This is a genomic window from Nocardia sp. NPDC005978 (assembly GCF_040614455.1).
GTDB lineage: Bacteria > Actinomycetota > Actinomycetes > Mycobacteriales > Mycobacteriaceae > Nocardia.
Genome location: NZ_JBEXUS010000001.1, coordinates 1 through 230,686 on the forward strand (window position 1 = coordinate 1; position 230,686 = coordinate 230,686).

Here is a 230,686-nt window from a genome sequence, read left to right on the forward strand (position 1 = left end):
CCGCGCGCGCCCCCCCGCCCACCCCCCCAAACACCCCCCCCCCCCCCCCGCCACACCCCCGGGGGGCCCCCCGGGGGCCGCCCCCCCGCCCCCCGCCCGCCCCCCCCCCCCGCCCGCGGGTCCTACCCCAGGGCTTCGACCTGGCCCGCGACCACGCCGGTGAGGATGGCGCGGGCCACGGCGAGCAGTTCGGCAACCTGCGGGGAAGTGAGTTCGTAGGTAACAGACAGACCGGTCCGATTGGCGCGAACCAGGCCCGCTCGGCGCAGCACCGAGAGTTGCTGGGAGAGGTTCGCGGCCTCCACGTCGATCTCCTCCAGCAACTCCGAGACCGGATGCGCACGGAGGCTGAGCAATTCGAGAACGCGGATGCGAACGGGGTGCCCCAGGGTTTTGAAGAACTCGGCCTTCATCTGATAGAGCGGCCGTTGCATCGATGGCATTCCGGGGCCACCCCTTCCGGCAGGTGATGTCAGATTTCGAGCTCCTGCTCGATGTCTTTCAGCCGATGCCGAGCGAGGGCGAGGTTGCCGCGGGTCCGGTCGAGTGCGAGATAGAGAAACAAACCCCTGGACCTGCGACCCCGGGTCGGCCGAATGAGATGGTACTGGCTACCGAGGGTGATCAGGACGTCTTCGATCTCTTCGCTGAGACCGAGTTGTTCGATGGTGCGCAACTTGGCCCGCACCACCTCGGTGTTCCCGGCCGCGGCGAGGTCGAGGTTCAAGTTCTTCGACCCTCCCAACGTCCCGAGCGGCATCCCACTGTTGTAGTCGACGACCGCCGCCCCGAGCGCGCCGTCCAGCATCATCATGTCCTTGAGCGCAACTTCCATGTCCGCCATGGTTTTTCCTCTCTCACGCCGCCGTTGTTTCGGCGTGCGCAGACGCTACACACGCGCGCGGGCCCGTTGCCACCGTTTGCTGAAGGATTCCAATAGGTATGCAATTCACTATTTCTGCAAACAGGCAGTCAACAGCTGTCGCGCGGCGGTGCGCTGTCAGGGGGGCATGACACAACCGCCCGTTCCCCGCCGCGCGAAAGCTGCTCCCGCACACACCCGATCACCCAGCAAACGCCAGGTGTTCGGGTGTGGCTCCGGTCAAGCCGCGGGGAAGCAGACCCCGGTGAGCTTCTCGGCAACCGCCCACAACCGCGTACCGGCCTCCGGATCCAGTGCGCGGCGCGAGATCTCGACCGGAACCGGCGCGCCGATGAGCTCCCAGCGCCCGCCGGGGCCGAAGAACTCGCCGCCCTCGACGTCCGGATCGAGGGCCGCGCGCAGGATCGGCTCGGCGCCTTCGACCGTGCCCTGGGTGAACCATCCGGTCAGCCAGGTCATTCGAGGGTTGTACACGAGCTGAACGAGGCGATTCTGTTCGCGCAGAATGCCTGTCCGCACACCGCCGGGGTGCGCGGCCAGCGAGATCGTGCGCGAGCCGGAGGCCGCGAGCCGCCGCTGGAGTTCGATCATGAACGTCATCGACGCCATCTTCGAACGCGCATAGGCCAGCTCCGAGTCGAAGCCGCGATCAAGGGTCAGGTCGTCGTAATCGAGGGTCGCGTTGCGACGGCGGTGGGTCAGACTGCTGACGGTCACGATGCGGGCGGCGGGGGCCGCGGACAGCGCGTCCAGCAGCTGCCCGGTCAGCGCGAAGTGCCCGAGGAAGTTCGTCACGAAGTCGAGTTCGAAGCCCTCCTCGGTCACGGTGTGCTGTTTGGCCATGACACCGGCGTTGTTGATCAGCAGATCGATGACCGGCCAGCGCTCGCGTAATCGACCGGCGCACAAGGCGACAGAGGTGAGATCGCTGGTGTCGAGTTCCTCGATGTGCACGTTCGCGTTCGCGGCGCCGGTGCGGATGTCCGCGCGGGCCGCGGCGGCACGCTCGGCGTTGCGGCAGGCCAGCACGACCGTCGCGCCCCGATGCGCCAGGGCCCGCGCCATTTCCAGCCCGATGCCGGTGTTGGCGCCCGTCACCACCGCGACGCGCCCGCTCTGATCCCCGGCGCGGTCGAGGGACCAGTGCGGGCCGCCCGCGCCGGTCACAGCTCGACCGCCGGAACCGGCCACAGCGGGCTGCTCATCTGTTCCAGGCCCGGGTAGTGACCGGGCTGGGGACCGCTGGTCGCGGCTTTCACGCGGGCATCGAGTTCGGGGGTGTTGGTGCGGTCCTTGTACATTCGGCCGACGGTCTTGGCGGCGATGCCGGCGTCGAAGATGTCGCGCTGCCAGGACCAGGTGTTGTTGCCGCTGTACTGGAACCAGCTGCAGCCCAGGCCGGGGATCTCATAGGGCGCGCCCGAGGGGTCGGTGAAAGTGCTGCGCTGGCGCCAGAAGCCGACGACCTGGCCGTTCTGCTCGTCGATGACCGCGGTCTGGTAGGGGTATACCCAGCCCTGGAAGCCCAGCATCTCGGTACCCAGGGCCAGATCCCGGATCTCGTCCCGGCCGGTGGCCATGAACTGGTCCGTGGCCGAGTAGGACCAGCCGTAGGTCGCGTCGGGTTCGTAGTGGTCGGCCATGACCGACCAGTCGCCGAGCTCCTGGGCACGCCGGTTGATCTCCAACCAGCTCTGCCAGAACGATTCCAGTTCGGCGCGATCGAAACTCATATGGGGTTGTCCTCATCTATTTCGGTGAACCGCCGCGCGGTTCGGTACAGCAGGGCGCCGGGGCGGGCTCGTGGCCCGCACCGGGCGATGGATCGAAAAACTCAGGGGCGCACCATCAGTCGGGCGATCGAGCGGAGGCGATTCGCCATCTCCGGGTAGGAGAAATAGCCCATGCCCGCCTGCACCATCGCACCGCTGACCGCGATGTCGAGGGCGGTGAGCACATCGGCGGGACAGTCACCGGCCGCGCGGCGGGTGCGTGCGCTCATGGCCGCGCCGATACGCGTACGCACCTTCGCCACATCGGGATCGCGGCTCAGCACCGCCGCCGAGGCCGCGACGCTCAGCTCGGGTTCGGCGGCCGAGAGCGCGGCCAGCTCGTCGAAGACCGCGTCCAGGCGCTCGAGCGGGGCGCCATCGGCGAGCGGGGTCTCGCACCATGCTCGCACCCGCCGCCAGTAGATCTCCGAGACCAGATGTTCCTTGGCGGAGAAGTAGCCGTACGCGGTCGCGTGGGTCACCCCGGCGCGGCGGCAGACCTCGCGCATCGACAGCTGCTCGAATCCTTGCTCGCGCAGCACTTCCAGGCCCGCGTCGAGCAGCCGCTCGACCGTTTCGGCCGCTCGCCCGCGCAATGCTCGCCGTCCTACGTCTGTGCTCGTCGCCGCGTCCATCGCTCAATATTTACACCTGTCTAGCCACCTGTAAAGTGGCAGCCGGTCCACCCATTTCGGGTGAGGACGGCGAGGCGATCTCGCCATAGCGTGTACGCATGATCACGGGCGTTGCCCGCGATCCAGGGCCCGGGCCGCGGTCGTCTCCGGAACCGAGCGGCCCGGTCCAGCAGGGATACGTGCAGGTGGGGGCCGGTTGTTTCGCCGGTAGAGATCGGGGCAATCGCCCTTCTGAACCGAACACGAGGAGCCCCGCCGATGACCGACACCACCGTTTCCGAGGCCGCACCGCTGACCGGCGAGGCAGGCACCCCGCCCACCCTGCTCGACGGCGTCAACTGGCCCGGATTCGCGCTGCTGCTCGCCGGCGTGCTGACCCTGGCCTGGACCCTCGCCGGATCCGGTGGCTGGCCGGTCATGCGGTCCGCGGTGATCGCCGCGGCGTTCTCCGCCGGTTTCGCCTGGATCACCGTCGAACACATCCGTTTTCGTGGCCGGCGCTCCTGACGAGAAACCGGACGTCGGCCCAACCCCGCTGATTCGACCGGCATCGAGTGGGTATTGCGCCAATGTCCAGATAACGCAGCACATTTCGGAGGTTGAACGATGTCCGAGCGCAAGAGCGGTCCCCTGGAAGCTGTTTCGGGGGTCGTCGAGGGGATCAAGGGCAAGGTCAAGGAAGTCGCCGGCGCGGTGATCGGTAACGACCAGCTGCGCCGGGAGGGCGACGCCCAGCAGGACAAGGGCGAATCCCAGCGCGCCGCCGCGCAGAAGGAGGCCGAGGCGGAGAAGGCGCGAGCCGAAGCCGCCATCGACGAGCAGCGCCAGCGCGCACATCAGCAGAACCAGTAGTCCACCGACGCTCGTTCGGCCCGGGAGCGGGTGCCCATCATGGGCGCCCGCTCCCGGCTGTCGGTACCCGGACGACCACCCGCACCCGTCGTGTTGTGCGTGCGGTCCGGCACCCGATAGCCTTCCGAACCTGCGACCAGTTCGGTGTGCGCACAGCGATGAGGAGAGCCGGTCGATGACAGCGGAATCGGACGCCCACCCGGAAGAATCCCGGCCCGGCGATTCCGTGCCGGAGGGCGATGTGCGGTCGCTGTTCGGCCGGTCCGCCGCCATCCTGGCCGTGTTCACCGGCGCCGAACAGCTGCTGGAGGAAGCGAACGCGGGATTCCTCGCCACGGTGGGCGCACCCTCGGGCACGGGGTCCACACCCGCGGAGCTGCTGCCCGGCCCGGCCGGAGCGCAGGTGTCCGCTGCCCTCGACCGGGTCTATCGCACCGGTGAACCCGGGGCCGCCCGGGACCTCGCCATCCCGCTCGGCCGGTCCGGGCAGCCGCGCACGGCCACTTTCGACTTCACCTACGAGCCGCGCCGCGACGCACACGGCCGCGTGAGCGGCACCCGCCTGCTGGGGGTGGAGACCACCCAGATCAAGCAGGCGCAGCGCCTGCTCGCCGAACAGCGCGCCCTGGTCGAGCAGATCGCCCGGGACGCGCCGCTGAGCGAGGTGCTCGACGGAATGGCGCGCTGCATAGAGGATCTCGCGCCCGAGCCGATCCTGGTCTCGGTCCTGCTGGCCGATCCCGACGGCCTGCACCTGCGGCACGGCGCCGCACCGAGCCTGCCCGATTTCTACAACCGGGCCATCGACGGCATCGCCACGGGCGAGGGCGTGGGCTCCTGCGGCACGGCCGCGCACCGCCGAACCCCGGTCATCGTGACCGACATCGGCGCCGACCCGTTCTGGGACGAGTTCCGCGAACTCGCCGAGCGCGCCGGGGTGGCGGCCTGCTGGTCCACCCCGCTGCTGGCCCGCGACGGCGCGCTGCTCGGCACGTTCGCCATGTACCACCCCACCCCGCGCACCCCCGACGAAGTCGATCTGGCCCTGGCCCGCCTGTTCGCCGACACCGCGAGCCTGGCCATCGAACGCCACCACATCGAAACCGCGAAGGCGCGCGCCGAAGCCCAGACCGAGGCCGCCCGCGCCGCCCTGGCCGAAGCGATCCACGCCGAACAGCAGTTGCGCGCCGAAGCCGAACAGCGGGCGCTGGCCGCCACCGAGCTGACCACACGCCTCCAGGCCGCCGCCGAGGCCCAGGCCGACGCCCCCCACCCCGATCTCTGCCAGCTCGGCGGGTCCGAACGCTGTTCCGCCGCAGCCGAAATCAAGGTCGCGGACTCGTGGGGCGACGCGGCCTGGGGCTGCCCCGCGCACGTCGAGGAAGCCCTGCTGAACGTGCGCTCGGTCTACATCGCCGACGAGGAGCTGGGCGGTCTGGCCGCCTACCGCAACCGCTGATCGCCGCCCCGCGCAGATCTTTCTTTTCCGGAACGAATACTTCCCGAAAATGCGGGCACTAGAGATGCGTGATCATCAACGCAGTTCAGCGCCCGGGAGGACGTCCTTCAACCGGCTCGGCCGAATTCGGTGCACCGCGCCCGGCCGACCGGCACCCGAGAAGGCGCACACCCGTGCATGTCCGGCGTCCGAAGCTCGCGGTGTCCGGACACGCGCGCGATCACCTTCCCGCCGAGACGCCGGCCGTCGCCCTCACCCGGTACCAGTTCACGGTGAACGGCGAGGTGGATCGCGGCGCGCTCGACCGGTTGCCCGGGGAATGGACGGCGAACTACAGCGCCGGAACGACGGTGCTGTGCGGCCCCGTCTCGGGCGCGGTCGAGATGCACGGCGTGCTGGCCCGATTCGACGAGTTCGGCCTCGACCTGCTGAACCTGCACCGGCTCGAGACCGCCCACTGACACCGGCCCGCTACCGGCGGCCGGTGTATCGGCGCACCACCATCGCCGAGCGCAGTCGCCAGAGTCCCGAGGCGGTGGCGGGGTCGCAGCCGGTCATACGATGCACCCGTTTGAGGCGGTAGTCGAGGGTGTTGGGGTGCACGTGCAGTTCGCCCGCGGTGCGGCGGCGGTTGAAGTCGTTGTCCACGTAGGCGCCCAGGGTCTGGAGCAGATCCGGGTGATCCTCGAGCGGATCGAGCAGGGCGTGCAACACATCCCGGGCCGGACCGGGCCGGGTGAGCTGGAAGTACAGGCCCAGCTCGCTGATCGGATAGAGCCCCGGCGCGATGCGCAGCGACATGGCCGTTTCGAGAAGCTCGTGCGCCTGCCGCCCCGCGTCGGGCAGCTCGGCCGGTTCGGCCACGACCACCACCGCGGTCGGCGGATTCGGCGTCAGCGCCGCCAGATCCGCGACCAGGTCGTGGAGTTCACCCTCGCGAACCGCCTCGTACGGGATCAGCAACGTGCCGCCGTCCGCGCCGAGAATGGACAGCGCGCCCTCCCCGCAGCGGCTGGTCAGCGCCGCGGTGATGCGGGCGGCGACCACCGGCGCGGCGGCGTCGCGCTCGGCCGACCTCGGCAGTCCGATGGCGACCAGGTGATACCGGGCGCTGATCGGAATACCGCTGTGCCGGGCGAGGGGACCCGCGAGCTCACCGCGCAACAGGGCGACGGCGACGTTGCGAGCGGCCGCCTGATGCGAGTCCACGGGCGCCGGGAGCTGCCGGGTGTAGGCGCGGGTGAGCCGGACGTGCACCGCCTCCAGCAGATCCAGATGCCGCCGTGCCGCGACGATCGCCGCGTCGGTATCGGTAAGCGGCGCAACGGCGTACGCGCGATCGGAGCCCGCACGATAGCCCTGGTGCACGGCCTGCTGGAGTCGATCCAGACCCAGGCCGAGCCGGGCCCACTGCCGAGCGCAGTGTTCGAGTTCGGCCATGCGCGCGCTGACATCGTCGCCGCGGTGTCCCTGCAACGCCAGGTCCATACCCGCGCGCCGCACGTCGGCCGCGAGATCACCCGGATCGCCCGGCGCTACCGCTTCCTCGGATTCGAAAACGAGACTGGAGGTCTGCACGCAACTGCTCATCTGTCCTGGCCTGCCCTTCCGCGCCGGTCGTCGGAACCTGTCGTGACCGGCGGTCGCCGAACCCTAGCGTTTCGGTGCACGCTTGTACACCAACAACATTGAAAATAGCTGTTGCCCTGCTATCGCGGTATGATCAACCCGCGAAATGAAGCGCAACACTGTGCACTAATTTCATGCTACCGTCCGTAACAGTAACTACCTGTTCGTGATGGAGGTCTGCCGTGCCCGATGGCGTGCACAATCTCACCCTGCTCGCCCAAGCGGGCGGCGAAGGCGGTGGCGCGGCCTTGGATCAGGTCGCGCTGATGTCCGGTTCGGCCGGTGTGATCGGCCTGATCCTGCTGTGGGTCGGCTATCTGCACCGCACCCGCCGCATCACCTGGCTGCAACGCCTCGCCGACGGCCTGGGCCGGCTGTTCAACCGGCCCGGCTGGGTCGCCCTGCCGGTGGCGCTGTTCCTGGCCACGATCCTCACCGCGCTGCTCGGCTTCATCTGGGATGTCAGCCTGCACATCGGCAACGGCCGCGACGAGGGCCCGCTGGCCAATCCGGCGCACTATTTCATCCTCGTCGGCCTGTTCTTCCTGTTCACCGCCGGAATGACGGCCATCGTGCTGCCGCTGGAGGAGAAGCCAGGCGTGGCCGCCGTTCGCATCACCCGCACCTGGTACGCCCCGGTCGGCGGCATCCTCATCGCGGGCGCCGGACTCTACGCGCTGATCGGCTTCCCGCTCGACGACATCTGGCACCGCATGTTCGGCCAGGACGTAACCCTCTGGGGCCCAACCCATCTGATGCTCATCGGCGGCGCCGGCCTGTCGCTGGTCGGTGTGCTGCTGCTGGAGTACGAGGGCCGCCGCAACCGGCCCGACCCCAGCCGTCCCGAGGGCGGCTGGCTGGTGCGCTCGTTCGCGTTCGGCGGCCTGCTGATCGGCCTGTCGGTCTTCGGGGTCGAGTTCGATTTCGGCGTCGAGCAGTTCCGGCTGGTCCTGCAACCCATGCTCATCGTCGCCGCGGCCGCCATCGCGCTCATCGCGGCGCGCCTGACCCTCGGCCCGTTCAGCACCCTCGTGGTGGTGGCTTTCGCGGCAACGGTGCGCGGGGTGGTCGCGTGGCTGGTGGGCGGGCCCATCATCGACGCGCCGCGCAACGTGTTCCCGCTCTACCTGGGCGCGGCCGTGGTCGTGGAACTCTGCGCGCTGCTGCCGCTGGCCCGGCAGCGGCCGATCTGGTGGGGCGCGCTCGCCGGCGCGGGCATCGCGACCGCGGGTCTGCTGCTCGAATCCCTGTGGATCAAGGCGATGTTCGTCGACGCCTGGCCCGCCGCGATGTGGCCGGAACTGCTCGCGATGGCCATCCCGGTCGGCATCGCCGGCGGTGTGGTGGGCGCGCTGCTGGCGCTGGTCCTGCGGGGCGAGCGGCTGCCCCGGCCCGCGGTGCGCCGGGGCCTGGTGATCGCGGCGGTGCTGATCGCCGCGGCCGCCACGACGAACGGCCTGCTCACCGAGCTGCCGGACAACGCCTCGGCCACCGTCGCGCTGACCGACGCGGACCCCGACGGCGGCCGGATGGTCCGCGCCGACATCCGCCTCGATCCCGTCGATCTGGTCGGCACGGATCCCGAGTGGATTCAGATCCTGGCCTGGCAGGGCGGCGTGGGCAGCGACAGCCCCGGACGCGGTCTGGTCGTCGATCAGCTCGAGCGCGTGGACGCCGGTCACTACCGCTCGACCCGCCCCGTCCCGGTGCACGGCTCATGGAAGACGGTGCTGCGCATACAGGATGGGCGCACGCAGACCGCGCTGCCGATCTACATGGCCGCCGATCCCGGCATCGGGGCGGTGGAGGTGCCCGCGCTGGAATCGTTCCGCCGCGATTTCGTCGCCGAGATCACCGTGCTGCAGCGCGAGCGCTCCTTCGATCACCCGGCCTGGCTGTTCACCGCGGCCGGACTGGTGGTCCTGCTGTGCAGCCTGGCCCTGATCGCCGCGCTGTCCTGGGGCGCGGCCCGGATCAACGACCGCTACCTGCGGGCCGATCGCGCCGCGGTGCCCGCGCCGTGACGGGTTCCGGGGATATCGCGATCCTCGCGGATCACTCGATCCTGCTGGCGATCCCGGCCTTCGCACCGGCGCTGCTCATCGTCGCCGTCATCGTGTTCATCGCGGTGCGCGACCGCCGCGCGGGCCCCGACGACGAGCACAACCATCCCGAGCCCGATGAGGAGAACTGAATTGTCCGCGCCACGAGTCGGATTCGCGCTGCTGGCGCTGAGCTGCCTGCTCACCGCAGGCTGCTCGGCCCGCGAAAACCCCACCGCCGGTGCGCCTTCGAGCGCGGAGACCAGCGCCGCGACTCCGGCGAACGCGCTCGTCATCACCGTGCGCATCGCCGATGGCTCGGTCGATCCCACCGGCGCGGTCCTGGAGGCGAAGGCGGGCGGCCCGATCGAGGTCGTGGTCGACAGCGACGCCCGCGACGAGCTGCACGTGCACGGCACCCCCGAGCACAGCTTCGCGATCGTCCCCGGGGCCGGGCAGCGCTTCCGCTTCACCATCGACGTCCCGGGCCGGGTCGATTTGGAACTGCACGAGGCCGGGCGGACCGTGGCCACGCTGCTCGTGCGCTGATGGCGGTCCTCGCGCACGGCATCGGCGGGGCCGCGGACCTGCCGATACCGCTGTCCTACGCGCTCGTCGGCGCGGCCTGGGCGCTCACGTTCTCCTTCGCGATCCTGATCTTCGCGTGGAAGCAGCCCCGGCTCGATCCGCGTTCACCGGGACTACTGCTGCCCGCCGGGCTGCGCGCGGTGATCGACGCACCGCGACTCCGCGACGCACTCGCCGCACTCGGCGTCGTCGCCACCGTAGTCGTCACGGCCATAGCGCTTTTCGGCTCGCCGGACCCGGGCCGCAACCCGGCCCCCGGCGTGCTCTACATCTTCCTGTGGGTCGGGGTCATGGCGGCTTCGCTGCTGCTGGGCCCGGTCTGGAAGATCCTGTCCCCGGCCCGCGCGATCCACCGCCTGATCCGCCGGTCCGATACCGGCACCGGGCCGTTGGCCTACCGCGAGGGCTGGGGCCACTGGCCCGCGGCCGCCGGCCTGTTCTCCTTCGTCTGGCTCGAACTTGCCTACCCGGATCCGGGAGCCGTTGCCGCGGTGACGATCTGGTTCCTCTCATACCTGACGACGACCACCCTCGGGCTGTTCCTCTTCGGCACCGTCTGGGCCGAACGCGCCGATCCGATCGAGGTGTACAGCTCCCTGCTCGGCCGTCTCAGCCCCCTGGGCCGGCGCGATACCGGCGAGCCGGTCCTGCGGTCACCGCTGGCCAATCTGGCCGGCACACCCGCTCGCGCGGGTTCGGTCGCGGTCGCGGCGACCCTGCTGGGCTCCACCGCTTTCGACAGCTTCTCGATGTTCCCGTCGTGGCGGTCGCTGCTGGTGAAAGCCGAAGAGCACTCCCAACTCCGGGCGACCGGCCTGGCCACGCTCGGCCTGCTGGGCTTCATCGTCGTGGTCGGCGGCGCGTTCTGGCTGGCGGCCCGCGCGACCGGCGGCCTGTCCCCCGCCGCCCGGGCGAAACTTCCGAACCGGCTCGCGCACAGCCTCACCCCGATCATCGCGGGCTACCTGATCGCCCACTACCTCACGTTCCTGGTGGAGAAGGGCCAGACCACGATCATCCTGTTCGCCGATCCCTTCGACCGCGGCTGGAATCTGGCCGGTCTCGCCGATCGGGACACCGCCTACCTGCTCTCGACGAATCCGGCGCTGCTCGGCACGATCAAGGTCATGGCCGTGCTCACCGGGCACATCCTCGGCGTCACCGCGGCCCACGACCGCTGCCTGCGGCTGCTCCCGCCCGCACACCGGCTCACCGGCCAGCTCGCCCTGATGCTGACGATGGTCGGCTTCACCTTCGCCGGGCTGTACCTGCTCTTCGAAGCGTGAGCGCGACAGCGGTTCTCACCCGCGCCGCCGTCGCATCCGCGCACCCGTTACCTCCCGGGTAATCGACACCGTTCGCACGCCCGGGCACTCTGGTCGGCATGAACAAGATCGCAACCGACACCACCCGCACCGTCGTCGAGGAACTGCTGCGGCGCATCGGCGCGGGCGATCCGGACGGCATCGCCGCCCTCTACGCGCCGCTCAGCGACTGGAAGCTGGACTGGCCCGAGGCCGAGCACGGCCGCACCGCCACCCCGTGGATTCGGCACCGCGCCACCCGCGCCGACGCCGCCGAGCACTTCCGAGCGATCGGCGACCACCATGTGCCCGAGCAGGCCGGCACCGTCATCGAACGCATTCTCGTGGACGGCTCGGACGCGGTGATCATGGGCGAGATCCGCCAGACCGCGCGCACCACCGGGCGCGCCTATCGTTCCCGGTTCGCGCTGCACGTGACGATCGAAGACGGTCTCGTCACTCGGCACCACGTGTACGAGGACAGCCTGTCGGTCGCCCAGGCTTTCGACGAATCCCCCACCGCCGACGGTGATCTCACCGCGCGGTAGGGGTTCGGAATTGCCGGCGGTCAGCCGGCTACCGCGGCCGGGCGGGTATGCCGGGCCGCACCGGCGGGCAGGGGTGCCGAGCCCGAGTAGGTGACCGCCCGCCACACCTTTTCCAGCGGTCCCTGCCCGAACCGCGCCAGCCACCACGTTGCGACCATGTTCTGCACGAGCAGAATCACCCCGCACAGCAGCACCATTCGCAGCCGGGAGTGCGCGCTGTCGGCGCTCAGCCCCAGGGGTGCCGCGGCGAACCGATAGACCAGAACCAGGATGACGCTCGCCCCGATGTAATTGGTCAGGGCCGTGCGTCCCAATGGCGCGAACACCCGAACCAGCAGGGGGCGCAACGGCGTCGCCAGGGCCGCGAGCAACAGGCAGGCGTACATCGCCGCCATGGCCAACCCGGTGATCAGCGCGGCGCCCATCGGATTGCGCTGTTGCGCAAGCAGTCCGGCGATCACCGCGGGCACGAGGGCGAGCAGCGGCCACAGCGCGATCCGCGGGTCATCCTCGACGCGCCGCGGCAGCGCGGTCGAGCCCGCGGCGAAGCCGAGCAGGAAAAGCCCCGGCACCAAGAGCAATTGCCCGTTCACGGCAAGCCCGCCCGCCAGCAGCAGGATTCCCGCGGCCCCGGTCACGAGCGGAATGCGCCGCGGCGGCAGTAAGGTCGCCGGGAGCAGCAGCACCACACCGACGATCGCGTACGGCAGTAGCGCCTCGCCGGGCTGGAGCAGCTGATGCAGCACGCCGAACACCAGCAGCATCAGCAGCCGCTGAAGCAGCGCGCGACGGGGCGCGGCCAGTGTCGCGGCGACCGACCGCCACATCAGGGCGAAGCCGATGCCGAACATCAGCGCGAACAGCGGGAAGAAACGGTAGTTCACGGTGTAGTCCAACGCCGTCGACACCGGATCGGGCGTGCCGTCCGGCCGGGGGCCGAGCAGGTGCAGCATCACCGGCGCGTTCGCGAACAGGATTCCGCACAGGGCGAACCCACGCAGTACATCGAGGCTCTCGAGTCGTCGCATGCTCCCAGCGTGCTGCCGGTGGGGATCCCCGCACATCGGCCGAGTGGCCGGACCGGATAGCCGATCGGCTAGTCCATGAACCCCGCGCGCCACAGCTGCGCGGCGACCTCGACCCGGTTCCGCGCCCCCAGCCTGCGCTGCAGGTTCGCGATATGGCTCTTCACGGTGCCGAGCGAGACGAACACCTGCCCGGCGATCTCACCGTTGCTCCTACCGACCGCGACCAGCGCGGCGATCTCCCTTTCCCGGGGCGTCAGCTCGGCCACCGCCGCGGCCAGCGGCTCCGGGGGCGTTCGGCGCGCGCCGCCCGCCCGGCTCCGCGCGAGCAGGCGGGTGGTCAATTCCGGACTGATCAGCGCGTCCCCGGCGACGGCGGCGCGAATGGCGGCCAGCAGCAGTTCCGGTGAGGAGTCCTTGAGCAGAAAGCCGAGAGCGCCGTTGGCGAGGGCGGTGTCGACGTACTCGTCATCGTCGAAGGTCGTCACCATGACCACGTTCGTGCGGCCGGATACCCGCCGGCACACCTCGAGCCCGTCCAGCCGGGGCATGCGAATGTCCAGCAGCGCCACGTCGGGATCGTGCGCCCGCACGGCCTCTATCGCCTCCACCCCGTCCCGGCACTGCGCCACGACCTCCATGTCCGGGTCGCCGTCGATGATCATCGCGAAACCGAACCGGACCATCTCCTGGTCGTCGGCGACTATGACGCGAATACTCATGCGGTGTACGCCCTTCCGCGGGCCGGCATGGTGACGTCCACCGCCCAGCCCGTGGCGGCGCGCCGGGCGGACAGCGTGCCGCCGACCTCGGCGACCCGCTCGTGCAGTCCGGGCAGGCCCTGCCCGCCTCCGCCGACCGATCCCGCGGCGCCCGAACCGTTGTCGGCGATCTGCAGGCTGACGGTCTCCGGTGAGATCAGGCGCAGGCGGATGTCCACGCGGGTCGCGTCGGTGGCGTGGCGGCGAATGTTGTTCAGCGACTCGGCCAGCACCCGATGCGCCACCAGCACCACGGTCTCGGCGACCTCGGGTGCGCGGACGGCCGGGTCCAACTCGGCCACCACGTCGGCGGCGACCATGTCGCGGAACCGCTCGACCAGGTCGCCCGGATCGGACGTGCCGTGCTGGGCCTCCCCGGTCCGCAACGTCCCGACCATCGCCCGAATGTCGGCGAGCGCGCGCCTGCCCGAATTCTCGATGCGCTCCAGCGCCTTTCGCGAGTCGCCGTGCGCGTGCGCTCGCGCGGCGGTGGCCAGCACCACGATCCCGATGACCTCGTGCGCGATCACGTCGTGCAGATCGCGGGCCATCTCGGTGCGGGCCTCGGCGAGCACTACGGCCCGCTGCGCCTCCTGGCTCTGGCGCTGAGCCCGCAGCAGCAGTCCCGTCGACACCGATACCAGCGTGAGCAGCATGACGATGGACACGACGCCCTCGTCCTCGTGCCCGCGCAGCACGAATCGGTAGCCGGACCCGAACACCAGCAGCACGAGCCACGCGACCACGGCCACGTCGCCACCGTTCCGAATACGGGACGCCGCGACCCCGGCGGTGACGATCGCCACCCACACCGAGGCGATCGCCCATGGAATCGGGCCGGGCCAAACCGCCCCGGCGACTACGGCCGAGGTCAGCACTCCCAGGGCTACGAGCACTCGCGACTGCCGGAGCAGCGGGACCTCCGAGCGGGCGATACTCGAACACGCCCACGTCCCGGCCGCCACTCCCACCAGATCGACGCCGACGCGACCCGGCGGCGCCTCCCCGATGATCTCAACGAACGCGGCGAGTATCGCGGGGATCAGCAATGTCATAGCTAACACGCGCGGCATGCAACGACCATAGATGCTTCTCGGTTCAGCTCACCGCCGTGATGTCGGTGGGTTGCCACGACCTGTCGAAGAATTCCGGGGTCGGGCTGTAGAACCGCGATGCCGCACCATTACTCACGGGGCTCAGGCACGTTCGAAGTCGCCCGGCTTCCAACTGCCGTCGAAGGCGGCCTGCTCGGGGCCGTATATGCGCAGGTACACGAACCAGCCGTGGCCGGGAACCGTTTGCAGCCAGCGCTGTTCGGCCCCCGGCGGGCAGGTGGGACCGAAATGCAGGCGAAGCGGTTCGTCGGTGGGAAGATCGCGCAGCTCGAACAGCGAACGCAGTGCGGCGCTGTTCTGTTCGGCCCGCACCTGGGAGCGGGTGGCGGCGTCGTAGACGGTGATCGACCAGAAAAGCTTGGCGGGCACCGGTTGTGGGATGTCGAGGGTGTAGTGGTTGCCGCCGTCGAGGAAGTCACCCGCGCTGTCGCGGACCCCGAGCCAGTACAGCGAGCCGCCGCCGACCTGGCGGCGGAACATCGCCGGGGACGCGATGATCGCCTGAATGAACCAGCGCTCGCGCGCGTCGAGGTCGAATCCGGATTCGGTCCGGAAGTCGCCGTTGTCCTCGACGAGCCCGACCCACTCCCAGCCGCGGTCCGCCCACGCGATCCGATCCGCTCGCCGACCGGCGAACGCCGAGACCAGCATCTGATCCCGGCCCGCGCGGGCCGCTCGCTCGAGCAGGGCGGCGGTGTCCCGATCGGGCGCGAAGTCACCGCCGCGCTCGATCCCCAGATCCGCGAGCAATCCGTACATTGGCGTGAACTCCGCGACCAGCGGCTCGTCGGACAGAACGCGATGCAGCACTCGCCAGAACTCGAGTCCGTCCTCCCACCGCAGGCAGGTGTTGTCCATGTCGAGTTCGGTGGTGTCGACGAAGTCGAGGGTCTGCTCGGGAGCGCCGAGCCGGTAGACCCGCACGGCCCGCAACGCCGCGAGCGCCGCGTCCTGGTCCCCCTGCAACGGCAGCGACCGCAGCGCGAGCAACACCGTGAACGAACCGGAGTTCACCACGTGCGCGTCCAGTTCGACGTCGCGGTCATACCCCGGCGGGGTCACGACATAGGTTCCCCCCTTCCCGCCGTCCGGCCCGGGTATGCCCATATCGGTGATCCATCGCTGATGGTGATCGTCGAGCAGCCCGATGTAGGCCCCGGCGGGCAGCTCGACCACCATCGGCCCGTCCCGCAGGTCCAGGGCGGCCGACCCGTACGGGGTATCGGAGTTGAGGGTGAACCCGACCTGTCGCGGCCCGGCAGCCACGATCCCGATCGCCTTGCCGTCGGTCAACCCGACTTCCCGATTGCCGTTGAGAATGCCTTCGAGCGACACCGTCGGATACCAGAACCGATAGGCCGTCACCGCCCGCTGGAAATCCACATCGGCCCAGGCCCGCCCGACGGCGTCCGTCTCGGGGAATCCGTCCCGGAATTCATAGCGATCCTGCTCGACGCCGGTCATGGGCAACCTTTCATCGCGATTGGGGTTGCCTTGCAGTTCACCGCGCGGCGTCGGTCCGTCGCATCACCCGCAACGGATGAAGCTCGGCTGTCGACCCGGTGATGCGGGCCGGGGCCTTTCGCGGGAAGAGCCGCCTAGTCCACCGGCCCGAGCCACTCGGCGATCCGCTCGCACACCCACGCGCCGTCGTCGAGCGGCAGGTCGTGGCCCGCGTCGGGGTGCACCCGCAGGGGCGCGTCGAACCGGGCCGCGAGCCGCCGTGAGATCCGATGGTCGATCAGGCGATCGCCCGCGGAGGTGAGCACCAGTAGCGGAACCGGTATCCGAGCGGGCAGGCGGAAGGTCACCGCCGCGGCGACCTGTCCGAGAGCGCTGGCGCTGACGGGTGCGGCTTCCCGCTGGTACCGCGCCCACGTCGCCGCCAGTTCCGTCAGTTCGTCCGCGGGGCGATTGCTGCTCAGCGCCAGCGCGGCGGCCTCGTGAGCATCGAGTGAGCGAAACTGCTTGCCCGCCACCAGCGAGACCAGGCCGCCGCCCATCTGGTGTGGCCGAACCAGCGCGGGCGCGGCGGTATTGACCACCGCGCAGCGCTCGAACTCCGCCGGGTAGCGGGCAACCCAGTCCATGGCCATCATGCCGCCGAGTGAAATCCCCAGCAGCGACCAGCGCTCGTCCCCGGGTTCGAACCGCGCCCGGATATCGTCGGTGATGGCGGCGATCGAGCGGGGCGATACGTGCCCGTTCCGCGTTCCGAAGCCCGGCGGATCGATCGTCACGACGCGCACGCCGAGACGCGCCGCCAGCTCGTGGTGAAACTGCCCCCAGTGCCGTTGATCGCGGGTGAGCCCCCGCAGCAGTAGCCAATTGGTCATCGCGGTCCCCTTGTCAACGCCAATTCCCGGCGTCATCATCGAACCGCGCGAGCGCCGGAGTCAAGGACTCCGGCCGCCGAACTCCGAGAACTGTCGCACCGCCCGCCACACCGAAATCGATTCGTGCACAGTGCACGGTCGATGACCGTGCGGCGGGTTGTCAGAGACCGAACAGCCCCAGGACCGAGCCGGTGATGATGCCCGACGTCAAGGCGCCGAGCGCCGCGGGATCGGTGATCGTCGCGGGGACCGAGGCGATGTCGCACCCGGTCGGTTCGGCGGCGGCGTCGGCCTGCTGTTGCAACCAGGCCAGCGCGCCCGGTGCGCCCAGCGCCCATTCGAGGGTGTGGCCGGACAGCGGCATGGGGAGTTGTTCGCGCCGATAGGTCACCGGGACACCGCTGTCGCAGTACCCGGCCACGAGGGTGTCGGCCCCGGCGATGGTGCTGATCTCGTCGGCGATGGCGTTGTAGACGTACAGCGGTGCGGTGGGCGCGGTGTGGCCGAGTTCGGATTCCTGCACGGCCGCCTGGATCACCGGGTCGGCGAGCACCTCGCTCAGCGGCACGGTCAGGTGGCGCGCCGCGTCGAAACCGATGTTGGACAGTAGATTCTGCGGTGTGCAGGCGGTCGTGGCGTCGTCGATCTTCTGCCGGCCGGCCGGGGTCAGGTACCGGTCGAGCGCCGCGGCCAGCTCCGGGGAATTCTGCCGCATCCCCATCAGCGCGACGGGGATCAGCGCCCCGCCCACGAGTGTGCCGTTGGCAGAACGGATTCCGGCCTCGAAGTCTCCGACGGGCGCGCCGAGGGCAGCCGCCGCGACGTCGAGTTCGGGCGCGTAGGAAGGCTGTTCCTGGGCGGCCCAGCCGGTGGCGATACCGCCGCCGGAGTAGCCCCACATCAATACTTTCGAATCGGCGGGCGCGGCGGCCGGGTCGAGATTCCGGACCGCGCGGATGCCGTCGAGAATGACGTAGCCGGGCTCCTTCGGGGCCAGGAAGTGATTGTCGACGCCGCCGTAGTCCGGGACCGACACCGTCCAGCCCTTCGCGAGCGCGGCGGCCACCAGCGGGGACTCGTTCGCCATCGTGGTCAGTTCGATCGGCTGACTCTCACCGAAGTCGAGCCACGGCACCTGCCCCTGCTGCAGGGCCTGCGACGGCATGCACTGCGGCGCAATGGCATCGGTCATGTTCTGGAAGGACAGGATGGTCCCGTTGCCCTGCCGCGGCTTCAGCACCGTGGTGACCGCGCTGTAGGGGGCGCCGGTGGAATCGGTGGTGCGGTACAGCACCTGCCAGGCGTCGACCGCCATCGGCAGCGCCTGGAAGAAGCTGGCCGCTATCGGCCGTGAGCGCAGAACGGTGCCCGGCTCGGTCTCGGCGTATCCGGTTGGCGGCGCATAGAATCCGTCCGCGGTATTGGGAGTCGAATGGGCGGTCTGTGCGGTGGCGAGGCCGGCGGCGCACGCCACGGCCATCGCCAGCACCCCGCGGCCCGCACGGCCCTTCATGACGTCGAACACCGTTGCCGAACGGCCGGTTCCGCTGGATTTCCCCATGCCGCACCCCTTCCTGCCGCGAGAACGGTAACAGGTTTCAGAAATGCGGCAGGCGAATTCAGCTCACTCGGCGGTCATGCTTCGAAGAGGCGTTGGCCCCACCATTGTCCGGCTTCGAGGCCGGGTGGGCAGGCGTAGAGGGCGGTGCCGGTGTGGGTGAGGTATTCCATCATGGCGTCCTTGGTGGACAGGGCGTGTTGCATGGGGACGAATTGGGTGTGGGGGTTGCGGCAGTAGGCGAGGAAGAACAGGCCGGCGTCGAGGTGGCCGAAGCCGTCGGAGCCGTCGGTGAAGTTGTAGCCGCGGCGCAGTAGTTGGATGCCGCCGAGGTTGTCCGGGTGGGCGAGGCGGACATGGGAATCGGCGGCGATGATGGGTTGGCGGCCGGAGGTGATGAGGAAGTCGGGGTCGTCGAACTCGGCGGTCTGACCGAGTGGTGCGCCTTCGCCTTTGCTGCGGCCGACGATTTGTTCTTGTTCGCCGAGTGCGGCGCGGTCCCAGGCTTCGATGTCCATGCGGATGCGCCGGGCCACGAGGTAGCTTCCGCCGGTGAGCCATTGAGCGTCGGTGGGGTTGTCTTCGGGTGCGACCCATACGAATTTGTCGAGGAGGTCGGTTTGTTCGGCGGTGAGGTTGCGGGTGCCGTCTTTGAACCCGAACATGTTCCGGGGTGTGGCTTGGCCGCGGGTGGTGCTGGAGGTGCGGCCGAAGCCGAGTTGGGACCAGCGGACGCTGACGATGCCGAAGCCCATGCGGGCGAGGTTGCGGATGGCGTGGACGGCGACCTGGGGGTCGTCGGAGCAGGCTTGGACGCAGATGTCGCCGTGGCTGCGGGAGGTTTCGATGGCGTCCTTGGCGAAAGTCGGCAGGTTCTCGAGCGCGGCGGGGCGGTGTTTGGCGAGGCCGAAGCGGTCTCCGCGTGTGGGTGCGGTGGGGCTCGCGCCGAACAGGCCGGGTCCGAAGCCGATGGTCAAGGTCAGTGCGGCGGGCGATAGTCCGAGTGCTTCGCCGGTGTCGGGCGGGGGCAGGTGGGTGCCGTGACCGACCGCGCCGCCGTCGACGGTTTCGAGGCCGCGGGTCATGCGTTCAGCGGCCAGGGTCCAGCGTTGGAGCAGGTCCATGAGTTCGGCGCGCGAATCGGTGATGACGTCGAACGCCGCGAAGTGCAGGCGGTCCTGCACGGCGGTGACGATCCCGGCCTGCCGCTCACCACGGAAGGCCACCACCCGATCGTTCGGGTCGGCGGGCGCCTGGTGCGCGGCGCTGCTGATCGCCGCGCCGGCCACCACCCCGGCGCCCGCAGCCGCGCCGCCCAGCAGCAGACGCCGGGAGACCCCGGGTCGGCGCGGGTTTCCGGACTCGGCTGCGGGTCGCTCGGTCATGGGATTTCTTTCCTGTGTGTGTGCTCGGAAACTACTGTCCGAGAACCAGGTCCGGGACCTGGCTCAGGGTCGCCGACAGGGCGTCGATCTTGTCGGACAGATCCTTGCGTTGCGGTGCGGTGACCTTGTCGTACGAGATGTAGCCGTCGCCTTCGCGGTAGGCATTGATGGCCTCGCGGACGGCCTTGAACTGGCTGGTGATCTTGTCCATCAACGCCGGGTTCTTCGCCGCGATCATCGGCTGCAACTCCGCGATCAGGGTTTCCGAACCGTCGATGTTGGCCGCGAAGTCCCACAGATCGGTGCGCGAGTACCGGTCCTCCTCGCCGCCGACCTTGGTCGCGGCGATCTCGTCGACCAGCGCCTGCGCGCCCTTGACGAACGACTGGGTCTCGAACGAGAAGTCGTCCTTGCGCACCTCGTCGCGCAGCGCGGTGACATTGGCCAAAAGGGCATCGGCCTCGGTGTTGACCTGTGCGGCGGTGTCCTTCTTCGAATTGTCCAGGTCCGCTTGGCTGATGTCGTCGCCGTCCTCGCCGACCTGGGACTGCTGCGGCGGCCACAGGAACCGCTCGATCCGGTGGAACCCGGTGAAGGGCTGCTTGCCGTCCTCGGTGTCGTCCCAGCGCATATCGATCGCCGGATCCAGGTCCGCGAACGATTCCGCGACCGGCTCGACCCGCTCGTAGAAGGTGCGGGTCAACCCGAACTGCGCCTTGGCCGCAGCGGTATCACCGGACTTCACCGCGGCCACGAACGTCGTGGTCTGCGCGACCAAACCATCGAGCTGACCGCGCACATAGTCCAGGTACCTGGCCTTGGCCTGTTCGACGTCGGCCGGGACGTCGGTCTTGGCCTTCTGCTCGCCGGTGACCTCGAGCTTGCCGCGAATGCCGTTGCCCACCATGCCCGGTTTGCACGCGGTCTCGTAGGTGCCAGGCTCGGTGATATCCACGACGAGCTTGCCGGTGACCCCGGGGCCGATGTTCTCGATCTCGCCCAGCACACGGTTGTTCTTGCCGAAGACGTAGAACTCGGTCACCTTCGAACCGTTGTTGGTGATGCTGAATTTCACCGTGCCGGTCGAAGCGCTGGTGGAGCTGAGTTCACACGCGGATTCGGTGGACGTGACGGAGATATCCCCGCTGCCATCGGATTTGGCGGTGCACGCGGTGATCGCCAGCGGCGCGGCCAGCAGCAGTCCGGCGGCGGCCAGGGCACGCCTCGACAGGTTCGGTTTCACTGTTTTCCTTTCGGTTCCGGCTCTCGCGAAGCCGGAGTCTGATCCACCGCAGCCGAGGACGGGGAAGTTTCGGGACGCCGCACACGCAGGAACAACGTCAGCACCACGACCAGGTACAGCACCCAGGCGATCACCTGCAGCACCGTCGGATCCGGGCGCAGATTGAACAGACCCGCCAGTGTCGTTCCATACCAAGAGGACTGGTCGTAGTGCGCGCTGACATCGAAGGCGAGATCGTCGATGCCGGGCAGCCAGCCGACCGTCTGCAACGCCCGGATCCCGTAGGCCAGGATGCCCGCCGCCACGACCACCAGCAGCGCACCGGTGTACCTGAAGAACTTCGTCAGACTGATGCGGACCGCACCCAGATACAACGCGACAGTGAGCGCGACCGCCACCAGGATCCCGAGCAGCAGCCCCAGTAGCGGCCAATTGCTGTTGGAGGCGTTCTCGGCATACCCGACCATCAGCAACGCGGTCTCGAGCCCCTCACGCCCGACCGCGAAGAACGCCAGGCTCGCGACGGCGACCCCGCCCAACTCCACCGCCTGCGACATCCCCCGGCGCAAATCGGCGGACAGGTGCGCGGCCGCGCCACGCATCCACAGCACCATGCCGGTGACGATGACGACCGCGATCAACGACGCGACGCCGGCCACCGCCTCGGCGGCCAGACCGCTGATGGTCGAGGTCCCGTAGTGAATACCCGCGAACACCGCCAGCACCATCGCGACGGCGGCTCCCACCCCGAGCCACAACCATTTCAGGTTGGACCGGCTGTCGGACTTGACCAGGAACGCCGCCAGGATCATTACCACGATCCCGGCCTCGAGCCCTTCCCGCAGTCCGATCAGCCCGCTGCCGAACAGCTGCGTGGCCACCGAAGGCGTCGATGCCGCGAGCACCATCCCTGCGCCACCTCGTTCTCGTCGTCCGCCCACCGCCAAAATTAGGGTAGGCATGCCTGATCGTTCGGTGAGCGTACCCCCATGGTGACATCCGCAATATGGGCGACTTCGGCATTCTTCAACAAATGACCGAATTGTCCGAAATGACGGAATTAATGGTCAGCGGATAGCCGAATACTTACCTCGGAATGGGCGGGCCGGGGTCCAGGCCCATGGCCTCGCGGGCCTTGCGGATGAAATAGAGCCCGGCGCGGGCGGACTCGCGCGCTACGCGGACCTGACCGAGGTTCGTAGCGGCGGCCAGTTGGGAACGGGCGGTGGTCATGTGGTCGACCGCCTCGGTCACTGCGTTCAGGGCGGCGTCGTTGTCGGGGTCCAGGAGCAGGAGTTCGCTGCCCGTGCGATCGAGGTAGCCGCGGACCTCGGACTTGGCCCGGGCCAGCCGGTCGACGTCACCCGACCACTCCCGGGATATCCACCAGATGGCCAGGGCCAGGACGGCGGCGATGAGCAGGAAGGCGAGCAAGCGACCCATAGGTCCAGCCTACGGGGCCGCCGCCCGCCCACGCCGCCGGGCGCGCGCCGCCGGGTTGTCCGGCGCGCGCCGCCGTGACACCCGTCGCGTACCGCTATCCGCCGAGGTTGCAGTTGCCGTCGCTGGACCAGTAGCAGGTGTTCCAGCCGCTGGCCGGGAACCCGACCACCTGCAGCTGCGGATTCGAGTGGCCGAATCCGGTGCCGTTGAGCTGGAGGTAGAAGCCGGACGCGCCACTGCGAGCTCCCGTGCCCCAGAGGTAGCCCTGGTTGTTGCCGGGGCCGGTGCCCTTGTAGATGACGAAGTTCCCGTCGCCCTGCATGACGGCGAACACCTGCGAGTGCCCGGAGGTCCCCGAGCACCAGACCCCGCCCAGGTTGTTGCCCGGCCCGGTGCCCTTGTAGACGCAGAAGTTGCCGTCGCCCTGCAGAATCGCGAAGGCCGCGGTGCTCTGGGAAGAAGTGCGCAGCCAATCACCCTGATTGAGAACCTGATTCGTATTCAGGACCGCTCCGATCGAGGCGGCGCCCGCCTGACCGGTATTGATCGAAACGAGCGCGGCGACCGACATGGCAACGGCGGCAATGTACTTCGTGATCTTCATGCGTACTCTCCAGGGCGAGCCGGGCGCGTTTTCCGCCCGGGCTGGCGCGAGATTACAACAAGATCGATTGTTGCCGTGGGACTTTCGGAATGAAGTATTCCATGTTCACTTTCCGCGCCACCGCCCGAGCGCGATGTCAGCCGGGCAGGTCGAGCAGCTGGTTCTTGATCTCGGTCTTGAGCACCTTGCCGATCTTCGAGCGCGGCAGGGTTCGCCAGACCTCGATCTGCTTGGGCGTTTTCACGCTGCCCAGGCGCTCCTTGACGAAGGAGATCAGTTCCCGGGTATCGACCCGGGCGCCGGGACGGACCTCGAGCACCGCTGTCAGCCGCTCGCCCCATTTGTCGTCCGGCAGTCCGACCACCGCGCAGTCCGCCACCGCCGGATGCGCCATGATCGCCTGCTCGACCTCGGTGGAGTACACGTTGAATCCGCCGGTGATCACCATGTCCTTGGCGCGGTCGACGATGAACAGGTAGCCGTCCCGGTCGAGGTAGCCGATGTCTCCGGTGTGGTGCCAGCCCCGCGCCGACGCCTCCGCGGTCGCGGGCTCGTTGCCGTAGTAGCCCCGCATGACCAGCGACCCGCGAATCACGATCTCGCCGCGTTCGTCTCGGTCCAGCAGCCGCCCGTCCTCTGCCATGATGGCGACCGTGACCAGCGGCGACGGCCGCCCGGCCGAGGACAGCCGCGCGCGGGCGATCGAACCGTCCACGGCGAAGTGATCGGCCGGGGACATGGTGGAGATCATCATCGGGGCTTCGGTCTGGCCGAACAGCTGGGCCATGACCGGGCCGATTCGGGTGAGCGCCTCCTCCAGCCGGGAGGTCGACATCGGCGCGGCCCCGTACCAGAAGCATTGCAGGCGGGACAGGTCCCGCCGGTCGAGCGAGGGATGGTCCAGCACCATGTAGATCAGCGTGGGCGGCAGGAAAGTGTGTGTGACACGGTGGATTTCGAGATTGTCCAGGAATTCCTCCACATCGGGCCTGCGCATGATGACGATGGATCCGCCGCGGCACAGCACCGGGAAGCAGAGCACACCGGCGGCGTGGGTGAGCGGGGCCAATGCCAGGTAGGTCGGGCGCGCGTCCGCGACGGGCCAGGGATAACTCATCAGCGTGATCGCGGTCATCGCCTCGATATTGGCGCCGGTGAGCATCACCCCCTTGGGCCGCCCGGTGGTGCCGCCGGTGCCCGCGATCAAGGCGAGATCGCCGGGCGCGTGCCGGTCGACCGGACCGGCCCCCGCGCCGAGAAACTCGTCCCAGCTCAGCGCCCACTCGGGCGCGCCGTCCAAGCACACCAGCGTGGTCAACCCCGGCAGCGCGGTGCGGATCGAATTCACCAGCGGTGCAAAGGATTCCTGGAACAGCAGCACCGAGCAATCGGACAGGTCCAGGAGTTCACGCGTCTCGTTCGCCGCGTTGCGCGGATTGATCGGACACCACACGGCCCCCGCGCGACTGATCCCGAATACGCAGGTGAATGCCGTCGGGTCATTGGCGGACAGGATCGCGACCTTGTCACCGGGCGCCACCTCGCGGGCGGCCAGCGCCGCGGCGACCCGATCGCTGAGCGCACGCACCTGCGCGTAAGTGGACACCACGCCGTCGCACACCAGGCACGGGGCGTCGGGGTCCAGCGACGCGCCCTTGTCCAGGTAGTCGATCAGCCGCATCAGTTGTCCTGCACGGTCAGGACCGGCGCCGACACCAGGCCGAAGGCCCGCAACTGCCCGAGCAGTTCGCGATGTCCGAAAGCCTTACAGCCCGAAGCGAATCCGACTCGCTTGGGCGGCTGCTGCAACAGCCACGACGCCGCGAACGCCTGCATCAGCCCGGTCTGCTTGTAGTTCTGATTGCCGTGGATGACGCAGTGCGCACGGGCCAGCGGCCCGGAGGCGTGCACCGAGTCCAGGGACTTGTTCAGGCGCGGGTTCTCGCGCGGCGGCATCTGGTTCATCACCTGGGCGGCGGTGGCGGTCAGGGCCGCGTCGCGAGCCACCGGGTCCATGTCCTTGGTCGCCTCCAGGGCCTGCGCCACGATCAGCGGGACGCCGTTCATCAACTCCGCGTTGAAGACTCCGCCCTGGGCCTTGCAGTTCGCCACCCGCGGATCGTTCCTGTACCAGACCGGATGCGAGGTGCCGCCCCACGGCAGCGACATGGCGAGTTCATGCTGGCCGGGCACGACCAGCGGCACCAGCCCCTGGTTCGGATCGAACTCGGCGTAGGTGTTCTGGCGCAGGTAGTGCGCCCGCGAGGTGGCCGCGTTGACCAGGATGGTGCGCGTCGAGGCGATGGTGGGCGAGCCGCCCCAGAACACGGCGATGTCGAGGGTGTCCAGGCCGGGGTATTCGAGGCACAGCTCGGCGGCGATCTCGCCGGTGGTGTACATCTGGGCGAGCCCGGGCGAGAGCAGCAGGCCCGCCGCCGCGAAGTCCGCGCCGTAGGCCTCGTCGCAGGTGATCAGCCAGTCTTGCTCGCCGGTCGTGTCGAGGTAGTGCACCCCGGCCGCCAGGCAGGCCCGAACCACCTCCGGCCCATAGGAACTGAACGGGCCGACGGTGTTGCACACGACCGACGCGCCACGGAAGAGCTCGGTCAGCGACTCCACATCGTGTGCGACTTCGGCGATCTCGTAGTCGGCGGTCTCGATGCCGGGCACGTGGGACTCCATCGAAGTCTTCAGCGTGGCGCTGCTGCGGCCGGCGGCGACGAACGGAATCCCGAACTCGCGCAGGTATTCACAGATCAGCCGGCCGGTGTAACCGGAGGCGCCGTAGACGATGACGGGCTTGGTGCTCATGGTGTTCTCCGCTTTCTTCGAATGGATCCGGGTCACATGCCCATGCCGCCGTCGACGGCCAAGCCGGCGCCGTTGACGAAGGCCGAGGAGTCCGAGGCGAGGAAGACCACCGCGGCCGCGATGTCCTCGGTGGTGGCCAGCCGGCCCGACGGGGTGAGCGCGACCACGGCCTCGACCGCTTCCTGCGGCGAGCCGAACAGCCCGATGCGCGCGACGTCGTCGGCCAGCGCGGCACCCATCCGATTCGGCACCAGGCCGGGGTAGACGCAGTTCACGCGGACGCCGTAGCCGAGTTTGCCGCTCTCCATGGCCGCCACCCGGGTGAGCCGGTCGATGGCGGACTTGCTCGCCGAATACATCGCGATACCGGGGAACGCGATGGTCGCCGCGACCGAGGCGATGTTCACCACGGCTCCGCCGCGACCGGCCGCGCCGCCCGGCCGCATGGCGCGGAACGCGTGCTTGAGTCCGAGCGAGGCACCGATCACGTTGATGTCGAACGTCTTTCGCGCATCCTCCGGGTCCAGGTCGATCAGCAGGCTGGTGATCTCCACCCCGGCGTTGTTGACGACGACGTCCAAGCCGCCGAACCGTTCGACGGTCGAGGCGACCGCCGCGCTCCAGGACGCGTCGTCGGTGACGTCGAGGCGGACGAAACCGTGATCCGCGCCGAGTGTTTCGGCGAGTTTGCCGCCGAGATCGTCCTGGATGTCGGCGATCACGACCCGTGCCCCGGCCGCTGCCAGCGCGTACGCCATGCCCTCGCCGAGACCTTGTGCGCCGCCGGTGACCAGCGCGATTCGCCCGGTCAGGTCCGTGCTTGCCATGGGTGCTCCTTCGTCGTGGTGATGCCGATCACACGATTCTCGACTTCTTGACACTTGTCAAGACTTCTCTTGACGACTGTCTAGATTCTGTTATCCGATCGTCAAGACTTTGCGGTAGGCTCCGGCTGTCCACATCCGATCGAAGAGGGCCGATGCCGAGAGCGAATCCGATCGACAAACACGACGCGCGCCGCCGCGCGCTCGCGGATTCCGCGCTGCGCACCCTCGGCGAACTCGGCTACGCCAAGTCCTCGCTGCGGGAGATCGCGAACAACTCCGAGTTCTCGCACGGGGTCGTGCACTACTACTTCAGCGACAAGCTCCAGCTGATCGTCTTCTGCGTGCAGCAGTACAAACAAACCTGCGTGACCCGCTACGACGGCGTGGTCGCCGACGCGACCACGCCCGCCGGTCTGCTCGCGGCCTTCGCGGACAAGCTGTGCGAGACCATCGTCGAGGAAGCCCCCATGCACCGGCTCTGGTACGACCTGAGGTCTCAGAGCATGTTCGAACCGGACCTGCGCGAACCGGTCGCGCAGATCGACCGCACCCTCGAGGACATGGTGTGGCGGGTCGTCGCCCGGTACGCGGAGTTGTGCGGCGCCGAGCCGTCGATCGCCCCGAACGCGGCGTACGGCCTGCTGGATGGACTGTTCCAGCAGGCCCTGCTCGGTTACCTTGCGGGAGAACAGCGGTCGCTCGCCACCCTGAGCGCGCAGGTGCATCAGCTCCTCCCGCTGCTGCTCGACCCGGCTCGAGCGAGCGCGCCACACGGAGCGTGATCGCGCCGCGGCGGATGCCGTCCTAGGGCGTGACGATCGCGAAGTCGATATCCGCGGTATCGAGCAGGCCCGCGAGGGTGGCCAGTACGGCCGGATCCCCCTCTACGCCCACCCCGTCCAGACCCTTGCCGGTCAGCACACCCAGGAGCTGTTCCTTGGTGAGGGAGAGGGTGAGGTCCGCGGGCCCGTGGTGCGGTGCGTCCGCGGTGGCGGTGCGGTGGGTCAGCGCGCCGTTGGACAGGGTCAGGCGCACGGTCTCACCCTCGCCGGCCACCTTCCAGTCCATCGTGAAGCCGGTCTCGGCGGCCCGGGGTCCGTTCACGCGCACGGCCATCGAATCGATGAGCATCTCGACCGTCAGCGCCATCGCCATTTCCGGGTTGCTGGTGTCGATCTCGGTGTGCACCACGCCTTTTCGCAGCTCGAGTGCGCCGGACAGGTAGAAGTTGCGCCAGGGCCCGTTCTCCGCGCCGTGGCCCAGGGTGTCGTACACCGAGGCCAGGAGTTCCTTGGCCACCGCGTTGCCGGGTTCGGCGAAGATGGCGTGGTTGAGCAGGGTCGCGGCGAACCGCAGGTCGCCGCTCTCCGCATACGCCTTGGCCTTTCCGATCAGCGCGTCGATGCCGCCGTAGTCCGCCACGTAGCGCCTGGCCTGCTCGACCGGGGGATGCTCCCACAGATGCGCGGGATTGCCGTCGAACCAGCCCATATAGCGCTGGTAGATGGCCTTGACGTTGTGGCTGACCGACCCGTAGTAGCCGCGGTTGGCCCACCGGCTGTCCAGCGCCTCGGGCAACTCCATGACCTCGGCGATCTCCGGGCCGGTGAGGCCGCTGTTGAGCATCCGCAGTGTTTGGTCGTGCAGGTAGGCGTACATATCACGCTGTCCCGCAAGCAGACTCACGAAGCCCTCCCGGCCCCACACGGGCCAGTGGTGGGAGGCGAAGGAGACGTCGATCTTGTCGGCGAACATGCCGATCGCCTCGTCGAGATAGCGCGCCCAGATGCGTGAATCACGGACCAGCGCGCCGCGCAGGGTGAGGATGTTGTGCATGTTGTGGGTGACGTTCTCGGCCATGCACAGCGCGCGCCGCTCGGGGAACAGGAAGTTCATCTCCGAGGGGGCTTCGGTGCCCGGGGTGAGCTGGAAGACGATGTGCACCCCGTCGACCGTCTCCTCCTGGCCGGTGTGGGTGATGTCGACGGTCGGCGGGATGAGGGTGATGGTGCCGGTGGAGGTGGTCATGCCCAGCCCGCATCCGATCTGCGCGTCCGGGCCCTTCGGCAGATTCGCCCCGTACATGTACGCGGCGCGGCGGCTCATCGCCGTGCCCGCGTAGACGTTCTCGCTCACCGCGTGCTCGAGGAAGCCGGACGGGGCGATGATCGGGACGGGGGCGTGCCCGTGCGGAACGACCCCGCGGGCGCCGCCGAAGTGGTCGCCGTGTGAATGGGTGTAGATCAGGCCGGTCACCGGGCGGTCCCCGCGATGCGCGCGGTAGAGCCCCAGGGCCGCCGCGGCGGTCTCCGCCGAGATCAGCGGGTCGATGACGATGACCCCGGTGTCGCCCTCGACGATGGTCATGTTCGACAGATCGAGGTTGCGTACCTGGTAGATGCCCTCGGCGACCTCGAACAGTCCCTGCTTGTTCGCGAGCTGCCCCTGCCGCCACAGGCTGGGGTTCGCGGAGGGCGGGCATTCGCCGTCGAGGAAGTCGTAGGCGTCACCGTCCCAGATGACCTTCCCGGCCTCGGTCTTGATGATCGCCGGTGACAGGGCGGCGATGAATCCGCGCTCGGCGTCCTCGAAATCGGCCCGATCCTCGTAGTCCACCGGCATGTCCGCTCCCTCGTCGGTCGTCGTGTGGTGCCGATGGTTCCGCGCCGCGAACGCACGGCACTTCACCCGACGCGGGTGAATTCGAGCCGCGGCGGGCGCCCCGCAACCTACCCCGGCGGCGCGCAGGTTCCCGCAGGAAGCCTGCGACCGGCCACCGCCGTCGCGGACGCAAATGCCGCGTACGGTACACTCCCGAAACTTGAGGTTACTCCTCCGTTTTCGGCCCTTCGTTCGATCGCCAAGTCCGACAGTGCGATAGCGGAACGAAGCGCGCCGGGAGGAGCTGTTCGTAGGCGTGGCGGGCCGCGAAAGTGCTGTACAGGGGCCCGGAAGTCGGCATATCCGGATACCACCTAGGAGAACCTTTCGTGTCCGTATACCTGTATCGGTGGGGCAAATTCGCGTTCAGACGCAAGTGGATCGTCCTGCCGGTGTGGCTCCTGCTGCTCGTGACGCTCGGCGTCGGCGGCAGTGCGCTGAGCAAGCCGATGAGCGACGAATTCAGCATGCCGTCGCTGCCCTCGGAACGCGCCACCGACATCCTGGACAAGCAGTTCCCGGGCATGTCAGGGCAGTTCGGCATCGACGCGGTCGGCGGAACCTATGTCATCAAGGCGCCCGCGGGCACGAAACTCACCGACAAACCCCATCGCGCCGCCATCGACAGGCTGATCGCCGACCTGAGGACTCTCGCGGTCGATGACGGCAAGCAGCGCATGGTCACGGACAAAGACGCTGCGGCACTGAACAACCCGATAGCGGTGACCGAGGCGATGGGCTGCCTGGGCGCCGCCGACCCCGCGGTGTGCTCCGGAGCTCCGCTGAACGTGCTGAACGAACAGGCGCCCGCCACGGTCGCCGTGCTCTCGGTCCCCTTCGACATCGCCTCCGCCGCGGACATCACCGACGCCGAGCGCAAGGCCGCCTTCGAGGTCGCCACCCCGGCCCGCGCGCAGGGCCTGACCGTCGAGATCGGCGGCGCGATCCAGCAGAAGCAGGAGCAGCCGAGCGGTCAGGCCGAAATGATCGGCATGGGTGTGGCATTGGTGGTGATGGTGATCGCCTTCGGGGCGATCGTGGCGGCCTTCGTGCCGATCGTCACCGCGCTCGCCGGCCTCGGCGCCGCCATGCTGGTGATCTCCCTGGGCACCTCGGTCATCGAGATTCCGAGCTTCACAACGTTTCTGGCGTCGATGATCGGCATCGCGCTCTCCATCGACTACGCGCTGTTCATCGTCTCGCGCTACAGGCACGAACTACGGGTCGCGAAGAGTTCCGAAGAGGCCGCGGGCATCTCGGTCGGCACCGCCGGATCCGCGGTGGTGTTCGCCGGGCTCACCGTCATCGTCGCCCTGGGCGCGCTGAGCATCGTCGGGGTCAACTTCCTGACGTTCATGGGCCTGGGCGGCGCGGTCGCGGCGTTCTTCGCGGTGCTCACCGCCATCACCCTGATGCCCGCGCTGCTCGGCGCTTTCGGCCGCTTCCTGTTCACGCCGAAGCTGCCGGTGGTCGCCAGGCACGACCCGGAGGACGACACCTCGGTCACCGTCGGAACGCGGGTGGCGCGTCTGATCGGCAAGGGGCCGTGGGTCGCGCTGACCCTCGCGGTGGCGGCGCTGGGCGCGCTGGCCGCTCCGGCGCTCGGATTGCAGCTGGGTCTGCCGGGTGAGAACAGCTTCCCGACCGATTCCACGATCCGGAAGGCATACGACATCCGGACGGAGGGGTTCGGCGAAGGCAGCAACGGGATCCTGACCGTCGTGGCCGACCTGAAGAAGGTCCCGGCGGGTCAGCGCGACGCCGCGGTGACCGCCCTGCGGGACCGGCTCGCCGGGCTCGAGGAGATGGATTACGTCACCGCGCCGCAGATCAGCGCGAACAAGCTCGGCGTAATGCTCAGCGGCGTACCGAAATCGGGGCCGAACAACCAGGCGACGAAGGACCTGGTGCGCGACGCGCGCGACGCCGAACAGGAGCTGAACGAGCGCTTCGGCATCGAGTACGGCATCACCGGAACCACCGCCATCTACGCCGACATGGACCACGTCCTGCTCGGCAAGATCGTGCCCTACCTGGCGATCGTGGCCGGGGCGGCCTTCGTCCTGCTGATCCTGGTGTTCCGCTCGATCCTGGTGCCGCTGACCGCCGCGCTCGGCTTCCTGCTGTCCATGGCGGCCACCTTCGGCGCGACCGTCCTGATCTTCCAGGAGGGCACGTTCGGCCTGATCTCGGATCCGCAGCCGATCATCAGCTTCTTGCCGATCATGTTGATCGGCTTGGTGTTCGGACTCGCGATGGACTACCAGGTGTTCCTGGTGACCCGGATGCGCGAGGAATACGTACACGGCAAATCGCCGAAGGATGCGATGATCTCCGGCTACCACCACGGAGCCCGGGTGGTCACCTCGGCGGCGATCATCATGATCTCGGTGTTCGGCTCGTTCCTGCTGGAATCCGATGTCACCGCGAAATCCATGGGTTTCGCACTGGCGTGCGGCGTCGCGATCGACGCCTTCGTGGTGCGGATGGTGGTGGTCCCGGCCCTGTTGGTGATCATGGGGCGCCGAGCCTGGTGGATTCCCCGGTGGCTCGACCGAATTCTGCCGGACATCGACGTCGAGGGAGCGAAATTGCAGGAGTCCCAGCGCAAGCCGGATCGTCTCGAATGGCTGCTGCCCGTCGCGGCGGCGAGCGAAGCGGCGGAAGAACTTCGGGCGCCGGTCCGGCAGCCCGCGCAGGGTGCGCCCGAACGGGCGCGACCGGTCCGGATCACGCCCGATCCGGTCGGCGCGGTTCGAGCCGCACCCGAACCGACGCAGCCCACGCCCCTCCCTGATCAGAGCGCTCGATCCGTCCCCCCGCCGGTGCACACCACCGAGGTCCCGGCACGCACCTCAACGGCCGGGACCGCCCGCGCCTCCGAAACCCCCGTGCCGGTGGACGGCCCGTCGATCAGCGGCAGCGTGCGCCGAGACGATCAGCACCCCGTACCGGGCGCGATCCTGACGCTGATCAGTCACCGCGGCCGCCAGGTCTCACGCACGACCGCGGGCGACACCGGCGGATACACCCTCGTGCCGCCCGCGCCCGGCAACTATGTCCTGATCGTCTCGGCGGACGGACATCAACCGGCGGCGATGGATGTCGTCGTGGCCGACGGCGGCGCAACGCGGTTCGACCTCACCCTGACGGGCACCAGCGAGGTCTTCGGCGTCGTCCGCACCACCGCTCAGCAGCCGGTTCCGCATGCCACCGTGAGCGTGACCGACGCCCTCGGCGAGGTGGTCTGCACCGCCCTGACCGCCGCCGACGGCAGCTACACCTGCCGCGGCGTGCTCGCCGGTACGTACACCCTGGTGACGGTGGCCCCCGGAATGAAGCCCACGGCAACGACATTCACGGTGCCCGACAGCACCCGGCTGCGCGTCGACGTCGCCGCGCTGGCCCCGATGGCGGTGTTGTCCGGCACGGTCCGCGCCAATGGGAACACGGTGCGCGACGCGCGGGTCACCGTTCTCAACAGGTCCGGAGTACCCGTCGGCACCACCCACACCGACGAGCAGGGCCGCTACGAGGTACCCGATCTGCCGGCCGGTGACTACACCGTCGAGGTGCGTGGCTACTCACTGGTTATCGATGAGGTGATCGTCGACGGTCAGGGCGCGGATCATGATCTGCGGCTCGGCTTCGAGGAGTACGCGGGCGCGCGCTGAGCGGTGCCGGGCATTCGGGGCTGCGTTGTGCCGGGGGCACAACGCAGCGGCTCGGGACACGCTCGGCTCGACGAACCCGAGCAGCACCCGCCGGGCCGGGTGGCCGAGGTGCGGCGCTACCCGTCCGCACAACCGCGCCGTCCGGTTCGCCCGCGGGGTCAGGCCGGCTTCCGCACCAGGGCCACACGCCGGCGGCGACGCCGGGGCCGCAGCGGTTCCGTCCGGCGCCGGGTGCGGCTGTAGCGCAGCAACTGCATCAACAGATCCTCGGCGGCGCGATAGCGCGGGATATCCACCCAGAGCCGCCAGAGCACTTCCGGGTCCCCGCGCTCGATCACGGTGACGCGCACCGGCAGGACGTAGCCCGCGATGCCCGCGTCGGTGAGAGCGAAAAGCACCCGGTAGACATCGGATTCGTCCAGGTCCGCCAGCACTCCCCAGGCTCGTGCGTCGAGCCCGTTGGCCAACCCGCGGGCGGGAACCCAGTGCGGGGTGAGGCGCGCACCGGACCACGCGTCGGGCACTTCACGTGAGTAGGTCATCGCGTCCGTTCACTAGGGGCCGGTCGAATGATCGGCTACTCCATCATCCAGCAGACGTGCGGGAACCGCATCCGCCACCGCCCGGCATCGCTGACAGCGAACTCGGCTCGCAGCGTTGCCGGACCACCGGCCGAGAACGCCCGCCGCCCGGCCGCGTTCGCGCTCCCGGCGCCGAGATACATCGTGTGCGATGCTTTCCTCATGGTGATTCATGGTGAAAGCTCGTCCAGACTGCGGCTGGCGGCACAGGCCTTCCTCGGCGTGATCCTCGCGTCGGCCGGTACAAGCCACCTGACCTTCGCTCGCGAGGAGTTCCGCGCGCAGGTGCCGTCCTGGTTCCCGCTCGACACCGACTTCGTGGTCCTGGCCTCCGGCGTCGTCGAAATCACGCTCGGCGCAGCGCTTCTGCTGACCTGGAAGCAGCCGCGGCGCGCGCTGATCGGGGCGGTCGCCGCGGCGTTCTTCGTCGTCATCTTCCCGGGGAACATCGCACAACTGGTCGAGCACCGGGACGCGTTCGGTCTCGATTCCGATGCCAAGCGCGCGGTGCGGCTCGTGTTCCAGCCGGTGCTCGTGGCGTGGGCGCTGCTGGCGACCAACGCGGTCGGGGTGTGGCGTCGCCGCGCGGTGTCCGCGAACTCCTAGCGGGTCAATCGGTTTCGACGGTCTCGCGCAATGCGCGGAATTCCGCGGCGAGGGCGTCGACCGTGTAGTGGGCGTTGAGCCCGCTGGGGTTGGGCAGGACCCAGAGCGCGGTCTCGCCGATCCGCTCGGATTGAGGACCGACCGCGGCTTTTCGGCGACCGAAGGCCGTGCGGTACGCGCCGATACCGAGCACCGCCAGCACGCGGGGCTGGTACCGCTCGACGCGTTCGACCAGGGCACGGCCACCCGCGCGCAGTTCGTCCGCTGTCAACTCGTCGGCCTTGGCGGTCGTGCGCGGGGCGACGTTCGTGATCCCCAACCCCAGTTCGAGTAGTTCCCGCTGCTCGTCGGGCCGCATCAGCCGCGGCGTGAAGCCGGACCGATGCAGCGCCGGCCAGAACCGATTCCCCGGACGGGCGAAGTGCTGCCCGGTCGCTCCCGACCACAGCCCCGGGTTGATGCCGCAGAACAACACCCGCAAACCGGGCGCTATCAGATCCGGAATCGTCTTGTCCTGCGCCGCGGCCAGATCCGCGGGCGAGGGCCGGGCGGGGGAAGCGGAAACCATCCCCACAGTCTGCCGCAGGACCCCGGCCCGGACGGCAACCGCCGACACCGCGGTCTGCCGCACCCCCGGACTCAGGATTGTCACAATGCCCGACAGCACGCGTGGCCTGCACCGATTGCTTCGATCACGCGGTTACCGTGACAGGGTGACCACGCCGGAGAAGCCCGACGCCACACAGGTCATCCGTGCTGCCATCGAGCTGCTGACGATGTGGATCTCCGAGGGCGACGAATCCCGCAGCGCCCAAGCGGCGTACATCGGCCGCCGGGTCGCGGACCTCGACGAGGCCGAACGCGTCCACCTGATCCGCGGCCAGCTCTACCTCAACGAGCTGCTCCTGATGTCGGTGGCCGAGGCCGACGGCGTCACCGACCTCGAGGAGATGCGGGTCTGCGGCATGCGCTGGCTGCGCGAGCTGGCCCTCGAAATCGCCGAATAGGAGTGAGCGTTCCGGGCGGTGCTCGATTGCGCGCCGAGTCCCGTGCGGCGCACGCGGCGCTCGAGACAGCGTGAGTCTCGGGCGACTCCGCACTCAGGCGCGCAGCTCGCGTTTCAGGAGCTTGCCGCTCTGATTGCGGGGCAGGGAGTCGGTGAAGCGGACCACCTTGGGAACCTTGAAGGGGGCCAGGCGCTGCTTCACGTGGGCGATCAAGTCCTGTGGCGCAACCGGTTCCGCGCCGGGGCGCAGGACCACTACCGCCGTCACTGCCTCGATCCAGCGGGGGTCGGGGGTGCCGATCACCGCCACCTCGGCGACCGCGGGGTGGGTGTAGAGGGCGTCCTCGACCTCGCGGGAGGCGACCAGGATCCCGCCGGTGTTGATCACGTCCTTGATCCGGTCGACCACGGTGATGTAGCCCTCGGCATCGCGGACCACCAGATCACCGGAGTGGAACCAGCCGTCGGTGAACGCCGCCGCGGTCGCCTCGGGATTGTCCCAATAGCCCAGGCACAGTTGCGGTGAGCGGTACAGGATCTCCCCGGGCGCGCCCGCGGCCACGTCCGCACCCGCGGCGTCCACCACGCGCGCCTCGACGAACAGCACCGGCAGTCCGCACGAGTCGGGGCGGTCCTCGTGTTCGGCGGGGCGCAGGACGGTCGCCAGCGGGCCGATCTCCGACTGCCCGAAACAGTTGTAGAAGCCCAGATCCGGATAGCGTTCGCGCAGGCGCTGCAGCACGGTGACCGGCATGATCGACGCGCCGTACTGCGCCTTGCGCAGCGACGACAGATCGCGTCCCGCCAGCTCGGGGTGATCGGCCAGCGGCACCCAGACGGTCGGGGCGAGGAACAGCGATCCGATGCGCTCGGCTTCGACCGTGCGCAGGATCTCGGAGATGTCGGGCACGGGCAGCAACCGGACCGTGGCCCCGACCGCGAGGTAGGGCAGCAGGAACACGTGCATACCGGCCGAGTGGTAGAGCGGCATGCAGATCAGCGGGTTGTCCCCCGCGTCCAGATCGAGGGCGACGATGGCGGAGGTGTACTCGTGCACCAGGGCGCGATGGGTCATCATGGCGCCCTTGGGTTTGGACGTCGTGCCCGAGGTGTACAGCAGTTGGGCCAGGTCGGTGTCGACGGTCGTGGACTCCCACGGGGGAACGGGCCCCGCCACAGCGGTGTCGAGCAGGGAGTCGGCCGTGTCGCGCAGCATGAGCACCCGGCAGCCCGGCGGCGCCACCGGCGTGAGGTGGTCGACCAGTTCCGGATCGGCGAATACCGCGGCGGCGCCGGACTGCTCGAGCAGGTACGCCAGCTCGTCGCCGCGCAGGGCGTAGTTGATCGGCACGTGCACCAGCCCCGCCCGGGCGGCGGCCAGGAAGGCGATGGCGTACGCGTCGGAGTTGGTGCCGTAGGCGGCGATTCGGTCACCGGCGGTGAGCCCGAGCGCCCGCAGCCGAGCGGCGGCCCGCGTGACGGCGTCATCGAGTTCGCGATAGGTGAAGCTCCGGTCGGCGAACCGAATCGCCACCCGGCCCGGGTGGCGGGCGGCGCTGCGGCGCAGCACGCCGTCGATGGTGCCCGCACGGGGATCCAGCATGGGAGAAGACATTTCGAAGCCTGTCTGTGTTCTCCCGCGATCGGGCGGGAGCTGTCGAGAACATGTCCGGACGCGACGGGCGTGCGGACGGCGAATCGCCGTCGAGGCCATCGCGACCTCGACGGCAAGTGTCGTTCAGTCCGCCGAGCCGCGGGGATGAACGATGATCTTCACGTGCTCGCGCGGTGAGCGCAGCGCGGTGAACGCCTCCGCCACCCCGTCGAGCCCGACACGGCCGGTGATCAGGGCCTCGGCATCGATCTCCCCGTCGGCCAGCCGCCGCAGCGTGATGTCGTACGGTTCCTGATAGTTGCCGTGCCCGAAGTTCACCGCGATGCGCCGGAACTGGCCGACCACCGGGATGATGGTCTCCTCGGCGAATCCGGCCGCCAGCACCTGGATACGCGAATTGAACGGCAGCTGATGCAGCAGCTCGTTGAGCACGCCCGCGCGGCCACTGCATTCGTAGGCGATGAGAATCCCCGAATCGGCCTCGCTCACCAGCGAATTGCCGTCGGCGGCCAGCGCGTTCCACACCGCGATGGGATCCTGTTCGGTGGGATCGACCACGATGTCCGCGCCCATCAGCTTCGCCAGTTCACGGCGGGCGGGTGAGGGCTCGGAGGCGATCACCACGCGCGCCCCGTGCGCCTTGGCCGCCACGATCGCGCCCAACCCGATGGTGCCGCAACCGATCACGAGCGCGGAGTCGGACGCCGTCAGACCGGACTGCTGCACGTGCATCTCACCCACGTGCAACGGTTCGGCCAGCGTGGCGTGATCGAGGGAGAGGCCGTCGGGGACCTTGCGCACCCAGTACGCGTCCACCACGATCTGTTCACCGAACGCGCCGTGATAGGTGTTCGAATAGCCGATGATCGTCGGGATTCCGCTGGCGGTGTCGGTGGCCAGCCCGATGCCGGCGACGCGGTCCCCCACCGCGAAATCGGCTACATCGGAACCGATCTCGGCGACGACACCCGCGTACTCGTGCCCCAGCACCACCGGCCGCTCGGCGTCGAACTCGGCCAGCGGATACCCGGCGGCGTGCGCGACGCCCACGAACCGGCACGGGTCCTTCGACACCGACAGGTCGCTGCCGCAGATGCCGCAGGCCACCACGTCGATGCGAATCTGCCAGGAGCCCAGCGCGGGTGGCGCTTCCACCTCGGCCACGGTGAACTGTCCCTCGAGGAATTGTGCAGCACGCATGATCAGGCTCCCGTCTGAACGCCGTAGTAGTCGGTGTGGGCCTTGGTGATCGCGGTGATCAGCTGCCCGATCAGCAGATCGCGATTGTCCTGCGCGAATTGCAGGCTCGCCTCACGACCACGGTTGCGGTTCTTGAAATGCGGGATGACCTCGGAGGCGAACAGCTCGTAGCTGCGCTTGGTGTCCTCCCAGCTCGCCATGTCCACGTGCAGCACCAGCATGGTGCCGAAGCCGCCGGTCTTGTCGATCAGGCGCTGGATCTGCTCGATGGCCTCGTCCGGGGTGCCGATGATGGCCTGCCCGAACTCCCCGAGGGTGTCGTTGCGCCACTGGTCGATGATGCCCTTGGGCGTCTGCGCCCAGTCCGGGCTCTGACCGGTCTGGCGATTGACGTAGGCGGCCATCGAGCCGATGCGCCGCGACACCGCGCGCTCGGCGTCGGCGCGGGACTCGGCCAGGAAGATCGGGTTCACCAGTCGCCAGTTGGCGCGATCGGCGACGTTTCCGTGTTCGGCGCAGGCCTTTTCGTACACGCCCCAGTTGCGGTCGAGCACTTCGAAACCGCTCGGCGAGCTGGCGGCCAGGGACAGCAGCGACAGACCGTGGGTGCCCGCCAGTACCGACCCGTTCGGGGAAATGGTCGACGCCGTGGCGATTTCGATGCCCGCGGGGTCGTAGGTGGGCAGCTGGGCACGCGCGTCCCGCAGGGTGAACCAGTCGGTCCGCATGTCGACGACCTCGCCGCGCAGCAGCCTGGTGATCGCCTCGAGCGCCTCGCCCTGGCGACGGCGCTGATCGGAGGGATCGATGCCCATCATGTGCGCGTCCAGGGGAATCTTGCCCGGGCCGGTGCCGAAGATGAGCCGGCCGCGCGTCTGCAGATCGAGCTGGGTGATGCGGTCGGCGGTGATCAGCGGGTGGTGGTAGGGCAGTGACACGACACCGGTGCCGAAGCGGATTCGGGCGGTGCGCTCGGCAGCGGCGGCGATGAAAAGGTCAGGGGCGGGCACGATTTCGGCGCCGGTCGAGTGATGTTCACCCATCCAGGCTTCGTCGAAACCGAGGTGATCCAGATGCTCCATCAGGTCGATGTCGCGGCGCAGCTGCAGGGCGGGATCGGCATCGAGGGGGTGATACGGGGCCAGAAAGGCGCCGAACTTCATCGAGCTGGGGGTCCACATGGGAACGTCGTCTCCTCGTCGAAACGGTGCTGTGAGCGGGCTCACGGCGGGACCCCTTCATGACAACATGGATCAAGTGATCCAAAAATGATGGTCTCACTGAGCGGTACCGCGCCGAAAATAGGCTACGAATACCGATTTCACGGTTGACTCGGGTGCCGATCTCCGATCTACAGTGGATCGACTGATCCAATTCGTTCCCGATCCCAGGAGCCCCGATATGCACCTCGACGTCGACCCGAGCCGCCGGAGCGTGCGCCTCGCCGAACCCGCCGACTTCACCGCCCTGTCCGTGGTGGTCACCGGCACGCGGGACGACAACCTCCTGCGCGCCGCCCTGGTCGGCTGGGCGGAATTCGATGGCGCGCACGCCTGGCTCGACATCGAGCGCCTGGAAGCCGAACTCGGATCCCTGCTCACCGCCGACCCCGACTGGCGGCAGCGATTCACCGGCATGCTCGGTTACGCGCGCGCTTCGGGCTGGCTCGACGAATCCGGCCGGGCCGTGCGCGCCCACTGCCGCTGGACGTCCCAATGATCGACGCCGCGCACCGGAACCGGCCGTACGAGCGCGACCGGCACTGTGCCAAGCTCGGTCCCATGTCCGCGCCCGCCAATCGCCAGGGGACCACGACCCGCACCCGCCTGCTGAAGACCGCCGAACGGCTCTTCGCCGCCCAGGGCGTGGACGCGGTGTCGGTGCGCGCGGTCAACGCCGCCGCGGGCCTGGGCGCGGCCTCGGTGAACTACCACTTCGGCACGAAAACCGATTTGCTGACGGCGGTCCTGCTCGACCTGGGAGCGCCTGTGCGCGACCGCATCCGAGCGAACGTCGATGCCCTGGCCGCCCGCACCACCCAGCCCACCCCGGCCGAGCTGGTACACGCGGTGACCGACCCGTACCGGGAACTCCTGCACAACCACCGGACCCGCGGCATGCGCTGGATCAAGATCGTCTCCCAGCTCTCGGTCCAGGCCCACCCCGCACTCGAAGCCTCCGAGGAGGATCTGCGCGGATACCTGCTGGCCCAGGTCGGCCGCACCTTCCCCACGACCGACCCCGCCCGCTTGGAACACCGCTGGGCGGTCGCCCTGACGACATTCCTGCAGGCCCTGGCCCACGCCGACGGTCCGGCGACCGCCAAGCCACTCACGGTCGCCGAACTCACCGACCTCCTCGACGATCAGGTGACGTTCCTGCGCGGCGGTCTCACCGCGCTGCTCGGCAACTGACGCGAGCGGGTGCATCCCGGAATCGGTACGGCCGAGCGTGAATCAGTGTGGCAGGGAAAGCAATTCGACCAATGCCCCACGACCGGTCCCCGCGGGCAACAGCGCGAGCGCCTGTGCCCGGAGCAGCCCGGCCAGGTGTGCGGTGCCGCCGGGCCGGGTGGCACGCCAGACACCGCCCTCCACCTGGCGGGCCGGCACAACCCTGGTTCGGTCGTTGTCCGGGGCGCCGGCGTCCGCGATCCGGCCCCACGACGCGTTCGAGTCACGACGGCAGGTCAGCGCTCGAACCAGTGATCGTCCGGTCACCAGGGTGGCCACGACCGCCGCGAGCGGGTTGCCCGGCAGCGCGAGCAGGATCCGGCCGTCCGGCAGCCGGGCCACCAATTGTGAACCGCCCGGGCGCATCCGCACACCGTCGATGACGATGTGCGCGCCGATCTCCTCGAGTACGCCGCGCAGGTGATCCGCGCCCCCGTGACCCGTCGCGCCGACGGTGATCGCGAGTTCGGCGTCGGTGTCGAGGTCGAACCAGGTGCGCAACAGGGTGCGGTCGTCGGGCAGGCGGGTCAGCTGCCGGACGCCGATGTCGCAGTGGCCGAGATAGTGCGGCAGCACGGTGCCGATCGAGTCGCGGACCTGTCCCGGTTCGAGTTCACCGCTCGCGCGGATCTCGTCGCCGGTGAGCAGGACATCGGCGCGCAGCGGGCCGCGAACCATCGCGATCGGGGTTTCCGCGCTCTGCGCCACCGATACGGTGCTCACCCCCACCCGCGTTCCGGCGGCGACGAGTTCGTCACCGTCGAACCAGGATTCGCCGCAGCGGCGCAGGTCGTTTCGGCGGGGCGCATCCGCGACCAGTGCCACTGCCCGCTGTCCGCCACTGTGCAGGGGGCGAAGGAATTCCTGGCGGATCACGGCGGTGGTTCCGGGCGGGGTCACCGCGCCGGTCGCGATCCGGACCGCGTCTCCGTCGGACAGCGTGATCCCCGAACGTCTTCCCGCGGTGCAGGTTCCGATGAGCACGCGCCATTGCGGCCCGGGTCCGCTGACAGCGAACCCGTCCATGGCCGCGCTGTCGGCGGCGGGCAGCGCCGCCGTCGCCCACAGCGGCCCGGCCAGGGTCGCACCCAGCGCCATGGACAGGGCGGCGTATCGCTCACCGATCGGAGTCAGCTCCGACAACAACGTGGCATCGATCTCGTCCACGGGTACATCGACTCGGCTCGCCGTTCGCTTCGAGCAATCTTGTACGGCGCGCACGCATCGGTCCTCTCAGAGATCGGGCAATCGTTCACAATCCTCATATGCGGTGGTTTCGACTCTCTTTCTCCGTATTTGCTTATCCATTGCACGATTCTCACCCGCATGAGCTGACCGTTGTGCGGACGCGGAGAACGCACAACCGGCCGGACCGACCTGAGAAGTGAACGTAACCGTGTATGTGATGCCCCGTTAACAACTGCTTCCTACGGTTGGCATCGGGATCCACGGTCAAGGCGGTGTGAGTGGGGAGGAACAACAGGTGACGGCAGCCGATTCCGAGACCGGAACGGGCACCAGACGCACGGTGTGCTCGTACTGCGGCGTGGGATGCGGGATCGTGCTCGAACTTCACGACGGACCCGAAGGACAGCGCATCCGCAAAGTAGCCGGTGACAAAGCCCATCCCGCCAACGGTGGCCGCCTGTGCACCAAGGGCGGCAGCCACGCGGACATGATGGCCGCGGACGGACGACTGACCACCGCTCTGGTCCGCGCCGAACGCGGCGCGGCGCCCGAACCGATCGCCACCGACACCGCCATCGCCGACACCGCCCGGCGGCTGCGCGCGCTGATCGACGAGCACGGCCCCGACGCCGTCTCGTTCTACGTCTCCGGGCAGATGACTCTCGAGGCGCAGTACCTGGCCAACAAGCTCGCCAAGGGCTTCATCGGCACCAACCAGATCGAATCCAACTCCCGGCTGTGCATGGCCAGCGCCGGCACCGGCTACAAGCTCTCGCTCGGCGCGGACGGCCCACCGGGGTCCTACGACGACTTCGACCACGCGGACGTGTTCCTCGTCATCGGCGCGAACATGGCCGACTGCCACCCGATCCTGTTCCTGCGCATGATGGATCGCGTCAAGGCCGGTGCGAAACTGAGCGTGGTGGACCCGCGCCGCAACGCCACCGGCGACAAGGCCGATCTGTTCCTGCAGATCAAACCGGGTACCGACCTGGCGCTGTTGAACGGCCTGCTGCACCTGCTCGTCGAGAACGGGCACACCGATCCGGATTTCATCGCCGAGTTCACCGAGGGCTGGGAGGGGATGGCGGAGTTCGCCGCCGAGTACCCGCCCGAGACGGTCGCCGAGATCACCGGCATCCCGGCCGACGACATCCGCCGCGCGGCCGCACTGATCGGTGGAGCGGGTGAGTGGATGAGCTGCTGGACGATGGGCCTGAACCAATCCACGCACGGCACCTGGAACACCAACGCACTGGTCAACCTGCACCTGGCGACCGGCGCCATCTGCCGCACCGGCAGCGGCCCCTTCTCCCTCACCGGCCAGCCCAACGCCATGGGCGGGCGCGAGATGGGCTACATGGGGCCGGGCCTGCCCGGCCAGCGCTCGGTGCTGGTCGACGCGGACCGCGAGTTCATCGAGAACCTCTGGGAACTGCCCGCGGGCACGCTGCGCACCGAGGTCGGCACCGGCACCATCGACATGTTCACCCGGATGGCCGCCGGAGAAATCAAGGCCTGCTGGATCATCTGCACCAATCCCGTTGCCACGGTGGCCAATCGCAGCACGGTGCTGGCCGGGCTGGAAACCGCCGAGCTGGTCATCGCCCAGGATGTGTTCGCCGAGACCGAGACCAACGCCTACGCCGACGTCATCCTGCCCGCCACCCTGTGGGTCGAGGGTGAAGGAGTGATGATCAACTCCGAGCGCAACCTCACCCTGATTCAGCAGTCGATACCCGCACCGGGCGAGGCGATTCCGGACTGGCAGCTCATCGCCCGCATCGCGTGCGCCATGGGCTACGCCGACAACTTCACCTACCGCAACGCGGAAGAGATCTTCGACGAGATCAAGCGGACCTGGAATCCCAAGACCGGGCACGACCTGCGCGGGGCGAGCTACGACCGCCTGCGCGAAGGTCCGCTGCAGTGGCCGATCGCCCCGGATGGACCGGCCCGCAACCCGATTCGCTACCGCAACGACGGGATCAGCCAGCAGCGGCAGACGCGCGAGAACGACACGGCGCCCCGGCTGTGGTTCCCCACCGCGTCCGGGCGCGCGGCGTTCTTCGCACGGCCACACCTGCCCGCCGCCGAGCTTCCGGACGACAACTATCCGTTCGTCCTGAACACCGGCCGGGTCCAGCATCAGTGGCACACGCTCACCAAGACCGGCAAGGTCGCCAAACTCAACAGGCTCAATCCGGGGCCGTTCATCGAGGTCCATCCGGACGATGCGGCGACACTCGCTGTCGTCGAGGGCGATTGGCTCGAAGTCGCTTCGCGCCGGGGCCGTGCCGTGTTGCCGGCCGTGGTCACCGACCGAGTCCGGATCGGAACCACGTTCGCGCCGTTCCACTGGAACGACCTGTTCGGTGAGTACCTGACCGTGAACGCGGTCACCAACGACGCGGTGGATCCGATCTCCTTCCAGCCCGAATTCAAGGTCTGCGCGGTGACCTTGACCAAGGTCGCCGCGCCCGTTCGGCTCGAGCCCGTCGCCGAGCCGGAACCCGATGCCACCGTGCCCACTCCGGACCCCGTGATCACCGCGCGGACGGGCGATCGGGTATCGGTGGCCGCGGCCACGCTCGGCATCGGCGAACTCACGGCCCCCGCGCTCAGCGAAGTCGAGTCCGCGTACCTGGCCGGGTTCCTGTCGGGTGTGCAGCGCGGGGAGCCCGATGTGATTCCCGCGGTGCCCGTGTCGAATCCGCTGCGTCCCGCTGTTTCCGCGTGGGTCGATGGCATGCTGGCCGGCTTGTTCACCCCGCATGCCCGCGCGGTGCCGGACGTTCGGCCCACCGTGGCAGCCGGGGCGAGCGTGCCGCTTTCCGCTTCCGAGACGCCCTCCCCCGCACGCCCGCTGGTGATCCTGTGGGCATCCCAGACCGGTAACGCGGAAGACTTCGCCACCGGTGCGCTCGTCACCACGCTGACCGCCCGGGGTCTGGCCCCCGTCGTGCACGCCATGGACACCGTCTCCGCCGCCGACCTCCCCCGCGACGCCGACCTCCTTGTCGTGAGCAGCACCTTCGGCGACGGTGACGCACCCGACAACGGCGCGGGTTTCTTCCGGTCGCTGGCCGAGCTTTCCGAATCCGCGCTCACCGGAGCGCGATTCGCGGTGCTGGCGTTCGGCGACTCGAACTACGACGCGTTCTGCGGGCACGGTAGGCGCCTCGACGCACGCCTCGCCGAACTCGGGGCCGAACGGCTCATCGCCCGGGTCGACTGCGAACCCGATTTCGACGACACCGCGGCCGCGTGGCTCGAACAACTCGTACCCGCACTCGAGGTTCCGGCGAACCCGGATACCGAATCATCCTCGGCGGCAACGACAGCTGCCGGCGAGCCGACTCCCGGACCGGCGGCCACCGCGGCTACCCGGACGCAGGCCGCGCCCACGATCACCGCGACCCGCACCGCACCGGACAAGCCGCTCGGTCACCTGATCGGCAATCGGCTGCTGAGCCTGCCCGGCGCGCAGAAGGAGGTGCGGCAGTTCAGCTTCGACCTCACCGGCACCGACCTGACCTACGATGTCGGTGACGCCCTCGGCGTCCGGCCGTTCAACGATCTGGGGCTGGTCTGGGAGTTCCTGGCCACCACCGGACTCGACCCCGCCGCCGTCGTCGATGTGCCCAAAGTCGGCACGCTGCCCTTCGCCCTCGCGCTCGAGGAGCACCTGGACCTGACCAAGATCAGCCCCGAACTGCTCAAACACGTGGCCGAGCACACCGCGGACCCCTACCTCAAATCCCTGCTGCGCCAAGACAACAAGGGCGAGCTCGCCAAATGGCTGTGGGGCCGGCAGCCGGTCGACATCGCCGCCGGCCATCCGCTCCCGGCGGACCCGCAACGCTGGGTGGACATGCTCAAACGCATTCAGCCCCGGCTGTATTCGATCTCCTCGAGCCCCCTGACGAACCCGGCGATCGTCCGCACCACCGTCTCGGTCATCCGCTATCCCGGTCCCACCGGCCGACCGCGCGGCGGGCTCTGCTCGAGCTATCTCGCCGACGCCGAGCAGAATCAGCCGCTGGCCCTGCATGTCCAGCGCGCACCGCACTTCCGCCCGCCCGACGACCCCGACGTCGCCGCGATCATGGTCGGCCCGGGAACCGGCGTCGCTCCCTTCGTCGGCTTCCTCGAACATCGCCGGGCGCGCGGCGATCAGGCGCCCAACTGGCTGTTCTTCGGCGAACAGCACCGCGCCACCGACTTCTACTACGGCGAGGAACTCGAGCAACTCCAGAAGCAGGGCGTGCTGAGCCGCCTCGACGTCGCGTTCTCCCGTGATCAGCGGGCCAAGGTCTATGTCCAGGACCGCATGCGCGAACGTGGTGCGCAACTGTGGAAATGGCTGAACGCCGGCGCGCACTTCTACGTGTGCGGAGATGCCTCGCGCATGGCCAAGGACGTCGACCTCGCGCTCCGCGAGATCGTCGCCCACCACGGGAACATGGACGCGGACGACGCCGACGCCTACGTGAAGAAGCTCGCGAGCGACAAGCGGTACGTCCGTGATGTCTACTGAGCCCCGTGATCGATCGCGCCGCCGTCCCCGTGTATGAGTGGCACCCATGACCGAAATCCTGTTGTTCTCCTACGGAACCCTGCGCCGGCCACAGGTTCAGCACGAGGTCTTCGGACGCGAACTCGAGGGGCGACCCGATGAGATCGTCGGCTACGAGCTGGGGCAACTCGTCATCACCGACCCCCTGGTGATCGCGACCAGCGGCAGCGATGTGCATCCGATCCTCGTGCCCGCGCCCGATTCACCCGGTGTCGCGGGCACGGTATTCACGATCTCGGAGGCGGATCTCGCCGCCGCGGACGTCTACGAGGTCTCCGACTACACCCGGGTACTGCTGCCGCTGCGGTCCGGCCGGCAGGCCTGGGTATACATCCTGGCAACCGCCGCGGCCGGACTCGGTTTGTAGCGGCTACTCGACGCCGAGGGTGACTTCAGTGGACTTGATCAGCACCTTGACCACCGACCCCTCGGCAAGTTCGAGATCGTCGGCGGCGGCACGGGTGATCGAGGACGTCACCTCGTCACCGCCGGTGAGCCGGACGCGGATGACAGCCATGGCCTCGCCGCGGGTGACCGCGATGACGGTTCCATCGAGTTGGTTTCGAGTGCTCAGTCGCATGGCCCGACCCTACGCCGGGCCGTGCTGATCCCACGGCTCCGACCCGAACCGAATTCAGGCCCTGAACAGCGACGACACCGCGGGATCGTGATCGATCGAGCCGAGGTCCCCCGCTTCGATCCAGGCCGCGGTCTCGGCAACCGTGCGAAGCCGCACCCCGATCGCGCGGCACTCGTCGGCGCCGCGTGGATAGAGCCCGGAGATCGCATCGGACACGAGCACGATCCGGAAGTCGCGCTCGGACGCCTCGTAGATCGAGGTGCGCGGGCAGTTGGGGAAGTTGCAGCCCGCGAACACGACGGTGTCGATCCCACCCGCGCGCAGATGTTCTTCCAGACCCGTGTCATAGAACGCGCCCCACCGCGATTTGTACATCACGTGTTCGCCCGGCCCGACAGCCTGGAACTGCCCCGCCAACAGCCGCTCGGGATCCAACTCCACCGGCCCCGGCAACAATTCCGGCGCGATCTGCGAACCCTCCGATCCCGGCGCGGCGATCTCGGCTCCCGACTCGACCGCGTGGCGGCGCACCACGTCGACGTTCGAGCCGTCACGGCGGTACAGCCGCACGACGTGCACGATCGGCCGGCCGCGGCGGCGAAACAGATTCACGAGTTCGGTCATCGCGGGCAGCGCGGCCGCGGTGCCCTCGATCCGGGCCGGGGCGTCATCGTCATAGAAGTCCCGTTGCACATCGATGAGCACCAGCGCCGACGACGACGCGTGCGGGGTGAGATACGGATCGCCGGTAGTGCCGTGCGGCTGGGCGCTCATGCTGACTCCTCAGACAAGTTGCGGTCTGACCGACAGCGTATTCGGGTCAGCTCGGGTCGGCCAACTGCCAGCCGCTCATGCTGAGATCCGGGTCGTTGTCGGGGAAGAGCTCGAAGTAGATCCTGCCCTCCTCGGACTTGGTGGCGCGGACCGTGACGGCGGCGGTGCTGTTGTCCGCGAGGATGGCTTGGCAGTGGATGGTGTCGCCGGGGTTGCCGCGCAACATGTTCGGGCAGCTGCCCTTGCTCGCCATGAAGCTTCTCAGGTCGGTCATCGAGGCGAAGCCGTAGTGCCGAGAGAGGTTGTGGGCCAGGCTCGCTACGACGTTCTCGACCGACTGCGCGTACAGCAGCGTGTCTTTGAACGTGACCGACACGACGCCGCTCAGGCTGGAGAGGTTGGCATCGACCTCCCAGCGCGCACCGTTGGATTCGATGACCGTACAGGTGCGCTCGGCATAGGGCTCGAGCTTCTGAATACCCGCGCACTGCACGTTTCCCACTTCACGGCCGGTCTTTTTCTTCAAAGCCGACGCCAGGGACTTCTGCACCTCGACGTTGTCCGCGAGCTCGTCGTCGAATGTGGTGCCGAACATGATCCTGGTGCCGTCAACGGTTTTCACGACGGCGGTCATCCCCCACTTCTCGTCGTATCGATCGATGGCGGTGCACTTCGTCTTCGCGCCGACCTCGGCGTCGACGGCCTCGCACTTCAGGCTCTTCGCATCGTCTCCTGAGGCCGACCGAAAGAATTGCCCGACCTCCTCGGCTACGTCCCCGCCGCTGAGCTCGTCCGGCCCGAACAACCCGCACCCCGACACGAGCAGTGCCGAGAGCACCACCATCCACCTACGCATTTCGGACATGCTACGAGAGGCGTCTCCGCGAGGTTCGTACGCGGTCGGACAAACCCGTACTCGAATATCGGTCGGGCAGGCGCTGATTCGTTCCCGCGTCCCTCGCGGGCGGTCCATAATCCGGTACCGATCCAATCCATGTCTATCGGGAGCAGAGTGGCGGCGCAGTGAGCAGAAAACCCGACCCACCCGGGTCTGCGAAAGATGATCGGAACTATCGGGTGCGTCTGCGAGATGCCAAGGGACCGGTGATCGGGGAAGGCAACACCCAGGTCAACGTTTACGGGCTGAGCGTGGCCGCGGCCGTGTCGCTTATGGTGGTGGGCGTGCTCGGCCTGTGGTGGCTCAACCGCGGTCTCGACTCTTCGGCGCACGGCAAAGAAGGACCACCGCAAGCGAATTCGGTCGCGACGACGACCGCCGCGGAGGGCGTGCCCGGTCCTTCCGGCGAGACGACAACCCCGGCCGCCCCGCCGATCTGGTACGACCTGACCACCTTGAAGTCCATCATCTGGAACAACGGCTTCACGCCCATCGATCCTGTGCAGATCGGTGCGAATTCCTACCCCGCGGGCATCGTCGGCAGTTATCAATCCAGCGCGACCGACCCGAACAACAGGGCGATATGGGCAATCAGTAGTAAATGCACCGAGTTTCGCGCCTGGGTCGGCAAGAACACCACATCCGCGGGCGGCGGCACCGGGCGGTTCGTCGTGATCGGGGACGGCCGGGAATTACGCTCCGTCGAACTCGGCCCGAACGATCCGGCGACCGAAATACGGGTGAATATCACCGGGGTCAACCAGCTGACCCTGATGGACACCCGGCGCATGACAGAGGCGAGCAACGCGTGGGGACGTCCCGGGGTGCTGTGCGGGTCGGTCCCGAGTCCCCCGCGATGAAGCACCGGCACACCATGATTCGAATCCGCGAGCCGAACACCCAGCAGGGCGCCAATCCGTTCATGCCCGTGCCGCCCCGGGTCTATCGTCCCGACGGTCCGCAGCCGGTCTTCGAACAGCAGAGCGCCGGCGGATCCGCCGCCGCGAAACCCTATTCGGGCGACCTGGCCGGCCTCTACAGTGCGCCACGCGATCAACCATTGACCGACCGCGACGAGCTGATCGAGTTCTACGCCGCCCACCCTGCCGAAGCGAGCAGTGCCGCACAGGCTTTCGGCAGCGACGGCACCTTCACCTGGTCACGGGGTAAGCAGATCGACGGGCCGGGCCTCGTGGCCTATCTGCGCGAACTGACGCCCGTACTGCTGCGCATCGATCTGCGGGTGACCAACTACACCCTGGTGGACGGCCGCGCCGCGGGACGTCAGTCGATCCTGCAGGCGGGCACCGCGGTGCTCGTGGACTCACACGGGGTGCCGAGGTTCCGCAGCCTCAGTGGGTCGCCGCTGACTCTTGCGGCGGCACTTCCGCATTCGCCGACATTCACCAACACGCCGTGGAGCGGGTTCGATCCCAAACTCGTCGGGGCGGTCTCACCGGGGATATCCCTCACGGTGATCACCCTGATCGACACGGGAACCGGCAATCCGTTCGACCGGCCGGTGGGTACGACGGGCGCAGGCGACGCGGACCATCCCGAGTGGCCCACTCCCGGAGCCGCGACGACCACACCGACAACCGTCGCCCCGTCAACGCCACGGGCGACAACTCGGGCCGCACCGGCGGGGCCGCTGGACCTGTCCGGAGTGTGGGTGATGAACTCGAACTCGAACGTGAGCGACGTGTACAGCATGACCGGCACCATGACCCAGACCACGGCCGGCTTCGTCTTCCACTACGAGGACGCCGAGCAGTACGTGTCCACCGCTACCGATTGCACACTGCCGAACAGCCTCGGCACATCGGTGAGCCTGGATTGCCGAATCACCGTGCGAGGCTCGGGGGAAGCCATGTCTTCCACCTATCGCTGCGAGGGCCCGGTGGTAGCGATCCCGTGGGGCGACCGTACGAAGTTCAGATTCGACGGCTCGTGCGAGACCATCACCGTGTCCGGCCCGCCGTTCACGGTGACGATCATGCCGCAGTAGCGAATTCCCTAGAACTTGTTGATCTGGCGGCCATCGTCACCGATCAGACTGCCCTTGCTCTCGCGTATCTTGACTGCGTACTTGGGCTGCTCGGCTCCGCGCGCCTGTCGGCGCGGCTTCTTCTCGCGCGCCTCAGGTTCGGATTCGACCTCTGGATCAGACTGCGGCACAGCCGGTTTCGCCGCGTTCGCAGCCCGGACCACCTGGGGAGCCGAATCGCCGGTGGTCCCCTCGACGGACACACCGCGCTCCGCAGCGAACCGGGCGACGGCCCGAGCCGCGAGACGCAGGAACCACGACTTGTCCTGATCGCGCGTCGATGTCCGGCCCAGGAACAGCATCGCGCACGCTGCCAGCGACAGATACGTCTGTTCACGCCACAGGTGCGCCAGCCCGGACCGCTCCACCCACGCACCGCTTTCGGCGCCGACACCGCGAACGAGGTCGGCCAGCCAGGTGGGCACCAGGTGAGAGGGTCCGTCGATCGGGTCGAGCAGCAAATCGATCAGAGCTCCCTGTTGCGACGGGGCGATATCCCCCATGGATCGCGCGATGACGTACAGCAGCAGATGAACCGGATCCCTGGTCAAGGGGCCGACGCTGTCGTAGAGCGCGGTGTCGATGAGGAACCAGTCATCGGTATCGACCTGCGGCCGGACGCGCACCAGCGCGTTGTCGGTGTGCAGATCACCGTGACTGCGTCCCACCACCGGCCGAATCCGGGCATCGGCGAGCACGCGGCCCCGCGCCACCGCGAACGGGTTCGGCAGCGGGCCGGGCTCCCCCTCGACGCGGATCAGTTCGGTGTCGTGGTCGCTCGCCCATCCGGCAAGGCGCCCACCGGGTTCCAGTTGATCGAACAGATGCCAGCCGAAGAACGTCTTCAGGTCCCACCCCGCGGCCGGCGGGATGAACGGCGCTCCGGCCCAGTCCCCGAGCACTCCCGCCACGATCGAGCGGCAGGCGTCGACGAATGTCTCCGGGCGGCACACGATCTCGCGATGCTTCGGCGTGTCCACCCGCTCTTCCGGATGCAGCATGCGCCGCAGCAGGACGGTCAGGACCTCGGTGTTCTCCAGGTTGTTCGCGGCGATCCGCTGGAAGGTGATCCACTGCCGCGCCGAAACCGGCACGGCATCGTGGACGAACGTACTCAGGTGCCGACGCGCGAAGTCCGGCCGCTCCGATTCGGCCTGGTGATGGCGCGCGTACTCGATGGTCTGCACCGAATCGCTGGGGCTGGAAAGAACTTTCAGCACGAGCATGGTCGTCCGGGGGTTTCGCGCATCCCGCGTGTCCGTCTCGCTGACCACGGCGACCGCCTGCCGGCTGCGTCCGTTGACCAGCCACCGATCGAGCACGTAGTGCCGCCGATGTAGCTCGGCCCAGGCGGCGAGCACCTCGGCCACCTCTCGGTCCAGGCCCCGGCACAGCTCCGGGTCGAGTCCGCGGTACAGCTCGGTCATGTGGCCCTCCGATCGATGGACACGGGGTGGACGTGGGCGCGTGCGGACTCCCCTGTCCACTCGGATCGCCACCGGCTCCGTTCATCCCGTCGCCACGGTAACCGCCTCGACGCCCGCCGAACCGTCCGGCTTTGTCCGGACCCGTCGCGGATCGGGCGTGTCGTACCGCCTCGCATGTCTGATGAATTGCATTTGGCTGGAGTTCGACCGAGGAGTTCGATCACTGTGCGATACCCGACCCTGCTGCCGGCACTGGCAGCGGCTGTTCTCTTCGCAGGTCTCACGACCGGATGTGCAGACGATTCGCCGTCGAGCGGGGCGACACCTTCGAGCACGACGACACGTCCCTCGGCGACCAGTGCGGCAACGACCACCACGATATCCCCTCGGACGGTGGCGCTTTCGGGAATGAAGCCGACGAGTGACAGGTCCCCCGACATCGACGCGGCGACGGTCGACGGCGTCACCGTCGGCAGCGCGATCTACGTCGGCCCGTGCGGTAATTACGACGAAGCCGTCTACGACTACCGGGTACCGGCCGGTTCTTCGACCTTGTCCGCGAAGATCGCGGCCGGTGATCGGAGCGCCACCGATACCCAGGTTCAGGTCGAATTCTTCCTCGACAAGGCCCGCGCCGCGGTCGTCACGCCCCGGCTCGGCGTGCCCGCGGAGGTGATCCTCGAGGTCACCGGCGTGAATACGCTGTCGGTGCGCAGTTATTCGGAGAAGTCCGACAGCTGCGGTGAGAGCCGGGGCGTGGTCCTGACGAAGGCGGAGTTCTCGACGGCGCAGCACCCCGCGGCGAAGAAGGCCGCCGACGGCCCGTCCGAGTACGTCGTGGAGAACGACCCGGTCTCGGACGAATGCGACTCCTTCTACTTCCACTCCGACACCGACCCGATGCACCTCAGCGGCCGGACGAACTACCATTCGCTCTCGGCGGGGCGCGACGGCGACATCGGCGCCGACGAATCGGGGCCGTGCACTTTCGAATACGATCTCGGGCGCTCCGCGACGAAGATCGTCGCGACAGCCGGTGTCCACGACGCGAGCCGGACGACCTTCACCTGCCGGGCCGAGCTCTCGATCGACGGCAAGCCCGTGCAGACAATCGATCTATCTCTGGGAAACACCGTCCCGGTGGACATCCCGGTGCCGAACGCGCTCCGTCTGCGCGTGGTCTTCACCTTCCTCGGCCCCGGCTACGGAGAATGCGTGCTGGGCGACTTCCGGATCATGCGGGCACGCGCATGAGGGGGAACGGCGGGAACGAGAAGCCTCCGGTGCGCATCGGCTCCTACGAGCGCCAGCGCGCCTATGACACGCTGTCGCAGCATCATTCGGCCGGTCGCATCGACCTCGCGGAATACGACGAGCGGTATCAACTCATCACCAAGGCGTTGACGCAGCCGGAATTGGACGCGGTCTTCGCCGATCTTCCGGCACTCGCGGGCGCCACCAAGAACAAGCGAACAGCCCTGATCGCGCTCACGGTCACCGGCGTCGTGCTCGTCGCGGGAAGCATCGGATTCGCGGTCTCGCGGACGGCGAAGCACGAACCGAACGCGGCGGCAACGATTTCCACGACGGTAGCGACCCCGGAGAGGACGTCCGTGCCCGCGACCACGTCCCGAAGCACCACGCCGCCCTCGGGCACCACCACGTCGCCACCCACCTCCACACCGATCAATTCGGCGCTGAACACGGACTCCTACGTGCAGGATCTGGAGCGACTGAGCGGCGGCGACTACCACCGATACGACGAAGGCACGGCGGCGGTGTCCAACCTGGTCCTGACCCGCTCGGTCATGATCGCCCCGGACGGCAAGGACATCGCGTTCACCGAATACGACCTCGGCCGCAGATTCCTCCGCCTCGACGGCACGCTGGGCATCCGCAACGACGCGACGCCCTCGGGTCTGACGATGAAGCTCAGAATCCTGGTGGACAACGTGCCCGTCTTCGAGCAGGCGATCGCGCTCGGCGACACCGTCCCGATCAACCTCGGCATCGAGCAGGCGCTGCGACTGAAGCTGGAGGTCACGAACCTGCGGCCGGGTGGAGACGCCTACGCGGTCTTCGGAGATCTGCGCGTGACGACGAGCTGACGCCGCCCGGGCACCCGTACCGCGGTGTCCGGTGATGTCCGGACCCCGCTCGAGTGCTGCCCACCCGGCGTATCGAGCCTGTCTCATGGAGGTGTAGATCTCGATGAGCAAGCCGGACAGCGGGTTTCGTTCGACGTCGAGGGGTCGATCGAACCACTCCCGCAGATGGCCGCCTGGAAGGAGGGCGAACCACCCTGATGAGAACACCCGAGGGGCCCGGATCATGATCGCCCTGTGGACATCGGTAGTCACCGTGTCGGCCACCCTGCTCGGATCGATCCTGACCTTCCACATGCAGCGCTCGATAACCGACCGCGCGGCCGCGCGGCGGCTGACCGAACGCGTCCACCAGGAACGGCTCGACGTCTACAGCCGATTCACCGGCGCGGCGATTCACTATCGGCTGAGTGAATTGACCCGCTGGCATCGGCAATCGCTGGCGCCGGACAGCGTGGAGGCGAGAATCGCCGTGGATGCCGCCCACTCCTGCCGAGCCGCCGTTTTCGAAGTTCTTTCCCGACTTCATATTCTGACCGACGACCCTCGATTGCGCACGATCGCGACCGAGGTCGTCGAGCATATCGACCTGATCCATCAGGCCGGCAACGCCGAGGAGCGGAGGCTGCGGGGAATCGAGGCGGGCGAGAAGATCCAGGATTTCGTGCGATTCGCCGCTGCCGACGTCAGTTCCGGAACCCGAGCGGGCATGCTGCTGCCCTTCAGGAGATAACGGAACTCCCTATTGAACCGGTCAGTCTTCTAATTGCTCACACCGGGCACCAACAGGTGAGCTGCGGGCGCAATGACGCAATTACACAACGTGATTCGATGACATCGCGTAGGGTCCGAAACACTATCCGATATTTCGATAGCTATTTCAATCAGCACAAGTTTGTATGTTTTGGAGTTCCCATGTCCCGCAACCGCGTGCACCCGGAACACTTCGAGCGGGATCGGCCGGATCCGCACAGCATCGTCACCCGCCAGGACTTCGCCTTCGAACTACGACTGGCCAGGGCACAGTGCAATCTCAGTGTCCGCGACGTGGCCAAGGAGGCCGGGGTCCCGACGAGCACGCTGGGCGGATATTTCGCCGGACAGCACCTGCCCGCGCTCAAACCACCCGACCTGATGAGCCGGATCCTGAGAGCCCTCGGCATCGACCGAGCCGAAGAGATAGAGATCTGGTTGGAGGCCCTGCGCCGCGTACGCCGCTCGAGCGGCCGCGAAGAATTCCCGAGCCCACTCGCCGCCGCGTATCCCGCCGCGGTGCACGCGGTCTCGACCAGGGCGCCGGTGGAGCGATCACGGGCACAGCCCACCCTGCGCGGCCGCGACGAGCTGGTTGCCCGACTGGCGCGCGTCGTCGAAGGCGCGCCCGGCCCGCGCGTGCAGGTACTGCACGGACTGGGCGGCAGCGGAAAGAGTTCGGTCGCCCTCGCTGTCGCGGATATCGCGCTGGCGCAGGATATCTCGGTGTTCTGGTTGACGGCGACCGACTCGGCGAGCACGAGCGCCGGCATGTACGCGCTGGCAGCCCGGATAGGCATCTCCGCGGACAGACTCCTGCGCTGCAGTCTGACCGACACCGTGTGGGACCGGCTGTCGGAGCTGTCCCAGCGCTGGCTGCTGGTCCTCGACAACGCCGACGACCCACAGGAATCGCTCGCGATTCCCCGGCGCGGGCTGACCGACGGGACGGGCTGGTTGCGACCGATCGGGCCCGCCACCGGAACGATCATCGTCACCACCCGCGACGGCGATCCCGTGACCTGGGGCGTCGCCCCGCCCACCTGGCTCGGGCTGCACCGCCTCGACGGCCTGCACCGCGACTCCGGAAGCCTGGTCCTCACCGAACTGGCCGGCCCCGACGCCGGGTCGGCCGAGGACGCCGGAGACCTGTCCGACCGACTCGGCGGCCACCCGATGGCGCTGATGCTCGCCGGACGCTTCCTGCTCGAATCCCGCGCCATGCCGGCACAACTCGGCGACGACGCGGAACCGCGCACCTATCGCGGCTACCTGGAATCGCTCGCGCACGGCGGATCGACCGAACTGTTCACCGCGGACGAGAACGGCCGACCGGCCCGGGGCGATGAGGCGTCGATCTCGCAGAGCTGCCACTTCTCGCTCGACCTGCTCGCCGGTCGCGGGCTGGTGCATGCCCGCGCGCTCCTGCAACTGCTCGCCTGCCTGGGCAGCGTCGCCATCCCGTGCACCGAGTTGCTCCGCACCGACACCCTGGCGAAATCCACCCTCTTCCCGGCGCTGACCACCCGCTCGCTGTGGCGGACCGTGTACGCGCTCGAAAGTCTGGGACTGGTCACCAAATCCGCGGCCGACCGCGACCAGCCCGAAATGCTGGATCTGCATCCGCTCGCCCGCGACATCGCGCGGATGGGCGCGCGCGCCGACCGCCGGCTCGACGAGTACCTATCGGTCATCACCCAGCTGATCGACGCGGCGGTACGCGGCGCCGACGTGGAGAACCCGTTGTCCTGGGGCCGATGGCGACGGCTTGCCGGACACTGCACGGCGTTGATCGGACTGCTCGAACTGCAGCAGGCCGAGACGTCGGCAACCCGGTCCGTGATCACCCTGGCCGGTCGTGCGGCGGCCTATCAGCGGGCGGCCGGGCAGCAGGCCCAGGCCGAGACGGCGTTCGCGATCGCGCTGAAGGGCTGCGCGGGACGCATCGACGAAAACGACGCGGCCCGTTTGGAAATAGAACACAACCTGGCGCGCCTGTACTACGACCAGGGCCGATACGCCGAGGCCGAACAGCTGTACCGGGACGTCGCCGCGGCACGCCACAGCACGCTGGGCCCCGAGCACCACGACACCCTGACCACCCGGCACTACCTCGCCCGGACCCTGCGCCAGTCCCGCAAGCTCGACGAAGCGGCCGAGTTGGCGCGATCCACCTACGCCGCGCGCAGCCGGCTGTTCGGGGAGCGCAACCCCGACACACTTACCGCCCGCCATGGACTGGCCGATCTCGAACGGGTACGCGAGAACTTCGCCGCGGCCGCGGACATGTACGCCGACATCATCACGCTGCGCAGCGAAGTACTGGGCGGCGAGCATCCGGCCGTGCTCACCACGCGGCAGTACCGCGCCGAGACCCTGGGCGAACTCGACCGCATCGACGAGGCCGAGGCCGAGATGCGGTCGGTGTGGGTGACCAATCACCGCGTCCGCGGGCTCGACCATCCGCGCACCGTCGTCGGTGGGCACGCACTCGTAGATCTGCTGCGCAACAACGGATCCGCCGATGAGGCCGCGGAACTGTCCGCGGTGGTGCTGGCAGCCGGATGCCGCGTGTTCGGCGACACCCATCCGACGACGCTCGCTATTCGATACTCGGACGGTTTGATTCGCCACGACCTCGGGGAGATCGCGGCCGCGCATCGCCAACTTCTGGCGGTGCTGCGCGATCGCGAACAGGTACTCGGACCGCAGCATCCCGATACTCGGCGGACAAGGGAAACGGTCGAGGCCATTCGGCATCGAATGGATGCCGACCCCTCGGATACCGACTTCTGACCGTTGCCGAATTTGTCCGTTCTTGGTGGCGTCCGGCGTTGTCCGGACACACCATAACCACCTTTCCACCTCTGCGATCGCACGGTTGCATGGAGTGCGTACCCGCGGAATCCATAGCAGGACAGGCAGCTATGGTCCGCGACTCGATCCAGAGAGGAAAGCAATGCGATTCGTCAACGCGTTGTTCGTCGCAGTATTCGGAGTCATGGTCTGTATCGCCGGATTCAATTTCTACGGTTCCGGCGCCGTTGTCGCAGTGCTACTGGGGATAGCTGCCATCGGATACAGCGCATTCATCGCGTTTTCGCGCAAGTCCTACTTCATGACCGATTGGTTCTACGCACTTCCCATCCTCGGCGGCATCATTCTGTTCGCGGGACTCGGGCATTGATCGCCCGCATCGGCACCGGGCCGGCGGCGCTCCGATCGGTTCTCCCGATCGCGATCTGCGCCTTGGCAATCCTGGCGGGCGCCGGGTGCGGCAAGGACCCCAAGGACGTGACGTGCTCCGAATTCGCCGCGATGAGCTACGAGGAACAGAACGACACCCTCGACGACCTGCTGTCCGACCACGACCTGGAGACGCTCAGCACGTCCAACACCATCGGGGTGCGCAAGGAGGTCGACTCCTTCTGCGGCACTTTCGGATTCAGCAGCGAAACCGGCGGCAAGGCCAAGCGCAACAGCAGCGAGTCGATCGACGAAGCGGTCGACTGGGACTCCAGGACCTGGAGTTGACACACCGGAGCCCCGAGGAACTCGGCCGGCACTCCGTACGAGAAGGGAGCAGTGCATGACCGTGGAAGTCGTCGTCATGATGCTGATCGCATGGGCGGTGGGCAGGGCCAACCGGGCAGGCCAGCAGATCAACGGGCTCGCCGACGACGCCCTGGATCTCGCGGTGACGCGCGTGCGCGATGCGGTCGCGTCGAAGCTCGGTGGTGACGTTGCGATCCAGCGGCTGCTGGCGGAGGCGCGTGCGACGAACGGGGGCGTGTCGCACGCGACGCGGGCGGAAGCCGAACGTGCGCTCTACGCCGCGATCACACGCGACGATCGCTTCGCCGCCGAGCTGCAGCGGATAACGGCCACCCCGGAACAACCGGCCGTCCCGCCGCCGTCCGGAGGTGATAACTATGGCGTCCAAGGGATTTGGCAGACCGGCGACGGTTCGATCAAGATCTCGAACAAGGTAGTCCAGCAGGCCAGACGTCACCCCCTGGCGGCGTTTCTGATCGTTGTCGCGCTGCTGGGCCTGCTGGGCGCAGCGGTCGATCAATTGCTCAGTGCCGCACAAGACCCCACGACTACCGCCGACCCCGGACCGGGGGACCCCTCGGTGGACTCGCAAACAATCGTGGGAACCTGGACAGCCTCCGATGGCACCGGCACCAAGACGTACACGTCGAACAGCGGCCAATGCGACGGGTTCTACTACAACAACGGCAGGCCGCTCGACATCGGCGGCCCGATGACCTGCACCATCTCGAGCCGGCCCGACACTCAGGGCAGGTACACGATGATCGTGACACAGAGCGACAATCGCGCCGAGTACCGCGTCGAGTTCTCCGATACGAACCACGCCGCGGTGCTGGACTCGAAGGGCACGAAAATCTATGAGATAGAACGCTTCTGACCGAAGCCTGATCGGCGTCGGCACCGAGGACGGTCAGTTCTCGGCGCCGGCGCCGATCGTTGCCCGTCGGCAGCCCACGACCGGCGGGGCTCTCAGCTCTCGGCGGCGATCTGGCGGAGCATGAAGGTCTCGATGCGGTCGAGCGGGCGGGTGCTGCGCTGGGCGCGGGCCATGATCAGGGCGCCTTCGATCGCCGCGACCGCGGTGGTCGCCAACTCCTCGGCGGTCGCGCGTTCGAGGCCGTGTTGCCACAGCGCGGAGGTGAGGGTCGACTCCCATTCGGTGAAGGCCTCACCGGCCCGTTCGCGCGCGCCCGGGGTGTCGGGGCCCGACATTCCGCCGGCGGCCACCGGGCAGCCGGCGGTGAAATCGGTCTCGAGCAGCTGGTCACGAAAGTACTTCACGAAGGCCGTCACGGCCCCGGCCGGGCCTTCGGCCGCCAGAAGCGCGCTGATCATCCGGCCCATCGTCCGGCCCGCGAGGTCGGTGGCCTCTTCCGCCAATTGCGCTTTGCCACCCGGGAAGTGGTGATAGACCGAGCCGCGCGGCGCGCCGGTGCGTTCCATGATGTCGGCGAGCGCGGTGCCGGCGACGCCTCGCTCCCGGAACAGCAGGGTCGCACCGGTCAGCATCCGGTCCCTGGACTCACCACGCTGCGCCACCCGCACCTCCAATGATCGATCTTCGATCGATATTAGTCTATACCGTCCGATATAGAACTGGCGGATGGATCTCGCGTAGTTCAGCGGTAGAACTCAGGCAAACTGCCCTATTGACAGGCAAAACCACGCGGACCTAGCCTCACTGGCTATACCAATCAGTATAGTCAGTGGGGAGAACGCCATGCCGATAATCGATATGACCGTGGTCGAGGGTGCGATCGCACCGTCGAAAACCCAGCCACTGCTGGACGAACTCGCGACGATCCTGCTGCGCTGGGAGGGCGCTCCCGATACCGAGTTCTTCCGCGAAGTCACCTGGGTGTACCTGCACGAGATCGCCGCGGAGCGGCTCGCGGTGGGCGGTCGCCCGGGCGGCGCCCCGCGCTTCCGGATCGACATCACCGTCCCCGCGGGCGCGTTGTCCGAGCGCCGGAAGGCCGGTTTGATCGGCGACGTCCACACCGCCGTCCTCACGGCCGCCGGACTCGATCCGCACAGCGTCCACGCCATGCACGTCTGGACCCTCATTCGTGAAGTGCCCGAAGGCAGTTGGGGTGTGGCGGGCCAGCCGGTCACCTATCAGGCGTTGAAGAGCGCCTCGGCCGCCGAGCGGGAACGGACCGGCGCCGCCGAATGACGACCACCGCGCTGAACCCCCTGGACATCGCCTTCCTGTGGGGCGAATCCGACACCAATCTGATGAACATCGCGCACCTGGACATCTTCCGGCTGCCGCCGGACGCCGGACCCGAGTTCGTGTCGGACCTGGTCCAGGAGCTCAGAACCCACACCACCGCGACAACACCCTTCGACCGCCGGGTCGACAGCAGCGCACTCGGGCGAATCGTCCCGCGCTGGGCTCGGGTCGACTCGCCCGATCTCGACTACCACGTCCGGCGCCATGTGCTGCCCGCACCCGGGGGCGCGCGCGAGCTGGGCATGCTGGTCTCGCGGCTGCACGGCGTCCGCATGGATCGCGCGCATCCACTCTGGCAACTGCATGTCATCGAGGGTCTCGGCGACGGGCGGGTCGGGCTCTATGTGAAGGGGCATCACGCCCTTCTCGACGGGATCGCCACCGTCCGATTGGCGCGCAAGGTGATGTCGGGCGACCCGCACGAACGCGGCCGCCCCGCGATCTGGGCGTACCGCGAACCAGAGCGACGGCGACCGACCGGCGATCGGACCTCCACCGCCGCAACCGGTTCCGATATCCTCACCGCCCTGGGAGCACAGCTTTCCGGGCTGCGCGCGATCGGCCGCATGTACGGCGGCATGGTCGACACGCTGGCGCGGCGGAGCCTCCCGGGCCTGCCCGCGACCGCCGACCCACTCGTCGAGCCGTTCACCGCACCCCGCTCGATCCTGAACGGCCCGATCACCGCGGAGCGCCGAATCGCCACGCACACTGTCGAACTCGCCCGGATCAGTGCGCTGGCGGCCCGCTGCGGCGGAACGGTGAACGACATCATCCTGGCAATCTGTGCGGGCGGACTCCGGCGCTACCTGATCGAGATCGACGAGCTGCCCGACTCCGCACTGGTCGCCGGGATGCCGATGTCGTTCCGCCCCAGAGACAGTGACGACGCGGAGGGCAACGCGACGACGATGGCGCTGGTAACCCTCGCCACCGATGTCGCCGATGCCCGCGAGCGCTGTGCGGCGATCATCGCCTCGACCGTCCGGGCAAAGGAGCATATGGCCACCATGTCCGGCGCGGCCGTGATGGCCTACACCGCACTGCTGATGGCGCCGTTCGGCGCCGGGCTGGTACTCGGTATCGGAAGCCGGGTAGCCCCCATGTTCAACGTTGTCGTCTCCAACCTCGCCGGACCGCCCGATGCCCTGCACTACAACGGCATGACCCTGGAGGAATGGCACGCGGTCTCGATTCCCCTGGACGGTCAGGCCCTGAACATCACCCTGATGTCCTACGCGGGCAACCTGAACCTGTGCGTAACCGCCTGCGCGACAAACCTCCCCCATATCCAGCGCCTGGCACGGTACTGCGGTGAAGCGCTGCTGGAGCTGGAGGCGTCCACGCGATAGCCGCGGACGGTTCGCCCTGTTCCGCAGCGGGTCCCGCGCGAGGGCGTGGCCGGGGGGCTGTCGATCGCCCGGTCCGCACCCGCGGACCACCTGTGCCCGCGTGTGGAAGTCGAGGTGGCGTTCCTGCTGGGCGCGGATCTGCCCGGCGCGATCGAGACCTCGGTCCCGAGGCGGCCCCACCCATCGGGCGGAACCGCGCATGTCCCCGCCGGCGGAGGTCGGCTGATCTCCGGCCGGCGGGAACGATCGACGATCAGGCTCGCAGCGCGCCCGCGAGCGAGGTCGTCAGCGTTCGCGCCGCTTCCGGGCCGATGTCGGCGTCGGGCGCGTCGAGCATCGCCGCGACGAGCGCCGAGCCGACGATGACTCCGTCGGCATAGCTCGCCACCGCGGTGGCCTGGGCGGGGGTCGAGATGCCGATGCCCACGCAGATCGGGAGGCCGGTGGTGGCGCGGAGACGGTGGACCAGGGTGTCCGCCGAGCTCCCGGGCGACTCCCGCGTGCCGGTCACGCCCATCAGGGCTGCGGCGTAGACGAATCCCGAACAGGCGGAGGTTATTTCACGCAGCCGCTCGTTCGTTGTGCTCGGCGCGGCAACGAACACGGTGGCGAGGCCGTGCGCGGCCGCCTGTTCACGCCAGCGGGCGGACTCCTGGACGGGCAGATCGGGCAGGATGCAGCCCGCCCCGCCCGCGTCGGCGAGTTCGGCGGCGAAGCGCTCTATCCCGTAGCGCGACACGGGATTCCAGTACGTCATCACCAGAACGGGTTTGCCGCTGGCCCGATGGACCTCGCGCACGGTGCGCAGCACGTCCCGGATCCGCGTACCGGAGCGCAGCGCGATATCCGCGGCGGTCTGGATGACCGGGCCGTCCAGCACCGGATCACTGTGCGGTAGGCCGACTTCGAGAATGTCGGCACCGGCGTCGAGGACCGCCCGCATCGCGGCGATGCCGCCCTCGACGGTCGGGAACCCGGCGGGCAGGTAGGCGATCAACGCCGCGCGACCCTCTCGTTTCGCCGCGGCCAGGGTGTTTTCGAGCAGCGTGAGGTTCCCGGTCACCGGTTCTCCTCCGATACGGTCGCCCCGGCGTTCAGGCCGAAATAGTCGATCGCGGTATCCATGTCCTTGTCGCCGCGTCCGGACAGGCTGATCAGGATCAGGCCGTCCGGCCCCAGCTCGCGGCCGAGGTCCAGGGCGCCCGCCAGCGCGTGCGCGCTCTCGATCGCCGGGATGATGCCCTCGGTCGCCGACAGCAACCGCAGTGCCCGCATCGCGGCGTCGTCGGTGATCGGGCGGTACTCGCCGCGCCCGCTGTCGTGCAGGAACGCGTGTTCGGGTCCTATTCCCGGATAGTCCAGTCCGGCCGAGATCGAGTGCGCCTCGGTGATCTGACCCTCGTCGTCCTGCAGCACGTAGGACCGCGAACCGTGCAGAATGCCGGGCTCACCGGCCGACAGCGTGGCCGCGTGCCGCCCGCTCTCGATACCGTGCCCGGCGGCTTCACATCCGATCAGCCGCACCGACGGATCGTCGAGAAAGGGGTGGAAAAGCCCGATGGCGTTCGACCCACCGCCGACGCACGCCACAGCGGCGTCCGGCAATCGTCCGGTTCGTTCGAGCAGCTGCCCGCGCGCCTCCACGCCGATGACGCGCTGGAAATCGCGAATCATCGCCGGGAACGGATGCGGCCCGGCGACCGTCCCGAAGATGTAGTGGGTGTCGTCGGCGTTCGCGACCCAGTCCCGGAACGTCTCGTTGATCGCGTCCTTCAGGGTGCGCGATCCGGACGTCACCGGGACGACCCGGGCTCCCAGCATCGTCATGCGAGCGACGTTGAGAGCCTGCCGCCGCATGTCGACTTCGCCCATGTACACGACGCATTCGAGGCCGAACAGCGCGCACGCTGTCGCGGTCGCCACCCCGTGCGAGCCCGCACCGGTCTCGGCGATGACTCGCGTCTTGCCCATCCGTTTGGTGAGCAGTGCCTGCCCGAGCACATTATTGATCTTGTGCGATCCGGTGTGGTTCAGATCCTCCCGTTTGAGGAAAATCGTTGCGCCCCCGGCATGTTCGGCGAAGCGAGGCACCTCGGTCAGCGCTGTCGGACGCCCCGCGTAGTGGGCGAGCAGCTCCGAGAACTCGGCGGCGAACCCCGGATCGCCGAGGGCCCGGTCGTATTCGACGGCGACGTCCTCCACCGCGGCGACGAGCGCCTCCGGTATGAACTTTCCGCCGTAGTCACCGAAATATCCTGCGGCGCCGGGATTCTGCCTTTCCGGGGCAGGGATGAAGAATTGGCTGGTCATGTGGTCGCTCCTGAGCCGGAACACATCGTCCGGTGCGATGGCTGGGTGAGGTCGGCACACACGCGCACACGCGCAGCGAAGAACCCGGCCGTGAACAGCCGGATGACTAGCGGTTACCTCGCACGACGCGTGGCGCGCACAGCCATCGCATCCCATTGACCTGGCCCGGCTCGGAGCCGATCACCCAGCGCACCCGCCGCCCATGCACCCGGCGCGCCGGCGCGCGGCAGCCGCGCGGGCGGCAACCGGGGGCGAGACGAGCGGCGATGGGCACGATGCCGAGGGTAGCAGCCCGCTGTTCACGGCGATCGTCACCCGGATCGCCGCCGGGTTATCGAGGTTCGCTGTCGCGCGCGCTATCTCCCGTACGCGAGCCGTCGTTCAGCGGGTCGAGGGCTTCCCACATCGCCTGGCCGATGGCGAGCACGCCCCGGGCGGGCAGGGCTATCTCGCCGATGACCGGGTTCACGTCCAGGCGAGCCGGGCTTCCGAAGTCCAGCCCGTCGAGCGTGGCCGTCGACTCGGTGATCAGGTACATGCGCTCGGGCATGAGAATCCCGGTGTGCCCGCTGGGCATGGTGCCCACCATCCGCAATTGCCCCATGCCCAGCGCGGCGGCGATTCGCTCTCTGGCCCGCACGAGGGCGGGTACGCGCCAGGTGCCCAGCGGCAACCGCCCACCGACCGCGTTGAGCGCGCGCAGCGCCGACGTCTCACGGGCGGTCAACGTCTACTCCAGCGCAGGTTCATCGACCGTGATCCGCAGGGCTGCCGGGCCGGTCCACTCCAGTCGGATCGAGGCGAAACCCGTATAGGCACAGGCGCTTCCGTAATAGCGCGGGCAGGCCGTCTCGAGCCGGTCGCCGTCGACGAAGATCGACCAGCGGCCCTCGGGGTCGCGGTGCCACACGGTTTTGTACGGGCCGAAATCGTTCTCGGGGAAGACGCGCAGGGCCAGGACGTGACCGCTGTCGAAGGGGAGCCCGAATACGCCCCAGCCCTTGACGTATTCGTGGTCGGGCCACGCCGCGTGGCCGCGGATTTCCGGCAGGCCGGTCAACCTGGAAGCCAGATCAAGCATGATTCTCATCTCCGGTCTCGGCTCCGCCGAACGCCGTCGGCATCGCGAAACCTCACTTCGTGCACTGCCGTTACGAGGGCAGAACGGATCGTGCATCGAACGCTAGGCGCGAGCCGACCCCGTGTCGTCGGGTGTTCTCCCTACGAATCGGCGACGAGGGTGTCCAGCAGACCGTGCTGCACCGCGTACAGCGTGACCGTTGATCGACTCGAGGATCGGGTCTTGAGGTAGATGCGTTCGATATGGGTGCCCGCGGTTTTCGGCGCGATGCCCAGGACGCGCGCGACCTCACGGGTGGAGGCGCCCCGGGCGATCAGCCTGAGCACCTCGAGCTCACGCGGGGTGAGTCCATCCGGACCCGAGCCGCGCCTGCCTCGGGGCTGACCCGCCGCCTCGAGAACCGCGTCGACGGCGGTCGCGTCGAGGCGGCCGCCGCGCACCTCCGCACGCAGCTCGGCGAGAATCTTTTTGGGCGGCAGGGCATCTCGATAAGCGCGCGGCTCGGTCATCGCACGGTAGGTATCCGCGGCCGCCAGGAGGCGGGCCGTCATCGGAATCGCCGCCCCGGTCAGTCCGCGATGCGCCCCGGACCCGTCGAGGCGCTCGTACGCCAGCGCCGCGACCGCCCCGATTCGGGCGAGCGCGGCGGGCCGAGCCAGGACCCGCTCGGTGTAGTACGAATTCATCCGAAGTCGTTCGCGCTCGGTCACACTCAGCGCTCCCGGCTTGTCCAGGATGGTGGCCGGGACGCCGTGCAGCCCGATGTCGTGCAGCAGCGCCGCGTGCCGCACCAGGGTGATATCGGCGTCGGGCAGCCCGGCCACAGCCGCGGCCCGGCCGCCGAGATCGGCGACCCCGCGCGAATGCCCGGCCCGGTACGGCGAACGCAGATCGGTGAAGTCGGCGATCACCTCGAGCGCCGAATCCAGTTCCGCGCCGGTGAGATCGCGCCGCAGACCCGGATCGGCGGCGATGAGTTCCTCGTGGTCGGGTTCGATGTCGGAGTCCGCCAGCAGCTCACGGGCCGAGGCGCAGAAGGCGTCCACCACCACCGGATCGAACTGCGTTCCGCGCCGCGCCCGGGCGACCTCGATCGCGGCGTCGATCCCGGCGGTGCGATGCATGACCTCGACGACATCGGCGAGATGAAAGAGCCGCATTCCCAGCCCGATTCGGTCACCGCCGATACCGCCGGGCACTCCCCTGCCGTCCCAGCGCGCGAAGAACTGCCGCAGCGAGTCCCCACCGCCGGGTCCAATCCGAGCCGTTCGGCCATGGTGGAGGTGGCCAAGCAGTGCGCCATCAGCCCCCGCTCGATGTCGCGGCCGCCCGTCGCCGCGATCGTCACCGTCTTGCGCACGCGCTGCGCGATCGGCCCCGAGGAGCCCGCGTGCGACAGGAAGAACGCCGCGCCGCTCACCCCGCGCAGATCCACGGTGTAGGTGTCCGACCGAAAGGCGATGTCGTCGCCGAACCATGCCGCGACCTCGGGTCCGTCCGCCACACACCCGGCCCACGCCAGCACCGCGGTGTAGTACAGGTCCGACCGTTCCTCGGGGCCCAGCCCGACCTGCTCTCCGAGCCGCGCCGCCAACCGCCACGACCGCAGCACGTGCGCCATGGGCTGACCCAGACCGAGGTCCATCGCGAAGGAGAACGCGGCCAGCAGCGCGGCCAGGGAAACACCCGGGTCCCGAGGGGTACGGGTCATGGGGTGAGCATATGCGCCGCGGGCGGCGGGCGGCGCCCGACTTCGACGTGTTCGGCGTGACGATGCGGCCGGGGAAGCCGGCACATCGACCGAACAGATCCCACGCGCGTAAACGCAAGCAATTCTGGCGTTAATCATGCGGAACCCATTGACATGGGGACGCGCATCACAGAAGCTGGTTCTTAACGCAAGTATTAGTTGCGTTAAGAACCAGCTCCTCGCGTGCCCACCCGCGCCGCGAACGGGCGGACACCCGAAAGGATCGGTCAATGCTGACCAGAAGAAGCTTCATGACGCAGGCGGCGGGCGCGACAGCCGTGGCCGGTGCGGCGGTTGCCACCGGAACCGGCATCAGCTTCGCAACTCCCGAAACGCCGGCAACGGGACTGCGTACCTACATCGACGGCACGGTGATCGACCAGATCAAGATTGTCGAGTGGGAACGCCGCAGGCTGTCGGTCGCCGCGGCGCGGATGCGCAGGGACTACGTCGGTTTGCTTGCGAGCGAACTGGATTCGCTGCTTGCTCGGCTGAGCGTGACCGTCGAGGACGTTCCCGCCGCGCGGGCGACACTGGCCCGGGCGCGCCTGGCGATCGGCCCCGATGGGTTGCGTGAACTCCTCGCCGGTGAGCTCGTCGCCTCGGAGTCGGCGGCCCGCGCGGGCACGGCCGCATCGGGTGGTCGCTGGCAGTACTCGGTCACCGAGATCGCCAGCGAGCACGGCACCGCGCAGGGTTTCCTGGACTGGTTCGATCGCGCCCGCATCACCGACGACCGGGCGGTCTGGACCGACGCGTGCCCGGATCACTACATCATCGCGACGCTGCCCGATGGCAGGCAGGAAGTCATCGAGGTCACCGGCGGCGCCGTGCTCGCGAGCCAATTCTTCGTCGACTACCACGATCGCGCGCGGGTGGTGATCCCCGCGGACCCGGCCTATCCCCTCGCCGTCTCCGGCGTCGCGGCCCTGGCCGACGGCGAGATCATCGGCAGCGTCCGCCATCAGTTCCGCGACGAGCCGGGGGGCGGTTTCCGCGGCCGACTCCAAGTCGCCTTTCCCGCAGCGCTACCGGCGCTCTACGTGAACGAGCACCGGTGGCATCTCGCCTGCGAATTCGGCAACTGGATCACGGCGTATCTGCGCTGACCGCCACGTGTGCGGGACGGTCGGGCGTGCCCGTTGACCGCACACTCCGTTCCGGAGCGCCGTCGAGTAGAACTGGACCATGGCCGAACCCGATCGCGATACCGACGACGAGCAGCCGGTGGCATCCCCGCAGCCGCGAAAGCGCACCGGCGGACGATCGGCCCGCGTACGGGAATCGGTGCTGGCGGCCACCCTCGAACAGGTCGCCGAGCACGGCATCGAAGGACTGACCATCGGGGACGTCGCCGCCCGCGCCGGCGTCGCGGAGACGACGATCTACCGGCGCTGGGGCACGCGCACCACGCTGATAGCCGACGCGATCGCGCAGTTGGCCGAGGACGGCAACCCCATGCCCGACACCGGCGCGGTCCGGACCGACCTTCGCCTACTCGCCGAACAGGTTTCGCAGCTGCTGGCGCGCCCGGGGATCGCGCGCCTGGTGGGAACCGCGATCGCACTCTCCTCCGATCCGGAGGTGGATGCCGCACGGCGTCGGTTCTGGAACGATCGTTTCGAACGCAGCGCGCAGATCGTCGTCAGGGCCGTGGTACGCGGGGAGCTGGCCGCCGTGCAGGATCCCCGTGAGGTCATCGAAACCATGTCCGCCCCTCTGTACTTCCGCCTCCTCGTCGGCGACAAGCCGATCGACGACGTGTTCATCACCCGGTGCATCGACAACACGCTGGCGGTGTACGGCGGGCCGGCCCCGGCCTGATCACACGCGGTCACCCTCCGCCATAGTCATTGGCGCAGTAGCGAACTCGAACCGGCCCGTTCAGTCGCCGACGACCGGCCCGCAGTGCACACCGAACCGCTCACCCATGGTTTCCAGAGTCCGCCGGTTGTGTTCGCGGTCGCGCCGATGCGTCCGTGCGAAGTGCGCCGTGTCGGCCATGCGCCGGTGCATCGGGTACCAGCGGTCGAAATCGAGCCCGCACCGCAGGAACACGGACGCCCCGAGCGCGTCGTAGATCAGGCTCAGATTGTGCAGATGCAGCGCCAGGGCGGCGTACGCGAGCGGAGCCGCGGTGCGGGTCCTGGCCCGCATCTCGTCCGAGTCCACCGCGTACAGCGGCACTTCCCGGAGTTTGTCCCGGAACATCAAGTGGGTCAGGAAGTATCCACCGAAGGAGAGGAATCCGAATGTCGCCGAACGGGTTTGAATCGAGAGCACCGATCCGCCCGGCGACACGTACGGTTCGTAAGGGGTGTCGGTGTGCAGCAGGTAGCCGGTGCAGTTCACGATCCAGCTGCCCGCCGGAGTCGTGACGGTGTCGCCGTTGCGGAACACCAGATCGACTCCGCCCGCACCGTCGACCGCGTCCCGCAGGTGACCCATGACCACGGTGTGCAGTCCCGCCCGGATGGCCCGCTGCTCCGCTTCCGACAGCAGCCCGGCGAAGAAGTTGTCCGCCTGCGGGGTCACCGACAGCCCGACGTTGGCCAGCAGCCAGTCCTGCACCTCCGCTTCGTTGGTGCCGTCGAATTGCCTTGCGACGTCCATGAACAGACGGTTCGGCATGACACCGCCCCACCAGCGGCGCGCACCCGGTGGCACGATTCGATCGCGATGGAGGAAGACGGTCCCCGGCCCGGCGATCAGGTTGACGTCCCGGTTCGGGCAGGCCGCGATCAGCGCCGCCGCGGTGTCCATGGCGGTCTTGCCGCCGCCGACGATCCAGACGGGTGCGTCGCTGTCGGCGATCTCGCCGGCGCGCACGTCGCAGTAGTTCGGCGACACCGACCGCACTCGCGTGCTCGACACGGTCAACGGGTCCAACGGGGCGACGTTCACCCCGAAGGCTTTGATCAGCTTGGTGGCCGTGATCTCCAGCGGTAGACCGTCCGGCCCGGTGCAGCTGACCCGTACGCCGCCGTCGGTCTCCTCGTGCGACAGGTAGTCACAACCGTAGAACTCCTCGACGCGCACCCGCTGCCCGATGACCCGCACGCAGTGCGCGAAATGCTCCAGCACCTCGCTCCTGCTCGCGAGGTAGGACCGGTCCTCATGGATCGTCCACTTGATATCCCCCGCGGTGAAGAGTGGATGCGGCTGGTGCAGCCGGACGTACGGGTAGGCGTCGACCCACATCCCACCGGCTCGCGGATGCCGGTCCACCAGAATGATCTTCTGATCGCGGCTCAGATATCGGCTCGCGACGAACAGGGCGTTGAGTCCCGCGATCCCGGCGCCGACGACGCACACGTCGCAGGAGTGTGTGGGGATCGGATTCACGTCGGAAGATCTCATCGCAAACTCCCTGCTATCAACCATGGAACCACCGGGTGAGCGGGGCTGTCAACGATCGGGAACGGTCCGGTTCGAGGGCTCACGCCATCCGATGGCGTTCAGGGCAGTCGACGGTCTTCACGCTCTACTGCGAGCGGGTCAGGACCCCTCCGAGGTCTAATGCGTGGATGCGCATATCGACCTAAAGGCAGGCTGCCCGGAGACCCTCGAACCGCCGATCCGAAGCCTCCTACCTACCTAGGACGCACCTGGTCAGCTCGAATAGCGAGCCACGCATACGCACAGCAACGAGCAGACGACCGACACGGCCGCACCGAGCTCGGCGCCGCGGCGAGATCGTCGATCGTGCCGAGATGAGGCACGGTCACCGGCCCCGCTGGAATACTTTCGGCGTTTCGGGTCGAGGTCGTGCGGTGGACTCCTCGGCATTTGCGTATGGGGCGCAGCCTCGTTCATTCGCGATGGTCGGGAGTCGATCCATCGCATACCCTCCTCGGGGTGATCCTGCGTCCCGCCGAAGCCCTTCCCGACGGCCTGACCTCGCGGGCCCGTTCGTATGTCGGCGTGCACGGGGTCAAGGTCGAGGTCCGGCCGGTGGAAGACCATCGGCAGTGGTGGCTCGAGCGTGGGGTTCCGGCGGGACTGATCGATCGGATGGCGGCCTTTCAGGCGACATGGGGTGGCCTGCATCTGCCGCCCGCACCGCAATACGACGGCGGCCCACGCTGTTTCAACCCCGACAGTCCCGAATCCGATGCCGAGGGATGGTGGTTCGAGGCCGGCACCCAGCGGACCGCGTGCCCTATGCGTTCATGATCGGCCCGGCCGGCGAGTTCGGGATCGCGGTGGAGCGGGCCGGATGGGTGGCTCTGCATTCGACGGTCGAGGGCTGGGTGGAATCGCTCGCGCTGGCCGCACACGCCGCCGCCTGCGCGCGTCAGGTCATCAAGCTGACCGGCGATGAAATCGACGATGTCGACCTGAGGGATTACGAACCGGTCGGCGAGGTGCGCGGCCTCGCCGATACCTGGTGGCGCGGAGCGGACTCGCTGCTGGCGGTGTACACCGGTGAGGCAGAAGCGCTGGACTTCCCCGAAGCACGTGTGGCGCTGCGCTATTGCGGACTCGACCGCTGGGGGTTGTACGGCGGCGAGCGAGCCGACGCGTAGCCCGGGCAGTGTCGGCGCCGAGTTCTCGAGGCTCGCGGACCAACCGACTTTCCGGCGTGAATCACGACAGTGACGTCGCGAACCTATCGTCGATCCCTGCGCGGGCACTCCACCCGCCGCGGGTGAGGGGGCGATGTCGCTCGCCGGGACGAATCTCACCCGAATCGGACGAGGCAGGCACGGCTCGCGCCTGACACGGTGATGGGAGGCCGCCGCGACCGGTCGACCCGCGGTGCGCCCGCCGAGCAGTCACGTCCTACCGAGAGGTGATCGAGTGGCGATTTCCGACGATCTGGCCAGGGACGCCTACCTGTACGGATACTCGATCGACGAGGCGTACAAGTTCCTCTACGAGACGACCATCGAGCCGGGCGCCGAGCTGAATCGGTTCCAATTGCTGCGCGATCTCGCCGACGACACCTACACCGCGCACCCGACCATCAACAACGACACCCTGCACCTGCAGGGCTGGTTCGACGTCAGAGCCGAGCCCGTGGTGGTCACCGTCCCCGACTTCGACGCGGGCCGCTACTGGATCCTGCACACCATGGACCTGGGCCACTACACCAACGCCATGATCGGCTCACGTACCCGCGGCACCGCGGGCGGGCGATTCCTCTTCGCCGGCAGCACGTGGGCGGGCACGGCGCCGCCCGGTGTCGACGAGGTCGTGCGGTCGGAATCGGACCTGATCAAGGTCATGGGCCGGATCATGACCATCGGCGGCGACGATCTGGCCATCGCCCGGGATCTGCAGGATCGATGGACTCTTCAGACGCTGTCGGACTTCCTCGGCACCCCGGCGCCGGATCCGATCACCCGCGCCTACCCGGACCCGGCGTCGACGAACTGGCTCGAGCGGGTGTGCTTCGTGCTCACGATGGGAAACATGGCCGTCGCCGACGCCGACTGGCTCGATCGCTACCGGGAGATCGGGTTATCCGCCGGTGCAACGAGTTTCACCCCCGAACAACGAGAAGCGGCCGAACGCGGGGAACGACTCGGCATGGCACGCATCCATGAACTCGCCCCGCAAATGACCAACTCCGAGGAGTTGCTCGGCACCCGCGCGGACCTACAGCACACGCCTCGCGACACCTTCGCGATCGGCACCTTCCTCGGCCAGTGGGGGCTGCCCCCGGTTGAATCGGTGTATCTGAAGATCGACACCGGCTCCGACGGGCTGCCCCTCAACGGCTCCGGCGGCAAGACCTACCGTGCCCGCTTCCTGCCGCCCCCGGTGAGCGAATTCTGGTCGTTCACCGTCTACGGCAACGACAACCGGCTCATGGCGCACAACGCCATCAACCGCCACAGTCGCGGCGACCGCACCCTCACCCCCGACGCGGACGGCTACTACGCACTCGAACTCGGCTCCGACGCCGCCGCACACGCCGACGACCCCGACTACCTGCCCATCCCCGAGAAGGACTGCTACGTCATCCTGCGCATGTACGGCCCGAACCAGGACATCCGCGACGGGAAATTCCCGCTCCCGGTCTTCGAGGTCTGACACCACTGCGGGACAGGATTGGAGCGGCGGTGTGAACGCACGCCCTATCGGTACCCGCTCGCTGCGACATATCTCGGGTTACGCCGGAGTCCCCGCGTCGTGTATCGGCTTATCCGTTCTCCTGCTGGCATGTTCGAGCGGAGCGGATCAGCGGGATTCCTCGTCCCCGAGTTCGGACACCCGTGCGGCAGATGCGCACGCCGAACAGCAGTGGGCCTAGGTCGGGAAGACCAGCCGAGACCGACGCGGGTACTCGCGTATCTCCAGATCAAACGTCTCGGTCGGCACCCAGATGGGCCGCCGTCGCGCTCGCGAGCGGGGCGCCAGGTGTCCGGCATCGACCCGGTCGACACCGATCTCCCCCGGCCGGGGAGGTTGATCGCACACGGTGACCGGCCGCAGTCGCAGTCACGCGCATCGGTTCTGCCGGTCCGAAGGCTGACCGCATGCCACCGTCGGCGCTCGGCACGTGCCGGCACACATCCACCGGGCCCCGCCCCCACGTGGAGACGAGGCCCCGATGGAGTGAACTCAGGCCGTGGTTGTGGCGTGCGCGTTCGGCGCGAATTCGATGACCTGCAGCAGATTGCCGTCCGGGTCGGCGAAGGTACCGAAGCGACCCATCGCCCGATCTACTACGGGCACAACCCATTCCACACCTGCAGCGCGCAGTTGTTCGGCCGCGGCGTCGAAGTTCTCGACATGGAAGTTCACGATCACGCGCCCGGGTTCGCCATTGACGGGGCTGACATCGTCGCGTTGATCGATCACCAGCAACACTCCGCCCAGATCGAACGGGCCCTCACCGCTGTACTCGGGTGCCAGGACCCGGCAATACCAATCCCGCAATTCCTGCGGCCGAGTGGTTCCCAACAGGATGCTGCCGACTTGGAGGGTGGACATAGCAATCTCCTTTGCAGTGGAAGAAACAGGTTCGCGGCGCATAGGCGGCATTGCCCAGCCCGGTCTCCCGAAAAATGCGACTCAACTGCGCACTTGCATCACACAAGCGACGATAACCAGCGAACTTTCATCACGCAAGTGGTTTGCTAGACTGGAATCATGCTAGGAAGGACCTACGACTCCCAGGTGTGCTCGATCGCACGCGCACTGGAACTGATCGGCGAACGCTGGAGTTTGCTGATCATTCGCGATGCGATGTTCGCGGGCACCACACGATTCAGCGACTTCCAGCGCTCGCTCGGCGTGGCGCCAAACATCCTCAAAGCCCGCCTCGACGGCTTCGTCGACGCGCGAATCATGCACCGGCACAAATACAGCGACCAGCCCGAGGCGTTCGAGTACCTGCTCACCGACAAAGGCCGCGCCCTCGCCCCCGCATTGGTGGCCCTGACCGAATGGGGCGACCGCTGGGCCACCGATGGCGAAGCCCCGATCCTGTACACCCACTCGACCTGCGGCCACGCGATCACCCACCAGACCACCTGCGCGCACTGCGGCCCGGTCGCCGATCCCGCACAGATCAGCGCCCGGCCCGGCCCCGGCATGCCGCCGGAACGACTGGCACTGTTCCGCCCCCGGACCTGAACGCCTCTATCGACCGTGTGCGCGGTACCCCGCGCCCGGTCCGCGGTGGTTGTGCTCGGAGCCGATGGGTATCGGTCAGTGAAATCCCGCGTCGTGTTCTCCCACGATTCCGCGCCGCTCTTCGCCGCCCATCTCGTGAGCGCGACCGCTGACAACGCTTCGCGACTACACAGGCGTGCCGTTGCCGTCGCGCTCGACCGGAATGCGTAGGTGCACCTTTCCGAGGTCTGCCGGCGGTGCAATCAGGTGATAGGTCAGGGCCACAGGCGCTTTCGCGACCACGCGTCACCCACGAGGCAATAGACGAGGCGGTGGTGACGACGCTCCGGATCACCCTGCCAGAACTCGACCTCGGTCGCCTGCAGCGCATACGAGATCCACTGTGCGGGAACATGACCGGGCGAACCCGCAAGGGCGAGCGTGGCGATGGCCAGTGCGTCGTCCAGTTCACCCGGGTCGGCCATGGACCGACTCTGCCGCCCGGTCAGCGCCATCGCCCGGGAACCGATCGGCCGCGCGAGAAAGTCCGCCTCCGCGATGTCCCGGTCGTCGGCCACCACCGGACCCGAAACGCGGACCTGCCGCACCAGTTGCGGCCAGTAGAAGGTCAACGACGCCACCGGCCGGGCGGCGAGCTCGCGGCCCTTGCGGCTCTCCGCCTGCACCGCGAAATGCCAACCCGCACTGTCGAGATCCTTCAGGATCAGCACGCGGGCCGAGGGCGATCCATCCTCGGTCACCGTGGACAGCGTCATAGCGTGCGGCTCGGTGATGCCGGATTCGACTGCGGTCCTCAGCCATTCGACGAACAACTCCGCCGGGTCGTCGGGTGCTGCGGACGTATCGAACTGTGGTGCTTCGCCTTTGAGTACCGGCAGTCCGCGCAACAGCTGTCGCACCCCTGTTTGCGCATGCGCGTCTGTCCGAGAATTGTTCGCGACCATACAAGCATCTCCCCCGAAGCCGAACTCGACCGTCGAGGCAGCCTATGACGATCTGGTCGCCGTCGCAGCGAAGCCGTCTCCCGCTCGCGGGGACGGCACGGGAGCCCGCGTAAACGCGCATCGGACCGGCGACACCGTGGAAGCACCCCCAGCGGGCAAACGACGCCGGTAGGCCTCTTGCCTTGCGTAACAATCGTTCGCGCGACACCGGTTGCTCGAGTCTCCGAAAGCCGTTCGTCATCAAGACCAGGCCTCGACCTGTCAAGCACGGTCGAGCAGCTGGTGTTCCAGAACGAGGTCGCCGAGCAAGGCTTCATCGAACGGCTGCGCCTGCTCGCCCAGAGCCTTGATCGCGACGCCGCCCGAACAAGGGCCCGATCCAGCCCGTTATCCCGCCCAGATCGCGGCTCGGCGTCGATGGCTTGCGCACGCCCGCGAACGTTGTCGGCGTTCCGGCTTCTCGGCGTACCGCGTGGGTGCGCACCCACCGGTAAGATCCCGGCCGCCGCGGTTCTCCGCGACGATTCGTGACCGTTTCCCCGTGATCGACCACGGCGCCAGCCAGTTCGCGGTTGTCAGCGGGTGAGTTCGGCGATGGCGCCGGCGGTGTCCAGATCCGAATAGGCGGCCGAATAGCGTTGCGCCAGAGCCAGAGCGATGTCCGGCCGCTGCCAGAACTCGCCCGCGCTCGCGGTGCACAGCCACAGGGTCAGGCCGTGTGCGACCGAGGCACGGTAGCCGAGAAGAATCTCCTCGCGGCTGGGCAGCTCCGCCGCAGGCAGGGCCAGGGCGTCCCGATAGATGTCGAGCAGATCCCGCTCGCTGCGGCGGCGATCCTCGATCGTGAGCGCGCCCTGCAGGAAATAGCCGAGATCCAGGGACCAGTTTCCCCGCCTGGCGACCTGCCAATCGAGGAACCCGAGCTGTCCGTCCTCGAGCAGGTACGTGTTGCCGATGTGCGGATCGCCGTGCAGCAGCGTCTGCGGAGTCGTGGTCAGCGTGCGAATGTACGGCTTCCAGATCTCGTCGATCAGCGCGCCGATGGTCAGCTCCAGCACCTCGGGCGCGGCATCGGGGCCGAGTCGTTCCAGGGCGGCGGGCAACGGCGCTATCTCCATGCCGTCCCACGGCACGAACGGCTCGAGCCAACCGAGATCCGGATGATCGAGAACCCTGGAGCCCCAGTACTTTCCGTGCATCCGCCCCAGGCCACGAACACCGGACGCCGCCTGCTCCACAGTCAGCGGACGGGTGGCGTCGCGAGGATCCGCGCCCCGGGCCGACAGGTCCTCCATCACCATGACGAAGTCGTAGGCCGCCTCGTCGATCAGCGCGGTGTACACCCGCGGATGTTCCAGGTGCAGCGGCACTCCGGAGTTGTACAGCCGAGGTTCGTGGAACATGCCGCTGGTCATTCGAATCAGCTCTTTGTGATCCGGATCCGCCGCTTTCACGAACACGGTCGCGGGCCCGGAGCCGGAGGAGTAGGTCAGCCGGAGCCGCGCCCGGCGATTGGTGCCGTCATCACGAAGATCGACCGAGACCGACTCGACCCGAGCATCGCCATGGTGTCCGGCGAGCGCGACCGTCATCCACTCGGGTGTCATCTGGTCCCAGTCCTGCGGGAGCGGCAGGGTTTCGACGGTCATTGCTACCTCCGAGCACACGATAATGCCGTTCTGATTCCAGAAGAATCACATTACCGTGCACAGTATTCACCCGAACCGGCCCTGTCCAGGGCAAGACATCGGCCGCTACCGCAGTTTGCGGCGGCCGTACTCGCGACAGCTGCTGACAGTCCCCAACACTCGAGATACCGTCCGCGCCATGGGTAAGCCCGCTTTGATCGCGATCAACCACGACGACTATCACGCCGAGCACGTCGGCAGGACCGCCGACGGCAGGCAGTTCTTCCTCACCTCGGCGTTCGAGCCCCCGAGCGGGCTGGACGAGGGCAACGAGTTCGTCGCGCTGTACCTGTTCGATGCGGACGGAACCTTTTCCGAGGCGCGGATCGACGAGTTCGGGCCGCGGGCGACCATGGACAACGCCCGGCGGACCGCGCTGTACAAGCAGCGCCTGCGGGAACTGGGCGAGGTGACCTTCACGCGCATCGAGGTCGCGCCTTTCGAGCACGAGGCGTTCGGCACGGTCTTCGGGCTCATCGCCCGGCCCGGTGACGAGGAGGACGACCCGTGGTGGGTCGAGTTGCATCCCGGGAACTGCATGGCGTTCTCCGAACCGTGGGACAGCGGGGAGTACGACACGTGAGTGTCTAGTTATGTTGGGCCACAATCGATCCGGGCGGGTCCGCCGCAGGATCCGATGACAGTGGTCGAGAGCCCGGTGGCGCCGCCCCTCAGCGCGAAATCGCCGCTGTCACCACACCCGTTGCCGGCACGCTCATCAGCGCTGTCGCGGCGGCAATCTCGTAGCCGCGACCGAAGGCCGTCGCGGCGTCGATCACCAGCGGTTGCGCGCCTCCTCCGCCCAACCGACGACACCTGACAGGTCCAGCCACCCCGCGTCCGCGCGCACCCGGCCGGCGAAATGGCCGAAGCACTGGTGCGTCTCGCCCGCGACAACGATCAGGTTCGAGGTCGCGACTCGCTCGTGGAACGGCCGGAACTCCACCTCGACCCCCTCCCCCGTGATCGACCACGGCGACAGCCAGTTCGCGGTGTCGTATTCCCACCGCAGCTCGTCGCCGATCTTCTGGACGCGACCGTCGACGATGATCGCGTTCTCGGTGCTGCCGGTCCCCTCGGTCCACTTGCCGCCGAACTGGATTCCCAGTCCGGGCCGCGAGCCCGCCGCCCAGTTCCAGGTCATCGAGTACGGCCACTTCCCCCGGCCGTGGTCGAGCACCGCGAAAGCGTCCTCGATCGGATACACCTGCGATCCGAGGGTCAGCGTCCCGGACGCGGGCCGGCCGACATCCTTGACGGTGTACTGGAAGCGCCGATCGCTCCACGGCACCACCACGCCCAGCGACTCGTGACCGGGCGGGCGGGGCACATGCACCGATATATGTACGCCGCGGGCGCTGGCCTCGATAACGCTGCCCGTCTCATCCTCACGCAGTTCGATCTGGACCCCGCCGCCACGCGCGGATGTCACACCCACGCCACTGCGTTCGGCCATCACCGTGCCCCGGGCCAGCGGCACCACCGCGTCCCGCACGGTCTCCTCGCCGGTCGTTCGGTCCAGCACGTAAATCCCGTGCACCCCCGCGTAATCCAGCGAGGACACGACAATGCCGACGATGTGCCCCGGCGTGATGATCCCCCAGTACTCCCACCGTTTACACCGCCCCCAGCCCCGCAGGTTGGCCCGATGCAACGGCTGCCGGGTCCACCCGACCGCCGCCGGGTTAAGCCCGCCGTCGGGTCGGCAGAGGTCGACCTGCGCGGTGATTTCACGTTCCACTGGGACCTCCGACCGCTAACAGTGCTGTCACGTACACAAAGCGTGAACACGTCCGCGCGTCCGAACACCGCGGCCATCTCGCACAGTACGCGGCGCCACAATTGAGAACCCTCGATCGCGAACACACTCGGCGAGCCCCCGTGCCTCGAGGCGTGCACGGACGCGCAGGACCGAATCCGCGCTAAACGACACACCCGGCCCGGCTATGAGGAACGCGGCACCCGCGATGACGCGATCGGCGAGCAGCCCTTCGCCTGCCATGCTCAGCACCGCCAACGGCATGTACGTATTCCACCGCGTTCAACGGAAAGCCCGCTCAGCCTCGAGCGCGGTCACGTATCCCAACTGCTGCAACTGACTTACGCCGAACCGCCGGGGATCCCTCGCTTGCCGCAATTGGTGGCCGACGCCTCTATATCGGGTAGTACTGACCCAGCACGGTCGGAGTGAGGGAGCACAGTCGATGGGCCAGGCATGGTTCGGTCAATACCGTCTCGAACGCAAGCTCGGTGAGGGCGGGATGGGGCAGGTGTGGCAGGCACACGATACGAAGACCGATCGCGTTGTCGCCCTGAAGGTTTTGCCCGCCGAGCTGGCCGCCGACACCGGGTATCGGCAGCGGTTCGAGAGGGAGGCGCGGATCGCGGCGCGCCTGCGCGGGCCACATCTGGTCACTATCCACACCTTCGGTGACATCGATGGCCGGCTCTTCATCGATATGGAGTACATCGAAGGCGTCGACGTTGCGGTCACGTTGCGGGACAGCGGGCCGATGAGCCCGATGGCGGCGGTGGACATCATCGCGCAGGTGGCCGCGGCGCTCGATGTCATCCACCGGGCCGGTCTCGTCCACCGCGACATCAAACCCGCGAATTCGGTGGTGCACCCGTCGGGCTTCGTCTATCTCATCGACTTCGGAACCGCGCACTACACCGGGTACACCGCGATCACCGCCACCGGCCAGGCCATCGGCACCCTGCCCTATATGGCACCGGAACGCTTCCATGGCACAGCCGACCCGCGTTCGGACATCTACGCACTGGCGTGTGTCCTGTACGAATGCCTGACCGGAGCCAAGCCGTTCGGAAACACCGAACCCGCCAAGCAGATACACGATCATCTCCACACAGCTCCCCCGCGTGCCGCGCATGTGAATCCCCGCATTCCCGCCGGGTTGGATGACGTCATCGCACGGGGCATGGCCAAGGATCCGAACGAGCGTTACCCGAGCGCAGGCGCTTTCGCGAACGCGGCCCGCACCGCGCTGACGAACACGCCCCCGACCGCTGTGATGACGACGGCGATGCAGACCGAGACCGGGCCCTGGTCCGAACGGGCAGCACCACCCGCGAAACGACCTGGCACTCCTCTCAGGTGGCTGACGATGGCGACCGCTGTCCTTGCCACGGTCGGTACCCTCGCGTGGATTTCGCACCAGTACAAGGGAACCGAGCAAGATTCGGTGCCGACAACGATGTCACCGGGGTCAACCTCACAGGGCGCCGACGTGACCGCCGCAGGGCCGGCACCCGAAGCCGGTCAGCCCTGTGATCCCGGTACAGATAGACCAACTTCGGCCAAGGACGGCACGCCACTCGAATGCACTGTTGCCAACGGCCGCAATTCACGGTGGGCCCGACCCAGCATCGAAGATCACCCGGAGAGCAAGCCCGACCGGCCGGACAAGAAGGAAAAGAAAGAGAAGTAGACCACCGCTCGAGCGCACCACAACCGACTGGCTCACGTGAAGTGTGGGACACAAGACCCCCTTGCTACACAGCCTGCGCGGCGATGAGCCTGCGCCCCGAATCGAAAAAGGCTATCGAATAAGGGCGCTTCCCTTACCCATGGTCGAGCACCGTTGTCGTTGTTCGAAGTCGCGTTCAGCGTTGGTCTGCGGATTCTGCTGCGGCTGAACGGGTGTGTGGATCATCGGCGTGTCTCGAACTGCTCGGCAGTACGGTTCTTTCAGCGCCTACTCGTGTTCAGCACGGGGGTGCGGGATGGTCGGGGATTCGTTGTTGCCCGAGCGCGGTGTTCCGAACGCAGACGAGGCGCGATGGCAGGTTGCGGTACGGCGCGCGGGTGATTGGTCCTCTGGCGGTGTCGGATCGCGTCAGCGTGGCGGCCGCTGACCGGGCAGCCGCGGAGTTGGGGGCGACGCAGCGGCAGGTATGCGCTGGTCCCGCGTTGGCGTGCGGGCGAGGGGTGGCTTCGGATCTGTTGCCGCGCCGGTCCTCTGGCGGCCGTGGTGGTGCACGGTTGCCGCAGGAGACGGAGGCGATTGGTGCGCCGGGTGTTGCGGACCCGGCATCTGAGCAAGCAGAAGCGGTCGGTGGCGGTGATCTGCCGCGAGATCGGCCACGAATGCAGGACTGCGGGAGTACGGGCTCCCTCACGAGCTTCGGTGACCCGCCGGATCCGCCGGCTGGATCCGGTCGAGACCACCACTGCCCGCCGGCGATGCAGGCTCGAAATCGCCTGGCTTCCAACTGTTGTCGAACGCGCCTTCGGTGGGACCGTAGATACGGAAGTACACGAACCAGCCCACACCGGGAATGGTTTGGATCCATGGCTGTTCGGGATCGGTGGGCGCGGTCGGACCGAAATGCACGGTGACTGTGTCGTGGTCGAGGTGATCGCGCAGCTCGAATAGTGACCGCAGTGCCGCGTGTCCCTGGGGGGTGTCGATCTGGCTGCGGGTGCGCGCGTCGTAGACGGTAATGCTCCAGAAGAGCGCGGCCGGTACCGGAAGCGGCAGCGTTAGTGAGTAGGTCGTTCCGCCGTCGAGGTAGCTGCCGATGTTGTCGTGGGCGCAGAACCAGTACAGCGAGCCGCCCCCGGCCCGGCGGCGGAACATCGCCGGTGAGGAGGCGATGGCCTGGTAGAACCAGGTTTCGCGGGCGGTGACGTCGCCGATTCCGTCTCGCTCGAAGGTCGCGTTCTCCGGGCGCAGACTCACCCATTCCCATTGGCGGTCGGACCATGCGATGCGATCGTCGCGACGGTCGGACAGGGACTGCACCCGCATCTGAGCGTCGGCGTCAACGGCCGCGCGCGCCAGCAGCGACAGGGTGCGGTCGTCGGTGGGCATCGGTGTCCCCGCGGTGATACCGAGTTCGGCCAATTGCGCGGCATACACCTGATCTGCCGCGTTCGCGCCCTCGTCGGTGAGATAGTCACGCAGCAATTCCCAGAAGCGTGCAGTGCCCTGCACCGTGTTCGGGCTGGTGTCCTGCGGGCACCCGGTCATGTCGACCCACGTCGGCTCGGTCCACCCGGGCACGGTGTGCAAAGGAGTGACCCGGGTACGGCGTAGCAGGGCGATCGCCGCATCCAGGTTCCCCTCCAGTGGGACCGCGCGCAGGCCGGCCAGCACGTGCCGGGTCGACGCGCGCACTGTGACCGCGCCCTCGACCTCGATGTGCTCACTTTCGCGCGGCAGGACCAGGTAGCGGCCGCCGTTTCCGTGATCGGGGCCGGGGATGCCGACGTCGGCGATCCAGGACTGATCCGCGTTCAAGACCGCCCCGAGAATCGCGCCGACGGGTATGTCGATGATCATCGGGCCCACGGCGAGATCGAGGATGACCGGTGCATAGGGGGTGTCGGAGTTCAGTGTGAGCCCGATCTGCCCGGGACGGGTATCCATCGTCCCGAAGACCTGGTTCGGCACGAGCCCCACCGCCGCGCAACCCCGCAGAATGGCCATACCCGATACCGCGGGAAAGAAGTGCTTGTAGCAGGTGATCGCTCGCGTGAGGTCGGCGGAATCGTAGGCCGCCCGGACCATATCCGGTGCGGGAAACCCATCCGGTGGCGATGTCGGCATTGCAGTCTCCTCTGTCGAAGTGAACGAGGTCCCGATCTCCGGCAACGCCGGATGTCACGATGTCTGCCTCAGAGCACTCAGAGCAACACGGGCTCCTCGATTCGCAGGCGCCGGTACCGGCCCTCACCTGGCAGCAGCGCGCTCATCTGGTCGGTCAGGGTCAACCCGACTTCATTGAGGTCCCCGTCGTGGATCGGGACGATGACACGTGGTCGCAATGCGGCGACATAGTCGATGGCGTCGGCGAAATTCATCCACGGACCACTCACCGGCAGGAACAACACCTCGATATCGATGCCGGTACGTAGGGCAGGGAACGCGTCGCCAGGATGCAACATGCGACCGTCGATCACGTACCCGATATTCGTCGGCGACGGCAGCGTCGGGTGGATCTCCGCATGTACGCCACAGATCGGCTCGATCGACAATCCCGCGGTTTCGAACACCGAACCGTTCTCGACCATTCGGATCTGCTCGGATGCGACGCCGGCATCGGCCAGGTGGCCGACGACATCCGGTGGAGCCCACACCAGGCTCTGCGGGTTCGAAGCCAGCGCTGACGCCAACTGCTCGGCATTCATGTGATCCGGGTGATCGTGTGTGATCAGGAACGCGGTCGCGTCGTCGAACGCGGCGGCAGGAGCGAGCACTCCGGGATCTATGACGATGGCCAGACCATCGTGTTCGAGTCGGAGCGTGGAATGCCCGAAGGACGTGACCGTGATCTGTGGCATCGTCGTTCTCCCTATTCTGTTGGCGCACACACCGCTGTCCTGCATCTCCCTCACCGCACCCCACGAGCCGGGCACACAGTGATGTTTCGTCGGCGTCCGACGATGACAACGGTAGGCGCGCCGACCTCGGACGAACCTCACCCAAAGGAGGTGAAACCACACCCCGGGCAGGCAATCCCTGTGCACTGGCATCTCACCGTTGCCTCCTGGCGTCTCCCACCACGAGCAGCGGTTCCACGCGTCGATTGATTGACCAGAACCCGGTCCTGCCATGGACCCAAGAGGGCCGGCGAGCTAGCCGGACGACTGCACGCCACTGCGGCGCACCGAGCAGAACCAGATTCGAACCTCACGAAGTCGTCGGCCAGTGTCGGTAACAACTACTGAAGGCCACTCCGCACATCACTGAACGCGGGTTCGAAAATCGACAGCCGTAGAGCCTCCTCGATCGGATACGCCTCCGATCCGAGGGTCAGCATCCCGGACGCGCTGCACTCTGCTGGTCGACCCACAGAACGGCCCCGCGTACGACCGATACTCGCGATGGGATTGGCGGAGAGTAGGAACCATGCGACCTGACCGGCCGGACGCGCCGACGTTCGATGTGCTGGTTCGCAGCCTGGTTTGACCGCGTCGAGGTGAGCTGACCGCTCGGAATCGAGTCGGGTTCGGTGTATGGCTTCGCGGCCGCGAGCATTCTCGCCGGTGCTTGATGGCGTTCCTGTTCGGCCGCGGTGACCGCGGCGGAATCGTTCGATTCGGTCATCGAAGTTCCCTCCGCTGTGGACAGGGCATCGACGGCTCCTCCGTCCAGGTTCGCGCACGATGCTTGCTTCGGTGGTTCCCGTGTGGGTCGCCCGTCGGCCGGAAGCCGCTGTGCCCGAACGGGCTTTCACGAGCTCTCACGAGCTCCGGCGTAGCTCAACGGGATTGTAGGCGGTCAGGAACAAGTCGATCGCCGCGTCGACCGCATCGTGCGGCGGGGCGTCGGCATCGAGCATCCGGGCGTTCAGGGGCGCTCCCAAGACCAGCCAGGTGAGCTGTTCGGCGGCCGTCTCGGGGTCGGCGATCCGCAGCACTCCGCGGGCGTCCAGTGCGCGCAGTGTCGCTGCGAGATCGGCGATGTTCCTTCCCCAGCTCTCGTGCAGATAGGTCTGCCCGATCTCGGGTCTGCGGGCAGCTTCGGCGGTGACCAGGCGGCGCATTTCGACCACCACCGGCGAGAGCACGCCCGCCAGCAGCGTTCGAGCCCAGGCGAGTAGGCCCGCGCGGATGTCCTCGGAGGACTCGAGCGCGGCCAACGCGGGCCGCATCGCGTGACGACCGGCGGACGCCCAGTCCCGCACGACCGCGGCGAACAGCCCGGCCTTGGAAGGGTGCTCGCGGTAGAGCGATGCCTTGGAAATCCCAGCGCGGGAGGAGATCTCGTCCATCGACGCGCCCGCGAACCCGAATTCCAGGAACACTTCACGGGCCACGGCCAATAGTTCGGTGCCGGATTTCCCGGACGGCCGGCCACGGCGTGCACTACTCATGACGGGCATTTTAGTACTTGACAGTACTCAGAAGGAATTCTACTTTAGTACTATCCAGTACTAAGGAGTGTGGCCATGATCGTCGTCGCCGGCGTGGTAACCGCAGCGATCATCTCGTTCTTGGTCAGCGCGATGCTGTACGCGACACCTCCCGTGGCCGCGCTGATCTCGCGAACGAGCACTCCACGCCCCGGGATCGGCATGCCAGCGCAGATCGCGTTCGTCATGCTGCGCGGGCTCGCCGCGGCCGCGGTGCTGGCGGCGTTGCTGCTCGCCGGTGACCGCCACGGCGTCGGATCCGGGGCCGCGCTGGGCGCGCTGGTCGCGGTTCTGCCGGTGACCATTCTCAGCGGCGCGATCGTCCACGAGAACGTTCCCGTCCCGACCGCACTGGTTCACATGTCCGACTGGATCCTCAAGCTCGTCATCAGTGGCGCGGTACTCGGACTATTCATCTGAGCCGAACTCGACAGGAGCATCATGACCACCGCAGCGGGACCACTGGACATCACCTTCAACTCCGTCCTCGGAAAGGTTCGCGCGGGCGACACGTGGACGTGTGTGCAACTCCCCGACTCGGCCCGCATATTCGGGACCCGGGGGTTGGTCAAAGTGAAAGGGACGGTGGACGGTGTCGCATTCACCTCCTCGTTCATGGCGCTCGGGGACGGCACGCACAAGCTTCCCGTCGCCGCCGCTATTCGACGGCAGATCGGGAAGGGTGATGGGGATGAGGTCACCGTGCGGCTGACCGAGCGATTGTCCTGAGCGGCAATTGGTCTCGTGGTTCAGGGGCCGGTCATCAGGGTCGAGCAGGCGCCGTCCGCGCAATGATGTCCGCGGCGACGCGGTCGGGAAGTTCTATGTGCGGGCAATGACCTGCGTCGGCGTATTCGACCAAGTCGACATCGGGTCGCTCGCGCCGCAGTTCGGTGGCGATCCCCGCGCCGGAGACCGGATCTCGCATCCCCCACAGAAACGAAAGCGGAACTTCGGTGGTGGCCATCGCGGTTTCGAGGCGCTCACGGTTCGCCGCGCGTTCCGGGATGTACCGCAGCAGGCGACGGTGAATGTCCCGCCCGGGAGCGCCGGTGCGCAATGCTCGGTAGTGCAGCGCCGCGACGGCGGGGTCCAACGGGTGCGAAGCCGAGAACACCTCGCTCCACGACCGAGTGAACAGTCGCTCGTTGAGCGCGTATGCGAGCAATCTGCCGATGCCGGGTACGAGGGTCAGCTTCTGAATGGGCCGCGGGCGGTACAGCCGGGCGTACAACCCGTGGTTCAAGAGCACACACCGCGTGAGCGTGAATGTCTTGACGGCGCGGGCCACCAACTCGGTAGCGACGATCGCGCCATAGTCGTAGGCAACCACCGACGTGTCCTGGATTTCGAGCTTGGTCAGCAGGGCTTCGACCAAGTCCGCCTGCTCGAAAATGCTGTACCGGTGATCGGCCGGTTTCTCGGTCGCGCCGTAGCCGAGGAAGTCGAAGGCCACGACGGTGTGCCGCCGGGCCAACTCCGGTTCCAGCTCCGCCCATTCGAACGACGACGCCGGAAAACCGTGCATCAGCAGTAGCGCGGGCCCGCTGCCCGAGACACGGACGAATACCCGCCGCCGTGCCCCGCGAACAATCAGTTCGATCATCTCGCCGCCGTCGTGCCACCGGCGCAACGCATCTGGTTCGGACACCATCACTGCCTCTCCCACCGCGCACGACACCGTGTCGGGCGCGCCCGTATCGTCACAGTCATGGGTGGTGGGGCGCTTCCAGAAACATGTGGTCGATCGTGACCCCCATGGCATGGGTGCGGGACGGGCACTGCCTCTACCTGGGTCCGCCACCGAGGGGCGACTTCCATTCCACCGCGACCGCGCAGCTCGTCGTTGGTGTGGACGCGCCGGTGGTTTTGCAGGCCGACGGACTGCCGGATATCGCCGTTGGCAGCGCGGTGATTCCGGCGCGGACGACCCATCGGGTTCATGCGCTCGGCGATTGCGTGCTGCTCTGCTATTTCGACCCGGCGGGGAACCGGTCCGCCCGAGATTTCGCGAGTCTGCGGGATATGCACGGGCCCATGGGAATCGGCCACCCACGTGAAGAATTGTTGGTCGACGCGGTTTCCCGCAGGGCGGTCGACGTCGATGCCTTGCTGGGATTGGCGAGTCTGCCGGACGGTCGCCCGATCGACGCACGAATCCCTTTGGTGGCCGGTCTGATTCGAGCTGATCCGGCGCTGGCGCATCGCGCTGCGGCCCATGCGGCGGATCTGGGTCTGTCGACTTCCCACTTCCTGCGGTTGTTCGGCGAACAGACCTCGACCAGCTACCGGCGATACATCCAGTGGGCTCGGATAGTGCATGCCGCAAGCGCGGTATCTCGCGGCTGCGACTTCTCCCGCGCCGCGAGCGATTCCGGGTTCTCCTCGCCGTCACACTTCAGCGATGTCTTCCGCGCTGTATTCGGGGTCACCCTCAGTTCGTTGGTGGCGGCGGGTCTTCAGTTCGGTTGATCAGCGCCCTGGGCTACGTCGTCGGACTTCGGGGTCCGCCCGTCGACATGTCCGTTGCCGTGGTTCGCTCTCACGACTGCGGGACCGGTCACGCGAGCCCGCCGAACGGCCGTGTCGAAGGGGCCTCGATCCCGGGGAACCCAGCAATCCGTACGGTGATCATCCATGGACCTCGGACTCGCCAATCTGATCGATCCTCGCCTCTTGCCTTTGGTTGACGACTCACGCTCGTTCTACGAAAAGCGCACGGCCGGAGGAGGTCCCAATGGTGCGGAAGAGCTGCGCGCGATGCGGGCCGGCGCTACCGAGCCCGCCCTCGCGAGTCCGCCGCCTGAGGAGGAACTCGTCACCGCGGATGGACGCAGCGTCCCATTGCGTATCCACACTCCGGTGAACGCCGCGCCGAAAGGCGTGTTCCTGGAACTCCACGGCGGCGGCTTCTACATGGGTTCGGCCGCGGCAGCGACGTCGCCAACCGCCGCCTCGCCGACGCCCTCGACGTCGCGGTTGTCAACGTGGACTATCGCCTCGCCCCCGAACATCCCTGGCCGGCCGCTCCGGACGATTGCGAGACCGCCGCGCTTTGGCTTGTCGAGAACGCACAGGACCGCTTCGTCACGACGAAGCTCGCCGTCGGCGGGTTCTCGGCCGGCTCGACACCTACGCCGGGTCGGCTCCGGATCGCACGCACCCGGACATCTCCCCGATCTACGCCGACCTGTCCGGCCTGCCGCCGGTCCTCATGGTCGTAGGCGACCGAGACATCCTGCTTCAGGACAATTTGGCGATGGCCGCTCGATTATCCGCCGCCGGGGCGGATGTGGATCTCCGTGTCTACCCTGACTCACCGCACGGGTTCACGGGCCACCCGACCCGTATGGCACAGGCGGCGGTTCACAACATCTACACATGGCTCGGCGGTTGGTTGAATCCGACAGACTGACCGGCACGCGACCGACCTGCTCATCGGTGCGGGTGCGCTCTTCACGGCCCCGCAGCTTCCGGACCCCTGTGCTGCAGCAATTGCCCCTCCCAGTTCGACAGTCTCCCAAGCTATTCCCTACCCTGATATCTTCGACGACTCCAGTCACGCTGCCGCAATGCAGTTTTCGACGAGGCACTGACTTGTGGCATAGGAGCTAGACTTGACGCCCCCGACGATCTGCGCAACCGACGATGCTGCCATTGAACCGAACTCGAACTTCCGCAGTGAGACCGACAGTTCTTCATCGACCCCCGGCTTCCCGGGCCAACGGCAATCCTAAAATCGGCATCTCAAGGACGATCGGTCTCACCGACTAGAGATCCGACCAACTCCACTCAGAGGAATTGCTTCTGTCGGGCTCGCATCCCCAGAGCCAATTGCTCCAGTGCCCCACCCAGACGATTCCGAGTTCATTGTCGCGCCTTACATATCCCGAATAGACCAAAGTAGAGAAGTCAACCGATGACTGCCTACTGAGGTTGTCAACATATGCAGCCATCTGCCCCAGAGGATTTCCGTCTCGGAATTTATGCGCCGTTATCCTATCAGAAAGTACGCTGACGTCAGAATTCGCCATTATCAGCGATCGAAAAAGGAGAGACAGAGTTTCCCTCGGATTATCCAAGCCACCCAAGGAGCAATTCATTGCAGGATTTCGCTGCACTAGATTTACGATGCTCCGGCGGCAGCATTCCTCGATCTCATCATGCTTCCTTGCAGTCAACAGCTCCATTAGCAATTCCGCAATACCTTGCGCATCTTCGATGCTGACATGATCGATCGGATCTCGATCAAGGAACTTTTCAAATAGTCCGAATGCCTGAAGCTCCCGCAGCTCCGCGAGCACACTCGCAACGATCCCTGGGTCATTCATCGAAGTTTCGGCCACAATCCGCTCGGATAGGATGGCGAACTGATCACCTGGAGTGTCATAGGAATGGAACTCAGCGAGGAATCTCAAAAGATCGAACGAATTGTACGGAAATTGAAGAGAAACCTTGTCAGCAGGACTTCTCGATAAAAGCACTGCAATACACTCGAAAGATGCCGTGACATGAAGGCTGCGCAGGGCTGAAAATACTAAATCCGAGTCTCGAAGATCAATCTCGGTCGATACTCTGCTCGCAAATTCGGAAACCTGGGAGCCGGCACCTATTCTGTACAGACTGACGAGAAGCTCTGCAGAACCATGAGAGCCTGCGGCCAATATGTTCTTCGCGGGATTCCTTCTGAGCAATTCTGCTATTGCATCTCGATTTCGATCCCAGAGGAGATCGATAACCCGGGCGACGTCATAGGGTTTTTCAAACGAGACTTCGCGTGCCAGTCGATACGCAATCGCAGCAGACTGTTCTGCGGCGCCAATTCGGCACAAGTCGTCCAAAAATTCGCCGAGCGCCGGCACACCGCCGAGCTCAAAAAAGGGAATCAGATGCAAGTCTTCCAGCGAGACGATACCAACCAGGTCATGTCGAAGAACGACCCCTATGGGTACAGCAGCACCAGCATTCACCAATATGTTCAATAGTGCAGGGACAGCACGTGCCTCGGTCGATGGCAGGTGACGGGCCAGACGAATAGCAAGGCTATCGAATGCAACATGAGACCCTGTCTGCCAGAATCGTTCCAATACATCGATTGCCCAGCCATCAGCGGGAATCTGGCCTGCAATCCATTCGTGTGGAGTTGTATCGTCCGGGTGGATCAAAAGCATCAGCTCGAACAGGTTTAGCGCCGATGACCCGTCACCACCAGATATTCCCTTCTTCCAGAACTGTCCGCCAATGCGCAGCAGGTCCTTTTGCACTGCTTGATTTCCAAGACGATTCAGCGCTTTCACGTCGAAATGCTCCAGTGCTGCGTACCAGAACTCCGCTGGTGGACTATTGCCCCAAACAGCGCTTCCACTATGCTGGTCGAGATAGTCGGTCAACCGATATCCAACTATTCCGATCCCACGTTCCGGCGGCACCGGTTCCAGTGCTCGAACCGCTCCTTTTAGTTCCGTAGTTGCGTAGTCAATTGCACAATCGTTCCAATTGTCCGGAGCCAATGCTCGTTCCCGGTCATCGAGATATCCAACGGCAGCCTCGCTCAAGAAATCCAACGAGAGAGTAACGGTCTCATGGAAACGAGCGATATCAACCGCTGCCCTAATGACTGCTCGCCCATACGGATCAGCTCCCGGACCTTCGAAGTGTTCGAGCAGATCCGGAACACCAGCCAGATACTGCGCTATCTGGGCACGATCACCGGGCGAAATAGACTCGACAGCCGCTTGGAGGATAGGGTCAGAACTCTCACACGCTCTCGACATTTCTGCGGCGCTAAAATATTCAGCGACGTCCACGACACCCCCGCTAGCCGGATCGATACTCCGGACGGAGCGATTTGCCAGCTCAGGAAGCGGTATTAGTAGCCGCCTAAGTACCGCGTAAGTTGGATCGTTCCCGCCCGAACCTTCCAAATATTTCTTCCAGCGCTCGGGCCATACCGATGTGATGACAAAGACCGAGCTGGAGCCGACCCGTTCTAGGATATCTACTATCGCCTCCAGCGCAGTGGTTCCACCGACAGGCGCAGTGAATTCGCTTAGCTCGTTCAACCATATGACAGTTCGCGGCTCAAGATCAGCCTCGACGAGGCGCTTCAACATCGCAGGAGTAGGCGGGTAAATCACAGTCCAGTCCGTAAGTAACTCCAAGACAGCGCGATATGCACTGTACGACTTTCCAGTGGATGAGCCTCCACGAAGAACAACTAGTCGGTTTTTTGTTACGGTTGGGTCCAGGACGGCCCGTAGCACGACATCGTGATCTCGTGGGATATAGCTCGGGACGACTCCACCGATAGCTTTGTGCACACCAAGGGTAACGGGGTCCCATTCGGACATGGTGCGGCCATGACCGTGTCGGCCATGGGCCTGTTCATTGCTCAGCTCATCAAAGCCACCCAACCGCTCACTCATCCGCGCATCACGAAGTAGTTGCCTCCAGCCACGATCGTCAGTCGGCTCCGGTTGCGTTAAGCGTTGCTCCCGGATTCTGGCCTGGCAGTAGTGCACCACGACAAGAAACTCGTCCTCGTTCTGCGGCAGGCGCGTGCCTTGGAACCAGCTGTATATCGTGGATCGCCCGACAGCAGTTACTTTCTGGGACAGCGAGTTTGGATTCAGCCGCGCCATCGTGATCAGGGTGTTGAGCGCCACGTTGAAGTCCTCGCGCGAGCGAGCTGGGCGTTGCGGAGTCATATGCATCCCATACCGATCATGTCCGAATCCACAGGTATACCACCGATCTGGCGTAAACCCTTCGCACCTGGTCAGCCCACAGGGGTGTGCGATTCATGTACGACTGTGTCCGAGAAGACTTCTGAACATCGCCCGCAAGGTCCTTTGATTCAGGACATGAAGAACGGAAGAGCTTCACAGACAAGGGCCTTGGCAGCAGGATGCGGGTCAATGACATTCATGGCGGTCTACACGCCACAGGCTCCAGTGTTGATCGCAGTGTTCATCATCGGGGCACTTGCACTCGGCAGCGCCACGCTGCTCACAGCCCTGTACGGCAGCCGCCGCTGTAGCCGCCGGGCGTTCCAAGTGCTCTCGTGGGCAAGGCGGTCTGCCACCCCGATACCGACTGCCAAGAGGCGATCGCAGCGGTGAGTCCCCAACAGTCCAGCGATTCGACGACAGGCTCGGCGATTCCGAGAAAAATTGCGGATGGTCAGTTCGCGCCCTTACTCGATGCCTAGCAACTCTGAAGTCTGATCAGAGTCGTCACCGAATGTCGAGGGCACGATGCGACTCATCTGCTGGACCCGATTGCTCGGATCGTCGACTGTCGGCCGATGAGAGTGCGTTTCTTCGGTCGCGCATCTGAGCATGGATCTGACACGAAAGCAGGCCAGAACCATATGGTTCTGGCCTGCTTTCGTGTTGTGGTCCCAGCTGGGATCGAACCAGCTGGATGGCAGATCATGAAGCCTCCTTCGACAGCGCCATAAATAGCTCTGAACAGGTATTTTGTTGTCAAATAACATCGGCAAGACTATGCACCCGAGCGCTGTCTAGGGCTACTATTAGGCACGTATCTGGCACGAAACTGGCACGGATTCGAACCGCCTACGAACCCGGGAGAACACGATGTCGCCTAGAAAGCCAAAGCCGACCCGCCGGGGCTTCGGCGCTCCGCGGCAACTTCCCTCCGGCCGATGGCAAGCCAGGTACACCGGACCGGACACCGCGACCCACATCGCGCCTCATACCTTCGACACCAGACAACGTGCCGAGGGCTGGCTCGCCGAGGAACGTCGGCTGATAGACCTCGACATCTGGACTTCCCCCACCGCGCGTGCCGCCAAGGCAGCGGAGCCAGAAGCAGACGCCATCCTGTTCGGCGCGTACGCCGAGAAGGTCATCGAGACCCGGGTGTCGAGGCAAGGCAAGCCCCTGGCTCGACGAACCAAGGATTCGTACCGGTATCTGTTGCGAACACACCTGAACCCGACCTTCGAGAACATCCCGATCACCGACATCACCCTTGAGATGGTTCGCGACTGGTACGTGGGAGTTTCACGCATCCGCGCCACAGGGCGGAAGGCCAAGCCTGAGACCAAGGCGACCGACGACGTACCGACTGCCCGGGCACGCGCCTACGAAGTGATCCGCATGGTCATGAACGTCGCCGCAGACGACGACCTCATCGAGAAGAACCCCTGCCGCGTCAAAGGCGCGACCGCGATCCAACCCGCCCACGACGCGACAGTGCTTCAACCCCAAGAGATTTCAGCACTTGCGAACGCCATGCCCAAAGAGCTCAGAGTATCGGTCCTGCTCGCTGCGTGGTGCGGTCTCCGCCCGTCGGAAACGTTCGAACTGCGCCGCAGAAGCTTCAACGCCGATTGCTCAGTGATGACAATCTCGCACGCGGCGACCTACCGCGAACGCGAGATCGTCGTAGACCGCCCCAAGGCCGGATCGACCGGAGAAGTCGTAGTCCCACAGCACATTCGCGCGGCAATCCAACGGCATCTCGACCAATACGTCGACCAGAAACCGAATGCTCTGCTGTTCCCCGATCCGGACAACGGCGGCACCATGCGCGAATGGATCTACCGCCGGATCTTCACCAAGGCCTGCGCACAAATCGGCCGCAAGGGGTTCCGCCCCGCGGAACTCCGCCACACCGGCGGCACCGTCGCAGCACAAGCCGGCGGCACGTTGCCCGAGGTGACGGAGCGACTCCGACATAAGACACCTCAGGCCGCTATGCGCTACCAGAAGATCGCAGCCGGTCGCGCCCAAACGCTCGCAGACAACATCTCAAAACTTGCCCTTGGCCCGAGTGCCGCAGTCGCGCCGAACGAGTGGCTTGCCTAAACACGCGGACGAGCAGCCAGTATCCTGCAATATCTTCGGGTTCAGGAAGCGCCGGCTCGTCTGGCAGCACGATGTGCCGAGCGTCAAAATACCCAAGGTCGATAAGCCTGGTGCACAGCTTGCCGGCCACCCTAGGTGCGGAGTGTGGCCGTACGAAGGCACGAAACATGCTCAGCGGCAACTGAACCGACGACAGGTGGACGGACGTCGGCCACCTACGGTTGTTCGGTGTCGCGGGAATTGATCTCAGAGCGACCATCCGCCGCAGTCGTCACGGAGCCACTATGACAATGCCGTACAAGATGGCCAGCACAGTCAACGTTGCGGCCAGCGCTCTTTCGCCCTGCCGGATTGCCACGATCCAGCCCTCGCCGTCGTGACGGGACATCGCCGCCGCCGCGGTACCGGCGAGCAGGCTCGTGAGCATCATGATTACAGCAGCCAGGATACGCAGCGTTGTGATGGTGGAGATGGTCATGGCGTTCGTCCGTTCGCTAGTGGGGTGTCCCCGTGCAGAGGAAGCCATCAACGAACGATGGGCACCGGACTGCTGGGTGAGTTGCTCTTGTATGAAGCAGCGCCAGTTCAATGCCGTAAAGTTGGGCAACTAGCGATACCGAACGAAAGCCCATGTCACCGAGGGTTTCTCGTGTATCCGGGTCGGGCCGAGTCGGCGTCGGGTCGGGAGCAGACATCAGAGGCGGAGCAGGACATGGTTAGTGGCGCAGAGGAATCGGAGCAGGCACGGTTCGCGGCAGAGATCGCCGCGCTGCGTAGCCGGTCAAGGCTTTCCGCACAGGAGATTTCGACCTGGATCAAGAACCAGAAGCACACAACAGTGGCGGAATCGACGATCAGTGACTGGCTCAAGCCCCAGCCCGCGATTCCCCGCACGAACAAGACTTTCCTACTGGTTGTGGAATGCCTGCACCGTGATGTGGGATTGCCGTGGGACCGCACGGCGCAAGCCCACTGGAAGCGGCAACGCGCTCAGGCCTATGCCGAACGCCTCCCCGTCAATCAACCCGCTAGCACAGGAAAGGTCCAAAGCTCGCCCGATGAAAGCGCCGGGACCACTGGTGTCCCAGCGAAGGTGGTGGGTCTGGTTCCACGCGAGCCACCACATTTTGTCTTTCGTAACCAGCTCGTCGCGTTGAGTTCAGGGCTGGCACGTAGTCGGGAAGCAACCATAGTGACCGGGATGCGCGGGACGGGTAAGACTCAATTGGCCGCCGCCTATGCTCGCCACGTCCTCGACACGGAAAAAGGTGTACTGGTTGGGTGGGTCAATGCGGAAAGTGCCGGCACTCTGCACACTGGTCTTGCCGAGATCGCGGACACGCTCGGTCTCACTGCGGCTGACGGGAATCCAGTCACATCCGCGCACCGGTTGCGTGATCACCTCAATAACCACCTTGATCCGCATCTCCTGGTCCTCGACAACGCTACCGACCCCGATCTACTGCGGACGGTGCTGCCAACCAGAGGCGGGACTCGTGTCGTGATCACCACCACCAAACAGGCGATGACTCGACTCGGTGATTGCCCCGCTGTCGAGATCGGTGGCTATAACAGCAGTGAGGCAAACGAATTCCTGAGGGCAGCGACCGGGATCATTGACGATCCAACCGGTGAGACCGAACTGTCCGAAGAGCTCGGGCACCTGCCATTAGCGTTGGCGGCGGCAGCCGCTGCGATCACCACAGCCCGACCACGCCTGGCCTACGCGGATTACCTGCACAGACTGCGATCTCAGCCCTTACCCCGGGCACTACGCCGACACGCTGGCACTGATCATCCGCTGCGCGCCGATCAGGCGATCTCACTTTCGATCACCGCCGCCGAAGCCACCAGCGATGACTCTGACCTCGATACCGTCGTAGTCTGGTTGCTCGATTTGTTCGCTCTGCTGGCACCGACCGGGGTGCGACGAGACCTGTTGCGCCACTCCAGCCCCACGTTTGATGAACTGGTCGACGACGCGATCGACCGTTGTGCCGAACACAGCCTACTGTCCTGGTCCGCTCATGGCGACCGTCTTCTAGCGCACCGGCTCACTGCCCGCGTGCTGCTTGAGCGCGCCCGCGACACTGGAAACAGCGACCGGTTACTCAGCCAGGTTTTTGAGCTTCTAAGTTCGCGCCTCTTTGATGATGAGCAGGCGTGGGCTCGCCGAGGCGAAGGAGCCGATCTGGTCGACCAGATCGAAACGATATGGGCTAGTGCACTTCCCACCCACGCCCGCGACGACCTGCGCAACTACGCGATGGTCCTTCGCTTCTGGGCAACACGTCATTTACTCAAGGCCGCAAACCCAGACCGCGCAGTACCCATCGCTGAGGACGCAGTTACTGTTGCCGAGCAGTTTCATGGCCTAGACGACCCCAATACCCTCGCGTTCCGCGACAACCTTGCCAGAGCCTATGCATCTGCAGGACGGCTAGACGACGCAATCCACCTGCACCAGCGCACTCTCAACGACCGCGAGCAGATCTTGGGCCTCGACCATCTGAACACCCTTGACTCTCGCAACCATCTCGCTACCGCATACGAATCAACCGGCCGACTCGTTGAAGCAATCAAACTTTACGAACGCAATCTCACGAGCTGCCAGCAGATCCTGGAACCTGGCCATTGCTATATCCTCACTGCCCGTAATAATCTCGCAAATGCCTACGGCTCAGCGGGGCGATTCGACGAGGCGATTCGCCTGCACGAACGCACACTCGCAGACCGCGAACAAATCTCGGGCCTCGAACACCCGGACACTCTTCTTTCCCAAGGCAACCTCGCCCACGTCTATGAGATGGCGGGGCGCTTCGACGAGGCAATCCACCTGTACACACGCACCCTCGCGAGCCGCGAACAGGCCCTAGCTATCGATCATCCCGATACCCTTATGGTTCGCAACAACCTCGCAAGCGTCTATGAATCGGCCGGGCGCTTCGAGGAGGCAATCCACCTGTACGAGCGAACCTTTACAGACCGCGAACGGATCCTTGGCCCGAATCACCTGGACACGATCCTCTCTCGGGGCAATCTTGCGAGTGCCTATGAATCAGTCGGGCGCTTCGACGAGGCGATCCCTCTCCACGAGCGCACCCTTGCTGACCGCGAACGGATTTTGGGCGACTATCACCCGACAACACTCATCGCCCGTGGCAATGTCGCAGGCGTCTATGAATCAGTGGGTCGGTCCGATGATGCGATAAACATCTACGAGCGAACCCTCACCGACTTCGAGCGAATCATGGGCCGCCGACATGTGAACACACTCACCACATGTAACAACCTCGCCAACGCTTACAGATCCGCAGGACGCCTCGAACCAGCAATCGCACTCTACGAGCGAACCCTCAACGATATGGAAGAGGTTCTTGGCCTTGACCATCCCACCAACCTAACTGTCCGCGGCAGCCTTGCCCGTGCAGTTGAATCAGCTGGCCGACTCCCCGAGGCTATCGCCCTCTACGAGCACAACCTCACTGATGCTGAACGGATCTTGGGCTCCGACCACCGGGACACACTGAAGGCTCGCAATGATCTAGCAAATGCTTATAGTTCGGTAGGGCAACTCGACCAGGCGATCCCGCTACACGAGCGAACCGTAGCCGACTACAGGCGCGTGCTGGGCCCTGCCCACCCCGAAACTCTCACGTCCAGCAACAACCTCGCGCGCACCTATGAACTGGCGGGGCGGATCGCTGAAGCTATTGTCACACACCAGCGGACCCTCATGGATATTGGAGTGACACTTAGTGCCCAGCATGCGTCGCTCAAGCCTGAAACGATCTGAACGTGACCGTTGCGGCCAACAGGTCAAGTCCGAACATGGTGCATCGAGGACAAGACGCACCGGCGGACAGTTCCGACCGCGCGTGATCTCACTTCACTAATTCAGTGCATAGCCGACGTTCGCGAGGATCCGGACGCTTGTGCTAGAACACAACTCGCCCGACCAGGAACACAGCTCCCGCAATCGCGGTCGCTTCCGCATAAGCCTTCTCAGCGGCCAAAAGGTAGGTGAAAAGCTGCTCTAGACTGCGAAGGCATGCTCCTCGCAGGAACACCGCGAGTCGTTCGGACCGCCGCCGCTCCGCCAACCTCAGCGCCTGCGCCAGCAGGCGTCTCGACTCCTGCAAAGTTGAGAGTAGATCGGGGTAGCTCGGGTTGTGAGCCACTGAGCGAAGCTACTTCGACGGGCAGCCAACCTGACGCTTCGCCAAACATGTCCGACCCGGCACGAACGCAGAGCGTGCATCGAGACCATGCGACGGTCACCGTTCGCCGCGCCGTTGTCGTGGGCGTGCGGGTGTCGACAGCAGTGACCATTCTTCGTTGTCAGCTAACCGTCCGCCGTTGTAGGGCTCGCCCCGCGACCGGTCTTCCCGCGCCGGCAGACTCAGTCGCCGTTCCGCGATGTCGGCGCACGAGATGCTGAATGCTGCTGCGGCACTGCAAGGTACGTCGGACCCACGCTGCCACGACCGGCTTTCGAGCCTCGAACTGCTGGAATCATGCGGAGCTAAGGGTACGAATGAATCTGCAGGCGACCCACCATCGGTATGCGTGCGCGGTGGGTCCGTCACGGCAGTGCCATCGACGATCGATCCCCCCGCAGTCAGTGTCCACCGCCCCGGATCGGGCGTGCGACCCGCCCACTCCGATCACGCCCCGTGGATCGTGTGCGCCAGCCGGAATATACGCCCACGGGACTTCATCTCGGCCTTCGCGGACAGGATCTCACGGCGCGCGAAATGTGAATGAAGTGTGTTCTTCGTAAATTCTTCGGCGGTAAAGGGACGGAGGGTGGAACATAGAACCACGAACACCAAATCGTATTCGAACCAGCCAAGAAAAGTCTCGACATCAACTCCAGCGTTGACCTCCACCCTGCTCCAGGACATCTCGTAATAGCGCCGCAGAACCTCTTTGTTGTTATCCCGATCGCGGGCTATCATGTCCGCAGAAAGGAGAATCTGCGCACACGCTTCTCGTATCGGGGCGTTGAAGTCCTTTTTCGTATGGATGATGTACAGCTTCTTGTTGCCTTCGTCGACCTTGATCAGGTCGAACAACTCCACCCTGCCGCGGCCCTCCCAGGCGTAGACCCGGTCGCCGAAGTAGAAATCCGGCTGCTCGGCTTGTTTCAAGTTGAAGGCATTTTCGTCGCCTCCATTCCACGGCAGAAATTGAACTTCCGCACCCAGAAACAAGGGCTTGTCGGCATGGAAGACTTCGTCTACGAAGTCGCGCTTGAGGTTGTCGAGGTAATCTCCCATACCTCGATACCATTTCTTGTTCAAACGAAAATATGCGAAGCCGTCCAGGTCCACCTGTCCGTGAAAGAAGTCGACGAGCTTATGGGTAACGTGCGGGGCGTCGCCATTCGCATCGGCTCGATACCCGAACGAGAGTTTCAGGAATGCAGTCCGGAATCCATCGCAGCTGGCGAGGTCATCGTTTACTGCGCGGTGAAGGGCCGGTAGAAGCTCGGCGATTCCGGGAGTGGCATCACCGAGAGGCTCCGAACCCAACCGATAGTCCGACCCCGTCAGGAACTGTCCGACGTCGGCGGGATCCTGCACATCGATATCGGGGACTTCGCCCGCCAGCAGAGCTCGGCGGATGCCGTCGACGAATTCGCCGGTGAGTCGGTCCAGCAACCGCTTGTCACCTTTGACGAGGTGGAGATTGTCGAGAAAGGACAGGTTGCGGCGCTGCTCGTCGGTGGGTTCCGGGAGAACTTCCAGGTATCGGACGATCCGGCAGATCTCGGGCAGGTCGAACATCTGTCGCAGGACGAACGACGATTTGATCTCCACCACCGGCGGTTTGGCCGGGTTGATTATGTCCCGGATCGGGCAATCGGCGGGCAGGAGTTCGGCATCGAGTTTTCCGACCAACTTGGTCCACACGGCGTCGATCGCCTCGCTACGGTCGATCGTGTACACGCGCCGGTAGGTCTCCGCGCGACTCAGGATCGATCCGGTCATCGTGCGCACGTCCGCGGCGGTGAAGCTGTTGGACACCAGTCGCTTAGCGGTCTCGAACGGAAAGTCGTAATCGACAAAGTCGGTGATGATGTGATAACCGGCGCCCGAGGTGATGACGAACAGCGACGTAGCCGTCGAGATGAAGAGCAGACCGTCCGCGCCCTCGTTCTGGAAGAAATCGGCATCGCCAGGGTCTGTGAGGAAACCGCGAATCAGCGGAAGCAGTCCTTCGCTTGACCACGGCCGGCCATAAAGCGCGAGATGAACACCGTCGACGAGTTGTTGTGTGGCGATCGTCCGCAGCGGCATCTTGCTGGCATCACCGCTGATTTGCTCGTCATATGCCATCACAACAGAAGCTATCTGATCCCGCGGTGACCGGCCCTGTGGAACGATCAACTTCCAGATCGCGTTGTTCGGTCGTTTCGTGCTCATAGACACCGCCCACGCACGGACACGGTCACCGCAACGAGGCGCCTGAACTGTGATCGAGCGCGATCGACAGTCAACCTACCGATCATTTCTGCCTCTCCTAAGATCTCGTGGAATCAGCAGCTTGGTGCCTTTCGAGCCTCGCTCCAGAAAATCGCTACAACATTGCTAAGTGTTTCACGCGATCTGGTGTGTTGAGTCGGTGTTGGCATGATCGGTCACCAACGCAGCGTCGGATGCCCGATGCCGTCATCGGGCCTCAAGCCCGTGACCGCCGGACAGGTGCGGCGTATGTTCTCGTGTCTTCACCGCGTCGTTTCGCGAAAACCGAGCCTTAGCGAGAAGCTCAGTTGAAGGAGCCAACCTAACCCGGGGGCAGTCCCTTCTGCCTAACGGCTTTCCAAGTGCCCGGTCGCGTACGGGGTATGGCGCTCCGGTTCCGTTGGATCTACAGAAGCGAGCCCACTGGGGTTGCCGGGAGCAGACCGAGAGACCTCAGGATTCGTCCGGTATCCGCCCCGTCGATGATCATGTAGAAGCGAGGGTGTCGGGCGTCGTGGGCATATGCATCCATCATGCCGACCACACTTGGCTTGATCTGATGACAGTGCTGCAGGACGAGCAGCTCCGCGGGCTCGGTGAACAGCCGGTCGATCTGGTCACCGTTCTTCCCCAGGGCCTTGATGTCCATCGCGCGAGGGAAACCTGGTCCTTTGAACAGCCATGCGGCGGATATCTGGCGGCCGCGGGCGAACACTCGTGAAGTGTAGAGGTCGGAGCGCTCGCCACCCCAGTCCTTCGGAACGTACGATTCGCCGATCAGCCCGGCAAAGGCACGCTTCACCGTGTCCTCCGGCACTCGCAGCACCGCCTCAGCCTCGGTATCGGTGAAGGGGGAGGCGAAGTCGATCCCGCTGAACTGGCCGATATCGCTGGGGTAAATCCGCGCTCCCGGCACTGGACCTCCGGCGGCAAGGTCATCATCAACAAATGACCTGATTCCTATGAAGACGGGCCTGAGCTCGATTCGGTTCGGGCTGAGGTCGCTGACCGTCCCAATCATGTAGACCCGCCTGTTCCCGGTGAGGCTGCCGGACGAGGAGGAGCTGGCGATTCTTGCCGCGTTGAATGTCCCAGTGACGCGCACCGGCTCGCCCACGTCGAGCACCGCGGTGAAGCTGGCCGACTTGAAGCCTGGGGTGTCGCGCTCCCGGTCTCGCTGGAAGGCGAACTCCAGCTCGGTGCCGATGACTTGCCCCGCACGTAGGTCCCGCTCCAGGACACTCTTCGCCAGTTCGCCGACCCCCAACGAGGAAAGCGCCTCGGCGAGTTCGGCGGCGAGCACGTAGGTCAGCGCTGCTTCGGGATCGCTTCTGCGGGCAGCCCGCGCTTGCGCAGTCTCCGTCCGCCACTCTCCGAGGAGGGATTGAACCTGGTCCTGGTGCAGGTAGAACGGCTCAAGCGCAATGCGCGTCATCGACAACATAATCCTTTCAGCTGGTGGCGAGGGAACAGTCACGGGATGTCCTTGAGCAGGCCGAGAAGTTCGTCCACGTTTTGTGGCCGGTCGGTCGGCTTGTGAAGGGTCGTCTCGGCTACTACGGCTACCCATGGTCCGCTGGCAGGCATCAGTGGGAGGTTCTGCTCCGGTCGTTCCCCGGTCAGGATGGCTGCGATGAGCCGCCCGATGCTGTAGATGTCGGCGGCGGCCGTCACATTGTGAGGGTTTCCCGACGAGAGCTCCGGCGCCGCGAATCCCTCAGAGCCGAAGCCGGTGCCGGTCCGAGTTCGGCGCGGAACACTGGTTTCTCCCCGGGGTTGTCGGCCTAGCCCCCAGTCCGCTACGACCCACGTGCCGTTGAGGAGCAGGACGTTGGCTGGCTTGATATCGCGGTGGATCCTGTCGTCGATGTGTGGGCGGCGCAGTCCTTCGCAGACCGCTGTGACGAGGTACCGGAGGGCTCCTGTTTCTCGCCGTAGACGTTCTGCGTGGCCGGCGGCACTGCCGTTCGCGAGCGGCATGACGAACCACCGCCCGTCTGAGTCGGAATCCAGGACCGGCATGACGTTCGGGTGCTGTCCGTAGAGGTGCCCGATGGAGATCTCGCGGCGCATGCGGTGCAGGGCGTCTTCATCGCCGTAGCGCAGTTGCTTCAGCGCAATGGGGATGTGGATGTGTTTATGCACGCCGCTGTAGACCGCGCCCTGACCGCCTTCAGCGAGCGGTTCCTGGTCTCTGTCGTAGTCCGACTTCGTTCCGCGCTTGAGCCAGCACACAGCAGCCCACGGCGCGGCTCTACCGGCATCAGTCGTGGTGCTGTCGTTGAGGAAGGCGCGCGCGGCCTCGATGACGTGGTCACGGTATGGTCCTCCCCTTTGTGCTCTGAGGATGGCGACAAGTGGACCGGCGGTCGGATGGTGGGCGAGATCGGCAGCGAGGCGCCTTGCCTCGGTGTTCTGAGCTGCCGCGCGGGCCGCGCGCTGTCTATTTTGCTCTTGCCGGGCCGCCTGCAGGTCAGGGTGGGGAGCCCAACCACGGGGTGGATGGCAGATCGTGCCTAATCGGTAGTCATGTTCAAGGCCAACGCATCCTGCTCGGGCAAAGGCGAGCGCCACGTCCTCGGCACGATCTCCGAGTTTGGCCATGATGGTGTTCCATCGGCGAGGCACGCTGGTGGCCCAATTCCAGTCAGCATCGTTGACGAGCCCGGCTGGCCGCTCGGGTGGCGTGGGCGGGTGCGCACGCAGGTGGACTCGCCGCACTCTGGGGCGGCCTGCACGATCGTGGTCGAAGGTGCCGTCGGCGTGTGTTGGCCGCGCATAGGCGCGGAGTCCCTCGGGCACGCCGGGGTGGTCGGGCATGGGGAATTCCCCTGTTGGCTGAGAAGACTCGGTCACGCCGTGCCCTTATCGTCCGATTTGTCCTCATCGGGCTCATCTTTGGCGATGCCCGCGGAGGGGCGGTAGGAGGTCAACCATTCCCGGAGCAGTTCGACGCGGGCGCGGTTGGTTTCGTCTCCGACGATGACAGGCGCTTCGTTGTAGGCCATGCTGTCTGAGCGACGACGGAGTTTGATGTAGAGCCCGGATGCCTCGATCGCATAGCGTTCCATATCGTCCTGGAGCGCACCGATCACGGTAATGTTGCGGTCCTTTCCGATTTGCTCGAACAGCGACACCGCCTCACGGCGATGCTGTTTGCCGAGGTTGCGACCGAGTTCATCGAGAACGAGCAGCAAAGGGCGATCGCCTCCTCCAGCGAGCGCGGCAGCACACACCAGCTTGACGGCCTTCTCGTCCATCTGCGCAGTGTTGCTACGGAGGTTGTAACCCGACATCCGTTGACCCTCGGAGCGCCGCCACTTGGGGGTGACGGTCCACCGCCACGGGCGGTCGGGTTCTGCGGGTGGCTCGGGTTCCGGATAGTCCAGGATCGCCCCGTAACCGCCGTACCGTTGGTCGAGGCGGTCGAATTCTTCACTGACCCTCTTAAGCCGGTCCTTGATTCCCAGCGCAAGCGACGCCCGATGCGCCCGTGAGGTCTGCTCAGCCTCGCTCAAGCCTTGCCGAGCCGCCTCCAGGTCGCGAGTGCGCTGCGCACGCTGGGTCGCGATTTGCTGCTGCTGGTAGAGATCGTGCTGTTCGGTCTGGGTCAGATGGGTACGCAGCGCACGGATGAGCACGGGAACCAGGCCGACTCGAGTGTCCAGTCCGCCGCGTTGCCAGCGTTGTTCGATGAGAATTTCCCGGATCTCGGCGGGCATCTCGTCGTGTGGTGTGGCCTCGGGGAAACACCGCCGCACAACCTCGTTGACTTGATAGCAGGTTTCCTCGTTCCACGCTGTGACGGTCCGGACCTGCTGCTCGGTGTCCAGGGCCAGCAGGAACCGCTCCGCGGACTCGGGTGAGTCTCCCCAATTCGCCTCACGGCCAGGCAGGTCCAGAGCCAGCCACTCACCGGTGAGCTTCGTCTTGGTTTTGTCTTGATCGGTCAACTCGCCCTCAAGGCGACGCTTAATGCCGCGGAGGTTCTCGATCCGTTCCTGGCGTGCTTTCCCCGCGCCCAGCGCGTCGGTGTACGCCACATGCGCGGCGTCCAGCCTAGGCTTCAGCGCATCGCGTAGTTCCTCTCGCCTACGGTTGGCCGCCCGCAGTTCCGACATCTTCAGCGCGGTCGCGCCCGCTTCCTCACCGGCTACGGCCGCTTCGGCACGGGTTGTGGCCCGGGACAGCCTGTGCCGGGCCGCGACGAGGAGCTTGTTGGCTTCGGCGAGAAGCTCGGCTTTCCCACGATATTCAGCGCGGGCTGCGGCGATGCGCGCGGCGCGGCCGATGAGTGGTTCTGCGAACTCTCCCACGACGATTACCCCGGCGGCCACGTCGATCTCCGCTGGCTGGGTGCCCGCCCGGTTGTCGATCGCGGTGAAGAACCTGGTGAGATCGAACCTCGTATCGGCACTCGCGGGCAGGCTGGTGCTGTGAGCGGGCGGATGCGTTCTAGGCGGGTCGGCGATGACCAGCGTCGCCGCCCCTGCCCGCCCCACGAGCTTCTCCCGGGCTTGGTCAGCGTGCCTGCGTGGGACGACGACGGCACCGCTATAGGGCAGGAGGCGCGGCTCCCAGCTACCTCGCTGGTGGGTGTTGAGCTGGATGACATCCAACAACGCGGCAGCGGGGATACCCTCCTCGCGCAGAACCTGCAGCTCGTCTGCGGCGACGTCCTCACCAGATTCGGCGGCGGCCAGCAGTCTGCTCGCTCGTTTCTCGGCTTCTTCGGCGACTCCTTTGGATCCGAGAGCCTTCTCCACGGCCGTGTGAGCGTCGGCCTCCTCAGCTTGCGCGGTCTCGACGCTGCGTCCGTCAGCAGCGCGAGCCTTGTCCATGAGCTCCCGCCGTCTTATAGCCAATTCTTCCAACTGCCGGACGGCCACCAGATGGTCGGTGTACAGGCCCTGGTCACGCCCGCTGAGTTCCTTCCAGCGCCCTTCGACTTCGCGGACGTTTCGGTTGAACTCATCATCGTCGGTCAACCCTGAAATGCCATCTTCCACGGTGGACAGCTCTGCCAGTAGTTCTTTAGCGCGGACGTCAAGTGCGTTGAGTTCGAGGCGGATCTCGTCGGTGCGAGCAACCCCGTCGAGGAGGCTTCGAGCGCAGCGGGCGTGCCACGACGCCTTCGCATGACCCAACAAGCTGCGAGCGTCACTACGCAGCGCAATGCCAGCCTCAACGACCACCGTTTCGTCTTCCCAGCTCTTGAGATCTCCCACGGCATTGCGGACGTTGTTGCGGCGGGTGTACTCCGCCGACCGGAGGGCCTGCTCTTGTTCGAGTTCGCGGTCCAACCCGGTCAGGGTAGCGATAGCGTCGAAGATCCGCCGTGGGTCCAGGTCGTTGAGAGGTTGGGCGAGCAGGTTGGCCGCCAGGCTGGAGCGCACCGAAGTCGACAGGAAAGACACACACCGCACGTGGCCGCCATACAGGACCGACGCGAGCCTGTTCGCGTGGAAATCGGTACGTCCATTGCTGGTAGGTAGCGCGTCCCACAACAAGTCAACTCCTGCGGCACGTTCAGACTCAGTCGACCCATAGGGGACATAGAGCCCCTCTGTCCAGCGCAGGTGTACGTGCGATGCCTTGCGGTTGATCCGCAGCCACACGGTCAGGGCGCTCACCGACAGCTCATCGGACGTGTCAGCGCGGGGGTCGGCGAACACACCGATCACATACCCCCAGTCAACGTTAGACCAGCGGCCTTCTTGTCCGGCGACTTCGGCAGTGAACAGCAACTCCGCGGCACCGGCCGCTCCGCTGGCCAGCCGCCATTGCTCGTCGGCGTGCAGCAGACTCACCGCAGCGATCAGTGAGGACTTCCCAGCACCATTGGAGTCCTTCGGGCCTTGACCCGCGACCGTGACCAGACCCTGGCTGATCATCGGCACGGGGTGCGTGGACAACCTCGAGATATCGACCACTTGGACACCGACCAGCACCCGCTCGCCGACAACGTCGAACCTGCCGGAATCTCCGCCCGCTGTTGACCAGGTTCGGGCTGTGCTCACTGTTCTCCTCGAGGGTGCGCGCGGCGTGCTCGTATCGCGGCAGCCAGCGGGCTTTGCGGCGCAGCTGCCAGAATCAACTCCTGCTGCAACGCCCTACTCGCCACAGGTGTCAGCCGGTGAAGTTGCGGACCAGGTAAGTAGGCAGTCCCGCCGACAAAGCCGCGGCCACGAGTAGGCGCGAGCTGTACGAGTCCAGCGGCACGCAACCTCTGCAGAGCGACACGAACATCACCTTTTGCCGTCTGTGCATAACGAAGAAACTCATCAGCTGGCGTCGGTTGCGCGGAGATCCAAGAGTCACCCGACAGAATTCCCTGGCTACGGGGAATCGCAACCGAGTGGATCAACACCAGCACAAGCACGGCCCGATCGATGACCGGGAGGGAATTCCAGCCTGCGTCGGTCAGTTCGGCAGCGATGTCATCGCGGTACCCCGAGGTCCACTGCGTGCCGTCCACCGGGACCAGCGTCCGTCCCACTCGATGTAGTAACCGCTGAAGGTCCCTCCGTAGCGTGGCATCCCGCAACGCCAGCATCTGTACCTCGGGCACCGGGTGGGCGCTGTGCTCCAGCGCCGCGAAAGCGGCAAGGACTTCGTCGCGGTGCTGGTCGCTCAGCTGCGCGAGGATTGGCTCGAATACCGGATGCGCTGCGTTCTCGCTGATCATCACAGACCTTCCGCGCAGCTTTGGCCGATATCGGCGGAAGAGGGCAACATCCGCCACAGCTCGCGCAATGCGCTCAGGTCTGCTGATCCCCATGCGGCGACTCGAGGACCGAGCCGCACCGTCTGGCCAACCTCGTCCCACAGCAGCCAACCGGCACCAGCCAGGCGCCGGATCGCCGCGAGCACGGATCGGTTGGAGGCGGCCTTGTCCCGGTTGGTGATCTCCACGAACACCGCTGCTACCTCACCCCTGGATGCGGGTGCCCCTGGCCACATCGACCCAGCCGGTTCCACCCAGCAGCAGCGCAGGCACGCAGCAAGCACGCGCGCGGTGTCGTTGGGATGCTCGACGGCATGCGCAGACAGTCCCAACTCTTCCAACACGCTGGGTCTCGCGCCCTCGGGGAGCACTGTCAGCAACCACACCGCCATGACGTCAGGCTCGACTAGGTGCAGCATTCCCCCAGGGAAGGCGCTGTTTGGTGCCACCCGCTGCGGGCCGGCGGCGCGGACGCGCGCCCACCAGAGTGCCGTTTCCGACTCGTTCACCCCTCCTTGGCTCCCGCCGGGCCGACGCGCCGAAAGCGCCCATGCGACGTCCAGGACGGGCTGGCGGCGACCTCGATACGTACGCCGTCGCGCCACACGAGTTCGTAGTCGAGGTCTGGATGGTGATGGATGGCAGTGACCTCGGCGAGCACGCGCCGCGCCGATATCCAGTCGCCGGCGTCATCGAGCACATCGACAACACTCACGGAGTCCGAGTCCGCCAGCAGCCGCTCAGCGATGGCTCTGAGTTCCTCGACGTCATCAGCGATACCAGCATCAGCCTCCGGCGCTGGCTCAGCGTAATCGGAGCGGGGAGGTGGGACCCTCGCCGTGCTGATCTGGCGTCCCGCTTCCACTGCCTCGATCAGTGCCTGCGGTGTGAACCACGGCGCGGGGGCGTCGAAGACGAAGCGGTCGAGCACTGCGGCCAGCACTTCCGGGCTCGAATCGCGGCTGAAGGTACGCCACGCTTCCACCGGAAGTAACCCCAACGCGCGAGTCGTACCGGCCTGCTCGATCAGGCGGCCTGCCGCCGCGTCGATCGCGTCCGCATAGGCAGCGAGCGCGACCCTGAGCTCCGCGCAATCGCGATCGAGTTCGGGCCACCTAACCAGCACGACAGCGTGGACATTCTTGGCCTGGTCAATTAATGACTCGTTGCCCCATAAGAGCTGGGCGTTGTTGCCGAGCGTCTCGGCTGTGCCACCCGCCGCTAGGATGGCCAGTTCATTGCCCAGCAACCGGAATACCTTGGTCAACCGGCGCACCGAGGCCATGCCCACGGCCGCCGCAGCATCGTCGCTCTTGACGTTCAACTGCTCCAAGGTCAGCAGCTGGTGCAGTTCCGACTGACCGCCCTGCTCGGCCATCCGCCGCAAGAACAACAGCATTACGTAGGGCGCGAACGCGGCCCGATGGTAAAGCTCATTCGGCCGATCATTGACCCGGCTGATAGCGCCGTAGTTGCGTAGCACGTCGAACCGCCGCCTCACGATCGGAGCATCCCATCGTCGGCACTCGGCGACAGCCTGTTCCACTGTCATCCCCCCACTACCCGCCTCGGCGAACGCTTCCAAAATCGATTCATCAACATCAATCGTCGTCGGATCCACGATCATTGCCCCGGCCTCGCGAGCGAGCACCGAGAAGACCTGGCGGTAGACCCGCAGCACTGCAGCCTCACCGGCGAGATCGTCCAAGGTCAGCTCTAGCGGGTCCGCCAATGCAATCGCTCTCGTCTCCATGTCGGTACGGACAAATTCCCTCACGCACCCGGACATGGGCGGGGCGCCCCCAGACTTGGTGTAGCCCGAATGATGCTATGCCACAAGCCAACTACGCCGGTCTGACGAATCGTGCCATTCTTCAGCGCTGCGCTGAAGTGGACGTGCGGATAGTCCATCGACCTATCACGAACCCAGGAATCGAACCGCGAACACAGGACGAAATCGGGAGAGAGCCGAGATCCCACCTGAACGGGACGTTCGAACACACCCCGAACACCAACATCACCCTCGAGATGGTGCGCGACTGGTACGTCGGGGTTTCGCGTATCCGCACCACCGGCCGCAAAGCGAAACCCGAGACGAAGGTAAGCGATGACATACCCACCGCGCGAGCTCGCGCCTACGAAGTCATCCGCATGGTCTTGAACGTCGCGGTCGACGACGGCCTCATCGACAAGAACCCCTGCAGAATCAAGGGTGCGACCGCCATCCAACCCGCGCACGATGCGACAGTGCTTCAACCCTAAGAGATCTTAGCGCTGGTCAACGCCATGCCCAAGGAACTCAGGGCGTCGGTTCTACTCGCGGCCTGGTGCGGACTTCACCCCTCGGAGACCTTCGAACTGCGACGTCGAAGCTTCAACGCGGACTGCTCCGTCATGGCCATCTCCCACGCCGCGACTTACCGAGAGCGTGAGATCGTCGTTGACCGCCCCGAAGCCGGGTCGACCGGCGAAGTCGTTGTCCCGCAGCTCATCCGCGGCGCGATCCGTACACACCTCGACGAGAACGTCGACAAGAAGCCCAACTCGCTTCTCTTTCCCGACCCAGACAACGGCGGCACCATGCGCGAATGGGATCTACCGCCGAATCTACAACAAGGCGTGCACCGAGATCGGGCACAAGGGCTTCCGCCCCGCGGAACTTCGCCACACCGGCGGCACGGTTGCAGCGCAGGCCGGCGGCACTCTGCCAGAGGTGATGGAACGGCTGCGTCACAAGACACCGGCAGGCCGCCATGCGCTACCAGAAAATCGCAGCTGGGCGCGCTCAGACGCTTGCAGACAACATATCCAAGCTCGCGAAGGGACACCCCACTCTCCGGCACCTGATCAGTGAGCCAGCGGGGTGCGCCGAAAATCCGCCCATCCCAGCGCTATCGGTTGGCCACCACGCGTAGGGTCGGCATACCATTCTCTTCTGGAACCAACGACGACTTCGAGGGGCGGTAGGCGGACGGGTATGACCGTCTTTCCATCAGACGTTGCCGGGATCGCGGTTATGGGCAGTGCTCACCGCTGCAGTCCGGACGTGGTCAAGCGCAAGCTCGAGAACGCGAACTCGCGAGGGTTGGGCAACGTCATATCGGTGCAGGTAGAGAAGTGGCCCGACGGGATGGCACGTGAGGATGTCATACGCCGAGCAGTCGAAGGGCTCCCCCACAAGAAGGTGCTGGTTGCAGACACCCAAGCTCTCTACACAGCAGGTTTCACCCTTAGACTGGAGGTGTCGAACGGTCAGCAGCCCAACCATCACCATGTCGAGTTTGCCGACCCAGTTACCGATGACATGATCGATGCATTCGGACGATGCTTCAGCGACCCCGAACCGAAGCCAGCGTAGAGGAGGCCGAGATGAGAACGACTGTGCACGTCGATTTCAACGACCTCGCTCGCGACGGGAAAGTCGTTGCACTGAAGGAGTGGGCCAATGGCCCTATCGCTGTAGGTGATCTTGTCACCCTGGTCGACCAGTTCGACGACGAATTGACGATGCGCGCGGTAGTTGCCGAGCAGGATGACAGTGGCCAAATGTATCTCGACTTCACCCCACCAGTGGTCGACAACGTGGTTTATTCACGGGATCCACGCAAGTCCCCAGAATGGCAATACCAAGTTGTTGACCGAAAGGACTTCGGCCTCGGCGGTTCCTTCGAAGCTGTCCGGAAGCTCTATCACAGCCGAAATCCAGTACGCGGACCTCTTGCCGTCGAGCATTTTCAGCAATACCGGGATCTTGGCTATTGGCTGCGCACTAGAGGACCAGCGAACGAAGAGTCCACTTTGCCAATTCGTACGTTCGTCGCGACCTTCGATAATCAAAATAGGTCCGTGCGCGAACTGTCTCCCTGGGGGATCTCCTCGAACGGCGAGCCCTTGGTCATTGGATGCCTGCCGAGCGACACCATTCAGTCTGTACTTGATCAGATTACGGACCACGACAGCGTCGTAGTCACGATGGCCATCCCCAATGGCCCCGGCGGCCGCCTGATTTCAGCCACGTCCAGCCTGGCGGGATCGAAGGCACCGCGGCCTGCTAAACAAAGCTATCGAACTCTTGCGGATGTTGGCCTTGGTCTTGAATCCACAATCCTGGAATTGATGGAAACGTCCGGCATCTTCGAAGAACTCAAACGACTTGAGAAGCAAGATGTGGAATTGCCCAAATCCCTGAAGAGTGCGGGTCGATCCGAAATTATCATGTCCGGCCGCTTGCTCATCGCAGCATAGCACCGGGAAATATTCGCGTTCCAGCCGAACGAATCCTGCACCCCGACGCGGTCGAAGCCTCCAAAGTCGTGATCACCATGGGCTGCGGGGATGCGTGCCCGTACTTCCCCGGCGTGGGCGCGACTGGAAACTCGAGGACCCCGCCGGCAAAGGCGTAGAGGCGGTGCGGCCCATCCGCGACGAGATCCGCACACGTATCGAGGAATTGATCGCCGAGCTGCTCCCGGCCCGCGCCTGACCGCCACCATCGAAGGAATCGCGTACATGAGCACCCGAGCACCGTCCACGACCTGATCATCGTCGGATCCGGCCCCGCCGGATACACCGCGGGAATCTACGCCGCCCGCGCCTAACTCGATCCGTTGCTGTTCGAGAGAACCCAATTCGGCGGCGCTCTCATGACCATCACCGAGGTCGAGAGCTTCCCCGGCTTCCGCGACGGCATCATGGGTCCGGACCTGATGGATCAAATGCGTGAGCAGGCCAAACGCTTCGGCGCCGATATCCGAACCGAGGACGTCGAAGAACTCAAGCTGACCGGACCGATCAAGAAGGTCGTCTCCGGCGGAGTTACCTACCTGGCGCACGCAGTCATCCTGGCGATGGGCGCGGGCGCCCGTACCTAGGCATCCCCAGTGAATCCACCCTGCGCGGACGCGGAGTCAGCGCGTGCGCGACCTGCGACGGATTCCTCTTCCGCGGGCAAGACATCGGGCGCGGGGTGGGCAAGGCCCTGGCTCTCACCCTGGTCATCGCCGCCGACGAAGCCGGTCTGTAGGCATTGCAGGCTTCGATCCTCCACGAGGATCGGGCCGCGATCTCGCTGCACCATCAGGCGGGATTCCGCACGGTCGGGGTCCGCGAACGCATCGCGCGACTCAATGGAATCCGGCACGACACCGTTATCCTGGAACGACATGGAGCCCACGCCTAGACGGCATCGACCGTCCACGGCGACGACCCCCGAGTCGATTCGAAAGCCTCAGCCGCAGCAACTGGAGCAGCGGCGACCGTCTGTGCCTGGGCACCACTACCGCAGCAAGCGTCCTCGACGGTAGCCTCCTCCGCGGTGCCCTCAGAGATCAAGCGGCGGCCATGGTCGAGCGCAGCGAAATCGACGGCGCGGCAACAGTAGTCACGAGCTATCGGGCGCTCATCCCCTCGTCGTGAGTTCGAGGACTGAGTGCCGGAACTCCGGCACCTCGGTCAACCAACGACCCACCGACGCCGATCTGCCCACCTCACAAAGATTCCGTCACGGCGATTATCGATTGACTCCCCCTGCGTCACCGGCCTTCGCACGGTAGCGCAGGACCACCACATCGCCGAGAGTGATCGCATCGATGAAACCGAGCCGACGCCGCGACCCACCTGGGAACGCCGCAGGGTTAACAAACCGAGGAGCGCTGGCGTCGCCAACCAGCAGGGGCGCCAGCACATAGTGCAACTCGTCGGCCAGGTCGGCTTCCAGGATCGCGGTATGGATATGTGAACCGCCCTCGATCATTAACTGCGCGATACCGCGGTTGCCCAGGTCATCGAGCAAGTCTCCCCAAAACCCCTCGGCGTCCTCAAGTTCGACGATCTCGGCGATCTCATCGAACGCGCTGCCCATCTTCGCCGCGCCCTCGGCCGTGGTGTAGATCAACGGGCGACCGGCCTCCACGTGATGATGGAACATCCGTGCAGCCGGTTCGAGATCACCAGACCTGGTGACGGTCACCTTCAGCAGATTGGGCGGCTTCCCTTCGGCCACGCGGGCTTGCTGACGCTCTGGACTGCGCAGCATCAAACGCGGGTTGTCCCGGCGCACCGTTTCCGCTCCGATGAGGATGGCGTCCGATTCCGCTCGCACCCTGTCGACCCGATCGAAATCCGCGTCGTTGGACAGCAACAGCCGGTCCGGGGACATGTCATCGATGTATCCGTCGAGGCTGACTGCGACGGAGGAAACTACGTACGGTCGGGGCAACTCTCGGCCTTCCAGGTGGAGAACGCGTCGAGGAACTCTCCGACGCCGGGTTGTCTACTCGCAGGATCGATCATGCCGGACAGACACTCGACCTTGCTCAGGATGCGCGCCGAGCCGGTTCCCAGGCCGATCCCCAATGCCGCGAGCCCAAGCTCGACAGCCGGTTCGATCGCACCGTCGGCCATGTGCGCCACCGCCGATCGCGCCATACAGACGCCCTTGTCCCGGGGGTAGCCGGGCAGCATGTGCGTCATGACGAACTCGAATTGATCTGTGGCAGTGCGATATCGGCCGGTCTCGGCTTGGCTGTATGCCTGGAACGCGTCGATGTACGGGATATCGACGAACATGCCCCAGCTCTGATCACATGTCGCCCTCGAGGTGATGCTGCGCGCCTCGTCGTACATCCGATCACTGCGCGAGGTCTCGCCGGCCAGTGCGTACGCGTGCGCCTGGAAGGTCACGATCGCCGCCATGAACAACGTATTCGGTGGCGCAGCACGTTTCGCCGCGTCAGCCAGATCCATCGCACTGACCGAATCACACTGATCGCCCGCGAGCTGGCTCATACGAGCAAGAGCGATACCGACGTAAAAGTCGTCGCCGAGCTGGTGTGACCACCGCAGTGCGCGATCGGCCCAGTATTGAGCGTTCTCGAAGTCTCGTTGATCCTGAAATTCCCAGGCCGCGGTCTCGGCATACATCGCCATCAACCGCAGGATCTCCTGCCCACTTCCGACCCGTGCCGCGTGTAGCTGCTGCAACAGGGCGAGGTCGGCGAGCAGGTGTGGCAACGTTTGCGCCGAGCCGTAGAGATTGTCCGAGTCGATCAGCGACATTCGGCGCTTCTGAAAATGCGCGGCATGATCGACCGGAGCGTTGGCGAACAATCCGGTCATCGCCCGATAGTTGAGATTGCCCGCGGAGGTACCGATCACGGTGGAGGTCACCGCCGATCCGATCACCCCTGTACCGATCCCGGCGAGGAACTGCCGACGAGGGACAGCCACCAGTACTACCTCCCCGGTGAGAGTGCGCGCGGACACGACGATGTGATCGCCAGCGTCGGCCACCTCGAGCGATTCTGCCGGTGCGCCCTCGGCAACGAGGTCGGCCGGAGTGTGCAGCAACTGCCAGAAGCACTGCTCGACAACTCCTCCGGCCGCGGCCAGCTTGTCGTCCATGCGTACCGAGGCGTCAGCCGGATCGTGGCACCTCGACGTTCCCACTTCTTGACAGCGTCGAGCGAAACCCCCACATGATCGGCGAACGCCTCCTGCGTCATTCGCACGGCAAGACGGAACGCCTTGCATTCGACCCCTGACCATTGCGTGCACGCACTCATCGGATACCCCTGTGCCCCACGGTGCATCGAGAGTACTCGCGCAGTACACCCTCGGTCACTCCAATGCGCACATCGCGCGGAGAAGAGTTGATTCCACCACCGGCCGAGCCGCGGCCAACCGAGACCATCGAGCATCCCGGAGTACTGCACATGGACTTCCTTCTCGCGATCACGCTCGTATCGCTCGCTGTCTTCACGGCCGCCGGCATCGGTCGCATCGTGCACTCCCCTGCCGCTTCCGGGCCCGAGCTCACCGTCGCCGAACTCCAAGCCCGCCTGGCCGCGGAGCACCCCGGTAGCAACATTCCGATCATCCGAAGGGGGTAGCAATGGCATTCACCGAACACGAGGTGAAGGTGCTCGGAGCACTCTCGCTCCTGGAACCGATCCACACCATGACCGTGCGGCAACTCGGCACCACAACCGGGCTTTCCGAATCCTCGATACGCCGGGCGCTGATGCGCCTGGGCCGAAGCGGACTCGTGCTGAGCACTCCGCAGGGACCCGCGCGCTGGCGCTCCACTGAACGTGGACGCCGAGCATTGACCCAGCCCGCCTACCACGGTTACCTCGAGGCGCGATCATGACCGAATTCGTGATCGGATTCCTGCGGCGCGAGGTATCAGGCGCGGAGTGGCAGCAAGACGAAGAGAGCAGCCACGCGCTGGCGAGACAGTTCGGGTGGTCGATCGTCCTGATGTACTACGGCGACCCGAACCTCCCAGGCGCCGTTATCAATCGATTGATGAACTACGCGTACAACGAGTCCGTTAGTGCCGTGATCGCACCGTGCTTCGATCACTTCGAAGATGGCGACATTCCGGCTTTGGTCAAGTTCGCCGACGTTGTCTGCGCGCGTACCCGTCGCGGGTACACAGTCGCTCAACATGGCGACGTGGGAGGCATGCTGAAACGCATATCGATCGGAATCGAGTGACTTCGATGTGCAGTCAGCTGGCGTGGCTCTATGAGGCATAGCGGCACGCACGATCGCCTTCGCACCCGTCCGCCAATACCCGAAACTTCAGGCAGGATACGACGCGCTGATCCGCGACCGATGCAGCGTCGCTTCCATGATCAATCGATTGCTGGCGACGCGGCGGCGTACAACGATTGCCCCAAGCTTCCTCCGTCCCGTTTCGTCGTCGAATAGTGCTGCGTCATATAGGTTTTCAGGGTGGTCGGTTTCCACAACTGTTGTACCGTCGGAACGTATGGGAACTGCGCTTCTGGCAGCGTCATTTGCGATGGCGGGGATCGTGATCGGTCGGTTTTGGGATACGCGGACCGAATCGGTGCGCTGGCAACGAGATCAACGGGTGAGCAGCTACCGCGCCCTGGCTGAACAGTTCCAGCTCGTATGCGAAACGCTGCGGGCGCTGGCCCTTACCAGTCCGGCTACCGTGGGGTACACAGATCGAATCGATGAGATTCGCCAGAGCGTGTATCAGGGCTGGGACAGCGCCTACACGGCAGTCTGGCTGTACGGATCACGCGACGTGGTCGCTGTGGCAGCCAACTTGGATGCAGAGGTAACCCGCCTGTTCTACCGTGTCAGCGAGCAACACCTTGATGTGGCGGAGTGGCAGCAAGAAAGAACAGCGGCACGTGAGGTGTTCGAGAAGTTCATCTTCGCAATTCGCCGCGAAATCCGAATGCCACAGGTAGACGCTCGCTTCTTCTCGTACGTCCACAGACCCCGCTGACACCGGCTAGGCCCCGGGCTCACCCAGCCTCACATCAATCTCGAACTGGCTCGGGCCCATGCCGCAGCGCTTCGAGACCAGCCGTGGCCCGGGGCCGGCCGACGGCACACCTTCGCTGGTGGCCGCACTCTGACGAGCCTCGGCGCGAGCAACATGTGGTTCGCTATCGCACATCTATGGCACGAAAAAGGCTGGCCATCCACGGAAACCGTGTCTGACCAGCCTTTTTGTATGTGGACCTGGTTGGGCGATATTCCAACCGTGCCGACCTGCAGAAACTCGAAACCACACGCGCCAAGATCGACGCCGAACAGCCACGAACACTCCCCCGCCGATACAAAAAGCCACCCACAACAAGGCCCCGCGTGCCCCGCAAAATCGAGCGACGGCTCACCTCCACGGCGGTCGCGGAGCTGATCCAGGCCTACTGCGAGGGTGCCTCCACCAAACAGCTGGCCGCGCGGTACAAGATCTCCAAAACCGCGGTTCTCGCACTACTGACCAACCACAAAGTCCCCCGCCGATACCAGTCGATGACCACCACAGACATCGACCACACCGAACGCCTCTACCTCGCCGGCCACTCACTCGTCAGCTGCAGCAGACTCACCGGATTCCCACCCAGCACCATCAGAGACGCCCTACGCACCCGCGGCACCACCATGAGACCGGCGGGAGGCAGCCGTCCGGGCGTGCGTTAAAGCGCCTGGACGGCGCGTCGACATGCCGAATCGTCAACGAATTTCACCCGTAATGCAATCTTTCAGCTACTCCATCAGTTGCTGCAGCGGATCACGTATCCCTGGGACCCACTATGCGCATGGTCGCTGACAAGACGATCAGGCACTCATACGAAAACACCACCGCTGCAACGAATCCGATCCCGACCAGCTGGCGATCGCACCACCTCATGAGATTGATCGATGCCAGCAGTGGTAGCGACGCATCGGTCTCGCACTGTCTAACGCCCTTTGCACTACGTACAGACGGACAATCTTTACGTGGTGCGCCAGCCGTAACCGATTACTCAGCTCTCTTCCAAGGGCGCGGCCCAGGTGCGGAACCGCCTGTGGCGTGTGGTCGAGCCGGGAAGCGCTATCGACAGGAGTGGTATCACCAAGCCAGGCCGCAGCATGCCGATCTTCTTGCTGTCACTCGTTGGGTTTGACGACAACCGGTCGTCTACCAAGTAGATAAGAACCACGCCGCGAGTGGGTGATGGTGCATCTTCGAGCACTCCGATCTCGCCCGTGGCGATGGGCATCGCAACGTGCCGGTGGTCCCTATACGACCCAGGGAAGTCGTGGCGTGGCGCACCACGCCGTCCGCGGTAAATGATGGGGGCCGCAACGTCGAGTTCTTCGAAATCAAGCATTCCGACATAGTCTTGAGGTTGTGGCCAGACGACCGTCCAATCAGTGATTCTGCCTTCCGCTGTTTCATCTGACAGCAGATTCTTCACCTTTCCGATCGCTTCGTATCCCTCGCGCCATCGATGCTTGTCGAGAGTCTGCAGGAATTCGACGGCATCAATCGTCCCGACTCGGGCCTTCACCTTCACGTCTCTGCTGCCAGTTCGGTACTGGAGGACTGTCTCCTGTGTGGCCTTCGCCAGCAAGGGGATCCCTACTTGGCACAAGTTCGCGTAGTTCGCATCCCGCGCCTCGCGCTGTGGAACCTGATAGAGGTCCCTGAATCCACTGAACGAGGTGTCGCTGACTGTTGTGGCATTCCGCATCTTGGGTGGCGACGTCGGTTTCAGCCGGGGCAGGTGCTGTTCGACCTTGATCAGGACTTCGCGTGGGCTGTAGGTCACTCTTCCGCCCTCATCGACATCCCGCAGCTCACGGATCCGGTTGCGGAATGCCTCTTCCTCGCATAGGCGCGCTTGGAATGCCTCGTACAGGTCGCGGTCGATGTAGAGGCGCACCAGGTCTTGGTATCCCTTTCGGAAGCCGAACCATCGTCCGGCCTGCATGAGGGTGTCGCCTTGCTTGGTCTTCCGTGTGAAGTACGAGACTGTGAGCCCTTCGACGGTGAATCCGCGGCTGAGCTGTGTTCCACCGACGAGGATGCGCCAGACCTCATCGGTCGCGAAGTTCAGTTCGTCTTTGTGGTCCTGGACGGCTTCGTCGGAGTTCACGACCAAGACGAGATTCTTGGCTTCGGACATCCTGGTGAGGGCCTCGGCTATGAAGGGCTCCAGTTCCTCGAAGGAGTTCGGTATTGCGAAGCGCTCGGACCGGGCTTGCATGACCTTCGCATGGTCTTGGTGGTAGAGATCGCGCAGTCGTTGGATCCCGGTCGAGGAATCGAATGCTGAAGCGTCCCACAAGGTTTGCACGCTGCACGAGGTGGCGAAATGGTCGGCCTTGCTGGTGGATTCGTGGACCAGCATGGTGTGGTGACGGAGCATGTTGCGCGACTTCGTTGTTGAGCTTTTCGTACGTCGGAACAGCTTGATCGCGCCACTGAGTACCCAGGAGTCGATTGCCCGACGCAGTTCCTGCCGTCCGAGTGGCTGGTCTCCTTCGGGAAGGTGTACGTGCGCGAGCTGGTTGGAGTTGACCACCGTCTGTGGGTCGCCAGCGGTCTTGCCGTCGACATCGTGGAATTCCTCAAGGCCCATATAGCCTTTGGGCGGATCCAGTAAGAGAATGAAATCGCAGGGGAACAGATCCTCGGGGTCGTTCCGGTCGATGAAGACGGTCGCGAAAGCTGTTGCAGTGTAGGCGACATACTTCGCTCGCGGGCAGAGCCGAAGCAGATCGGTGATCTGTTGGTTGGTTGTCGTGCGAATTCGTTCGTCGGTGCCTACTGTCCATCGCTTGGCGTGCGGCGTGGTGTCGATGGATGCTTCGTCGGCTTCGTCGTCGATTATCAGAACAGGAAGTTCTGCCAGGTCATCCCGACTCTTTACGAGATCGCCGATCAAGTCCCCCAGCGGGGCCGGTCGCTTCTTGACCACCGCGACGACCGCATCGGAATGAAAAAGGTTCTCGGAATCGAACAGTGGCAAGTCCTTGTGTGCCCTGTTGAACCGTATCGTGGGGACGCCGCTACGGCTCCCTTTGAAGTCGCTTGCATACGTGGTTACCCGAATGATGCCGGGGACATTCCTCTTACGAAGCAGTGCATCGTGACTCACGAAACGGCCTGCTTCCCAGTCGTCGTCGCCTCGATAGTCACAACCTTCGTACGATCGAGGGTTCTCGGGGTTCTGGCGGTTGAGGATGTTCTCGACTCCGATGAGCTCCATGTCCAGTCGACGTTGGGTCTGGGCGCGGAGTATCCCGACCGTTCCGGACAGGACGATGATCAGCCGGTAGCCGGCGTCGATGGCCCGCGCGATCACTCCGGTGAAATGTGCTGTCTTTCCGCTCTGGACTCGACCGACCACGAGACCTTTGGTCTGTTCTGGAAGTTTGTTCGTCGGGTCTCCGAACTGTGAGATCACCTCGCGAGTGGATTGGCGAAGAGAGAGGATCGCATCCGGGTCCCACTCCTTGAACGTGAGCAGATACCGTTGGTAGTCGTCCCAGTAGTCGCTTCTTCGCCGATGTTGCGGGCCGCCACCATCCGAGTCGGAACGAGCGGACACTGTAGTAAAAGGCTTGGCGTCGAACGGCATTCGTGCCTCGACGGCAGCGGACAGCTGGGCGTCGAAACCCAGGGCCATGCATACTGCCAGGCGGCGCGCCCGCGATCCTTTGAGGGTCGGGTTGCCTTCGGGATCTTTGAAATCGAATCCGGAGTCCGCATCCCAGTCACAGACGGCTTCGCGTAGCTGAACATGAGCTGGATCGTTCAGCTTCGCTTTCTCGATGAACTCGGCCATTTCTTCGCTGGTCACAGTGGTTTCCGCTTCCGACGAGAGGAACGGAAGTAGCGGGCGAGGTCTGGTGCTTGAGAAGAAGGTGAGCGTAGCGCTCAGGGCGCTTGCCCAGGTCGGCGACTGGTAGGACATGCGGTTCAAAGATCCTTCGGTTCGAGGAATCCGCCTGCAGGAGAGGGCAGGGAATCATGAGGAAGCTCGGTAAGGTCGACTCGATAGCTGACATCCGAGACGGCAGGGAAGTTCGGCACAACAGATGCGAGCGCAGGGGCGGTGATGGCGGGGAATTCGCACCCGACTCGATAGCCGCGAGGTTCACTACGCAAACACCAGAATGTGCGATACAGGTCCGCGTCCTGATCTCTCCAGCCGAGCCCAGAGAGACGCTGATCAAGCACCGCTCGGTGCCCGCCAGCGAGGCCACGGACCGCCGTCACTAGGTGCGGAAGCGTCCGCCCGCGTGAAGTCCCTGTTCGGGTCACCTGAATCGAGATGAGAGCCAACGGGACAACGCGGCTAGGGACGAGTTGGGTAAGCCCGCTGATGAGATGCCGTCGTCGTTCGCCGGCGGTGGTCTTGATCTCACAGTCGATGTCGTCGAAGACGAAATCGTGCTCTTCACGCAGTGGCCCCTGCCACGCTTCGATAGCCGGTCCGGCACCGATGGTCTGGATCAAATACTCGAGGAACAGCAACTCCCCGAACAGCCCGATCTCCATTTCTAGCGTCAGGCTCGAACGACCTGCAAGCATGTCTTTGTGCCGGGCCACAGCCTGGGCCACCGCGGAAGCGAGCGGTGCCTTGTGGACTTGGAGGTCATCGGCTATCGCAGTGAGCAACCCGTACGCGCCGTGAACGTCGTCGTCGACCTGTACGTCTATGACGGCGTAGTCACCCGCAGCGTCAGAAACAACGTGACAGTCGATGTTCCTCAGGGTGGCCAAATCCGGTATGGGGGACTGGTATTCGGTGATGAGGGAGATGTGTCCGAGGTGTTGGTCCAGGCGGAGCTGGCACACAGGGATCCCCTCGATCGGTAAGACGAGCGGAGAGCCACCGCGCCAGAATCGATCCAGGTTGGACAAGGTGAGATGTCTTGCATCGTAGGATGATTCGCTGACGGGTCTCATCGCCGACGGTCGGCCCTCCCCACCCGATGGTGGTCCGTCGTCGTTTACGTCGGGAGTCGATGATCTCCCAGTGTGTCCGTCTTGCATCAAGTCGCCCCCAGACTCTATCCGTGCAGCCACAATGACATGTCCCGAGAGAACCGATCCCGATCCGGCAATGATTGCGCTCGATCGTGGGTCTTCGTCACCGAGCGCGAAACCGGCTATATACGATTTGTTTTGAGCAACGCACGCAGTTCATCTGGTGTAATCCAAGGTGATCCGTGATGAATCATCCGATGACAGTTGGCGCACAACAGGATTAGATCTGACAGTTTGGTTGTGGTGTCACCGGAGACGTGCAGCGGCGTGACGTGGTGACACTCGGTGAACTGCGCTCCCCTAGCACCATAGGTCTTCTCGAAGTCGAAGAAGCAGACCTCGCAGAACACGCGTTCGTGAAGCCCAAGGAAGTCAGCGATCTTCCTCTTTCGGAGTGCTCTGTCGCGCTCGCGCGCGTAGTGCCAGCGCCGCAGGAGGCGACCTTCCCGCGCTTCGACTTCTGCTGCTTCGTCGTCCAAACCGACAGCGTCGGTGCCTTCGTCGATCTGCGGCACCGCCAGCTGTTTGAGCTCGCCCGCCAGTGCCGCGGCACGAAGCGCGGTCGCGACGGCGTGCATATGATCCGGCGAGTCGAGGAAGTCATGGAGAACTAACCGGTCGGTCCGTCCTCCATTGGTCGGGCGGCCGCGATAGTCCGGATGCTGCGATGCAATGTCCGCGGTCTTACGGGCGACGCCGTTGGGGTTACGGAAGGTATCGCTGCGGAGGTCGTGCGGATGGATCGGGAGGTGCTGCAGCACACCGGACAGGTCGATCACCCGATCGTCGTATTCTTCGATCTGCCGCCAGCCGTTCTGCATGACGAGATCGCACGCCAGGATGACCTCGTCGCGTGCCCAGGCCGGCGACCTTCGTGGCGGCACCACGAATCCGAGCTCACGCAGTCTGCGGGCAACGGTGGCTTCGCCGCCGCTGAACTCGCTCGCTTGGAGAGCGCGCCGACCGGGTAGGTAGCCATGCGCCACGCCTGCGACGGCCTTGGAGTCATAGCGTTTGCCGTCGTATCGCAGGTGGAAGGCCCGCGCGGGCTCGAACCCGTAGCGCTCCAGGAACGTGTCCTGACCGATGTGGTCGTACTCACGAATGGCAGCGAGAACCGCTGCTCGGGTGAGATCACCTAAACCCATGGCGGCACAGTATCTTCTAGCACCGACAGGGCGAGGACATCCGACATTCCAACGCCCCATTCGGGGCGTGATCACCGCAGCAGCTCAAGCAGTCGGCTTGCCAGTTCCCTTGTCAGGGCGGCGATCACCGCACCGATGGCGAGCTTACGGACCTCGTTGAGCTTCTCCTCGGCCCGCGCCGAATGACCGATCCGACGCCGCCGATGCTTACCTGCCATCACTCTTCATCCAATCTGCTTGTCGTCCCTTGACGATCACCAGTAGGCCAGGGGCGGTCGACGCCGGATCAGGCGAACATCGCGGGGTTCTAGGCTGGAGGCGTGGTCAGAACACAGAGTCCAGCGGATACCGAACTGCTGGCCCACCTCAGGGGAATGGGGTTGCGGGTCAGTGCCGCTCAGCTCGAGCGGTGGCGACATGCCGGTGCATTGCCGAAGCACCGGCGAACCTATCCGGGTCGCGGATCGAAATCCGTGTGTGAGCCGGAGACGGCCCGCGTTGCCGAAGCCCTTGCCGTGACGACCCGACGTGGCAGATCGATCTGTGAATCAGTGCTGAAGATTTTCACCGTCGACCCCCATCATCAGGATCTGCTGGACTCCTGCCTGGACATCCCAGAAACCGGGATTCGGTCCGCCCTCATGTGGTTTCTGACCGACGGAAGCCGAACGCTCGACAGGCGTATCGAACGAGCCATCCAACACCGTCGAGCAACCTCGGAGGATGCGGTCGATATCGCTTATCGACTGGCCTCCAGGCAGTTTCGCCACACCGGGAAGAAGTCGGACGACTTCATCAGCCGCACCAACCCCTGGCGCCGACCCGAAGGCGGCAGCGTCGAGATCGAAGCGCTCTGGCACGCTTTGGCTTTCGGCGGCGACGTCAACCCTGGCGCCGACATCGTCGCCGAAACCATGCTGCGAAGCATGCGCTTGTTTTCCGCCGATCCACATGCGCAGTACGACGAGGGAAGAACAGCGATCGAAAAGCTTTTCGGCGATCTCGAACGCACGGGGAAGGCGCCCGGACACCGCACCCAATACGTTCCGACCGTGACCCTCATGGCTCGACTCGCTGATCTCGAGTGCACGACGATTCGGGAGACTCGCGACAAACTCGCGCGCGTCGCGGAGCTGGGAAGGCGGTGTCTCCTCCTGCATGGAAGACCAGAGTTCGAGGATTCGACTGAACGTATGTTCGCGGCCAGCACGAGCTCACTCGACGCGAACGCGCTCTTTCACATGATCGTGCCTATCGCAACGTCATTGCGGACAAACGCCTGGCATCGCATGGCCGCACTGATCGTATTGATCCTCCTTGAGGACCGTAGGCTACCAACCGGCGCTGGACCTTCTTGCAGCGGCGACGTGGAGGTCTCCGCTGCCGGAATAGACACTGCCCGGCTGGAATAAGCAGCTAAACATATCAAAGCCGCAGGTCTACGACCTGCGGCTTTGATGCAGTGGTCCCAGCTGGGATCGAACCAGCGACCCCTCGCGTGTGAGGCGAGTGCTCTCCCGCTGAGCTATGAGACCGTGCGGGTGCCTTGCGGCGGGTGTCCGGGGCCGGTGTTTGTGCCGGTCCGAACGAGAAAGAACATTAACACGCACCCCCGGCGTCTCACCAAATCGCGTGCACAACGGCGTAAAACCGGCCTCCTACCGGGGAGACACTCGGCCGGGTGGCATGTCTGGAGTGTCCACCTCGAGGACTCCCCTTTCCATCGGGCTGCACGACACAGGGATAGCCGCGCACCGATCCAGCCGCCCCGGCCCGCAGTGGCTGTGGCGACAGCGCCTGTGGCGGCGACCCACCCTGCGGCGGCTGCGAGTTTGCCAGCGCCGACCGTGCCGCGACCCGCGCGCACCCACACGCGGGCGGGAGAACCCGCACGCGCCAACCACCCCCGCAGATTCCCGGCGGCCACAACCCCACCCCCACACGTCACGAACTACACCCCTGTAGTTCACATTTACCCCCTTTCACCAGGCGATTTGTTGTCCGCAACCATCGTCGGCTAATGTTCTTTCTCGTCAGCCGGACAGCCGAGAGGCGCCGGGGACAGAATGCGGATGTAGCGCAGTGGTAGCGCATCACCTTGCCAAGGTGAGGGTCGCGGGTTCGAATCCCGTCATCCGCTCGAAGGCCAACCGGCCTGGGTTGGCGGTGTGGCCGAGTGGTGAGGCAACGGCCTGCAAAGCCGTGCACACGGGTTCGATTCCCGTCGCCGCCTCTTAGTAAGAGGCACCAAGCAAGCGCGATTAGCTCAGCGGGAGAGCGCTTCCCTGACACGGAAGAGGTCACTGGTTCAATCCCAGTATCGCGCACCAGAACAGCGAGAAGGACCCGGTTCACACCGGGTCTTTTTTGTTATTCCGGGCTCTGATCAGGACAGGAAGCGCCGACCGTGGCCAAGCCGAACCGCAAGCACCGGGCAGCCAAGCTGGCTGCCAGGCAGGGCGGGGCCGAGTTCTGGGCGATCTTGAACGGCGGGGCCGATCGGCCGCCTACCGCGCAGGAGATCGGGAACGCGCTGGTCGAGGTCGCGTTGCAGACCGTTCGGCTCGGGAACTCGGGGGCGGTGTTCGCGCGGACCTTCGGGGCGCAGCTCGCGGGAGAAGAGCAGCTCGCGGCGGAGATCGCGCGCGGCGCGGGGCTCGCCGGGCAGCGGGTGATCGCGACGGTGTTCGAGAACGGCTGGCTGCCGGCGGATGTGTGGGAGGCCGCGCGGCGGCGGGTCGACGAGTTCGCGACCGGACTGCTGCTGGATTCGATGGCCGCCTATGTCGAGCCGTTCGCGCGGGAATCGGTCGACGAGACCTGGCTGGCGCAGCTCGAGGACATCGGCGCGCGCACCTGGTGGTCGCGCGAGGAACCGCATTTCGAGCAGTGGGCCGCACGGCAGATGCTCACGCGTGAGGAAGCGCTGACCACAGTCGTCGAGGCACTCGCGCTGCTGGTCGGACTGCCGAAGATGGAACGTATCCGGGCCCTGCCGGGTAAGGCGCGGCCGCGCACCGAGACACCGCATCACATCGACGAGAAGGCACTGAGCCGGGTGCGGGGGCTGCTGGCCAAGGCCGAGTCGACGTCGTTTCCCGAAGAGGCCGAGGCACTCTCGGCCAAGGCTCAGGAGCTGATGACCAAGTACGCCCTGGACCGGGTGCTGGTCGAGGCGGACGCCGCGGCCCCGGATCTGCCGGGCGCACGGCGCATCTGGCTCGATACGCCCTACGTCGACGCCAAGGCGCTGCTCATCGACGTGGTCGCCACGGCGAACCGGTGCCGCGCGATCTTCGCCTCGGACTGGGGATTCGTCACCATCGTGGGCGACGACGCCGATCTGGACGCGGTCGAGCTGCTGTCCACCTCGCTGCTCGTGCAGGCCACGCGCGCCATGATCGCCAGCGGGAACAAGGAATCCCGGAGCGAGGAGGCGCGCAGCCGGGCCTTCCGCAAGGCGTTCCTGGTCTCGTACGCCACCCGGATCGGTGAGCGGCTGGCGGCCGCCACCGCGGCGACCATCGCGGAATCGGCTGCGCCGGAACGCCTGTTGCCGGTGTTGGCCTCGCACGAGATCGCGGTGAACGCGGCGTTCGAGGCGCTGTTCCCGCGCAGTCGCAGCCGGGGCATCGCGATTCGCAGCGCCGAGGGCTGGGACGCCGGGCGGGCGGCGGCCGACCGCGCCCGGCTCGACTCGCGGCGGCCGATCGACAAATGACCCCGGGCACATCCCCATTGACCATTCGCGCTGATCGGGATCGAGGTTCGCTCATGTGCAGACTGCTCGGTAGGCTTCAGCACCGTTGTGCCACGGTGCTGTGCTGCCGCGGCGACGAACGGTAGGAGGTTCGCGTGCCGTTGCTGCGCGGAGATGTAGTGGCCGGGTACACCGTTGAGCGACGGCTCGGGGTGGGCGGCATGGGGTCGGTGTATCTGGCCCGCGACGCGGCTGGCCGGCCGGTGGCGCTCAAGGTGCTCGACGACGTGTTCGCGACGCGGGTGCGTGCCGCCTCGACCGCCGGTGGCGAGCGGCCGTGGGCGAAGTTCGCGCGGGCGGCGCGGGGGCTCGAACATCCGAACATCGTGCGCGTGACCGCTACCGGAACGCCGGCGGATGAACCGCTGTGGATCGCAACCGAATTCGTCGACGGCATCGATGCCGGGCAGCTGCTCAGGCACGGGGTGGTGGATCCGAGCCGTGCGGTCGGGGTGATCGAGGCTGCCGCGCGCGCGGTGGGGTACGCGCGTTCGGCGGGTGTCCGGCACGGGGACATCCGGCCGTCGAATCTGCTTGTCGGCCGCGACGATCGGGTGCTGGTGACGGGCTTCGGGCTCGCCGACGCCTTCGGGGACGCCGGCCGCGCCGACCCGGCCACCTTCGCCTATGCCGCGCCCGAGCGGTTCTCCGGCGGCGCGCTGGACGAGCGCTCCGAGGTGTACGCGCTGGGCTGCGTGCTCTACGAATTGCTGACCGGCAGTACGCCGTTCCCGCACGCCGATCCGGCGGCGGTCATGGCCGCGCATCTGGGCACGGTTCCCGCCGCGCCGAGCACCTTGCGGGGCGTGCCCGCCGCGTTGGACGCGGTAGTCGCGACGGCCCTGGCCAAGGATCCGGACGGGCGCTTCGCGAGTTGTCAGGCTTTCGCTCTCGCCGCGGCCGCAGCGTTGACGACGACCGCGCCCACGGGGCAGAGCCTCGCACCGGTCGTCGCCGATTCCAGCGTGGCCACCCGGGATTTCGCGACCGCTGTACCCCTGCTGACCGAGACGCCCGGGATCGACGCACCTGCGACGCAGACCGCGCCGGCGAACCCCGAGGTTCCCGAGGTCGCACACCGGCCGCGGACACCGAGCCGTCCTGTCCCCGCGCCGCCCAAGCGGTCCCGTACCACCCGGATCCTGACGGCGGCCGGATCGGCCGTCATGCTCGTCGGCACCCTCGTGCTGATCGCCATGGAGATGGATCCGGGCCGGGATCAGGCGGTCGCCGAACCGGTGGGCACGTCGGCGGCACCCGCCACCTCGAGCGCCGCGCCGACGGCGATCGCGCCCACCGCCACTCCCCCGGTGTCGGCCGCGAACGCCGTCAAAGCCGTTGCCCCGGCGCCGGAGTCTTCGCCGCCGCTCACCTCGACGACGCCGCCCTCGGTGACCGATGTGCCGGTCACCATCGAGCCGTCGGTCACCGCCGAGCCGCTGCCCGCCGTCACGCCCACGTCCGAACTCGCCGCGCCCGTCACCACGGATGTCCCGATCGCCCAGGACATCGACTCCATGGCCCGGGCCCAGTGCCCCGGTTACGTCACCCTGGTCCGTGAGCACGGGACCGACGGCGCGCTGGCGGTATTGCAGAGCCAGCCCAGCTGGACCCTGGACCCCGGTCAGGGCCGAGCCGTACTGCAGGAGGCCCTTCGACTGTCCGATGCCGGACAGTGCGGGTGAGCGGTGGCCGGCTCGGCAACCGAGGCCGAGTTCTCGCGCCGTTTACGCTCTCCCGCCTGAACACCCGGCACACTGCCGCCTTCACCGGTCGGGAATGGCCGCCCAGGACTCCGTGAGAGCCGCGCGGAACAGCTCGCGGCTGTCCTCCTCGCCCAGACGCGCGAACCTGGTGAACGGCGCGGCGCCCAGCAGCCGGCCGACGGAGATGGCCGCGCCGGATCGTTTGAGGTCGTAGAGCTTTTCGAAGCGGCGGATCCCGAAGGTGACGTCGTGGCGTAGCGCGGACAATCGGGTCGCCACCCGGCCTTCGCGGCGGTGATCGTATTCGCCCAGGGCCAGGAAGCGGTCGTCCACGATCAGCATGCCCGTCACGCCCCGGGCGTGTTCGCCCTTCACGACGAGGTTCTCCACGCCCGCGCGCGTCAGCCGCCAGAGTTTGTCCTCGTACGGCCAGAGTTCCTCGATGGCGTCCAGGATGTAGATGCGCCGCATGTCCACGCGCGCGGCCCCGCTCCTGGAGGCGATTTCGACCATGGCCGCGTGATAGTCGTCGCCCGCCTCGCCGCCGATCGAGCCCAGGGCGGCGACGTGGACCGCCCGGACCGAGCGGGTGGCCTGCGCCAGGATCGTCAGCCAGTCGCGGACGGTGTTCCACTCCCAGATGGTGGCGCTGCTCAAGGGCACCTGCGCCAGCGCCTCCTCCGCGCGCCGCAGCTGCCGAACGGCGATGGCGTGCAGCGGTTCCGGGGCCTGCTCCGCCTCGATCAGGCTCTGCGCGATGTCCAGCGCCCGGGTGGCGGCGGCGGGATCGCGGCCGAGCAGGACGTTGAATCGCATGCGGAGAGCGTCCAATCCGGCGTCGGCGGCGTCCGGCGGGTGGGTGACGCGGCCGGTGGCGGGCAGACTCTCGCCCAGGACCAGGCTGAGCCGCTCGCGCAGGGAGAGCTGGGGTATCCGGGCGCCGCTCTCGATCTGCTGAATCAGGCTGCGGGAGCACTGGACCCGGTCGGCCAGCGTCTGCTGGGTCAGCCCGCGCTCCTTGCGGAGCCTGCGGATCAGCTCCCCGATCGGCTCGCCCATCGAACCCGCGCGTGCCATCCCCGGCCCCTTACCGATGCCCACGGTGTGTCATTCGAGCGTAGTTCGTGGCACCGGACGCCACCAGAGATCCGATGATTCAGTGCCGCGCCTGGCAATACGCCGATTGCCCGGGCAATTGTCACGGGACGGCAGGCAATTCGATGGATGCCACCGATTCGCGGTCGTAGGTTTGCCGGGAACGCACCCGCACCGAAGAGGCGAAACACTATGGCGCTCACAGTAACCGAGTGGCTGATCACCAGTGACACCACGCCCGAGACCGCCCATTACATTCCGACCGCGCGGGGCGGGGAATGGGTCTTGAGCTGGCTGCCGGATCGCGCGCTGAATCGCGAGCAGGCCATCAGCGGAATGGTGCTGGACGAATTTCTGAGTGATCCCGCGCCGGCCGATGACGTCTTCGCGCTGGAATTGGCCGATGTGCGCGCCGCGCAGTTGGGCATCGAGCTCGAGGACGCGATCCTGCGGCTGTGCGCCCGCATGCTCGAGCGGGTCGAGCCGCCCGCGATGGTTCCCGACGCACCGCACGCGTGGCGCATCCGCGAATTCACCGTCCCGCACCGGGTTCGGTTCGCCGCGCTCTCGATCGCCGCGGTGCTCGCGCGCACGCTCTACGCCGTCGCCACGCTCCCCTCGCTGTGCTTCGTCGGGGCGGCGCTGATCGTCTCTCGCCTCACCGACAGCGGCTGGGCGCTGGTGACGGCCACCCTCGCCACCGCGACCCTGGCCGGGGTCCTGACCCTCATCCAGATCGCGTGAATCGCCGCCCGGGCGTTCGAATCCCGCGCAAGGGGCCCGGCAGCCGCCGGGCCCCCGCTCTACTGCTCCGGCCTATCGCCGGCCGAGATCAGCGGGCGGACGCACTGGCCGACAGGCTGCCGAGCACCCCGTCCCAGTAGCCGTTGCCGAACGCGCTGCCCAGCTGGGCGGCGGTGCTGCCCGTGCTCACCGAGCCCGCGCCGATGGCATTGCCCAGATCCTCCGCCGACCCGGTGGTCACGGGCACATCCGCGGGGGCCGCGTCGACCTCGGAGGCCGTGAGTGGAACCCCCTCCGCACCAGCCGTGCCCGCGATACCGCCGAGGAAGGCGCAGGCGGCTACACCGACGAGAATGGTTCGTTTCATGAAGTTGTCCTCTTATCTCGAGCCGAGGCATCGCGGGGCTCTCCCCGCTCCGCCGGAGAGAGCATATGAAAGAGGAGCGGTTCAGACTACGGTTTCGGAAGACCCCAATATTTGGGCCGTGCGTTTGTGAGCTATCGCGTGTTTGTCGCGACACGCCAGGCCAACACGAGGAGAACCTCCGTCCACGGAGCAGGAAGCCCCTAGCCGATGTTCGGGTCGCTGGGTAGGATTCCGCACCGTTACGCCTCGGGTTTGCATTACCGCGGCCCGGGATGGTAGGAGGTGCGCGTGCCGCTGCTGCGCGGAGATGTGTTGTCCGGCTACACCATTGATCGACTGATCGGTGAGGGTGAGCTGGGGGCGGTGTATGCCGCCCGGGACTCGAACACGGGGCGGATGCTGGCGCTCCGCGTCATCGACGATGATTTCGCAGGTAGAGACGGTGCGCGGGCGCGTTTTAGGCGCGAGGCCGCGCTGCTGGTCGGGGTCGACCATCCCAATATCGCCTCGGTGGACGACTACGGCGCGGCGACCGACGAACAGCTCTGGATCGCCGGGCAATTCATCGACGGGGTCGACGGCGCGCAGTTGCTGGAGAATGGCCCGATCGCGCCCGGGCGGGCGGTCACGCTCATCGCGGCGGCCGCGCCGGGGCTCGATCACGCGCACCGCGAAGGGATTCTGCACGGGAACATCAAGCCCGGAAATCTCATCGTGCGACAGGACGGCGGCGAACTCCGGGTACTGGTCACCGATTTCGGCATCGCGCGGGCGCTCGACGATCTGGGCACCGCCAGCTACGCCTACACCGCGCCCGAGCGGTTCGCGAACGATCTTCCCGTCGATCATCGGGCCGACGTGTATTCGCTGGGCAGCGTGCTCTACGAATTCCTCACTGGAAGAACGCCCTTCCCCCGGACGGATCCGCAGGCGGTGCAGATCGCGCACCGGAGGGTGGCGCCGGTCGCGCCGAGCCTGGTGCGGCCCGAGCTGACCACGGCGTTCGACGAGGTGATCGCCACCGCGCTGGCCAAGGATCCCGAGCAGCGCTATCAGAGCTGCGGGGCGCTGGCGGACGCGGCGCTGGCGGCGCTGACCGACGCCTCGCTCGGGGCGTCGGGGCTCGGCGGGATCACCCGGCAGGCGGCCCCGGAGGTGTTCGCGGCCGTCGCGGCCCCGCCCGCTCCGCCGGTGGTCAGTGCGCAGGCGCGCAACGCTTTTCGCGGCAGCGGGGTGATGCTGAGCGCGGCCGCCGCGGTACTCGTGGTCGGCATCGTATCGGTGATCGCGGTGGAGATGAATCGTGACACCGACAGACCCGGGGTGGCGATTCCGGCCGCCACGTCGGCGGTCGCGTCGAGCACCGAGGTGACCGCGCCGCCCGCGACCGAGCCGCTCCCCGAAGTGCCGCCCGGCGAGTTGGCGATCCCGGCCGAACCGCTGCCCGAGGGCGTGCTGCCCGAGCCGACGGTCGTCACCGAACCGCTTCCCGAGGCGGTTGTCCCGGCTCCGGTCGAGCCGCTGCCGGACGCGAGCCTGCCCGTGCCGCCCGTCGAGCCGGCCCCGGAGACGACGGCACCCGCGACCACGGCACCCGAAACCACCGTGCCGGAGACGACCGCGGCCGAGCCGCTGCCGCAGGAGACCATTCCCGCGCCGGTCACCACCGAGCCGCTCACCGAAACCACGCTGCCGGAGCCGTTGCCGCCGAGTTCGGACATCACCGCCATCGCACAGGCGCAGTGCCACGGGTACGTCACCCTCGTGCAGCAGAACGGCGAGGCGGGTGCGCTGGCCATCGTGGAGAGTCAGGCGGCTCAGTACCTCGAACCCGTGCAGGATCCCGCGGTGGTGCGCGAGGCCATTCGATTGGTCGCTGCCGGACAGTGCGCGGGGTGATGGTCCGCGCACCACGAATAGCCCCGTATACAGGCGATTTGCTATTTGACCCTGTTTGTCCCTAAAGTTCTGTCCCGCAAGCCGATCGGGTCACGAGCCCGGGCGAGCAGGCGGATGTAGCGCAGTGGTAGCGCATCACCTTGCCAAGGTGAGGGTCGCGAGTTCGAATCTCGTCATCCGCTCAACGGGGGAACACGCGCGATTAGCTCAGCGGGAGAGCGCTTCCCTGACACGGAAGAGGTCACTGGTTCAATCCCAGTATCGCGCACCATGATTGGCGGAAGGGCCCGGTTCACACCGGGCCCTTCCGCCGTTCGAGGCAGGGGATACTCGAGGGGTGAGTCGAGAGGATCTGCCCGAGCCGGACGAGCGGCCGGAGTTGGGGATGCGGCCGGCGTGGCGGTTGACGTGGTCGCCGTGTTTTCCGGTCGCGGCGATGGTCGAGGGGCACGTATGGGTGCTGCGGCTCAACAGCTTTCCCGATCATCCGATGTGGACGCTGTTCGTGGACGGGACGCGGCGGTTCGACGTGGAGGCGATGCCGGAGAGCTGGGGTAGGCCGCTCCGGATCGGGACGCGGCCCGCGGGGCCGAGGGCGGCTCGGCGGATGCTCGCCGGGGTGCGCGAGTACACCGTGTACGGGAGCGAAGTCGGGGATCCCTGCGAGGATCCGTTCTGCTGCGGGTAGGAGACGGGCGGGTGGACGAGCGGTGGGCGGGGCGGGGGTGGTTGCGGCCCGGGTTGTTGATGGTAGAGGGGGTGGTCGGGCTCGCGCGGCCGCACTCGCACCACACCGTGCAGGTGATCACCGGGGCGGCGGGGATCGAGATCGGGGACGGGCAGGGCGGGCGAGTGGAGTGCATGGCAGCGGTGATTCCGCCGGACACCGTGCACGAGGTGGTGCGGGGCGCTGCCGCCGGGCGGATCGTGCACTTCGATCCCGAATCGGTGGCGGGGGCGCGGCTGCTCGCGATGATCTCGCGGGCGGACGGGGTCGGCGGGTGGGTGCGGGCCGGTGGTGAATTGTGCTCGGACGCAGAGTGGTTCGCGGGAGTCGAGCGCTCCGCTACAGAGCTGGCGGGACGGGATCGCCACCCGGCGGTGACGACCGTGCTGACCCTGCTGCCCGGCCGATTGGAAGCCGGGCCGGTGCGGCTGGGTGAACTGGCCCGCGAGGCAGGCATCTCGGAAGGCCGCCTGGCACACGTGTTCTCCGCCGATATGGGTTTGCCGTTCCGTCCCTACGTGCGGTGGCTGCGCATGCGGCTGGCGATTCGCTTTCTGGCCGAAGGACATTCGCTGACGGCAGCCGCGCACGGTGCGGGATTCGCCGACAGCGCGCACCTGACCCGGGTCTGCCGGGGCATGTTCGGCGGGCCGCCGTCGGAGTTCGGCTGGATCGCGTGGGACGTTTCCCGGGGCTGGACGTAGCAGGTTTGTTCAAGCCCCATCCGGGTCCGCCGGTTCAGGCTTGCGGGGTCCACCCGAACAGAGGAGACCCCGTGGCACCGATGCCGCCCACCGTCCGAGCAGCCTTCGACACCGAACTCGCGCTGTCCCGCACCGCACCCACCCTCGAAACCCGCTGGCGCGCACTGGAACGCGCCCACATCCTCTCCCAGCCCTGGCCCCTGCCCCACACCCGCGCCCACTGGTCGATGCTGGTCCTGGCCCTGCACACCCGCGACGTGCAGGAGGCCTGCGGTCAGGTGCTCCGCCTGCTCGTGGCCGGTCCCGGCAGCGCGACCGGCCGCGCACCCGTGGGCAATACCGGCCGCACAGCGGTCGGGATCATGACCCCGATGCCGATCCCCGCGGACCTGGCGGCGATCCTGGCCGGCGCCGAGTCGCCGACGACGGTGAGCCGGGCGAGCTGAGTCGCACCGTCCCGGACGGCGGGCGGCACGAGCACACCGCAGCTATCTCACCTCACCTCGCCCGCCTGATTCAGGGACTCGCGTCGCACCGGCTGTCAGAGCAACGGTGGGCACGACGCAGCGCATCCGGCCCGCCTCGCGCGCCCGGGTTGAGGACCTGCCTCGGACCGGCAGTCGCAACAGGGAGTCGGCAACACCCACACCACATCTCACCCACGTCGCGCACCCCGTCAGAGCAGGCATCCACGCCACCTCGCACGCCCGATGCAGGGACGAGCTGCGCGTCGACCGTCGGAGCAGACGGCGGGCCAACTCACCGCATCCGCCTGACCTCGCCTGCTTGGCTAGGGGGTCTGATTCGCATCGGCGATCGGAGCGGAAGCCGACAGGGGCCCACACCGACTCTCCTCGTGTCGCGCGGTTCAGTTCGGCGCAGCGGGTTTGCGGCGGATCGGAGCGAAAGTCTCGACCGGCGCATTCGTGAGGAAGTCGAGGAGGATCGCGTGGCAGAGAGACGGTTTCTCGGACAGGAGACCGTGGGAGGTGCCGGGGACCACCGCCAGTTCGGCGTTGGGGAGGGACTCGTAGAGGGATTGGGCGTGGGTGGGGAGAACCTCGTCGTCGTCGCCCAGGAGGATCAGGGTTCGGGTCGGGAGGGTTGCGAGGTCGGCGGGGGTCAGGGCGGGTTGGGTCGTGTGTTCGGCGGCTATCTTGCGCAGGATCGTGTCGTAGTGGGCGCGGCCGTGGGGGGAGACCTCCGCGTAGGCGTCGCGCATGAAGTCCGGTGGGGTCAGATCCTGGTCGAGAATGCCGGGGGCCCAGCCGGATCGGTGGTACACGCCGGCCACCAGGATCAGGTGGGTGATCAGGTCGGGGCGGCGCAGGGCCGTCAACAGGGCCACCGTCGCGCCGTCGCTGTAGCCGAGCAGGGCCGTGGGCGCGGTGATGACCTGTTCCAGGAAGTCGACCGTGTCGTTCGCCATCAGGTCGAAGGTCAGGGGGCCGTCGACGTCGGGGGTGTGGCCGTGGCCGCGACGGTCGGGGGTGAAGACGTGGAAGTGCTCGGACAGGGCGGGCACGTTGGGGGTGAAGGCACGCGAGTCGACGGCCGCGGGGTGCAGGAGCAGCAGGGGGTCGCCCGCGCCGTAGTCGCGGTACCACAGGGGTGTTGTGCTCGACTGCGTCATTCGCCGACCTCTTTCGGTACCGTGCCGCAGCACCGCACCGCGGCGGGATGCTGCCGGAGGCGGACGCCGCACGACGCCCGGCCCATCACCGTATGCCGTGCCGAGCGCCGCCCCGGGAATCCCACCGCCGGTGGGCGGTGCGGGATCGTCGTTCGATCGATGATGAGACGGTGCGGGCGGCGGTAAATCATCGGTGCGATCGCGGCCGATCGATCCCGGGACGTCAGAGGCGACTGGACAGGCGGGCCAGTGCCAGGCGCGTGAACGGGCGGACCAGGGGCGCGGTCCAGCGCAGTGGAACGAAAGCCAGGATTCCCGGGCGGCCACGCAGCGTCCAGGTGACCGTGGTGCCGGTCGCGTCGGGCACCAGCTGGTAGTCCTGCCGGTAGGAGTGCACCAGCAGCGGGATCGAGGTGCGGAACCCGATGGTGCTCAGGTGCTCGCTGGGATTGTCCGAGAGCACCTGTTCGGTGGCGGCGAACAGGTAGGTGCTGAAGCTGCGGGCGGCCCCGACGCCGCGGGCGGGGGTCGGATAGCTGATTCCGGCGGTCAGCGGCAGCCACGAGAACGCGCCCTGTTCCAGGGCCGCGTATACCCGGGACGGTTCGGCGGCGAAGTGGTGCCTGGTGGTGACCCGGAACGAATGCGTCTGCCGGAGCAGAGGTTTGAGGTCGTCCCGGCACAGGGGCAGGACGGTGTCCCGGACGATGCCCGCCCGCCGGTGCAGCATCGAGGCCGCGGTCGAGCCGGTGAACAGGGCCAGGGATGCGAGCGCGAGGAGTACGACGGCGAACATGGCGACCTCGGATGCCGATCTACTGCTGGGGTTTGGGTAGTTGCGGCGAATCGACCTTGTCGATGAGCCAGCGCCCGTCGACCTGTCGCAGGGACAGGCCGATGGTGAGCTGACCGGTGCGCGGTTGGCCGGAAGTTCCGGCGCTGCTGATGGTTTGGGTGATGGCGACCAGTGCGTCGGCGGTGTCCGCGGTGGCGGTTTTCAGCGCGCACTGCACGTCGGTGGCCTTGGACGTGACCTGGCCCTGGATCAGGACCTCGCGCAAATCCTTACTGGTGCTGTCGAATTCCTTCTGCCAGGCTCCGGTCGCGCCGGCCAGGACCGCGCCGAAGTAGCCGTCGATGGTCTTGGCGTCGTAGTTCGCCAGAACCGGGCCGTAGTCGCAGGCGGCCCGCAGCGCGTCGGTGCGAGCTTGTTCGCGGGCGGTGAGATCGCGGTCGTGCAGGCCGAACACCGTCGCGACGGCGGTGGCGGCCAGGCAGCCGACTGCCGCGAGTGCCAGCGGAAGGTGGCGGCGCAGAGCGGATTTCGCCGGAGTGGAGGCATCCTCCTTGGCGGTTTCCGGTTCGGTCGCGTCCGCATCGGACGGCAGATCTACGGCAGCGGGCTGGTTCTCGGCCGGCTGCGGTTCGGGTGTCTCGGTCATGGTGCGCGCTTCTCCTGGCTGGTCAACGCCCCGGAAGGGGCTCGGACAGTTCGTTTCCCGTGACGCCGGGCGGCAATCCCGCGCCGTTGTCCGGGATGTCGGGCCGCGGGGCATTGGCCGACCCGCGCAGCTGCTGCGCGGGATCGGTGCTCACGCAGTAGTTGTAGAGCCGCAGCCGCCCGTCGCTGACCTGCGCGGGCGACACCGGGATGGTGTCGTACACGCAGGTGGGCCGGGGCCAGATGTCGAGCATGGTGTTGAAGGCCCCGTCGTGCGCGGCCACGCCGATCGCCGCCGAACCCACCCGCAGGGCGGGGAACAGGGCCGTCAGCGCGGGGGTGCGCAGCCGGGCGGCGCGGGTGATGGCCACGAAGTTCGTGACCAGATTGGTGATGGGGTCCGAGGTTTCGGTGAGCAGCCCGCCCAGGGTGTCGAGTTGCCCGGGCGTGCGCTCGAGCAGGTCGCGCACCTCCTGGTCGGCGGCGCCGAGCTGGGCGAACAGCTCCCCCGACCCGCGCACGAGGGTGCCGAGGTCGGGTTGGGCGTGGCTGGTGGTCTCGGCGATCACCTGGAGGTTCCGCACCAGCTGCCGAGTCTGGGGCAGCAGGTCGGTCATGCCCGCGAGCGCGTGGCTCAATCCGCTGATGACGCTGCGGAGTTTGCCGGGGCCGTCGGCCAAGGCCCTGTCCAGCTCGTCCACGATGACGGTGAGCCGGTCCGGGTTGAGCCCGGCGATGAGCCCGCCGGTGTTGGCCAGGAACGATTCGACGGTGACCGGCGTGCTCACCCGGTCGGCCGCGATGACCGATTCCGAGTCCAGGTAGGGCGCGCGATCGGCGGCGGGCTGGAAGTCCAGGTACTGCTCCCCCGCCGCGGACAACCGCTGCACGAAGACCGGGCTGTCGGCGGATATCTTTGTCCCGGAGTCGATGTCGGCGACCGCGACCACGCCGTCATCGGACAGCTCCACCGTGCGCACGCTGCCCACCCGCACGCCCCGGAAGGTGACGTCGTTGCCCGGCAGCAGGCCGCCGGACCCGTTCATGAGAATCCGGACGGCGAAGGTGCGCTGGAACGGATCGAACCGGACGATGTCCACGGCCAGATAGCTGCCGCCCAGCACGAGCATGAGGACCATGCCCACGATGGCCAGGGTGAGCCGCCGTGCCAGCGCCCACTCCCCCGCGCGCAGCGCCACGGTCGCGCCGCGCACCGTGACCCGATCGAGCAGTCCCAGTGCGCCCGCGACGATTCGGCTGCCCAGCGGCGGTTTCGTAGTCTCGGTCATCGTGTCCCGCCCTGAATACGGCCGATCACCCGGGCCAGCACCTCGGCGAGACTGCCGATGAAGGCCGGGATGTCGGAGCCATCGGGAAGCCGGCTGCCCTGCGGGTCGTGCAGGGCGCCGATGCTGAGATAGGAGATCTTCGCCGCGACCGCCAGACTCGTGCCCTCGGTCGTGGCCAGCAGCGACGGATAGAGGGTGTGCAGGCCGTCCAGGGTGCCCGCGAGGTTGTCGCCCATCCGGGTGAAGCCGTCCATCAGCCGTTGCACGCTTTCGAACAGGCCCACGAATTGCGGGCCGGTGGTGTCGGCGAAATCGCCGAGCGCGGACATGGCGGTGGAGACCTTGCCCGCGAGATCGCCGATGGCCCGGTTGTTCTCCGCGAGCACGCCGATCAGCGGCGGGAACGCCTCGGCCGCCGCCCCGAGTTCGGCCTTGCGCGCGCTCAGCGTCGCGGTCAGGCCCGACAGCCCGACCAGGACGCTGTCGAGCTGGTCCGTGCGCTGATCGAGGGCGCCCAGCACCGAGGTCAATTCGACGAGCAGGTGCGACAGTTGCGGACCGCGACCGCCCACGATCGAGTTCATCTCGGTGGTGATGCGCGCGACCTGTTCCAGCGCACCGCCGTTGAGCAGCATGGCTACCGAGGACATGAGTTCCTCCACCGAGGCCCCGGCCGAGGTGTGCGACCGGTCGATGGTGTCGCCGTCGTTCAATTCGGCGGTGCCGGAATCGGTTTCGGGCAGTGTGAGGGCGACGAAGATGTCTCCGAGCGGGGTGGCCTGGCGCAGTTCGGCGCGGGTTCCGGCCGGGAGCCGGATGTCCGATCGAATGCTCAGGTCGATGGTGGCCAGGTAGCCGGCGGTTCCGATGCCGGTCACGATGCCGATATCGGTGCCGCCGATCTTCACGTGCGCCCGTTCGGGCAGGTTGAGGGCGTTGTCGAACACCGCGTGCACCGTGTAGGTGGGTCCGTCGATGCCGGGCTGGGGCAGTGGCACGTTGTCGACGGTCACCGCGCACCCGGCGAGGGTGAGCGTGGCCAGCAGCGACAGTGCGCCCTGGGCCGTCAGCGGCAGTGTGCGCCGGGCCCTCATCGGGTCAGTCCCAGCAGCGCGGCGGTCAGGCCGAAGTCGGGACCGAAGTCCATCGTGCGACCGGTCCGGCAGCCGTCGGAACGCAGCTGCACGCGTTCGCAGAACAGCGCCAGCGCCTCACCGTCCAGCAGCGATTTGTCGGTGAGCAGGTGCAGGCGCAAAGCGCCCTGTTCGGTACTCGTGGCGGCGGCGAAATTCTGGAAGAACAGCGGCGCGATGTCGACGAGTTCGGTGAGCCCGCTCGCGTTCTCGCGCATCTGGCCGGTGACCGAGGTGAGCCGGTTCAAGGCCGCGATGAGCGGTTCCCGGTTCTCGGCCACCACCGTGCTGGTGTTGGTGATGAATTCGTCGAGCTGGCTCAGCACCGCTTGCAAACCGGGAGCCTGATCACGCAGCAGGGTCATGAGTTCGGTGAGGCTGGCGCTGAAATCCCGGACCGTCCGGTCGTTGTCGGCCACGATCTGGGTGATCTCGTTGAGTTTCACGATGGTGGTGGAGATCTGGTCCTTGTTGGCGAGGGTGACCTCGAGCGCCGCGGACAGCGAGTCCAGGGTCCGGCGGATCTTGTCGCCGTTGCCGTCCAGCATCGGGAACAGCGTCCGGCTGGCCATGGGGCCGTCGGTCGGGCTACCGCGCAGGGACTGCCCGAGCTGTTCGAAATTGCGCAGGATCCGATCGAGGTCGACCGGGGTTCTGGTGCGCTCCACCGGAATATGGGCGCCGTCGGCCAGCAGCGGGCCATCGCCGGTGTAGGCGGGGGTGAGCTCGACGTGCCGGTTCGTGATCAATTGCGGGGAGACGAGCGCGGCCAGCGCGTCGGCCGGGACCTCCACGCCCCTATCCAGGCTCATGCGGACCTCCACGTACGGTCCGCGCGGGGTGATGGCGTCGATCGTGCCGACCGGCAGGCCCAGGATGGCGACCTCGTTGCCGGCGTAGAGCCCGGCGGTGTTCTCGAAATCGGCGCTGATCCGAATGCGGTCGCCGAGGAATCTGCCGGGCAGGGAGGTGAAGGCCTGGGGCAGCGTGCATCCCGTGCTCAGGATGGCTATCGCGCTCAGCAGCGTGAGCAGGTGTAGGCGTCGCATTATCGGCAGTCCTCCACCACGCCCGGCAGGCACAGCCAGTTGTCGGGGAACATCAGCCAGGGCAGATAGATGTCGCCGTACGGGCCGTTGCCGAAGGCATTGTTGAACTGGCGCAGCGTGACCGGCATGGTCCGGTAGAGCCGGTCCAGATTCTCCCTGTTCTTCACCAGCCCCTCGGACATAGTGTTCAGGTTCTGGATGAGCGGCCCGAGCTGCCCGCCGTTCTCGGCGCCCATGTCCCGCAGCGCTTTCGACACTGCGGCGATGTTGTCCAGCAGCACCCGCAGCAGATCCTGCCGCCGGGTCACCGCCTCGCCGACGGCTTCACCGCGGGTGAGCAGGAGCAGCACGCTGTTCTGGTTGTCCGAGACCAGTTGCGATACCTGGCTCATGTTCTTCAGCAGCGAATCGACCTCGTCGCGCCGATCGCTGATGACCTTGGCCAGCGCCCCGACGCTGTCCAGCGCCTGGGCGGTGAGCTCGGGCGAGTCGCCGAGCTGGCGGGTGACCGCGTCGAGGGATTGCCGCAGCAATTTCGGATCGACTCGTTCGAGGTGCTCGAAGGAGTTCTTGTAGGTGGGATCGTCCACGACCTTGGACAGGTTGTACGGGACCGAGGTGCGATCCAGGCGAATGCGGTTGCCGGGCAGCTCGTTTCCGGTCCCCGGTTCCAGGGCGATGTGGACCTTGCCGAGAATCGTGGAGATCTTGATGGCGGCGCGGGCGTCCGCGCCCAGTTCCACCGAGCGATCCAGCGCCATGCCGACCAGGATGTGACCGCGCTCGATCCGGGCGGATTTCACCGTGCCCACCTGGATGCCGGACATGTCGACGCTGTCCCCCGTGCGCAGTCCGCCGGCCTGCGCGAATTCGGCGTAGACGGTGTCCTGTCCCAGGTGCAGGCGGGACAGGACACCGGATCCCACCAGCAGCGCCAGGATGGTCGCGGCGACGCCCACCCCGAGCCACCAGTGCCGGTTCTGCCGAAAGCTCGGGATCGCCGCCCACATCCGCGATACCGGGGGCAGCCCGAAGCGGGTGAGCGCCCGGTCGAACGGGTCGACCAGCCGTGCCATGCGTTGCCTCATCGGCACACCTCCGAATGGCTGTTGCCGCCGATCTGCGATACCAGCCCGGGCGGCAGCAGAATGCCCCACAGCGATACGTCGATCGAGCAGATGTAGGAGTTGATGTACGCGCCGTCGCCGCTGATGCGCGCCAATCCCGCCAGTACGAACGGCAATTCGGCGGCGGCGGTGTCCAGGCGGGCGCCGTTGGACAGCAGCAGCTGCACGCCGGTGGCCGCGTCGGCCTGAGCCTGGGCGATGCCGGGTTTGACCCGCAGGATGAGATCGGTGAGCGAGGTCGTCGAGCCGGCGGCCAGGGTGACGGCGTTCTTCAGGGTCTCGCCCTGTTCGTACAGCCCGCTCACCAGCGCATTGGATTGCGCGATCAGGGTTTCCAGCTCGCCGCTGCGGTTAGCCAGGCCCGCCAGCACGCTGCTGAGATTGGTGATCACCTCGCCGAGGATCTGATCGCGCTGCTGGAACGTGGCGGCCAGACCGGCGGCCTGGGTGATCAGGGCGCTGAGCGACACCCCGTCACCCTGCAGCGCCTGCACCAGGGTCTGCGACAGCGAATTCACCTGATCCGGTTGCAGCACGCTGAACAGCGGTTCGAACCCGGCCAGCAGGGTGGAGACGTCGAAGGAGGATTCGGTGCGCTCGAGCGGAATAGTCGCGCCCTCCGAAAGCACCTGGGCCGCACCCGCTCCGGCCGCCAGCTCCACATAGCGCTGCCCGATGAGGTTCTGGTAGCGGATCAGCGCGCGGGTGGTGGTGTGCAGGTCCTGGTCCGCCTCGACCTTCAGCACGACCCGGGCCTTGCGCGCGGGATCGAAACCGATCTCCTCGACCCGGCCCACCCGCACGCCCGCCACCCGCACGTCGTCGCCGACGCGCAGGCCGAGCACATCGTCGAATACGGCCGAATAGCGGCGGGTGTCGCCGGGAACGGACCGTTGCAGGGTCGACCAGATGGTGTAGGTGGCGATGATGGACGCGATTACGAACACCGCGAAACCGAGTGTGGCCGAACGCGTTTTCATCACCGGGCTCCTTCCGCCGGGTGCGCCGCGACGGTGAGCGAGCCGTCCGCCAGCAGCGGGGTCAGCAGCATCGCCTGGGCGGCGTTGGGCGTCCCGCCCGTCAGCGCGCGGAGCGCGTCGGGCCCGCTGAGCGTGATCGGGCCGGCGGCGGGTTGCGCGGCGCCTGGCAGGGGCGCGAACGGGAAGGGCAGGCCGGGGATGGACGGCAACCCCGGCACCGCGGGCAGACCCGGGATCGAGGGCAGGCCCGGCAGGGCGGCAACCGGCGCCTCACCGTTGCCGCGCGGCAGCAGCTGCGCCGGAAACTCCTGCGGTGCGGTGCTTTCCGGCGCTGACCCGCAGCGCGGACCCGCCAGTGCGCCGTAGCGCGGGCAGTCCGCCGCCGTGTACTGACGGAACGGGGTGAACGAGACATCGATGGACCAGACCATCTGTTCGGCGGGCCCGTAGGTGAACACCCCGGCCAGCCTGCTCAGCGCCGTGTTCAGGTTCGCCATGGCGACCCCGATGGCGTCCGGGTCGGCGGCCAGCGCGCCGAAGGTCTCGTTCAGTCCGGACACGAGTTCCTTGCCGGAATTCGGATTTCGGGCGAACAGCGAGTTGGTGGCGTCGAGGGCGGTGCCCGCCGAGGTGAGCAGCGCCACCAGATTCGTGCGGCGGTCCACGAGGGTGCGCGCCGCGGTGACCGATTCGTTCAGGGCGTCGACGAGGTCGGGGGTGGATCGGCTCACGGCGGTGGCGGCCACGCCCAGATCGCCCAGCAGTCCGCCGATCTCGGGGATGGCGTGTACCTCCGTGATCCAGTGGTCGAGCCGTTCGATGGTCGAACCCGGCACGCGCGCACCGGGTTCCAGCGCGTCGGCCAGCGTGCCCAGGACCCGGCCCAGCTTCTCGGGCTGGATCTCGGCCAGCACCGTGCGCAGGGTGGTCAGGGTGGTCTGGAGTTCGGTGGTGGCGGAGGCGGCGTCCTCGGCGATGGTCGCACCCGAACGCAGCCCGCGCGGGGCGGGGCCGTTGTCGAGCAGTTCCAGCGCGGTGACGCCGAAGATGTTCGCGGGTACCACGCGGGCGGTCACGTTACCGGGAATCGACTGCGCGGCAGCGGGTTCGAGGTCCATCCGAACCTGCTGCCGCTTGCCCTTGGCTGCGATGTCGACCGAGTCGACGACGCCGACCAGCATGCCGCGGAACTTGACGTCCGCGCGGGCGGGGAGCCCGTCGCCGGTGCTGGTCATGATCGCCACCACCCGCACGGCACTGTCGAACGCGCCCTGGAAGCGCAGTGTGAAGAGCCCGAGCACCAGCGCGAACAGCGCCAGTACCGCCACGCCCGCGACGCCGAGGCGCTGTGCCGTGGGGCCGCGTCCGCTCGGGTCGAGAAGCATTGTCATCGTGGGGTGTTCCGTTCAGCCGGAGATGCGAATGCCGGGGTTAATGCCCCAGATGGTCATGGTGAGAAGCAGATTGGCGAAGACCACCGCGATGATCGTGACCTTGATGGCGCGACCGGCGGCCACCCCGACGCCCTCGGGTCCGCCGGCGGCGACGAACCCGTAGTAGCACTGGATGAAGGTGGCCAGCATCGTGAAGGCGATGACCTTGAGCGCCGAGTAGGCGATGTCGGTGCTGTCGAAGAACTGGTGGAAGTAGTGGTCGTAGGTGCCCGCGGTGGTGCCGCCGAGCACCAGCACGGTGAACTTGGTGGTGAGATAGGCGGTGGCGAGGCCGATGCTGTACAGCGGCAGGATGGCGACGGCGGCGGCCAGCATGCGGGTGGTCACCAGGAACGGAAGCGGCCGGATGGCAATCGATTCCAGGGCGTCGATCTCCTCGGAGATGCGCATGGAACCGATCTGGGCGGTGAAACGGCACCCGGCCTGCGCGGCGAAGGCCAGGGTCGCCAGCAGCGGCGCGAGTTCACGGGTGGTCGCGAACCCGGAGATGGCCCCGGTGAGCGGGCTCATGGTGAGCAGATCCAGGGCGCTGTGCGATTCCATGCCGACCGTCGCGCCGCCGAAGCCGCACAGGATCAGCACCACGCCCGCGGTGCCGCCGCCGACAACGAGCGACCCGTTGCCCCAGGTGACATCGCTGATCAGGCGCAGCACCTCTTTGCGATAGTGGCGCAGCACGAAGGGAATCGCGGCCAGCGCCGCCAGGAACACCGTGGCCTGGTGGCCCAGGCGCACCGGAAACTGAGCCGGTCCGCGCAGCGCGGCGGCGGCGCGCTGGGCCGGACGCAGCGCCGGCGGAACGTAATTCGCCATCTCAGAGCACCTTCGAGGGCAGCACGGTGTTGTAGATCTGGGTGATGATGACGTTGGTTCCGAACAGGATGATGGCGGAGCTGACGACCGCGGAGTTCACCGAATTCGCGACCCCGCCCGGACCGCCCCTGGTGGTGAGCCCGGTGTCGCAGGCGATGATCGCGGCGAGCGCGCCGAAGACCGCGGCCTTGAATATCGCCACCACCAGGTCCACCGCCACCGCGAACGAGGCGAAGGTGCGGATGTAGGAGCCGGGGGTGCCGGACTGGATGTAGACGTTGAACAGGTAGCCGGTGGCGAAGCCGATGAAGACCACGAACCCGCACAGCAGCATGCTGACCAGCACCGCGGCGGCGAGTCGCGGCGCCACCAGGCGGCGGATCGGATCCACGCCCATGACCTTCATGGCGTCGATCTCCTCGCGGATGGTTCGCGAGCCCAGATCCGCGCAGATGGCCGAGCCGACCGCGCCCGCGATCATCAGCGAGGTCACCAGGGGCGCGCCCTGGCGAATGATGCCCAGGCCGTTCACCGCGCCGATGAAGGTGGTCGCGCCGACCTGGCTCACCAGCGAGCCGACCTGGATCGCGACCACGACCGCGATCGGAATCGCCACCAGCAGGGTCGGAACGGCCGACACGTTGGCCATGAACGCGCACTGTCTGATGAACTCCCGATAGGGGAAGCGCCGGGCCGCCACCGAGGTCACCAACTCGGTGCTCGCGCGGGCCGCCATGACGGTCTGGCGGCCGAGCGTTTCCACCGATCGCTGCGGGTGAGAGCGCCAATAGTCGATCGCGATTCGAATGACGCGATCCCTATCCGCCGTGTGTACGGCTGACGTGGTCACTGTGTCGCCTCCCCTGGCAAAGCACGATTCCCAATTAATACTCGGGCGTAGAACTGTATTTCTACGCTCGCGTAGACTTAGTGGATGAGACAGTACCAATATGTGATCCAGGTCGCCAAGAGTCTCGAGCGATGATTTGCGAGTGACCGTGCAGAAGAAGTCGGCCGGCGTCTGGGAGATCTCACCCCCGGCGGCCGCGCGCCCCCGGCGACGCAACGCCCCGCGCCTGCCCCCGGAGCAGCGCCGGACCCAACTGCTCGACGCCGCCCTGCGCGTGGTCGGCCGCGACGGGCTCGCGCAATTGACCATGCAGGCCGTGGCCAAGGAGGCCGGGGTCGCCAAACCCGTGCTGTACGCGCTGTATCCGACCGCGCCGGAACTGGTCGGGGCGCTGCTGCATCGCGAGCACACGCGCGGCATGAACCAGGTCCTGGGATCGCTGCCCACCGAACTGCGCGGGTCCGATCCCGATCAGGAGTACACCGGCGCGGTCATGGCCTTCCTCGAGGCGGTCGCCGCGGACCCCATGCGCTGGCGGCTCATCCTCATGCACGCGGACGGGGCGCCCGCCGACTACAGTGAGTTGCTCACCGCGGCCCGCGACCAGCTCCTGACCCGCTGTATCGAATTGCTGCGCGTGGGAATGGAATTGCGCGGCGGGCCCAGGAACGCCGATGTCGAACTGATCGGCACCGTGATGCTCGGCTTCGTGGAGGTGCTGGGCCGGATGGTGCTGTCGAATCCCGCCGAGTTCCCGCCCGAACGCCTGCGCAGCACGGTCCGGGCGCTGCTGCGCACCGTGCCGCAGCAGGGCGCGGACCCTGATCCGGACGAGAAGGGCTGACCCGGAGCGGTTTTCCGCACGATCGCCGCCTCCCGGAGCGACCGCGGCAGCGAGCCACCGGCCGAACCACCCCCGATCAGTCCGGGCGACTCTGGCTGATCGCGGCGAGCGTGGCGACCACCGGGGTATCCGGGTCCGCGACCACGTTCTTGCTCAGCAGGAACTCGCCCAGTAGCGCGCACACCGATTCCGTTGTGCGGTCGACGAACTGGGCGGTGCGTTCGGGCGTCGGGGTGCCGTCCGCGCCGAGCCACAGGTCGGTGACCGAGACGACGAACCCGACCAGGCCGCGGGTCAGGTAGTCCACACCGTCGGTGTCGAGGCCGACCGCCGCGAGCAGGCCCGCACCGCGTTCGGCGAGCTGATCGGCCATGCGGCGGCCCACGTCCAGGGGCAGGCCCGGGCCGTCGGTGGGCGGGGCGACCTGGGTGAGGGCCAGGAAGCGGAAGAGGTTGGGGTACTTCGCGATCGTCTCGGTGTAGGCCTCGAGGAAGCGGCGCACGGTTGCCCGCGGCGGCTGCATCATGAGCGAGATATCCGGGGTGATCGAGCGGTAGATCTCGCGCACCATCCAGTCGGCGATGGCGCGGTCCAGATCCGACTTGTCCGAGAACAGCCGGTACAGGCGCGGTTTCGCGACGCCCATCTCCTCGGCGATGGCGCCCATGGAGGCGTACGGCCCGGTGCGGCCGATGACCCGGATCGCGCCCTGCACGACCTCGTCACGCGTCAGCGCGCGGGGGCTCGAACGCCCGGACGACCTCACAGCGGCAACCTTCTTCGGACGGGGCGTGCTCTCACCGTCGGGATTCTAGCGACCCGCGCCCCGCTCCGGGGCCGCTCCCCGATACCGCCGGTACGACCGTATCCGCCATTGTTCCTACCCACGTTGACTTTGCTCGCCGAGATCGTGACACTCATCGAAGTACCGCTGGTACTACATTATCGAACCGACAGTACTCGGCGGTGTGCGCGCACCCGCCCGGAAGGACTCCGATGCCGGGTCAGCTCGCAGATTCCACCGCTCCCGCACCGCGGGCGACGCGCGTCCCGGACCGCCGGTCGACCGTGCGCAACGGCGACATCAGCATCGCGGTCTTCGAATACGGCGCCTCCGACGCCGAACCCGTCGTGCTGGTGCACGGCTGGCCCGACACCCACCACCTGTGGGACGGCGTCATCCCCGAACTCGCGGACAAGTACCGCGTCATCGCCTACGACACCCGCGGTTACGGCGAGTCGACCGTCCCGGGCACGGTGGCGGCCTTCCGGATCGAGGAGCTCGCCCGGGACTTCTTCGCCGTCATCGACGTGCTCAGCCCCGACCGGCCCGTGCACGTGGTCGCCCACGACTGGGGTTCGGTGCAGATCTGGGAAGCGGTGTGCGAACCGGGAGCCGAACGCCGCGTGCGCTCGTTCACCTCGGTCTCGGGCCCGAACCTCGATCACCTGGGCGCCTGGATGCGCACCCGGCTCGCGCGCCCGACCCCGCGCAACGCGTGGGGCCCGATCACCCAGATGATCTCCTCGGCCTACACCGTGTTCTTCATGATTCCGGTGCTCCCGGCGCTGTTCTTCCGGGTCTTCGGATCCGCGCGGATCTGGAAGCTGTTCCTGCGCATCGTCGAGGGCACCGCCCCCGATCAGGTGCACCTCGCGCCGACCCTGCGCGCGGACATGATCTCGGGCCTGCGCTTCTATCGCGCGAACATCGTTGCGCGCCTGCGCCACCCGCGCGAGCGGCGCACCGAGGTTCCGGTGCAACTGCTCGTGAACACCCGTGACATCGCCGTCCGCCCCGCCGGGTACGACGACACCGGCCGCTGGGTCTCGACGCTGGTGCGGCACGACGCCCCGTACGGACACTGGCTGCCGTTCAGCGATCCCGCCTACCTGGCCCGGACCGCGGCCGCCTTCATCGACGCCCACTCGCGCTGACCGCGCGGCAGAAAGCAGCACCGCCATGGACGATTTCGATCTGATCATCACCGCCGGCACCTGGTTCGACGGCACCGGCGCACCCGGGCTGACCCGCGATCTCGGCATTCGCGGCGGCATCGTGGTCAAGGTCTCGGCCGATCCGCTGACGCCCGGCCCGGACACCGAGGTGATCGATGCCGCCGGGCAGTGGGTCATGCCCGGGTTCCTCGACGTGCACACCCACTACGACGCCGAGATGCTGGTCAAACCCGAACTCTCGGAATCGCTTCGGCACGGGGTGACCACCGTCGTGATCGGCAACTGCTCGCTCTCGACCATCCTGGCGTCCAACGACGACTGCGCCGACATCTTCAGCCGCGTCGAGGCGGTGCCGCGCGAGGCGGTCCACCGCACGCTCGGCGAGCGCCGCACCTGGAGCGGGCCGGGCGAATACGCCAAAGCCCTGGACGAGATGCCGCTCGGCCCGAATATCGCCGCCTTCCTGGGACATTCGGACCTGCGCACCCACGTGCTGGGTCTCGATCGCGCCGTCACCCGCGACACCAGGCCCAGCGCCGCCGAGATCGAGCGCATGCAGCTGCTGCTCGGCGAGGCCATCGACGAGGGCTTCCTGGGGCTCTCGTCCATGTCCAACAAGCTGGACAAGATCGACGGCGAGGTCCACCGGTCCCGGTCGCTGCCCTCGACCTATGCGCGCGGGAAGGAGGTCCGCGCGCTGAACCGGGTGCTGCGCCGCAATCGCCGGGTGCTGCAGAGCGCGCCGACCATCGACCTGCGGCCCAACATCTACAAGTACTTCTGGGCCAGCTCGGGCCTGTTCGGCCGGCCCAAACTGCGCACCTCGCTGCTGTCCGCGGCCGATTCCAAGGCGTATCCGCCCCTGGCCTACTTCATGCTCTGGGCCGCGCCGCTGCTGAATCGCCTCGCGCGCACCGACTTCCGCTGGCAGCATCTGCCGGTGCCGTTCACGGTGTACGCGGACGGCATCGACCTGGTGGTGTTCGAGGAGTTCGGGGCGGGCGCCGCGGCACTGCACCTGAAGGACCAGGTCGAGCGCAACGAACTGCTGCGCGACGAGGGCTACCGGCGACGCTTCCGGCGCGAATACGACGACAAGTTCAGCCCGCGCATCTGGCACCGCGACTTCTTCGACGCGGAGATCATCGGCTGCCCCGACGCCACGGTCATCGGCAAGACCATCGGGCAGGTCGGCAAGGAACGCGGCCTGCATCCGGTCGATGCCTACCTGGACCTGGTGGTGGAGTACGGCCCGAAACTGCGCTGGCGCACCACGATCGCCAATGATCGGCCCAAGTACCTGGACAAGCTCGCCGCCAACGACGGCGTGCAGATGGGCTTCGGCGACGCGGGAGCGCATCTGCGGAACATGGCGTTCTACAACTACCACCTGCGCCTGCTCGAGCGGGTGCTGCGCGCACAGGACAGCAGGAAGCCGTTCCTGAGCGTCGAACGCGCCGTGCACCGGCTGACCGGTGAACTCGCGCGGTGGTATCGGATCGACGCGGGGCTGCTGCGCGAAGGCGACCGAGCCGACATCGCCATCGTCGATCCGGCCGGACTGGACTCGGCGGTGCACGGACTGCACGAGACGGCCATGCCGGAGTTCGGCCTCGATCGCATGGTCAACCGCAACGACCGGGCCGTCACCGCGACCATCGTCAACGGCAAGCCGGTATACCGCGCCGGGGTGTTCGCCGAGGGCCTCGGAACCGCCTGGGGCACCGGGCAATTCCTGCGCGCCGGACACCCGTCGGCCCGCTCGGTTCCCGCCGCGAGCCGCTGACTCGCCGGAATCACCACCGTCACAGCCGGATACGGAGCCATCACCCATGAGCAAGACACCCGAACCGGGCGAAGTCGCCCTGCAGGCCCGCAACGTCACCTTCGACTGGACCGGCACCCCGCTGCACTGGATGCCGGGCGAACCCGTCGCCTCCATGGTGATCAACGCCTTCAATCTGCTGCTCCCCGAGGGCGAGCGCATGTTCTGCCGCACGTTCACCGAGGCGCTGCCGCTGGTGCGCGACGAGAAGCTGCGCGAGCAGATGCTCGGCTTCATCGGGCAGGAGTCCATGCACGCCGAGACCCACAACAAGGTGCTCGATGAGGTGCTGGCCGTGCACGGCCTCGACTCCGGCCCGTACCTGCGGCAGATGGAGTTCCTGTTCCGCAAGCTGCTGGGACCGGCCGAGACCGGCGACGAGACGGCCCGTCATCAGCGACTGCTGGAGCGGCTCAACGTTATCGCGGTGCTCGAGCACTTCTTCGCCTGGCTGGGCGTGTGGGTGCTGAACGCCGATCTGGAGAAGCATCGCGCGGATCCGCGCATGGCGGATCTGTTCCGCTGGCACGGCGCCGAGGAGGTCGAGCATCGCAACGTGGCCCACGACGTGGCGGGCTACTTCGAGATGGGCTACCTGCGCCGCACCCTGCCGATCGTCGTGGCCTTCCCGACATTCATCCTGTTGATGCTGCGCGGTACCAAATTCCTTGTCCGGCAGGACCCGGGCCTGCCGAACCTGGGCTACCCCCGGCTCATCGTGCGCATCCTGGGCGCCATGCTGCGCGGCGCGCTGCCCGGGGTGCCGTCCCTGCTGTGGGGCATGCTCAGCATGTTCAATCCGCGCTACAGCCCGGAGAACATGGGCTCGACCGCGCAGGCCGTCGCGTACCTGGCGACCTCGCCTGCGGCCCGGCTCGCGGCATGAGCACGAACACCGCGTCGCGGCAGTCGAATCCGGCACCGCGACAGCCGGATCCCGCACGGCTCGATTCGGCACCGGCACAGCGCATTCCGGCGCCGCTCTACGGCCGCCGTCGGAGCGATCTGCTGATGGGCACCCTCTCGGCGATCCTCCACACGCGCCTGGGCTGGATCGAACGCGTGCACCGGCACGCCCCGCCCGCCCCCGAGAACGATCGCCGCATCGAGGTGGTCGTCACCGAGCGCCGGATCGAAGCCCGCGACAACGACGTGGTCGGCATCCGATTCGCCGCACCGGACGGCGGGGAACTGCCGGCGTGGATGCCGGGCGCGCACCTGGATGTGGAACTGCCCTCCGGCCGGCTGCGCCAGTACTCGCTGTGCGGCGACCCGCGCGACGCGAACAGCTATCGAATCGCGGTGCGCCGCATCCCGGATGGCGGCGGCGGATCCCGCGAGGTGCACGAGGCGCTGACACCGGGCACCCGGGTCACGATCCGGGGGCCGCGCAACGCGTTCCCTTTCGTGCCGCCCGGAAACGCCGGCACCCGAGTGCATTTCGTGGCCGGAGGCATCGGCATCACGCCGATCCTGCCCATGGTGCGGGCCGCCGCGCGCGCCGGGTCCAACTGGACCCTGATCTACACCGGCCGGGCGGCCGACACCCTGCCGTTCCTGCGCGAACTGGGCGAGTTCGGCGACCGCGTCACGGTCCGCACCGACGACATCCACGGCCTGCCCGACGCGACCGCACTGCTGGGCGGCGTCGGCCCCGGCGCCGCGGTCTACTGCTGCGGTCCGGCCGCCATGACCGCGACGATCACCGACGCGCTGCGCCACCGCCCCGAGATCGCCCTGTACTCCGAACGCTTCTCCGCCCCACCGGTTGTCGACGGCAAGCCCTTCGACGTCGTTCTCGCACGCACCGGCGAGACGGTCGAGGTGGCGGCCGATCGCACCATTCTCGAATCCGTGCTCGCGGTCCGCCCCGACACGGCCTACTCCTGCCGCCAGGGCTTCTGCCGCACCTGTCTGGTCCGCACGCTCGACGGCGAACCCGAGCACCGAGACACCGCCCTGACCCCGGACGAGCGCGCCGAGGGCGACATCCTCATCTGCGTCTCCCGGTGTGCGGGCGGGCGGCTGGTGCTGGACCTGTAGCACGCGTCATCGGCAACCTTCGATAGGCCGTGCGCGCCACAGGCAATCGTCGCGAGACGCACGCCCCCCACCCACGAAACGCACGCGCTGCCGATGGGCGGCTCACGCCCCCTCCCATGGAAACCCACACCTCACAACGAGCCGCCCACGCCCTCACAACAGGCGACTCACACACCCAAGGAAGCGCACGCCCTGACGACAACGGACAGGTGAACACAGCACGTGTGCTCAGTGGGCGCGGGGCACCCCCGCGGTCGCCTCCCACGCCGGGGCACTCCTGAACGAGGAAGAGCACCTCGAACGAGAGTGTTGTGCCCCCGCCGTCCTGGCCGCCCCGCTACGCCCCGAGGTCGAAATGGATCCCCGTGCGCAGCGTCGCCGTGGCGGAGATCCCGAACATCGCGTGGAACGTCTCGCTGAAGTGCGAGGGGGTCGCGAAGCCCGCGTCGGTGGCGGCCCGGGTCAGGTCGTGGCCCGCGCCCACGGACCGCATCGCGTGCACGATGCGCGCCCAGCGCTGGTAGCCGCGGAAGGTGGTCCCGCACTGCTGGGCGAAAACCCGCAGGAAGTGCGTGGTGGACAGGCCGAGGGAGGCGGCGATCGGCTCGGCGCGGTAGGTGTCGTTCGGATTGTCGCGGATGCCGGCTGCGACCCGGTCGATGCGCGGATCCGAGACACGCGCCGGACCCGAGACCGCCCGCGCGACAATGCGATCCGGGTCCGGATCGAGCCCGGCACACAGCTCGGCGAGTTCGCGTTCGTGGCGATGACCGAGCCCGTACGGCTCGTCGAACGCCGTCATCTCCCCCGCGATGGCCGAGGCGCTCGTGCTCGCGGGATCCACGAACAGCAGCAGTATCCAGCCGCCGGGCACGGTCACCCGATGTGGGGTGTGCGCGGGTGCGAAACAGCTGCCGGTGGTGATCGGCCCGTGGGTGGCGGTCTCCAGCTCGAACGGCCCGTCGAGACCGACGCTGAGCACCGCGACCGCCGGGGCGTGCAGATCGACCCCGAGCTCGGGTCCGATGTACCCGGCATGGGCGGGGCGAATCCACACCCGGGGCAATCTGTTCGGACCGCAGGTTTCCGAAAGCGCGCCGACGGTCACCCCTGCGAGCCTACCGGTGGGGCCCGTCGGCAGGACGGCCCGGCGGAGCGCGCGGACTCGCGGGAGCGGCGGTCGCGCTCCCCCACGACAACCCGAATCGGATCGGCATGCGAGCACGCCGCCCCGGTTCGCGAGGAGAGCGACGGCGCGCGATGACCACCACCGAACAGGCCCGGCCGACAGCCCGGGTCACACCACCCGATCCCCCGCCGCCGCACATGATCCGGCTGCTCGCGCCGTATCGATGGCGCTTCGCCGCGGTGCTGGCGCTCCAGGTGCTCGGCGCTGTCGCCGGTCTCGCACCGCTGCTGGCCGTGGTCGAGCTCGGCCGGACGCTGCTGTCCGCCGGGCCCATCGACCACGGGCACGTCCGGCTGATCGTGCTGGCCGGCGCCGCCGGGCTGCTCGTGCGGCTGGTGTGCACCGCCGCGTCCGCGGGCATCGGGCATCTGCTGGACAGCCGGGTGCAGCTGGACCTGCGCAGGCGGCTCGCCGATCGGCTGGGCCGGGTGCCGATCGGCTGGTTCGCGCGCAGGCGGACCGGCGAACTGGCGAAGATGGTGGGACAGGACGTCAGCGCCACGCATCCGCTGATCGCCCACGCGCCCGGCGAACTGGTCTCCGCGTTCGTCGTCCCGCTGGTGTCGCTGATCTATCTCGCCGCCATCGACTGGCGGCTGACCCTCATCACCCTGATTCCCGTCGTGCTCGCCCTGGCCCTGGTGCCGTTGATGATGACGCCGAACCGCCGGCGCCTGGAACACGAGATGGATGCGGCCATGAGCCGGATAAATTCTGCCGCAGTGGAATTCGTGCAGGGTATCGCGGTGGTCAAAGCCTTCGGCGGCGGTTCGCGCGCCCATCGCACGTTCCTGACGGCCGCGGACGACTTCACCGGCACCCTGCGCAGCTGGGTCTTCGGCATGTCCCTGATCGCCGCCGGCATGCAGCTGGCATTGTCGCCGCCGTTCGTGCTGCTGGTCGTGCTGATCGGCGGTTCGGCGTTCATCACCGGCGGCTCCCTGGCGCCCGCCGATCTGCTGCCGTTCCTGCTGCTCGGACTCGGCCTGACCGCGCCGGTGGCGGCACTCGGGCACGGCCTCGACGACCTGCAGGCCGCCCGGCGCGCACTCGGCCGAATCCGGGATGTGCTGGGCACCCCCGAGCTTCCCGAACCCGCGCGACCCGTTGTGCCGCGGGGACATCGCGTGGAGCTGCGGAACGTGCGATTCGGGTACGGCGACGGTCCGGAAGTCCTGCGCGGCATCGACCTGACCCTCGAACCCGGCACCGTGACCGCGCTGGTCGGGCCCTCCGGCAGCGGAAAGTCCACGCTGGTACAGCTTTTGCCGCGCTTCTTCGATCCCACGCACGGCGCGGTCCTGCTGGGCGGGGTGGATTTGCGCGAGCTGGGCAGCCGGGAACTGTACCGGCGGGTGTCGTTCGTCTTCCAGGACGTGCGGCTGCTGCGCGCCTCGGTCGCGGACAACATCGCGCTGGCCGCGCCGCACGCCGCCCTCGACGACGTGGTGCGGGTGGCCGAGCTGGCCGACATCCACGATCGAATCCTCGAACTCCCGCGGGGATACGAGACCGTGCTGGGTGCGGATGCCGACCTGTCCGGCGGTGAGGCGCAACGGATTTCCCTCGCCCGCGCCCTGCTCGCCGATACGCCGGTGCTCGTGCTGGACGAGGCGACCTCGTTCGCCGATCCCCTGACCGAGCGCGCGGTGCGACGGGCACTGGCCGGTCTCGCCGCCGACCGGACGATTCTCGTCATCGCACACCGGCTGGAGACCATCGCCGACGCGGACGCCGTGGTGGTGCTGGAGAACGGCGTGGTCGTCGAACAGGGTCGTCCGGCCGAATTGCGCACCGGTTCGGGCAGATTCGCCGAACTTCACGGCGCACACGCCCGGCGGGATCGACCACTCCGCGACCACGTTATGGAACCGGCCGTGCCCGACCACGGACCGCACGACAACAGCCGGGAAGGCGACCCGCGATGATCCGCATGCTCCTGCACCTGCTCGGCCACGACTACGCGGCGCCGCTGCGGCGCACCCTGGCGCTGATGACGGCCACCGCCGTCGCCGAGGGCCTCTCGTACGCGTTCCTGGTCCCCCTGCTGCGCGCGCTGTTCGGCGACAGTCCCGAGGACGGACGCCCCTGGCTGATCGCCTTCGCCCTCGCGGTCGCGGTGTACGCGATCCTGCGGTACCGCGGCGACCTGGCCGGCTTCCGGGTCGGCACCGCGCTACTGCACGGGGTCTACCACCGGCTCGGAGATCACCTGGCGCGCCTGCCCATCGGCTGGTTCACCGCGCGCCGCGTGGGTGAGGTGTCCGAACTGGCCGGCGCCGGGGTGCTGCAGTCGATGGGCGTCATCGCGCACATCCTGGGACCGTTCCTGTCCGCCTGCGTGACACCGCTGACCATCGTGCTGGTCATGCTCGCCTACCAGTGGCAGCTGGGCCTGGCGGCACTGCTGGCCGCACCGGTCGTGGTGCTGATCCAGATCCGGACCGGCCGGGCGATGGCGGACACCGACGCCGACCGCGACGAGCGCGACCGGGAGGCCACCGCGCGGGTCATCGAATACCTTCGCGCACAACCGGTGTTGCGCGCGGGCGGGCGCACCGCCGAACGGTTCGGGCTGCTCGACGACGCTCTGAGCGAGGTGGCACGGGCGAGCCGGAACTCCATTCGCGCGGCGGTGCCCGGTCTGCTGGGCTCGGCGCTCACGGTGCAGGCGGTCTTCACCGCACTCCTGGCACTCGGCGCGTATCTGGCGGTGGGTGGAAACATCGGCGCGGCAGAGGTTCTCGCGATCCTGGTGCTGGCGGCCCGCAGCGCGGATCCACTGCTGTCGCTCTCGGACATCGGGAGCCAGCTCCGTTCCGGTCGCGCGGTGCTGACGAAGATCGACGCGGTGCTGCGCACCGAACCGCTCCCGGAACCGCGCACCCCGCTCAGTCCGGCCGGTCATGACGTGGAGTTCGACGCGGTGACCTTCCGGCGCGGTGGGCGGCCGGTGGTCCGCGACATGTCGCTCACCGTTCCCGCGGGTACCCGGCTCGCGATCGTCGGCCCGTCCGGGTCGGGCAAAAGCACACTGCTGCAACTACTCGCGCGGTTCTACGACGTGGACGGCGGCGCGGTGCGGATCGGCGGGGTGGATGTCCGCTCGATGAGCACGGACGACCTGATGTCGCGGATCGCGATCGTCTTCCAGGACGTGTACCTGTTCGACGGAACGATCGCGGAGAACATCCGGCTCGGGCGGCCCGGGGCGACGGAGGCCGAGGTGCGAGCGGCGGCGAGCGCGGCGCAGCTCGACGAGGTGATCGAGCGGCTGGCCGATGGGTGGAATACGCAGGTGGGTGAGGGCGGGTCGCTGCTGTCCGGTGGTGAGCGGCAGCGTGTTTCGATCGCGCGGGCGCTGTTGAAGGACGCGCCGATCGTGCTGCTGGACGAGGTGACTTCGGCGCTGGATCCGGTGAACGAGGGGGCCGTGCACGCGGGCGTGGATCGACTGATGGCGGGGCGAACCGTGGTGGTTGTCGCGCATCGGCTGCGCACGGTGCGCAGTGCCGATCACATCGTGTTTCTCGACGGCGGGACGGTTGTGGAGGCGGGGAGTCACGATGAGCTCGTGTGTGGGGGTGGGCGGTATGCGGAGTTCTGGCGGGTCGCTATGGCACCGGAGTTGGATCGGGCGGGGTAGGAAGGATCTTCGGTGCCCGACCGTCGGGTCAGCGTTCCCAGCCGTCGGATCGACATTGTCGGGCGTCGGGTGGGCGTTCCCGGCTTTCGGGGAATCGGAGCGTTGGGAGGTGGCTGAGTTCCGGAACGACTGGATAACGAGAACCAGCGTTGCCCGGCCGAGAACGTGGGTCGCGGTTCCAGCCCTACCGGGCCGATAGCGGAGTGGCCCCGGCGGTGGGTGGGCGACGCGATGTGAGTTCCCGTCGGCTCGGGATGCGGTCGCGTGGGGGCGGGTCGACGGCAGCGAATCGACCCTCGGAGCAAGCGGGTGGGCACGGCGGCGGACTCTCGCGCGCGCCTGTCAGCTGTGGTTATGCTCCGAGGTGTTGACATATGCAGGTAAATACCTGCATTATTTTCGGGTGCAACCCGAACCCGACATGGACATGGTTTTCAAGGCGTTGGCGGACCCCACCCGGAGGCTGGTGCTCGACCGGCTGCGGGAGCAGAACGGGCAGACGCTGCGTGAGCTTTGCGAGCGCGTGGACATGGCTCGGCAGTCCCTGACGCAGCACGTGGACATCCTGGTGGCCGCCGGGCTCGTCACCGTGCTGCGGCGTGGGCGGGAGCGGGTGCACTACATCAATCCGGCACCGATCCACGACATCGAGATGCGGTGGATCTCCGTCTTCGACCAGCCCCGGCTGGACGTGATCCGCGGTATCAAGAATCAGGCAGAGGAGTACGCCATGACCACGGCCGTAGCCAACTACGTGTACGTCACCTACATTCGCGCCAGCGCCGAGCAGGTCTGGAAGGCGCTGACCGACGCGGACCTCACCGCCCAGTACTGGGGACACGCGAATGTGTCCGACTGGCAACAGGGTTCGACCTGGGAGCATCGCCGCGTCGACGGCACCGGCAAGATCGACGTGATCGGCAAGGTGCTCGAAACCGATCCCCCCAAGCGCCTGGTCGTCACGTTCGAGGATTCCCTGGAGGAGGATCGCGATCCGTCGGTGGTGACGTTCCTGATCGAGCCGCACCGGGACATCGTCCGGCTCACCGTCACCCACGAGAATCTGCCGAACGAGGAGATGCTGCAGGGCATTTCGTCCGGCTGGCCCGCCGTGCTGGCCAACCTCAAGTCGCTGCTCGAGACCGGGGCGGTACTGCCGCAGGCACCCTGGGACATGTGATGCCGGGGAGGCCGTGAGCTCCGGCCGCCCCTCGGGTCAGACGTCCCGCTCGATACGGGTGACCGCCGCTCGCCTGGTCTCGAGCTCCTCAGAGGCGTCAGTAGCGATGGAATTGATGCGTTCGCGGACTTCGGGATTCGAGAGATCGGCGTGTGCGATGCCGATCTCTCGGGTGCCGGACTCGCAGTCGTCCAGGCATTCGATCGCATACCGCACGGGGAAGTCCGCTGCCAGCGTGCTCAATGCCCCCGCGCAACGCTCACGCAGATACGAATAGGGCGTGCTGACGAAGATCTCCTCGATCGGCGATCGCGCAGGTGCGTAGGTCAGCCGGCCGAGGGCCGGGACTATGTCGCACAGGTCCCCGATGCCCTCGTCACCGGCCGCGGCGGCGGAGATCATATAGTCGAACAGCATTGGCGCGTCGGCGCTTTCACCGATTCTCGCCAGCATGGACAGCGCGTCGTCGTGCTGACCGCCGCCGGGGGAAAGGCTTGTTCGAGCCCAAGTGAGCGCATCGGGCGATCGGAGCTCCCGGAACTGCCTGCGCAACCAGATTCGAACCTCGCGCGGCAGTTCCCGGTCGGTGAGCCGCACGGACGCGACGTCCAGCAGGAACCTCGACCATCGTTCGTCGCTGAGCGACCGGACTTCGGCGGCCGTCAGATACCCGGCCTCGACCGCCAAACGCACCGCCCGATCCCGGAGCCTCACGTTTCGCGCCGCGGCTCCCGGCCGGTCGCACTTGCTCTCGGCCTGTTCGCGTTCCACGGCAACAGCGGCGCGTTCCGTGCGCGGACTCGATTGCCGCCAGCTCAGCCACGGATGCGCGGACAGATCGGGGAATTGCCATGACGAACGCAGCAGGTACGTCAGTTCTTCGTCATCGACGATCGCGAGAAGGTCGTCGTGGAGTCCTTCGGCTTCGGGATGATCCACGAAGGGCAGGAGATGACTCATGGCCAAGTGTGGATCGCGTCCCGTGGCGAGGTAGCGGCGCAATTCGGTTACCGCACCGGGAATCCCGCGCTGTGCCAGGCATTCGAAGACGCCGGTGACGATCCAGGCATCGGAGTCGCCGCGCGGGTCGTGCGGGGAGGAATAGGCGGGGCGTAAATCCGCGAGGTCGATGCCGAGATCCGTTACTAGCGTCGCGTACAGCCACGCTCGGGACTCGACCTGGTGATCCCAGCGGGGGTCGTGGACTATGCAGTCGACAACGTGGGTGGCTGCGGCTTGCCGGTTCGAGCGGGCTCGAGCTCGGGAGGCTCCGCGACCGCGCTGGATCATGCCCAGCAGGGTGTCGGGAGCCGCTCGGAGGAGTTCGGCAGGGTCCTGGGCGGGGAGATCATTGCTCTCGGGTGCGACCACCGCGCGACTTTAGAATTTCGGGGGCGGTGCGGGCCAGGAATTAATGGCCGGCGGGTGGGATTATGGGCGGCGGCGGATCAGTGTCCGAATCATCGGTTGGTCTGAATATCGTTGTATCACAATCGAATTGGGCTATTCATGGTTGCTATGACGGGGTAGAATGGGGGGATGAATTCGGGAAGGGAATCCGCTATCGCGCAGAGTGCACACGCATTCGCTGCCGCGGTGGAAGGCCTGCTCGAATCACCGATGTTTCCGTTGTCCGATGACGAGTTCATTGAGTTCATGCAGGAACTCGAAACCAGTTTCCGGAAACTCGACGTGGTCAAGCAGCAGTGTGCGCTCGAATCCGGAGCGCGGGGGCTGCCCGCACGGGCCGGGGTGAAGAGCCCGATCCTGTTCCTGCAGGAGACACTGCGGCTGTCACACCAGGAAGCTGCCGCTCGGGTTCGTAACGCCGACCTGCTCTCGACCGTGCAGGAAGGCTCGTTCCACCGGCCGCCGGTGTTGCCGCGTGTGGCCGAAGCACAACGGGCCGGGGACATTTCCGCCGACCACATCAAGGCGATCAAGGATGTACTCGCGCGGATCCCCGATGCCGCGGGCGTGGAAGCCAAAGACCTCGCCGAACAACACCTGACCGCGTACGCCCGCCAGGGTGACCCGAAGGGTGTGACCACCCTCGGGGTTCGAGTCCTGGCCTACACCGACCCCGATGGCCGCCTGGTCGAAGCCAAGGACCGCCAGCGGGTGCGGGGTATCACGATCGGGAACCAGCGGATCGATGGCATGTACCCGATCTCGGGATTGCTGACCCCGCAACTGGGTGCGGTGTTCATCCCGGTGATCGAGAAGCTCGGCCGACCCGGCATGTGTAACCCCGATGACCCCGAAAGCCCTTGGACCACCACTGAACTCGGCATCGATACCGAACTCGACGACGGCGACACCATCGACGATGGCACCGAGGTAGACGACGCGTCGTTGACTCCGGCCGAGCGGGCTCGGGCTGCCGCACGCGCGAAGGTGCGTGCGGCTGCCAAGCGCGATCACCGCACCGCCGCTCAACGCAATCACGATGCGCTGCTCACTTTCCTGCGCCCGGACATGGGGCCGTCGAGGCTGGGATCGCATCGCGGGCTGCCGGTCTCGACCATCGTCACGATGAGTATCGAGGATCTCGAACGCCGCATCGGGATCGCAACGACCGCGACCGGTGGCACGATGTCGATCACCGAAGCCCTCGAGGTCGCCACGAACTGCACCCGATACCTGCTGGTGGCCGACTCGGATGGCCGCCCGTTGCATCTGTCTCGTGGTCAGCGCTTGGCCAACCCGGCGCAGCGATTGGCGTTGACCGCGACCGAGCGGGGTTGCACCCGCCCCGGATGCGACGCGCCGGCGAGCCGATCGGCGGTGCACCACATCAAGGAATGGGCCGATGGCGGCGACACCGACATCGAGAACCTGACATTCGCGTGCGACGCCTGCCACGCACAGATCAACACCGGCCCGAACGGCTGGAAAACGATCGTGATGCCCGAGGATTCGGAGCATCCGGGCAAGACCGGGTGGATACCACCACCGCATATCGACCCCGCTCGCAGACCTCGTGTGAACTTGCGTCACCACCCCCGAGTGCCGGGTATCCCTGCCCGGCGACTCTGCTAGCAGCATCGCCGCCGGTACCGACCCGGACCCCCTGTGCGCCAAGCGCTTCCGCCCATTGCCTCTTCGGCCTTCGATGCCGAAGGGGCTCGCGCGCGCCTGTGGCCCTGCCCGGCCTTCCCGCCCGTGCAGCGGGTGCGACTCCACGGCATCGGTATTCACTCCAGTGGCCGACGTAGCCCCAACCCAAACCCACCCTCCGGCTTCCAGCGGGGTTCGGGAGAACAAGCAAGAACAACGCGGCAATGCTGGTTACCTCGCCAGCCGTACCCGACCTCGGCTCCCCCGTTGGGAGCCTGTTCGTCCTTCCAGCGTGGCTGGATGGCCGTGGGAACCCTCTCGAGACTTACAGACAAAGATCCGTCATCGCTGAATGCTGGTACTGCCTTAGAGGGTGATCGTGGTGAGCGGTAATCGATTCGAGGCTAGCTTGTACCCCGCCGGTGGTGGATCCCTCTTATCGGCCCGGTAGGGCCGGTACCGCCGTCGAGGCTCCGAACCGGTCCCCGCTGGTATTCCGTTATCCAGGCTGCTTTGCCCCGGGAGGGCTGGAACCGCAGCCCGGCCTCCCCATCTGCACCCCGCTGGTTCTCGTTATCCAGGCTGCTCTCCCCGAGGGGGCCGGAACCGCAGCTCGACCCCCTGACCGGTCCACGCTGGTTCTCGTTATCCAGTCGTTCGTCAACCCAGCCAGCCACCCAACGCTCCGACAATCACCCCGGCAGAACCACCCCTCCACCGGCCCCCTCACCCCACAACAGGCAAGGTGACAACCCCTTCCGGAATCACCGAAACCGAGTGCACGGTGGGAACCTTCGCCACCGGATCCGGCAACAACAACCGCCAGTCCTCGGACACCCACAACACCACCTGCTCGGCCGAAGTGATGGACGCATCCGGATACGTCGAATACACGGTGAGATCCGCCCGCTCCGCCGAATAGTTGTTGATCTTGTATGCCGTGATGCGAGGCGCAAGCGCCGGATTGGCGGCCGACGTGATGGAGATCTGCGAGCGCGAGAGAACCCAGTTGTCCTTGGCGGGCCCGGGGATGAGGGACTGCGATGCTATCTGCGGCCACGTGGTGTCCGGCGCGAGCGAGAGCCGCACGTTGTGATTGATGGCGGCCAGCGCTGCCCCCTGGGGCGAGTGGGTGTATCCCGTGGCGGCAGTGCCGAGGTTCTTGGGGCCGTCGGCGCCGATGGGAAGTTGGATGCCCTGGTACGACTCCCAGTGGATGCCGGCCGGCGGGCGCGAGGGATCCGGGGCTTCGGTCGTGGGGGTCGTGCCGGAAGGACCGTCGCTGCCACAGGCGGTGAGGAGCAGGGTGGCCGCCAGGATCGGTAGTGCCGCGAGACGGCGGAGCCGGGTGGCCGATGGCCGCGCGAGCGATTGCCGAGAGTGTGCTGACTTGGCGCACATGCGAATTCCTTCCGCGAACCGGTGCCTGTTCGAGACATGTTGGGGCGCACGGTTCTTACGGGGGTTGACGGGGATCATACGGCCGTCGGATCGATTAGTAGGAAGAATTGGTTCCGACTGTCCCGTATCCGGTTGTGGCGAGCGTGGTTACGAGTAGGATCGAACCCGGAACATGATCATCGCACGGTGGTGGGGTTTCGGCATGGGTCACAGTGACACGGGTCGGGGGATCATCTGCGATGGGGTCGGTCACGGGCATACAGCCTGGCCGTCAGGGGGATTCGGGCCGGGGAGTCCAGTGTTGACCGTATGGGGAATGGGGTAGAGATGAGCGCTACACGTACCTCGCTCGCATGGTCGGTTCTGCCGATGCTGCTGGTAGCGAGCCAGGGAGTCGCCGCGGCGGCACCTGGGCAACCGGGGCTGGCCGTGCCCGGTGAAGGACAGCCCGGGCTGAGTACGACGCCCGAGCCGCCCGCGGTGAATACCGCGCCCAGTCCGGCGGATTGGATTCCGGATCCGCCCGTCGCGCCGCCGAATCGCCCTCGGCCGCAGCAGCAGACTCGGCCGAATATCGATACCCTCGTGCAGCCGGAGACTCAGGAAGAGTCTGCGCCTGAGGAGGCGACGGTCGCGCCGAATGATCAAGCTGCGGTTATGCCGTCGGACCCGCACAAATTGCGGGTCGGCACGAATACTGTGCAGTTGCCGGACTTCATCGATGAGAAGTCGCGCGATAAGGCGCAGTCCTACCTGGACATGGCGGAGTGGCAGATTGCTGCCGCCTATGACGGGCTGGGGTTCCCGCGTGATCAGTCGGACCGCATGGCCGCAGGAAGTTTGGCCGGCACAGTAATTGGCGGTGGGCTCGGAATCGGGGGCACGGCCGTTTTCGGCTTGGCAGGCTGCGCTATTGGTGGCGTAGTCGGTGTCGTGGCGGGCGGGCTCATTGGTGGAGTTCCGACCGGAGGTGCAGGCGCACCTGTCGGTGGCGCAATCGGCGGTGCAGCCGGGTGTCTTATCGGTGGCGCGGTCGGTGCTCTCCCGGGTGCAGTCATCGGTGCGACAGCAGGTGCCCTCGCAGGTGGTGTCTTCGGTGGGCTTTCGGGCGCAAACCCTCAGGTCGCTCCCCCTGCTCCACCCCCGCTCATCGAGGTCGCAGCTCCCGTCGAGCCTGCCGTGCAACCGGTCTCGGCCCCCGTCATCGCCGCTCCCGTAGTCCCCGACTACGTCCCCGTCGAGATCGCCGAACCCGTGGTCCAGGCCGTCGCGCCCGTGGTCCAGCAGGTCAATACCGCCGTGGACCAGGCTGCCGTTCAGGTGGCGCAGGTGGTCGATCAAGCCGTGACCACCGTTGATTCGCTGCGGTCCGCCGTGGCCCAAATGCCCGTCCTGACACCGGAAGCCTTCCTGGCCTCCATCCAGCCTGCCCCGGGTGTCTGACACGAACGAAAAGGGTGACGCCGTGATCGAAGAGAAGGATGTCACGGCGGCGAGACCACCGATGCCGGCTCTGCCGCCGAATCCCGAGGGTCCGCAGGCGGACTCGGCTCCGGATCCGGCTGCGGGCTGGGCGCAATGGCTCGATGCGGGTCATGCGCCGGATGCGCACGGCGAAGCTCGCGCGCGCACGTCCGCGGAGTTGTATCTGGCCGCCGAGGATCCGATGGCGCCGCTGGTCAGTGCTGCTCGTGAGCGGGCCGCGATTACGCGCAGGCACAAGGTGATTCGGGATCGGATCGCGCTGAGCGGTGTCGCGGTGGTGGCGTTCGCCGTGCTGGCCGCCGCGCTGTGGTTCCAGTTCAAGCCCGAGGAGTCCACGGCCGCGCCCGCCGCTGTGCCGGTGACCGAGTCGGTGACGCCCGTGGTGGATCGGCCGGGATCGCAGTCCTGGTGCCGCGAGACCAATACGCCGGATCAGGTGAGTGGTTCCGGTCTGGGTGATCTCACCACGGGTCCCGGTGTCATTCTGCGCCTGGAGCACGCCTGGTACGTGCAGCGCGATGCCGCGGTGGTGCGGGCCCTACTCACCCCGGATGCGCTCGCCGCGCCGGAGCAGGCCACTCGCGATGCCATCGCGCAGGTTCCGGCCGGTACGCAGCACTGTGTGAGCGTGGCTCGCATGAATGTCGCCGATCGCTGGAGTGTCACCGTGGACGAGCGCCGTCCCGATGGCTCGCAGACGTCGTGGCAGCAGATCTTCACCACCACCGTTCGAGACGGTCAGGTGCGCATCAGTTCCATTGTGGCGAGCGGACAGTGAACCATGACCGACGTCCACGATCTCATTCGCCGATTGAGCGATCCCCCGCTCAGTGATCTCATGCAGCCGGGTCCGGCCGGCTCACCGACGGATTCGGTGCCGCTGCGCGGTGGTCAGGGCAGGCTGGTGCGGCCCGTGCTGCCCTCGGTGCTGATTCTCGGCGGATCCGGTTCTTCCGGCGCGTCCACGACCGCGCTCGGCCTGGCCGCCGCCGCTGCCGTGGACGGCGAGGGCGAGATCTGGCCGGTGGCCGTGGATTCCACGCTCGGCGGCGGTGATCTCGCGCTGCGCGGCTGTGATACCTCCGCACCGGTGAGCACCGTGCAGAGCTGGCTGGCCACCGATCATCCCGAATTCCCGTCCAGTGTGGAGGCGTGCGCGGGCCGGACGTCCACCGGTGTGCGGGTGCTGACTCGTAGCCCGGATGCCTTCCCGCGCCGTGAAACGCTCGTCTCGGTGGCTCGGCACCTCGAAACCGCCGGCCTGCTGGCTGTTTTCGACGCGGGCGCCCCGGTGACGAGTCGATTGGCCGCGCCGCTGCTGTCCGATCCCCGGGTGGGTCTGGTGATCACCGTGGCCGCGCGCCCGGATGCCATCAATCGCCTGCAACCGGCGTTGACCTGGCTGGATGACAATTTCAGCGAGTTCGTGGTCGGCGATGCGGTGATCGTGCTGACCGAGCAGGTCCCCGGTTCGGCGGCCACCGTGGTCGATCACGTGCGCGCGCATCTGGGCTCGTGGGTGCGCGAAGTCGTGAAGATTCCCTTCGATATGCACCTGGCCACCGGCGGCAAGATCACCTGGCATCGTCTGGCCGCCGAGACGCGCGATGCCTATCTCGCACTGCTCGGGGCGCTGCGATGACGGGCGGTGCGGCGCCGGTTCCCATGTGGCACCGCGCTGTTCCCAATCGGCCCGCGCGCCCGCCGCTGGTCTGGCTCATCGGCATGCACGGTGGCGCCGGGGTGAGCAGTCTCGCCGCGAGCATGAGCTGGGCCGGGGATGCCGGGCAGCGCTGGCCCGCGCGCATCGGGCTCGGCGCGGATATGGATTCACCGCTGGTCGTGCTGGTGGCGCGCACTCATATGCGCGGGCTCAACACGCTGCAGCGGGCGCTCGTCGCGCACCAGAAACAGGCGACGCCGGCCGGGAGTGAGATCGTCGGCCTGATCACCGTCGCCGATTCCGCACGGCCGCTCCCGATTCCGGCGGACGAGCGCCGCCGCGAGGTGGAAGCGCTCGCCTTCGAGTTGGGCGCGCAGTCCTGGCGGCTGGGCTGGCTCGAACAGTGGCGCGCGCTCGAACCCCACGAATTGGCGGCCTGGGAGCCCGGCTCCGGCATCAGTCCGCTGGAGGACGGCGATCCCACTCGCACTCCACCGCAACCGGTTCGGCTTCTGGCCGAGCTGATTCTCACCACCGCCCGCGCGGCGGGGGCGAGGATCACCGCCCGCGCGCAACCCGTCGCGCTCAATGCGAGTACTTGACCTGAACGAGGTGCGTGGTGAATCGACAATCGCTCTCCCTGGCCGGAATTCGGCGCTCGGCGCTGACGGCCGCCGTGGTCTGTGTGCTCACGGCCGCGTCCATCGGCGCGGCCGCGGCCGATACCCCCGAGACGCAGGTACCCATCGATACCTGTCCCGCGCTGTACGCGCTCGGCATTCAGGGCACGGGTGAGTCCTCACCGGATGCGGCGGTGACCACCGATACCGGCATGCTGTCGGCGGTGTTCCGGCCGATGATGTCCGGTGCGGGCGAGCACGGCCTGGTGGATCGCGCGTATGTACCGTACGAGGCGTCCTTCGGCGGTGCGATGCTCACCGGCACCGGGACGACGCCGTACATGCAATCGATCAGCGGCGGCCTGGATCGGCTGAAGTCCATGGCCAAGCAGGTGGTCGAGCGGTGCTCGAACACTCGCATCGCGCTGGCCGGGTATTCGCAGGGCGCGCATATCGCCTCGCTGTTCGCCCAGGAGGTCGGGGCGGGCAAGGGCGTGGTCTCGGCCGACAAGATCGCCGCGGTGGCGCTGTTCGGTGATCCGACGCGCAATGCCGGGGCGGCGCTGTTCCCCGGCAAGCCCGGGCAGACCGTGCCCGATGCCGCGCCCGGCACCAGTGGTGAAGAGGTGAAGGGGCTTTCGTCGCCGCCGCAGTCCTCCGAACCCGCCGTGGGCTCGGGCATCGGGTCCGCGGGTGCGGCGCAGGCCGGTTTCGGCACGCTCGCGGGGCGCGTGGCCAATTTCTGCAGCACCGGCGATCTGGCGTGCGATGCGCCCAATGCCGCGCCGCTGGTGCGGGTGGTCGCCAATATCGCTTCGCAGGTGGAGCTTTCGGGCGGAGATCCCATCGCTTCGCTGCGCTCGATCGCGGAGGCGGTGGCGTTCACCTCGATCAAGACGTTCACCGAGGTGGTGAACAACGATATCTCCGGCACGTCGCTGACCGATCTGTCGATCACGCCGCAGAAGTCGATCTCCCAGCGCGTGGCCGAGGCCTCGGATCCGCGCAATACCTCCGTGGACATTCCCGGCGCCATCCAGGCGCTGGTCAAGATTGGCACCATTGCCTTCAATTCCGTTGTGTCCGTTGTCCGCACGGTGCTGACCGCGACCAATATCGCCGAGATCGCCACCGCCGGGCTGGCCAATCCGCTGGCGGGACTGGCGGTGCTGGGCACCAAGGTGCTCGGCGCGGTCGCGAATCTGGTGCCGCCCACCACGATCAGCAAGTTGACCGGCCAAGCGTTCACCGCGCTGGTGCAGAACGTGACCGACAACAAGGATCTGCTCGATGTCACCACCTGGGTGAAGTACTGGAATACCGCTCGCAAGCACGATTACGCCAATGCCGAGGGTTCGGGCTTCGGCGAGAGCCCGGCCGCCTACGTCGGGCACTGGTTCGCCGCGACCGCCGTCGATCTGTCCAAGACCGCGCCCGCGGGCAGCGTGCCGTCCGGTGGCAGTGACAAGCCCGCGCTGGGACTGAATTTCGCGCCGAGCACCACGGTCACCACCACCGCTCCCGGTGGCGGCCAGTTCCCGCTGGGCGGTGACGCGCCGAGCACCAGCGCCGGACCGACCACCTCGGGCGCGCCCGCCACCGGATACCCCCTGTTCTCCGCTCCCGAACCGCAGGTGACCCGATGAGCGCCCCCGGCGCCGGCGATGCGCAATCGGCACGCGAGCGGCGGGCCGCGCGAGACGATGACGAGTACACCGGGGACTGGTCCGACTGGATCGCGCCCGAGCCCGCGCCGAAGCACGCGGCCGCCGGTCAGCGGGTGGATGACGCGTACGAGGACTACGCGGACGAGTACGAGGACGACGACTATTACGACGATCCCCCGCCGCGCCGGCGGCTGGGGTCGCCGCAGCGGCGCACACCGCTGACCGCGCGCGGGCGGGAGCCGTACTCGCGTCAGCAGTGGATGGTGCCGCTGCTGGGTGTGCTGGCGGTGCTGGCCATCACCGCCGCGGTCGCGGTGCAGTTCGCCAAGGCGACCGGCCCCGAACCGAGCCGGGCCATGCCCACCCTCGAGCCCGCGCCCACCACGATCACCTCGATGCAACCGGCCGCGGCGGGCGCACCCGACCTGTGCCCGAACGAGGCGGTGGGCACGCATGTGCGCGGGAACGGACCCGGATCCACCCATTCGGGGCCGGATGTCATTCTCGCGCTACAGAACCGCTACTACACCGAGCGCAACGGTCAGCGGGTACGGGAGATGTTCGTGCCGGACTCGCCCACCACGCCCACGGCCGAGGCGATCCAGGCCGGGATCGACAGCATTCCGGCGGGCACCACCTACTGCGTGCAGATCATGCCCGGGCCGTTCGCGAGCCAGCACGTCATGGTGGTGACCGAGACGCACCCGGACAAGAGCCGGAAGGTGTGGCCCGCACAGCTCGTGCTCACCACCGCGATCGGGGATCGCACGCTGGTCTCGGCGGTGCTGCCGTACACCGAGGGGGACACCACGCCCCGGTAGATCCGCCACGCGCGCACCGGCTTCCGGGGGCTGCCACGCCGAGGGCGACATGTCCGGATTTCGGGCGTTTTGGTGGTTCGGCAGCTCATCGGCTAATGTTTTCCCAGCACGACGGAGGGGCCCAGGCCCCGAAGACGCGTAAGCGGATGTAGCGCAGTGGTAGCGCATCACCTTGCCAAGGTGAGGGTCGCGAGTTCGAATCTCGTCATCCGCTCTCAATCTGAAGTTCGCCTCACGAAGGACGAATGTTCCTCCCGCGCAATAGATCTCGCGCACATTCCCGGGCATGTCCACCGCCTTTCGCGGTATCTTTCCAGGGTGACCCCCACGCTCAGCGCCTTCTACGACACTGTGCTCGCCCAGATCAGCAATCCCACCCCGGAGACACCCCCGGTGGCCGACAAGCTCATGAAGCTCGTCCGGTACTTCACGTGGTTCATCCTGCTGTCCGGCGTTATGGCCATCACCTACGCGGGCGGTCGCTTCGCCTGGGAGAAGTGGTCCGGCGGCGGCCTGGCCTCGCCCAAGATGGTCGCGGGCGCCATGATCGGCGGGGTGATCGCCACCAGCGCCGGAACGATCATGAACGCGGCGATCGGATAACCGGCTCACCTCCCGCGCTCTGTCGGCCCCCGCGGTTACGCTCTGTTCAGGCTCGGTCGAACAGACTGGCGAACAACGGTAGGGGCCGCGGTGGGCAGTAGTGAGCGCGACAGTACGTCCTTCGGACTCGAGGACGTCAACGAGGCCCTGTCCGCACTGACCATCGATGCTGCCGTCGAACGACCGCGCGACGGCGCGGTCATCACCTGCCGTCTGGGCCTGGACGGCGAGAATCCCGAAACCCTCACCCTGCTGGGCGCCCGCTTCGGCGTCTCCCGAGACCGGGCCCGGCAGCTCTACACCCGCGCCATCGGCCAGATGATCCGCCAGCACCAGGCCACCGGCGATACCGATCTGAGCGTCTTCGCCGAGCGCTATCCCGTGGGCTGGGGCGATGAGCGCCTGGTGCGCACGCTGCTGGCCGAAACCTATGCCACCGATACCGACATCGTCGCCCAGGACTGGGCGTACCTGAAACTGCGCCTGGCCGGGCACGAACTGCAGGACGCGAAACGCGTGGCGGGCTTCGTGTTTCAGCGCATCGCCGGCTGGCAGCAGAAGGGCCGCTGGCATCTGCTGCCGCCGCAGCAGCGCGAGGAGATTCCGGCCGACATCTGGAATCCGTGGCTGCGCCGGGTGGAATGGGCCGAGGGCTCCCCCGCCGAACTGCCCGGGACCGCCGCGCGCACCCTGGATCTGGACGATGACGGGCGCGGGCACATGTACTCCGAGAAGCTCGGGCGGGAAACGACTTTCGACACCGGGCTGCAGGCGCGGCTGTTCCGGCAGCTGGACGGCAGCGAGCGGGTCGAGACGTTCCAGGAGTATCCCGCCGAATTGGCCTACGACATCGACGGCAGTGAACGGCTGCACCATCCCGCCGCGGTGGCGCGGTTCACCGACGGACGCGTGGTGCTGATCGACGTGATCCCGCTGGGGCACACGGCATTCCACGCGAGCCGGGCCAAGGCCGCCGCCGGGCGGGCGTACGCGCACGCGCACAACTGGGGGTGGGTGGTGTGGACCGGGGGCGATCAGGGCGTGGCCGAGTTGACCACGCGCAAGGTCGCCACCCGGCACGAGAACCTGCTGCGCAATCGCCTGGCCGAAGGTCCGCTGTCCTGGGCGGAGTTGAGCGGCTACCGCGCGGACACCGGTATGGAGTTGCTGGATCTGGCCGCACTCACCCTGCGCCACGGCTGGCGCTGGGATCGCGGGCCGTTCAAACTCTCCCGGAGCTGAGGGCGCCCGGCGAACACGCCGCGGCTCAACCCGGTTGGGCCGGGCCACCCGGATACTGCCGGGCTTGCGCCGCGCGTGGGTGAGGTTCGGGCTACGCGGCGGGTTCCGGGCGCGCGGCGGGGGCCGGGCGCTCGGGCGCAAGAGCTACGTCGTCGAGAACCTCGGTGGGCGGGCCGGCACTCACGGCATCCGGTGGGGTGACGCGCAGTGACTCGCGCAGGGTCGCGCGGCGGATCTTCTGGGACGGGGTCAGGGGAAGGGTCGTCACGAAGATGAAGCGGCGCAGGTGAGTCCACTCCCCCAGGCGGTCCGTGACCGCGCGGCGGAGCTCCGCGGCGAGGTCGGGGGCCAGGGACGATGAGCCGGGGCGCTGGACCACGAAGGCCACGGGTACCTGCGTGCAGAGCGGGTCGGGGGCGGCGACGACCGCGCAGCGTTCGACCTGCGGGTGGGCGGCGAGGATCTCTTCCACATCCAGGGCGGACAGGCTCTCGCCGCCGACGTTGATGATGTCGTCGGTGCGGCCGGTGATCCACAGGTAGCCGTCCGCGTCGAGATAGCCCGCGTCCGAGGTGTCGTAGTAGCCGGGGAAGCGTTTGAGGTAGGTGGCGACGAAACGGTCGTCATCGTGCCAGAGGGTGCGCACCGCGCCCGGGGGCAGCGGCAGCTTCAGCACCACGTTGCCCGGGACCCCGTGCGGCCGTACGCGTCCGGAGTCGTCGAGGATCTCGACTCGGCAGCCGGGCAGCGGACGGGTGACCGAGCCCGGCTTGCCGGGCAGCAGGCCCGCGCCCAGGGTGTTGGCCGCCAGCGGCCAGCCCGCCTCGGTCTGCCACCAGTTGTCGATGACGGGGCAGTCGAAGGTCCGCTCGGCCCAGTCCAGCAGGCCGGGCTCGACGCGTTCACTGGCCAGGAAGACGCCCCGGAGACCACCGTGCGCGTTCGCCGATTCGGGGTGCGGCGCACGGCGGATGCGGCGCAGCGTCATCGGCGTCGTCGACAGGACGCTGACGCCGTGTTCGGCGATGATCCTGGCGAAGGCGCCCGCGTCGGGGGTGTCGGTGGGCGAGCCCTCGTACAGCAGGGTGGTGCAGCCGCTGACCAGTGCGCCGTAGACGGTGAAGGAGTGTCCCATCACCCAGCCGGGGTGCGAGTCGGTCCAGAACACGTCACCGGGGCCGACGCCGAAGACATCGCGCACGGCCCAGCGCAGCCCGGCGAGATAGCCGCCCGTATCCCGCACCACCGCTTTGGGTTTGCCGGTGGAGCCGGAGGTGTAGAGCAGGTAGAGCGGGTGACCGGATTCGACCGGGATCGGGGCGCGGGCGGTGGCCACGGCCATGAGCTGGGACCAATCCAGATCACGCGGGGTCAGCCCGATCGGGGCCTCCGGGCGCTGCAGCACCACGCAGTGCCGGGGCTGGTGGGCCGAATGCGCCAGGGCAGCGTCCACGGTCGATTTGTAGGGCGTGGGATCGCGGGTCTCGAAACCCGCTGAGGCCGTGAGGATCACGCCGGGGGTGGAGTGTTCGATCCGATCGCGCAGCACCGACTCCGGCACGGCGGGGACCACGACATGGGTGATGCCGCGCCGGGCGCAGGCCAGCATGGCGACGATGGTCTGCGGTACGGCGGGCATGTGGATCAGGACGGTGTCGCCGGTACGGACCCGCAGATCGTCCAGCACGCCGGCGAAACGCGCCACCTCGTGCAGCAGCCGCCGATAGGTGATGGTCTGTGCGGCGCCCGTGCGCGGACTGTCGAACACGATGGCCGCGGTGTCGCCCCGGCCCTCGAGGACGTGGCGGTCCACGCAGTTCTCCGCGGCGTTGAGGTAGCCGCCGGGGAACCAGCGCTGAAAGGGCGCGTTATCGCTGTCCAGCACGGCATTCCAGCGACGAGTCCACACGAGCTCACCGGCCTGATCCGCCCAGAAACGCTCCGGATTCTCCGCCCACGACTGATACACGGTGTCGAACATGATGAAACATTAATGTTTCATAAGCTTTGCCGAGGGGTATATCCCAACAGGTGAGAGCCAAACACCCTCATTCCCAGCGTCTTCCGGAATGCCAACGCCGGAAGACGCTGCCGGGCAGGGTGATCGAACGCGGCGAATCGGTCAGACGATGACCAGGCCGGCCGCGATGAAGGTGACGATGATCAGCAGGGCGAACCAGCTGATCAACTGCCAGTGCTGAATCGCCGCCTTCTGACCCGCCACGGTGATGCGCAGGGTGGCGTCCACGCGGTTGTGGTCGGCCAGTTTGCGGCGCGCCTGAGCCAGATCATCGGCCTGCTGCTGAGCGGAGAGTTCGGCGCGTTCGAGGCGATGGGTCAGGCGCAGCAGCTGTTTCGCCTTGTCGCGGGTGGCCTTTCGCGCCACGGCCAGGGCGGTGCGCTGATTCATGAGCTCCTGGCGCTGACGCGCGATGACCGTCGCCTGTGTCCGCGTGTGCCGTTCCCAGTCGGTCACCGTCGCCCACCCTCCCGTGTGCTCGTCACGGAAGCCGTAGGCGAGCTCTTCCGCGACCCAGTCGCTGATGAAATCTCGCAGCTCGCAAGCGGATTGGTCGGGCGACACCACGCCGCCCGGGCCGGCCACCAGCATGCCGCCCACCGTACGGTAGTCGCATGCCTCGGGGGCGAAGTCGTCCAGGGCCAGGGCGGGCAGCTGGGTGATCCACCAGCCCGGCGGGCAGATCCACACGATCTCGGTGCACCCGCTGGTGCGCAGCGCGGCGGTGACCGCGCGGGCGCGCGCCAGCTCGGGGGCGGAGGTCGTGATCTCGATGGCGCAGACACGATCGCCCTTGCGCCACAGCACATCCGGGGTGGAGGTGCCGATGGACACATCGACCTGCGCGTCGACTCCGGCCGTCGCCAGCCGGCTGCGCAGCCAGTACTTGAAGCGCTGGGCGTCCCAGCGACACGCCGCGCACCCAGGCTCGCGGCAGCGGTCTTCCGGCGCGTGACCGCGCGAATCAGCCCCGGCGGTCTTCGGATTCGGGTCCGGATCAGCGAGAGCCACCGATCGACCAGGTGGAACTTCCACTCGCCTCGTACTCACACGATCACCGCCCCAGCCACTTCATCATGAACCGCTTCCGTAGTGCCCGGAAACCACCGGTCCACGCCTGACATCAAGAGTGCAGCAGCACCGGTGTACTCGGTCGGTAAAGCGACCATATTCGTTACCCAACCGCGAGCGCGGCGTGATCAAGTGCCGAACGGACTGTTATCGCCACCCGGGATGCCGCCGATCGTTGCCGTCGCTACTCTTTCCGGATGATTCACCCGCTCACCCCCGGCCCGCAACTGCGGGGCGCTCGCGCCGCGAACTCGGCGGCCTTCGCGCTACAGGGATTCTTCCTGGCCGTGGTGCTCACCGAACTGCCGCAGCAGCGCGATCTGTTCGGGCTCACCGACAAAGATATCGTAGCCGCGGTCGCCCTGATCTCGCTGCTGGCCGGTGGCGGCAGCATCGCCGCGGAGAAGCTGGCGGTGTACCGATCGAGCCGGGCCGCGCTGCGCCTGGGCCTGCTGCTGATCGCGGCCTCCGGTGTGGGCGTGGCCTTCGCGCCGAACCGGATCGTGCTGTTCGCCGCGCTGGGGGTGTACGGCGTGGCGGTGGGCATCGTCGACGCCGGAACCAATATGCAGGCGGTGTTCATCCAGCACGGCTACGGCCGGTTCGTGCTGTCCTCGTTCTACGCCGCCTGGAGTGCGGGCGCGATCACCGGCGCGCTGTGCGTCTCGGTCTTCGAATCACTCGGGCTGTCGCTGCGGGTGTCGGTGCTGATCGCGGCCGCGATCGTGCTGGCGGTGACGCTCGCGACCGGGCCGCGATTGCTGCCGGCGGCCGCGGCCGAGTCCGGTCCCGCCGAAACCGACACCGCCGCACCGGTTCCCACGCGCCTGTTCCTGGCCTTCGGCATCGTGCTGGCGCTGGCCTTCGCGATCGACTTCGCCGTCGGCAACTGGTCGGCGCTGTTCCTGACCGATGTGCTGGCGGCCTCGTCGTCCACCGCCGCACTGGCTTTGGCCGCCTATCAGGGCGCCTCGCTGGTGGGGCGGCTCACCGGCGACCTGCTGGTCCGGCGCTACGGGCCGCGCGCGGTCGTGCGGGTGGCCTCGATCATCGGCTCGATCGGACTGGCGGTGGCGGTGGCCGCGCCCGGTCCGGCCGTGGCCATCGCCGGGTTCCTCGTCGCCGGCATCGGGTTGCCGCTCATCGCGCCACTGTGTTTCAGCGAAGCGGGCCGGCTCACCAGCGGCCGCGGACTGGACTCGGTGATCGCGCGGCTCAACCTGTTCAACTACGCCGGCACGCTGGTGGGCGGGGTCGTCGTGGGCGCGCTGGCCGCGGCCACCGACCTGCGCGGCGGCTTCGGGGCGACGCTGCTGTTCGCGCTGATTCTCATCGCCTGCGCGCAGGTCTTCCACGCCCGCGCCACAGTGACCGCCGCGCCCGCGCTACCGGAAACAGGGCGTGCTTCACTGGACAAGTGAGCAACTTTCCAGTGACCGTCGAACGGGCCGATATCCCGGATGCCGCCGAGCTGGGCGAGGTCGCCGCCGCCACCTTTCCCCTGGCCTGCCCGCCGGAATCCACCCAGGCCGACATCGCCGCCTTCATCGAGCAGTGGCTCTCGGCCGAACGATTCCGCGAGTACCTGAAGGACCCCGCTCGAATCGTGCTCCGGGCCGTGTCCGACGGAGACATCGTCGGCTACGCACTGCTCAACGCCGGCGAGCCCGCCGATCCGGACGTGGCCGCGGTGATCGAGACACGCCCGGTGACCGAGCTGAGCAAGATGTACGTGCTGCCCGGTCACCACGGCAACGGCGTCGCCGCCGCACTCATGACCGCGGCACTGGAGGCCGCGCGCGCGGACGGCAGCGCCGCGGTCTGGCTGGGCGTGAATCAGCAGAACGCCCGCGCCCAGCGGTTTTACGGCAAACACGGCTTCGTTGTCGCGGGCACCAAAACCTTTCTCGTCGGCTCCCAGCGGCATCACGACTACGTCATGCAGCGGAGTTTCTGACCGCGCCCGCGTCCAATTCCAGTCGCCTGCCCCGGAATCGGGCACACATGCGCCGGTCGTGGGTGACCAGCACGACCGCGCCCGGGTAGCCCGCCAGCGCCCGCTCCAGGTCTTCGACCAGGGCCGGGGACAGGTGGTTGGTCGGCTCGTCCAGCAGCAGCAGATCCGCGGGATCGCTGACCAGGCGCGCCAATTCGATGCGCCGGCGCTGGCCGTAGGACAGCTCCTCGAGGCGCAACGCCAGCTCCGCCGGACGGAACAGGCCCAGCGACAGCAGCTCCTCGGCGTACTCGTCGGCGCAGCCGAGGCGGCCGTCCGCGTACGCCTCGAGCACCGTGCGCCGCGGTGGCCACGGCGATTCGTCCTGCCGCAGGTGGCCCACCCGGCCGTGCACGGTCACCGCGCCGCCGTCCGGTGCGAGTTCGCCGGCCAGCAGGCGCAGCAGCGTGGTCTTGCCCGCGCCGTTGGGCCCGGTCACCAGCAGCCGGTCGGCCGCGCCCAGGCGCAGGCCGTCCAGGAACAGCCTGCCGTCCACCCGGACCCGATCGAGCTCGGCCACCACCGCCGCGGCGGACTCCCCCGCCGCCATCGGCTCCGCGCCGAAACGCAGCGGATCCGGCGGCGGGGCAACAGGTTCGGCGTTCAGGCGGCTCACCCGCTCCTTGGCATTGCGCACCCGGGACATGGCCCCGTGAGCGCGCCCGCGCGCCCGGAACGGACCGGCCGCGAAGTTCGCCAGCGGCAGTTTTCGGGGAATCGCCGCCAGCCGAGCCACATTCGACTCCGCCAGGCGGCGATTGCGAGCCAGCTCGGCCCGCCACCGGTCGTGCTCGAACTGCCGCCTGCGGCGTTCGGCGGCCTTGGCGGTCAGGTACCCCGCGTAGCCGTTGCCGTGCCGGGAGACCCGGCCCGCCTCCACCTCGAACACCACCGAGGTGATGCGTTCGAGGAAGACGCGATCGTGGGTGACCGCGACGACGGTGCCGCGATGAGCCCGCAGTTCGCGCTCGAGCCACTCCACCGCCGCGAGGTCGAGATCGTTGGTGGGTTCGTCGAGCAGCAGCAGTTCCGGGGCGGAGGCGAGCGTGCCCGCCAGCGCCAGCCGCCGCCGCTCGCCGCCGGACAGCGTGCCCAGCGGTCGATCTCGGTCCAGACCCGGCAGGCCGAGCCCGGTCAGCGCCGCCTCGACGCGTAGTTCGGCTTCATAGCCGCCGCGCGCTTCGAAGCGGGCGACCAGCTCCTCGTAGCGCTCGAGGCGTTTGCCGAGTGCCCCCGGTGCGACCAGGGCCGCTTCGGCGGCACGGAGACGGTTTTCGAGTTCACGGAGCTCCTGGAGGGACAGATCGATGGCGTCGGCCACGGTGGCCGTCGGCGGCAGGGTCAGGGTCTGCGCCAAATAACCTGTCCCGCCCGGGGATTGGACGATCACGTCGCCGTTGTCGGGGAGTTCGCGACCGGCGATCAGCCGGAGCAGGGTCGACTTCCCGGATCCGTTGTCACCGACAACGCCGATCTTGTCGCCGGGCCGGACGGACAGGGTGACCGCGTCGAGCACGATGCGGTCGTCGTAGCGCTTGGTGACGCCGGAGAGGGTGAGTTGCGCGGTGCGCATGGCAAGCTCCTGTTCCCGGCGCGGTGCGGCGCCGGATCGCTGAGAGAACCCGCACGAAAAGCGAACGCCCGGTGCTGAATACCCGAGTGGTCGAATCATCGACCGATCGAAGACACGAGCGGCGAAGGGCACGGGGTGAACAAACGCGGCGGAGCAAAGCTCAACGCGGCGTGGCGATTACAGCGAAACGAAGAACAAATGCATGAGGTGTACGAAGCTAGCGAAGTCGCGTCCGGGTCGTCAACCCCTTTTTCGAACGCGCTCGGCAACCCCCGAGTTGACATGTTTTGCCTGTTCAGTCGAGACTGAACAGGTCGTGTCTCCGACACAGCCCGGTTCGGCGGAAGGAAGGCTCCACCCATGACCAGCGCAGCCTCGGAACCGCACGAGGGTCCCGCCCCCACCGAAGCGCAGCTGGCCTTCGTCGAGGATTTCGCGCTCGTGCTCGAGCGCATGGGTCTGGTGCGCATGGCCGGGCGGGCGGCGGGATGGCTACTGGTCTGCAATCCGCCCGAGCAGACGTTCAATCAGATCACCGACGCGCTGCGGGCGTCCAAGGGCTCGATCTCCAGCGCGCTCAAGACCCTCACCACCATGGGCTGGGTCGACAAGGCCACCAAACCGGGTAATCGGCGCGACTACTACACCATTCGGCCGGCCATCCTGCCCGAGCTCACCCGCCAGCAGACCGGCATGTACGCCGGGCTCACCGCCATGACCCAGCGCGGGCTCGAGCTGTTCGACGATCCGCGCGGCGAGCAGGCGGCCCGAGTCCGGGACATGCACGAGTTCTTCGTGTGGATGGCCCGGGAGATGCCCGCCCTGCTCGACCGCTGGGACAGCGAGCGCCGCCCCTAGCCCGCCGCGGGCGGCCCGCCACCGCCGAGCAGGTGCACGATCGAACTCACGTACGCCTCCAGGCGCTCGCGCGGGTAGCCCTCGGGATCACTGATCGCCAGACCGCCCAGCATTTCCGCCACGGCGAGCAGGGAGTTGGCCAGCAGGGCGGAATCCATTGCCGCCCACCGCTGATCGAGTGCCGCCCCCATGCGGATGAGCGCCTCGGCCTGATCGAAGATGCCGGTGCGCGAACTGCGCAGGGCCGCGTGATACTCCTGCGGCGCGGCGCCGGGGCCGGCCAGGATCAGTCGCCAGCGGGTCGGATTCTCCAGCACCACACCGACGAACGCCGCGACTGTGCGCGAGGCGACCCGCACCGGATCCGCGCCCAGCAGATCGGTGGGCAGCGTGTCGACCACCTGATCCAGGCCACGCTCGAGTTCGCGTTCCACCAGCGCCTCCACCAACTCGGCGCGCGTCTTGAACACGGTGTACAGCACCGGCTTTCCGACGCCGGCCTCCTGCGCGACCGCTTCCATGCTGAGTTCGTGCAACCCCGCGCGGCTCAGCACCGCGAAGGCCGCGTCGAGCAGTTGCGCACGCCGCTCGTGCGGTGGCAGCCGCGGTGCGTAACGACGCCGCGGCCGTTCCGCCGTGTGTGAATCGGTCACCCTCATCCCGCTTTCGACTGGTCGATTGACGGTAATCCTACGCGACCGTTGTATTCCCGCGAACCAATTGCTACGGTGGCGTTGTATTCGCTTCGGATGAGCAGCCCGTCCGGCGAGCAGCCCCACAAGGAGTCAACGATGAGCTTCGACCCGACCACCCTGCGCCGGGACGACTACGGGTTCTTCGGACCCGATTCACCCAGCTGGAAGGTCTGGACCGCACCGACCGCGGTCATCGGCTTCCAGCGCGCGGTCGTCCTCGAGCACTTCGACCCGTTCCTGACCGCGTCGGTCGCCGACTCGCAGGGGATCTACAGCGATCCGCGCGGCCGGCTGGACCGCACCTTCTCCTACTTCCTGCTCGCCGCCATCGCCGACGGGCGCACCGCCATCCAGGCCTCGGAACACCTCATGCAGGTCCACGCGCCCATGACCGGCATCGAGCCGATCAGCGGCAAGCGCTACGCGGCGAACAGCCCGGAGACCCAGCTGTGGATCCACCTCACCGGCTGGCATTCGGTGCTCAAGGCGTACGAGGTGTACGGGCCGGGCAAGCTGAGCCCCGCGGACGAAGCCCGGTTCTGGCAGGAGTGCGCGATCGCCGCCGAACTCCAGACCTGCAAGCCCGAGGACGTGCCGCGCACCCGCGAGGGCATCCGCGAGTACTTCGAACAGGTGAAGCCGCGACTGTGCACCTCGGTGCGCGCCGAGGAGGGCATGCACCATCTGCTGCGCACCTCGCCCCGCAACGGCGCGGGCCTGGGCTACTACCTGGGCAGCCGGCTGCTGTCGCTGCCCACCGCGGCGCTGACCCCGATGTGGATGCGGAAGCTGGGGCGCTACAACGTGCCTCGCATCGCCGATCCGCTGATCAAGCTTCCGGTCAAGCTCATCGTGTGGCTCTTCACGCTGTTCGGTTCGTTCGGCCTGATCAAGGCCGCGCCGTTCGTGGCGCCGATGGCGGGGCAGATCCTGAAGCAGCACCTGTCCAAGGACCTGCCCGCGACGCTCGAGACCATCACTCCCGCCCGGGCGCGAGAGTTGTACAGCCTGCGCGGAACGCGCACCCCGATCGCCGAGGCGAGTTAGCACGACCACAGAAACACAACCGCCACAGCGAGTCTCGGCAACAACGAGGCCCGGCCGGAATCCGGCCGGGCCTCGTCAGTCGTCCACCGACAACTGCCGAATCGAAAACGGCTGTCAGGACAGCATTTTCGCCTTCAGCGCGGCGACGTCGGCATCGGTGAGCCCGAGCCCGTCGCGCACGTAGTTGTCGAAGCTGCCGTAGCTCTGGTTCGCCTGATCGAAGGCGGCGTCCAGTGCGGACTGCACGACGCCGTTCATCGCGTCGTCGGCCTGGGCGTTGCGGAAGTAGTTCGAGAGCAGGTAGTCGTAGTTCACCGTGGCCCGGTCCACGCCCAGAATGCTCAGCAGCACAGCCGAAGTCCAGCCCGTGCGGTCCTTGCCCGCGGTGCAGTGGAACAGCACCGCGCCGTCGTTGTGCGCGATGTCGCGCAGCACGTCCGCGAACGCCTGGTTCGCGCCCGGGGCGGTGATGAAGGCGCGATACAGATCGGTGCCCGCGGTCAGGGTGGAGGCCATGACCTCCGGCGGCGCCTGGCCGATCACGTCGTTGTGGTACGCGGTCGCGCCGGCCGGAATCCGGTCCGCGCCCATGAGCTGCTGTTCGATGCCGGTGCGCAGATCATGCACCGACTTCACCGCGCGACCGGACAGATCGGCCAGATCGATGTCGGTGGCCTTGCTCAGCTCGCCCGTGCGATAGACCAGACCCGTGCGCACGGTGCGGCCGTCGATGGTGCGGTAGCCGCCGGCGTCACGCGCGTTCACCACCCCCTGCAGATGCAGCGAGCGGGCCGCGGGGTCCACCAGGACGGCGTTCGTCGAGGCCGGCGGGTTCACCGTGGCCACGGCGGGCGGTTGAGCCAGGGCCACGGTGGGCAGCGCGCCCAGCGACAGCGCCGAGGCCAGCACCAGGGAGGCGCCGAGCTTGCGGGATCGGATCATTCAACTTCCCTTTCTCGATCTCCCGGCTCGTGGCCGGGCGGGCGTCAGGACGCGGCCGCCTGCACCTCGAACCGGGACAGCGCCAGCAGGCGCGAGATGGCACGCAGGTACTTCTTGCGGTAGCCGCCGTCCAGCATTTCGGCGGAGAAGATCTGGTCCAGCTTGGCGCCGGACACGGTGACGGGGGTGCCCGCGTCGTAGAGGCGGTCGGCCAGCACCACCACGCGCAGCGCCACGGCCTGATCGGTCACCGTGTGCACGCCGTCGATGTACACCGCGGTCACGTCGTGGATGAGCGCGTTGTACCGCGAGGGATGCAGGGTGGCCAGGTGCTTCAGCAGCGCGTCGAAATCGTCGAGCGTGGAACCCGGTGTGGCGGCGGCCTTCTCGGCCAGCACCGCGGACGCGGTCGGCTCCGGGGCGGGCGGCAGATCGCGATGCCGGTAGTCCGGGCCGTCGACGCGGATGGGCTCGAACAGCGAACCCAGCTTCTTGATCTCGCGCATGAAGTCCGAGGCCGCGAACCGGCCCTCGCCCAGCTGACCGGGCAGGGTGTTGGAGGTGGCCACGATCGACACCCCGCGCGCGGTCAGCTCCGAGAGCAGCCGCGAGACCAGCATGGTGTCGCCCGGATCGTCGAGTTCGAACTCGTCGATGCACAGCACGCTGTTGGCGGCCAGCCGATCGACGGTGTTGTTGAAGCCCAGCGCGCCGACCAGATTGGTGACCTCGCCGAAGGTGCCGAAGCTCTTGGGGCCCGGCACGCTGTGGAAGATCGAGGCCAGCAGGTGGGTCTTGCCCACGCCGAAGCCGCCGTCCAGATACAGGCCGATGCCCGAGACCGGCTTCTTCTTGCCGAAGAGCGGCTTCTTGGCCGCGGCCTTGTGCAGCTTGGTGACCGCGTTCGCGAATTGCTCCGCCTTCTGCACGGCCGCGGCCTGCGAGGGCTCCTTCGGATCCGGGATGTAGGAGGCGAAACTGACCTCATCGAACGTGGGCGGGGGAACCATCTGGGCCACCAGCTGGTCAGCCGGAACCTCCGGGTGGCGATCGACGAGGCGTTGTTGCACCCGGACAGCGTACGGACGTGGTGAGATCGGTCCTCATGCAGCGTATGCCCAATGCGATCCAGCTCACAGATCTCACCCACGACGACCTCGTGCGCCTGTACGCGTACCCCGTCGGACCGCAGGCGCCCTACGTGCGCGTCAACTTCGTCACCAGCATCGACGGCGCGGTGTCGCTGGAGGGTCGCTCGGGCGGCCTGGGCACGCCGGCGGACCGGCAGGTGTTCCGCGTCCTGCGCGATCTGGCCGACGTGGTGGTCGTGGGCGCGGGCACCGCGCGCGCGGAGAATTACGGGGCGGCGCATACGGATTCGCACCTGCGCACCCGGCTGTACCACCACGGGATGGGCGGGGACGCCGACGGCGCGGCCCCGCGCATCGCGGTGGTGACCGCGCGCGCCGCGCTGGACCCGCACAGCCGGCTGTTCACCGACACCGGGGCGCGGCCCCTGATCATCACCACCGCCGCCGCGCCCGCCGACCGCACACGCGAACTAGCCGAGGCGGGCGGGGAGATCGTGGTCGCGGGCGAGTCGTCCGTGAGCGCGGCCGGGCTGCTCGCGGCCCTCGAAACCCTGGGCCTGCGCCGGATCCTGTGCGAGGGCGGACCCGCGCTGTTCGGGGATCTGATCACCGCACGGGCCGTCGACGAGCTGTGCCTGACCGTGTCTCCCCTGCTGGTCGCCGGGAACGAGCGGCGAATCGCCGTGTCCCCCAACGCCATGCCCACGCCCATGACCTGCCGCCAGCTGATCTTCGCCGAGGACGGCACGATTCTCACCCAATGGACGCGCGCACACACCCTCTAGCTGAAACCGGGCGCCGGACCTGGCAGGCTGTACCGCATGCGCTGGACTCGGGCCGCTCTGGTGGCGTCCACACTCTCCCTGCTGGTGACCACCGCCTGTGGCGCCGGTCCGTCGAATCGGCCGGATGTCGCCGTGGAACGGCCGCATCAGGCCGGGGTCGCGGAAACCACCGCGCCCGGCGAACCCGCGCCGCCCGCGCCCGAGGTGCCCAAAGCCGAACTGTCCTGGCACGACTGCACGGTGCCGAGCTTCAACCTGCTGTCGCTGGGCACGCCGCCCGCGGGGCTCGTGCTCGAATGCGCCGAGTACACCACCCAGGTCGACGCCGCCGGGTCGGTGTCGGGCAATTTCCGGACCGCGGCCATGCGCGCTCGCTATGACCGCACCCCGGCGGACGCGGCGCCGCTCGTGCTGACCTCGGGGTCGGATCGCGCCTCGACCGCCACCCTGGCCGCGCTCGCCGCCGGGCCCGCCGGCCCGCTGCTGGCCACCCGGCCGATCGTCGCGGTGGATCGGCGCGGCATCGGCAGTTCGCAGCCGGTCAACTGCCTCACCCCCGAGCTGCGCAAACAGATCGCCGAGCAGGCCCAATTCACGCGCGGTGCAACCGATCCGGTGGACGCGGTCGCCGAGGCCAGCCAGGACGCCACCATCGAGTGCCTGGACTTCCTGTCCCCCGCCCAGGGCACCTTCGACGCCGGGCACGCCGCCGACGACATCGATCAGCTGCGCCGGACCTGGCAGGTCGATCAGATCGCGCTGCTGGGCACCGGGCAGGGCGCGGCCGTGGCACTGAGCTACGCGCGCAAATACGGCGAGCATCTGGGCCGGCTGGTGCTGGATTCACCGCAGGCGGTCGGACTGGACGCGGTGGGCCGCACCGAACAGCGGGTCAAGGGGGCCGAGGCCGCGCTGACCGCGTACGCACAACGCTGCGCCGCGCTCAAGTGCGCGCTCGGCGCCGATCCGCGCGCGGCCATCGCCGACCTGGTGAACCGGGCCGGCAACGGCGCGTTCGGCGACCTGGCCGTCTCGAGCCTGGTCACCACGCTCAACGGGTTCCTGGGCGATCCGCGCACCCAGCAGAACGCGCAGATCACCGAGTTCGCCGACGCCCTGGCCGCACTCGGGCGCAACGACCGCGGGCCGATCACCCCCTTCGTGCAGCGCGAGACCGCGGCCATCGCCAACGACGGCGAATACGTGAACCGGTGCAGCGACAACGCGCAGCCCGCCACCCCGGGCCGCGCCAAGGAACTGCTGACCACCTGGGGCTCGAGCTATCCGGTGTTCGGCAAGGTCGCGGCCATCGATCTGATGTCGTGCTCGGCGTGGCCCGCGGCCGCGCCCATGGGCCTGCCGGAGAAGTTCGGGCGGCCGGTGCTCGTGCTCGGCGGCAACGCCGACCCGGTGGCCGGAACCGACGGCCGCCCGTCGGTCACCGGCGTGCTCGGCGCGGCCGGCGCGCGCACGGCGACCGTGGTGTGGCAGGGCTGGGGACATCCGACCTTCGCGCATTCGGGCTGCGCACAGCAGACGGTGGCCGATTATCTGAAGGACGCGACGCTGCCCGCAGACGGGACCGCCTGCCCGGCGTGATGTAGGTCGCAAAGCCGCAACCGGGCTACGACCGGCGGGTCCGGTGTGCGCCACGGCATGGTTTCGGCGGGTCCGCGCACCCGTGACCGTGCCTTTCGGTGTACCGTGCCCGAGTGTTCCTTCGCCAGCTCGAGCCCCGAACCGCGCGTACCACCGCCGAGGTATTGAACTTCGCCCTGTGGCCGTTAGCGGTCCTGACCGTGCTGAACCGCGTGATCATCAAGGCCGTCAACGGGTACATCACCGATGACTACCGGCCGGTCTACCAGGCATCGCTGGCGTTTCTGAACCATCGGCCCATCTACGGCGCCAATTTCGACTCCGTCGATCCGCACTATCTCTATCCACCCAGTGGGACGCTGATCATCGCGCCGCTGGCCCTGATCGATCCGGAGAAGTCGCGCTGGGCCTTCATCGGGCTCAACGCCGCGGCGATCATATTGGCCGGCTATCTGCTGCTGCGCATGTTCGACTTCACGCTGAACTCGGTGGCCGCGCCCGCGCTGCTGCTGGCCATGTTCTCCTCCGAAACCGTCACCAACACACTGATCTTCACCAATATCAACGGCTGCCTGCTGCTGGCGATGATGGTGTTCCTGCGGTTCATGCTGGCGCGCCGGGATCTATGGGCCGGTGTGGCAATGGGTTTGGCGATCTCGGTGAAGGGCCCGCTGCTCGCGCCGCTGCTGTTGATAGCGCTGGCCCGCGGGCAGTGGAAGATCTTCATCACGGCCCTGGGCGTTCCGGTCGTGCTGAACCTGGCGGCCTGGCCGCTCATCGTGGACTACACCCAGTTCTGGAAGCACACGCTGCCGTACCTGAGCGAATCGCGGGACTACTTCAACAGCGCGATCGTCGGCAACGCCGGATACTACGGCGTCGCGGACTGGCTGACCTGGGTCATCCGGATCACCATGGGTGTGCTGGTGCTGATTTCGCTGTGGCTGCTGTACCGGTACTACCGCGACGACGAGGTCTTCTTCGTCTGCACCGCCTCGGGTCTGCTGATCGCGGGCACGCTGCTGCTGGGCTCGCTCGGGCAGATGTACTACTCGATGTTCCTGTTCCCCATGATCATGACCGTGGTGCTGAAGAACTCGACGCTGCGCAACTGGCCGGCGTGGGTGGCGATCTTCGGATTCCTGTCCTACGACAAGTGGCTCTCGGACCGCTGGCAGAGCGCCGGGCGCACCATGGAGTACCTGCGCACCACCTTCGGCTGGGGACTGCTGCTCATCGTGGTGTTCTGCGTGCTGGGCGAGCGGTACCTGTCGGCGCGCCGCGAAGGCCGCCTGCGCGACGGGCAGACCCTGGATCCGGCGTGGATGCATCCCGAACCGGAACCCGAGCCGCGGCCCGAGCCGGTGCGCGCCGACCAGCCCCGCCCGGCCGTTCCCGAACCCGTCACCACCTGATTCGGGCACGCGCCCGCGCGAAGTATTAGCGTGTAACCATGAGTTCCGACGCTGATACTTCGCTACCGGCACCGCGCATCCAGCTGACCCCGCAGGAATGGCGAGCCAAGCTGAGCCCGGACGAGTACCGCGTACTGCGGGAAGCGGGCACCGAGCGCGCGTTCACCGGGGAATACACCGACACCGAGACCGAGGGCGTCTACGCCTGCCGCGCGTGCGGAGCCGAATTGTTCCGCAGCAGCGAGAAGTTCCATTCGCACTGCGGCTGGCCCTCGTTCTTCGATCCCGCCAAGTCCGAGGCGGTCATCCTCAAGGCCGACGACACCCTCGGCATGCGCCGGGTCGAGGTGCTGTGCGCCAATTGCCACAGCCACCTCGGCCACGTCTTCGAGGGCGAAGGCTACGACACGCCCACGGACAAGCGGTACTGCATCAACTCGATCTCGCTGCGCCTGGAGCCGGGGGCCGGTTCCGCCGGCTGACACGCACTCAGCGGCTCAGGGACTGGAACCTGCGGACCGCGAGCGGCAGGAAGATCGCGGTCAGGACCGCGGGCCACACGACCGCCATCAGCAGGGCGTGCTGTTCGACCCACGTGTCACCGCTGCCGACCGGGGAGCCGAACAGCTCCCGGGTGGCGGCGGAGGTCGAGGAGATCGGGTTCCAGGCCGCGATGGCGCCGAGCCAGCTCGGCATCAGTTGCGGGGCAACGAAAATGCTCGAGATCATCGTGAGCGGGAAGGCGACGGCGAACAGCCCGCCCGCCGCCTCCGGGTTCGGCACCATGAGCCCGAGCCAGACCCCGAGCCAGATCAGCGCGAACCGCAACCAGAGCAGCAGCGCGAAAGCGACCAGGCCGCCCAGGATTCCGCCCTCGGGCCGCCAGCCGATGACCATCGCGGTGAGCATCAGGATGACCAGTTCCGCGCAGGCCAGGATCAGGTCCGTGATCCCGCGCCCGGCCACCACGGCCGAGGACGCCATGGGCATGGACCGGAAGCGGTCGATCACACCGTTCGTGGCGTCGTGGACCACGACCGTCGCGGTGTTGATGAAGCCGAAGGCCATGGTCATCACGAACATGCCGGGCATGAGGAAGCTGCGGTAGTCGCCGCCGCCCGGCACGCTCATGGCGCTGCCGAACACGTAGCCGTACAGCAGCACCGACAGGATCGGGAAGCCGAGCTGCCAGGCGATGTTGATCGGCTGGCGCTGATAGTGGGTCAGCCCGCGCCGCACCACGTTCCAGCTGTCGGCCACCGCCCAGTAGGCCCGGGAGCGGGCGGGGATCGAATCGAGTGTGCTCATCGTGCGGCCTCCGTCTCGACGCCGGTGCGATGCCCGGTCAGGTGCAGGAACACGTCGTCCAGGCTGGGACGGCGCACGCCGATGTCATCGACGGGTACGGCCTCGTCCTCGAGTGTCCGGGCGGCCGCGGTGAGGGCGGCGACACGATCGGTGACGCGCGCCCGCACCACGTGAGCGGCCTCGTCGATCTCGGGCTCGCCCGCGCTCACCCGGTCCAGCACCTTGGCGATCAGGCGCAGATCGGCGGTGTGCGAGACCACCTCGAGCAGATCGCTGCCGACGCTGCTCTTGAGCCGGTCCGCGGTGTCGTCGGCGATGGCGCGGCCCCGATCGATGACGGTGATGTGCGAGGCCAGGCGGTCGGCCTCCTCCAGGTACTGCGTGGTCAGCAGCACGGTGGTGCCGTCGGCGACCAAGGCGCGCACCGATTCCCACACCTCGCCGCGGCTGCGTGGATCGAGGCCGGTGGTGGGCTCGTCGAGGAAGAGCACCTGCGGCGCGAGGATCATGGAGGCGGCCAGGTCGAGCCGGCGGCGCATGCCGCCGCTGTACTCGCCCACGCCCTTGTCCGCGGCGTCGGTCAGGTCGAAGCGCTCGAGTAGTTCACCCGCCCTGGTCTTGGCGAGCCGGCCGCCCAAATGGAAGAGCCTGCCGAACATTTCGAGGTTCTGCCGGCCGGTCAGCACCTCGTCCACGGCCGCGTACTGGCCGGTGAGGCCGATGCGCGCCCGCAGTTCTCGTGGCTCGGTCGCCACGTCCAGTCCCGCCACGGTGGCGCGGCCGCCGTCGAGCCGCACCAGGGTGGACAGGATCCGCACGGCGGTGGTCTTGCCCGCGCCGTTCGGCCCGAGCAACCCGTGCACCGTGCCGCGGCGCACGGTCAGATCGAATCCGTCCAGGGCTCGCTTGTCCCCGTATCGCTTCTCGAGCCCTTCGGCTCGAATGGCGTGGTCGTTCACTTCTTCTCCCCTTGGACCTGTGCGTCCTGAAACTGAGTACGTTGTACCCGAATTAGAGTACAACGTACCCAGTTCGGTGCCAAGCGGCTAAGCTGAGCTCCATGACGACCGAGGCCAGCGGTAGCGGCGACCTGAGCCGCACCCTCGACCTGCTCTGGAATTCCGCGCCCAGGCCCAGCCGCGGGCCCAAACCCGGTCTGACGCTGGACCAGATCGTCGAGGCCGCGATAGCCGTCGCCGATGCCGAAGGGCTGGAAGCGGTCACGATGCGGCGGGTGGCGACCGAACTCGGCAGGGGCGCGATGTCGCTGTACCGCTATGTGCCCGGCAAGGCCGAGCTGCTGGATCTCATGCTCGACCGGGTCCAGCGCCCCTACGATCCCGAGTTCCTCGGCGAGGGGTGGCGGGCGGCGCTCGAGGCGCTGGCGCACGGCACCCTCGCGCTGTACCGCGATCACCCGTGGCTCATCCAGGTCAATCAGACGCGACCGGTGCTGGGCCCCAGCGCAATCGAGAGCCTCGAACGCGTGGTCACCCGGCTGACGCCGATGGGTTTGCCCGACCCGGAACTGATCTCGGCGATCATCATGATCGACAACTATGTGATCGGCGCGGCCCGCGGCCAGATGTATCAGCGGGACGCCGAACGCAAGACCGGCATGACCGACGACGAGTTCTGGACCGCGCAGGTCCCCTACATCGAACGAGCCATGGCGACCGGGAACTATCCCACGATGGCGGGACTGTCCGAGGACGCCTTCGGCGCCTTCGATCATTTCACCTTCGGCCTGCGCCGCATCCTGGACGGATTGCAGGCGTACGTGGACGAGCGCGCCCGGTAGCCGGCGGGGCGGCGCACCCCGGGCAACGGCCGCGAGCGCACCCATTACCCTGGGGCCGTGCGCAGCGGCGGAGATCGCGGGGTGAGCGCGCGAGCCGGGCTCGTGCGCGTGCTCGCCGTGCTCGCGGCACTCATCGGGCTCGCGCTGCTGCAGAGTTCCCCGTGCCTGGATGAGGCGGGGACCGCGAACGCGGCGCTGCACTCGGGCATGCACGGCGCCTCTGGGGCGGATGCCGATGCGGGGTTGCCGCCGAGCGGAGCCGACCTCCTCGCCGTCGGCGGCGGTGCGCTCGATGTTGATTGGCCCGCAGCGGATTTCGACGTGCCGGTCGATGTCGCCGCCCTCTGTGTAGCGGTGCTGATCGCCGCGTTGCTGCTGATCGCCGGGGCGTACGGGCCGGTCGTGTTCCGGCCCGCCCGCTCACGTGCCGCACCGGACATCCCGGCCGGGCGGCGACCGCGCCGGGCGTACAGCCTGGCCATGCTCTGCGTGCTGCGGACGTAGAGACCACGGGGCCTTTCGCACGACCCCGAGGGTGAGCCGACGCCGGGGCGCGCGAATTCGGTGTGCCCCCACACGAATCCGGTGAACTGCGGTGTGCCGCGCGCCCGCGACGGCCATCGGTCGCCGCGCCGTATCCGCGCATGCCCGGAACCGTTCGGTCACCGGCGCTCCCCGCGCCCTCCCCCACACTCTCCGCAACGCGGAGCTCCGCAGTAGGGAACACCCATGTCACGCATCTTCCGCGCCGCCGGGCACGAAAACACCGCTCCCCGAACCGAGACGGGCGCTCGGCGCACCAGGAATCCGATGATCGCGGCGGCGATCGTCGCCCTGCTCTGCGCGGCGACCGTGGTCGTCATCTCGATCAACTATGAGCGCAAGGCGGCCGTCCCCGCCGCCGCACCCGTGCCCGCGGCCGACGTGCCGGGACTGCTGGTGCGCGAGAACAGTCATCGGCTCGGCACCGCCGCGCCCGACGCGGTGACGCTGGTCGAATTCCTCGACTTCGAATGCGAGGCGTGCGCGGCCGCCTTCCCGCTCGTGGAGGATCTGCGCACCAAGTACGCGGGGCGGGTGAACTTCGTCGTGCGCTACTTCCCGATTCCCTCGCACTTCAACGCCGAACGGGCCGCCCGGGCGGTGGAGGCCGCGGCCGCGCAGGGCGCGTTCGAGGGCATGTACAAGGCCATGTACCGCAATCAGGCGCGCTGGGGTGAGCAGCGGGTCGCCAAGGACGCCGAATTCCGTGTGTTCGCACAGGAACTCGGTTTGGACATCGCACGCTGGGAGGCCGACTACAACGATCCCGCGACGCTGGAACGCGTGCGGCAGGACTTCGAGGACGGCCGCGCCCTCGGTGTGCGCGGTACGCCGACCTTCTTCCTGGACGGGGTCCAGCTGCGCCCGAGTTCCGCCGACGAATTCATCGGGGCCATCGATGCCGCACTCGCCGAGTAGCGCGGAGACCTCGGTCGTGAGCGGCCTGCGCCATCTCGGCGGCCTCATCGAATTGCCCACCGCTCCCCCGTCATTCGGGGCGATGCTGGCGTGGGACCCGCAACCGCTGCCGGTGCTCCCGGTGCTCGCCGGAGTCACGGCGGTGATGTACGTGGCCGGGGTGATCCGGCTACGACGAACGACCGGGCGAGGGTGGCCGTGGTGGCGGACCGCGTGTTTCCTCGGCGGCTGCCTGGTGCTGGCGATGGTCACCGGCCTGGGGATCGAGGGCTACGGGTACAAGGTGTTCAGCGCCTTCATGTTCGCGCACCTGACGCTGTCCATGGTGGTGCCGCCGCTGCTGGTCTGGGGGTCGCCCGGGGTGCTGCTGCTGCGGGCCGCCCCGCGGCGGGGCGCGGGCCGGATCGCGGTCGCGCTGGCGCTCAACGGATTACGCAGCCGGGCCGCACGGGTGCTGCTGCATCCGGGGGTCACCATCACGGTGTTCCTGATCAGCTACTACGGCGTCTATCTGACCGATGTGCTCGACGTGCTCGGGACATCGTTCGGCGGGCATCTGCTGCTCCAGGTGTTCTTCCTGGCGAGCGGCATCCTGTTCGTCGTGCCGGTGCTGTCGACCGGGCCGCTGCCGGTGCGGCAGACGAACCTCGGCCGGTTCTTCGATCTGTTCGTGGAGATGCCGCTGCACGTGTTCATCGGCGTCATCCTCATGATGGCCCCGGCGCCGATGATCGGGTTGTTCACCGACCCGCCCGCGGCCTGGAACCTGGACGTGCTCGCCGATCAGAAGTTCGCGGGCGGGCTCGCCTGGTCGTACGGCGAACCCGTCGCGCTGATCGTGGTGATCGTGTTCGCCATCCGCTGGCGGCGCGACGAAACGCGCGAGAACGCGATCGCCGAGAAGTACGCCGACCGGCACGGTGACGACGAACTGCGCGCGTACAACGCCTATCTCGATCAGCTGCGCCGCGGTGTGCGGCCCCCGGCCCGGCCGGGCGGCCGCTAGCCGACGCCGGCGAACGCCGCGGCCGCCACCGCGGCGTCCCCGCGCGGGGACGGGTGGAACGGCAGGCCGACCAGGTTCACCTTCGGGTCCAGCACGCCCAGCAGCCACGGGTCGGCCGAGCACAGCCCGTGGCCGGCGGTGGCCGCGCGGGCGTCGACGAAATCGATCGAGAGCAGCCGCGCCGCTTCGCGTTCGGCGGCGTCGAGGCGGTTCCAGAACTCGTCGATCGCCCCGGCGCGCGGCTGCACGTAGCGGGCGACGCCGGCCACGTCCAGGCACCAGGTGGTCGAATCGGCCGGGGCCAGTTCGGGATAGCCGACGAGCTGGATCCGGGCGTTGGGCGCGAAGTACTTCACGTAGTCCACGACCTTGCGCACGCGCTCGGCGTACGCCTGGCCGGTGATGGCGTCGAGGCGGGGCCAGCGGTCCTGTGCCGCCGCGGTGTCGACGTCGCAGCCCTGCTCCATGTTGAAGGCGCACATCAGCTGGGTCGGGGCGTCGGCGGCGGTCGCCGAATCGCGCGGCCACGCGTCGTTGGCGCCGAGTTGCAGGGCGACCACCTTGGTGCGCGGGCCGAACGCGCCGTTGGCCGCGGCCTTGATGGCCAGCTGCGACAGGGTGTAGCCGTCGCGGCCCGGTAGCTCCTCGCCGGTGGAGGTGACCGGTCCGGTATCGATGGACGCGTTGGTGCAGGTGGCGTTTTCGAAGTCCGGGGTTCCGGCGACGCCCATGAGCACGCTCAACTGCACGGGCCAGGAGGTGTCGCGCTGCGAGCAGCCGTAGGCCGAGGCGTTCTTGTCGCCTTCACATTTGACCAGCACCCCGTCGCAGGCGGGGTTGGCGGCGAACGAATCGCCCAGCACGACCAGCGTGCGCCCCTCCTCGGCGGCCGGGTCGGCCTGGGCCGAGCCGGGAGCGCCCACCGCGCCCATCGAGACCGTCGCGGCGAGCAGGGCGACGGCGACGGCCGGTCCGAGCCGGCGCGGGCGAACGCCCCGGGTCCTGAGACTGATCAATGCAATTCCCTCGATTACCAGGCCCGCCCGCGTACACCCCCCGGGGCGTGGCGAAGAGGCGACAGCGATGAATGTCGCACCGGCACCGGTGTTTACGGTGTCGGTGGAGCAACCATATAGGTCAGCGTGGGCCAGGCCTCGGACATGGGTACCCGTGGGCCGCGGCAGATCCAGATGGCCATGCCGAAATTCTGCCCGCCGATGCCGAGCGGATCGTGCACCCGGCGCGCCAGTGTCGTGTCGGTGAAGGCGGCCAGGAATTCGCGTTGCTCGCGCCCGGTCTCGTGGCCGACGTACACGAACGTGCCGGTCGTGTCCGGTGGCGGGCCGAATCCGGCGAACCCGCGGTGCGGGCTGTACACCGGTGGGAGCCAACCGGATTGCCCGTAGTGGTCCAGGGCCCCGGCCTGACCGTAGGACGAGGCGACGATCGCGGCATTCGCGCGGTCGGCGGCGGGCAGGTTCGCGGTCACCTCGTGCACCGCGTCGGCCAGGTCGGACCAGTAATCGTTGCCGTAGTGCTGCAGCGCGCCCAGCGGCGGCCGCGGCGGTTGGACGATCCAGCTGCGCGGGAAGGGCAGCAGCGCCACGAACGCGGTCAGCGCCGCGGCCAGGGCGGTGAGGGTCACGAACGTACGACGCCACGCCACGCGCGTGGCCGGGACGCCGAGCAGTCCGGACAGGGTGGCCGCGCCGGCGCCGAACAGCGCGGGCAGCAGTCCGGCGACGTAGTAGGACCGGCCGTGAGCCGCGACCACCAGGACGAGCATGAGCGCGATGGCGATGAGCAGGAACCGGTACGGGCGCAGCCTCGGCTCCCGGGCCAGGCCGTACAGGCCGAGCAGGCCCAGCCCGCCGCCGAGGAATCCCGTGGTCACCATGATGGCGACCACCGTCGCCACGGCCGCGCTGTTCTCCTGCGCGATGGCCTCGTTGGTGGCCAGCTGCGGCCAGTCGTGGGTGGCCTGCCAGAGCAGGGCGGGCGTCATGGACGCGGCGCCGATGATCAGGCCCAGCCACAGGGCCGGCCTGCCCAGGATCTCGCGCGGTCCCGCGACCAGGACGCCCGCGCCGACGCAGGCGGCCAGCAGCAGCACGAGCCATTTGTCCTGGACGTCGATCGCCGCGGCCACCCCGGCGGCGACGAGCAGCCGGTCGCGGCGCACCCGCACCCAGCGGATCAGCAGCCACAGGATCAGCGCTTGCAATGCGATGTCGAACGAGACGCTGGTCAGCACCGTGAAGGCGAAGACCAGCGGGGACGCGGCGAATCCGGCGGCGGCGAGCATCTGCAGCCGGGCCCGAGCGCCGAGTTCACAGGCCACCGCGCCCGCGAGCGCCGAGGCGACCACGAGCATCAACAGGCCCGGGACCCGCAGCGCGAATTCCGAACCGGGCGCGATCAGATCGCACAGCCTCGCGATCAGCGGGACCAGTGGGCCGTTGTCGGCGTAGCTGACCGCGAGCCGCCGCCCGCACGCGAGGTAGTACAGCTCGTCGCCCGCGTACTGGAAGCGAGCCGCGGAGACCGACCAGATCAGCGTGAGCACGCCGGACACCAGCAGCACCCCGCGCCAGGCGAAGCGTGGCGGCGCGACGGCGGGCGCCGGGGCGGCGGTCTGGGTCAGGGTCATCGAATCTCCGAAAGAGCTCCCGGCGGCACACGACCGCCGGGCGAGTGCGAACCGTCAGCGGGTCCGCGTGATCTGGCTGTGGACCGTGGCGGCCACGGCGGCGTCCCCGGGCGGGGTGGGATGGAAGGGCAACCCGGACAGGGTGTTCCGCGGATCGAGGTAGTCGGTGTACCAGGGATCGGCCGAGCACAGGCCGTGGCCCGCGGTCGCCTCGAGCACGTCCACGAAACCGATCTGGAGCAGGGCGGCCGCGTCGCGCTGGGCGCTCTGCAGCCGGTTCCAGAACTCGACCATCGCGCGCGCCTGCGGCTGGACCCAGCGCACGATGCCGAGGGCGTCGAAGCACCAGGCCGTGTCGTTCGGCGCGAGCACCTCGGGGTAGCCGACCAGCATGACCTGGGCGTTGGGGGCGTAGTACTTGACGAAGTCGACGACCTTGCGCACGCGATCGGCGTACGCGGCGCCGTTGACCGAGTCCGGGTCCGGCCAGCGGCCCTCGGCGACGGCGTTCTCGTCGCAGCCCTGCACGACGTTGAAGACGCAGGTGAACACCAGGTTCGCGGCGGGCGCGAGGGTGGCGTCGCGGGGCCAGGAGTCGTTGAAGCCCATCTGGATGGCGACCACCGCCGTGTTCGACCCGAACGCGCCGTTCTGCGCGGCGTTCAGGGTCTGCTGGGCCAGGGTGTAACCGTCCCGACCGCGGACCTCTTCGCCGTTCGCGGTGGTCGGGCCGGTGTCGATGGTCGAGCCCGAGCACGAATTGTTCGTGACGTCGCCCGGTTCGAGCCGCATGCGGGCGGCCAGTTCGAGCGGCCAGGAGGTCGGGCCGCGCAGGCAGGAGGCCAGCCCGGTCTTCGCCGGATCGACGCACTTCACGATCACCGCGTCGCACGCCGGGTTGGCGGCGTACGAGTCGCCGAGTACCACCAGCGTGTGTCCCGCGGGAGCGGGATCCGCCCGCACGACTCCCGCATTCGGCACCGTGGCCGCGAGCAGGGCCACCGTGGCACACAACAGCCACCGTCCACCGACGCCGAACATCCGATTTACCTCTCACCAACGCAACTTGCCGCACGCACACTAGCGCGTCCGGGAACACCACTTCGAACTTTGAAATTAATTCACTTCACCCAAGAATTGGGGGCTACCTGTTCGACGCGGTGTGATCCGTTGGGACGGAGACCGATTCGGCTAGCCGGCGGCCACCTGTTCCGCCGGCAGCACCGCGGCGTCGATATCGCCGCACATCGCCTCGAGGGCCTCCGTCATGGCGGTGGCCAGCGTATTCATGGTCTCGGGCGACCAGAGTTCGGCGGCGTAGCGCAGATCACCGCGAATGCCGCCGGGCGCGCCCGCCCCGGTCACCATCTCCCGCAGGTCCAGCAGCAGCTCGAATTCGATGCGGTGCTGGGCGAGGGTGCGCAGGCGCACGCCGAGCCCGGCGTCGTCGCCGGCGGGTTCGATATCGCGGGAGTAGGTGGTCATGATCTGCGGCAGTGGATGGTTCGCCGCGGCCCCGGCCGGGCGCAGGCGCTCGGCCAGCCGGTCGAACGGGTACTCCTTGTGCTCGTGGGCGTCGAGCAGGCGGTCCCGGATCTGTCGGACCAGGTCGCGGTAGGTCCGGGTCTCGGCGGTGCGGGTGCGAATGAGCACGGTGTGCACCAGGCAGCCGAGCACCGAATCCAGTTCCTCGGTGTCGCGCCCGCTCAGCGCGGTGCCGACGAGCAGATCCTGCCCCGCGCCGAGCCGTTGCAGCGCGCACACCAGCGCGGCGTGCAGCAGGGTGTAGGTGCTCGCGCCGCAACGGCGGGCGGTATCGAGCACGCGCGCGTGGGTGTGCGGCGACAGGGCCAGCGCCACCGACCCGACCGAGCTGTCGGTGCGCTCGGTGCGCGGCCGGTCCGTCGGCAGCGCGGCTTCGGCGGGCAGGTCCGCCAGTTCGGTGTTCCAGTACGTGGCCGCTCGGTGGGCCGTGCCGGCGGGATCGGCCTCGTTCCCGGTGACGCTCTCGAGCCACACCGTGTAGTCCGCCAATTGCACCGCGGGCGCGGCCCATTCCGGCTCGCTTCCCAGAGCCCTTGCCCGGTAGGCGAATTCGATGTCGCGGAACAGGGTGACCATGGCCTCCCCGTCGCCCGCGCTGTGGTGCAGCACCACCAGCAGCAGATGCCGGTCCGGGGCGAGGCGGTAGAGCCGGACGCGCAGCGGCGGTTCGGTCATGAGCCGGAAGCCGCGCCGGGTCTCGGCGGCCACGGCCGCGTCGGCGGCTTCCGGGCCGATCTCGACCACCTCGAAATCGGTTGCCCCGGGCGCGAACTCGGCGATCCGCTGGACCGGACCGGCCGCGGTGTACGGCAGCACCGTGCGCAGCGCCTCGTGCCTGCGCACGACGTCGTCGACGGCGGCGCGCACCGCGTCCGGGTCGATGTCGCCGTGCAGGTCGAGTGCGGCGGGCAGCAGGTAGTCGGCCCGGCCCTCGCTCAGGTAGTTGACCGTCCACAGCCGCAATTGGGCCGGACTCAGCGGGATCGCGGCGGGCCGGGGCAGTTCGCCGAGCCGCGGCCGCGCGGCGACCGGGTCGCCGTGCCGATCGAGCAGGCGGCGTTCCAGATCTGCCACGGTCGGGGCCTCGAAGACATCGCGCAGGGTCACCACCGTGTTCATGGTCTCGGTGACCGAGCCGACCAGACGGATGGCCGAGAGCGAATTCCCGCCGAGCCGGAAGAAGTCGTCGTGCATCCCGACCCGGTCCACGCCGATGGCCGCGGCGAACAGGCCCGCGAGGATCTGCTGGCGCGGGGTCCGCGCCGGTTGCGCCCCGGCGGTGTCGGCCGGCGCGGGCAGCGCGTTGCGGTCGACCTTGCCGCGCGCGGTGATCGGCAGCTCGGGGATCTGCACGATCGCGGTCGGAACCAGGTAGCCGGGCAGGGACAGCGCCAGCTCGGCCCGGAAGCGCACCGGGTCGATCTCGGTATCGGCGACCACGTAGGCGTGCAACGACTTTCCCGCACGGCCGCGATGGACGGTGACCACGGCCGCGGTGACCCCGGGTGCGCGGCGCAGCGCCGCCTCGACCTCGCTGGGCTCGACCCGAATGCCGTTGATCTTGACCTGCCGGTCCCCGCGACCCAGGAAGCGCAATGCGCCGCGCTCGTCCCAGCGGCCGTAATCGCCGGTGCGGTACATGCGCGCGCCGGGCGCTCCGGAGACGTCCGCGACGAAGCGCTGCGCGGTCAGCCCCGGCAGCCGGTGGTAGCCCTGCGCCAATCCCGCACCGGCGAGATAGATCTCGCCCACGGCGCCGCGCGGCACCGGCCGCAGCATGGTGTCCAGCACCAGCACGATCGTGTTGTCGACCGCGGTCCCGATGGGCAGCGGCTCGTCGCCGTCCCCGGCGTCCGCGATCACCTGCGCGGTGGCGAAGGCGGTGGCCTCGACCGGACCGTAGTGGTTGAGCATCTGCACCTCGGGCCCGGCGGCGTGCACCGCGCGCACCGCGTCCGGCGGCACCACGTCCCCCGCCGAGGACAGCACGCGCAGCCGCCCGAGGCTGTCCGGGATCTCCTCGGCCAGCACCTGGAGCAGTCCCGCGGTGAGGAAGACCGCGGTGACCTCGCCCGCGGCCAGCACGTCCCGGAAGTCACCCGCCGAGAGCCGGCCCGGGGGCGCGATGACGACGGTGCGGCCGGTGAGCAGCGGCATCCAGAGCTCGTACGCCGCGATGTCCCAGTTGTAGGGCGAATGGAACAGCAGCCGTGCGTGTTCGGGGCCGCTGCCGATGCTGTCCAGTGCCCGCTCGACCAGCGCCCGGTGGGTGATCTCGACACCCTTGGGCATGCCGGTGGAGCCGGAGGTGAACATCAGCCAGGCCGGGAGATCCATCGGGATCACGCGGCCGGGATCGGTCTCGGGGCACGAGCGTGCGGCCCGCTCGGCCGCCACGATGTCGGCGTGCGCGCGCAGCAGGATCCGGGTTCCGGTGTGCCGCATCAATTGTTCGACCCGTTCGCCGGGATCGTCGTCGTGCACCGGTACGCACAGCGCGCCGAGTTTGAGGATGGCCAGGAAGGCCACGATCAGCTCCGGGGAGCGCGGCAGGCCGATGCCGATCGGGGTGCCGAGCCGGACGTCGTGCTCCCGCGCCCAGTGGTGCGCGAGCCGGTTGGCCCGGGCATTGAGCCCCCGATAGGTGTGCTCGCCGCCCGCGGCCCACAGCGCGGGGCGGTCCGGATGCTCGCGCGCGACCGCTTCGAAAACCGCTGCCACCGGCCGGTCGCCGATCTCGATCACGGGTCCGCGCCCGATCGCGCCGTCCGCTTCGCGGCCGCTGCGGATGCCGGCGAGCACCTGGTCGTCGGCGGCGTCGGCGACGGCGGTCAGGGTGGCCAGGAAGTGGTCGTGCCGAATCGCGAGATCGGCTGCGGGCCAGCGATCGGAGGCGGTGTCGAAGTCGATGCGCAGCGGGCCGTCGCCGTTGTCGTAGACGCCGATCCCGAAGTCGGCGGGCGCGCCGGCCGAAATGTGGTGCAGGGTGCCGCGAACGGGGCCGAAGGCCAGTTCCCGCGCCATCGGCAGGATGTTGAGCATGGGACCGGCGGCCCAGCCGAGATTGTCCGGGACCAGTCCGTGGGTGAGCATGTCGAACCAGCGATAGTGCTGGTGGCGCAGGATGATTCGAGACTCGGTCTGGGCCGCGCGGGCCAGGTCGCCGACGGTGCCCGCGGGATCGATGTCCAGGCGCAGCGGCACCACGTTGGAGGTCATGCCGAAGGCGTGCCAGGACCGTTTGGCCGGGACCGACAGCCCGAGCACCACCGTGCGCGCCCCGGTGTCGGCGTGCAGCAGCAGCGCGGTGGTCGCGGCCAGCAGGGCGGGCCAGCTCACGTCGAAGCGGTCGGCTCCGGCGCGGACCCGCCGCCACTGTGCCGCGGTGAGATATCCGGAGTGCCGAATCGGTTCGGCGGCGTGTTCGGGGACGGGCGGCTGGGTGAAGGCGGGCGCTTCGCCGACGCCGTCGAGGCGGCCGGACCAGAACTCTCGATCGCCGGCATACCGGTGCGAGGCACGGTATTTGGTGTCGGCGTCGAGCAGGGCTGCGACGGTGTCGAAGACGGCTTCCGAGACCGGTTGCCCGGCAAGCAGTTCGGTGTAGACGCTCGCCACCCGGCGCACCATGGCCAGCGAGGACGCGCCGTCGCAGATGACGTGATGAACTCGCACGCTCCACAGGTGGCCCGCTGCGCCGAGATCGAGCAGGTGATGGTCGAACAGCGGCGCGGCCGCCATGTCGAAGGGCCTGGTGAGTTCGTGGTCGATGAATGCCAGGGCCGCGGCCATCGGATCGGGCTCGGCGCTGAAGTCCCCGCGGCGCAACGGCCAGTCCGCGAGCTCGGTGACGAGCTGGCGCGGTTCGGGGCCGGTCGCGTCGATTCGCACGCGCAGGGTCTCGCTGCCCGCGATGACCGTGCGCAGCGCCTGTTCGAAGATCGCGACGTCGATCCGTCCCCGAATGTGTACGTAGCCGCCGTTGAGATATTTGCGGCCGGATTCGTCGAGTACCGCTCCGGCCCACACCTCCTGCTGCGCGACGGTCAGGGGGTGGCTGTGTTCAGACATTGCGGCCCTTCGTGTTCAGCGCCGAGACGGTGGTTTCGGCGGACCCCGGCGCTGCCAGCAGGTCCAGGACGGTGTGCAGGTGCTCGACGGCGCGGGCGACTACGTCGGCGGGCACCAGCGACCGGTGCCAGTTGACTGCCAGGTGCAGGCCGTCGTTCGGCCAGAATGTGACCATGAGCGGGAACAGGGTGGCTTCGCGCGATTCCAGGCGGGTGAGCGCGACGTCGTCGAAAGCCGCCGCGGCATAGAGGCTTTCCACGTCGACGGGATAGGACTCGAACAGCAGCAGGGTGTCGAATGCGGCGCGCACCGGCACACCGGCCGCGTCCTCGATCTCCGCGAGACCGGCGTACTGGTGATCGAGCAGCCGGGCCTGGGCCGCCTGCTGTTCGGTGAGCAGGACCCCGATCGGCCGGGCCGGATCCCACCGCACGCGCACCGGCACGGTGTTGATGAATTGGCCGACCGCGGACTCGATGCCGGGCAGGTGCGCGGGCCGCCCGGACACCACGGTGCCGAACAGCACGTCGGTCTCACCGGTCAGCTCGCCGAGCACCAGGCCCCACGCGGTCTGCACGATGGTGTTGAGGGTGACGCCGACTTCGGTTGCCAGCCTGGACAATCCGCGGGCTGTAGCCCCGGCCAGCGTGCTCCGGTGCTCGGCCTGCGGAACGGCGGGGTCGGGAGGTTCCGCTCCGGGCGCGGTCAGCAGGGTCGGCGCGCTCGGCTCGGACAGCTCGGCGCGCCAGGCCCGTGCGGTCGCCCGGTCGTCCTGTTCGCTCCGCCAGCGCAGGAAGGCCCGGAAGATTCCGGCGTCGTCCGGGGCCGCCTCGGGACCGGCGGCGTAGGCGACGAGCAGTTCGCGGATCAGCACGGGGAAGGACCAGCCGTCGAACAGCAGGCGGTGATTGGTGACCGACAGCCGCCAGTGCGTGTCGTCCACGCGCAGGAACAGGAATCGGAGCAGCGGCGGGGTCTCGAGATCGAAAGGCCGGAGTTGCTCGTCCAGCAGCAGGGCCTCGATCTCGCCGGGCCGTGCGCGCAGGTCGATTTCCCGCCAGGGCACCGCCGCGGCCGCGGTGACGATCTGCACCGGGTGTCCGGCGGCGGTGTCGACGAACGCCGTGCGCAAGGTCGCGTGCCGGTCGACGAGGTGCTGGGCGGCGGCCCGCAGCCGGGTCAGGTCCGGGGCGCCGGTGCCGGTGAGCAGCAGCTGCATGGTGTGCGGGTCGACGGTGTCGACCTCGTGCAGGGCGTACCGGGCGAACTTGTCCTGAATCGGGGTGAGGGGCCAGATGTCGATCGGGCCGGGGAATCGCGCCGTGCGCGTGTCGATGTCGTGCTGGGTGAGCGCGACCAGCGGGAAATCCGAGGGCGTGTGCCCGCCCGCGCCGGGGAGGACGCTGTGCCGGGCCAGGGCCGCGAGCGCATTCGACCAGAGGCCGGTGAGCGCGTGGATCTCCGCGGCGCGCAACAGCGTCTCGGGGAAGGAGAAGCCCGCCCGCAGACGGTGATCGGCGACCAGGGCGTCGACCGACAGCGCGGTGGCGGGTGGCAGCGCCGCAGGTGCGGTGAACTCGCCGGTGGGCAGCCAGGGGCCCGAGCCGATGGTGGCGATCGCGCCGAGATAGGTGAAGGCGAGCTGGGCCGGTTCGGCCGAGAGCTCGCCCGCCGTCGCCGGATTCAGGTGGCGCAGCAGACCGTGGCCCAGGCCGGTGCCGGGGATCGAGCGCAACTGTTCCTTCACCGCCCGCACGGCAGCGCCCAGGGCCGGGCCGCCCGCCAGGGCGTCGTCCAGGTCGATGCCGGTGAGATCGAAACGGCACGGGAAGGCCGCGGTGAACCACCCGACGGTGCGGGAAAGGTCAACGCCCGGAGCCACTTCGGCGTCGCGGCCGTGCGCTTCGAGGTGCACGAGCAGCGTGCTGCCGGTGTCCGCGCGGGTGTGCCGCCAGCGGGTGACGGCCACCGCGAGCGCGGTGAGCAGCGCGACGTTGGCGGTCGTGCGGTACAGGTCCGGAATGGTGGAAACCACCGCGGTGGTGGCGGTCTCGTCGAGGTCGACCTGGATCCGGCGCACGGTCGCCGCGGTGTCGATGGCGGCGTCGAGGGGCCTGCCCGCCAGCGGCGGCTGCGGGACGGTGAGCAGTTCCCGCCAGTGGTCCAGCTCCGCGGCGCGGTCCGCGGTGACCGCCTGCTCGTGCAGGATGTGCGCCCACCGCCGCATGGAGGTGCCACCGGCGGGCAGCGTCGCGGGGGCGCCCGCGCCGATCCGCGTCCACGTGGAGATGAAGTCCGGCACGAGGATTCGCCAGGACACGCCGTCCACGGCGATGTGGTGCACGACCAAGAGCAGTCGGCCGGGACCGCCGTCGGCGGGCTCGAGCCAGACGGCTTGGAGTACGAGACCGTTCGCCGGATCCAGGCGATCGGCGGCGGCGTCGAACTCGCGGGCGAGGATCTCGACGCGCTCGGAATCGCTTGTGTCGACAGGCATCTCGACCCGGCGCAGGATCGCGCCGAGGCCGACGGCCGTGACCGGGTCGGCGAACAGCCGCCACGTTCCGCTCGCGTCCCGGTAGAGGCGGGCGCGCAACATCTCGTGACGATCCAGGACCGCGGCCAGGACCGCGTGCAGGGTGGCCGCGGTGAGGCCGGCGGGCAGCTCGAGGACCATGGTCTGGGCGTAGCGGCGGAAGCCGGCCTGGGCGTCACGGCCCGCCGATCCGGCGTGCGCGATCAGCGCCGCGATGGCGGGGGTCAGCGGCACCTCGCCCACTCCCCCGCCGGGCAGTTCGGCCGGGGCGTCGGCCGTTTCGCCGGTCGCGACCGCGGCCAGACCCGCGACGGTGGGGAACTCGAACACCTGCTGGGCGGTGAACAGCAGGCCGCGGGCACGGGCGCGGGACACCAGCAGGATCGACATGACGCTGTCGCCGCCGAGTGCGAAGAAGGACTCGTCGGCGCCGACGCCGTCGCGGCCGAGCACCTCCGCGAAGGCCGCCGCCAGCTCGACCTCGGCGGGCGTCCGCGGCGCACGGGTAGAGACCTGCGCCGTGGGCGCGGGCAGGGCCGCGCGATCCACCTTGCCCGCGGGGTTCATCGGCAGGGCGTCCAGCACCACGAAGTCGTCCGGCAGCATGGCGGCGGGCAGCCGGTCCGAGAGTTCGCGGCGCAGTGCGGATTCGGCGCACACCCGGCCCGGCACCGGGACGACGTAGCCGATGACGCGGCCCTCGGCGCGTTGCACGGCCACCGCCTGCGCGACCGGTGCGCAGGCGGCCAGGGCCGCTTCGATCTCACCGAGTTCGATGCGCACGCCATGGCGTTTGATCTGGAAGTCGCGGCGGCCGACGTAATCGAGTTCACCGGTGGCCAGGTTCCAGCGCACGATATCGCCGGTGCGGTAGAGGCGGCCGCCGACTCCGAACGGGTCGGCGACGAAATGCGCTGCGGTGCGGGCCGGGTCGTCCCGATAGCACCGGGCCAGCTGAACTCCCGCGAGGTAGAGCTCGCCGTCGGTTCCGTCGGGCACCGGACGCAGGGCGGCGTCCAGGACGTGGGCGCGGGTGTTCCAGCCGGGCCCGCCGATCGGGACGTGCGCGATCGGGCCCGCGGGCACCGGGTAGCCCGAGACCGCGCCGGTCGCCTCGGTCGGACCGTACAGGTTGTGCAGCTCGGCGGGGCTCGCGGCGGTGAACCGCTGTGCGAGTTGGGGTGTGAGCGTCTCGCCGATGAGCAGCACCCGGCGCAGCCCGGCGGGGACCTCGGCGGTGGCGTTGAGATGCGCGGTCAGGGTCGAGGGGACGAATTGCACGGTGGTGACGCGGTGGGCGGTGATCTGGCGGGCCAGCTCCGCCGGATCCTGTTGGGCCCCCGGTGGCGCGATGACCAGGCGCGCGCCGATGTGCAAGGGCCAGAACAGTTCCCAGATGGAGACGTCGAAGGTGACGGGGGTCTTCTGCAGCACCGCGTCGGTGCGGTCCAGGCCTAGGTGGTGGGTCATCCAGGCCAGGTGCGCGGTGAGCGCGGCGTGGGTGACGGCGACACCCTTCGGGGCTCCGGTCGATCCGGAGGTGAACATGAGGTAGGCCAGATTGTCCGGACGAGCGCCGGGGGTGAGCGGGGTGCCGTCGTACGCGTCGAGATCGAGGTCGCCGATCCGGTGCACGGGCACACCCGCGGCCGCGAAGTCGGTGCGCCCGTCGCTGAGCACGCAGTGTGGACGGGCAACCCGCAGAATGCGTTCCAGGCGTTCGGACGGCTGGGTCGTGTCCAGGGGCACGTACGCCCCGCCCGCCAGCAGCACCGCGTAGGTGGCGACGATGGCCTCGATCGACCGGTCCAGGGCCAGCCCCACGACCGCCTCGGGCCCGACGCCCTGCCCGCGCAGCCAGCGGGCCGTGCGCTCGGCGCGCGCGTGCAGTTCCGCGTAGGTGAGGGTCCGGTCGCCCAGCACCAGCGCGACGTCCCCGGGCTGCCGCCGGACCACGGCCTCGAATCCGTCCAAAGCCGTTGCGGTGGACAGACTCTGCCGCTCTGCCGCCGAAACACCCTTTATCGCCGCCGCAGAAACGCTTGGTGCCACTGCCGCCGAGTCGTTCTGTGCCGATGCCGCCGAAACGCCTTGTGTCACAGCCGCAGAGTCACGCCGCGCCGCCGCAACGCCCGATGCCACATCCGCAGGGTCGTCCTGTGCCGCCGCGGAGACGCTTCGTGTCACTGGCACAACGCCCGGTGCCCCAGCAGAGTCAGCCATAGCCGCCGCTGCGGAAACGCCCTGTGCCGCTGCGTCGGAGACGCCCCGTGCCTGCGCGGTCATCGCCGTCGGCTCCGCGCCGTCGCCGATGTCGTGCGCGGTGTCGTTGATCTCGCGCAGCCTGCGCAGCTCATCCGGGGTGACGATGTCCAGGTGGGCGATCGGCGTGGACGGGGTGAGCAGGAGCGCGGCGAACAGGCGCAGGAACGCCGGCTGCTCGGCGCGCGGCACCTCGGCGCGCCACCCGGAATCGTGCTGCGCGGCAATCAATGCGGGCGGCTCGTCCGGTGTGCCCCCGGCGCGAGTCTCGTCGCGGCCGCGGCGCAACTCCGCGCCCACGCGCTTGGCGATGACGTCGAAGCTCTCCAGCGGGCGCAGCGGGACCGCGACCGGCAGGATGTTCGCGCCGAAGCGGTGGCCGACCGTCACGCGGGTCGCACCGGTGCGGCGGTGCGCGTGCACCGCCAGTCCGGCCAGCACCACCGCCGCCACCCCGCCGCTGCGCCGGGCCAGCGAGCCCAGCCCGGCGAGGCCGTCGAGCAGGGGCGAATCGGCCAGGCCCGCGGGCATCGCCGCGGCGGGCGCGGTCGTCTCACGCGTAGTCATGGAATCCCCCGCCGGTCTTGCGGCCGAAGCGGCCTGCGGCCACCAGATCGGCCAGCGGGCCCGGCACACGGTAGCGATCGTCGCCGGTCGTCTCGCGCAGCACGGTGAGGGTGTCGAGCACATTGTCGAGACCGATGAGGTCTGCGGTGCGCAGCGGGCCCATGCGGTGCCCGAGGCAGCCCTCGAACAGGGCGTCGACGGTGTCCGCGTCCACGCCGGTCGCGGTGACCTCGGCGGCTTCGGCGATGCACAGCATGAGGATCCGATTGATGACGAACCCGGGACCGTCGCCGACCACGATGCCCTGTTTGCCGAGGGCGTCGAGCAGCGCGAGCGCGCGGGCCAGGGCGCCGGGGGCGGTCTGCGCGCCGGTGATCACCTCCACCACCTCGGTCAGCGGGGCGGGGTTCATGAAGTGCAGCCCGAGCACCCGATCGGGCCGGTTCGTGCGGGCGGCCAGATCGGCGACGGGGACGGCGGAGGTGCCGGTGGCGAAGATCGTGCCGGGCGGGCAGTGCCGATCCAGCGCGCCGAAGATCTCACGCTTGAGATCGATGCGCTCGGTCACCGATTCGATGACGAAACTCGCATCGGACAGCTCGGCCAGGTCGGCGGACCAGCGAATCCGCCCGGAGACCGCTTCCAGGGTCGTGCCGCGCGCACCGCGCCCGAGCAGGGCGGCCAGGCGCAGCGCCGAGCGCAGTTCCCGCTGCGCGCGGGCGATGGCGGTCGCGTCGGATTCCACCACGACGACCGGAATGCCGGACTGGGCCAGGCACTGTGCGATACCCGTTCCCATCACGCCCGCGCCGACGACGCCGACCAGGGTTTCGGTGCTCACGGAATCACCTCCAATTCGCTGTCGAGGGCCGCGCTCGCGGTCTCGAGGACCGCGGCGGCCGGCCGCGCGGGCAGGGCTTCGAACAGCCTGCGCAGATCGGCCAGCATGGCCAGGGCCGAGGCGTGTTCGAACAGTTCGGTCGCGTAGTGCAGACGCAGCACGACGGTGCCGGGGTGCGTCCGGGGGCAGGACAGCGCCAGTTCGGTTCGAGGTTCGGCGGAGACCGGGCCGGTCGACGTGCCGTGGAAACTCACCGCCGCGGGTGCGCCGCCGACCGCGGGAGCCTGCGCCGCCGCGCCCACCCGCTCGAGCAGGCCCGTCCAGGTCGGATCGCCGCTCAGGTCGAGCTCGGCCGTACCCGGCTGTCCCGTAACCGTTTCCGGCAGCCCGATCACGACCCGATCGGCGCCGGTGTACCAGGTGAGCAACACCGCGAAGGCCGCCAGGGCCGTGTCGTGCAGCGCGGATTCGGAGTACACCTCCGCCGGCCGCACGGTGTCCGACACCGTATCCAGGGTGTGGCTCGTCAGCCCCGTGCGCGGGAAGTCGGTGGGCACCTGGGTTTCCGGCGTCCGGGCGCGCGGATCGTCGATGAGGGCGGCCAGGACGGGCGGCGCGGTTGCGTTCACCGCGGCCTCGGCCATCGTTTCGAGGATGCGCAGGAAATCGGCGTTGACCCGGGCGACGGTCTGCCGGGTGAACAGCTCGGTGCTGTATTCCCAGCAGGCCCCGATATCGGCGTCCGGATCGTCGGTGAATTCGAAGGTGACCAGGGTGAGGTCGAATTTGGCGGTGCCGGTGGGCAATCCGCCGTACTCGTGACCGGCCGAGTGATCGGGGTCGAACAGTTCGGTGGCGGCCTCGTCGACGCGTTTCAGGCGCGGGGTCACCTGGTGGATGTAGAGGACGTCGAACAGCGGGGTGCGGGCGAGATCGCGCCGCTCCACCAGGGCGTTGACCACGCGGTCGAAGGGAATCTGCTGGTGTTCGAGGGCTTCCAGGACCACGGACCGAACCCGGGCCAGCAGTTCGGGGAGTTCGCGATCGCCGCCGAAGTCGGCGCGCAGGGCGACGGTACTGTTGAAATAGCCGATGAGATCGTCGAATTCGCGCCGCCCCCGGCCGGTGGTCGGGGTGCCGACGACGATGTCGCGCTGGCCGCTGTGCCGGGCCAGCGTCAGGTACAGCGCGCTGAGCAGCACCACGAACAGCGACACCGACTCGCGCTGGGCCAGTCCGCGCAGATCGTTCAGCAGCGCACCGGGAATGGTGAACGGGTACAGGTCGCCGACGAAGGTCTTGCGGGCCGGACGCGGGAAGTCGGTCGGCAGGTGCAGCAGTGGCGCGTCCGCCAGTTTCGCTGTCCAGTAGGCGAGTTCGTGATCCAGTGCCGAACCGGCCAGCAGTTCGCGGTGCCAGGCGGCGTAGTCGCGGTACCGGATGGGCAGCGGGGCCAGGGTGTGCGGGCGGCCCGCCCGGCGCGCGGCGTACAGCTCGGGGATCTCGCGCGCGAGGATGGTCGGCGTCGCCCCGTCGGTGACGGCGTGGTGGCAACTGAGCTGGAGCACATGGGTTTCGGGCGCGATGGTGATCACCAGCACCTGGACCAGCGGATCGTTCGCCAGGTCGAAGGGCCGCTGCGCCGCGGCGCGGACCAGTTCGTGGGCGGCCGCGGTGGGATCGGGGGCGGCCGAGACGTCCACCCGGCGGAAGAACTCCCCCAGCCGGGGCCGAATCCGCAGCACCGGCGCGCCGTCCTGCTCGGCGAAGTTGTAGCGCAGCGTCTCGTGCCGTTCGGCCAGATCCTCGAAAGTGCCGTGCAGGGCGTCGATGTCGATGCCGCCGCGCAGCAGCTGCACCACCGGATAGTTGTAGAGCGTGGTGCCGGGATCGAATTGGTGGTGGAACCACATCCGTTCCTGCCCCGAGGACATGACCGGCTCGTCATGGGCCACCAGGGCCGGGATCGCCGCGCGCGCGGGCACGGCGGTGCGATCGGCGCCCGCGGCCAGCAGCGCGCTGAACTCCGAAAGCCGAGGCCGCTCATAGATATCGAGGAGTTTGGGGCGGAAGCCGAAGGCCTCCTCGATGCGTTCCACCAGCTGCACCGCGATGATGGAATTGCCGCCGAGCTCGAAGTAGTCGGCGTCGCCGTCGAGATCGGTGTCCGCGCCGAGCAATTCGCCCAGGGTGGCGCGCAGCCAGCGGTCCGGATCCGGTCCGGCGGCCGGGGATGCCACGACCGAGGTGGACGCGGCCGCGGTGGACGCGGGCGGCTGTGCGCCGGTGTGCCAGTGGCTGGGAATGTCGATCCAGCAGCGGGAGGTGAGCTGCGGATGCCCGGGCAACCGGATACGCCGGGCGTCGGCCGGTGCGAAAGCACCCCAGTCGAGATCGACCCCGGCCGTGTAGAGCTGTCCGAGCAGGCCCGGCAGACCCGCGGAATCGTCGGCGGGGCCGATGATTTCGGCCTCGGGTAGTTCGGTGGCGAGCAGCTCGCCGAGCCGGCCCCCGCGAGCGGGTTCGAGGAAGACGACCGGGCCCTGGGTCGTCAGGGTGCGCGCCGCGTGCGCCAGTCGTTCGATGTCCACGGTCGCGACCGCGCCCTCGATCTCGGGGGCGGTGACCTCGGCCCGCGAACCGAGCAGGTACCGGGACACGAAGCGGGACGAGCCGGCGCTGAGGATGGCGGCGAACTCGATGCCGCAGTCGCGCAGGCGATCGTGGATCGCGCACTGGCCCGCCAGCACCGCCGCGGTGGCGCCGGTCGCGGGCAGCTGGGCGGGCAGCACCGCGCCGGAATCGACCGGCATCGGCGGGGCGTCCGGAGACAGCAGCAGCACCACCCGGGGCGGGCGGGTCGCGGCCGTGCGGTCGGCGGGCGGCAGCGCCCGCAGACGCCGCACGAGATCCGCTGTGCTCGACGCGGTTACCGCGTACCGGTGGGCGTAGTGGGCGCGGCCCACACCGAGGGTGAAGGCGACGTCGTCCAGGGCCGGCGGCTCCGGTGCGGACAGGGCGGTGGTGAGATCGGCGGTCAAGGCGGCCAGGGCTCGCGGGGTGCGCGCCGAGATGCCGACCAGGCGGGGCCGATCCGCGCCCCGGTCCGGGCGGGCGGGTTCGGCGGGTGGTTGCGCCACCACGCAGTGCGCGATGCTGCCGCCGAGGCTGAACGAGCTCACCCCCGCGATCCGGGGTGCGTCGCCGGGCCACGGGCGGGCCGCGGTCAGCACCTCGATACGGGCGACCGCGAGATCGATGTCGCCGGTCGGCCTGCTGAAATGCAGGCTCGGGTACAGCTCGGCGTGTGCGACGCCCAGCACGGCCTTGACCAGGCCCGCGATACCGGAGGCGTGGTCGAGGTGGCCGATATTGGTCTTCACCGAACCGATCGGCAGCAGCGGGTGATCACCGAAAGCGGCGGTGATGCCTTCCAATTCGATGGCATCGCCGAGCCGGGTGCCCGAGCCGTGCGTCTCCAGATAGCCCGCCGCCGCGGTGCTCGCCCCGGCCGATCGCCACGCCTTGGCGATGACCCGGGCCTGGGCGGTGGCGCTGGGGGTGCTGATGGTGGCCGCGGCGTGCCCGTTGTGCAGGGTGGCGCTGCCGCGAATGACGGCGTGGATGGGCGCGCGATCGGCGCGGGCCCGGGCCACGGTGGTCAGCAGCAGCACCGCACCGCCCTCACCGCCGACCGTGCCGTCCGCGTCGGCGTCGAAGGCCCGGCAGCGGCCGCCGGGCGAGAGGATCTCGGTGAAGACGCCGCCGCCCCAGGACGGAGTGCCGGGCACGCGCACCGACACCCCGCCCGCGAGCGCGTAATCGGCGTCCCCGCCGGACAATTCGCGACAGGCCCGGTGCACCGCGACCAGGGCGCTGTTGCAACCGCTGTCCACGCTGTAGCACGGTCCGGTGAGCCCGAGCAGATGCGCGATCCGGGCCGCGCCGGCGAATCCTGCGTTGCCGAGCAGGCTCAGCGGTCCGGGATCGACGGGGAAGGCGTGGTAGCTCGACTGCGAGGCGCTGAGCACAACCGCGGTATCGCTCGCGGCCAGGTGCGCGATCGGGTACCCGGCGTCCTCGACGGCCCGCTGCGCCAGCGACAGGGCGATGCGCTGCTGCGGGTCGATCACCGACGCTTCGCGGCGGGACAGGTTGAAGAAGCGGTGATCGAACTGCTCGATCTCGGTCAGGTGGCCCATGGGCAGGTACCCGGCGGCGGGATCCAGGCCGGTGGCGGCGATGCGCTCGGCGGGCATGGGGCCGACCGCGTCGTGCCCGGCGCGCAGGTTCGCGCGGAACTCGGCCAGATCGGCGGCGCCGGGAAAGCGCGCGCCGATGCCGACGACGGCGATATCGCCGTCCCGGGCCGCGAAATCGGCACTGCTGCTGACGGTGTCGGACATGAGGTGCTCCTGCCGGATCACAGCTCGAACGCCGCGGTGGTGACCGCGCCGGTGGGCGCGAGCGCGGAATCGCCTGTGGATCCGGGGTGATCGGGGCCGGGCGGATCGGCCGGCCCGGCGAGGGCGGCGTCGATGGCCTCGGCCTGTTCGGTGATGGTGCGCAGATCGAAGAGTCGTCCCACGCGCAGCGCGCCCGGCCAGCGCTGTTCGAGCTGCAGGTGCAGGAACACGACCCGGTGGGAATTGCCGCCCAGTTCGAAGAACGAGTCGTCCCGGTCGAATTCGCCGTGTTCGAGGACCAGCTCCCAGAGTTCGGCGAGTTCGCGCTCGCGCTCGCGCCAGCCCGCCCGCGAGACGGCGGCGCCCGCGGCGCGCCGGCGGGCCCGGGCGCGCATGGCCGCCTCGTCGAGCTTTCCGGCGGCGGCGATGGGCAGGGTGTCGATGGGCAGGAAACGGTTCGGCACCGCCATGGGCACCAGCTGACCGGCACAGAACCGGGCCAGCTCGACGGTGTCCAGTCGGCTCGAAACATCCCGTGGGACAACGAAGGCGAACAGCTCGGTGATGCCGTCCGCATCGGCCACATCCAGCACGACCGCGTGCCGGACGGCGGGATGGGTTTCGATGACCGCCTCCACCGCGTGGCGCTCCACCCGCGCCCCGCGAATCTTGATCTGGGCGTCGTCGCGCCCGAGGAACTCGATCTCGCCCCGCTCGTCCACGCGGGCGAGATCGCCGGTGCGGTACATCCGCGCGCCCGGATCCTCGGTGAAGGGGTCGGCCACATAGCGGCCCGCGGTGAGCGCGGGGCGGGCGGCGTAGCCGTCGGTGATCTGATCGCCGCCGATGTAGAGATCGCCGATCTCACCGGGTGCGAGCCGAATCAGTTGGGGGCCCAGAACATAGGCGGACGAACCCGGTACGGGGGTGCCGATCGGCACGGTCTCGGGATCGGTCCCGGCGGGGACGGTGTGCCAGAGGCAGCTCACCGTGGCCTCGGTCGGTCCGTACTCGTTGAGCAGGACGGCCTCGGGCAGCGCCTCGCGATGCCGGGCGGCCAGCGGCGGCGGGAACGCCTCACCCGCTATCGAGACCAGTTCGGGCGTGGCGTCGACCGCCAGGTGCGGCAGCAGGAGTCGATAGAACGATGGGGTCGCGGACAGGTGCGTGACCCCCGCCGACCGGATGAGCGCGCCGACCGCGGCCGCGTCGGGTAGCTCGCGATAGGCGGGGAAGACGGCGGTGCCGCCCCGGGTCAGCGCCCACAGGCTCAGGATCAGCGCGCCGTCGGCGGTCAGCCGCCAGGTGGACAGGGTGACGAGTTCGCCGTCGCGGTGGGGGTATTCGCGGCCGGCGAGCATGGCGGCCACGTTCGCGTGACTGACCACCACGGCCTTGGGCGTGCCGGTGGAGCCGGAGGTGGTCAGCACGTAGATGGGCGCACCGGGCGGTTGCGGGCCGGGGAGATCGGCGACGGGGGTCTGTTCGCCGACCGCGAGCAGGGCGGGCCGGCGCCCGGCGAACAGCGCCGCCATCTCGTCCGAGGAAGTGCCGGGTTCGGCCGGGTCGTAAATCACCGCGCCGCAGTCGATGTCGTCCAGCAGCGTGCGCAGCGCGGATTCCGGATGCCCGGGTTCGATCACGCACCAGGCCGCGCCCGCGCGCAGGGCCGCGAGCATGGCGACGACGGTGTTCAGGCTCTGCCGGAAATAGCAGAGGACGATTCGGCCGGGGCGCACGCCCGCGCCGGTCAGGCGGGCGGCGAGAGCCGCAGTGGCGGTGTCCAATTCGCGGTAGGTCAGCGTGTGGTCGCCGACCCGCACGGCGACGCGATCGGGAACGCGGGTGAATTGGCCGAGCAGCGCGGTGGCGAAATCGCCCGGGCGCACTGCGGAATCGGGGCTGCGCAGCAGAACGTGGGCGGTGCTCGGCGCGGTCGCGGTCGGCTCGTGCACGAGCAGCACCTGATCGGTGGGCGACTCGACCGGGCTGAATCCGGCGAATCGCAGTGTCACCAGCATGATTCGGTTCACCGGGGTCGGGGTGAACTCCGCGACGCAGCGGTGCCCGCGCGTCCGGGCCCGGTCGATCAGGTGGGCCAGCAGCGCGCCGCCGACCCCGCGCGACATCACCCGGCACGACATGAGCAGCAGCAGGAGCACCGAATCACCGTCGCGGAACTCGGTGACGGCCAGGCCGACGGTGCCGTAGGAGCCGAAACGGTCGCGCAGGGCGGCCACCAGCACCTCGTGCGTGCCGGAATCGATCAGCTCGCGCAGTTCGGCCGCGTCGAAGGTGCGGCCGGTGGTGTTGAGCTGATTCGTGCGCACGGTGAGTTCGTGCGCGCGGTCCAGATCGGCGGGAGTGGCGCGGCGCACGGTCAGCACCAGGCCGAGCGAGGCGAGGAAGTCGGCGTCCGAACCGGTGAAGGCGGCCTCGGTATCGCGCCGATCCAGCTCGGCGCGATAGCGTTCGCGCCGCCGCCGGGCATCCTCGGTCACCACCCCCGGGGTGAACTCGGGCCGGTCCGGCAGGCCGGACACCTCGTCCGCGTCGTAGCAGCGGACCTGCGGCAGCGCCGCGGCGACCTCGGCGCGTTCGACCGGATCGTTGTCCACGAACGCGATCGCGTCCAGGCCGATGTTCAGGGTTTCGGCGATCCGGCGCACGGCCTCGGACTTGGCGTTCCAGCCGATCTCCAGCATCGTGAACAGCTCCGCCAGCCCGTGCGCGCGCAAATGCGCCGTGGCGGGACCGCTTTCGCCGCGACTGGCCACCGCGTGCACGATGCCGCGGTCGTCGAGCGCCCGGAGTGCCGCGCGCACCTCGGGCCGCGGCTCTCCCGCGTCCCGCTCGAGGACCACCCCGTCCCATACGGTGTCGTCCAGATCCCAGACGAGGCATTTCACAACGGCGGTCACAGCGGGGTTCCTCCGGTGATCGAGTCGGGCAGGCGGCGCAGCAGGGTGGTGCTCCAGGCGGCGACCGGACTGCTGTTCATCAGCAGCGCGTAATCACCCGGATGCTGTTGCGCGGCGGCGAGTTCCAGGTTGACCAGCACGTCCAGGGAGCCGAGATGGCCGTACCGGGCCAGGTTGTCCCGGCAGGCCCGGTCGATGCGCACCCCGAGGGCTTCCTCCCAGAACGCGAAGGCGCCGGCCGAAAGGTTCTGCATCAGCACGGATTCGATGTCGAACAGTTGCAGGCCGTTGCGGGCCAGCACCTCGGCGTTCATGGCCTCGAAGCGTTTCCGGCTCTCCACCGCGAGGCGGAAGCTGTAGGTGGCCTCGTCGGCGCAGTCCTCGGTCCAGTCGCGAACGGGGACGTCGCGGTAGTCGATGCGGAACAGGTCGGCGTAGCGGCCGTCGCTGTGCACCAGGTGGTCGGTCAGTTCGTAGCGGCCCGCGGGAGTGTCCTTCGTCAGCAGCACCGCGCCGCCGCCATCGCCGAGCAGGGTCATGGGCGCCCGATAGCGGGCGGGAGTCGGCGCTTTCGCGGCGGTGACCACGAGCACCGTGCGGACCTGATCGCTGCCGCGCAGTAGCGCCGCGGCCACGGTGAAGGCGGCCGAGATCGACACGCAGCCCAGATCGCCGACGCTGGTCACGAAGGCGCGGGTCGCACCGAGGCGGTGTTGCAGGCGGGTGGCCTCGGAGGCGAGCAGGTATTGCGGGGCGCGGCCGCCCACGAGCAGCAGGACATCGAGTTCGGCGGCGGGGAGACCGGATCGGGTCAGCGCGGCCGACGCGGCCTCGGCTGCGAGATCGAGTTCGGAACTGTCCGGCGCACAGGGGATCCGGTCGATGCCGAGGGCTAGAGCGTGGGCGCGGCGCTGTTCGGGCAGCAGCTCCAGCTCGGCCAGATCGGCTACCGCACAGGTGGTTTCCGGGAAGACCAGGGCGGCCGGACCGAGCGTGATCGGCGTGGCGGCGGTCATCGCGGGAGTCCGTTGGTGAGCGGTTCGGCGCGGCGCAGCACGAACTCGCCGATGTCCTGTTCGGCGATCTCGCGCGCGCCCTCGATGATCTGCATGATCTTGGCGTCCCGGAAGAACCTGCCCGCGCGGGCATCCGGGGCGCACCCGGCCGCGCCCAGAATCTGCACGGCGCGCTCGCTCACCGTCGCCGCGGCGGCAGCGGCGGCGTACTTCGCGGCGATCGTGGACAGCAGGGCCGCGGGCTCGCGGGTACGGCGCTGATCGGCGGCGCGTTCGCACAGCGCCCGCGCCCCTTCGATATCCACCCAGCTGCGGCCCAGCATGGCGCGCACCGCCTGGTGATCGGCGAGGCGGGTAGCGCCCTGGGTGCGCTCGCGCGCGTGTGCGCTCGCATCGGCGAGGCAGGCTTCGGCCATGCCCAGACAGCCCCAGGCAATGGTGAAACGGCCGTGATCCAGGGCCGTGCCGATCACGTGGGAGCGACCGAAGCCGGGGCGCGCGAGCAGGTGATCGGCCGGGACCGCCACATCGGCGAGGTCGATGTGGGCCACTCGCGCACCGCGCAGCCCGAGTTGATCGGCCACCGGCTCCACCGTGACACCGGGCTGATCGGTGCGAACCAGGGCCGCGACCGGACCGTCGGGCGCGTTGCCGAGCACCAGCAGCACATCGGCGACCGCGCCGAAGGTGACCCACAGCTTGCGCCCGGACACCCGCAGGAGCTCGCCGTCACCGGTGAACGTCGTTCGCACACCGGACAGATCGCTGCCCGCGCCGGCCTCGGTGGCCGCGAGACCGGCGATGACATCGCCGGCGGTCAGCGCGGGCAGCCAGGTCTCCCGCTGCGCGGGAGTGCCCCAGCGATCCACGGTGGCCGCGACCATGGTCTGCACGGTGAACAACGAGCGCAGCGACGTGCACACCGCGCCGAGCCGCGCCGCGGTGCGACCCAGTTCGAGCGCATCCGCGTCACCGCCGCCGAAGCGGCCGGGCCGATCCAGGCCGAGCAGGCCGGACGCGGCAGCGGTCATGATGACCTCGCCCGGCAGCCCGGCGCGATCCCAGGCCGCGGCATCGGTCTCGGCTGCCAGCAGCAGCGCGCCGAGATCGGTCACCGGACGCCGTTCGTCGCCACGCCCGCCGCGCACTTGCGGGCGATGAACGCGGCGGCCCGGTGCACGGTCCGGAAATTGGCGAGGTCGAGATCCTCGATATCGACCTCGAATTCGAAGGTGCGCTCGAGGTAGGCGACGATTTCCATCGCGCGCAGCGAATTCACGAGCCCGAGCGCGAAATAGTCGTCATCGGGCCCGAGTTCGGATCCGGTGATGGTGCTGAAGTGGCGTCGCAATCGCTCCACCAATTCCGGCGCGGGCACAACCGCCCCGAATTCCGAATCGCTGAACTCGCCCAATGGATCCGCCTCACCCTCACCGACATCGGCCACCGCGCACCGGTGACGGTCCGAACCTAAGGTTCGATGTCCCCATTCGGAAGGATCCGCACTGCCCCCAATTCATGGGGGCCACCTCCGACTCCGGCGAAATCCCCTGGCAGCAACCGCTTTTCCCACGCATGATGGCGAGGTGAGTATGTTCCGTCTGGCCGAGCCACCCCTGTTCACCCGGCTACGGGACGAGTCCACGATCCTCATCGCCGGAGCGGGCGGCGGCTTCGACGTCTACGGCGGGCTGCCGCTGGCGATCGCGCTCTCGGCCCAGGGCAAGCGAGTGCACCTGGCGAACCTGTCGTTCAGCGATCTACGGCACACTCCGCTCGAGGACTGGCTGGCGCCCGGCGTCGCCGCGGTCACCCCGGAGACCGCCGGTAATGACGACTACTTCCCCGAGCGGACCCTCGCGCGCTGGCTGGCCGGCACCGGGGGCGAGCCGCTCGTGTACGCATTCCCGAAATCGGGCGTGCGACCGTTGCGTTCGGCCTACCGCGCGCTCATCGAGCACCTCGGCGCGGACGCCCTCGTGCTCATCGACGGCGGTACGGACATTCTGCTGCGCGGCGACGAAGCGACGCTGGGAACCCCGCACGAGGACATGACCAGTCTCGCGGCCACCGCGGGACTCGACGGCCTCAACCGGTTGGTGGTGTCGATCGGATTCGGAATCGACGCCTATCACGGCGTGTGTCACGCGCATGTCCTGGAGAATCTCGCAGCACTCCAGCGGCGGAACGCGTTTCTCGGCGCGCTGTCGATTTCACCGGACAGCGCCGAAGGGGCGGCCTATTGCGACGCGGTCGAACACGCGCTGGCCACTACGCCCTTGCGGCCCAGCATCGTTCATTCGCAGATCGCCGGGGCCATACGCGGGGAATTCGGGAACGTGCACGCCACCGATCGCACCGGCGGCACCGAGCTGTTCGTGAACCCGCTGATGGCAATGTATTTGGCGGTGGATCTGCCCGCGCTGGCGGAAACAGTGGAATATCTGCCGGCGCTGGTCGAGACCGAGGAGATGCATGAAGTCGTGCGGGTCATCGAAGCGCATCTGGGCGAGCGGAGCGCTCCGCGGCCCGCGGGGGTTATTCCGCACTGAACGGGTGGGCCGTCCACCGCTCGATCTCCCCGCGGCGGCACCCCTCGGTAGCCGGCCCTGCCGCGGCCGACGTCGTCGCGGGGAGATCGAGTCCGGCAGCAGAATACGGCTCGTATGCGGGGGTGCGCATGCCCCGAATTCCTCGGGCACCGTTGAGCTACGGGGCGGCGAACGGGGAAAAGGGGCGGCCCGGCCGAAATCTACGGCCGGGACGCGGAAGTGGCGGGAGTGTGGGCTAATTCACGGCAGGGACGCGATGAGCTGCTCGACCTCCACGCGGGGGCCGGTGAAGAAGGGAATCTCCTCGCGCACGTGCAGGCGAGCCTCAGTCGCGCGCAGATCGCGCATCAGATCCACGATGCGGTGCAACTCCGGCGCCTCGAAGGCCAGCAGCCACTCGTAATCACCGAGGGCGAACGACGCCACGGTATTGGCGCGCACATCGGGGTAGCCGCGCGCGGCCTTGCCGTGATCGGCGAGCATCTTGCGCCGCTCCTCATCGGGGAGCAGGTACCACTCGTAGGACCGCACGAACGGGTACACGCAGATGTAATTGCCCGGCTCCTCGCCCGCGAGGAACGCCGGCACGTGACTCTTGTTGAACTCGGCGGGACGGTGCAGCGCGGCATTGCTCCACACCGGATTGCTGGCCTGGCCCAGCTCGGTGACCCGGCGGAAATCGGCGTACGCGGCCTGAATCTCCTCGATCTTCTCCGCATGCCACCAGATCATGAAATCGGCATCGGCGCGCATACCCGCGACATCGTAGAGACCGCGCACCACCACACCGCGATCCTCGAGCGAATCGAAGAACTCGCGCGCCTCCTTGATCGCGGCCGTCCGATCATCCCCCAGCACACCGGGCTCCACCTGGAACACCGAGAACATGAGGTAGCGGATGGTGTCGTTGAGGGCTTTGTAATCGAGTCGCGCCATGCCCCCATCGTGCCATCGCGAGTCAGCGCCGTCGGCGGCGGTCCCATCCGAAGCAGACGGCGGCCAGCACCAGCATCGGCACCACCGCCACCAGCGCCAGCAGGAACGGCGGCGCGGTCGTGACCGGGGCGAAGGCCAGAATGCCGCCGGCCGCCATGAGCAGTCCGATCACCAGCAGATGCCCGAGCCAGCCGATCAGCAGACCGAAGCCGATCTGCCGGGGCAGCCCGCGGAAGATCATGAGCACGAACGGAATTCCGATCTGACAGAGCAGCCAGATCGGATCCACGCTGAACGGCACGCCCAGATGTTCGGCATTGCGCCAGTACAGCTCGAACGCCACGATCGCACTCAGGAAACCAGCGGGGCCGAACCAGGAGGGAGAGCTCGGCGCCGTCATTCGAACAGCACCCACTGTGCGAGCAGCACCGCGTCCACGGCCAGCGCCACGGCCAGACCCCGCATCGCGGGACCGCCGAGGCAGTACAGCAGCCCCGCCAGCGCGGCGGATCCCAGCAGCAGCCCGGGCTGAATCAGAGTGACCAGCCCCGCGTCGACCCCGGCACGCCGCGCGATCACCTCGCACGTCACCAGCACCACCGACAGCGCGGCGAAGACCAGCGGAAAACTCAGGGTGGCCACCGTCCACACCGTGCGATCACGCAGCACATCCCAGCGCGCCGACCGTTCGAGCGTTCCCATCCCGGACACCATTCGCCTCTCCTGCCCGCCATCCGCCATTCCCGCGATACTGCCCGATATCGCAGGACAGCACACGCACGTTCACCGCCGGGTCAGCCGGCCTGAGCCGCCCAGGACTCGATGAGCCTGCGCAGACCATCGCGAAACACCGACTCATCGGTGATCGCGTCCATCACCCCGTTCAGATTGCCCGAGAGCAGGGGGAACTCCTCCGGATCCAGCGCCGCCAGCGCGGAACGCGTGCGCAGCCGAACGGCTTTCGCATCGTGCAACTCCACCAGCGCCGCGCAGCCGAGCGTGTACAGGTACATCTGGCGATAGGCGCGCAACGCCGCGGGCATCGGCAGGCCGATCGAAAGATTATCGGCCAATTGCGGTTCGGACAGGCGTGCGAGCAGCCGGGGACCCAGCAGCGGGCGCGTACCGCGCAGCAGCACCAGACCCGGACGCGCGGCGAGCAACTCGTACCAGGCCGCGAAGCGTTGTTCGGTGCGCGCATCCCAGGAACCCATCGTGCGATCGATCTCCGGCAATTCCTCGGCCAGATGATCGGCGATCAGATCCAGCAGCCCCGAGAAATCACCGCCACCGCGGCGCACGACCGTGGTGTGCGACACGTGCAGATAGGTCGCGATGGACCGGAAACTGAGCTGCGCGGCCCCGCGCGCATCGATGATCGCCAAACCCGCGCGGGCAATGGCTTCCGGCGTTGCCTCTTCGAGCGACTTCGACGTCCTGGGCATGCAACCAGCGTAAGTTACAGTGTAACTATCCAGTGCATCGGTCCGGAGCCAGTCGTGTGCCCGCACAACGGAACCGCATCTCCCCCGACCGCTTATCCCGACCGACCCGCGAAGGAAACGCAGTGCAACCGACCTACGCCGACGTGAAAGCAGCCGCTGATCGCATCGCCGGCCACATCCGCCCGGTCCTGCTCGCACCCATGGACCCGGGCGGCATTCCCACCGGCGACAGCACCTGCCAGGTCTGGCTCGCACTCGAGCATCTGCAGCACGCGGGCAGCTTCAAAGCCCGCGGCGCGGTGAACTTCACACTCGCGCATCGCGAATCGGGCACACTTCCCCGCACGGGCGTGACCATCGCCTCGGGCGGCAACGCGGGAGTAGCGTGCGCGTGGGCGGCACACAAGGTCGATTCCGCCGCAACCGTCTTCCTGCCCGCCACCGCACCGGCCGTGAAAGTCGCGCGACTGCGCGAACTCGGAGCACAGGTACTCACCGGCGGCGATTCGTACGCCGAGGCAGCGGGCGAATGCGAGCGCTACGCCGCGGCATCGGGCGCACTGCGCTCGCACGCGTACGACGACCCGTACATCGCAGCGGGAGCGGGGACACTGCTGGACGAAATCGTCGATCAGGTACCGGATCTCGACACGATCGTGATCGCGGTCGGCGGTGGCGGATTACTGACCGGAGTGGCCACGGCAGCGGCGCACCACGGCATTCGCGTGATCGCGGTCGAACCGGAGAACTGCCGAGCCTTCAATGCCGGGCTGGCAGCGGGACATCCGGTGGACGTCACCGTCGATTCGGTGGCAGCGGACTCACTGGGCGCACAGCGGACATCGGACATGGCTCTCGCAGCGGCGAGTGTGGCCGATGTGCGATCGATACTGGTGACAGATGAGCAGATCATCGCAGCGCGGCGTGCACTGTGGGCCGACTACCGACTCGCGGTCGAGCATGCGGCGGGGACAGCTCTGGCGGGACTGCTGTCGGGAGCGTATCGACCCGCGGCCGGTGAGCGAATCGCCGTGGTGCTGTGTGGCGCGAACACCGATACGTCGGATCTGACGTAACCGCGCGGCCGGTCGAGTGCGGATCAACCGCATCCGGCCCATGATGCGCTCGAGAATCAGCCGACCGGGGGCGATCGCAGCACAATCGAGCAGTGGATGTCGGATCTGCGGGCCGCGCGTCGTCCGGCCGGGCAGCCGGACGACGAGGGCAAGCACGGGGGCAGCGAGAGGGCCACGCACACGCATCCGGCGGCCCCGGGCCGAGAAGTTCCCGGGCCACCGCATCGGCGAGAACCGAGCGACCGCATCGAGCCCGGCCCGCTGACACGATCGTCACAGCCGTCTCCGTGTCCGACTCCGAAGGCGCCGGCGTCAGCTCAGTTGAGCCGCAATGCGATCGGCGGCCGCAGCGCCGGAAGCCGCACAGGCCGGTACGCCTACGCCGTTCAGATAGGAACCGGCCAGCGCCAGACGATCGAGTCCAGCTGTCGCCGTGCGGAGTTCGGCTATGCGATCCGTATGACCGGGAGCGTATTGCGGGAGACCGCCGGGCCAGCGCTGCACCACCGTGCTCACGGGTTCGATCTCGACACCGGTGACAGTGGTGAGATCGGCAACGGCAGCGGCGATCAACTCGGCATCCGAGCGAGACAGTGCGGTGTCATCGCCGAAGCGGCCGAAGGACGCGCGGACCAGGGCCACATCGCGCTCGGCCAAGTGCGGCCATTTGCGACTGGAGAGCGTGAAAGCCTTGGCGCTCAACGATTCATCGGTAGCGACCAGAATGCCGGAATTATCGGGCAGAGCGGTTTCCCGCGGGAGAGCCAGTGCCACGACCGCTGACGAGGACAGCTGAATAGCGCCGGCCAATTCGGCTGCTTCGGGGGCAATCGTGCGCAGGAACGCAGCGGTCACCGGAGCGGGAGTAGCGAGAATCACCGCATCCACCGCGCCCACCGGATCCAGGTGCCAGCCGGTGGGAGTGCGAGTGAGATTTATTGCCTCGGTGTGAGTTTCGACCTTCGCATCGGCAGCCGCCCGCAGCGCCTCCAACAGCACGCCATAGCCATCTCGAATACCGCCGAAGACCGGAGCGGTGGAGGGCGGGGGCAGGGCATCGGCAACAGCTTGCGTGAGACTCCGCGCGCCTGCGTCCAGGGCAGCGGCCAGAGTGGGGAGCGCGGCTCGCACGCCGATCGAATCGGCCGTGCCCGCGTAGACGCCGCCGAGTAGGGGGTCCACACTGCGGCGTACCACCTGTTCGCCGAAGCGATCCGCCACCAGTGCGCCTACCGAGATATCCGTGCCGGGCTGCCAGGTCAGGGGGCGATTCGGTTCTTCGGAAATGCGAGTCAGAGTGTCGGCGTCCACCAGGCCGGAGACCGATTCGGCGGTAGCGGGGATGCCCATGAGAGTGGCAGCGGGGAGAGGGTGTGTGCTGCCTGCGGACCAGACCAGGGGGCGGCGGCCCGCGGGGTAGACGAGTTGATCCTCGATGCCCAGCTCGCGCATCAGGGTTGGAATTTCCGGGCGGCGGCCTACGAAGGCTTCAGCGCCTAGATCTATCGGATCGCCTGCCAGGGGGGTCGTGTAGAGGATTCCGCCTATGCGGTCCCGTTGTTCGATGAGCAGTAGCTCTGGGGTGGGGCCCAGGGTTTTGCGGAGGCGGTGGGCGGCTGTCAGGCCGCTGATTCCGCTGCCGACTATCGCTATGCGCATCGGGGGGCTCCTTGGTGGGGTGGGGTCAGGTCGAAACTACTCCGGGAGGGGGTGGGGGGATCGGAGGGGGCGTGGGCGATGAGGTTGGGGCTTTGCGGGCGAGAACCCGGGTGCCGGTAGGGAGGGGTTCTGCGGGGCCGTGGCTGCCGGGCCGATAGACGGGGTCGGGATTTATGGATGCGTTGCCAGGTTTTCGGGGTATCGGCGCGTTGGGAGCTGGTTGCGTTGTCAGACGACTGGATAGCGAGAACCAGCGGGGATCGGTCGGGGGTCTCGCTGCGGTCCCAGCCCCCGCAGGGAGAGCAGCCTGGATAACGAGAACCAGCGGAGTGCGGTTGGGAGAGTCGGGCTGCGGTTCCAGCCCTCCCGGGGCAAAGCAGCCTGGATAACGGAGTAGCAGCGGAGTCCGGTTGAGAGCCTCGACTACGGTTCCAGCCCTCCCGGAGCAAAGCAGCCTGGATAACGGAGTAGCAGCGGGGACCGGTTGAGAGCCTCGACTACGGTTCCAGCCCTCCCGGAGCAAAGCAGCCTGGATAACGGAGTAGCAGCGGAGTCCGGTTGGGAGCCTCGACGGCGGTACCAGCCCTTCCGGGCCGAAAAACGGGATCTACCACCGGCGGGGGTACAAGCGACCCTCGAATCGATTACCGATCACCACAATCACCCTTAAGGCAGTACCAGTATTCAGCGATGACGGGTCTTGTGTTTGTAAAGCTCGAGAAGGTTCCCACAGTCATCCAGCCACGCTGGAAGGGTGAAAGCGCTCCCGGCTGGGGAGCCGAGGTCGGGTACGGCAGGCGAAGTGACCGGCACTGCCTCGTTGTTCGTGCTTGTCCTTCCGAACCCCGCTGGAAGGCGAAGGGTGCGTGCGGGTTCGGGCTACGTCGGCCACTGGAGTGAACACCGATGCCGCCCTTCGCTCTTCGGGTGTGGCTTGGGATTTCGGCAGGGCAGGGCTCTAGCAGAGTCGCCGAGCCGGGATACCCGGGATCCCCGAAGGACTCGGCACGCGCGGGTGATGACTGAAATTCACCCGAGGTCTACGAGCCGGATCAATATGCGGTGGGGGAATCCACCCGGTCTTGCCCGGATGCTCCGAATCGGGCGGCATCACTATCGTTTTCCAACCGTTCGGACCAGAATTGACCTGGGCGTGGCAGGCATCGCACGCGAATGTCAGGTTCTCGATGTCCGTTTCGCCACCATCAGCCCACTCCATGATGTGGTGCACCGCCGACCGGGTGGCTGGGGCGTCGCATCCGGGGCGGGTGCACCCGCGTTCGACCGCGGTGAGTGCGAGGCGCTGTTCTGCCGAGGCGAGGCGTTGGCCACATGAGAGGTGCAGTGGGCGGCCGTTGGCGTCCACGATCACCAGGTACGGGGTGGACCGCGCGGCCAACTTGATCGCTTCGGTGATCGAGAGCGTGCCACCGGTATTCGTCGTAGCGAGCCCGGTACGCTGCTCCAGGTCCGTCAGGCGCATGGTGACCACGGTCGAGACCGGCAGCCCACGGTGGTAGCCGAGTTTGGTGGGCCCCATGTCGGGGTGCAGGAACCGCAGCAGCGCATCGTGATTGCGTTGCGCTTCGCTGCGGTGATCACGCTTGGCAGCAGCCCGCAACACGTTCCGAGCAGCGACGGTGGCAGCGTCCGCGTCACTGTCGTCGGTTTCGGACTCGGTGTCGATCCCGAGTTCGGCGGTGGTGTGCGGGCTCTCGGGATCATCGGGGTTACACATGCCGGGTCGCGCGAACTTGGCGAACATCGGCAGGAACACCGCACCCAGTTCCGGGGTCAGCAGGCCCGAGATCGGGAACATCCCATCCGCGCGCTGGCGTCCGATGCAGATGCCGCGCATCCGCTGGCGGTCGTTGTCCGCGGTCAACACCCCGTCGGGGTCGGTGTATGCCAGGACCCGGACACCGAGTGTGGTCACGCCTTTGGGGTCGCCGGTGCGCGCGAAGTCGGTCAGGGAGCGTTCAGCGAGTTCCTTCAATGTCGGTTCCACGCTGGCGGGGATCCGATCGAGGACTTTCACGATCGCCTGCACGTGCTCGGCGGAGATCTCCCCAGCGCGCTGAGCGGCAGCGATATGCGGGAACACCGGTGGCCGCTGGAACGATCCTTCGGACACGGTCGAGAGCCGGTCCGCGTTCCGCACCCGAGCCGCCGCGTCGAAATGCGAGATCCGCAAGGTCTGTTGCAGGAACACGATCAGGCTCTTGATCCCGGCCCGAGGGGACAGCCCCCGCGCACCACATTCGAGAGCGAAGCGCTGCTTCGCCACTTCGAGCTTGCGGAAGCCGATTTCGATGTCCTGCATGATCTCGATGACCTCGTCATCGGACAACGAATACAGAGGAGATTCGAGAAGTCCTTCCACCGCGGCAGCGAATGCTTGCACACTCTGCGCGATAGCGGATTCCCTTCCCGAATTCATACCCCCATTCTACTCCCCAATAGCAACCGGGCATAGCTCAATTCAATTGTGATACAACCATTTTCACACAATCATACCGATCAGAATTCTCTTCCGAAAGCGAAAAATCCTCAGCGGAACGGAATTCATCCAGGCGGAGCAGAATCCGAACAGATGCAGCCCCGAAAGCTCGGCTGGCAACGTGAGGAAGGTCGGCCGGATAGTTCGACCGATGACTGATGACAACACCATTGGCGAGCGTATAGGTGTCATCACAGTACGTAGCGGCGCAGTTTCCGCCCGCCTTCCCGGCGAGGTCGACCACAACCGTGCCGGGACGCAGCCGGGCGAGCGTCCGGTGGGTCAGGAGCAACGGGGCGAGCGTCCCCCTGCCGGCCGCCGTGAGAATCAGGTCCGGCGAGATCCGCGCCAGCAGGTGATCGAGAGACTCCGGGCTTGCCGCCAGCTGGAATTCGTCGGCGCCGCGCTCGATGGCGGCCGGGCCCCGGTGGAGGCGCGAGCCCACGGCCACCGTCCGATCACCGTGGCGCGCCGCCTCGGCCATTCCCGCCAGACCCGCGTGGCCGCAGCCCACCACCACCGTGGTGAGCCGCGCGCCGAGTGCGTCGCGAGCCAGCGCCCGGCCCTCCCGATACGCGACCGCCCCGGCGATGCCGCTCATGGCGGACAGCGGATCCCGGCCCAGCGGATCCGAGATCAGCTCGAACGCAACCGATTCCACTCCACGGGCGCGCAGCCGGTCGATGGGGTCGCGGCGGCGCACCGGATCCTGGAAGCCCAGCAGCACGTGGCCGGAACGCAGCGGCATCGAAGACAGTTCGTAGGCGGGCGGTTTCACCCAGGCCACGACATCGCAGCCGTCGAACACCCGCTCGGGGCAGGACGCCGGGAACGCGCCCGCGGCCGCGTAGGCCGCGTCCGAGAACCCGGCCGACTCCCCCGCACCGAGCTCCACCACCACCCGGATGCCGCTGCCCGCCAGGGTGCGCACGTCCGGCGGCGTCAGGGCCACCCTCGACTCGCGTGCCGCTGTCTCCCGGGGTACCCCGACGATCATGAGGCGAGCACGGGAATCCGGTGTTCCGGCACCGCATTTCCGCGCACGGGCACGGCCCATACCCGCTGGAGCAGACCTTCGAGGCGATCGAACAGCTCGTCCAGCAGCTCCGGCGACTCCAAGCCGGGACCCAGGCGGGGCGCGACCACGTTGAACCGCACGCCCAGGCGGGACGAACCGGTGCGATCCAGGGCCACGCATTCGATTCCGGCCTCGGTCAGCAGCAGCCGTTCCAGCTCCGCGCTCGTGCGCGCCCGGGCCGAAAGCTGCGGCCCGGGCGCGAATTCCACGGTCAGGAACATGCCGTCGGAGCTGCCGAGCGGGCGCAGCACGGTCGATCCGGCCCGGGCGTTGATGCCCGCCACGAGGTCGCGGGCGTGGTCCACCCGGCGGCGCAGGCGATCCCGGTTCGCGGCGAGGTACTCGGGGGTGGTGTGTTCGAGCACCGCGCGGGTCAGGTGGGTGCTCTCGCGCTGGAACGACACCCGCAGGCGCGCCTCGATCCGGGCCAGCCACGCGCTGTCGCCCGTGCAGGCCGCGCCGAGCTTGCAAGGGCCGAAGGCGTTGAACGCCTTGGAGTTTCCGGTGATCGTCAGGACCCGGTCGTACAGGCGGACCGGGCCGCCGGGGGTCGGGACCGTCAGGGCCGCGATCGGGACGTGGGCGGCGCTCAGCAGATCGAAGGACATATCGCAGATCACGGGGACGCGGGCCGCGGCCAGGACGCGGCCGATCGCGGTCAGCTCCTCCACCGTGTACTCGGTCAGGACCGGATTGCCGGGCAGGGTCAGCAGGACCCCGCACAGATTTCCCTGGTGCGCATGCTGTTCCAGACAGCGAGCCAGGGCATCGGGGTCGATGGCGAAGCGGTCGTCGGCGGTCGACGGGCTCGACACCAACCGCATGCCGTATTTCGCAACGTGCGACTCGGCGTTCTTGTAGTAGCCCTCGGGACACACCAGGACCCCGCCGGGGCGGGCCAGCGTCGCCACCGCCTCCTCCAGCAGCACCGTGCTCGAGTACGGGCAAACGATCACCTCGCCGGGATCCACCCGCACCCCGGGTAGGTCACCGCCGGGGGCGCGCAGGCGCTGAAAGAGGCGGTCCGCCGCCAGATTTCGCAGGATCAGCGGCTGATGTTTGTCGTAGAGATCGCGGTCCCGGTAGTCCGCGCCCTGGGTTCCGGTCCGCACCTCGTGCCACGCGGTGTCGAGTGCGTGCGCGGCGCGCGGGTCCAGCGGCAGGCCGGTCTCACCGTGGTAGGCGTCGATGACACCCTGGTACGCGCGGCGATCGGCGCCCGGGAACCGGGGGCGGGCGCCGGAGAACTCGGCGGCGAGGGGATCCACAGCGGACAGTGCGGCCGTGGGTTCGATCACCGGCCGCCACCACCTGTCTCGGAGTCCGAACCGGCCTGCTCCCAGGCCCGGCGCAGGGCCGCGCGGAACAGGCCCTGGCCCTTCTCGTCCAGGTGCTGATAGCCGGCCAGTTCGGGTTGCCGGACGATGTTGTTGATCTCCACCAGTTTTCCGGTGGTGCGGAAGCTGTCGAGCTTGTCGAAGCCGCGGATGGCGAACTGGATGTCGTGCTTGAGCGTGGAGAAGCGGGTCGCTGTGCGTTCGCGGCGGGAGAAGTCGTAATCACCACGCACCACGTAGCCGTTGTCCACCACGAGCATGCTGGGCGCGTTCGGGGCGAAGCGGCGATCCACCAGGCCCGCGTCCACGCCCGCCCGGGCCTGGCGCCACAGGCCGATACCGTAGGCGAACACGTCCTCGATGGCGTCGACCACGTACAGGCGGCGCACCGAGACGCCGGTCCGGGCCAGGCGCAGGATCTCCTCCAGATACTCGTCGCCCACGTCGCCGGTGATGGTGCCCAGGTCGGCGGTGTGGATGGCGCGCACCGACGTGCGGGCGCAGCGCAGCACGGTGAGCCAGTCGTGCACCGTATTCCATTCGCGCACCTGCGCATTGCCCGAGGGCACCTGCACCAACACCTCTTCGGCCTGCTCGAGCTGGCGCTCCGCGATCTCGCGCAGCGGGAAGTACTGCTCGGGGATGGCGGCGGCGTCGATGAGGTTCTGGGCGATGGCCATGCCGCGGGCGACAGCGTCGGGATCCTTGCCGAGCAGCACGTTGAACTGCATGCGCAGATCGTTGGACGCCCGGTCCGCGTCCTCGGTGTCGGGGGCCGAGAGCGCCTCGCCCAGTAGCGAACTCAGGTGCTCGCGCACGTCCTGCGGGGGGATGCGGGTGCCGTTCTCGATCTGCTGGATGAGACTGCGGGAACGGCCCACCCCGGCCGCGAGATCCGCCTGGGTGAGGCCGCGTTCCTTGCGTAACCGGCGGATCACCTGGCCGATCTGCTCCTCACCCGCGGGCGAGTCGGACATAGCGCTTCTCCCATTCGTGTCGTGTGCATGATGCGTCCAGTGCCACGCTGGGACAGAGTCTAAGCATGTAAATATCATCCGCACGTCGAAACTCACCGGTAACTCGTGACCTGCGGTGATGCCCGCGGGCGCGTGACACCGGGCCTGAAGCCGGGCAGAACGATTCCGGTTGACCGAGTGCTGTTACCGCACAACTACGTTCATCTCAAGAGCTTAGATAAGAATGTTTGGGTGTGCATCGACCCGGGAACTTTGTGCTTAGTTTCTATCACCACGTGGCAGCGCAACGCATGATGGTATCAGGGCCGCGCAGCGAGGCCCGGGCACGCAAGGAGGCGCTTCGCAGATGGCACTCACATTCTCGCCAGGGCTGGTCACCAGCGACATCACGCCCGAAATCGCCTGGCACGTAGCCGCATCCGAGGGCGACTGGGTCCTGAGCTGGCTGCCCGAGCGCCGGCTGTCGCGGCAGGCCGCCATCAGCGGAATGGTGCTGGACGAGGTCCTGAGCGATCCGGACCCGGCCGATCCCGAACTGGTCCTGGAGCTGGCGGCCGCGCGCGCGGCGGATCTGGGACTGACCCTGCCGCAGGTGGTGGAGCGCCTCGCACTGCGTGTGCTGCAGCGCGACGCCCAGCGCAACCGGCCGGCGCTCGGCCACCTGCACCGGCACGGCGCGGTCACCCCGGCGGGGTGGTGACCGCGTCGTGGCGGGTTGCGAAAGACGTTGTCAGAGCGGCGAAGGCAGGCTGTGGACCAGCTTCACCGCCGCGGTGATGACCTCGGGGTCGGTGTTCGGCAGCACGCCGTGACCGAGGTTGAAGATGTGGCCGGTCGCGCCCAGCGCGATCGCCTCGTCGGCCTCGTGCGCGATCCGGCGCACCTCGGACTCGATGGCCTCCGGGCCGGCGAACAGGACCGCCGGATCGAGGTTGCCCTGCAAGGCTTTTCCGGGGCCGACGCGGCGGACCGCGTCCGTCAGCGGGACGCGCCAGTCGACGCCGACCACGTCCGCGCCCGCCTCACCCATCGCGCCGAGCAGCTCGCCGGTGCCGACGCCGAAGTGGATGCGCGGGATGCCCGCCGAGGCGACCTCGGCGAACACGCGCTCCGAATGCGGCATCACGAACTCGCGATACTGGGCCAGGGTCAGCGCGCCCGCCCAGGAGTCGAACAGCTGCACCGCGTCCACGCCGGCCGCGATCTGCGCCTGCAGGAACTCGATGGTGATGTCGGTGAGCACGCCCAGCAGCTGATGCCAGGTCTCCGGATCGCCGAGCATCATGGCCTTGGTGCGCTCGTGGTTCTTGCTCGGGCCGCCCTCGACCAGGTACGAGGCCAGGGTGAACGGCGCACCGGCGAAACCGATGAGCGGGGTCTGATCCAGCGCGTCCAGCAGCAGGCCGATACCCGCGGTCACCGCGCCGACCTCCTCCGCGCGCAGACGCGGCAGCGCGCGCACATCGGCGACGGTCCGCACCGGGTTGGCCACCACCGGGCCGACGCCCGCCACGATGTCCAGATCGATGCCCGCGGCCTTGAGCGGAACCACGATGTCGGAGAACAGGATTGCCGCGTCCACATCGTGGCGGCGGATCGGCTGCATGGTGATCTCGCACACCAGCTCCGGATCGAAGCAGGACTCGAGCATGCCCACGCCCTTGCGGAGTTCGCGGTACTCCGGCAGCGAACGTCCGGCCTGGCGCATGAACCACACCGGACGCCGATGCGGGACGCCACCGGACGCGGCGACGAGAAGGGGGGCATCGGGCAAGTGGCGGCGGCTGTGAGTGCTCATCGCAGCCCATCGTAAATGCCCCCGGCGGCGCGCCTCTCACTACACCGCACCCGAGAGGTCTACCGTCCTCATACGTGACACCGCTCGACTTCCGCGACGGCGCCGCACCGACCCCGGAGCCAGAAGAACCCACAGGGTTCCGCGCCGCGGTCGATGCGATGGGAACCGCAACCGTGCATCCAAGGATCGAGCTAGCTCCGATCCGGCCGCCGCAGCGCCTGGCCCCCTACTCCTACGCCCTGGGCGCCGAGGTGACCCGCCCGGACACCAACGTGGTCCCGGTGGACTCCGACGGTGACGCCTTCGGGCGGCTGATCCTGCTGCACGACCCGGACGGGCAGGAAGCCTGGCACGGCGTGTTCCGGCTGGTCGCCTACCTCCAGGCCGACATCGACTCCGCGCTCGCGGCCGACCCGCTGCTGCCCGAGGTGGCGTGGAGCTGGCTGGTGGACGCGCTCGAGTCACGGACACCGTTCACCGCCCTCGGCGGCACGGTCACCGCGACCAGTTCGGTGCGCTACGGCGACATCGCCGGGCCGCCACGCGCGCATCAGCTCGAGGTCCGCGCGTCCTGGACGGTCGGCGACACCGAGATGCGCCCGCACGTGGAAGCCTTCGCCGAGGTGCTCGCCTACGCCGCCGGGCTCCCGCCCGCCGGGGTCACGGCGCTGGACATCCGGCCCGGCGACGACACGAACTGAACGCGCCCGCGCCGGCCCCTCGGCGTGGCGCGCTCGGGAACACGTGTACCGCAACCAAATCGGCGCCGGGCAACTACGATTCCGAACAGCCCGGCGCCGTGTCGCGGTCCGACGTTTACTCGACGTGACGCAGGCCGCCCCTGTCCTACACGTAGAGTTCAAGACCATGTCCGTACCAGAAGAGCCCGAAGCCACCGCAGCGGTCCCCTTGCTCGCGCCCGCGGACGGTGTACCACCGGTACTGGACACTGCCTCCGACATCGCAGCGGCCGCCG

At 67.7% G+C, this 230,686-nt stretch carries 200 protein-coding genes, 7 tRNA genes and 5 pseudogenes (1 of these 212 cut by a window edge); 102 read left to right on the top strand and 110 right to left on the bottom strand.

The genetic code is table 11. From position 1 onward, the window contains the following. Positions 1-122: 122 nt before the first annotated feature. The 5 genes from ABZ319_RS00005 to ABZ319_RS00025 form a co-directional block, all read right to left on the bottom strand. The gene (locus tag ABZ319_RS00005) at positions 123-443 is read right to left on the bottom strand and encodes a metalloregulator ArsR/SmtB family transcription factor (protein WP_354984032.1); all 321 of its coding nucleotides are present in this window, start codon (positions 441-443) and stop codon (positions 123-125) included. Between the two features lie 29 nt (positions 444-472). Then, positions 473-844: a hypothetical protein gene (locus tag ABZ319_RS00010; RefSeq protein WP_354984033.1), complete on the bottom strand. Its 372-nt coding sequence runs from the start codon at positions 842-844 to the stop codon at positions 473-475. Positions 845-1,102: 258 nt separating this feature from the next. Continuing rightward, positions 1,103-2,050 (bottom strand): oxidoreductase, encoded by a 948-nt coding sequence (locus ABZ319_RS00015; RefSeq protein ID WP_354984034.1) that lies wholly within the window; start codon positions 2,048-2,050, stop codon positions 1,103-1,105. Then, positions 2,047-2,616 (bottom strand): nuclear transport factor 2 family protein, encoded by a 570-nt coding sequence (locus ABZ319_RS00020; RefSeq protein ID WP_354984035.1) that lies wholly within the window; start codon positions 2,614-2,616, stop codon positions 2,047-2,049. Before ABZ319_RS00020 ends, ABZ319_RS00015 begins: the two co-directional genes overlap by 4 nt. Positions 2,617-2,717: 101 nt before the next feature. After that, a complete protein-coding gene (locus tag ABZ319_RS00025) occupies positions 2,718-3,290 on the bottom strand; it encodes a helix-turn-helix domain-containing protein (RefSeq protein WP_354984036.1) in 573 nt (190 codons plus the stop codon). 258 nt (positions 3,291-3,548) lie between these two features. On the opposite strand from ABZ319_RS00025, the gene ABZ319_RS00030 reads away from it, so the two are divergent. From ABZ319_RS00030 to ABZ319_RS00045, 4 genes are all read left to right on the top strand, one after another. Beyond that, positions 3,549-3,797 (top strand): hypothetical protein, encoded by a 249-nt coding sequence (locus ABZ319_RS00030; RefSeq protein WP_354984037.1) that lies wholly within the window; start codon positions 3,549-3,551, stop codon positions 3,795-3,797. Positions 3,798-3,896: 99 nt separating this feature from the next. Beyond that, positions 3,897-4,142, top strand: a complete 246-nt coding sequence (locus ABZ319_RS00035) for a CsbD family protein (RefSeq protein WP_354984038.1) — start codon at positions 3,897-3,899, stop codon at positions 4,140-4,142. 175 nt (positions 4,143-4,317) lie between these two features. Then, entirely contained in the window at positions 4,318-5,601 is a 1,284-nt protein-coding gene (locus ABZ319_RS00040) for a GAF domain-containing protein (RefSeq protein ID WP_354984039.1), read from the top strand. Between the two features lie 173 nt (positions 5,602-5,774). Then, a complete protein-coding gene (locus ABZ319_RS00045) occupies positions 5,775-6,062 on the top strand; it encodes a hypothetical protein (protein ID WP_354984040.1) in 288 nt (95 codons plus the stop codon). 10 nt (positions 6,063-6,072) lie between these two features. Here ABZ319_RS00045 and ABZ319_RS00050 read toward each other — a convergent pair whose 3' ends face one another. Further along, positions 6,073-7,179 carry a helix-turn-helix domain-containing protein gene (locus ABZ319_RS00050; RefSeq protein ID WP_354984041.1) on the bottom strand — a complete coding sequence of 369 codons (1,107 nt, stop codon included), beginning with the start codon at positions 7,177-7,179 and terminating at the stop codon, positions 6,073-6,075. 317 nt (positions 7,180-7,496) lie between these two features. Between ABZ319_RS00050 and ABZ319_RS00055 the strand changes: the two genes are divergently transcribed. The 5 genes from ABZ319_RS00055 to ABZ319_RS00075 all read left to right on the top strand — a co-directional run bounded on the left by ABZ319_RS00055 (position 7,497) and on the right by ABZ319_RS00075 (position 11,712). Next, on the top strand, positions 7,497-9,254 hold the full coding sequence (locus tag ABZ319_RS00055) for a hypothetical protein (protein WP_354984232.1): 1,758 nt from the start codon (positions 7,497-7,499) through the stop codon (positions 9,252-9,254). Further along, on the top strand, positions 9,251-9,424 hold the full coding sequence (locus ABZ319_RS00060; protein ID WP_354984042.1) for a hypothetical protein: 174 nt from the start codon (positions 9,251-9,253) through the stop codon (positions 9,422-9,424). Before ABZ319_RS00055 ends, ABZ319_RS00060 begins: the two co-directional genes overlap by 4 nt. A 1-nt stretch (position 9,425) precedes the next feature. Next, positions 9,426-9,821 (top strand): hypothetical protein, encoded by a 396-nt coding sequence (locus ABZ319_RS00065; RefSeq protein WP_354984043.1) that lies wholly within the window; start codon positions 9,426-9,428, stop codon positions 9,819-9,821. Further along, positions 9,821-11,146: a hypothetical protein gene (locus tag ABZ319_RS00070; protein WP_354984044.1), complete on the top strand. Its 1,326-nt coding sequence runs from the start codon at positions 9,821-9,823 to the stop codon at positions 11,144-11,146. Before ABZ319_RS00065 ends, ABZ319_RS00070 begins: the two co-directional genes overlap by 1 nt. A gap of 98 nt (positions 11,147-11,244) precedes the next feature. Then, positions 11,245-11,712: a nuclear transport factor 2 family protein gene (locus tag ABZ319_RS00075; RefSeq protein ID WP_354984045.1), complete on the top strand. Its 468-nt coding sequence runs from the start codon at positions 11,245-11,247 to the stop codon at positions 11,710-11,712. Positions 11,713-11,732: 20 nt separating this feature from the next. On the opposite strand, the gene ABZ319_RS00080 is transcribed toward ABZ319_RS00075, so the two are convergent. The 14 genes from ABZ319_RS00080 to ABZ319_RS00145 form a co-directional block, all read right to left on the bottom strand. Continuing rightward, positions 11,733-12,740 carry a DUF418 domain-containing protein gene (locus ABZ319_RS00080; protein ID WP_354984046.1) on the bottom strand — a complete coding sequence of 336 codons (1,008 nt, stop codon included), beginning with the start codon at positions 12,738-12,740 and terminating at the stop codon, positions 11,733-11,735. 68 nt (positions 12,741-12,808) lie between these two features. Next, the gene (locus ABZ319_RS00085; protein ID WP_354984047.1) at positions 12,809-13,459 is read right to left on the bottom strand and encodes a response regulator transcription factor; all 651 of its coding nucleotides are present in this window, start codon (positions 13,457-13,459) and stop codon (positions 12,809-12,811) included. After that, positions 13,456-14,553 carry a histidine kinase gene (locus ABZ319_RS00090; protein WP_354984048.1) on the bottom strand — a complete coding sequence of 366 codons (1,098 nt, stop codon included), beginning with the start codon at positions 14,551-14,553 and terminating at the stop codon, positions 13,456-13,458. The genes ABZ319_RS00085 and ABZ319_RS00090 overlap by 4 nt, the downstream gene beginning before the upstream one ends. Positions 14,554-14,694: 141 nt before the next feature. Further along, positions 14,695-16,077, bottom strand: coding sequence for a DUF1214 domain-containing protein (locus tag ABZ319_RS00095; RefSeq protein WP_354984049.1), 1,383 nt, complete (start codon positions 16,075-16,077; stop codon positions 14,695-14,697). 134 nt (positions 16,078-16,211) lie between these two features. Further along, positions 16,212-16,949, bottom strand: coding sequence for an alpha/beta fold hydrolase (locus ABZ319_RS00100; RefSeq protein WP_354984050.1), 738 nt, complete (start codon positions 16,947-16,949; stop codon positions 16,212-16,214). A gap of 160 nt (positions 16,950-17,109) precedes the next feature. Beyond that, positions 17,110-18,510, bottom strand: a complete 1,401-nt coding sequence (locus ABZ319_RS00105; RefSeq protein ID WP_354984051.1) for a lipase family protein — start codon at positions 18,508-18,510, stop codon at positions 17,110-17,112. 74 nt (positions 18,511-18,584) lie between these two features. Then, complete coding sequence (efeB, locus tag ABZ319_RS00110) at positions 18,585-19,892, bottom strand: iron uptake transporter deferrochelatase/peroxidase subunit (RefSeq protein WP_354984052.1); 1,308 nt, start codon at positions 19,890-19,892, stop codon at positions 18,585-18,587. A gap of 31 nt (positions 19,893-19,923) precedes the next feature. Next, entirely contained in the window at positions 19,924-21,123 is a 1,200-nt protein-coding gene (gene efeO / locus ABZ319_RS00115; protein WP_354984233.1) for an iron uptake system protein EfeO, read from the bottom strand. Positions 21,124-21,131: 8 nt separating this feature from the next. Next, complete coding sequence (gene efeU / locus ABZ319_RS00120) at positions 21,132-22,043, bottom strand: iron uptake transporter permease EfeU (protein WP_354984053.1); 912 nt, start codon at positions 22,041-22,043, stop codon at positions 21,132-21,134. Between the two features lie 178 nt (positions 22,044-22,221). Next, positions 22,222-22,578, bottom strand: a complete 357-nt coding sequence (locus ABZ319_RS00125; RefSeq protein WP_354984054.1) for a hypothetical protein — start codon at positions 22,576-22,578, stop codon at positions 22,222-22,224. A gap of 94 nt (positions 22,579-22,672) precedes the next feature. Next, positions 22,673-23,182: a hypothetical protein gene (locus ABZ319_RS00130; protein ID WP_354984055.1), complete on the bottom strand. Its 510-nt coding sequence runs from the start codon at positions 23,180-23,182 to the stop codon at positions 22,673-22,675. A 136-nt stretch (positions 23,183-23,318) separates the two neighbouring features. Next, entirely contained in the window at positions 23,319-24,863 is a 1,545-nt protein-coding gene (locus ABZ319_RS00135) for an AMP-binding protein (protein WP_354984056.1), read from the bottom strand. Beyond that, positions 24,863-25,993, bottom strand: coding sequence for a DUF5938 domain-containing protein (locus tag ABZ319_RS00140; protein ID WP_354984057.1), 1,131 nt, complete (start codon positions 25,991-25,993; stop codon positions 24,863-24,865). The genes ABZ319_RS00135 and ABZ319_RS00140 overlap by 1 nt, the downstream gene beginning before the upstream one ends. 32 nt (positions 25,994-26,025) lie before the next feature. Continuing rightward, positions 26,026-26,820, bottom strand: coding sequence for a glucose 1-dehydrogenase (locus ABZ319_RS00145; RefSeq protein WP_354984058.1), 795 nt, complete (start codon positions 26,818-26,820; stop codon positions 26,026-26,028). A 152-nt stretch (positions 26,821-26,972) separates the two neighbouring features. Between ABZ319_RS00145 and ABZ319_RS00150 the strand changes: the two genes are divergently transcribed. Further along, entirely contained in the window at positions 26,973-27,602 is a 630-nt protein-coding gene (locus ABZ319_RS00150; protein ID WP_354984059.1) for a TetR/AcrR family transcriptional regulator, read from the top strand. Between the two features lie 22 nt (positions 27,603-27,624). Here ABZ319_RS00150 and ABZ319_RS00155 read toward each other — a convergent pair whose 3' ends face one another. Continuing rightward, positions 27,625-29,442 (bottom strand): alkyl sulfatase dimerization domain-containing protein, encoded by a 1,818-nt coding sequence (locus tag ABZ319_RS00155; RefSeq protein WP_354984060.1) that lies wholly within the window; start codon positions 29,440-29,442, stop codon positions 27,625-27,627. Positions 29,443-29,810: 368 nt separating this feature from the next. Here ABZ319_RS00155 and ABZ319_RS00160 point away from each other — a divergent pair, with 368 nt between their 5' ends. Next, positions 29,811-33,155, top strand: a complete 3,345-nt coding sequence (locus tag ABZ319_RS00160; RefSeq protein ID WP_354984061.1) for an MMPL family transporter — start codon at positions 29,811-29,813, stop codon at positions 33,153-33,155. 158 nt (positions 33,156-33,313) lie between these two features. On the opposite strand, the gene ABZ319_RS00165 is transcribed toward ABZ319_RS00160, so the two are convergent. Both ABZ319_RS00165 and ABZ319_RS00170 read right to left on the bottom strand, forming a co-directional pair. Further along, positions 33,314-33,697 carry a hypothetical protein gene (locus ABZ319_RS00165; RefSeq protein ID WP_354984062.1) on the bottom strand — a complete coding sequence of 128 codons (384 nt, stop codon included), beginning with the start codon at positions 33,695-33,697 and terminating at the stop codon, positions 33,314-33,316. Between the two features lie 35 nt (positions 33,698-33,732). After that, positions 33,733-33,900, bottom strand: a complete 168-nt coding sequence (locus ABZ319_RS00170; protein WP_354984063.1) for a hypothetical protein — start codon at positions 33,898-33,900, stop codon at positions 33,733-33,735. Here ABZ319_RS00170 and ABZ319_RS00175 point away from each other — a divergent pair. Further along, a complete protein-coding gene (locus ABZ319_RS00175; protein WP_354984064.1) occupies positions 33,899-34,342 on the top strand; it encodes a hypothetical protein in 444 nt (147 codons plus the stop codon). The two genes, ABZ319_RS00170 and ABZ319_RS00175, sit on opposite strands and share 2 nt — an antisense overlap. A 4-nt stretch (positions 34,343-34,346) precedes the next feature. Here ABZ319_RS00175 and mug read toward each other — a convergent pair whose 3' ends face one another. After that, positions 34,347-34,910, bottom strand: a complete 564-nt coding sequence (gene mug / locus ABZ319_RS00180; protein ID WP_354984065.1) for a G/U mismatch-specific DNA glycosylase — start codon at positions 34,908-34,910, stop codon at positions 34,347-34,349. 145 nt (positions 34,911-35,055) lie between these two features. Between mug and ABZ319_RS00185 the strand changes: the two genes are divergently transcribed. Continuing rightward, a complete protein-coding gene (locus tag ABZ319_RS00185; protein WP_354984066.1) occupies positions 35,056-35,349 on the top strand; it encodes a hypothetical protein in 294 nt (97 codons plus the stop codon). Positions 35,350-35,442: 93 nt separating this feature from the next. Here ABZ319_RS00185 and ABZ319_RS00190 read toward each other — a convergent pair whose 3' ends face one another. From ABZ319_RS00190 to ABZ319_RS00200, 3 genes are all read right to left on the bottom strand, one after another. Further along, positions 35,443-36,963: a fatty acyl-CoA synthetase gene (locus ABZ319_RS00190; protein ID WP_354984067.1), complete on the bottom strand. Its 1,521-nt coding sequence runs from the start codon at positions 36,961-36,963 to the stop codon at positions 35,443-35,445. Between the two features lie 123 nt (positions 36,964-37,086). After that, positions 37,087-38,163, bottom strand: a complete 1,077-nt coding sequence (locus ABZ319_RS00195; RefSeq protein WP_354984068.1) for a zinc-binding dehydrogenase — start codon at positions 38,161-38,163, stop codon at positions 37,087-37,089. A 2-nt stretch (positions 38,164-38,165) separates the two neighbouring features. Then, positions 38,166-39,344, bottom strand: a complete 1,179-nt coding sequence (locus ABZ319_RS00200) for an LLM class flavin-dependent oxidoreductase (RefSeq protein WP_354984069.1) — start codon at positions 39,342-39,344, stop codon at positions 38,166-38,168. A 220-nt stretch (positions 39,345-39,564) separates the two neighbouring features. On the opposite strand from ABZ319_RS00200, the gene ABZ319_RS00205 reads away from it, so the two are divergent. Together ABZ319_RS00205 and ABZ319_RS00210 are read left to right on the top strand one after the other, a co-directional pair. Beyond that, entirely contained in the window at positions 39,565-39,882 is a 318-nt protein-coding gene (locus ABZ319_RS00205) for a hypothetical protein (protein ID WP_354984070.1), read from the top strand. Further along, the gene (locus tag ABZ319_RS00210) at positions 39,879-40,577 is read left to right on the top strand and encodes a helix-turn-helix domain-containing protein (protein WP_354984071.1); all 699 of its coding nucleotides are present in this window, start codon (positions 39,879-39,881) and stop codon (positions 40,575-40,577) included. The genes ABZ319_RS00205 and ABZ319_RS00210 overlap by 4 nt, the downstream gene beginning before the upstream one ends. 42 nt (positions 40,578-40,619) lie before the next feature. Here ABZ319_RS00210 and ABZ319_RS00215 read toward each other — a convergent pair whose 3' ends face one another. Next, positions 40,620-41,783, bottom strand: a complete 1,164-nt coding sequence (locus ABZ319_RS00215) for a molybdopterin-binding protein (RefSeq protein ID WP_354984072.1) — start codon at positions 41,781-41,783, stop codon at positions 40,620-40,622. Between the two features lie 316 nt (positions 41,784-42,099). On the opposite strand from ABZ319_RS00215, the gene ABZ319_RS00220 reads away from it, so the two are divergent. Then, complete coding sequence (locus tag ABZ319_RS00220) at positions 42,100-46,344, top strand: bifunctional nitrate reductase/sulfite reductase flavoprotein subunit alpha (RefSeq protein ID WP_354984073.1); 4,245 nt, start codon at positions 42,100-42,102, stop codon at positions 46,342-46,344. Between the two features lie 46 nt (positions 46,345-46,390). After that, positions 46,391-46,750 carry a gamma-glutamylcyclotransferase family protein gene (locus ABZ319_RS00225; RefSeq protein ID WP_354984074.1) on the top strand — a complete coding sequence of 120 codons (360 nt, stop codon included), beginning with the start codon at positions 46,391-46,393 and terminating at the stop codon, positions 46,748-46,750. Between the two features lie 3 nt (positions 46,751-46,753). Here ABZ319_RS00225 and ABZ319_RS00230 read toward each other — a convergent pair whose 3' ends face one another. Genes ABZ319_RS00230 through ABZ319_RS00240 form a run of 3 tightly spaced genes read right to left on the bottom strand, consistent with a single transcriptional unit; the run spans position 46,754 to position 48,581 of the window. Then, entirely contained in the window at positions 46,754-46,963 is a 210-nt protein-coding gene (locus ABZ319_RS00230) for a TOBE domain-containing protein (RefSeq protein WP_354984075.1), read from the bottom strand. A 54-nt stretch (positions 46,964-47,017) separates the two neighbouring features. Next, on the bottom strand, positions 47,018-47,737 hold the full coding sequence (locus tag ABZ319_RS00235; RefSeq protein ID WP_354984076.1) for an isochorismatase family cysteine hydrolase: 720 nt from the start codon (positions 47,735-47,737) through the stop codon (positions 47,018-47,020). Positions 47,738-47,783: 46 nt separating this feature from the next. Beyond that, entirely contained in the window at positions 47,784-48,581 is a 798-nt protein-coding gene (locus ABZ319_RS00240) for a DUF4333 domain-containing protein (RefSeq protein WP_354984077.1), read from the bottom strand. A 233-nt stretch (positions 48,582-48,814) separates the two neighbouring features. On the opposite strand from ABZ319_RS00240, the gene ABZ319_RS00245 reads away from it, so the two are divergent. Next, complete coding sequence (locus ABZ319_RS00245; protein ID WP_354984078.1) at positions 48,815-49,495, top strand: NPCBM/NEW2 domain-containing protein; 681 nt, start codon at positions 48,815-48,817, stop codon at positions 49,493-49,495. Next, on the top strand, positions 49,492-50,643 hold the full coding sequence (locus ABZ319_RS00250; protein ID WP_354984079.1) for a DUF6777 domain-containing protein: 1,152 nt from the start codon (positions 49,492-49,494) through the stop codon (positions 50,641-50,643). Before ABZ319_RS00245 ends, ABZ319_RS00250 begins: the two co-directional genes overlap by 4 nt. Positions 50,644-50,651: 8 nt before the next feature. Here ABZ319_RS00250 and ABZ319_RS00255 read toward each other — a convergent pair whose 3' ends face one another. Continuing rightward, the gene (locus ABZ319_RS00255) at positions 50,652-52,109 is read right to left on the bottom strand and encodes a hypothetical protein (RefSeq protein WP_354984080.1); all 1,458 of its coding nucleotides are present in this window, start codon (positions 52,107-52,109) and stop codon (positions 50,652-50,654) included. Positions 52,110-52,517: 408 nt separating this feature from the next. On the opposite strand from ABZ319_RS00255, the gene ABZ319_RS00260 reads away from it, so the two are divergent. The 7 genes from ABZ319_RS00260 to ABZ319_RS00290 all read left to right on the top strand — a co-directional run bounded on the left by ABZ319_RS00260 (position 52,518) and on the right by ABZ319_RS00290 (position 59,399). After that, on the top strand, positions 52,518-53,363 hold the full coding sequence (locus ABZ319_RS00260) for a hypothetical protein (protein ID WP_354984081.1): 846 nt from the start codon (positions 52,518-52,520) through the stop codon (positions 53,361-53,363). A 29-nt stretch (positions 53,364-53,392) separates the two neighbouring features. Then, complete coding sequence (locus ABZ319_RS00265; RefSeq protein WP_354984082.1) at positions 53,393-54,217, top strand: DUF1707 domain-containing protein; 825 nt, start codon at positions 53,393-53,395, stop codon at positions 54,215-54,217. A gap of 103 nt (positions 54,218-54,320) precedes the next feature. Beyond that, entirely contained in the window at positions 54,321-54,947 is a 627-nt protein-coding gene (locus tag ABZ319_RS00270; protein ID WP_354984083.1) for a hypothetical protein, read from the top strand. A 182-nt stretch (positions 54,948-55,129) separates the two neighbouring features. Next, positions 55,130-57,763 (top strand): tetratricopeptide repeat protein, encoded by a 2,634-nt coding sequence (locus ABZ319_RS00275; RefSeq protein ID WP_354984084.1) that lies wholly within the window; start codon positions 55,130-55,132, stop codon positions 57,761-57,763. Positions 57,764-57,926: 163 nt separating this feature from the next. Then, positions 57,927-58,154: a hypothetical protein gene (locus tag ABZ319_RS00280; protein WP_354984085.1), complete on the top strand. Its 228-nt coding sequence runs from the start codon at positions 57,927-57,929 to the stop codon at positions 58,152-58,154. 62 nt (positions 58,155-58,216) lie between these two features. Then, positions 58,217-58,501, top strand: coding sequence for a hypothetical protein (locus ABZ319_RS00285; RefSeq protein WP_354984086.1), 285 nt, complete (start codon positions 58,217-58,219; stop codon positions 58,499-58,501). A gap of 55 nt (positions 58,502-58,556) precedes the next feature. Continuing rightward, positions 58,557-59,399 carry a hypothetical protein gene (locus ABZ319_RS00290; RefSeq protein ID WP_354984087.1) on the top strand — a complete coding sequence of 281 codons (843 nt, stop codon included), beginning with the start codon at positions 58,557-58,559 and terminating at the stop codon, positions 59,397-59,399. Between the two features lie 92 nt (positions 59,400-59,491). On the opposite strand, the gene ABZ319_RS00295 is transcribed toward ABZ319_RS00290, so the two are convergent. Beyond that, on the bottom strand, positions 59,492-60,061 hold the full coding sequence (locus ABZ319_RS00295; protein WP_354984088.1) for a TetR/AcrR family transcriptional regulator: 570 nt from the start codon (positions 60,059-60,061) through the stop codon (positions 59,492-59,494). 181 nt (positions 60,062-60,242) lie between these two features. Between ABZ319_RS00295 and ABZ319_RS00300 the strand changes: the two genes are divergently transcribed. Together ABZ319_RS00300 and ABZ319_RS00305 are read left to right on the top strand one after the other, a co-directional pair. Further along, positions 60,243-60,698, top strand: a complete 456-nt coding sequence (locus ABZ319_RS00300) for a tautomerase family protein (RefSeq protein ID WP_354984089.1) — start codon at positions 60,243-60,245, stop codon at positions 60,696-60,698. Then, a complete protein-coding gene (locus tag ABZ319_RS00305) occupies positions 60,695-62,110 on the top strand; it encodes a wax ester/triacylglycerol synthase family O-acyltransferase (RefSeq protein WP_354984090.1) in 1,416 nt (471 codons plus the stop codon). Before ABZ319_RS00300 ends, ABZ319_RS00305 begins: the two co-directional genes overlap by 4 nt. Positions 62,111-62,363: 253 nt before the next feature. Here the strand turns inward: ABZ319_RS00305 and trpA are convergent, their stop codons facing one another. From trpA to ABZ319_RS00330, 5 genes are all read right to left on the bottom strand, one after another. Next, positions 62,364-63,173 (bottom strand): tryptophan synthase subunit alpha, encoded by an 810-nt coding sequence (gene trpA, locus ABZ319_RS00310; protein ID WP_354984091.1) that lies wholly within the window; start codon positions 63,171-63,173, stop codon positions 62,364-62,366. Further along, entirely contained in the window at positions 63,170-64,420 is a 1,251-nt protein-coding gene (trpB, locus tag ABZ319_RS00315) for a tryptophan synthase subunit beta (RefSeq protein ID WP_354984092.1), read from the bottom strand. Before trpB ends, trpA begins: the two co-directional genes overlap by 4 nt. A 331-nt stretch (positions 64,421-64,751) precedes the next feature. Further along, positions 64,752-65,147: a hypothetical protein gene (locus ABZ319_RS00320; RefSeq protein ID WP_354984093.1), complete on the bottom strand. Its 396-nt coding sequence runs from the start codon at positions 65,145-65,147 to the stop codon at positions 64,752-64,754. A gap of 3 nt (positions 65,148-65,150) precedes the next feature. Beyond that, on the bottom strand, positions 65,151-65,510 hold the full coding sequence (locus ABZ319_RS00325; RefSeq protein ID WP_354984094.1) for a hypothetical protein: 360 nt from the start codon (positions 65,508-65,510) through the stop codon (positions 65,151-65,153). A gap of 131 nt (positions 65,511-65,641) precedes the next feature. Continuing rightward, entirely contained in the window at positions 65,642-66,661 is a 1,020-nt protein-coding gene (locus ABZ319_RS00330) for an HD domain-containing phosphohydrolase (protein ID WP_354984095.1), read from the bottom strand. On the opposite strand from ABZ319_RS00330, the gene ABZ319_RS00335 reads away from it, so the two are divergent. The 3 genes from ABZ319_RS00335 (at position 66,647) to ABZ319_RS00345 (ending at position 69,075) form a co-directional block, all read left to right on the top strand. After that, complete coding sequence (locus ABZ319_RS00335) at positions 66,647-66,943, top strand: hypothetical protein (RefSeq protein ID WP_354984096.1); 297 nt, start codon at positions 66,647-66,649, stop codon at positions 66,941-66,943. The genes ABZ319_RS00330 and ABZ319_RS00335 overlap by 15 nt on opposite strands. A 538-nt stretch (positions 66,944-67,481) precedes the next feature. Beyond that, positions 67,482-68,360, top strand: a complete 879-nt coding sequence (locus ABZ319_RS00340) for a hypothetical protein (RefSeq protein WP_354984097.1) — start codon at positions 67,482-67,484, stop codon at positions 68,358-68,360. 79 nt (positions 68,361-68,439) lie between these two features. Then, complete coding sequence (locus ABZ319_RS00345) at positions 68,440-69,075, top strand: TetR/AcrR family transcriptional regulator (RefSeq protein WP_354984098.1); 636 nt, start codon at positions 68,440-68,442, stop codon at positions 69,073-69,075. A gap of 60 nt (positions 69,076-69,135) precedes the next feature. Here the strand turns inward: ABZ319_RS00345 and ABZ319_RS00350 are convergent, their stop codons facing one another. Beyond that, positions 69,136-70,611 (bottom strand): FAD-dependent oxidoreductase, encoded by a 1,476-nt coding sequence (locus ABZ319_RS00350; RefSeq protein ID WP_354984099.1) that lies wholly within the window; start codon positions 70,609-70,611, stop codon positions 69,136-69,138. A 498-nt stretch (positions 70,612-71,109) separates the two neighbouring features. On the opposite strand from ABZ319_RS00350, the gene ABZ319_RS00355 reads away from it, so the two are divergent. The 3 genes from ABZ319_RS00355 to ABZ319_RS00365 all read left to right on the top strand — a co-directional run bounded on the left by ABZ319_RS00355 (position 71,110) and on the right by ABZ319_RS00365 (position 73,293). After that, complete coding sequence (locus tag ABZ319_RS00355) at positions 71,110-71,427, top strand: hypothetical protein (RefSeq protein WP_354984100.1); 318 nt, start codon at positions 71,110-71,112, stop codon at positions 71,425-71,427. After that, complete coding sequence (locus ABZ319_RS00360; protein WP_354984101.1) at positions 71,424-71,780, top strand: hypothetical protein; 357 nt, start codon at positions 71,424-71,426, stop codon at positions 71,778-71,780. The genes ABZ319_RS00355 and ABZ319_RS00360 overlap by 4 nt, the downstream gene beginning before the upstream one ends. A gap of 274 nt (positions 71,781-72,054) precedes the next feature. After that, entirely contained in the window at positions 72,055-73,293 is a 1,239-nt protein-coding gene (locus ABZ319_RS00365; RefSeq protein WP_354984102.1) for a DUF1254 domain-containing protein, read from the top strand. Positions 73,294-73,824: 531 nt separating this feature from the next. On the opposite strand, the gene ABZ319_RS00370 is transcribed toward ABZ319_RS00365, so the two are convergent. Continuing rightward, positions 73,825-74,196 (bottom strand): VOC family protein, encoded by a 372-nt coding sequence (locus ABZ319_RS00370; protein WP_354984103.1) that lies wholly within the window; start codon positions 74,194-74,196, stop codon positions 73,825-73,827. 159 nt (positions 74,197-74,355) lie between these two features. Between ABZ319_RS00370 and ABZ319_RS00375 the strand changes: the two genes are divergently transcribed. Beyond that, a complete protein-coding gene (locus tag ABZ319_RS00375) occupies positions 74,356-74,841 on the top strand; it encodes a helix-turn-helix domain-containing protein (protein WP_354984104.1) in 486 nt (161 codons plus the stop codon). Positions 74,842-75,095: 254 nt separating this feature from the next. On the opposite strand, the gene ABZ319_RS00380 is transcribed toward ABZ319_RS00375, so the two are convergent. From ABZ319_RS00380 to ABZ319_RS00390, 3 genes and pseudogenes are all read right to left on the bottom strand, one after another. Further along, positions 75,096-75,785 carry a pyridoxal 5'-phosphate synthase gene (locus ABZ319_RS00380; protein ID WP_354984105.1) on the bottom strand — a complete coding sequence of 230 codons (690 nt, stop codon included), beginning with the start codon at positions 75,783-75,785 and terminating at the stop codon, positions 75,096-75,098. Positions 75,786-76,049: 264 nt separating this feature from the next. Further along, positions 76,050-76,191 (bottom strand): annotated as a pseudogene (locus ABZ319_RS00385) (ferritin-like domain-containing protein); the annotation flags it as partial. 169 nt (positions 76,192-76,360) lie between these two features. Then, the gene (locus tag ABZ319_RS00390; RefSeq protein ID WP_354984106.1) at positions 76,361-77,434 is read right to left on the bottom strand and encodes a phosphotransferase; all 1,074 of its coding nucleotides are present in this window, start codon (positions 77,432-77,434) and stop codon (positions 76,361-76,363) included. 178 nt (positions 77,435-77,612) lie between these two features. Between ABZ319_RS00390 and ABZ319_RS00395 the strand changes: the two genes are divergently transcribed. Next, a complete protein-coding gene (locus tag ABZ319_RS00395; protein ID WP_354984107.1) occupies positions 77,613-78,056 on the top strand; it encodes a hypothetical protein in 444 nt (147 codons plus the stop codon). A 192-nt stretch (positions 78,057-78,248) separates the two neighbouring features. Here ABZ319_RS00395 and ABZ319_RS00400 read toward each other — a convergent pair whose 3' ends face one another. After that, the gene (locus ABZ319_RS00400; protein ID WP_354984108.1) at positions 78,249-79,214 is read right to left on the bottom strand and encodes a DUF2804 domain-containing protein; all 966 of its coding nucleotides are present in this window, start codon (positions 79,212-79,214) and stop codon (positions 78,249-78,251) included. A gap of 463 nt (positions 79,215-79,677) precedes the next feature. Here ABZ319_RS00400 and ABZ319_RS00405 point away from each other — a divergent pair, with 463 nt between their 5' ends. After that, positions 79,678-80,922 (top strand): protein kinase, encoded by a 1,245-nt coding sequence (locus ABZ319_RS00405; RefSeq protein ID WP_354984109.1) that lies wholly within the window; start codon positions 79,678-79,680, stop codon positions 80,920-80,922. A 687-nt stretch (positions 80,923-81,609) separates the two neighbouring features. Here ABZ319_RS00405 and ABZ319_RS00410 read toward each other — a convergent pair. The 3 genes from ABZ319_RS00410 to ABZ319_RS00420 all read right to left on the bottom strand — a co-directional run bounded on the left by ABZ319_RS00410 (position 81,610) and on the right by ABZ319_RS00420 (position 85,315). Beyond that, the gene (locus tag ABZ319_RS00410; RefSeq protein WP_354984110.1) at positions 81,610-83,046 is read right to left on the bottom strand and encodes a DUF1214 domain-containing protein; all 1,437 of its coding nucleotides are present in this window, start codon (positions 83,044-83,046) and stop codon (positions 81,610-81,612) included. A gap of 77 nt (positions 83,047-83,123) precedes the next feature. After that, positions 83,124-83,825 carry an MBL fold metallo-hydrolase gene (locus ABZ319_RS00415; protein WP_354984111.1) on the bottom strand — a complete coding sequence of 234 codons (702 nt, stop codon included), beginning with the start codon at positions 83,823-83,825 and terminating at the stop codon, positions 83,124-83,126. 857 nt (positions 83,826-84,682) lie between these two features. Beyond that, positions 84,683-85,315 (bottom strand): TetR/AcrR family transcriptional regulator, encoded by a 633-nt coding sequence (locus ABZ319_RS00420; RefSeq protein WP_354984112.1) that lies wholly within the window; start codon positions 85,313-85,315, stop codon positions 84,683-84,685. A 75-nt stretch (positions 85,316-85,390) separates the two neighbouring features. On the opposite strand from ABZ319_RS00420, the gene ABZ319_RS00425 reads away from it, so the two are divergent. Next, positions 85,391-85,774 (top strand): DUF1761 family protein, encoded by a 384-nt coding sequence (locus tag ABZ319_RS00425; protein WP_354984234.1) that lies wholly within the window; start codon positions 85,391-85,393, stop codon positions 85,772-85,774. A 21-nt stretch (positions 85,775-85,795) separates the two neighbouring features. Then, positions 85,796-86,083, top strand: a complete 288-nt coding sequence (locus ABZ319_RS00430; RefSeq protein WP_354984113.1) for a DUF1905 domain-containing protein — start codon at positions 85,796-85,798, stop codon at positions 86,081-86,083. Between the two features lie 34 nt (positions 86,084-86,117). On the opposite strand, the gene ABZ319_RS00435 is transcribed toward ABZ319_RS00430, so the two are convergent. Continuing rightward, the gene (locus ABZ319_RS00435; RefSeq protein WP_354984114.1) at positions 86,118-87,008 is read right to left on the bottom strand and encodes an alpha/beta hydrolase; all 891 of its coding nucleotides are present in this window, start codon (positions 87,006-87,008) and stop codon (positions 86,118-86,120) included. A gap of 83 nt (positions 87,009-87,091) precedes the next feature. Here ABZ319_RS00435 and ABZ319_RS00440 point away from each other — a divergent pair, with 83 nt between their 5' ends. Together ABZ319_RS00440 and ABZ319_RS00445 are read left to right on the top strand one after the other, a co-directional pair. Next, positions 87,092-87,826 carry a helix-turn-helix transcriptional regulator gene (locus ABZ319_RS00440; protein WP_354984115.1) on the top strand — a complete coding sequence of 245 codons (735 nt, stop codon included), beginning with the start codon at positions 87,092-87,094 and terminating at the stop codon, positions 87,824-87,826. 165 nt (positions 87,827-87,991) lie between these two features. Next, a pseudogene (locus tag ABZ319_RS00445) lies at positions 87,992-88,769 on the top strand (alpha/beta hydrolase fold domain-containing protein). A 355-nt stretch (positions 88,770-89,124) separates the two neighbouring features. On the opposite strand, the gene ABZ319_RS00450 reads toward ABZ319_RS00445, so the two are convergent. Further along, positions 89,125-92,019, bottom strand: a complete 2,895-nt coding sequence (locus ABZ319_RS00450) for a hypothetical protein (RefSeq protein WP_354984116.1) — start codon at positions 92,017-92,019, stop codon at positions 89,125-89,127. Between the two features lie 936 nt (positions 92,020-92,955). Between ABZ319_RS00450 and ABZ319_RS00455 the strand changes: the two genes are divergently transcribed. Continuing rightward, entirely contained in the window at positions 92,956-94,191 is a 1,236-nt protein-coding gene (locus ABZ319_RS00455; RefSeq protein ID WP_354984117.1) for a tyrosine-type recombinase/integrase, read from the top strand. A gap of 271 nt (positions 94,192-94,462) precedes the next feature. Here ABZ319_RS00455 and ABZ319_RS00460 read toward each other — a convergent pair whose 3' ends face one another. Continuing rightward, positions 94,463-94,669 carry a hypothetical protein gene (locus tag ABZ319_RS00460; RefSeq protein ID WP_354984118.1) on the bottom strand — a complete coding sequence of 69 codons (207 nt, stop codon included), beginning with the start codon at positions 94,667-94,669 and terminating at the stop codon, positions 94,463-94,465. A 234-nt stretch (positions 94,670-94,903) separates the two neighbouring features. Here ABZ319_RS00460 and fxsT point away from each other — a divergent pair, with 234 nt between their 5' ends. Continuing rightward, positions 94,904-97,987: an FxSxx-COOH system tetratricopeptide repeat protein gene (gene fxsT / locus ABZ319_RS00465; protein ID WP_354984119.1), complete on the top strand. Its 3,084-nt coding sequence runs from the start codon at positions 94,904-94,906 to the stop codon at positions 97,985-97,987. Positions 97,988-98,858: 871 nt separating this feature from the next. Here fxsT and ABZ319_RS00470 read toward each other — a convergent pair. From ABZ319_RS00470 to ABZ319_RS00500, 7 genes are all read right to left on the bottom strand, one after another. Beyond that, positions 98,859-100,535: a DUF6119 family protein gene (locus tag ABZ319_RS00470; protein ID WP_354984120.1), complete on the bottom strand. Its 1,677-nt coding sequence runs from the start codon at positions 100,533-100,535 to the stop codon at positions 98,859-98,861. Between the two features lie 532 nt (positions 100,536-101,067). Then, entirely contained in the window at positions 101,068-102,096 is a 1,029-nt protein-coding gene (locus tag ABZ319_RS00475) for a hypothetical protein (RefSeq protein ID WP_354984121.1), read from the bottom strand. A gap of 38 nt (positions 102,097-102,134) precedes the next feature. Continuing rightward, the gene (locus ABZ319_RS00480; protein ID WP_354984122.1) at positions 102,135-103,481 is read right to left on the bottom strand and encodes a protein kinase; all 1,347 of its coding nucleotides are present in this window, start codon (positions 103,479-103,481) and stop codon (positions 102,135-102,137) included. Between the two features lie 32 nt (positions 103,482-103,513). Then, positions 103,514-106,681 carry a hypothetical protein gene (locus ABZ319_RS00485; protein ID WP_354984123.1) on the bottom strand — a complete coding sequence of 1,056 codons (3,168 nt, stop codon included), beginning with the start codon at positions 106,679-106,681 and terminating at the stop codon, positions 103,514-103,516. Beyond that, positions 106,678-107,349, bottom strand: a complete 672-nt coding sequence (locus ABZ319_RS00490; RefSeq protein ID WP_354984124.1) for a hypothetical protein — start codon at positions 107,347-107,349, stop codon at positions 106,678-106,680. Before ABZ319_RS00490 ends, ABZ319_RS00485 begins: the two co-directional genes overlap by 4 nt. Beyond that, positions 107,349-107,582: a hypothetical protein gene (locus ABZ319_RS00495; protein ID WP_354984125.1), complete on the bottom strand. Its 234-nt coding sequence runs from the start codon at positions 107,580-107,582 to the stop codon at positions 107,349-107,351. The genes ABZ319_RS00490 and ABZ319_RS00495 overlap by 1 nt, the downstream gene beginning before the upstream one ends. A gap of 311 nt (positions 107,583-107,893) precedes the next feature. Next, on the bottom strand, positions 107,894-109,165 hold the full coding sequence (locus ABZ319_RS00500) for a hypothetical protein (RefSeq protein WP_354984126.1): 1,272 nt from the start codon (positions 109,163-109,165) through the stop codon (positions 107,894-107,896). A gap of 53 nt (positions 109,166-109,218) precedes the next feature. Here ABZ319_RS00500 and ABZ319_RS00505 point away from each other — a divergent pair, with 53 nt between their 5' ends. From ABZ319_RS00505 to ABZ319_RS00530, 6 genes and pseudogenes are all read left to right on the top strand, one after another. Next, positions 109,219-109,650 (top strand): hypothetical protein, encoded by a 432-nt coding sequence (locus ABZ319_RS00505; protein WP_354984127.1) that lies wholly within the window; start codon positions 109,219-109,221, stop codon positions 109,648-109,650. A 715-nt stretch (positions 109,651-110,365) separates the two neighbouring features. After that, positions 110,366-110,746 carry a hypothetical protein gene (locus ABZ319_RS00510; protein WP_354984128.1) on the top strand — a complete coding sequence of 127 codons (381 nt, stop codon included), beginning with the start codon at positions 110,366-110,368 and terminating at the stop codon, positions 110,744-110,746. A gap of 11 nt (positions 110,747-110,757) precedes the next feature. Beyond that, positions 110,758-111,633, top strand: coding sequence for a hypothetical protein (locus tag ABZ319_RS00515; RefSeq protein WP_354984129.1), 876 nt, complete (start codon positions 110,758-110,760; stop codon positions 111,631-111,633). Positions 111,634-111,662: 29 nt separating this feature from the next. Beyond that, positions 111,663-111,871 (top strand): annotated as a pseudogene (locus ABZ319_RS00520) (heat-shock protein HtpX); the annotation flags it as partial. 52 nt (positions 111,872-111,923) lie between these two features. Beyond that, positions 111,924-112,345 (top strand): annotated as a pseudogene (locus ABZ319_RS00525) (FAD-dependent oxidoreductase); the annotation flags it as partial. Continuing rightward, a pseudogene (locus tag ABZ319_RS00530) lies at positions 112,346-112,567 on the top strand (ArsR family transcriptional regulator); the annotation flags it as partial. A 330-nt stretch (positions 112,568-112,897) separates the two neighbouring features. Here ABZ319_RS00530 and ABZ319_RS00535 read toward each other — a convergent pair. Next, positions 112,898-113,545, bottom strand: a complete 648-nt coding sequence (locus tag ABZ319_RS00535) for a dihydrofolate reductase family protein (protein ID WP_354984130.1) — start codon at positions 113,543-113,545, stop codon at positions 112,898-112,900. A gap of 41 nt (positions 113,546-113,586) precedes the next feature. Next, positions 113,587-114,789: a hypothetical protein gene (locus ABZ319_RS00540; protein WP_354984131.1), complete on the bottom strand. Its 1,203-nt coding sequence runs from the start codon at positions 114,787-114,789 to the stop codon at positions 113,587-113,589. A gap of 311 nt (positions 114,790-115,100) precedes the next feature. Between ABZ319_RS00540 and ABZ319_RS00545 the strand changes: the two genes are divergently transcribed. The 5 genes from ABZ319_RS00545 (at position 115,101) to ABZ319_RS00565 (ending at position 117,357) form a co-directional block, all read left to right on the top strand. Next, positions 115,101-115,277, top strand: coding sequence for a hypothetical protein (locus ABZ319_RS00545; RefSeq protein WP_354984132.1), 177 nt, complete (start codon positions 115,101-115,103; stop codon positions 115,275-115,277). 2 nt (positions 115,278-115,279) lie between these two features. Beyond that, positions 115,280-115,537 (top strand): hypothetical protein, encoded by a 258-nt coding sequence (locus ABZ319_RS00550; protein ID WP_354984133.1) that lies wholly within the window; start codon positions 115,280-115,282, stop codon positions 115,535-115,537. Further along, positions 115,534-115,887, top strand: a complete 354-nt coding sequence (locus tag ABZ319_RS00555) for a hypothetical protein (RefSeq protein WP_354984134.1) — start codon at positions 115,534-115,536, stop codon at positions 115,885-115,887. Before ABZ319_RS00550 ends, ABZ319_RS00555 begins: the two co-directional genes overlap by 4 nt. A gap of 277 nt (positions 115,888-116,164) precedes the next feature. Further along, positions 116,165-116,656 (top strand): hypothetical protein, encoded by a 492-nt coding sequence (locus tag ABZ319_RS00560; RefSeq protein WP_354984135.1) that lies wholly within the window; start codon positions 116,165-116,167, stop codon positions 116,654-116,656. Positions 116,657-117,021: 365 nt separating this feature from the next. Then, positions 117,022-117,357, top strand: coding sequence for a hypothetical protein (locus ABZ319_RS00565; protein ID WP_354984136.1), 336 nt, complete (start codon positions 117,022-117,024; stop codon positions 117,355-117,357). 326 nt (positions 117,358-117,683) lie between these two features. Here the strand turns inward: ABZ319_RS00565 and ABZ319_RS00570 are convergent, their stop codons facing one another. The 4 genes from ABZ319_RS00570 to ABZ319_RS00585 all read right to left on the bottom strand — a co-directional run bounded on the left by ABZ319_RS00570 (position 117,684) and on the right by ABZ319_RS00585 (position 123,068). Next, a complete protein-coding gene (locus ABZ319_RS00570) occupies positions 117,684-120,623 on the bottom strand; it encodes a Z1 domain-containing protein (RefSeq protein ID WP_354984137.1) in 2,940 nt (979 codons plus the stop codon). Positions 120,624-120,628: 5 nt separating this feature from the next. Next, complete coding sequence (locus ABZ319_RS00575; protein ID WP_354984138.1) at positions 120,629-121,576, bottom strand: PD-(D/E)XK motif protein; 948 nt, start codon at positions 121,574-121,576, stop codon at positions 120,629-120,631. A gap of 248 nt (positions 121,577-121,824) precedes the next feature. Then, positions 121,825-122,850 carry an HNH endonuclease gene (locus tag ABZ319_RS00580; RefSeq protein ID WP_354984139.1) on the bottom strand — a complete coding sequence of 342 codons (1,026 nt, stop codon included), beginning with the start codon at positions 122,848-122,850 and terminating at the stop codon, positions 121,825-121,827. 71 nt (positions 122,851-122,921) lie between these two features. After that, positions 122,922-123,068 (bottom strand): hypothetical protein, encoded by a 147-nt coding sequence (locus ABZ319_RS00585; protein WP_354984140.1) that lies wholly within the window; start codon positions 123,066-123,068, stop codon positions 122,922-122,924. 102 nt (positions 123,069-123,170) lie between these two features. On the opposite strand from ABZ319_RS00585, the gene ABZ319_RS00590 reads away from it, so the two are divergent. Beyond that, on the top strand, positions 123,171-124,262 hold the full coding sequence (locus tag ABZ319_RS00590; RefSeq protein WP_354984141.1) for a hypothetical protein: 1,092 nt from the start codon (positions 123,171-123,173) through the stop codon (positions 124,260-124,262). 51 nt (positions 124,263-124,313) lie between these two features. On the opposite strand, the gene ABZ319_RS00595 is transcribed toward ABZ319_RS00590, so the two are convergent. Further along, positions 124,314-124,385, bottom strand: a tRNA-Val gene (locus ABZ319_RS00595). 533 nt (positions 124,386-124,918) lie between these two features. Here ABZ319_RS00595 and ABZ319_RS00600 point away from each other — a divergent pair. From ABZ319_RS00600 to ABZ319_RS00620, 5 genes are all read left to right on the top strand, one after another. Further along, a tRNA-Gly gene (locus ABZ319_RS00600) sits at positions 124,919-124,990 on the top strand. Between the two features lie 22 nt (positions 124,991-125,012). Continuing rightward, a tRNA-Cys gene (locus ABZ319_RS00605) sits at positions 125,013-125,083 on the top strand. 22 nt (positions 125,084-125,105) lie between these two features. Continuing rightward, positions 125,106-125,180, top strand: a tRNA-Val gene (locus tag ABZ319_RS00610). 77 nt (positions 125,181-125,257) lie between these two features. Then, the gene (locus tag ABZ319_RS00615; protein ID WP_354984142.1) at positions 125,258-126,571 is read left to right on the top strand and encodes a DUF2786 domain-containing protein; all 1,314 of its coding nucleotides are present in this window, start codon (positions 125,258-125,260) and stop codon (positions 126,569-126,571) included. Positions 126,572-126,705: 134 nt separating this feature from the next. After that, a complete protein-coding gene (locus tag ABZ319_RS00620; protein WP_354984143.1) occupies positions 126,706-128,295 on the top strand; it encodes a protein kinase in 1,590 nt (529 codons plus the stop codon). Between the two features lie 81 nt (positions 128,296-128,376). On the opposite strand, the gene ABZ319_RS00625 is transcribed toward ABZ319_RS00620, so the two are convergent. Further along, positions 128,377-129,393 carry a helix-turn-helix transcriptional regulator gene (locus ABZ319_RS00625; protein WP_354984144.1) on the bottom strand — a complete coding sequence of 339 codons (1,017 nt, stop codon included), beginning with the start codon at positions 129,391-129,393 and terminating at the stop codon, positions 128,377-128,379. Between the two features lie 210 nt (positions 129,394-129,603). Between ABZ319_RS00625 and ABZ319_RS00630 the strand changes: the two genes are divergently transcribed. After that, positions 129,604-130,155, top strand: a complete 552-nt coding sequence (locus ABZ319_RS00630) for a hypothetical protein (protein WP_354984145.1) — start codon at positions 129,604-129,606, stop codon at positions 130,153-130,155. 88 nt (positions 130,156-130,243) lie between these two features. On the opposite strand, the gene ABZ319_RS00635 is transcribed toward ABZ319_RS00630, so the two are convergent. Continuing rightward, positions 130,244-130,522 (bottom strand): hypothetical protein, encoded by a 279-nt coding sequence (locus ABZ319_RS00635; protein WP_354984146.1) that lies wholly within the window; start codon positions 130,520-130,522, stop codon positions 130,244-130,246. A gap of 288 nt (positions 130,523-130,810) precedes the next feature. Between ABZ319_RS00635 and ABZ319_RS00640 the strand changes: the two genes are divergently transcribed. From ABZ319_RS00640 to ABZ319_RS00665, 6 genes are all read left to right on the top strand, one after another. Further along, entirely contained in the window at positions 130,811-132,421 is a 1,611-nt protein-coding gene (locus ABZ319_RS00640; protein WP_354984147.1) for a protein kinase, read from the top strand. Between the two features lie 110 nt (positions 132,422-132,531). Next, a tRNA-Gly gene (locus tag ABZ319_RS00645) sits at positions 132,532-132,603 on the top strand. A 14-nt stretch (positions 132,604-132,617) separates the two neighbouring features. Further along, positions 132,618-132,692 (top strand) — tRNA-Val (locus tag ABZ319_RS00650). 66 nt (positions 132,693-132,758) lie between these two features. Then, the gene (locus tag ABZ319_RS00655; RefSeq protein WP_354984148.1) at positions 132,759-133,109 is read left to right on the top strand and encodes a hypothetical protein; all 351 of its coding nucleotides are present in this window, start codon (positions 132,759-132,761) and stop codon (positions 133,107-133,109) included. 59 nt (positions 133,110-133,168) lie between these two features. After that, complete coding sequence (locus ABZ319_RS00660; RefSeq protein ID WP_354984149.1) at positions 133,169-133,852, top strand: helix-turn-helix domain-containing protein; 684 nt, start codon at positions 133,169-133,171, stop codon at positions 133,850-133,852. An 80-nt stretch (positions 133,853-133,932) separates the two neighbouring features. Further along, the gene (locus ABZ319_RS00665) at positions 133,933-134,298 is read left to right on the top strand and encodes a DUF3703 domain-containing protein (protein WP_354984235.1); all 366 of its coding nucleotides are present in this window, start codon (positions 133,933-133,935) and stop codon (positions 134,296-134,298) included. A 422-nt stretch (positions 134,299-134,720) separates the two neighbouring features. Here ABZ319_RS00665 and ABZ319_RS00670 read toward each other — a convergent pair whose 3' ends face one another. From ABZ319_RS00670 to ABZ319_RS00720, 11 genes are all read right to left on the bottom strand, one after another. Further along, positions 134,721-135,485: an alpha/beta hydrolase gene (locus ABZ319_RS00670; RefSeq protein ID WP_354984150.1), complete on the bottom strand. Its 765-nt coding sequence runs from the start codon at positions 135,483-135,485 to the stop codon at positions 134,721-134,723. Between the two features lie 223 nt (positions 135,486-135,708). Further along, complete coding sequence (locus ABZ319_RS00675) at positions 135,709-136,281, bottom strand: SRPBCC family protein (protein WP_354984151.1); 573 nt, start codon at positions 136,279-136,281, stop codon at positions 135,709-135,711. Positions 136,282-136,300: 19 nt separating this feature from the next. Further along, entirely contained in the window at positions 136,301-136,927 is a 627-nt protein-coding gene (locus tag ABZ319_RS00680; RefSeq protein WP_354984152.1) for a hypothetical protein, read from the bottom strand. 22 nt (positions 136,928-136,949) lie between these two features. After that, entirely contained in the window at positions 136,950-138,215 is a 1,266-nt protein-coding gene (locus ABZ319_RS00685) for an MCE family protein (protein WP_354984153.1), read from the bottom strand. Next, positions 138,212-139,309: an MCE family protein gene (locus ABZ319_RS00690; protein ID WP_354984154.1), complete on the bottom strand. Its 1,098-nt coding sequence runs from the start codon at positions 139,307-139,309 to the stop codon at positions 138,212-138,214. The genes ABZ319_RS00685 and ABZ319_RS00690 overlap by 4 nt, the downstream gene beginning before the upstream one ends. After that, positions 139,306-140,397, bottom strand: a complete 1,092-nt coding sequence (locus ABZ319_RS00695; RefSeq protein ID WP_354984155.1) for an MCE family protein — start codon at positions 140,395-140,397, stop codon at positions 139,306-139,308. The genes ABZ319_RS00690 and ABZ319_RS00695 overlap by 4 nt, the downstream gene beginning before the upstream one ends. Next, positions 140,397-141,485 (bottom strand): MCE family protein, encoded by a 1,089-nt coding sequence (locus ABZ319_RS00700; protein ID WP_354984156.1) that lies wholly within the window; start codon positions 141,483-141,485, stop codon positions 140,397-140,399. Before ABZ319_RS00700 ends, ABZ319_RS00695 begins: the two co-directional genes overlap by 1 nt. Beyond that, complete coding sequence (locus ABZ319_RS00705) at positions 141,482-142,504, bottom strand: MlaD family protein (protein ID WP_354984157.1); 1,023 nt, start codon at positions 142,502-142,504, stop codon at positions 141,482-141,484. The genes ABZ319_RS00700 and ABZ319_RS00705 overlap by 4 nt, the downstream gene beginning before the upstream one ends. Beyond that, positions 142,504-143,895, bottom strand: coding sequence for an MCE family protein (locus ABZ319_RS00710; protein WP_354984158.1), 1,392 nt, complete (start codon positions 143,893-143,895; stop codon positions 142,504-142,506). The genes ABZ319_RS00705 and ABZ319_RS00710 overlap by 1 nt, the downstream gene beginning before the upstream one ends. Positions 143,896-143,910: 15 nt before the next feature. After that, a complete protein-coding gene (locus tag ABZ319_RS00715; protein WP_354984159.1) occupies positions 143,911-144,771 on the bottom strand; it encodes an ABC transporter permease in 861 nt (286 codons plus the stop codon). A 1-nt stretch (position 144,772) separates the two neighbouring features. After that, positions 144,773-145,621 carry an ABC transporter permease gene (locus ABZ319_RS00720; protein ID WP_354984160.1) on the bottom strand — a complete coding sequence of 283 codons (849 nt, stop codon included), beginning with the start codon at positions 145,619-145,621 and terminating at the stop codon, positions 144,773-144,775. A 142-nt stretch (positions 145,622-145,763) separates the two neighbouring features. On the opposite strand from ABZ319_RS00720, the gene ABZ319_RS00725 reads away from it, so the two are divergent. Next, positions 145,764-146,465 carry a TetR/AcrR family transcriptional regulator gene (locus ABZ319_RS00725; protein ID WP_354984161.1) on the top strand — a complete coding sequence of 234 codons (702 nt, stop codon included), beginning with the start codon at positions 145,764-145,766 and terminating at the stop codon, positions 146,463-146,465. A 76-nt stretch (positions 146,466-146,541) separates the two neighbouring features. Here ABZ319_RS00725 and ABZ319_RS00730 read toward each other — a convergent pair whose 3' ends face one another. Next, the gene (locus tag ABZ319_RS00730) at positions 146,542-147,231 is read right to left on the bottom strand and encodes a TetR/AcrR family transcriptional regulator (protein WP_354984162.1); all 690 of its coding nucleotides are present in this window, start codon (positions 147,229-147,231) and stop codon (positions 146,542-146,544) included. A 230-nt stretch (positions 147,232-147,461) separates the two neighbouring features. On the opposite strand from ABZ319_RS00730, the gene ABZ319_RS00735 reads away from it, so the two are divergent. The 4 genes from ABZ319_RS00735 to ABZ319_RS00750 are packed head-to-tail and all read left to right on the top strand — an operon-like array spanning position 147,462 to position 152,292. Then, complete coding sequence (locus tag ABZ319_RS00735; RefSeq protein ID WP_354984163.1) at positions 147,462-148,403, top strand: alpha/beta fold hydrolase; 942 nt, start codon at positions 147,462-147,464, stop codon at positions 148,401-148,403. Positions 148,404-148,428: 25 nt separating this feature from the next. Continuing rightward, positions 148,429-150,210: an amidohydrolase family protein gene (locus ABZ319_RS00740; protein WP_354984164.1), complete on the top strand. Its 1,782-nt coding sequence runs from the start codon at positions 148,429-148,431 to the stop codon at positions 150,208-150,210. A gap of 46 nt (positions 150,211-150,256) precedes the next feature. Further along, positions 150,257-151,135, top strand: coding sequence for a metal-dependent hydrolase (locus ABZ319_RS00745; RefSeq protein WP_354984165.1), 879 nt, complete (start codon positions 150,257-150,259; stop codon positions 151,133-151,135). After that, positions 151,132-152,292 carry a PDR/VanB family oxidoreductase gene (locus tag ABZ319_RS00750; protein ID WP_354984166.1) on the top strand — a complete coding sequence of 387 codons (1,161 nt, stop codon included), beginning with the start codon at positions 151,132-151,134 and terminating at the stop codon, positions 152,290-152,292. The genes ABZ319_RS00745 and ABZ319_RS00750 overlap by 4 nt, the downstream gene beginning before the upstream one ends. Positions 152,293-152,629: 337 nt before the next feature. Here ABZ319_RS00750 and ABZ319_RS00755 read toward each other — a convergent pair whose 3' ends face one another. Then, positions 152,630-153,400, bottom strand: coding sequence for a helix-turn-helix domain-containing protein (locus tag ABZ319_RS00755; protein WP_354984167.1), 771 nt, complete (start codon positions 153,398-153,400; stop codon positions 152,630-152,632). A 152-nt stretch (positions 153,401-153,552) separates the two neighbouring features. Between ABZ319_RS00755 and ABZ319_RS00760 the strand changes: the two genes are divergently transcribed. From ABZ319_RS00760 to ABZ319_RS00770, 3 genes are all read left to right on the top strand, one after another. Then, positions 153,553-155,409 carry an ABC transporter ATP-binding protein gene (locus ABZ319_RS00760; protein ID WP_354984168.1) on the top strand — a complete coding sequence of 619 codons (1,857 nt, stop codon included), beginning with the start codon at positions 153,553-153,555 and terminating at the stop codon, positions 155,407-155,409. Further along, positions 155,406-157,127 carry an ABC transporter ATP-binding protein gene (locus ABZ319_RS00765; protein ID WP_354984169.1) on the top strand — a complete coding sequence of 574 codons (1,722 nt, stop codon included), beginning with the start codon at positions 155,406-155,408 and terminating at the stop codon, positions 157,125-157,127. Before ABZ319_RS00760 ends, ABZ319_RS00765 begins: the two co-directional genes overlap by 4 nt. Before the next feature lie 427 nt (positions 157,128-157,554). Next, complete coding sequence (locus tag ABZ319_RS00770; protein WP_354984236.1) at positions 157,555-158,307, top strand: metalloregulator ArsR/SmtB family transcription factor; 753 nt, start codon at positions 157,555-157,557, stop codon at positions 158,305-158,307. A gap of 36 nt (positions 158,308-158,343) precedes the next feature. Here ABZ319_RS00770 and ABZ319_RS00775 read toward each other — a convergent pair whose 3' ends face one another. Next, a complete protein-coding gene (locus ABZ319_RS00775; protein WP_354984170.1) occupies positions 158,344-159,678 on the bottom strand; it encodes a hypothetical protein in 1,335 nt (444 codons plus the stop codon). Positions 159,679-159,846: 168 nt separating this feature from the next. Here ABZ319_RS00775 and ABZ319_RS00780 point away from each other — a divergent pair, with 168 nt between their 5' ends. Next, on the top strand, positions 159,847-161,349 hold the full coding sequence (locus ABZ319_RS00780; protein WP_354984171.1) for a DUF222 domain-containing protein: 1,503 nt from the start codon (positions 159,847-159,849) through the stop codon (positions 161,347-161,349). Positions 161,350-162,093: 744 nt separating this feature from the next. On the opposite strand, the gene ABZ319_RS00785 is transcribed toward ABZ319_RS00780, so the two are convergent. Continuing rightward, positions 162,094-162,846 carry a hypothetical protein gene (locus ABZ319_RS00785; protein WP_354984172.1) on the bottom strand — a complete coding sequence of 251 codons (753 nt, stop codon included), beginning with the start codon at positions 162,844-162,846 and terminating at the stop codon, positions 162,094-162,096. A gap of 249 nt (positions 162,847-163,095) precedes the next feature. Between ABZ319_RS00785 and ABZ319_RS00790 the strand changes: the two genes are divergently transcribed. From ABZ319_RS00790 to ABZ319_RS00830, 9 genes are all read left to right on the top strand, one after another. Next, entirely contained in the window at positions 163,096-164,211 is a 1,116-nt protein-coding gene (locus ABZ319_RS00790; protein ID WP_354984173.1) for a hypothetical protein, read from the top strand. Continuing rightward, positions 164,204-165,031 carry a hypothetical protein gene (locus tag ABZ319_RS00795; RefSeq protein WP_354984174.1) on the top strand — a complete coding sequence of 276 codons (828 nt, stop codon included), beginning with the start codon at positions 164,204-164,206 and terminating at the stop codon, positions 165,029-165,031. Before ABZ319_RS00790 ends, ABZ319_RS00795 begins: the two co-directional genes overlap by 8 nt. Positions 165,032-165,034: 3 nt before the next feature. Further along, positions 165,035-165,895 carry a hypothetical protein gene (locus ABZ319_RS00800; RefSeq protein ID WP_354984175.1) on the top strand — a complete coding sequence of 287 codons (861 nt, stop codon included), beginning with the start codon at positions 165,035-165,037 and terminating at the stop codon, positions 165,893-165,895. Then, on the top strand, positions 165,892-166,518 hold the full coding sequence (locus tag ABZ319_RS00805; protein WP_354984176.1) for a hypothetical protein: 627 nt from the start codon (positions 165,892-165,894) through the stop codon (positions 166,516-166,518). The genes ABZ319_RS00800 and ABZ319_RS00805 overlap by 4 nt, the downstream gene beginning before the upstream one ends. A gap of 17 nt (positions 166,519-166,535) precedes the next feature. Further along, entirely contained in the window at positions 166,536-168,182 is a 1,647-nt protein-coding gene (locus ABZ319_RS00810) for a cutinase family protein (RefSeq protein WP_354984177.1), read from the top strand. Further along, positions 168,179-169,024 carry a hypothetical protein gene (locus tag ABZ319_RS00815; RefSeq protein ID WP_354984178.1) on the top strand — a complete coding sequence of 282 codons (846 nt, stop codon included), beginning with the start codon at positions 168,179-168,181 and terminating at the stop codon, positions 169,022-169,024. The genes ABZ319_RS00810 and ABZ319_RS00815 overlap by 4 nt, the downstream gene beginning before the upstream one ends. 142 nt (positions 169,025-169,166) lie before the next feature. Further along, a tRNA-Gly gene (locus tag ABZ319_RS00820) sits at positions 169,167-169,238 on the top strand. A gap of 104 nt (positions 169,239-169,342) precedes the next feature. Next, positions 169,343-169,627: a hypothetical protein gene (locus ABZ319_RS00825; RefSeq protein WP_354984179.1), complete on the top strand. Its 285-nt coding sequence runs from the start codon at positions 169,343-169,345 to the stop codon at positions 169,625-169,627. 90 nt (positions 169,628-169,717) lie between these two features. Beyond that, entirely contained in the window at positions 169,718-170,869 is a 1,152-nt protein-coding gene (locus ABZ319_RS00830) for a hypothetical protein (protein ID WP_354984180.1), read from the top strand. Between the two features lie 91 nt (positions 170,870-170,960). On the opposite strand, the gene ABZ319_RS00835 is transcribed toward ABZ319_RS00830, so the two are convergent. Both ABZ319_RS00835 and ABZ319_RS00840 read right to left on the bottom strand, forming a co-directional pair. After that, entirely contained in the window at positions 170,961-172,850 is a 1,890-nt protein-coding gene (locus tag ABZ319_RS00835; protein ID WP_354984181.1) for an AMP-binding protein, read from the bottom strand. Positions 172,851-172,991: 141 nt separating this feature from the next. Then, positions 172,992-173,900, bottom strand: a complete 909-nt coding sequence (locus tag ABZ319_RS00840) for a hypothetical protein (protein WP_354984182.1) — start codon at positions 173,898-173,900, stop codon at positions 172,992-172,994. Between the two features lie 257 nt (positions 173,901-174,157). Here ABZ319_RS00840 and ABZ319_RS00845 point away from each other — a divergent pair, with 257 nt between their 5' ends. Together ABZ319_RS00845 and ABZ319_RS00850 are read left to right on the top strand one after the other, a co-directional pair. Further along, positions 174,158-175,381 carry an MFS transporter gene (locus tag ABZ319_RS00845; RefSeq protein WP_354984183.1) on the top strand — a complete coding sequence of 408 codons (1,224 nt, stop codon included), beginning with the start codon at positions 174,158-174,160 and terminating at the stop codon, positions 175,379-175,381. Continuing rightward, positions 175,378-175,917: a GNAT family N-acetyltransferase gene (locus ABZ319_RS00850; RefSeq protein ID WP_354984184.1), complete on the top strand. Its 540-nt coding sequence runs from the start codon at positions 175,378-175,380 to the stop codon at positions 175,915-175,917. Before ABZ319_RS00845 ends, ABZ319_RS00850 begins: the two co-directional genes overlap by 4 nt. Here the strand turns inward: ABZ319_RS00850 and ABZ319_RS00855 are convergent. Beyond that, complete coding sequence (locus ABZ319_RS00855) at positions 175,898-177,529, bottom strand: TlrC/CarA/OleB/SrmB family ABC-F type ribosomal protection protein (protein ID WP_354984185.1); 1,632 nt, start codon at positions 177,527-177,529, stop codon at positions 175,898-175,900. The genes ABZ319_RS00850 and ABZ319_RS00855 overlap by 20 nt on opposite strands. Before the next feature lie 360 nt (positions 177,530-177,889). On the opposite strand from ABZ319_RS00855, the gene ABZ319_RS00860 reads away from it, so the two are divergent. Beyond that, complete coding sequence (locus ABZ319_RS00860; RefSeq protein WP_354984186.1) at positions 177,890-178,387, top strand: winged helix DNA-binding protein; 498 nt, start codon at positions 177,890-177,892, stop codon at positions 178,385-178,387. Here ABZ319_RS00860 and ABZ319_RS00865 read toward each other — a convergent pair. Then, complete coding sequence (locus ABZ319_RS00865; protein WP_354984187.1) at positions 178,384-179,040, bottom strand: helix-turn-helix domain-containing protein; 657 nt, start codon at positions 179,038-179,040, stop codon at positions 178,384-178,386. The genes ABZ319_RS00860 and ABZ319_RS00865 overlap by 4 nt on opposite strands. A gap of 138 nt (positions 179,041-179,178) precedes the next feature. Between ABZ319_RS00865 and ABZ319_RS00870 the strand changes: the two genes are divergently transcribed. Next, entirely contained in the window at positions 179,179-180,129 is a 951-nt protein-coding gene (locus tag ABZ319_RS00870; protein ID WP_354984188.1) for an oxygenase MpaB family protein, read from the top strand. A 114-nt stretch (positions 180,130-180,243) separates the two neighbouring features. On the opposite strand, the gene ABZ319_RS00875 is transcribed toward ABZ319_RS00870, so the two are convergent. Both ABZ319_RS00875 and zapE read right to left on the bottom strand, forming a co-directional pair. Further along, the gene (locus tag ABZ319_RS00875) at positions 180,244-181,071 is read right to left on the bottom strand and encodes a tyrosine-protein phosphatase (RefSeq protein WP_354984189.1); all 828 of its coding nucleotides are present in this window, start codon (positions 181,069-181,071) and stop codon (positions 180,244-180,246) included. A 44-nt stretch (positions 181,072-181,115) separates the two neighbouring features. After that, positions 181,116-182,141: a cell division protein ZapE gene (zapE, locus tag ABZ319_RS00880; protein ID WP_354984190.1), complete on the bottom strand. Its 1,026-nt coding sequence runs from the start codon at positions 182,139-182,141 to the stop codon at positions 181,116-181,118. Between the two features lie 17 nt (positions 182,142-182,158). Between zapE and ABZ319_RS00885 the strand changes: the two genes are divergently transcribed. The 4 genes from ABZ319_RS00885 (at position 182,159) to msrB (ending at position 186,443) form a co-directional block, all read left to right on the top strand. Then, entirely contained in the window at positions 182,159-182,947 is a 789-nt protein-coding gene (locus ABZ319_RS00885; RefSeq protein WP_354984191.1) for a pyrimidine reductase family protein, read from the top strand. A 36-nt stretch (positions 182,948-182,983) separates the two neighbouring features. After that, positions 182,984-184,546, top strand: a complete 1,563-nt coding sequence (locus tag ABZ319_RS00890) for an alpha/beta fold hydrolase (RefSeq protein ID WP_354984192.1) — start codon at positions 182,984-182,986, stop codon at positions 184,544-184,546. 113 nt (positions 184,547-184,659) lie between these two features. After that, the gene (locus tag ABZ319_RS00895; protein ID WP_354984193.1) at positions 184,660-185,961 is read left to right on the top strand and encodes a glycosyltransferase family 87 protein; all 1,302 of its coding nucleotides are present in this window, start codon (positions 184,660-184,662) and stop codon (positions 185,959-185,961) included. 38 nt (positions 185,962-185,999) lie between these two features. Then, a complete protein-coding gene (msrB, locus tag ABZ319_RS00900; protein WP_354984194.1) occupies positions 186,000-186,443 on the top strand; it encodes a peptide-methionine (R)-S-oxide reductase MsrB in 444 nt (147 codons plus the stop codon). A gap of 7 nt (positions 186,444-186,450) precedes the next feature. Here msrB and ABZ319_RS00905 read toward each other — a convergent pair whose 3' ends face one another. Together ABZ319_RS00905 and ABZ319_RS00910 are read right to left on the bottom strand one after the other, a co-directional pair. Then, positions 186,451-187,269 (bottom strand): ABC transporter permease, encoded by an 819-nt coding sequence (locus tag ABZ319_RS00905; RefSeq protein WP_354984195.1) that lies wholly within the window; start codon positions 187,267-187,269, stop codon positions 186,451-186,453. Beyond that, complete coding sequence (locus ABZ319_RS00910) at positions 187,266-188,228, bottom strand: ATP-binding cassette domain-containing protein (protein ID WP_354984196.1); 963 nt, start codon at positions 188,226-188,228, stop codon at positions 187,266-187,268. The genes ABZ319_RS00905 and ABZ319_RS00910 overlap by 4 nt, the downstream gene beginning before the upstream one ends. Before the next feature lie 101 nt (positions 188,229-188,329). Here ABZ319_RS00910 and ABZ319_RS00915 point away from each other — a divergent pair, with 101 nt between their 5' ends. The 4 genes from ABZ319_RS00915 (at position 188,330) to ABZ319_RS00930 (ending at position 191,537) form a co-directional block, all read left to right on the top strand. Further along, complete coding sequence (locus ABZ319_RS00915) at positions 188,330-189,070, top strand: TetR/AcrR family transcriptional regulator (protein WP_354984197.1); 741 nt, start codon at positions 188,330-188,332, stop codon at positions 189,068-189,070. Between the two features lie 57 nt (positions 189,071-189,127). Beyond that, the gene (locus ABZ319_RS00920) at positions 189,128-189,574 is read left to right on the top strand and encodes a hypothetical protein (protein ID WP_354984198.1); all 447 of its coding nucleotides are present in this window, start codon (positions 189,128-189,130) and stop codon (positions 189,572-189,574) included. Between the two features lie 225 nt (positions 189,575-189,799). Further along, on the top strand, positions 189,800-190,531 hold the full coding sequence (locus ABZ319_RS00925; protein WP_354984199.1) for a thioredoxin domain-containing protein: 732 nt from the start codon (positions 189,800-189,802) through the stop codon (positions 190,529-190,531). 82 nt (positions 190,532-190,613) lie between these two features. Further along, positions 190,614-191,537 carry a cytochrome c oxidase assembly protein gene (locus ABZ319_RS00930; protein WP_354984237.1) on the top strand — a complete coding sequence of 308 codons (924 nt, stop codon included), beginning with the start codon at positions 190,614-190,616 and terminating at the stop codon, positions 191,535-191,537. Here the strand turns inward: ABZ319_RS00930 and ABZ319_RS00935 are convergent. The 11 genes from ABZ319_RS00935 to ABZ319_RS00985 form a co-directional block, all read right to left on the bottom strand. Beyond that, positions 191,534-192,553, bottom strand: coding sequence for an SGNH/GDSL hydrolase family protein (locus ABZ319_RS00935; protein WP_354984200.1), 1,020 nt, complete (start codon positions 192,551-192,553; stop codon positions 191,534-191,536). The genes ABZ319_RS00930 and ABZ319_RS00935 overlap by 4 nt on opposite strands. Positions 192,554-192,645: 92 nt before the next feature. Further along, the gene (locus ABZ319_RS00940; RefSeq protein WP_354984201.1) at positions 192,646-194,187 is read right to left on the bottom strand and encodes a glycosyltransferase family 39 protein; all 1,542 of its coding nucleotides are present in this window, start codon (positions 194,185-194,187) and stop codon (positions 192,646-192,648) included. A 54-nt stretch (positions 194,188-194,241) separates the two neighbouring features. Further along, the gene (locus ABZ319_RS00945; protein WP_354984202.1) at positions 194,242-195,228 is read right to left on the bottom strand and encodes an SGNH/GDSL hydrolase family protein; all 987 of its coding nucleotides are present in this window, start codon (positions 195,226-195,228) and stop codon (positions 194,242-194,244) included. A 150-nt stretch (positions 195,229-195,378) separates the two neighbouring features. After that, positions 195,379-199,803, bottom strand: coding sequence for an amino acid adenylation domain-containing protein (locus ABZ319_RS00950; protein WP_354984203.1), 4,425 nt, complete (start codon positions 199,801-199,803; stop codon positions 195,379-195,381). Continuing rightward, positions 199,796-205,168 carry an amino acid adenylation domain-containing protein gene (locus ABZ319_RS00955; protein WP_354984204.1) on the bottom strand — a complete coding sequence of 1,791 codons (5,373 nt, stop codon included), beginning with the start codon at positions 205,166-205,168 and terminating at the stop codon, positions 199,796-199,798. Before ABZ319_RS00955 ends, ABZ319_RS00950 begins: the two co-directional genes overlap by 8 nt. Further along, positions 205,155-206,009, bottom strand: a complete 855-nt coding sequence (locus ABZ319_RS00960) for a 3-hydroxyacyl-CoA dehydrogenase family protein (RefSeq protein WP_354984205.1) — start codon at positions 206,007-206,009, stop codon at positions 205,155-205,157. The genes ABZ319_RS00955 and ABZ319_RS00960 overlap by 14 nt, the downstream gene beginning before the upstream one ends. Further along, a complete protein-coding gene (locus tag ABZ319_RS00965) occupies positions 206,006-210,415 on the bottom strand; it encodes a condensation domain-containing protein (RefSeq protein WP_354984206.1) in 4,410 nt (1,469 codons plus the stop codon). The genes ABZ319_RS00960 and ABZ319_RS00965 overlap by 4 nt, the downstream gene beginning before the upstream one ends. Before the next feature lie 17 nt (positions 210,416-210,432). Then, the gene (locus ABZ319_RS00970) at positions 210,433-213,336 is read right to left on the bottom strand and encodes an amino acid adenylation domain-containing protein (protein ID WP_354984207.1); all 2,904 of its coding nucleotides are present in this window, start codon (positions 213,334-213,336) and stop codon (positions 210,433-210,435) included. Then, a complete protein-coding gene (locus ABZ319_RS00975; RefSeq protein WP_354984208.1) occupies positions 213,333-214,352 on the bottom strand; it encodes a 3-oxoacyl-ACP synthase in 1,020 nt (339 codons plus the stop codon). Before ABZ319_RS00975 ends, ABZ319_RS00970 begins: the two co-directional genes overlap by 4 nt. After that, complete coding sequence (locus ABZ319_RS00980; RefSeq protein ID WP_354984209.1) at positions 214,349-215,467, bottom strand: acyl-CoA dehydrogenase family protein; 1,119 nt, start codon at positions 215,465-215,467, stop codon at positions 214,349-214,351. The genes ABZ319_RS00975 and ABZ319_RS00980 overlap by 4 nt, the downstream gene beginning before the upstream one ends. After that, the gene (locus ABZ319_RS00985) at positions 215,464-215,799 is read right to left on the bottom strand and encodes an acyl carrier protein (RefSeq protein WP_354984210.1); all 336 of its coding nucleotides are present in this window, start codon (positions 215,797-215,799) and stop codon (positions 215,464-215,466) included. The genes ABZ319_RS00980 and ABZ319_RS00985 overlap by 4 nt, the downstream gene beginning before the upstream one ends. 145 nt (positions 215,800-215,944) lie before the next feature. Between ABZ319_RS00985 and ABZ319_RS00990 the strand changes: the two genes are divergently transcribed. After that, positions 215,945-216,904 carry a DUF1152 domain-containing protein gene (locus ABZ319_RS00990; RefSeq protein ID WP_354984238.1) on the top strand — a complete coding sequence of 320 codons (960 nt, stop codon included), beginning with the start codon at positions 215,945-215,947 and terminating at the stop codon, positions 216,902-216,904. Between the two features lie 240 nt (positions 216,905-217,144). Here the strand turns inward: ABZ319_RS00990 and hemQ are convergent, their stop codons facing one another. The 4 genes from hemQ to ABZ319_RS01010 form a co-directional block, all read right to left on the bottom strand. Then, positions 217,145-217,840: a hydrogen peroxide-dependent heme synthase gene (gene hemQ / locus ABZ319_RS00995; protein WP_354984211.1), complete on the bottom strand. Its 696-nt coding sequence runs from the start codon at positions 217,838-217,840 to the stop codon at positions 217,145-217,147. Between the two features lie 22 nt (positions 217,841-217,862). After that, the gene (locus tag ABZ319_RS01000) at positions 217,863-218,183 is read right to left on the bottom strand and encodes a hypothetical protein (RefSeq protein WP_354984212.1); all 321 of its coding nucleotides are present in this window, start codon (positions 218,181-218,183) and stop codon (positions 217,863-217,865) included. 53 nt (positions 218,184-218,236) lie between these two features. Continuing rightward, complete coding sequence (locus tag ABZ319_RS01005; RefSeq protein ID WP_354984213.1) at positions 218,237-218,542, bottom strand: hypothetical protein; 306 nt, start codon at positions 218,540-218,542, stop codon at positions 218,237-218,239. 92 nt (positions 218,543-218,634) lie between these two features. Then, entirely contained in the window at positions 218,635-219,285 is a 651-nt protein-coding gene (locus tag ABZ319_RS01010; protein WP_354984214.1) for a TetR/AcrR family transcriptional regulator C-terminal domain-containing protein, read from the bottom strand. Positions 219,286-219,407: 122 nt separating this feature from the next. Here ABZ319_RS01010 and ABZ319_RS01015 point away from each other — a divergent pair, with 122 nt between their 5' ends. Beyond that, positions 219,408-220,361, top strand: a complete 954-nt coding sequence (locus ABZ319_RS01015) for a threonine/serine dehydratase (protein WP_354984215.1) — start codon at positions 219,408-219,410, stop codon at positions 220,359-220,361. Positions 220,362-220,673: 312 nt separating this feature from the next. On the opposite strand, the gene ABZ319_RS01020 is transcribed toward ABZ319_RS01015, so the two are convergent. The 5 genes from ABZ319_RS01020 to ABZ319_RS01040 all read right to left on the bottom strand — a co-directional run bounded on the left by ABZ319_RS01020 (position 220,674) and on the right by ABZ319_RS01040 (position 227,912). Continuing rightward, positions 220,674-222,020 carry a protoporphyrinogen oxidase gene (locus tag ABZ319_RS01020; RefSeq protein ID WP_354984216.1) on the bottom strand — a complete coding sequence of 449 codons (1,347 nt, stop codon included), beginning with the start codon at positions 222,018-222,020 and terminating at the stop codon, positions 220,674-220,676. Between the two features lie 958 nt (positions 222,021-222,978). Beyond that, positions 222,979-224,460: a DUF222 domain-containing protein gene (locus tag ABZ319_RS01025; RefSeq protein ID WP_354984217.1), complete on the bottom strand. Its 1,482-nt coding sequence runs from the start codon at positions 224,458-224,460 to the stop codon at positions 222,979-222,981. A gap of 37 nt (positions 224,461-224,497) precedes the next feature. Further along, positions 224,498-225,577 (bottom strand): hypothetical protein, encoded by a 1,080-nt coding sequence (locus ABZ319_RS01030; protein ID WP_354984218.1) that lies wholly within the window; start codon positions 225,575-225,577, stop codon positions 224,498-224,500. After that, positions 225,514-226,896, bottom strand: coding sequence for a pyridoxal phosphate-dependent aminotransferase (locus ABZ319_RS01035; RefSeq protein ID WP_354984219.1), 1,383 nt, complete (start codon positions 226,894-226,896; stop codon positions 225,514-225,516). The genes ABZ319_RS01030 and ABZ319_RS01035 overlap by 64 nt, the downstream gene beginning before the upstream one ends. Then, positions 226,893-227,912, bottom strand: coding sequence for a helix-turn-helix transcriptional regulator (locus ABZ319_RS01040; protein ID WP_354984220.1), 1,020 nt, complete (start codon positions 227,910-227,912; stop codon positions 226,893-226,895). Before ABZ319_RS01040 ends, ABZ319_RS01035 begins: the two co-directional genes overlap by 4 nt. Positions 227,913-228,258: 346 nt before the next feature. Here ABZ319_RS01040 and ABZ319_RS01045 point away from each other — a divergent pair, with 346 nt between their 5' ends. Continuing rightward, positions 228,259-228,612 (top strand): hypothetical protein, encoded by a 354-nt coding sequence (locus ABZ319_RS01045; RefSeq protein ID WP_354984221.1) that lies wholly within the window; start codon positions 228,259-228,261, stop codon positions 228,610-228,612. A gap of 30 nt (positions 228,613-228,642) precedes the next feature. On the opposite strand, the gene hemE is transcribed toward ABZ319_RS01045, so the two are convergent. Beyond that, positions 228,643-229,710: a uroporphyrinogen decarboxylase gene (gene hemE, locus ABZ319_RS01050; RefSeq protein WP_354984222.1), complete on the bottom strand. Its 1,068-nt coding sequence runs from the start codon at positions 229,708-229,710 to the stop codon at positions 228,643-228,645. A 74-nt stretch (positions 229,711-229,784) separates the two neighbouring features. Between hemE and ABZ319_RS01055 the strand changes: the two genes are divergently transcribed. Beyond that, the gene (locus ABZ319_RS01055; protein ID WP_354984223.1) at positions 229,785-230,411 is read left to right on the top strand and encodes a DUF3000 domain-containing protein; all 627 of its coding nucleotides are present in this window, start codon (positions 229,785-229,787) and stop codon (positions 230,409-230,411) included. Between the two features lie 166 nt (positions 230,412-230,577). Beyond that, positions 230,578-230,686: the 5' end (the start) of a ribonuclease D gene (locus ABZ319_RS01060; RefSeq protein WP_354984224.1), read on the top strand. It continues 1,148 nt past the right edge of the window; the window shows 109 of its 1,257 coding nt (coding positions 1-109); the start codon lies at positions 230,578-230,580; its stop codon lies beyond the right edge, outside the window.

Coding starts and splice junctions, on each gene's coding strand:
- ABZ319_RS00670 (WP_354984150.1), bottom strand. CDS start 135,485: ATGACGCAGTCGAGCACAACACCCCTGTGGTACCGCGACTACGGCGCG.
- ABZ319_RS00555 (WP_354984134.1), top strand. CDS start 115,534: ATGACCGAATTCGTGATCGGATTCCTGCGGCGCGAGGTATCAGGCGCG.
- ABZ319_RS00505 (WP_354984127.1), top strand. CDS start 109,219: ATGCCACAAGCCAACTACGCCGGTCTGACGAATCGTGCCATTCTTCAG.
- ABZ319_RS00540 (WP_354984131.1), bottom strand. CDS start 114,789: ATGGACGACAAGCTGGCCGCGGCCGGAGGAGTTGTCGAGCAGTGCTTC.
- ABZ319_RS00950 (WP_354984203.1), bottom strand. CDS start 199,803: ATGTCTGAACACAGCCACCCCCTGACCGTCGCGCAGCAGGAGGTGTGG.
- ABZ319_RS00330 (WP_354984095.1), bottom strand. CDS start 66,661: ATGCGGCTCTTTCATCTCGCCGATGTCGTCGAGGTCATGCATCGCACC.
- ABZ319_RS00090 (WP_354984048.1), bottom strand. CDS start 14,553: ATGACATTGCTGATCCCCGCGATACTCGCCGCGTTCGTTGAGATCATC.
- ABZ319_RS00945 (WP_354984202.1), bottom strand. CDS start 195,228: ATGTTCGGCGTCGGTGGACGGTGGCTGTTGTGTGCCACGGTGGCCCTG.
- ABZ319_RS00085 (WP_354984047.1), bottom strand. CDS start 13,459: ATGAGTATTCGCGTCATAGTCGCCGACGACCAGGAGATGGTCCGGTTC.
- ABZ319_RS01045 (WP_354984221.1), top strand. CDS start 228,259: ATGGCACTCACATTCTCGCCAGGGCTGGTCACCAGCGACATCACGCCC.
- ABZ319_RS00255 (WP_354984080.1), bottom strand. CDS start 52,109: ATGACCGAGCTGTACCGCGGACTCGACCCGGAGCTGTGCCGGGGCCTG.
- ABZ319_RS00335 (WP_354984096.1), top strand. CDS start 66,647: ATGAAAGAGCCGCATTCCCAGCCCGATTCGGTCACCGCCGATACCGCC.
- ABZ319_RS00705 (WP_354984157.1), bottom strand. CDS start 142,504: ATGAAAACGCGTTCGGCCACACTCGGTTTCGCGGTGTTCGTAATCGCG.
- ABZ319_RS00700 (WP_354984156.1), bottom strand. CDS start 141,485: ATGAGGCAACGCATGGCACGGCTGGTCGACCCGTTCGACCGGGCGCTC.
- ABZ319_RS00010 (WP_354984033.1), bottom strand. CDS start 844: ATGGCGGACATGGAAGTTGCGCTCAAGGACATGATGATGCTGGACGGC.
- ABZ319_RS00105 (WP_354984051.1), bottom strand. CDS start 18,510: ATGGGGAAATCCAGCGGAACCGGCCGTTCGGCAACGGTGTTCGACGTC.
- ABZ319_RS00965 (WP_354984206.1), bottom strand. CDS start 210,415: ATGTCCGACACCGTCAGCAGCAGTGCCGATTTCGCGGCCCGGGACGGC.
- ABZ319_RS00405 (WP_354984109.1), top strand. CDS start 79,678: ATGGGCCAGGCATGGTTCGGTCAATACCGTCTCGAACGCAAGCTCGGT.
- ABZ319_RS00745 (WP_354984165.1), top strand. CDS start 150,257: ATGAGCAAGACACCCGAACCGGGCGAAGTCGCCCTGCAGGCCCGCAAC.
- ABZ319_RS00760 (WP_354984168.1), top strand. CDS start 153,553: ATGACCACCACCGAACAGGCCCGGCCGACAGCCCGGGTCACACCACCC.
- ABZ319_RS00660 (WP_354984149.1), top strand. CDS start 133,169: ATGGTAGAGGGGGTGGTCGGGCTCGCGCGGCCGCACTCGCACCACACC.
- ABZ319_RS00155 (WP_354984060.1), bottom strand. CDS start 29,442: ATGCCGGTGGACTACGAGGATCGGGCCGATTTCGAGGACGCCGAGCGC.
- ABZ319_RS00055 (WP_354984232.1), top strand. CDS start 7,497: ATGTCCGGTTCGGCCGGTGTGATCGGCCTGATCCTGCTGTGGGTCGGC.
- ABZ319_RS00380 (WP_354984105.1), bottom strand. CDS start 75,785: ATGGTCGCGAACAATTCTCGGACAGACGCGCATGCGCAAACAGGGGTG.
- ABZ319_RS00480 (WP_354984122.1), bottom strand. CDS start 103,481: ATGCCCGACCACCCCGGCGTGCCCGAGGGACTCCGCGCCTATGCGCGG.
- ABZ319_RS00275 (WP_354984084.1), top strand. CDS start 55,130: ATGTCCCGCAACCGCGTGCACCCGGAACACTTCGAGCGGGATCGGCCG.
- ABZ319_RS00205 (WP_354984070.1), top strand. CDS start 39,565: ATGCACCTCGACGTCGACCCGAGCCGCCGGAGCGTGCGCCTCGCCGAA.
- ABZ319_RS00030 (WP_354984037.1), top strand. CDS start 3,549: ATGACCGACACCACCGTTTCCGAGGCCGCACCGCTGACCGGCGAGGCA.
- ABZ319_RS00930 (WP_354984237.1), top strand. CDS start 190,614: ATGCTGGCGTGGGACCCGCAACCGCTGCCGGTGCTCCCGGTGCTCGCC.
- ABZ319_RS00665 (WP_354984235.1), top strand. CDS start 133,933: ATGCCGCCCACCGTCCGAGCAGCCTTCGACACCGAACTCGCGCTGTCC.
- ABZ319_RS00585 (WP_354984140.1), bottom strand. CDS start 123,068: ATGGCAGGTAAGCATCGGCGGCGTCGGATCGGTCATTCGGCGCGGGCC.
- ABZ319_RS00140 (WP_354984057.1), bottom strand. CDS start 25,993: ATGAGCACCAAGCCCGTCATCGTCTACGGCGCCTCCGGTTACACCGGC.
- ABZ319_RS00455 (WP_354984117.1), top strand. CDS start 92,956: ATGTCGCCTAGAAAGCCAAAGCCGACCCGCCGGGGCTTCGGCGCTCCG.
- ABZ319_RS00740 (WP_354984164.1), top strand. CDS start 148,429: ATGGACGATTTCGATCTGATCATCACCGCCGGCACCTGGTTCGACGGC.
- ABZ319_RS00940 (WP_354984201.1), bottom strand. CDS start 194,187: ATGACCCTGACCCAGACCGCCGCCCCGGCGCCCGCCGTCGCGCCGCCA.
- ABZ319_RS00390 (WP_354984106.1), bottom strand. CDS start 77,434: ATGACCGTCGAAACCCTGCCGCTCCCGCAGGACTGGGACCAGATGACA.
- ABZ319_RS00025 (WP_354984036.1), bottom strand. CDS start 3,290: ATGGACGCGGCGACGAGCACAGACGTAGGACGGCGAGCATTGCGCGGG.
- ABZ319_RS01010 (WP_354984214.1), bottom strand. CDS start 219,285: ATGCCCAGGACGTCGAAGTCGCTCGAAGAGGCAACGCCGGAAGCCATT.
- ABZ319_RS00300 (WP_354984089.1), top strand. CDS start 60,243: ATGCCGATAATCGATATGACCGTGGTCGAGGGTGCGATCGCACCGTCG.
- ABZ319_RS00990 (WP_354984238.1), top strand. CDS start 215,945: ATGTTCCGTCTGGCCGAGCCACCCCTGTTCACCCGGCTACGGGACGAG.
- ABZ319_RS00170 (WP_354984063.1), bottom strand. CDS start 33,900: ATGAGGAAAGCATCGCACACGATGTATCTCGGCGCCGGGAGCGCGAAC.
- ABZ319_RS00635 (WP_354984146.1), bottom strand. CDS start 130,522: ATGAAACGAACCATTCTCGTCGGTGTAGCCGCCTGCGCCTTCCTCGGC.
- ABZ319_RS00370 (WP_354984103.1), bottom strand. CDS start 74,196: ATGTCCACCCTCCAAGTCGGCAGCATCCTGTTGGGAACCACTCGGCCG.
- ABZ319_RS01025 (WP_354984217.1), bottom strand. CDS start 224,460: ATGAATTCGGGAAGGGAATCCGCTATCGCGCAGAGTGTGCAAGCATTC.
- ABZ319_RS00955 (WP_354984204.1), bottom strand. CDS start 205,168: ATGACTACGCGTGAGACGACCGCGCCCGCCGCGGCGATGCCCGCGGGC.
- ABZ319_RS00195 (WP_354984068.1), bottom strand. CDS start 38,163: ATGCGTGCTGCACAATTCCTCGAGGGACAGTTCACCGTGGCCGAGGTG.
- ABZ319_RS01020 (WP_354984216.1), bottom strand. CDS start 222,020: ATGCGCATAGCGATAGTCGGCAGCGGAATCAGCGGCCTGACAGCCGCC.
- ABZ319_RS00430 (WP_354984113.1), top strand. CDS start 85,796: ATGACCACCGCAGCGGGACCACTGGACATCACCTTCAACTCCGTCCTC.
- ABZ319_RS00715 (WP_354984159.1), bottom strand. CDS start 144,771: ATGGCGAATTACGTTCCGCCGGCGCTGCGTCCGGCCCAGCGCGCCGCC.
- ABZ319_RS00135 (WP_354984056.1), bottom strand. CDS start 24,863: ATGCGGCTGATCGACTACCTGGACAAGGGCGCGTCGCTGGACCCCGAC.
- ABZ319_RS00130 (WP_354984055.1), bottom strand. CDS start 23,182: ATGAAGATCACGAAGTACATTGCCGCCGTTGCCATGTCGGTCGCCGCG.
- ABZ319_RS00770 (WP_354984236.1), top strand. CDS start 157,555: ATGGTTTTCAAGGCGTTGGCGGACCCCACCCGGAGGCTGGTGCTCGAC.
- ABZ319_RS00325 (WP_354984094.1), bottom strand. CDS start 65,510: ATGAGAATCATGCTTGATCTGGCTTCCAGGTTGACCGGCCTGCCGGAA.
- efeU (WP_354984053.1), bottom strand. CDS start 22,043: ATGGTGCTCGCGGCATCGACGCCTTCGGTGGCCACGCAGCTGTTCGGC.
- ABZ319_RS00080 (WP_354984046.1), bottom strand. CDS start 12,740: ATGCGACGACTCGAGAGCCTCGATGTACTGCGTGGGTTCGCCCTGTGC.
- ABZ319_RS00710 (WP_354984158.1), bottom strand. CDS start 143,895: ATGACAATGCTTCTCGACCCGAGCGGACGCGGCCCCACGGCACAGCGC.
- ABZ319_RS00360 (WP_354984101.1), top strand. CDS start 71,424: ATGATCGGCCCGGCCGGCGAGTTCGGGATCGCGGTGGAGCGGGCCGGA.
- ABZ319_RS00470 (WP_354984120.1), bottom strand. CDS start 100,535: ATGGCATATGACGAGCAAATCAGCGGTGATGCCAGCAAGATGCCGCTG.
- ABZ319_RS00005 (WP_354984032.1), bottom strand. CDS start 443: ATGCCATCGATGCAACGGCCGCTCTATCAGATGAAGGCCGAGTTCTTC.
- ABZ319_RS00780 (WP_354984171.1), top strand. CDS start 159,847: ATGAATTCGGGAAGGGAATCCGCTATCGCGCAGAGTGCACACGCATTC.
- ABZ319_RS00305 (WP_354984090.1), top strand. CDS start 60,695: ATGACGACCACCGCGCTGAACCCCCTGGACATCGCCTTCCTGTGGGGC.
- ABZ319_RS00535 (WP_354984130.1), bottom strand. CDS start 113,545: ATGTCCCCGGACCGGCTGTTGCTGTCCAACGACGCGGATTTCGATCGG.
- ABZ319_RS00210 (WP_354984071.1), top strand. CDS start 39,879: ATGATCGACGCCGCGCACCGGAACCGGCCGTACGAGCGCGACCGGCAC.
- ABZ319_RS00225 (WP_354984074.1), top strand. CDS start 46,391: ATGACCGAAATCCTGTTGTTCTCCTACGGAACCCTGCGCCGGCCACAG.
- ABZ319_RS00250 (WP_354984079.1), top strand. CDS start 49,492: ATGAAGCACCGGCACACCATGATTCGAATCCGCGAGCCGAACACCCAG.
- ABZ319_RS00280 (WP_354984085.1), top strand. CDS start 57,927: ATGCGATTCGTCAACGCGTTGTTCGTCGCAGTATTCGGAGTCATGGTC.
- ABZ319_RS00240 (WP_354984077.1), bottom strand. CDS start 48,581: ATGGTGGTGCTCTCGGCACTGCTCGTGTCGGGGTGCGGGTTGTTCGGG.
- ABZ319_RS00845 (WP_354984183.1), top strand. CDS start 174,158: ATGATTCACCCGCTCACCCCCGGCCCGCAACTGCGGGGCGCTCGCGCC.
- ABZ319_RS00785 (WP_354984172.1), bottom strand. CDS start 162,846: ATGATCCCCGTCAACCCCCGTAAGAACCGTGCGCCCCAACATGTCTCG.
- ABZ319_RS00805 (WP_354984176.1), top strand. CDS start 165,892: ATGACGGGCGGTGCGGCGCCGGTTCCCATGTGGCACCGCGCTGTTCCC.
- ABZ319_RS00420 (WP_354984112.1), bottom strand. CDS start 85,315: ATGAGTAGTGCACGCCGTGGCCGGCCGTCCGGGAAATCCGGCACCGAA.
- ABZ319_RS00235 (WP_354984076.1), bottom strand. CDS start 47,737: ATGAGCGCCCAGCCGCACGGCACTACCGGCGATCCGTATCTCACCCCG.
- ABZ319_RS00625 (WP_354984144.1), bottom strand. CDS start 129,393: ATGGCACGCGCGGGTTCGATGGGCGAGCCGATCGGGGAGCTGATCCGC.
- ABZ319_RS00440 (WP_354984115.1), top strand. CDS start 87,092: ATGTGGTCGATCGTGACCCCCATGGCATGGGTGCGGGACGGGCACTGC.
- ABZ319_RS00040 (WP_354984039.1), top strand. CDS start 4,318: ATGACAGCGGAATCGGACGCCCACCCGGAAGAATCCCGGCCCGGCGAT.
- hemE (WP_354984222.1), bottom strand. CDS start 229,710: ATGAGCACTCACAGCCGCCGCCACTTGCCCGATGCCCCCCTTCTCGTC.
- ABZ319_RS00145 (WP_354984058.1), bottom strand. CDS start 26,820: ATGGCAAGCACGGACCTGACCGGGCGAATCGCGCTGGTCACCGGCGGC.
- ABZ319_RS00230 (WP_354984075.1), bottom strand. CDS start 46,963: ATGCGACTGAGCACTCGAAACCAACTCGATGGAACCGTCATCGCGGTC.
- ABZ319_RS00735 (WP_354984163.1), top strand. CDS start 147,462: ATGCCGGGTCAGCTCGCAGATTCCACCGCTCCCGCACCGCGGGCGACG.
- ABZ319_RS00035 (WP_354984038.1), top strand. CDS start 3,897: ATGTCCGAGCGCAAGAGCGGTCCCCTGGAAGCTGTTTCGGGGGTCGTC.
- ABZ319_RS00475 (WP_354984121.1), bottom strand. CDS start 102,096: ATGACGCGCATTGCGCTTGAGCCGTTCTACCTGCACCAGGACCAGGTT.
- ABZ319_RS00750 (WP_354984166.1), top strand. CDS start 151,132: ATGAGCACGAACACCGCGTCGCGGCAGTCGAATCCGGCACCGCGACAG.
- msrB (WP_354984194.1), top strand. CDS start 186,000: ATGAGTTCCGACGCTGATACTTCGCTACCGGCACCGCGCATCCAGCTG.
- ABZ319_RS00855 (WP_354984185.1), bottom strand. CDS start 177,529: ATGCGCACCGCGCAACTCACCCTCTCCGGCGTCACCAAGCGCTACGAC.
- ABZ319_RS00815 (WP_354984178.1), top strand. CDS start 168,179: ATGAGCGCCCCCGGCGCCGGCGATGCGCAATCGGCACGCGAGCGGCGG.
- ABZ319_RS00860 (WP_354984186.1), top strand. CDS start 177,890: ATGACCAGCGCAGCCTCGGAACCGCACGAGGGTCCCGCCCCCACCGAA.
- ABZ319_RS00415 (WP_354984111.1), bottom strand. CDS start 83,825: ATGCAGGACAGCGGTGTGTGCGCCAACAGAATAGGGAGAACGACGATG.
- trpB (WP_354984092.1), bottom strand. CDS start 64,420: ATGACCAGCCAATTCTTCATCCCTGCCCCGGAAAGGCAGAATCCCGGC.
- ABZ319_RS00125 (WP_354984054.1), bottom strand. CDS start 22,578: ATGGGTCGCTTGCTCGCCTTCCTGCTCATCGCCGCCGTCCTGGCCCTG.
- ABZ319_RS00545 (WP_354984132.1), top strand. CDS start 115,101: ATGGACTTCCTTCTCGCGATCACGCTCGTATCGCTCGCTGTCTTCACG.
- ABZ319_RS00515 (WP_354984129.1), top strand. CDS start 110,758: ATGAGAACGACTGTGCACGTCGATTTCAACGACCTCGCTCGCGACGGG.
- ABZ319_RS00870 (WP_354984188.1), top strand. CDS start 179,179: ATGAGCTTCGACCCGACCACCCTGCGCCGGGACGACTACGGGTTCTTC.
- ABZ319_RS00685 (WP_354984153.1), bottom strand. CDS start 138,215: ATGACCGAGACTACGAAACCGCCGCTGGGCAGCCGAATCGTCGCGGGC.
- ABZ319_RS00020 (WP_354984035.1), bottom strand. CDS start 2,616: ATGAGTTTCGATCGCGCCGAACTGGAATCGTTCTGGCAGAGCTGGTTG.
- ABZ319_RS01005 (WP_354984213.1), bottom strand. CDS start 218,542: ATGGGAACGCTCGAACGGTCGGCGCGCTGGGATGTGCTGCGTGATCGC.
- ABZ319_RS00580 (WP_354984139.1), bottom strand. CDS start 122,850: ATGGGTTTAGGTGATCTCACCCGAGCAGCGGTTCTCGCTGCCATTCGT.
- ABZ319_RS00675 (WP_354984151.1), bottom strand. CDS start 136,281: ATGTTCGCCGTCGTACTCCTCGCGCTCGCATCCCTGGCCCTGTTCACC.
- ABZ319_RS00070 (WP_354984044.1), top strand. CDS start 9,821: ATGGCGGTCCTCGCGCACGGCATCGGCGGGGCCGCGGACCTGCCGATA.
- ABZ319_RS00550 (WP_354984133.1), top strand. CDS start 115,280: ATGGCATTCACCGAACACGAGGTGAAGGTGCTCGGAGCACTCTCGCTC.
- ABZ319_RS00200 (WP_354984069.1), bottom strand. CDS start 39,344: ATGTGGACCCCCAGCTCGATGAAGTTCGGCGCCTTTCTGGCCCCGTAT.
- ABZ319_RS00630 (WP_354984145.1), top strand. CDS start 129,604: ATGGCGCTCACAGTAACCGAGTGGCTGATCACCAGTGACACCACGCCC.
- ABZ319_RS00560 (WP_354984135.1), top strand. CDS start 116,165: ATGGGAACTGCGCTTCTGGCAGCGTCATTTGCGATGGCGGGGATCGTG.
- ABZ319_RS00340 (WP_354984097.1), top strand. CDS start 67,482: ATGCTGACCAGAAGAAGCTTCATGACGCAGGCGGCGGGCGCGACAGCC.
- ABZ319_RS00270 (WP_354984083.1), top strand. CDS start 54,321: ATGAGCAAGCCGGACAGCGGGTTTCGTTCGACGTCGAGGGGTCGATCG.
- ABZ319_RS00460 (WP_354984118.1), bottom strand. CDS start 94,669: ATGACCATCTCCACCATCACAACGCTGCGTATCCTGGCTGCTGTAATC.
- ABZ319_RS00425 (WP_354984234.1), top strand. CDS start 85,391: ATGATCGTCGTCGCCGGCGTGGTAACCGCAGCGATCATCTCGTTCTTG.
- ABZ319_RS00905 (WP_354984195.1), bottom strand. CDS start 187,269: ATGAGCACACTCGATTCGATCCCCGCCCGCTCCCGGGCCTACTGGGCG.
- ABZ319_RS00875 (WP_354984189.1), bottom strand. CDS start 181,071: ATGATCCGATCCCGCAAGCTCGGCGCCTCCCTGGTGCTGGCCTCGGCG.
- ABZ319_RS00410 (WP_354984110.1), bottom strand. CDS start 83,046: ATGCCGACATCGCCACCGGATGGGTTTCCCGCACCGGATATGGTCCGG.
- ABZ319_RS00165 (WP_354984062.1), bottom strand. CDS start 33,697: ATGACCTACTCACGTGAAGTGCCCGACGCGTGGTCCGGTGCGCGCCTC.
- ABZ319_RS00490 (WP_354984124.1), bottom strand. CDS start 107,349: ATGATCAGCGAGAACGCAGCGCATCCGGTATTCGAGCCAATCCTCGCG.
- ABZ319_RS00890 (WP_354984192.1), top strand. CDS start 182,984: ATGCGCTGGACTCGGGCCGCTCTGGTGGCGTCCACACTCTCCCTGCTG.
- ABZ319_RS00690 (WP_354984154.1), bottom strand. CDS start 139,309: ATGAGGGCCCGGCGCACACTGCCGCTGACGGCCCAGGGCGCACTGTCG.
- ABZ319_RS00915 (WP_354984197.1), top strand. CDS start 188,330: ATGACGACCGAGGCCAGCGGTAGCGGCGACCTGAGCCGCACCCTCGAC.
- ABZ319_RS00695 (WP_354984155.1), bottom strand. CDS start 140,397: ATGCGACGCCTACACCTGCTCACGCTGCTGAGCGCGATAGCCATCCTG.
- ABZ319_RS00975 (WP_354984208.1), bottom strand. CDS start 214,352: ATGACCGCCGCCACGCCGATCACGCTCGGTCCGGCCGCCCTGGTCTTC.
- ABZ319_RS01030 (WP_354984218.1), bottom strand. CDS start 225,577: ATGGGCCGTGCCCGTGCGCGGAAATGCGGTGCCGGAACACCGGATTCC.
- ABZ319_RS00510 (WP_354984128.1), top strand. CDS start 110,366: ATGACCGTCTTTCCATCAGACGTTGCCGGGATCGCGGTTATGGGCAGT.
- hemQ (WP_354984211.1), bottom strand. CDS start 217,840: ATGGCGCGACTCGATTACAAAGCCCTCAACGACACCATCCGCTACCTC.
- ABZ319_RS01040 (WP_354984220.1), bottom strand. CDS start 227,912: ATGTCCGACTCGCCCGCGGGTGAGGAGCAGATCGGCCAGGTGATCCGC.
- ABZ319_RS00790 (WP_354984173.1), top strand. CDS start 163,096: ATGAGCGCTACACGTACCTCGCTCGCATGGTCGGTTCTGCCGATGCTG.
- efeB (WP_354984052.1), bottom strand. CDS start 19,892: ATGACCGAGCGACCCGCAGCCGAGTCCGGAAACCCGCGCCGACCCGGG.
- ABZ319_RS00190 (WP_354984067.1), bottom strand. CDS start 36,963: ATGTCTTCTCCCATGCTGGATCCCCGTGCGGGCACCATCGACGGCGTG.
- ABZ319_RS00835 (WP_354984181.1), bottom strand. CDS start 172,850: ATGTTCGACACCGTGTATCAGTCGTGGGCGGAGAATCCGGAGCGTTTC.
- ABZ319_RS00260 (WP_354984081.1), top strand. CDS start 52,518: ATGAAGCCGACGAGTGACAGGTCCCCCGACATCGACGCGGCGACGGTC.
- mug (WP_354984065.1), bottom strand. CDS start 34,910: ATGGTTTCCGCTTCCCCCGCCCGGCCCTCGCCCGCGGATCTGGCCGCG.
- ABZ319_RS00150 (WP_354984059.1), top strand. CDS start 26,973: ATGCCGAGAGCGAATCCGATCGACAAACACGACGCGCGCCGCCGCGCG.
- ABZ319_RS00175 (WP_354984064.1), top strand. CDS start 33,899: ATGGTGATTCATGGTGAAAGCTCGTCCAGACTGCGGCTGGCGGCACAG.
- ABZ319_RS00680 (WP_354984152.1), bottom strand. CDS start 136,927: ATGACCGAGACACCCGAACCGCAGCCGGCCGAGAACCAGCCCGCTGCC.
- ABZ319_RS00395 (WP_354984107.1), top strand. CDS start 77,613: ATGGGTAAGCCCGCTTTGATCGCGATCAACCACGACGACTATCACGCC.
- ABZ319_RS00435 (WP_354984114.1), bottom strand. CDS start 87,008: ATGGTGTCCGAACCAGATGCGTTGCGCCGGTGGCACGACGGCGGCGAG.
- ABZ319_RS00345 (WP_354984098.1), top strand. CDS start 68,440: ATGGCCGAACCCGATCGCGATACCGACGACGAGCAGCCGGTGGCATCC.
- ABZ319_RS00570 (WP_354984137.1), bottom strand. CDS start 120,623: ATGTCCTACCAGTCGCCGACCTGGGCAAGCGCCCTGAGCGCTACGCTC.
- fxsT (WP_354984119.1), top strand. CDS start 94,904: ATGGTTAGTGGCGCAGAGGAATCGGAGCAGGCACGGTTCGCGGCAGAG.
- ABZ319_RS00290 (WP_354984087.1), top strand. CDS start 58,557: ATGACCGTGGAAGTCGTCGTCATGATGCTGATCGCATGGGCGGTGGGC.
- ABZ319_RS00075 (WP_354984045.1), top strand. CDS start 11,245: ATGAACAAGATCGCAACCGACACCACCCGCACCGTCGTCGAGGAACTG.
- ABZ319_RS00765 (WP_354984169.1), top strand. CDS start 155,406: ATGATCCGCATGCTCCTGCACCTGCTCGGCCACGACTACGCGGCGCCG.
- ABZ319_RS00375 (WP_354984104.1), top strand. CDS start 74,356: ATGCTAGGAAGGACCTACGACTCCCAGGTGTGCTCGATCGCACGCGCA.
- ABZ319_RS00350 (WP_354984099.1), bottom strand. CDS start 70,611: ATGAGATCTTCCGACGTGAATCCGATCCCCACACACTCCTGCGACGTG.
- ABZ319_RS00095 (WP_354984049.1), bottom strand. CDS start 16,077: ATGACCGGCGTCGAGCAGGATCGCTATGAATTCCGGGACGGATTCCCC.
- ABZ319_RS00800 (WP_354984175.1), top strand. CDS start 165,035: ATGACCGACGTCCACGATCTCATTCGCCGATTGAGCGATCCCCCGCTC.
- ABZ319_RS00100 (WP_354984050.1), bottom strand. CDS start 16,949: ATGACCAATTGGCTACTGCTGCGGGGGCTCACCCGCGATCAACGGCAC.
- ABZ319_RS00925 (WP_354984199.1), top strand. CDS start 189,800: ATGTCACGCATCTTCCGCGCCGCCGGGCACGAAAACACCGCTCCCCGA.